General features: G+C 58.8%; 214 protein-coding genes, 2 tRNA genes and 7 pseudogenes (2 of these 223 only partly in view). 106 read left to right on the forward strand and 117 right to left on the reverse strand.

Annotation, left to right across the window (positions count from 1 at the left end; genetic code table 11):
- A pseudogene (locus tag ACA048_RS00980) lies at positions 1-851 on the forward strand (type II toxin-antitoxin system HipA family toxin); it begins 381 nt to the left of the window's first position.
- On the opposite strand, the gene ACA048_RS00985 reads toward ACA048_RS00980, so the two are convergent.
- Positions 852-1,856, reverse strand: coding sequence for an AraC family transcriptional regulator (locus ACA048_RS00985; protein ID WP_497627572.1), 1,005 nt, complete (start codon positions 1,854-1,856; stop codon positions 852-854). It abuts the pseudogene before it with no gap.
- A 100-nt stretch (positions 1,857-1,956) separates the two neighbouring features.
- On the opposite strand from ACA048_RS00985, the gene ACA048_RS00990 reads away from it, so the two are divergent.
- The 9 genes from ACA048_RS00990 (at position 1,957) to ACA048_RS01030 (ending at position 9,998) form a co-directional block, all read left to right on the forward strand.
- Positions 1,957-3,030, forward strand: coding sequence for a fatty acid desaturase (locus ACA048_RS00990; protein WP_497627573.1), 1,074 nt, complete (start codon positions 1,957-1,959; stop codon positions 3,028-3,030).
- Positions 3,031-3,440: 410 nt separating this feature from the next.
- Complete coding sequence (locus ACA048_RS00995; RefSeq protein WP_497627574.1) at positions 3,441-3,791, forward strand: hypothetical protein; 351 nt, start codon at positions 3,441-3,443, stop codon at positions 3,789-3,791.
- A 176-nt stretch (positions 3,792-3,967) separates the two neighbouring features.
- Positions 3,968-4,549, forward strand: coding sequence for an alpha/beta hydrolase (locus tag ACA048_RS01000; RefSeq protein ID WP_497627575.1), 582 nt, complete (start codon positions 3,968-3,970; stop codon positions 4,547-4,549).
- 57 nt (positions 4,550-4,606) lie between these two features.
- Positions 4,607-5,536 carry a sigma 54-interacting transcriptional regulator gene (locus tag ACA048_RS01005; protein WP_497627576.1) on the forward strand — a complete coding sequence of 310 codons (930 nt, stop codon included), beginning with the start codon at positions 4,607-4,609 and terminating at the stop codon, positions 5,534-5,536.
- 251 nt (positions 5,537-5,787) lie between these two features.
- Entirely contained in the window at positions 5,788-6,570 is a 783-nt protein-coding gene (locus ACA048_RS01010) for a MetQ/NlpA family ABC transporter substrate-binding protein (RefSeq protein ID WP_497627577.1), read from the forward strand.
- Positions 6,571-7,050: 480 nt separating this feature from the next.
- The gene (locus tag ACA048_RS01015) at positions 7,051-7,716 is read left to right on the forward strand and encodes an amino acid ABC transporter permease (RefSeq protein WP_497627578.1); all 666 of its coding nucleotides are present in this window, start codon (positions 7,051-7,053) and stop codon (positions 7,714-7,716) included.
- A complete protein-coding gene (locus ACA048_RS01020) occupies positions 7,697-8,356 on the forward strand; it encodes an amino acid ABC transporter permease (RefSeq protein ID WP_497627579.1) in 660 nt (219 codons plus the stop codon). Before ACA048_RS01015 ends, ACA048_RS01020 begins: the two co-directional genes overlap by 20 nt.
- Positions 8,353-9,135, forward strand: coding sequence for an amino acid ABC transporter ATP-binding protein (locus ACA048_RS01025; RefSeq protein ID WP_497627580.1), 783 nt, complete (start codon positions 8,353-8,355; stop codon positions 9,133-9,135). The genes ACA048_RS01020 and ACA048_RS01025 overlap by 4 nt, the downstream gene beginning before the upstream one ends.
- On the forward strand, positions 9,132-9,998 hold the full coding sequence (locus ACA048_RS01030) for a transporter substrate-binding domain-containing protein (RefSeq protein WP_497627581.1): 867 nt from the start codon (positions 9,132-9,134) through the stop codon (positions 9,996-9,998). The genes ACA048_RS01025 and ACA048_RS01030 overlap by 4 nt, the downstream gene beginning before the upstream one ends.
- A 57-nt stretch (positions 9,999-10,055) precedes the next feature.
- On the opposite strand, the gene ACA048_RS01035 is transcribed toward ACA048_RS01030, so the two are convergent.
- The gene (locus ACA048_RS01035; RefSeq protein ID WP_497627582.1) at positions 10,056-10,244 is read right to left on the reverse strand and encodes a hypothetical protein; all 189 of its coding nucleotides are present in this window, start codon (positions 10,242-10,244) and stop codon (positions 10,056-10,058) included.
- Positions 10,245-10,265: 21 nt separating this feature from the next.
- On the opposite strand from ACA048_RS01035, the gene ACA048_RS01040 reads away from it, so the two are divergent.
- Genes ACA048_RS01040 through ACA048_RS01050 form a run of 3 tightly spaced genes read left to right on the forward strand, consistent with a single transcriptional unit; the run spans position 10,266 to position 15,477 of the window.
- Positions 10,266-11,369, forward strand: a complete 1,104-nt coding sequence (locus ACA048_RS01040) for an efflux RND transporter periplasmic adaptor subunit (RefSeq protein WP_497627583.1) — start codon at positions 10,266-10,268, stop codon at positions 11,367-11,369.
- The gene (locus ACA048_RS01045; protein ID WP_497627584.1) at positions 11,366-12,430 is read left to right on the forward strand and encodes an efflux RND transporter periplasmic adaptor subunit; all 1,065 of its coding nucleotides are present in this window, start codon (positions 11,366-11,368) and stop codon (positions 12,428-12,430) included. The genes ACA048_RS01040 and ACA048_RS01045 overlap by 4 nt, the downstream gene beginning before the upstream one ends.
- Entirely contained in the window at positions 12,427-15,477 is a 3,051-nt protein-coding gene (locus ACA048_RS01050; protein WP_497627585.1) for an efflux RND transporter permease subunit, read from the forward strand. Before ACA048_RS01045 ends, ACA048_RS01050 begins: the two co-directional genes overlap by 4 nt.
- A gap of 131 nt (positions 15,478-15,608) precedes the next feature.
- On the opposite strand, the gene ACA048_RS01055 is transcribed toward ACA048_RS01050, so the two are convergent.
- Both ACA048_RS01055 and ACA048_RS01060 read right to left on the reverse strand, forming a co-directional pair.
- Positions 15,609-16,235, reverse strand: a complete 627-nt coding sequence (locus ACA048_RS01055) for a class I SAM-dependent methyltransferase (protein WP_497627586.1) — start codon at positions 16,233-16,235, stop codon at positions 15,609-15,611.
- A gap of 156 nt (positions 16,236-16,391) precedes the next feature.
- Entirely contained in the window at positions 16,392-16,745 is a 354-nt protein-coding gene (locus ACA048_RS01060) for a DUF6124 family protein (protein ID WP_497627587.1), read from the reverse strand.
- A gap of 625 nt (positions 16,746-17,370) precedes the next feature.
- Here ACA048_RS01060 and tssI point away from each other — a divergent pair.
- The 6 genes from tssI (at position 17,371) to ACA048_RS01090 (ending at position 23,623) form a co-directional block, all read left to right on the forward strand.
- Positions 17,371-18,825 carry a type VI secretion system tip protein TssI/VgrG gene (gene tssI / locus ACA048_RS01065; protein ID WP_497627588.1) on the forward strand — a complete coding sequence of 485 codons (1,455 nt, stop codon included), beginning with the start codon at positions 17,371-17,373 and terminating at the stop codon, positions 18,823-18,825.
- Complete coding sequence (locus tag ACA048_RS01070; RefSeq protein ID WP_497627589.1) at positions 18,818-19,894, forward strand: DUF4123 domain-containing protein; 1,077 nt, start codon at positions 18,818-18,820, stop codon at positions 19,892-19,894. Before tssI ends, ACA048_RS01070 begins: the two co-directional genes overlap by 8 nt.
- A complete protein-coding gene (locus ACA048_RS01075) occupies positions 19,887-21,065 on the forward strand; it encodes a DUF6708 domain-containing protein (RefSeq protein WP_497627590.1) in 1,179 nt (392 codons plus the stop codon). Before ACA048_RS01070 ends, ACA048_RS01075 begins: the two co-directional genes overlap by 8 nt.
- A gap of 93 nt (positions 21,066-21,158) precedes the next feature.
- Positions 21,159-22,346 (forward strand): DUF6708 domain-containing protein, encoded by a 1,188-nt coding sequence (locus ACA048_RS01080; RefSeq protein WP_497627591.1) that lies wholly within the window; start codon positions 21,159-21,161, stop codon positions 22,344-22,346.
- Positions 22,347-22,439: 93 nt separating this feature from the next.
- Positions 22,440-22,658 carry a hypothetical protein gene (locus tag ACA048_RS01085; protein WP_497627592.1) on the forward strand — a complete coding sequence of 73 codons (219 nt, stop codon included), beginning with the start codon at positions 22,440-22,442 and terminating at the stop codon, positions 22,656-22,658.
- A gap of 251 nt (positions 22,659-22,909) precedes the next feature.
- A complete protein-coding gene (locus tag ACA048_RS01090) occupies positions 22,910-23,623 on the forward strand; it encodes a transposase (protein WP_497627593.1) in 714 nt (237 codons plus the stop codon).
- Between the two features lie 176 nt (positions 23,624-23,799).
- Here the strand turns inward: ACA048_RS01090 and ACA048_RS01095 are convergent, their stop codons facing one another.
- The 11 genes from ACA048_RS01095 to ACA048_RS01145 all read right to left on the reverse strand — a co-directional run bounded on the left by ACA048_RS01095 (position 23,800) and on the right by ACA048_RS01145 (position 35,239).
- Positions 23,800-24,444: a methionine ABC transporter permease gene (locus tag ACA048_RS01095; RefSeq protein ID WP_027922257.1), complete on the reverse strand. Its 645-nt coding sequence runs from the start codon at positions 24,442-24,444 to the stop codon at positions 23,800-23,802.
- Positions 24,434-25,555: a methionine ABC transporter ATP-binding protein gene (locus ACA048_RS01100; protein ID WP_497627594.1), complete on the reverse strand. Its 1,122-nt coding sequence runs from the start codon at positions 25,553-25,555 to the stop codon at positions 24,434-24,436. Before ACA048_RS01100 ends, ACA048_RS01095 begins: the two co-directional genes overlap by 11 nt.
- 2 nt (positions 25,556-25,557) lie before the next feature.
- The gene (locus ACA048_RS01105) at positions 25,558-26,367 is read right to left on the reverse strand and encodes a MetQ/NlpA family ABC transporter substrate-binding protein (RefSeq protein WP_497627595.1); all 810 of its coding nucleotides are present in this window, start codon (positions 26,365-26,367) and stop codon (positions 25,558-25,560) included.
- Positions 26,368-26,495: 128 nt separating this feature from the next.
- Positions 26,496-27,854, reverse strand: coding sequence for an LLM class flavin-dependent oxidoreductase (locus ACA048_RS01110; RefSeq protein ID WP_497627596.1), 1,359 nt, complete (start codon positions 27,852-27,854; stop codon positions 26,496-26,498).
- Positions 27,854-29,047 carry an SfnB family sulfur acquisition oxidoreductase gene (locus ACA048_RS01115; RefSeq protein WP_497627597.1) on the reverse strand — a complete coding sequence of 398 codons (1,194 nt, stop codon included), beginning with the start codon at positions 29,045-29,047 and terminating at the stop codon, positions 27,854-27,856. Before ACA048_RS01115 ends, ACA048_RS01110 begins: the two co-directional genes overlap by 1 nt.
- Positions 29,048-29,085: 38 nt before the next feature.
- Positions 29,086-30,327 (reverse strand): SfnB family sulfur acquisition oxidoreductase, encoded by a 1,242-nt coding sequence (locus ACA048_RS01120; protein ID WP_497627598.1) that lies wholly within the window; start codon positions 30,325-30,327, stop codon positions 29,086-29,088.
- 240 nt (positions 30,328-30,567) lie between these two features.
- Positions 30,568-31,335: a hypothetical protein gene (locus tag ACA048_RS01125; protein WP_497627599.1), complete on the reverse strand. Its 768-nt coding sequence runs from the start codon at positions 31,333-31,335 to the stop codon at positions 30,568-30,570.
- A gap of 492 nt (positions 31,336-31,827) precedes the next feature.
- Entirely contained in the window at positions 31,828-32,583 is a 756-nt protein-coding gene (gene tcyN, locus ACA048_RS01130; RefSeq protein ID WP_497627600.1) for an L-cystine ABC transporter ATP-binding protein TcyN, read from the reverse strand.
- A gap of 4 nt (positions 32,584-32,587) precedes the next feature.
- A complete protein-coding gene (gene tcyL, locus ACA048_RS01135; protein WP_497627601.1) occupies positions 32,588-33,253 on the reverse strand; it encodes a cystine ABC transporter permease in 666 nt (221 codons plus the stop codon).
- The gene (tcyJ, locus tag ACA048_RS01140; RefSeq protein WP_497627602.1) at positions 33,253-34,047 is read right to left on the reverse strand and encodes a cystine ABC transporter substrate-binding protein; all 795 of its coding nucleotides are present in this window, start codon (positions 34,045-34,047) and stop codon (positions 33,253-33,255) included. Before tcyJ ends, tcyL begins: the two co-directional genes overlap by 1 nt.
- Before the next feature lie 199 nt (positions 34,048-34,246).
- On the reverse strand, positions 34,247-35,239 hold the full coding sequence (locus tag ACA048_RS01145; protein WP_497627603.1) for a D-cysteine desulfhydrase: 993 nt from the start codon (positions 35,237-35,239) through the stop codon (positions 34,247-34,249).
- A gap of 191 nt (positions 35,240-35,430) precedes the next feature.
- Here ACA048_RS01145 and epsC point away from each other — a divergent pair, with 191 nt between their 5' ends.
- Entirely contained in the window at positions 35,431-36,357 is a 927-nt protein-coding gene (gene epsC / locus ACA048_RS01150; RefSeq protein WP_497627604.1) for a serine O-acetyltransferase EpsC, read from the forward strand.
- A gap of 355 nt (positions 36,358-36,712) precedes the next feature.
- A complete protein-coding gene (betT, locus tag ACA048_RS01155; RefSeq protein WP_497629784.1) occupies positions 36,713-38,668 on the forward strand; it encodes a choline transporter BetT in 1,956 nt (651 codons plus the stop codon).
- 16 nt (positions 38,669-38,684) lie between these two features.
- Here the strand turns inward: betT and ACA048_RS01160 are convergent, their stop codons facing one another.
- Positions 38,685-38,945 (reverse strand): hypothetical protein, encoded by a 261-nt coding sequence (locus tag ACA048_RS01160; protein ID WP_497627605.1) that lies wholly within the window; start codon positions 38,943-38,945, stop codon positions 38,685-38,687.
- Positions 38,946-39,041: 96 nt separating this feature from the next.
- Entirely contained in the window at positions 39,042-39,776 is a 735-nt protein-coding gene (locus ACA048_RS01165; protein ID WP_497627606.1) for an SDR family oxidoreductase, read from the reverse strand.
- Between the two features lie 122 nt (positions 39,777-39,898).
- Between ACA048_RS01165 and ACA048_RS01170 the strand changes: the two genes are divergently transcribed.
- Both ACA048_RS01170 and mgrA read left to right on the forward strand, forming a co-directional pair.
- Complete coding sequence (locus tag ACA048_RS01170; protein WP_497627607.1) at positions 39,899-40,789, forward strand: LysR family transcriptional regulator; 891 nt, start codon at positions 39,899-39,901, stop codon at positions 40,787-40,789.
- A 222-nt stretch (positions 40,790-41,011) separates the two neighbouring features.
- Complete coding sequence (gene mgrA / locus ACA048_RS01175; protein ID WP_497627608.1) at positions 41,012-42,049, forward strand: L-glyceraldehyde 3-phosphate reductase; 1,038 nt, start codon at positions 41,012-41,014, stop codon at positions 42,047-42,049.
- Between the two features lie 138 nt (positions 42,050-42,187).
- Here the strand turns inward: mgrA and tauD are convergent, their stop codons facing one another.
- The 7 genes from tauD to ACA048_RS01210 all read right to left on the reverse strand — a co-directional run bounded on the left by tauD (position 42,188) and on the right by ACA048_RS01210 (position 50,438).
- Positions 42,188-43,030 carry a taurine dioxygenase gene (tauD, locus tag ACA048_RS01180; RefSeq protein WP_497627609.1) on the reverse strand — a complete coding sequence of 281 codons (843 nt, stop codon included), beginning with the start codon at positions 43,028-43,030 and terminating at the stop codon, positions 42,188-42,190.
- A 60-nt stretch (positions 43,031-43,090) separates the two neighbouring features.
- Positions 43,091-43,924 (reverse strand): taurine ABC transporter permease TauC, encoded by an 834-nt coding sequence (gene tauC, locus ACA048_RS01185; RefSeq protein WP_497627610.1) that lies wholly within the window; start codon positions 43,922-43,924, stop codon positions 43,091-43,093.
- On the reverse strand, positions 43,921-44,715 hold the full coding sequence (gene tauB / locus ACA048_RS01190; protein WP_497627611.1) for a taurine ABC transporter ATP-binding subunit: 795 nt from the start codon (positions 44,713-44,715) through the stop codon (positions 43,921-43,923). The genes tauC and tauB overlap by 4 nt, the downstream gene beginning before the upstream one ends.
- A gap of 16 nt (positions 44,716-44,731) precedes the next feature.
- Complete coding sequence (gene tauA / locus ACA048_RS01195; protein ID WP_497627612.1) at positions 44,732-45,709, reverse strand: taurine ABC transporter substrate-binding protein; 978 nt, start codon at positions 45,707-45,709, stop codon at positions 44,732-44,734.
- Positions 45,710-45,888: 179 nt separating this feature from the next.
- The gene (gene gshA / locus ACA048_RS01200) at positions 45,889-47,472 is read right to left on the reverse strand and encodes a glutamate--cysteine ligase (protein WP_497627613.1); all 1,584 of its coding nucleotides are present in this window, start codon (positions 47,470-47,472) and stop codon (positions 45,889-45,891) included.
- Between the two features lie 258 nt (positions 47,473-47,730).
- Positions 47,731-48,114: a PaaI family thioesterase gene (locus tag ACA048_RS01205; protein ID WP_008019061.1), complete on the reverse strand. Its 384-nt coding sequence runs from the start codon at positions 48,112-48,114 to the stop codon at positions 47,731-47,733.
- Positions 48,114-50,438 (reverse strand): Tex family protein, encoded by a 2,325-nt coding sequence (locus tag ACA048_RS01210; protein ID WP_497627614.1) that lies wholly within the window; start codon positions 50,436-50,438, stop codon positions 48,114-48,116. Before ACA048_RS01210 ends, ACA048_RS01205 begins: the two co-directional genes overlap by 1 nt.
- Positions 50,439-50,695: 257 nt before the next feature.
- On the opposite strand from ACA048_RS01210, the gene ACA048_RS01215 reads away from it, so the two are divergent.
- The 3 genes from ACA048_RS01215 (at position 50,696) to ACA048_RS01225 (ending at position 52,956) form a co-directional block, all read left to right on the forward strand.
- Positions 50,696-50,824 (forward strand): hypothetical protein, encoded by a 129-nt coding sequence (locus ACA048_RS01215; RefSeq protein ID WP_007949204.1) that lies wholly within the window; start codon positions 50,696-50,698, stop codon positions 50,822-50,824.
- Entirely contained in the window at positions 50,799-51,539 is a 741-nt protein-coding gene (gene ompR, locus ACA048_RS01220) for an osmolarity response regulator transcription factor OmpR (protein ID WP_007949203.1), read from the forward strand. The genes ACA048_RS01215 and ompR overlap by 26 nt, the downstream gene beginning before the upstream one ends.
- 103 nt (positions 51,540-51,642) lie before the next feature.
- Positions 51,643-52,956, forward strand: a complete 1,314-nt coding sequence (locus ACA048_RS01225; protein ID WP_497627615.1) for an ATP-binding protein — start codon at positions 51,643-51,645, stop codon at positions 52,954-52,956.
- Positions 52,957-53,089: 133 nt separating this feature from the next.
- Here ACA048_RS01225 and rimK read toward each other — a convergent pair whose 3' ends face one another.
- Positions 53,090-53,995: a 30S ribosomal protein S6--L-glutamate ligase gene (rimK, locus tag ACA048_RS01230; protein WP_007949201.1), complete on the reverse strand. Its 906-nt coding sequence runs from the start codon at positions 53,993-53,995 to the stop codon at positions 53,090-53,092.
- Entirely contained in the window at positions 53,992-54,471 is a 480-nt protein-coding gene (rimB, locus tag ACA048_RS01235) for a retropepsin-like aspartic endopeptidase RimB (protein ID WP_007949200.1), read from the reverse strand. The genes rimK and rimB overlap by 4 nt, the downstream gene beginning before the upstream one ends.
- A gap of 216 nt (positions 54,472-54,687) precedes the next feature.
- On the opposite strand from rimB, the gene ACA048_RS01240 reads away from it, so the two are divergent.
- Entirely contained in the window at positions 54,688-55,095 is a 408-nt protein-coding gene (locus tag ACA048_RS01240; protein WP_497627616.1) for an RNA-binding S4 domain-containing protein, read from the forward strand.
- Between the two features lie 123 nt (positions 55,096-55,218).
- Here ACA048_RS01240 and ACA048_RS01245 read toward each other — a convergent pair whose 3' ends face one another.
- Positions 55,219-55,377, reverse strand: a complete 159-nt coding sequence (locus tag ACA048_RS01245) for a hypothetical protein (RefSeq protein WP_497627617.1) — start codon at positions 55,375-55,377, stop codon at positions 55,219-55,221.
- A 148-nt stretch (positions 55,378-55,525) separates the two neighbouring features.
- Here ACA048_RS01245 and hslO point away from each other — a divergent pair, with 148 nt between their 5' ends.
- Positions 55,526-56,428 (forward strand): Hsp33 family molecular chaperone HslO, encoded by a 903-nt coding sequence (gene hslO, locus ACA048_RS01250; RefSeq protein WP_497627618.1) that lies wholly within the window; start codon positions 55,526-55,528, stop codon positions 56,426-56,428.
- Positions 56,429-56,608: 180 nt separating this feature from the next.
- Positions 56,609-58,150, forward strand: a complete 1,542-nt coding sequence (locus ACA048_RS01255; protein WP_497627619.1) for a phosphoenolpyruvate carboxykinase — start codon at positions 56,609-56,611, stop codon at positions 58,148-58,150.
- Between the two features lie 62 nt (positions 58,151-58,212).
- On the opposite strand, the gene ACA048_RS01260 is transcribed toward ACA048_RS01255, so the two are convergent.
- The 7 genes and pseudogenes from ACA048_RS01260 to ACA048_RS01290 all read right to left on the reverse strand — a co-directional run bounded on the left by ACA048_RS01260 (position 58,213) and on the right by ACA048_RS01290 (position 60,979).
- Positions 58,213-59,067, reverse strand: coding sequence for an EamA family transporter (locus ACA048_RS01260; RefSeq protein ID WP_497629785.1), 855 nt, complete (start codon positions 59,065-59,067; stop codon positions 58,213-58,215).
- Between the two features lie 43 nt (positions 59,068-59,110).
- Positions 59,111-59,271: pseudogene (locus tag ACA048_RS01265) on the reverse strand (DUF1493 family protein); the annotation flags it as partial.
- An 89-nt stretch (positions 59,272-59,360) separates the two neighbouring features.
- Complete coding sequence (locus ACA048_RS01270; protein WP_497627620.1) at positions 59,361-59,711, reverse strand: DUF1493 family protein; 351 nt, start codon at positions 59,709-59,711, stop codon at positions 59,361-59,363.
- 104 nt (positions 59,712-59,815) lie between these two features.
- Positions 59,816-59,932, reverse strand: a pseudogene (locus ACA048_RS01275) (transcriptional regulator); the annotation flags it as partial.
- Between the two features lie 62 nt (positions 59,933-59,994).
- Complete coding sequence (locus ACA048_RS01280; protein WP_497627621.1) at positions 59,995-60,291, reverse strand: hypothetical protein; 297 nt, start codon at positions 60,289-60,291, stop codon at positions 59,995-59,997.
- A 179-nt stretch (positions 60,292-60,470) separates the two neighbouring features.
- Positions 60,471-60,638, reverse strand: a pseudogene (locus ACA048_RS01285) (antitoxin PaaA2 family protein).
- 65 nt (positions 60,639-60,703) lie between these two features.
- Positions 60,704-60,979 (reverse strand): hypothetical protein, encoded by a 276-nt coding sequence (locus ACA048_RS01290; protein WP_497627622.1) that lies wholly within the window; start codon positions 60,977-60,979, stop codon positions 60,704-60,706.
- Between the two features lie 263 nt (positions 60,980-61,242).
- On the opposite strand from ACA048_RS01290, the pseudogene ACA048_RS01295 reads away from it, so the two are divergent.
- A pseudogene (locus tag ACA048_RS01295) lies at positions 61,243-61,338 on the forward strand (polysaccharide deacetylase); the annotation flags it as partial.
- Between the two features lie 17 nt (positions 61,339-61,355).
- Here ACA048_RS01295 and ACA048_RS01300 read toward each other — a convergent pair.
- The gene (locus ACA048_RS01300) at positions 61,356-61,502 is read right to left on the reverse strand and encodes a hypothetical protein (protein WP_497627623.1); all 147 of its coding nucleotides are present in this window, start codon (positions 61,500-61,502) and stop codon (positions 61,356-61,358) included.
- Between the two features lie 264 nt (positions 61,503-61,766).
- On the opposite strand from ACA048_RS01300, the gene ACA048_RS01305 reads away from it, so the two are divergent.
- Complete coding sequence (locus ACA048_RS01305) at positions 61,767-63,695, forward strand: RecQ family ATP-dependent DNA helicase (protein ID WP_497627624.1); 1,929 nt, start codon at positions 61,767-61,769, stop codon at positions 63,693-63,695.
- 41 nt (positions 63,696-63,736) lie between these two features.
- Here the strand turns inward: ACA048_RS01305 and ACA048_RS01310 are convergent, their stop codons facing one another.
- A complete protein-coding gene (locus tag ACA048_RS01310) occupies positions 63,737-65,239 on the reverse strand; it encodes a Fic family protein (RefSeq protein WP_497627625.1) in 1,503 nt (500 codons plus the stop codon).
- Positions 65,240-65,540: 301 nt separating this feature from the next.
- Between ACA048_RS01310 and ACA048_RS01315 the strand changes: the two genes are divergently transcribed.
- Entirely contained in the window at positions 65,541-66,767 is a 1,227-nt protein-coding gene (locus tag ACA048_RS01315) for a 3-hydroxyacyl-CoA dehydrogenase (RefSeq protein ID WP_497627626.1), read from the forward strand.
- Between the two features lie 30 nt (positions 66,768-66,797).
- The gene (locus ACA048_RS01320) at positions 66,798-67,217 is read left to right on the forward strand and encodes an acyl-CoA thioesterase (RefSeq protein ID WP_497627627.1); all 420 of its coding nucleotides are present in this window, start codon (positions 66,798-66,800) and stop codon (positions 67,215-67,217) included.
- A 71-nt stretch (positions 67,218-67,288) separates the two neighbouring features.
- Here ACA048_RS01320 and ACA048_RS01325 read toward each other — a convergent pair whose 3' ends face one another.
- The 4 genes from ACA048_RS01325 to ACA048_RS01340 all read right to left on the reverse strand — a co-directional run bounded on the left by ACA048_RS01325 (position 67,289) and on the right by ACA048_RS01340 (position 72,226).
- The gene (locus ACA048_RS01325; RefSeq protein ID WP_497627628.1) at positions 67,289-67,780 is read right to left on the reverse strand and encodes a glycine zipper domain-containing protein; all 492 of its coding nucleotides are present in this window, start codon (positions 67,778-67,780) and stop codon (positions 67,289-67,291) included.
- A 279-nt stretch (positions 67,781-68,059) separates the two neighbouring features.
- Positions 68,060-70,408 carry an FdhF/YdeP family oxidoreductase gene (locus ACA048_RS01330; RefSeq protein ID WP_497627629.1) on the reverse strand — a complete coding sequence of 783 codons (2,349 nt, stop codon included), beginning with the start codon at positions 70,406-70,408 and terminating at the stop codon, positions 68,060-68,062.
- On the reverse strand, positions 70,405-71,244 hold the full coding sequence (gene fdhD, locus ACA048_RS01335) for a formate dehydrogenase accessory sulfurtransferase FdhD (RefSeq protein WP_452624511.1): 840 nt from the start codon (positions 71,242-71,244) through the stop codon (positions 70,405-70,407). Before fdhD ends, ACA048_RS01330 begins: the two co-directional genes overlap by 4 nt.
- Positions 71,245-71,338: 94 nt before the next feature.
- A complete protein-coding gene (locus ACA048_RS01340) occupies positions 71,339-72,226 on the reverse strand; it encodes a LysR family transcriptional regulator (protein ID WP_497627630.1) in 888 nt (295 codons plus the stop codon).
- A gap of 136 nt (positions 72,227-72,362) precedes the next feature.
- Between ACA048_RS01340 and lysM the strand changes: the two genes are divergently transcribed.
- Positions 72,363-72,803: a peptidoglycan-binding protein LysM gene (gene lysM / locus ACA048_RS01345; protein ID WP_497627631.1), complete on the forward strand. Its 441-nt coding sequence runs from the start codon at positions 72,363-72,365 to the stop codon at positions 72,801-72,803.
- A gap of 130 nt (positions 72,804-72,933) precedes the next feature.
- On the opposite strand, the gene yrfG is transcribed toward lysM, so the two are convergent.
- Positions 72,934-73,596: a GMP/IMP nucleotidase gene (gene yrfG, locus ACA048_RS01350; protein WP_219093250.1), complete on the reverse strand. Its 663-nt coding sequence runs from the start codon at positions 73,594-73,596 to the stop codon at positions 72,934-72,936.
- A 90-nt stretch (positions 73,597-73,686) separates the two neighbouring features.
- Here yrfG and nudE point away from each other — a divergent pair, with 90 nt between their 5' ends.
- Together nudE and cysQ are read left to right on the forward strand one after the other, a co-directional pair.
- The gene (gene nudE / locus ACA048_RS01355; protein ID WP_223514711.1) at positions 73,687-74,253 is read left to right on the forward strand and encodes an ADP compounds hydrolase NudE; all 567 of its coding nucleotides are present in this window, start codon (positions 73,687-73,689) and stop codon (positions 74,251-74,253) included.
- Complete coding sequence (gene cysQ, locus ACA048_RS01360; protein WP_497627632.1) at positions 74,250-75,077, forward strand: 3'(2'),5'-bisphosphate nucleotidase CysQ; 828 nt, start codon at positions 74,250-74,252, stop codon at positions 75,075-75,077. The genes nudE and cysQ overlap by 4 nt, the downstream gene beginning before the upstream one ends.
- 43 nt (positions 75,078-75,120) lie before the next feature.
- On the opposite strand, the gene ACA048_RS01365 is transcribed toward cysQ, so the two are convergent.
- The 7 genes from ACA048_RS01365 to rfbB are packed head-to-tail and all read right to left on the reverse strand — an operon-like array spanning position 75,121 to position 82,212.
- The gene (locus ACA048_RS01365; protein ID WP_497627633.1) at positions 75,121-75,576 is read right to left on the reverse strand and encodes a thioesterase domain-containing protein; all 456 of its coding nucleotides are present in this window, start codon (positions 75,574-75,576) and stop codon (positions 75,121-75,123) included.
- 40 nt (positions 75,577-75,616) lie between these two features.
- On the reverse strand, positions 75,617-77,008 hold the full coding sequence (locus ACA048_RS01370) for a sigma-54-dependent transcriptional regulator (protein WP_497627634.1): 1,392 nt from the start codon (positions 77,006-77,008) through the stop codon (positions 75,617-75,619).
- Complete coding sequence (locus tag ACA048_RS01375; RefSeq protein ID WP_497627635.1) at positions 77,005-78,813, reverse strand: sensor histidine kinase; 1,809 nt, start codon at positions 78,811-78,813, stop codon at positions 77,005-77,007. The genes ACA048_RS01370 and ACA048_RS01375 overlap by 4 nt, the downstream gene beginning before the upstream one ends.
- Before the next feature lie 36 nt (positions 78,814-78,849).
- Positions 78,850-79,719 (reverse strand): dTDP-4-dehydrorhamnose reductase, encoded by an 870-nt coding sequence (rfbD, locus tag ACA048_RS01380; RefSeq protein ID WP_497627636.1) that lies wholly within the window; start codon positions 79,717-79,719, stop codon positions 78,850-78,852.
- Entirely contained in the window at positions 79,716-80,261 is a 546-nt protein-coding gene (rfbC, locus tag ACA048_RS01385; RefSeq protein WP_497627637.1) for a dTDP-4-dehydrorhamnose 3,5-epimerase, read from the reverse strand. Before rfbC ends, rfbD begins: the two co-directional genes overlap by 4 nt.
- Positions 80,258-81,133, reverse strand: coding sequence for a glucose-1-phosphate thymidylyltransferase RfbA (gene rfbA, locus ACA048_RS01390; RefSeq protein WP_497627638.1), 876 nt, complete (start codon positions 81,131-81,133; stop codon positions 80,258-80,260). Before rfbA ends, rfbC begins: the two co-directional genes overlap by 4 nt.
- Positions 81,130-82,212: a dTDP-glucose 4,6-dehydratase gene (rfbB, locus tag ACA048_RS01395; RefSeq protein WP_497627639.1), complete on the reverse strand. Its 1,083-nt coding sequence runs from the start codon at positions 82,210-82,212 to the stop codon at positions 81,130-81,132. The genes rfbA and rfbB overlap by 4 nt, the downstream gene beginning before the upstream one ends.
- Positions 82,213-82,389: 177 nt before the next feature.
- Here rfbB and ACA048_RS01400 point away from each other — a divergent pair, with 177 nt between their 5' ends.
- From ACA048_RS01400 to ACA048_RS01435, 8 genes are all read left to right on the forward strand, one after another.
- Entirely contained in the window at positions 82,390-85,302 is a 2,913-nt protein-coding gene (locus ACA048_RS01400) for an aminotransferase (RefSeq protein ID WP_497627640.1), read from the forward strand.
- A gap of 236 nt (positions 85,303-85,538) precedes the next feature.
- Positions 85,539-86,417 carry an N-carbamoylputrescine amidase gene (gene aguB / locus ACA048_RS01405; protein ID WP_497627641.1) on the forward strand — a complete coding sequence of 293 codons (879 nt, stop codon included), beginning with the start codon at positions 85,539-85,541 and terminating at the stop codon, positions 86,415-86,417.
- 5 nt (positions 86,418-86,422) lie between these two features.
- Positions 86,423-87,529 (forward strand): agmatine deiminase, encoded by a 1,107-nt coding sequence (gene aguA, locus ACA048_RS01410; protein ID WP_497627642.1) that lies wholly within the window; start codon positions 86,423-86,425, stop codon positions 87,527-87,529.
- A 245-nt stretch (positions 87,530-87,774) separates the two neighbouring features.
- The gene (locus ACA048_RS01415; RefSeq protein ID WP_223514759.1) at positions 87,775-87,987 is read left to right on the forward strand and encodes a hypothetical protein; all 213 of its coding nucleotides are present in this window, start codon (positions 87,775-87,777) and stop codon (positions 87,985-87,987) included.
- A gap of 290 nt (positions 87,988-88,277) precedes the next feature.
- Entirely contained in the window at positions 88,278-89,027 is a 750-nt protein-coding gene (locus tag ACA048_RS01420) for a 2OG-Fe dioxygenase family protein (protein WP_497627643.1), read from the forward strand.
- 46 nt (positions 89,028-89,073) lie between these two features.
- A complete protein-coding gene (locus ACA048_RS01425) occupies positions 89,074-89,487 on the forward strand; it encodes a GNAT family N-acetyltransferase (protein ID WP_497629786.1) in 414 nt (137 codons plus the stop codon).
- Complete coding sequence (locus tag ACA048_RS01430) at positions 89,484-90,200, forward strand: AzlC family ABC transporter permease (RefSeq protein ID WP_497627644.1); 717 nt, start codon at positions 89,484-89,486, stop codon at positions 90,198-90,200. The genes ACA048_RS01425 and ACA048_RS01430 overlap by 4 nt, the downstream gene beginning before the upstream one ends.
- The gene (locus ACA048_RS01435; protein ID WP_497627645.1) at positions 90,179-90,496 is read left to right on the forward strand and encodes an AzlD domain-containing protein; all 318 of its coding nucleotides are present in this window, start codon (positions 90,179-90,181) and stop codon (positions 90,494-90,496) included. Before ACA048_RS01430 ends, ACA048_RS01435 begins: the two co-directional genes overlap by 22 nt.
- Here the strand turns inward: ACA048_RS01435 and ACA048_RS01440 are convergent.
- A complete protein-coding gene (locus tag ACA048_RS01440) occupies positions 90,413-91,339 on the reverse strand; it encodes a LysR family transcriptional regulator (RefSeq protein WP_497627646.1) in 927 nt (308 codons plus the stop codon). The genes ACA048_RS01435 and ACA048_RS01440 overlap by 84 nt on opposite strands.
- A gap of 533 nt (positions 91,340-91,872) precedes the next feature.
- On the opposite strand from ACA048_RS01440, the gene ACA048_RS01445 reads away from it, so the two are divergent.
- Complete coding sequence (locus ACA048_RS01445) at positions 91,873-93,486, forward strand: Fic family protein (RefSeq protein ID WP_497627647.1); 1,614 nt, start codon at positions 91,873-91,875, stop codon at positions 93,484-93,486.
- A 50-nt stretch (positions 93,487-93,536) separates the two neighbouring features.
- Here the strand turns inward: ACA048_RS01445 and ACA048_RS01450 are convergent, their stop codons facing one another.
- Positions 93,537-93,830 (reverse strand): DUF3077 domain-containing protein, encoded by a 294-nt coding sequence (locus tag ACA048_RS01450; RefSeq protein ID WP_497627648.1) that lies wholly within the window; start codon positions 93,828-93,830, stop codon positions 93,537-93,539.
- Positions 93,831-94,230: 400 nt separating this feature from the next.
- Entirely contained in the window at positions 94,231-94,419 is a 189-nt protein-coding gene (locus tag ACA048_RS01455) for a hypothetical protein (RefSeq protein ID WP_497627649.1), read from the reverse strand.
- Positions 94,420-94,647: 228 nt separating this feature from the next.
- Here ACA048_RS01455 and ACA048_RS01460 point away from each other — a divergent pair, with 228 nt between their 5' ends.
- The 3 genes from ACA048_RS01460 to ACA048_RS01470 are packed head-to-tail and all read left to right on the forward strand — an operon-like array spanning position 94,648 to position 96,276.
- Positions 94,648-94,869, forward strand: coding sequence for a tautomerase family protein (locus ACA048_RS01460; protein WP_046031263.1), 222 nt, complete (start codon positions 94,648-94,650; stop codon positions 94,867-94,869).
- Positions 94,866-95,522, forward strand: coding sequence for a DsbA family oxidoreductase (locus ACA048_RS01465; protein WP_497627650.1), 657 nt, complete (start codon positions 94,866-94,868; stop codon positions 95,520-95,522). Before ACA048_RS01460 ends, ACA048_RS01465 begins: the two co-directional genes overlap by 4 nt.
- Positions 95,523-95,565: 43 nt before the next feature.
- The gene (locus tag ACA048_RS01470; protein ID WP_223518781.1) at positions 95,566-96,276 is read left to right on the forward strand and encodes an SDR family NAD(P)-dependent oxidoreductase; all 711 of its coding nucleotides are present in this window, start codon (positions 95,566-95,568) and stop codon (positions 96,274-96,276) included.
- Positions 96,277-96,414: 138 nt separating this feature from the next.
- On the opposite strand, the gene ACA048_RS01475 is transcribed toward ACA048_RS01470, so the two are convergent.
- From ACA048_RS01475 to ACA048_RS01510, 8 genes are all read right to left on the reverse strand, one after another.
- Positions 96,415-96,639, reverse strand: a complete 225-nt coding sequence (locus ACA048_RS01475; protein WP_497627651.1) for a hypothetical protein — start codon at positions 96,637-96,639, stop codon at positions 96,415-96,417.
- Positions 96,640-96,940: 301 nt separating this feature from the next.
- A tRNA-Thr gene (locus ACA048_RS01480) sits at positions 96,941-97,016 on the reverse strand.
- 77 nt (positions 97,017-97,093) lie between these two features.
- The gene (locus tag ACA048_RS01485) at positions 97,094-97,918 is read right to left on the reverse strand and encodes an FkbM family methyltransferase (protein ID WP_497627652.1); all 825 of its coding nucleotides are present in this window, start codon (positions 97,916-97,918) and stop codon (positions 97,094-97,096) included.
- 343 nt (positions 97,919-98,261) lie between these two features.
- Positions 98,262-99,491, reverse strand: a complete 1,230-nt coding sequence (locus ACA048_RS01490) for a methyltransferase (RefSeq protein ID WP_497627653.1) — start codon at positions 99,489-99,491, stop codon at positions 98,262-98,264.
- A complete protein-coding gene (locus ACA048_RS01495) occupies positions 99,472-100,161 on the reverse strand; it encodes an ABC transporter permease (protein ID WP_497627654.1) in 690 nt (229 codons plus the stop codon). Before ACA048_RS01495 ends, ACA048_RS01490 begins: the two co-directional genes overlap by 20 nt.
- Entirely contained in the window at positions 100,158-100,853 is a 696-nt protein-coding gene (locus ACA048_RS01500) for an ABC transporter permease (RefSeq protein ID WP_027922191.1), read from the reverse strand. The genes ACA048_RS01495 and ACA048_RS01500 overlap by 4 nt, the downstream gene beginning before the upstream one ends.
- Before the next feature lie 78 nt (positions 100,854-100,931).
- Positions 100,932-101,678 carry an ABC transporter substrate-binding protein gene (locus tag ACA048_RS01505; RefSeq protein WP_497627655.1) on the reverse strand — a complete coding sequence of 249 codons (747 nt, stop codon included), beginning with the start codon at positions 101,676-101,678 and terminating at the stop codon, positions 100,932-100,934.
- Positions 101,679-101,691: 13 nt separating this feature from the next.
- Positions 101,692-102,465 (reverse strand): ABC transporter ATP-binding protein, encoded by a 774-nt coding sequence (locus ACA048_RS01510; RefSeq protein WP_497627656.1) that lies wholly within the window; start codon positions 102,463-102,465, stop codon positions 101,692-101,694.
- Positions 102,466-103,028: 563 nt separating this feature from the next.
- On the opposite strand from ACA048_RS01510, the gene gabP reads away from it, so the two are divergent.
- A complete protein-coding gene (gene gabP, locus ACA048_RS01515; RefSeq protein ID WP_497627657.1) occupies positions 103,029-104,420 on the forward strand; it encodes a GABA permease in 1,392 nt (463 codons plus the stop codon).
- A gap of 92 nt (positions 104,421-104,512) precedes the next feature.
- On the opposite strand, the gene ACA048_RS01520 is transcribed toward gabP, so the two are convergent.
- The 4 genes from ACA048_RS01520 to ACA048_RS01535 all read right to left on the reverse strand — a co-directional run bounded on the left by ACA048_RS01520 (position 104,513) and on the right by ACA048_RS01535 (position 107,520).
- Positions 104,513-104,965: a hypothetical protein gene (locus ACA048_RS01520; protein ID WP_497627658.1), complete on the reverse strand. Its 453-nt coding sequence runs from the start codon at positions 104,963-104,965 to the stop codon at positions 104,513-104,515.
- Positions 104,966-104,971: 6 nt separating this feature from the next.
- Positions 104,972-105,388, reverse strand: a complete 417-nt coding sequence (locus tag ACA048_RS01525) for a hypothetical protein (RefSeq protein WP_497296997.1) — start codon at positions 105,386-105,388, stop codon at positions 104,972-104,974.
- A 29-nt stretch (positions 105,389-105,417) separates the two neighbouring features.
- A complete protein-coding gene (locus tag ACA048_RS01530) occupies positions 105,418-106,392 on the reverse strand; it encodes an alpha/beta hydrolase family protein (RefSeq protein ID WP_497627659.1) in 975 nt (324 codons plus the stop codon).
- A 72-nt stretch (positions 106,393-106,464) separates the two neighbouring features.
- Positions 106,465-107,520, reverse strand: a complete 1,056-nt coding sequence (locus ACA048_RS01535) for a PDDEXK nuclease domain-containing protein (protein ID WP_497627660.1) — start codon at positions 107,518-107,520, stop codon at positions 106,465-106,467.
- A gap of 261 nt (positions 107,521-107,781) precedes the next feature.
- Here ACA048_RS01535 and ACA048_RS01540 point away from each other — a divergent pair, with 261 nt between their 5' ends.
- Positions 107,782-108,240 (forward strand): carboxypeptidase regulatory-like domain-containing protein, encoded by a 459-nt coding sequence (locus ACA048_RS01540; protein WP_497627661.1) that lies wholly within the window; start codon positions 107,782-107,784, stop codon positions 108,238-108,240.
- Between the two features lie 66 nt (positions 108,241-108,306).
- Here the strand turns inward: ACA048_RS01540 and ACA048_RS01545 are convergent, their stop codons facing one another.
- The 10 genes from ACA048_RS01545 to ACA048_RS01590 all read right to left on the reverse strand — a co-directional run bounded on the left by ACA048_RS01545 (position 108,307) and on the right by ACA048_RS01590 (position 116,712).
- On the reverse strand, positions 108,307-108,777 hold the full coding sequence (locus tag ACA048_RS01545) for a hypothetical protein (protein WP_497627662.1): 471 nt from the start codon (positions 108,775-108,777) through the stop codon (positions 108,307-108,309).
- Between the two features lie 349 nt (positions 108,778-109,126).
- Positions 109,127-109,303 (reverse strand): hypothetical protein, encoded by a 177-nt coding sequence (locus tag ACA048_RS01550; RefSeq protein ID WP_497627663.1) that lies wholly within the window; start codon positions 109,301-109,303, stop codon positions 109,127-109,129.
- Positions 109,293-110,078, reverse strand: coding sequence for a type I restriction endonuclease (locus ACA048_RS01555; protein ID WP_497627664.1), 786 nt, complete (start codon positions 110,076-110,078; stop codon positions 109,293-109,295). Before ACA048_RS01555 ends, ACA048_RS01550 begins: the two co-directional genes overlap by 11 nt.
- Before the next feature lie 70 nt (positions 110,079-110,148).
- On the reverse strand, positions 110,149-111,048 hold the full coding sequence (locus ACA048_RS01560; RefSeq protein ID WP_497627665.1) for an ATP-binding protein: 900 nt from the start codon (positions 111,046-111,048) through the stop codon (positions 110,149-110,151).
- Positions 111,049-111,265: 217 nt separating this feature from the next.
- Positions 111,266-112,369 carry a hypothetical protein gene (locus tag ACA048_RS01565; protein ID WP_497627666.1) on the reverse strand — a complete coding sequence of 368 codons (1,104 nt, stop codon included), beginning with the start codon at positions 112,367-112,369 and terminating at the stop codon, positions 111,266-111,268.
- A 120-nt stretch (positions 112,370-112,489) separates the two neighbouring features.
- Positions 112,490-112,565, reverse strand: a tRNA-Phe gene (locus ACA048_RS01570).
- Between the two features lie 103 nt (positions 112,566-112,668).
- On the reverse strand, positions 112,669-112,941 hold the full coding sequence (locus ACA048_RS01575; RefSeq protein ID WP_497627667.1) for an oxidative damage protection protein: 273 nt from the start codon (positions 112,939-112,941) through the stop codon (positions 112,669-112,671).
- Entirely contained in the window at positions 112,938-114,005 is a 1,068-nt protein-coding gene (gene mutY, locus ACA048_RS01580; protein WP_497627668.1) for an A/G-specific adenine glycosylase, read from the reverse strand. Before mutY ends, ACA048_RS01575 begins: the two co-directional genes overlap by 4 nt.
- Positions 114,002-116,227 carry an AsmA family protein gene (locus ACA048_RS01585; RefSeq protein WP_497627669.1) on the reverse strand — a complete coding sequence of 742 codons (2,226 nt, stop codon included), beginning with the start codon at positions 116,225-116,227 and terminating at the stop codon, positions 114,002-114,004. Before ACA048_RS01585 ends, mutY begins: the two co-directional genes overlap by 4 nt.
- Before the next feature lie 71 nt (positions 116,228-116,298).
- Positions 116,299-116,712 carry an acetyl-CoA sensor PanZ family protein gene (locus tag ACA048_RS01590; RefSeq protein WP_497627670.1) on the reverse strand — a complete coding sequence of 138 codons (414 nt, stop codon included), beginning with the start codon at positions 116,710-116,712 and terminating at the stop codon, positions 116,299-116,301.
- 220 nt (positions 116,713-116,932) lie between these two features.
- Here ACA048_RS01590 and ACA048_RS01595 point away from each other — a divergent pair, with 220 nt between their 5' ends.
- From ACA048_RS01595 to ACA048_RS01625, 7 genes are all read left to right on the forward strand, one after another.
- Positions 116,933-118,597 (forward strand): OFA family MFS transporter, encoded by a 1,665-nt coding sequence (locus tag ACA048_RS01595; RefSeq protein ID WP_497627671.1) that lies wholly within the window; start codon positions 116,933-116,935, stop codon positions 118,595-118,597.
- 254 nt (positions 118,598-118,851) lie between these two features.
- The gene (gene hisB, locus ACA048_RS01600; RefSeq protein ID WP_003218037.1) at positions 118,852-119,445 is read left to right on the forward strand and encodes an imidazoleglycerol-phosphate dehydratase HisB; all 594 of its coding nucleotides are present in this window, start codon (positions 118,852-118,854) and stop codon (positions 119,443-119,445) included.
- Positions 119,445-120,083 (forward strand): imidazole glycerol phosphate synthase subunit HisH, encoded by a 639-nt coding sequence (hisH, locus tag ACA048_RS01605; protein WP_497627672.1) that lies wholly within the window; start codon positions 119,445-119,447, stop codon positions 120,081-120,083. Before hisB ends, hisH begins: the two co-directional genes overlap by 1 nt.
- Positions 120,084-120,341 (forward strand): DUF2164 domain-containing protein, encoded by a 258-nt coding sequence (locus ACA048_RS01610; protein ID WP_046045558.1) that lies wholly within the window; start codon positions 120,084-120,086, stop codon positions 120,339-120,341.
- A 42-nt stretch (positions 120,342-120,383) separates the two neighbouring features.
- Positions 120,384-121,121, forward strand: a complete 738-nt coding sequence (hisA, locus tag ACA048_RS01615; RefSeq protein WP_017336056.1) for a 1-(5-phosphoribosyl)-5-[(5-phosphoribosylamino)methylideneamino]imidazole-4-carboxamide isomerase — start codon at positions 120,384-120,386, stop codon at positions 121,119-121,121.
- Positions 121,122-121,130: 9 nt separating this feature from the next.
- Positions 121,131-121,901, forward strand: a complete 771-nt coding sequence (gene hisF, locus ACA048_RS01620; protein ID WP_007949037.1) for an imidazole glycerol phosphate synthase subunit HisF — start codon at positions 121,131-121,133, stop codon at positions 121,899-121,901.
- A 77-nt stretch (positions 121,902-121,978) separates the two neighbouring features.
- Positions 121,979-122,734, forward strand: coding sequence for a substrate-binding periplasmic protein (locus tag ACA048_RS01625; protein ID WP_497627673.1), 756 nt, complete (start codon positions 121,979-121,981; stop codon positions 122,732-122,734).
- Positions 122,735-122,854: 120 nt separating this feature from the next.
- On the opposite strand, the gene ACA048_RS01630 is transcribed toward ACA048_RS01625, so the two are convergent.
- The 4 genes from ACA048_RS01630 to gpmI form a co-directional block, all read right to left on the reverse strand.
- Positions 122,855-123,631, reverse strand: a complete 777-nt coding sequence (locus tag ACA048_RS01630) for a divergent polysaccharide deacetylase family protein (protein ID WP_497627674.1) — start codon at positions 123,629-123,631, stop codon at positions 122,855-122,857.
- Between the two features lies 1 nt (position 123,632).
- The gene (locus tag ACA048_RS01635) at positions 123,633-124,952 is read right to left on the reverse strand and encodes a S41 family peptidase (RefSeq protein WP_497627675.1); all 1,320 of its coding nucleotides are present in this window, start codon (positions 124,950-124,952) and stop codon (positions 123,633-123,635) included.
- Positions 124,953-124,983: 31 nt separating this feature from the next.
- Positions 124,984-126,282 (reverse strand): murein hydrolase activator EnvC family protein, encoded by a 1,299-nt coding sequence (locus ACA048_RS01640; RefSeq protein WP_497627676.1) that lies wholly within the window; start codon positions 126,280-126,282, stop codon positions 124,984-124,986.
- 252 nt (positions 126,283-126,534) lie between these two features.
- Complete coding sequence (gene gpmI / locus ACA048_RS01645) at positions 126,535-128,064, reverse strand: 2,3-bisphosphoglycerate-independent phosphoglycerate mutase (RefSeq protein WP_497627677.1); 1,530 nt, start codon at positions 128,062-128,064, stop codon at positions 126,535-126,537.
- Between the two features lie 153 nt (positions 128,065-128,217).
- On the opposite strand from gpmI, the gene ACA048_RS01650 reads away from it, so the two are divergent.
- Genes ACA048_RS01650 through secB form a run of 3 tightly spaced genes read left to right on the forward strand, consistent with a single transcriptional unit; the run spans position 128,218 to position 129,420 of the window.
- Positions 128,218-128,637 carry a rhodanese-like domain-containing protein gene (locus tag ACA048_RS01650; RefSeq protein WP_497627678.1) on the forward strand — a complete coding sequence of 140 codons (420 nt, stop codon included), beginning with the start codon at positions 128,218-128,220 and terminating at the stop codon, positions 128,635-128,637.
- A gap of 1 nt (position 128,638) precedes the next feature.
- On the forward strand, positions 128,639-128,908 hold the full coding sequence (gene grxC, locus ACA048_RS01655; protein WP_223518840.1) for a glutaredoxin 3: 270 nt from the start codon (positions 128,639-128,641) through the stop codon (positions 128,906-128,908).
- A gap of 26 nt (positions 128,909-128,934) precedes the next feature.
- A complete protein-coding gene (secB, locus tag ACA048_RS01660) occupies positions 128,935-129,420 on the forward strand; it encodes a protein-export chaperone SecB (RefSeq protein WP_007949026.1) in 486 nt (161 codons plus the stop codon).
- Positions 129,421-129,552: 132 nt separating this feature from the next.
- On the opposite strand, the gene ACA048_RS01665 is transcribed toward secB, so the two are convergent.
- A complete protein-coding gene (locus ACA048_RS01665) occupies positions 129,553-130,008 on the reverse strand; it encodes a tRNA (cytidine(34)-2'-O)-methyltransferase (RefSeq protein ID WP_123435449.1) in 456 nt (151 codons plus the stop codon).
- Between ACA048_RS01665 and ACA048_RS01670 the strand changes: the two genes are divergently transcribed.
- Positions 130,007-130,447: a hypothetical protein gene (locus tag ACA048_RS01670; protein ID WP_497627679.1), complete on the forward strand. Its 441-nt coding sequence runs from the start codon at positions 130,007-130,009 to the stop codon at positions 130,445-130,447. The two genes, ACA048_RS01665 and ACA048_RS01670, sit on opposite strands and share 2 nt — an antisense overlap.
- Before the next feature lie 609 nt (positions 130,448-131,056).
- On the opposite strand, the gene ntrC is transcribed toward ACA048_RS01670, so the two are convergent.
- From ntrC to glnA, 5 genes are all read right to left on the reverse strand, one after another.
- Positions 131,057-132,493 carry a nitrogen regulation protein NR(I) gene (ntrC, locus tag ACA048_RS01675; RefSeq protein WP_223518847.1) on the reverse strand — a complete coding sequence of 479 codons (1,437 nt, stop codon included), beginning with the start codon at positions 132,491-132,493 and terminating at the stop codon, positions 131,057-131,059.
- A complete protein-coding gene (gene glnL / locus ACA048_RS01680; RefSeq protein WP_497627680.1) occupies positions 132,490-133,575 on the reverse strand; it encodes a nitrogen regulation protein NR(II) in 1,086 nt (361 codons plus the stop codon). The genes ntrC and glnL overlap by 4 nt, the downstream gene beginning before the upstream one ends.
- Before the next feature lie 230 nt (positions 133,576-133,805).
- On the reverse strand, positions 133,806-134,426 hold the full coding sequence (locus ACA048_RS01685; protein WP_497627681.1) for a DUF4124 domain-containing protein: 621 nt from the start codon (positions 134,424-134,426) through the stop codon (positions 133,806-133,808).
- A complete protein-coding gene (locus ACA048_RS01690; protein ID WP_497627682.1) occupies positions 134,423-134,932 on the reverse strand; it encodes a DUF4124 domain-containing protein in 510 nt (169 codons plus the stop codon). Before ACA048_RS01690 ends, ACA048_RS01685 begins: the two co-directional genes overlap by 4 nt.
- Before the next feature lie 224 nt (positions 134,933-135,156).
- Complete coding sequence (glnA, locus tag ACA048_RS01695) at positions 135,157-136,563, reverse strand: type I glutamate--ammonia ligase (protein WP_462032900.1); 1,407 nt, start codon at positions 136,561-136,563, stop codon at positions 135,157-135,159.
- A 330-nt stretch (positions 136,564-136,893) separates the two neighbouring features.
- Between glnA and thiI the strand changes: the two genes are divergently transcribed.
- Positions 136,894-138,348, forward strand: a complete 1,455-nt coding sequence (gene thiI, locus ACA048_RS01700; RefSeq protein WP_497627683.1) for a tRNA uracil 4-sulfurtransferase ThiI — start codon at positions 136,894-136,896, stop codon at positions 138,346-138,348.
- Between the two features lie 160 nt (positions 138,349-138,508).
- Positions 138,509-140,329: a translational GTPase TypA gene (gene typA / locus ACA048_RS01705; RefSeq protein ID WP_090176728.1), complete on the forward strand. Its 1,821-nt coding sequence runs from the start codon at positions 138,509-138,511 to the stop codon at positions 140,327-140,329.
- A 192-nt stretch (positions 140,330-140,521) separates the two neighbouring features.
- On the opposite strand, the gene ACA048_RS01710 is transcribed toward typA, so the two are convergent.
- Positions 140,522-140,962 carry a YkgJ family cysteine cluster protein gene (locus tag ACA048_RS01710; RefSeq protein ID WP_477802128.1) on the reverse strand — a complete coding sequence of 147 codons (441 nt, stop codon included), beginning with the start codon at positions 140,960-140,962 and terminating at the stop codon, positions 140,522-140,524.
- A 260-nt stretch (positions 140,963-141,222) separates the two neighbouring features.
- Here ACA048_RS01710 and ACA048_RS01715 point away from each other — a divergent pair, with 260 nt between their 5' ends.
- From ACA048_RS01715 to ACA048_RS01735, 5 genes are all read left to right on the forward strand, one after another.
- The gene (locus tag ACA048_RS01715; RefSeq protein ID WP_497627684.1) at positions 141,223-143,673 is read left to right on the forward strand and encodes a glycogen/starch/alpha-glucan phosphorylase; all 2,451 of its coding nucleotides are present in this window, start codon (positions 141,223-141,225) and stop codon (positions 143,671-143,673) included.
- Positions 143,674-143,894: 221 nt separating this feature from the next.
- Positions 143,895-147,467, forward strand: coding sequence for a DUF2339 domain-containing protein (locus ACA048_RS01720; RefSeq protein WP_497627685.1), 3,573 nt, complete (start codon positions 143,895-143,897; stop codon positions 147,465-147,467).
- Entirely contained in the window at positions 147,464-148,837 is a 1,374-nt protein-coding gene (locus ACA048_RS01725; RefSeq protein WP_497627686.1) for a DUF3999 domain-containing protein, read from the forward strand. The genes ACA048_RS01720 and ACA048_RS01725 overlap by 4 nt, the downstream gene beginning before the upstream one ends.
- A gap of 188 nt (positions 148,838-149,025) precedes the next feature.
- Entirely contained in the window at positions 149,026-150,036 is a 1,011-nt protein-coding gene (locus ACA048_RS01730; RefSeq protein WP_129439239.1) for a class 1 fructose-bisphosphatase, read from the forward strand.
- 3 nt (positions 150,037-150,039) lie between these two features.
- Positions 150,040-150,642, forward strand: coding sequence for a DUF924 family protein (locus tag ACA048_RS01735; protein ID WP_497627687.1), 603 nt, complete (start codon positions 150,040-150,042; stop codon positions 150,640-150,642).
- A gap of 18 nt (positions 150,643-150,660) precedes the next feature.
- Here the strand turns inward: ACA048_RS01735 and ACA048_RS01740 are convergent, their stop codons facing one another.
- The 4 genes and pseudogenes from ACA048_RS01740 to ACA048_RS01755 all read right to left on the reverse strand — a co-directional run.
- On the reverse strand, positions 150,661-150,993 hold the full coding sequence (locus tag ACA048_RS01740; protein ID WP_497627688.1) for a type II toxin-antitoxin system RelE/ParE family toxin: 333 nt from the start codon (positions 150,991-150,993) through the stop codon (positions 150,661-150,663).
- Positions 150,990-151,262 carry a type II toxin-antitoxin system Phd/YefM family antitoxin gene (locus ACA048_RS01745; RefSeq protein ID WP_497627689.1) on the reverse strand — a complete coding sequence of 91 codons (273 nt, stop codon included), beginning with the start codon at positions 151,260-151,262 and terminating at the stop codon, positions 150,990-150,992. The genes ACA048_RS01740 and ACA048_RS01745 overlap by 4 nt, the downstream gene beginning before the upstream one ends.
- A gap of 223 nt (positions 151,263-151,485) precedes the next feature.
- On the reverse strand, positions 151,486-152,250 hold the full coding sequence (locus ACA048_RS01750; RefSeq protein ID WP_497629787.1) for a methyl-accepting chemotaxis protein: 765 nt from the start codon (positions 152,248-152,250) through the stop codon (positions 151,486-151,488).
- Positions 152,251-152,343: 93 nt separating this feature from the next.
- Positions 152,344-153,378, reverse strand: a pseudogene (locus ACA048_RS01755) (HAMP domain-containing protein); the annotation flags it as partial.
- A 282-nt stretch (positions 153,379-153,660) separates the two neighbouring features.
- Between ACA048_RS01755 and ACA048_RS01760 the strand changes: the two are divergent.
- The gene (locus ACA048_RS01760; RefSeq protein ID WP_497627690.1) at positions 153,661-153,915 is read left to right on the forward strand and encodes a hypothetical protein; all 255 of its coding nucleotides are present in this window, start codon (positions 153,661-153,663) and stop codon (positions 153,913-153,915) included.
- Positions 153,916-153,946: 31 nt separating this feature from the next.
- Positions 153,947-154,516 (forward strand): lipocalin family protein, encoded by a 570-nt coding sequence (locus tag ACA048_RS01765; protein ID WP_497627691.1) that lies wholly within the window; start codon positions 153,947-153,949, stop codon positions 154,514-154,516.
- A gap of 126 nt (positions 154,517-154,642) precedes the next feature.
- Here the strand turns inward: ACA048_RS01765 and ACA048_RS01770 are convergent, their stop codons facing one another.
- Positions 154,643-156,007: a formimidoylglutamate deiminase gene (locus tag ACA048_RS01770; RefSeq protein WP_497627692.1), complete on the reverse strand. Its 1,365-nt coding sequence runs from the start codon at positions 156,005-156,007 to the stop codon at positions 154,643-154,645.
- Between the two features lie 146 nt (positions 156,008-156,153).
- On the opposite strand from ACA048_RS01770, the gene hutC reads away from it, so the two are divergent.
- The 17 genes from hutC (at position 156,154) to ACA048_RS01855 (ending at position 177,211) form a co-directional block, all read left to right on the forward strand.
- Complete coding sequence (gene hutC / locus ACA048_RS01775; RefSeq protein WP_154505298.1) at positions 156,154-156,864, forward strand: histidine utilization transcriptional repressor HutC; 711 nt, start codon at positions 156,154-156,156, stop codon at positions 156,862-156,864.
- Positions 156,861-157,433: a HutD/Ves family protein gene (locus ACA048_RS01780; RefSeq protein ID WP_497627693.1), complete on the forward strand. Its 573-nt coding sequence runs from the start codon at positions 156,861-156,863 to the stop codon at positions 157,431-157,433. Before hutC ends, ACA048_RS01780 begins: the two co-directional genes overlap by 4 nt.
- Positions 157,434-157,854: 421 nt before the next feature.
- Positions 157,855-159,543, forward strand: a complete 1,689-nt coding sequence (hutU, locus tag ACA048_RS01785; protein ID WP_497627694.1) for a urocanate hydratase — start codon at positions 157,855-157,857, stop codon at positions 159,541-159,543.
- A 229-nt stretch (positions 159,544-159,772) separates the two neighbouring features.
- Positions 159,773-160,741 (forward strand): ABC transporter substrate-binding protein, encoded by a 969-nt coding sequence (locus tag ACA048_RS01790; RefSeq protein ID WP_497627695.1) that lies wholly within the window; start codon positions 159,773-159,775, stop codon positions 160,739-160,741.
- Between the two features lie 70 nt (positions 160,742-160,811).
- The gene (locus ACA048_RS01795; protein WP_129439221.1) at positions 160,812-161,663 is read left to right on the forward strand and encodes an ABC transporter permease; all 852 of its coding nucleotides are present in this window, start codon (positions 160,812-160,814) and stop codon (positions 161,661-161,663) included.
- Positions 161,660-162,490, forward strand: a complete 831-nt coding sequence (locus ACA048_RS01800; RefSeq protein WP_497627696.1) for a quaternary amine ABC transporter ATP-binding protein — start codon at positions 161,660-161,662, stop codon at positions 162,488-162,490. The genes ACA048_RS01795 and ACA048_RS01800 overlap by 4 nt, the downstream gene beginning before the upstream one ends.
- Before the next feature lie 140 nt (positions 162,491-162,630).
- Complete coding sequence (hutH, locus tag ACA048_RS01805) at positions 162,631-164,154, forward strand: histidine ammonia-lyase (protein ID WP_497627697.1); 1,524 nt, start codon at positions 162,631-162,633, stop codon at positions 164,152-164,154.
- 130 nt (positions 164,155-164,284) lie between these two features.
- Positions 164,285-165,817, forward strand: a complete 1,533-nt coding sequence (gene hutH / locus ACA048_RS01810) for a histidine ammonia-lyase (protein WP_497627698.1) — start codon at positions 164,285-164,287, stop codon at positions 165,815-165,817.
- A gap of 137 nt (positions 165,818-165,954) precedes the next feature.
- The gene (gene hutI / locus ACA048_RS01815; protein WP_497627699.1) at positions 165,955-167,160 is read left to right on the forward strand and encodes an imidazolonepropionase; all 1,206 of its coding nucleotides are present in this window, start codon (positions 165,955-165,957) and stop codon (positions 167,158-167,160) included.
- Positions 167,161-167,170: 10 nt separating this feature from the next.
- The gene (hutG, locus tag ACA048_RS01820) at positions 167,171-167,974 is read left to right on the forward strand and encodes an N-formylglutamate deformylase (protein WP_497627700.1); all 804 of its coding nucleotides are present in this window, start codon (positions 167,171-167,173) and stop codon (positions 167,972-167,974) included.
- Positions 167,975-168,255: 281 nt separating this feature from the next.
- Positions 168,256-169,227 carry a prolyl aminopeptidase gene (pip, locus tag ACA048_RS01825; protein WP_497627701.1) on the forward strand — a complete coding sequence of 324 codons (972 nt, stop codon included), beginning with the start codon at positions 168,256-168,258 and terminating at the stop codon, positions 169,225-169,227.
- Positions 169,224-169,661 carry a D-aminoacyl-tRNA deacylase gene (gene dtd / locus ACA048_RS01830; RefSeq protein ID WP_497627702.1) on the forward strand — a complete coding sequence of 146 codons (438 nt, stop codon included), beginning with the start codon at positions 169,224-169,226 and terminating at the stop codon, positions 169,659-169,661. The genes pip and dtd overlap by 4 nt, the downstream gene beginning before the upstream one ends.
- Before the next feature lie 321 nt (positions 169,662-169,982).
- A complete protein-coding gene (locus tag ACA048_RS01835; RefSeq protein ID WP_497629788.1) occupies positions 169,983-171,803 on the forward strand; it encodes a glucan biosynthesis protein G in 1,821 nt (606 codons plus the stop codon).
- On the forward strand, positions 171,796-174,366 hold the full coding sequence (mdoH, locus tag ACA048_RS01840; RefSeq protein WP_497627703.1) for a glucans biosynthesis glucosyltransferase MdoH: 2,571 nt from the start codon (positions 171,796-171,798) through the stop codon (positions 174,364-174,366). The genes ACA048_RS01835 and mdoH overlap by 8 nt, the downstream gene beginning before the upstream one ends.
- 192 nt (positions 174,367-174,558) lie before the next feature.
- Positions 174,559-175,356, forward strand: a complete 798-nt coding sequence (locus ACA048_RS01845) for a transporter substrate-binding domain-containing protein (protein ID WP_497629789.1) — start codon at positions 174,559-174,561, stop codon at positions 175,354-175,356.
- A gap of 168 nt (positions 175,357-175,524) precedes the next feature.
- The gene (locus ACA048_RS01850; RefSeq protein ID WP_497627704.1) at positions 175,525-176,484 is read left to right on the forward strand and encodes an amino acid ABC transporter permease; all 960 of its coding nucleotides are present in this window, start codon (positions 175,525-175,527) and stop codon (positions 176,482-176,484) included.
- On the forward strand, positions 176,477-177,211 hold the full coding sequence (locus ACA048_RS01855) for an amino acid ABC transporter ATP-binding protein (protein ID WP_497627705.1): 735 nt from the start codon (positions 176,477-176,479) through the stop codon (positions 177,209-177,211). Before ACA048_RS01850 ends, ACA048_RS01855 begins: the two co-directional genes overlap by 8 nt.
- 42 nt (positions 177,212-177,253) lie before the next feature.
- Here the strand turns inward: ACA048_RS01855 and ACA048_RS01860 are convergent, their stop codons facing one another.
- The 11 genes and pseudogenes from ACA048_RS01860 to ubiE form a co-directional block, all read right to left on the reverse strand.
- Positions 177,254-178,126 (reverse strand): methyl-accepting chemotaxis protein, encoded by an 873-nt coding sequence (locus ACA048_RS01860; RefSeq protein ID WP_430539938.1) that lies wholly within the window; start codon positions 178,124-178,126, stop codon positions 177,254-177,256.
- Positions 178,112-179,170, reverse strand: a pseudogene (locus tag ACA048_RS01865) (methyl-accepting chemotaxis protein); the annotation flags it as partial. The gene ACA048_RS01860 and the pseudogene ACA048_RS01865, both read right to left, overlap by 15 nt.
- A 72-nt stretch (positions 179,171-179,242) precedes the next feature.
- Complete coding sequence (locus ACA048_RS01870; protein WP_497627706.1) at positions 179,243-179,950, reverse strand: 16S rRNA (uracil(1498)-N(3))-methyltransferase; 708 nt, start codon at positions 179,948-179,950, stop codon at positions 179,243-179,245.
- Complete coding sequence (gene tatC, locus ACA048_RS01875) at positions 179,947-180,747, reverse strand: twin-arginine translocase subunit TatC (protein ID WP_310335882.1); 801 nt, start codon at positions 180,745-180,747, stop codon at positions 179,947-179,949. Before tatC ends, ACA048_RS01870 begins: the two co-directional genes overlap by 4 nt.
- A gap of 256 nt (positions 180,748-181,003) precedes the next feature.
- The gene (gene tatB / locus ACA048_RS01880) at positions 181,004-181,462 is read right to left on the reverse strand and encodes a Sec-independent protein translocase protein TatB (protein ID WP_497627707.1); all 459 of its coding nucleotides are present in this window, start codon (positions 181,460-181,462) and stop codon (positions 181,004-181,006) included.
- A 10-nt stretch (positions 181,463-181,472) separates the two neighbouring features.
- Positions 181,473-181,751, reverse strand: a complete 279-nt coding sequence (locus ACA048_RS01885) for a twin-arginine translocase TatA/TatE family subunit (RefSeq protein ID WP_497627708.1) — start codon at positions 181,749-181,751, stop codon at positions 181,473-181,475.
- 25 nt (positions 181,752-181,776) lie between these two features.
- Complete coding sequence (locus ACA048_RS01890; RefSeq protein ID WP_007899279.1) at positions 181,777-182,109, reverse strand: phosphoribosyl-ATP diphosphatase; 333 nt, start codon at positions 182,107-182,109, stop codon at positions 181,777-181,779.
- Entirely contained in the window at positions 182,102-182,503 is a 402-nt protein-coding gene (gene hisI / locus ACA048_RS01895; protein ID WP_223519916.1) for a phosphoribosyl-AMP cyclohydrolase, read from the reverse strand. The genes ACA048_RS01890 and hisI overlap by 8 nt, the downstream gene beginning before the upstream one ends.
- 81 nt (positions 182,504-182,584) lie before the next feature.
- Entirely contained in the window at positions 182,585-184,189 is a 1,605-nt protein-coding gene (ubiB, locus tag ACA048_RS01900) for a ubiquinone biosynthesis regulatory protein kinase UbiB (RefSeq protein ID WP_497627709.1), read from the reverse strand.
- On the reverse strand, positions 184,186-184,809 hold the full coding sequence (locus tag ACA048_RS01905; protein WP_497627710.1) for a ubiquinone biosynthesis accessory factor UbiJ: 624 nt from the start codon (positions 184,807-184,809) through the stop codon (positions 184,186-184,188). Before ACA048_RS01905 ends, ubiB begins: the two co-directional genes overlap by 4 nt.
- Positions 184,809-185,579: a bifunctional demethylmenaquinone methyltransferase/2-methoxy-6-polyprenyl-1,4-benzoquinol methylase UbiE gene (gene ubiE / locus ACA048_RS01910; RefSeq protein WP_007948968.1), complete on the reverse strand. Its 771-nt coding sequence runs from the start codon at positions 185,577-185,579 to the stop codon at positions 184,809-184,811. The genes ACA048_RS01905 and ubiE overlap by 1 nt, the downstream gene beginning before the upstream one ends.
- 155 nt (positions 185,580-185,734) lie before the next feature.
- Between ubiE and ACA048_RS01915 the strand changes: the two genes are divergently transcribed.
- From ACA048_RS01915 to ACA048_RS01925, 3 genes are all read left to right on the forward strand, one after another.
- Positions 185,735-186,010, forward strand: a complete 276-nt coding sequence (locus ACA048_RS01915) for a polyhydroxyalkanoic acid system family protein (protein WP_452624611.1) — start codon at positions 185,735-185,737, stop codon at positions 186,008-186,010.
- Positions 186,011-186,236: 226 nt separating this feature from the next.
- Positions 186,237-186,659: a phasin family protein gene (locus tag ACA048_RS01920; RefSeq protein WP_497627711.1), complete on the forward strand. Its 423-nt coding sequence runs from the start codon at positions 186,237-186,239 to the stop codon at positions 186,657-186,659.
- Between the two features lie 10 nt (positions 186,660-186,669).
- Complete coding sequence (locus tag ACA048_RS01925; protein WP_497627712.1) at positions 186,670-187,449, forward strand: phasin family protein; 780 nt, start codon at positions 186,670-186,672, stop codon at positions 187,447-187,449.
- A 177-nt stretch (positions 187,450-187,626) separates the two neighbouring features.
- Here the strand turns inward: ACA048_RS01925 and ACA048_RS01930 are convergent, their stop codons facing one another.
- From ACA048_RS01930 to argS, 9 genes are all read right to left on the reverse strand, one after another.
- Entirely contained in the window at positions 187,627-188,247 is a 621-nt protein-coding gene (locus ACA048_RS01930) for a TetR/AcrR family transcriptional regulator (protein ID WP_452624613.1), read from the reverse strand.
- 58 nt (positions 188,248-188,305) lie between these two features.
- Positions 188,306-189,988, reverse strand: a complete 1,683-nt coding sequence (gene phaC, locus ACA048_RS01935) for a class II poly(R)-hydroxyalkanoic acid synthase (protein ID WP_497627713.1) — start codon at positions 189,986-189,988, stop codon at positions 188,306-188,308.
- Positions 189,989-190,110: 122 nt separating this feature from the next.
- Positions 190,111-190,971, reverse strand: coding sequence for a poly(3-hydroxyalkanoate) depolymerase (phaZ, locus tag ACA048_RS01940; RefSeq protein WP_497627714.1), 861 nt, complete (start codon positions 190,969-190,971; stop codon positions 190,111-190,113).
- A 129-nt stretch (positions 190,972-191,100) separates the two neighbouring features.
- Entirely contained in the window at positions 191,101-192,780 is a 1,680-nt protein-coding gene (phaC, locus tag ACA048_RS01945) for a class II poly(R)-hydroxyalkanoic acid synthase (RefSeq protein WP_497627715.1), read from the reverse strand.
- A gap of 257 nt (positions 192,781-193,037) precedes the next feature.
- A complete protein-coding gene (locus ACA048_RS01950; protein WP_497627716.1) occupies positions 193,038-193,415 on the reverse strand; it encodes a gamma-butyrobetaine hydroxylase family protein in 378 nt (125 codons plus the stop codon).
- A gap of 119 nt (positions 193,416-193,534) precedes the next feature.
- On the reverse strand, positions 193,535-194,875 hold the full coding sequence (gene hslU, locus ACA048_RS01955; protein WP_497627717.1) for an ATP-dependent protease ATPase subunit HslU: 1,341 nt from the start codon (positions 194,873-194,875) through the stop codon (positions 193,535-193,537).
- A gap of 55 nt (positions 194,876-194,930) precedes the next feature.
- Positions 194,931-195,461 carry an ATP-dependent protease subunit HslV gene (hslV, locus tag ACA048_RS01960; protein ID WP_046031180.1) on the reverse strand — a complete coding sequence of 177 codons (531 nt, stop codon included), beginning with the start codon at positions 195,459-195,461 and terminating at the stop codon, positions 194,931-194,933.
- A gap of 231 nt (positions 195,462-195,692) precedes the next feature.
- Positions 195,693-196,403: an SPOR domain-containing protein gene (locus tag ACA048_RS01965; RefSeq protein ID WP_489335236.1), complete on the reverse strand. Its 711-nt coding sequence runs from the start codon at positions 196,401-196,403 to the stop codon at positions 195,693-195,695.
- Between the two features lies 1 nt (position 196,404).
- Positions 196,405-198,141 (reverse strand): arginine--tRNA ligase, encoded by a 1,737-nt coding sequence (gene argS, locus ACA048_RS01970; RefSeq protein ID WP_497627718.1) that lies wholly within the window; start codon positions 198,139-198,141, stop codon positions 196,405-196,407.
- On the opposite strand from argS, the gene ACA048_RS01975 reads away from it, so the two are divergent.
- Positions 198,140-198,262 carry a hypothetical protein gene (locus ACA048_RS01975; protein WP_263288380.1) on the forward strand — a complete coding sequence of 41 codons (123 nt, stop codon included), beginning with the start codon at positions 198,140-198,142 and terminating at the stop codon, positions 198,260-198,262. The genes argS and ACA048_RS01975 overlap by 2 nt on opposite strands.
- 106 nt (positions 198,263-198,368) lie before the next feature.
- Here ACA048_RS01975 and ACA048_RS01980 read toward each other — a convergent pair whose 3' ends face one another.
- Positions 198,369-200,588, reverse strand: coding sequence for a primosomal protein N' (locus ACA048_RS01980; protein ID WP_497627719.1), 2,220 nt, complete (start codon positions 200,586-200,588; stop codon positions 198,369-198,371).
- A gap of 287 nt (positions 200,589-200,875) precedes the next feature.
- On the opposite strand from ACA048_RS01980, the gene rpmE reads away from it, so the two are divergent.
- The 3 genes from rpmE (at position 200,876) to ACA048_RS01995 (ending at position 203,370) form a co-directional block, all read left to right on the forward strand.
- The gene (rpmE, locus tag ACA048_RS01985; protein WP_008080648.1) at positions 200,876-201,106 is read left to right on the forward strand and encodes a 50S ribosomal protein L31; all 231 of its coding nucleotides are present in this window, start codon (positions 200,876-200,878) and stop codon (positions 201,104-201,106) included.
- A gap of 14 nt (positions 201,107-201,120) precedes the next feature.
- A complete protein-coding gene (locus ACA048_RS01990; RefSeq protein WP_497627720.1) occupies positions 201,121-201,921 on the forward strand; it encodes a thermonuclease family protein in 801 nt (266 codons plus the stop codon).
- 180 nt (positions 201,922-202,101) lie between these two features.
- Entirely contained in the window at positions 202,102-203,370 is a 1,269-nt protein-coding gene (locus ACA048_RS01995) for a malic enzyme-like NAD(P)-binding protein (protein WP_497627721.1), read from the forward strand.
- A 250-nt stretch (positions 203,371-203,620) separates the two neighbouring features.
- Here ACA048_RS01995 and ACA048_RS02000 read toward each other — a convergent pair whose 3' ends face one another.
- Positions 203,621-206,062, reverse strand: a complete 2,442-nt coding sequence (locus tag ACA048_RS02000; RefSeq protein WP_497629790.1) for a penicillin-binding protein 1A — start codon at positions 206,060-206,062, stop codon at positions 203,621-203,623.
- Between the two features lie 219 nt (positions 206,063-206,281).
- Here ACA048_RS02000 and ACA048_RS02005 point away from each other — a divergent pair, with 219 nt between their 5' ends.
- From ACA048_RS02005 to hemE, 11 genes are all read left to right on the forward strand, one after another.
- The gene (locus ACA048_RS02005; RefSeq protein WP_497627722.1) at positions 206,282-207,346 is read left to right on the forward strand and encodes a pilus assembly protein PilM; all 1,065 of its coding nucleotides are present in this window, start codon (positions 206,282-206,284) and stop codon (positions 207,344-207,346) included.
- Positions 207,346-207,912 (forward strand): PilN domain-containing protein, encoded by a 567-nt coding sequence (locus ACA048_RS02010; RefSeq protein ID WP_497627723.1) that lies wholly within the window; start codon positions 207,346-207,348, stop codon positions 207,910-207,912. Before ACA048_RS02005 ends, ACA048_RS02010 begins: the two co-directional genes overlap by 1 nt.
- Entirely contained in the window at positions 207,909-208,532 is a 624-nt protein-coding gene (gene pilO / locus ACA048_RS02015; protein ID WP_497627724.1) for a type 4a pilus biogenesis protein PilO, read from the forward strand. Before ACA048_RS02010 ends, pilO begins: the two co-directional genes overlap by 4 nt.
- Entirely contained in the window at positions 208,529-209,056 is a 528-nt protein-coding gene (locus ACA048_RS02020; protein WP_497627725.1) for a pilus assembly protein PilP, read from the forward strand. Before pilO ends, ACA048_RS02020 begins: the two co-directional genes overlap by 4 nt.
- 13 nt (positions 209,057-209,069) lie before the next feature.
- Positions 209,070-211,148 (forward strand): type IV pilus secretin PilQ, encoded by a 2,079-nt coding sequence (locus tag ACA048_RS02025; RefSeq protein ID WP_497627726.1) that lies wholly within the window; start codon positions 209,070-209,072, stop codon positions 211,146-211,148.
- A 4-nt stretch (positions 211,149-211,152) separates the two neighbouring features.
- Positions 211,153-211,671 carry a shikimate kinase AroK gene (gene aroK / locus ACA048_RS02030; protein ID WP_223519958.1) on the forward strand — a complete coding sequence of 173 codons (519 nt, stop codon included), beginning with the start codon at positions 211,153-211,155 and terminating at the stop codon, positions 211,669-211,671.
- Between the two features lie 149 nt (positions 211,672-211,820).
- On the forward strand, positions 211,821-212,921 hold the full coding sequence (aroB, locus tag ACA048_RS02035) for a 3-dehydroquinate synthase (RefSeq protein WP_497627727.1): 1,101 nt from the start codon (positions 211,821-211,823) through the stop codon (positions 212,919-212,921).
- A 10-nt stretch (positions 212,922-212,931) separates the two neighbouring features.
- Entirely contained in the window at positions 212,932-214,524 is a 1,593-nt protein-coding gene (locus ACA048_RS02040; protein WP_497627728.1) for an SPOR domain-containing protein, read from the forward strand.
- A gap of 351 nt (positions 214,525-214,875) precedes the next feature.
- Complete coding sequence (gene gltB, locus ACA048_RS02045; RefSeq protein ID WP_497627729.1) at positions 214,876-219,321, forward strand: glutamate synthase large subunit; 4,446 nt, start codon at positions 214,876-214,878, stop codon at positions 219,319-219,321.
- A 33-nt stretch (positions 219,322-219,354) separates the two neighbouring features.
- The gene (locus ACA048_RS02050) at positions 219,355-220,773 is read left to right on the forward strand and encodes an FAD-dependent oxidoreductase (protein WP_140668194.1); all 1,419 of its coding nucleotides are present in this window, start codon (positions 219,355-219,357) and stop codon (positions 220,771-220,773) included.
- A 243-nt stretch (positions 220,774-221,016) separates the two neighbouring features.
- Positions 221,017-222,084, forward strand: coding sequence for a uroporphyrinogen decarboxylase (hemE, locus tag ACA048_RS02055; protein ID WP_095078029.1), 1,068 nt, complete (start codon positions 221,017-221,019; stop codon positions 222,082-222,084).
- A 59-nt stretch (positions 222,085-222,143) separates the two neighbouring features.
- Here hemE and ACA048_RS02060 read toward each other — a convergent pair whose 3' ends face one another.
- From ACA048_RS02060 to ACA048_RS02075, 4 genes are all read right to left on the reverse strand, one after another.
- Entirely contained in the window at positions 222,144-222,785 is a 642-nt protein-coding gene (locus ACA048_RS02060; RefSeq protein ID WP_497627730.1) for a retron system putative HNH endonuclease, read from the reverse strand.
- Positions 222,782-222,967, reverse strand: a complete 186-nt coding sequence (locus ACA048_RS02065; protein ID WP_497627731.1) for a hypothetical protein — start codon at positions 222,965-222,967, stop codon at positions 222,782-222,784. The genes ACA048_RS02060 and ACA048_RS02065 overlap by 4 nt, the downstream gene beginning before the upstream one ends.
- A gap of 57 nt (positions 222,968-223,024) precedes the next feature.
- Entirely contained in the window at positions 223,025-224,053 is a 1,029-nt protein-coding gene (locus tag ACA048_RS02070; RefSeq protein ID WP_497627732.1) for an AAA family ATPase, read from the reverse strand.
- 78 nt (positions 224,054-224,131) lie between these two features.
- Complete coding sequence (locus ACA048_RS02075; protein WP_497627733.1) at positions 224,132-225,409, reverse strand: MFS transporter; 1,278 nt, start codon at positions 225,407-225,409, stop codon at positions 224,132-224,134.
- A 118-nt stretch (positions 225,410-225,527) separates the two neighbouring features.
- Here ACA048_RS02075 and ACA048_RS02080 point away from each other — a divergent pair, with 118 nt between their 5' ends.
- A complete protein-coding gene (locus ACA048_RS02080) occupies positions 225,528-226,424 on the forward strand; it encodes a LysR family transcriptional regulator (RefSeq protein ID WP_497627734.1) in 897 nt (298 codons plus the stop codon).
- A gap of 408 nt (positions 226,425-226,832) precedes the next feature.
- On the opposite strand, the gene ACA048_RS02085 is transcribed toward ACA048_RS02080, so the two are convergent.
- Both ACA048_RS02085 and ACA048_RS02090 read right to left on the reverse strand, forming a co-directional pair.
- Complete coding sequence (locus ACA048_RS02085) at positions 226,833-227,123, reverse strand: hypothetical protein (protein ID WP_497627735.1); 291 nt, start codon at positions 227,121-227,123, stop codon at positions 226,833-226,835.
- A 37-nt stretch (positions 227,124-227,160) separates the two neighbouring features.
- Positions 227,161-227,382 carry the 3' portion of a DUF6124 family protein gene (locus ACA048_RS02090; RefSeq protein ID WP_497627736.1) on the reverse strand. 162 nt of this gene lie beyond the right edge of the window, so only the last 222 of its 384 coding nucleotides appear in the window; its start codon lies beyond the right edge, outside the window — the gene reads right to left on this strand; it ends in the stop codon at positions 227,161-227,163.

Raw genomic sequence — 227,382 nt, forward strand, 5'->3', positions numbered from 1 at the left:
CTGGTACATGACGGTGCGCAAGGTTTATTCGAGGACTTGTTGAGTACCTATGGCCAATATTCCGGCGTCTCCGGCGTGCAGCCGAAGGTGCTTGTCCGTGACAGTGCAACAACTGTCGACCGGCTGACTCATCGAGGCGCGACGCACCTGGTCAAATCCTTTCGTGCAGAGGAATACCCTGAACTCGCAGCCAACGAGTATTTCTGCATGCGCGCAGCGCTGCATTCGGGGCTTGAGGTGCCGAAGTTCGAGCTCAGCGAGCATGGCAAATTCCTGGTTGTTGAACGCTTCGATCTGAATGAGCAAGGTTGTTTGGGGTTCGAGGATTTTTGCGTACTGAATGCCTGGCCGTCGAAAGCCAAATACGATGGTTCATACGAAGGTGCCGCGAGGCAGATTAAAGAATTCGTCTCTGCGCCATTGCTCAATCAGGCGCTTGAGTCTTTTTTCAAGATCGTTGCGCTCTCGTCAGCCTTGAAGAATGGCGACGCTCACCTCAAAAACTTTGGCGTGCTGTACGAACATTGCGGCATGGATGCGCAAATCCGCCTCGCTCCGGCCTACGACATCGTCACCACTTCGGTTTATATAAAGTCCGACAGCATGGCGTTGCTGTTAGGCGGATCGAAAGCATGGCCCAAGTACAAAATGCTGATGCGATTTGGCCGTTCGGCCTGCAACCTGACGGAGGGCCGTTGTAATGAGCTGTTGCAGCAGGTCGCCCACGGGATGGAGGTGGCAATGACCGAGATGGCTGCCACATAAAAGACAGCAGCGTCTTTGCGACCGTTGGCGAAGCGATGATGGAACAGTGGGCATCAGGCGTCGCGCGCAGTCTCGTGAAAAGTTGATCAGCGCAACCCATCCCGAAACTGCCCCGGCGTCATCCCGGTCCAGCGCTTGAACGCGCGGCTGAAGCTACTGGTATCCGCAAATCCCAACAGGTAACTGACTTCACTCAACGAACATTGCGGATCACGCAGGTGTAGCAGCGCCAGGTTTTCGCGGCTTTCATTGAGCAGCGTATCGAACCGACAACCTTCGTCCGCCAAGTGCCGTTGCAGGCTGCGCAAGCTCAGGTGCAGGGCTTTGGCGATGAGTTCGGCGCTGGGTTCGCCTTCGGGCAATTGCTCTTCGATGGCGTCACGGACTTTGCGCTCCCAAGTCAACGGTTTCAGTTGTGCCATGGTGCGTTTGAGCACGGTTTCATTGTGTTCGGCCAGTTCCGGATTGGCGTCATCCAAGTGGCTGTCGAAATCCACCAGAGAAAACTCCACGCGGTCTTCGTCGGCCGAAAAGTACACCGGTGAGCGGAAAACTTTGTGCCATTGATGTGCGTCGACCGGTTCCGGTCGGCGCAGGTACACCGCCAGCGGTGCATAGTCGCGACCGAGGCGATTGCGGCAGGTGCGCACATAGATCGCCGTGAAGGCGTCGATGGCTTCAAACGCCGGCGCCGGGTTGCCGGCAGGAATTTTCAGGCGAAAGCGGTAGCGATCCTCGGCGCGGGTCAGCTCCAGTTCCAGAGCATCGCTGACCACCTGGTGATACCGCACGATGCGCTCGAACACCTCGCGCAAACTGCCGCTGGCCACCAGCGCATAACCGAGCGCATGAAACGTGGTGGGGCTGACGAAACGCGACACGCGCAGGCCAATCGCCGGATCGCCACTGACCTGCACTGCGATTTCCCACAGGCGCGTGGTGCCGGACAACGGGTAACGGGCGTTCGGGTCGTCCATCAATTGCGGATCAAGCCCCGCCTGATGGCACAGGGCGGTGCTGTCGAGGCCCAGCGCATCGAGTTGCTTGCGCAGGGCGCGGGTCCAGCTGGCGAGGGAGGTCGGTTCAGTCATGCTGATTGGCGCTTCCGGTCAACAGGTTGGCGTTCACGGCTACCACCTTGTAAGGGGTCGCAAGGCAGGATGCGGACATCAATAACCAGAGGATGGAAGCATGCACGGTACTTCTGCAAGTCCCCAACGACTGAATGCAGCACAGCGATCAGCACATATTCGTGAAGTGGTGCTGGCCAGGGGCGTTGAATTGCGTCAACGCTACCCGATTCTCAACCATCAGGACGCGCTCGGCGCAGGTATTTTGGCCTTCGCCCTGGCCGGGATGATCGGTTCGGCGGCGCTTTACATGACCGGACAAATGGCCTGGTGGACGTGTTTGTTGCTCAACGCGTTTTTCGCCTCGTTGACCCACGAGCTGGAACACGACTTGATACATAGCATGTACTTTCGCAAACAGCGCGTGCCGCACAACCTGATGATGGGACTGGTATGGCTGGCGCGGCCGAGCACAATCAATCCATGGATCCGCCGCCATCTGCACCTCAATCACCACAAGGTTTCCGGCACTGAAACCGACATGGAAGAGCGCGCCATCACCAACGGCGAGCCTTGGGGTTTTGCGCGGTTGCTGATGGTCGGCGACAACATGATGTCGTCATTCATCCGCATGCTGCGGGCCAAGACCTGGGCTCACAAGTTCAGCATCATCCAGCGCACAGTGAAGGTCTACGCGCCGCTTGCGCTGGTGCATTGGGGTGCGTGGTACCTGTTCCTCGGCTTCCATGCGGCCAACGGCATCGCGTCGCTGATGGGCGCGCCGATTGAGTGGTCGGCGACCACCTTGTCGGTGATGCAGGTGATCGACATCGCGGCGGTGGTGATCATCGGCCCGAACGTGTTGCGTACGTTCTGCCTGCACTTCATCAGCTCGAACATGCACTACTACGGCGACGTGGAACCGGGGAACGTGATCCAGCAGACCCAGGTGCTGAACTCTCCGTGGATGTGGCCGTTGCAGGCGTTCTGCTTCAACTTCGGCAGCAGCCACGGCATCCATCACTTTGTGGTGAAGGAGCCGTTTTACATCCGCCAGATGACCGTGCCGGTGGCGCATAAAGTGATGCGTGAGATGGGCGTGCGGTTCAATGATTTCGGCACGTTTGGCCGGGCCAACCGGTTTGTTCGCGAGGACGCTGCGCAATCTCGGGAAGTTCGTGCCGCTCAGGTGTGATGGATGAAATCGGAAACTCAATCTCGAAATAAGCGATGACAAAAGCGCTCGTCATCAAATTGACCCAAAGAGGCGATACGTTAAAGCACAAGCAGGGAGGCTGGGCGGTCAACGATTCGTTAATCGCTATATGTGTTTTGGATCTAATAAAGTAATTAAATATTCCTTTATAAGATAAACGTTTCAATCAATCATCGCTTCACAGATTTTGAGTTTCCGGGGCCGTCTCCTTGGCAGGGTGCGGTCCTTTTTTATTCCCATAACGTTCCTGGCTTATCTGACTAATCGCTGATTTGTCTACGGAGCTGTTATTTCTGACAGTAGACGAGGAGAGGGGCAGCTCTACACTGACAATGTGGTCCTTGTGGGCAACCAAAGCAGGTCAGGAATCGTTTTCAGGGAGAAATCGCATGAACTATTTCGCAGGCCATTACACGATGGGCGGGCCAGTGACTCATTTGGTGATAGAGGACGATGAGACGATATCGGGGCACCTGGATTTTGAAGATGCCCAGGGAGGGCTTCATTCTGATGAGGCCCATCGCGATATCAGCGATGGGAGGGTCCGTTATCGGTGCGGCCGTAGCCTTGAATTTATGACTGTGGATGATATTCACGAGGTCAAGGAGCGGTGGTCGCTCATGTTCGGTACCAAACGCATGTGGCTTGTCGGGACATGCGAGCAGACCTTCGAGAACGGCAAAACCAACACCCGGACCGTGTTGTTTAAAAGAGACGAGCCCACTGCAAAAGCGTGTTGAGTCCAGGATCCTTCCTTAGCGCATCAACCCGATAGTGATCGGGTTGAATATCTGCTGCTTGAAATATCTTCTATATTCCTTACGGATCTTAATAAATATCTTCTTATTCCTTAACGGATATAACTCTCCTCCCTATACTCAACCAGGAACAGACACGCAGCAGGAGAGTTCCCCCCATGCGCAACGAATCAATTCGCTACCTGATTGTGCCGGGCTGGCAAGGATCGCCGAACGATCATTGGCAAAGCCACTGGCAGAACAGCCTGCCGAACAGCGCGCGGGTGGAGCAGGCGGACTGGTTGACACCGCGTCGTGAAGATTGGGTCGCGGCGCTGGCCGAGGCGATTGCCGCCGATAGCACACCGGTGATCCTGATCGCGCATAGCCTGGGTTGCATCACCGTTGCCCATTGGGCCGCCGCTGCACCCGTGCAGTTTCTGCGTCAGGTGCGCGGAGCCTTGCTGGTCGCGCCAGCGGATGTCGAGCGCCCGGCGTGTGCGCCGGCGTTGCGTAACTTTGCCCCGATTCCCACCGACCTGTTGCCGTTCCCGAGCCAGATCGTCAGCTCCGACAACGACAGCGCCGTGAGTGCACCGCGAGCACTTGAGCTGGCGCGCAACTGGGGGGCCGAGGCGGGGATTTTATCGGGGGCCGGGCACATCAACGTCAAATCCGGCCACCAGCGTTGGGAGCAGGGTTTTGCCTACCTCTATCGCTTGCAGAACCGTATGGAACATCACGCCCTGCGACGCGCTTGAACCTTTTGTTTTTTAAACGCCTACCCGTCTCCCGGCGGTCTTTGGCGGGAGTCTGCCATGAGCCTTGAACACTTCGGTCAGCCGCTGCTGACCTTCCCCGATGCAGAAAAAAGCCCCCTGAGCATCCGCGCCAAGGCGCTGGTGTTTGTCGATCCGCGCTCGCGCCAGTTGCGCCAGGACCTGGAGGAGCTGGCACCGCGCTCGATCTCGGTATTGATTCGCGGCGAAACGGGCAGTGGCAAAGAGCTGCTTGCGCGCCATATCCATCGCGCCAGCGATCGCGCCGGGTTGTTCGTCTCGGTCAATTGCGGGGCGATCAGTCCAACCTACGCCGACGCCGAATTGTTCGGCTATGCCGCCGGCAGTTACAGCGGTTCGGCCAGCAGCCGCGCCGGGTGGTTCGGTTCGGCCAATGGCGGCACGCTCTATCTGGATGAGATCGGTGATTTGCCCCTGCCCATTCAGATCAAACTGCTCGCCGCGCTGGAAAACCATGAAGTGACCCGAGTTGGCTCGCACCAACCGAGCCCGGTGGACGTGCGTCTGGTCGCCGCCACCAGCATTGATCTGGCTCAGGCCGTGGCCGCCGGTAAATTCCATGAGCGGCTTTATCACTACCTCAGTGAAGGCCATCTGGAGCTGCCGGCATTGCGTGACCGCGTGGGCGATATTCTATCGCTGGCCGAGTACTTCCTCGGCATCTACAGCCATCGCCTCGACCTGCCGGTGCCGTTGATCAGTGAGGCCGCGCAGCTTGTGCTGGAGCGGCACAGTTGGCCGGGAAATACCCGCGAGCTGGAAAACGTCATTCACTTTGCGTTGTTGGTGAGTACCGGCCACGAAATTTTGCCGGAGCATCTGAATTTGCCTGACACGTCCGTGTCGCTGGCGCAGATCGAACAGCAGCTCACGCGGATTCTCGGCAGCGGCACTGTCGCCGAAAAAGCAGCCTTGAAGCACCTTCTGCAAGACGCCGGCCTCCTGTAGGAGCAAAGCTTGCTCGCGATCCAGGCGACTCGGTCTGTCGGGAGGATGCCATCGCGAGCAAGCTTTGCTCCTACGGGTAATGCGCGAGCCACAGCTTTATGAGCAAAATGGAATATGAAAGTGAATAAAAGATATTATTCGGGAATATAAAATCCCGGTATTGTCCGCGTCACGTCAGCGATAGCACTTCGCTGGCACTTAAATATTATGCCGTCGCCACAAGCGACCGAGATTTTCGATAAGGACACTGCATGAAAAAGGTTCTGTTGTTCACCGCACTGGCGGCTGCCCTGACCGCGGGCCTGGCCCAGGCTGGCGAGAAACTGGTGGTTGCGGCGACCCCGATTCCACACGCCGAAATTCTGGAACTGATCAAACCAGCCCTCGCCAAAGAAGGCGTGGACTTGGAAATCAAAGTGTTCACCGACTACGTTCAGCCAAACGTACAGGTTGACCAAAAACGTCTGGACGCCAACTACTTCCAGACCCTGCCGTACCTGAAAAGCTTCAACGAAGGTAAAGGCACGAACCTGGTGACCGTGATCGGCGTGCACGTCGAACCGTTCGGCGGTTACTCGAAGAAAGTCAAAACCCTGGCTGAGCTCAAAGACGGCGCAACCATTGCCATCCCTAACGAAGGCAGCAACAGCGGCCGTGCCCTGATCCTGCTGCAGAAGGCTGGCCTGATCGAGCTGAAAGACCCGAAAAACGCTTTGGCTACTCCAAAAGACATCGCCAAGAACCCGCACAACTTCAAGTTCAAGGAACTGGAATCGGCCATGCTGCCGCGTGTGCTGGATCAAGTCGACCTGGACATGATCAACACCAACTACGCGCTGGAAGCCGGTCTGAATCCGGCTAAAGACGCGCTGATCATCGAAGGTGCAGATTCGCCTTACGTGAACTTCCTGGTGGCACGTGCGGACAACAAGGACAGCGTTGCCATCCAGAAACTGGCCAAGGCATTGACCAGTCCTGAAGTGAAAGCCTTCATCGAGAAGAAGTACAGCGGCGCAGTTCTGCCGGCGTTCTGATTCGACGCAGCTTCAAAACCTTTCAAGGTTTCCAACGCCGACGGCTGATAAAGCGTCGGCGTTTTTGTGTGCGCTCATTTTATGTGTGGAAGCGATCAACACTCTCAGGCCACCCCGGCCTTCAACGCCCTGCGCAACGCCACCAATAACTTCACGACGTCCTGCGGATCCAGTCGCTGCGGCACTTTTACGTCAGCCATTTTCTCGTCCTTGTGATGGTTCGGCCCAGGGAGTCTGGCCAGAAGCTGTCCCTCCTTGGAGGGGCATTTCGAAAAAAAGATCCCTCCTACAGCGCAAAGAAAAGTAGTCGTCTTACGTTGCGACAGCAAATCCCCGGATAGTTTTTTGCGTGATATCAATATGCTTTAACGGTATTTAAATTCCTTTTTTTATACCTTTAAAGTCGGTATCCGCCGGGCCGTTATCCACGACCCATGGACTGCGCCACCGTCGCTTACCGAGCGGCGTCCAGGATCTTCAATGAACTTCGATTACGCATTTATCCTCAGCACGCTGCCGGCATTTCTCAAGGCCGTGGGCGTGACGCTGCAGGTCGGCTTTATCGCCATCGGTACATCGCTGCTGGTGGCGCTGCTCAACGCGACGATTCTGGTGTTTCGCACGCCTTACTTGCAGCGTTGCGTCGGCCTGTATGTGGAACTGGCGCGCAACACGCCCCTGCTGATTCAACTGTTTTTCGTCTATTTCGCTTTGCCGGCACTGGGCATCAACGTTTCAGGTTTTGCGGCGGCGATCATCACCATGACCTTTCTCGGTGGCGCGTACCTCACGGAGGTACTGCGCGCTGGCGTTGACGCCGTGCCTCAGGCGCAACTTGAATCGGGGCGCTCCATCGGCTTGTCTCATGGGCAATTGCTGCGCTACGTGATCCTTCCGCAAGCCGGCATCCTCAGCCTGCCTTCGCTGTTCGCCAATTTCATTTTCCTGCTCAAGGAAACCACCGTGGTCTCGGCGGTAGCGGTGCCGGAAATTCTCTACACCACCAAAAGCTACATCGCGCTGTACTACAAAACCTACGAAATGCTCGCCGTGTTGACGCTGATTTGCGTGCTGCTGTTTTTGCCGCTCTCGCTGTTGCTCAGCCGTCTGGAAAGGAGGCTCCAGCATGGCCAATTCGGGTCTTGAGTTGCTGTGGCTATCGTTGCCTCAACTGGGCAAGGGCGCCGCGCAGACCTTGTCGATCTCATTTCTGAGCATCGCCATCAGCACCGTCGGTGGCGTGCTCTACGGTGTGTTGCGCACGCTGAATTCGAAGTGGCTGAACGCGATCCTGCGGGTATACCTGGAGTTGTTCAGGGCGATCCCGGTGCTGGTCTGGTTGTATTTGCTGTTCTTTGGCTTGCCGATTTTCTTTGGCCTGAGCATTCCGAGCTTCTGGTGCGCGGTGCTGGTGTTGTCACTGTGGGGCGCCAGCGAAGTCGGCGAAGTGGTGCGTGGCGCGTTGCATTCATTGCCGCGCGGGCAACGTGAGGCCGGCTTGTCTATTGGCTTGAACGGCCCGCAACTCTACGGCTATGTGCTACTGCCGCAAGCGTTGAAACGCATGACACCGCCAACCCTCAACGTTTACACGCGCATCATCAAAACCAGTTCACTGGCGGTGCTGATCGGTGTGGTGGACGTGATCAAGGTTGGTCAGCAAATCATCGAGCGCACTTACGAGTCGGTGCTGATCTACGGCGCCCTGTTCCTGTTTTTCTTCTTCATTTGCTACCCGCTCTCGGCCGCTTCACGCGTGCTGGAACGGCGCTGGACACACGCATGAGCGCATTGATCGAGTTCAAGGGGTTCAACAAATTTTTCGGCGAGCAGCAAGTGCTGGACGGCATCGACTTGCAATTGAAAACGGGTGAAGTGATCGTCATCCTCGGTCCCAGCGGTTGCGGCAAAAGTACCTTGCTGCGTTGCCTCAATGGCCTGGAAGTCGCCCACAGCGGCAGCTTGAATTTTGCCGGCCGCGAACTGCTGGACAAGGGCACCGACTGGCGCGAAGTCCGCCAGCAGATCGGCATGGTGTTCCAGAGTTATCACCTTTTTCCGCACATGAACGTGCTGGACAACCTGCTGCTCGGCCCGCTGAAAGTGCAGAAGCGTGATCGCCGCGAAGCCCGCGATCAGGCCGAAGCCTTGCTGGCGCGCGTGGGCCTTTCGGACAAGCGCGATGCGTTCCCGCGTCAGCTCTCCGGTGGCCAGCAGCAACGCATCGCTATCGTCCGTTCCCTGTGCATGAACCCCCAGGTCATGCTTTTCGATGAAGTCACTGCCGCCCTCGACCCGGAAATGGTCAAGGAGGTGCTGGAAGTCATACAGGGCCTGGCCCGCGATGGCATGACCCTGTTGATCGTCACCCACGAAATGGCCTTCGCCCGCGCCGTGGCCGACCGCATCGTGTTCATGGATGGCGGGCGGATCCTTGAACAAAACCCTCCCGAGATTTTCTTTACGAACCCGCAAACCGCACGAGCGCAGCAGTTCCTGGAGAAGTTCTCCTACGTCGCCGCACTACCCCAAACGACTCAAACAAAGGAACTGGAACTGCTATGAAAACTGCCAAGGCTTCACTGCTGCTACTCCCGCTGCTCGGCCTCGCGTTGCTGGCCGGCTGCAACAAAACCGAAGAACCGGCCAAGCCTGCCGCGACCAGTGCCAGCTACCTGGAGAAAATCAAAGCCCGGGACAAGTTGATCGTTGGCGTCTTTACCGACAAACCACCGTTCGGTTTCGTCAATGAGGCTGGGCGCTACGTGGGTTTCGATACCGACATTGGCCGTCAATTCGCCAAGGATCTGTTGGGCGATGAAAACAAAGTCGAGTTCGTCGCGGTGGAACCGGCCAGCCGGATCCCGTTCCTGCAAAGCGACAAGGTCGATCTGATCCTGGCCAACATGACCGTCACCCCCGAGCGCAAGGAGGCGGTGGAATTCACCAACCCGAACCTGAAAGTCGCGGTACAGGCTTTGGTGCCACAAGCCAGCACGGTGAAAAACCTCGATGACCTGGCCACCCGCACGACCATCGTTACCACCGGCACGACCGCGGACATCTGGTTGACCAAAAACCACCCGGACTGGAAACTGCTGAAATTCGAGAAAAACTCTGAATCGCTGCAAGCCTTGGCCAATGGTCGCGGTGATGCATATGCGCAGGACAATCTGGTGCTGTTCAGTTGGGCCAAGCAGAACCCGGGCTATCGCGTGTTGACCCAGACCCTCGGCGCTGAGGCACCGATTGCGCCGGCCGTGAAGAAGGGCAACATCGAGCTGCGGGATTGGGTGAATAGCGAGTTGGCGAAGCTGGGTGAGGAAAAATATCTGCTCAAGCTGTACGACCAGTATGTGCGCAAGGAACTGAGCGATGACACCAAGCCTGAGAGCGTGATTGTCGAGGGTGGGAAGTGGCAGGGGTGAGTCGCTGACTCATGCAGTGACTGCTCTGCCCCCATCGCGAGCAGGCTCGCTCCCACATTAGACCGTATCCGCCGGGACAGCTAGGTCAATTGTGGGAGCCTGCTCGCGATAGGATTTTTCAGGCACTGAAAAGTCCCGCCAGTTGTCTACGGCAAGTGTTTCGACGGAAACCGTTACGATTTTTTCTTCATAAGCCGGGTGTGCAAGGCTGGAACGCTGCTCTAAGCTCTCTGTCATATTGCCCATAAAAAAGGCCAAGGAGTTTGCATGGCGGTTCCCGGATTGAAAGTTATCCTGGCCTTGAGCGTCGTCACCCTGCTGACGGCGTGCGGTAAAAAAGAACCCGTTCAGGAATACCTGCCAAGGGTGTTCATACAAGTCGTCCAACCGGCGGATTACGCCGCAGCAGTGACTCTAACCGGTGACATCCAGGCTCGGGTACAGACCGAGCTGTCGTTCCGCGTGGGCGGCAAGATCATCCAGCGTTCGGTCGATGTCGGAGACCGGGTGACGGCTAAACAAGTGCTGGCCCGGCTCGATCCCAAGGACCTGCAGACCAATGTCGACTCGGCCCAGGCGCAAGTGGTCGCCGAACAGGCCCGGGTCAAGCAGAGCGCTGCGGCGTTCGTGCGCCAGGAAAAACTCCTGCCCAAGGGCTACACCAGTCAGAGCGAATACGACGCGGCCCAGGCGGCGTTGCGCAGCAGTCAAAGCGCCTTGAGCGCGGCCCAGGCGCAGTTGGCCAATGCCCGGGATCAACTGAGCTACACCGCACTGATTGCCGATGCCCCCGGCATCATTACTGCGCGTCAGGCCGAAGTCGGCCAGGTGGTGCAGGCAACGATGCCGATTTTCAGCCTGGCCCGGGATGGTGATCGGGACGCGGTATTCAACGTTTATGAAGCGCTGCTGGCCGAGAAGCCAACGGATGACACCATTGTCCTCAGCTTGCTTGATAACCCCGAGATCAAAACCACCGGCACCGTGCGCGAAGTGACCCCGGCGGTGTCCGCACAGTCCGGTACCGTGCAGGTCAAGGTGGGCCTCGACAGCCTGCCGCCGGGCATGCAGCTGGGTTCGGTGGTGAGCGCCACGGCCAAGGGCGCGGGCAAGTCGGCGGTCGAACTGCCGTGGTCGGCCCTGACCAAAAATATAAGTGAGCCGGCCGTCTGGCTGGTCGACGACAAGGGGCAGGCCCAGTTGCACAACGTCACGGTTGGCCGCTACCTGACAGGCAAGGTCATCATCAGCAAAGGGCTTACAGGTGGGGAAAAAGTCGTGATCGCCGGTGGGCAGTTGTTGCACCCGGGCATGGAAGTCGAGATTGCCGAAAATACCTACAAGGATCTGGGTGGGGGAGCCAAGCCATGAAGCTGTTATGGGCGTTGTCCATCGGGCTGGTGCTGAGCGGCTGCTCCAAAAACGAGCCACCGCCGGAACCGGTACGTCCGGTCCTGTCGGTCAAAGTCCAGGCGTTGAACGAAGAGGACCTGGGCCGGTTTGCCGGCAGTATTCAGGCGCGCTACGAAAGCAATACCGGCTTTCGCGTGGCCGGGCGAATCGCCAGTCGTAACGTCGATGTCGGGACCGAGGTCGACAAGGGCACGCTGCTGGCCACCCTTGATCCTTCCGACCAGCAAAACCAATTACGTTCAGCCCAGGGTGACCTGGCGAAGATCCAGGCGCAACTGATCAATGCCCAGGCCAACGCCGAGCGGCAGCAGTCGTTGTTTGATCGCGGGGTTGGCGCGCAGGCGCAGTTGGACGATGCCCTGACTCAGCTGAAAACCACCCAGGCTTCCCTCGATCAGGCCAAGGCAGCGGTCAACCTGAGCAAGGATCAACTCGGCTACACCGAATTGCGCTCCGACCACAAAGCCGTGGTCACCGCGTGGAACGCCGAGGCCGGCCAAGTGGTGACCGCCGGCCAGCAAGTGGTGACCCTGGCGCAACCGGACATCAAGGAAGCGGTGATCGACCTGCCCGACACGCTGGTCGATCAATTGCCTGATGATGTGGTGTTTCAGGTCGCCGCTCAACTCGACCCGAATACCAACACCACCGCGACCATCCGCGAAATCGAGCCCCAGGCACAGAGTGCCACGCGCACCCGACGTGCGCGCCTGACCCTCGCTGAAACGCCTCCGGGCTTTCGTTTGGGGACTGCGATCAGCGTCACCCTGAGCTCGGCGATCAAGCCGCGCATCGAACTGCCCCTCACCTCGTTGCAGGAGGTCGACGGCAAACCCCGCATCTGGGTGATTGATACGCAGAACAAGACCGTGGCACCCAGGGACGTCAAGGTCATCAGCCGCACCGACAGCACCGTGGTGCTGGCCGGCGGCGTCAAGAACGGCGAGCGCGTCATCACGGCCGGCGTAAACAGTCTCAAACCGGGGCAATCAGTGAAATTTGACGAGGACAGTCAATGAAAGGGCCTTTCAACCTCTCCGAATGGGCCCTCAAGCATCAGTCGTTCGTTTGGTACCTGATGTTCGTCGCGTTGCTCATGGGTGTGTTCTCGTATTTCAACCTGGGGCGCGAAGAAGACCCTTCGTTCACCATCAAGACCATGGTGATCCAGAGCAAATGGCCGGGGGCGACGCAGGAGGAAACCCTTAAACAGATCACCGACCGTATCGAGAAAAAACTCGAAGAGCTCGATTCTCTCGACTACGTGAAAAGCTACACGCGGCCCGGTGAGTCTACGGTGTACGTGTACTTGCGTGACACCACCAATGCCAAAGACATCCCGGAAATCTGGTACCAGGTGCGCAAGAAGATCAACGACATTCGTGGCCAGTTCCCCAAAGGCATGCAGGGCCCCGGGTTCAACGACGAGTTCGGTGATGTGTTCGGTTCGATCTACGCCTTCACCGCCGATGGCCTGACGATGCGTCAGTTGCGCGACTACGTGGAGCAGGCCCGCGCCGAAATTCGCGGCGTGCCGGGGCTGGGCAAGATCGAGATGGTCGGCCAGCAGGACGAAGTGCTGTACCTGAACTTCTCCACGCGCAAACTTGCGGCGCTGGGCATCGATCAGCGTCAGGTGGTGCAGAGCCTGCAATCGCAGAACGCCGTGACCCCGGCGGGGGTGATCGAGGCTGGCCCGGAGCGGATTTCGGTGCGGACCTCGGGGCAGTTTGCCTCGGAAAAAGACCTCGCTGAGGTCAACCTCAAGCTCAACGACCGTTTCTATCGTTTGGCCGACATTGCCGAAATCAGTCGCGGCTACGTTGATCCGGCATCACCTGAATTCCGCTTCAACGGCAAACCGGCCATCGGCCTGGCGATTGCCATGCAGAAGGGCGGCAACGTCCAGGCATTCGGCAAGGCGTTGCATGAACGGATCGACCAACTGACCGCCGACCTGCCGGTGGGGGTCGGCGTGTACAACGTGTCCGATCAAGCGGTGGTGGTGGAAGAGGCCGTCGGCGGCTTTACCAGTGCGCTGTTCGAGGCGGTGATCATCGTGCTGGTGGTCAGCTTCATCAGCCTCGGTGTGCGTGCCGGGTTGGTGGTGGCGTGCTCGATCCCGTTGGTGCTGGCAATGGTGTTTGTGTTCATGGAGTACAGCGGCATTACCATGCAGCGGATCTCCCTTGGCGCACTGATCATTGCCCTCGGCCTGTTGGTGGACGACGCGATGATCACCGTGGAGATGATGGTCACGCGCCTGGAAATGGGCGAGACCAAGGAGCAGGCGGCCACGTTCGCCTACACCTCCACCGCGTTCCCGATGCTCACCGGTACGCTGGTGACGGTGGCGGGTTTTGTGCCGATCGGCCTGAACGCCAGTTCCGCCGGTGAGTACACCTACACGCTGTTTGCGGTGATCGCCTGCGCGATGCTGGTGTCGTGGGTGGTGGCGGTGCTGTTTGCGCCGGTGATCGGCGTGCACATCCTCAGCACCAAGGTGAAACCTCACAAAGAAGAACCCGGGCGCATCGGCAAAGCCTTCAACGGCGGCTTGCTGTGGTGCATGCGCAATCGCTGGTGGGCTATCGGCATCACCGTGCTGTGCTTCGTGTTGTCGGTGTACAGCATGCGCTTCGTGCAGAACCAGTTCTTTCCGTCTTCGGATCGCCCGGAAATCCTGGTCGACCTGAACCTGCCACAAAACGCCTCGATCGAAGAAACCCGCAAAGCGGTCGATCGCCTCGAAGCCGAGCTCAAGGATGATCCGGACATCGTGCGCTGGAGCACCTACATCGGCCAGGGCGCGATCCGTTTCTACCTGCCGCTGGACCAGCAACTGCAAAACCCGTACTACGCGCAGCTGGTGATCGTCAGCAAAGGCAAATCCCGTGAAGCCTTGAGCCAGCGAATTCGCGATATCTTGCGCAAGGACTTCGTCGGCATTGGCGGCTACGTCCAGGCCCTGGAGATGGGCCCTCCGGTGGGCCGTCCGATCCAGTACCGGGTCAGCGGCAAAGACATCGACCAGGTCCGCCGACACGCCATCGACCTGGCCACCGAAATGGACAAGAACCCGCACATCGGCGAGATCATTTACGACTGGAACGAACCGGGCAAAGTGCTGCGTATCGACATCGCCCAGGACAAGGCGCGACAACTGGGCTTGTCTTCCGAGGACGTCGCCAGTCTGATGAACGGCATCGTCAGTGGCGCGCCCGTGACCCAGGTCGATGACGATATCTACCTGATCAACGTGGTCGGCCGTGCGGTGGACTCTGAACGCGGCACACCGGAAACCCTGCAGAACTTGCAGATCGTCTCGCCGAGCGGCACGTCGATTCCGCTGCTGGCGTTTGCCACAGTGCGCTATGAACTGGAGCAGCCGTTGGTGTGGCGCCGGGATCGTCTGCCGACCATCACCATCAAGGCGGCGGTACGTGACGAAATTCAGCCGACTGACCTGGTGAAAATCCTCAAGCCGTCCATCGATGCCTTCGCCGCCACGTTGCCGGTGGGTTACAAGGTCGCCACGGGTGGTACGGTGGAGGAGAGCGGCAAGGCCCAGGGGCCGATTGCCAAGGTTGTGCCGTTGATGGTGTTTTTGATGGCGACCTTCCTGATGATCCAGTTGCACAGCGTGCAGAAGCTGTTCCTGGTGGCCAGCGTCGCGCCGTTGGGCCTGATCGGCGTGGTGATCGCGCTGGTGCCGACGGGCACGCCGATGGGCTTTGTGGCGATCCTCGGAATATTGGCGCTGATCGGCATCATCATTCGTAACTCGGTGATTCTGGTGACCCAGATCGATGAATACGAGAAGAAGGGCTATGCGCCGTGGGACGCAGTGGTACAGGCCACCGAGCATCGCCGCCGGCCGATCCTGCTGACGGCAGCGGCTGCGAGTCTGGGGATGATCCCGATTGCCCGGGAAGCGTTCTGGGGGCCGATGGCTTACGCGATGATTGGCGGGATCATCATCGCCACCTTGCTGACGCTGCTGTTCTTGCCAGCGCTTTATGTGGCCTGGTACAAGATTCGCGAGCCGAAGAAAGAGTCGGCTTAAAAAATCGAGCGCTTCGCGCTCTATTCGCGAGCAAGCCCGCTCCCACAGGGGATTTGTGAACACCACAGATCAAATGTAGGAGCGGGCTTGCCCGCGAAGGCGCCAGTACAAACGCCGCAAGTCTGTAGGCTTTATACCTTACGCCAAACACTCGCCAACCAAGGCTGCTGCTCCCGCGGCAGCCCCGCTGGCCGATAGTAATGCTCCAGCTCCACAAACCCCGCCTCGGTCAGCAGTTGCTGCCACGCCTCAAGATCGTGATACGCCCCATACCGCGGCCCATTCCAACCTTCCTGATTCTCCCCACGCGGATTGGAACTGAACAACACCCCACCCGGTTTCAACGTCCCGTGCAGTTGCTTCAACACCCGCGGCAATTCCTGGCGCGGGATGTGAAACAGCACCGCATTGGCAAAAATCCCGTCGAAGCGCTCGGCCGGTAAATCCAGCTTCAAGAAGTCCTGCTGCCAGACCTCGCAACCGCTGTCTTCACGCGCCATCTGCGCAAATTTTTCCGAACCGTCGAGGCCAACGGCGGTATGTCCCATGCGCGTGAAAGTTTGCAGATCGCGGCCGGGACCGCAGCCGAAATCGAGAATGTCGAACGGCGCCTCGCCCTGAATGTGCCGCAACAGGGCATCGATGTTCTGGCTGACATCGTGGTCACGAGTGCCTTCGCGAAAACCTTCGGCCACCGAGTTGTAATGGCCCAGGGTGGTGGAGGTGATCTGCTGGAGGTCGTCGGGGGTCTGTTTCATGAGGGGCTGCGCAGGCAATTGGGGTTTGCCGAATATACGCCATCAAGACTGGGGCTGCTTCGCAGCCATTCGCTGGCAACTTGCTCCTACAGGAGAACGCGTAACCCTGTGGGAGTGAGCCTGCTCGCGATGGCGGTGTGACTGGCAACCAATAACTCAGCCCTGCTTCATCCCCAGACAATCAATGGAGCGATCAACCATGGCCTTGGCGATCTCCAACAAATGCCAGACCGAAAACACCATGGCGCGGTCCGCCCCTTTGAGGTGATCACCACACTGATACGCGGTCACCGAAGCGCAGCGCAGTAAATCGGCGACATAGAGCTGAGTGTCTTCAAAGCTCACGTCTTCGCTGACGTTGTAAAAGCGCAGTTCATCGGGCGGTGAGGGTTGATTGCCAGTGAGATAGAAATCAATGGCACGGTAGAGCGCTGATCGATCCCGGAGCGGGTCTTCAGTGGCGGTTTCGTTGGTGGTTTCGGGAGGTGGATCGGGAACGGATTTTTTCATTGGTAAAACTCCTGGAATTAATTGGAGCCAACCGTTATCGCGACTAAACGAACAGGGGTGGCGGCTGCACGCAGGTTAGTCGACCGGTCTCCAGGCAATACCGGCGCACCCGAGGGTGCCCTGCGCACAGCCACCATGACTTTCAGGCAATGAAAACACCTGAAATGAGGTGGCGCTGTGCGCCTGGAAAGATCCGGGCGACTAAACCCGATCACTGATGAGCAGTGACGGACCGAGACTAGCCACCGAATTTGGCAGGCGCAAGCGAGTGGAATGATCTAGGAAATGTCCTGCAAAGGAAAGGGAACGGACCTTCGGAGCCTCTGATTTTCCTGTACGAAAACGTCCCTTCTAGCGTCGGTTATTGCCTGTGGCGATGCGGTATCCCGCCCCCCCCCATCGCCACATTGAAGCGGGAAAGAGCTGACCCTGGCATCGCTGTGGAGTGCCCATCTCGTTCGCCGATGCAGTTCTCTGAAAATCGGAAAGATCTGGCCGTATCCCAAGACTCTTCCTACATCAATCCTTTGCCCCCCGTTGGTACCGTACGCGCCCATTTCGCGTGCACAGACCATGGACGGTTTGGACATCGCGCTTCATTTCCTCTTTGCTTAAGGATAAGCGTATGTTCGGTTCGGCCAACACGGCGCATTTCGCGCTGCACATCCCCGCTGTTCGCAATGATTTCAAAGTCCTCGCTTTTGACGGTGTCGAGGCCATCAGCGCCTTGTACGCAATCCAGGTTGAGCTGGTCAGCGAAAACCCGGATTTCGATATCGAGAGCCTGCTCAGTCAGCCCGCTTTTCTCCAGTTCGGTCATCACGGCGAAGGACTTCATGGCCACATCGAAGAGGCGTTCGTCGGCGAATCCGGCAAACGCCTGACCCGCTATCAACTGACCCTGGTACCAGCGCTGCACTATTTGCAGTTCAGCCACGATCAGCGGATTTTCCAGCACCTGACGGTGCCGCAAATCATTGCTCAGGTGCTCAAAGGCCACGGCATTCAGGCCGATGCGTTTACCTTCCATGTCAGCACCAGTCCCGAGCGCGAGTACTGCACGCAATATGGTGAATCCGACTTCGAACTGGTCCAGCGCCTGTGCGCCGAGGACGGCATCGCCTGGCATTACCAGCATTCACCGCAAGGCCATGTGCTGGTGTTCACCGACGATCAGACCTGGTTCCCCAAACTGGGTGAAACCGCTTATCAACAAGACTCCGGCATGGTGGCTGACGAACCGGTCGTCAGCCAGTTCTCGATGCGCTTCAGCACCCGCACCAGCACCACCACGCGCCGGCACTACGACTTCCAACGCCCGAGTCTGCTGCTGGAAAATCGCTTCACCGCCGAGTTCACTCCAGAGCTGGAAGACTACCGTTACCGGGTTCTGATCGATAACGAACAGCGCGGCAAACAACGCGTTCGCCAGGCCCTGGAGCGGCACCGTGCCGATTACCAGTTGATCGAGGGCCAGAGCGATCAGGAGAAAATCTACCTGCGTGCCCAACGCGACGTAGAACAACTGATCCTCAACGACAGCGACACCAAGATCGGTAACGACCGCCGCGAACAGATCACCCGCGACAGCCACAGCCTGATCAGCAACGACCGTTTTGAGCAGGTGGACAACAACAGCGCCAGCCTGATCAAGGGCGACGAGTTGCACACCACCCAAGGTGTGCGCAACACGGTGATCGGCGGCAACGAGTTGGTCTCGATCACCGGCAACAGCAGCACGACGGCCGGCGGCACGCTGGTGATTCAGGCTGGTTCACAGGCCTACGTCACAGCCGCCAACGTGGTAATTGATGCGGGGATGAGCTTGACGCTTGAGTGTGGCGGTCAGCACATCGTGATTAATTCAAGCGGGATTTTCAGCAGCGTGGCCATTGTCGAGGGCGGGGCGCCCATGGCGGGTCTCCCGCCACTCCTGGCGTTGTCGGCTGAACAGGCGGCGTCAGTCGCTCTGCAAGTGCCTTTGTTACCTCAGGCGCAACGTTCGGCCTTGATGGCCAAAAAGCCGATCTGTGCGGTTTGCGAAGCCGATCAACTGCAGCGGGGTCAAGCCAATGTTTGAGTTACCGCCACTGCCGGATGATTTGCCTTGGGCGATGCCTGCTTACTTGTTCCTTGATGGTGTCAGCGCGTCAAAACTGGCGCACCGTCTGCTCCGCTGGGATAACCCGGCAGTTTGTCTGTACCAAGGCTCCCGATTGCAGGAACTGTCGGACATTTCGCCCTATTTGATCTCGCTCAAAGGTGCGCACGATCCATTGCTGGCGTACTACCAGGAAAACGCCGCACTTGAATGGGGCTATCTGCTGTTCAGCGCCGTTGACGCGCTAATGCTCAGTACCTGGGGCGCTAAACACACAATGTCGATCATTAGCGGCATCCTGAAACAACCCACCGAGTTACGTGCCCTGGCGTGGGCCGAGGCCAGCCCACGGCTGGTGAGTATCGGGGTCAAAGCCAACCTGGTGGGATTGATCGGCACCGCCCTGCAACTGACGGGCGAAGGTTTCTACAACTACTTCAATCTGGACGAACTGCAAAAATGGCTGCAAGCCAGCGCCTGGGGGGCGCAAAACCTGCGGCGCAGCCTGCCAGAGGACTGGAGCGCGCTGGCGAGGGTGGTACAACAACCGACCTGCGAACTGATCCGTGACGACCAACGCACCTACCTGAGACTGGTACTGCCCGGTGTTCGTACACGGGAAATGGACAGCCGCCGATTGCAGTTGCAGGCGTATCAGCAAACCCGTGGCCTGCTGTTGGAGCGCCCCTATAACCCCCAATTACCACCCCTGTACTGGCAGGAATGCAGTGCGGCGTGGGCCGCCGCGTCCTTGGTGGTCAGTCAGGAAGAGGAAGCGCTGACGCTTCATTTGCCCATCAGCAACTCTATGCAAACATCGAGTTTTGCCCTGGCCCTCAACATCGGTTACCAACTGGAAGCCGAACGTGATTTGATTCATCGCACCTGTTTTGTGCTGCGTGACCTGCGTATCGCGACGGATCGAGGGGTACGCCTGCCGGCCAAGGGCCGGTTTACACTCGACCCGGTGGAGAGCTTGCCGAACGGCACAGGGAAGGCTCCTTTCTGGTTGTTCACCCGAGAAGAAATGGCGACGGTCGATGTTTAAGAAACTGTTTAAACGTAAAAACAAATCTGCAACCACAGAGCCCGTACTGGATATTCGCAGCCAGCGACCCAGTGCCGGGCAACTGCGGGTCAAGGGCTTGAATGAAACGTTGTTCCTGGCCCCGTTGCCGGTATACACGGGGCAGGCGCAAGTCTCTCGCCGTAACTTTTCGGCGATGAACGAAACCTATCTGGAGTTGGGGGGAAATAACCGGGGGATGGTTGAGCAGGGGAAGATCCTGGCATTTGGAATCTGGTTGCCTTTGTTCACCGCATTCGTAGCCCCCAGTTTCGTAATCATGCAGGGGGTGCTTTTCTATCCAGAAAATTTCCCTACACCGTTCCAGGATCTCATCGATGCGGTCAAGGTGTTTTCTAGTTACGCGCTTCTATTTATCCTCCCAATTGGAGCCATGGTTTACGGGATGCTATCCGGCGTCTTCGCCTCGGCCAAAAGCTATCCAGTCCGATTCAACCGCCAACGCCGCGAAGTCTGCTACATCGACGACACCACTCATCGCGTGCTGATCGTCCCATGGGAAAGTGTGGTGGCCTGGGTCGCGAGCAGTCAGGGCGTTACCAGCTATGGCGCCATGCGCGACCACACCTTTGGCATGGGACTGGAAGACGAAGAGCACGACACGGTGCAGTTTGTGCTGTCGGCCCAACCCAGCGATGCCCATGCGCTGTGCATGTGGACGTCCATCCGCAACTACATGGAAGAGGGGGCGTTGGTGGAGACGCCGAATCCCCTGCAAGCGCTTTTAAACGTCACCCTGAGCGAGGAAGAGCACAAGCCTTATGAAGGACTGCACACGTTTGAAATCGAACGGCTCGACGCCAGGTTTATGGGCGACCTTGACGATGGCATGGACGACGCATACCGCAAGCGCTACGGGTATCCCCAACCCACAAGATGGCCTTTACGCTGGTGGTACGTCCGCCGCGTACTGACCTTCTGGAAAATGCCCTACCTGATCGCCGAATGGGCCCACCGCAAGGGCCGCCCAACCTTGCCCGAGCGCGTACAAACCTGGTCCCAGCCGCTGCCCCCCGAACAATGGGCCAAAGCCAGCCCCGCGCTGCAAAAAGCCACCGCACTGGTCAAAACCGCCATGGACAAAAAAGGCGTGAACTTTGTCGATGCCTGCAAAGCGGCGGGGTTGCATTGATCGACCTTGAGCAGGCCCCGGTGGAGAGCTTGCCGAACGGCACAGGGAAGGCTCCTTTCTGGTTGTTCACCCGAGAAGAAATGGCGACGGTCGATGTTTAAAAATCTGTTCAAACGCAAAAACAAGGTCGTCGCTGAACCTGCACCGGATATTCGCAGTCAGCGACCCAGTGCCGGGCAACTACGAGTTAGGGGTTTGAATGAAACGTTGTTCCTGGCCCCGTTGCCGGTGTACACCGGGCAAGCGCAAGTCTCTCGCCGTAATTTTTCGCAGATGAACGAGATTTATCTAGAACTGGGAGGTAGTAACCGGGGGATAGTCGAGCAGGGGAAAATCCTGGCAGCAGGAATTTGGTTTGTTTTGTTTACAGCTTTTGTTATGCCCGTGCTTATTTGTCTATGGCTCGTTGCATTTAGCCCTCCGGAGATTGATCGAAAGTTTTTCGATATTGTTGGGGATGCTTTGCAGGTGTTTGCCACCGGCTCGCTTCTATCCATTTTCCCAGTTGGAGCCATGGTTTACGGCATGCTCTCCGGCGTCTTCGCCTCGGCCAAAAGCTATCCAGTCCGATTCAACCGCCAACGCCGCGAAGTCTGCTACATCGACAACACCACCCATCGCGTGCTGATCGTCCCATGGGAAAGTGTGGTGGCCTGGGTCGCGAGCAGTCAGGGCGTCACCAGCTATGGCGCCATGCGCGACCACACCTTTGGCATGGGACTGGAAGACGAAGAGCACGACACGGTGCAGTTTGTGCTGTCGGCCCAACCCAGCGATGCCCATGCGCTGGGCATGTGGACCTCCATCCGCAACTACATGGAAGAGGGGGCGTTGGTGGAGACGCCCAACCCCATGCTCGCTGCGTTAGGCATCACTCTGACCGAAGACGAACTCAAGCCCTATGAAGGACTGCATACGTTTGAGATTGAACGGCTTGACGCGAGAGCGCTAGGGCGTCTTGACGATGGCGGAGGCGATTTGACACCCGAACAGCGACAGCGCTGGGGATACTCCAAACGATCCCGATGGCCCTTACGCTTCTGGTACATCCGCCGAGTGTTTGTCTTCTGGAAAATGCCCTACCTGATCGCCGAATGGGCCCACCGCAAGGGTCGCCCGACCCTGCCCGAACGCGTGCAAGTCTGGTCCCAACCGCTCCCCCCCGAACAATGGGCCAAACCCAGCCCCGCGCTGCAAAAAGCCAACGCACTGGTCAAAACCGCCATGGACAAAAAAGGCGTGAACTTTGTCGATGCCTGCAAAGCGGCGGGGTTGCATTGATCGACCTTGAGCAGGCCCCGGTGGAGAGCTTGCCGAACGGCACAGGGAAGGCCCCGTTCTGGTTATTCACCCGAGACGAAATGGCGACGGTCGATGTTTAGGAAACTGTTTAAACGTAAAAACAAATCTGCAACCACAGAGCCCGCACTGGATATCCGCAGCTTGCCTTATCCCGAGATCATCGAATGGTCAAAACCACTCTCCCCGAAACAGTGGGCCAAACGGTCCCCGGAACTGGAACAAGCCATCGCCAAACGCGAGGAAGAACTGGCCACGATGGTCGAGCAACCGTTACTGTTGGAAAGGTCTTAGAGACTGTCATGCCTTCACCTTCCTCCACACCAACCCCCGGACACGCTGATCTACCGGATTACGACGTGTGCTTCCCGGTAAGCCTTCGCCCCGACGCCAATCGCTTGATCCGCTATCTGCACGAATTACCGTATCAGCGAGTGAAATATTGCCCTTGGTGTGGCAATACCAACTTGACCCGCCAGACTCATCTGGCCCGACAACGACTCCCGCGTTACCGCTGCTGTTCCTGCCGCAAGAGCTGCAACAGTTTGAGCGATTCGCCCTTCGCACACCTGCGCCGGATGGACCTGTGGTCAACGTTTGCGGTGTACCTGCTGGCGGGTTGGTCCAGCGTCCAGATAGCGCCTCGTTTGGGGGTGAACCATAAGGTCTACTTCAGTTGGGGGCAGGCAGTCAGGGAGGTCATGGCTGAGGAGTGTCCGGATTTGCACCAGTGGTGGACGACACGCCATTACCGGGAAAATCTGCAACCGCCCGAGCACATTGCGGCGCAACAGCAAGCGGTCATCACTTGGATCGAAACGATGCTGAACGCACAGCACGCGACGTGTCCAAGATGTGGGGGGACGAGGACCTACCGAATTAAAGGTATTCGCCCAAAGTTCAAATGTGATCCCTGCGTGACCTGCTTTTCCATTCTGTCCGGGACTCCGCTGGCCGGGATGATTCGAGCTGAGCTGTGGGTCGATTTCATGAAAGGAGTGATGGATGGCGAAAGTATCCAGGATCTGAAACGGCGCTCAGGGTTGGGCATGGGCGCAAGCACACGCTGGCGTGAGCAGTTTTTGTTGTTGATCGAAGTGCTGGGGCACCCTGAGCTGTTGGGATGGATCACCTGGATGCGCAGTCGCCGTAACAATGAAACAGTCAATTTTGTGCGCCAGGGCGGTCATCTGGACAAGGCAACGCGCTCCGTCTATCCACAAGGGACGCGAAAGGGCAGGTTTGTTTCCCAAAAATAGGAGCTGCGGTTTTTGATTTTTTTCTCGCATTATTTGCAGAACTGCCCTCAAACCATTCAATGATGTGTGTCACATAAATCAAGTTGGCAGGTTTGTGATTGCTGCTCACTGGTGCGCCAGCCCGGTCGAGCGGGAGCAAGCTCCCTCGCCACAAAAGCTCGACAGTCGCAGCAGGTTCAGCGCTTGTTAAGCCCCCGCGCCAACCGATCCCCGCCCAGTTGAATGATTGCCACCAACACCACCAGCAACACAATCACTGTCAACATGATCTGGCTGTCAAAACGCTGATACCCATACCGATAGGCAATGTCGCCCAACCCACCAGCCCCAATCGCCCCGGCCATGGCCGAGGAGTTGATCATCGTCACCAGCGTAATCGTGAACCCTCCGACAATCCCCGGCAGCGCTTCCGGCAGCAGCACATGCCAGACAATGTGCCAACGCCGGCAGCCCATTGCCTGCGCGGCTTCGATCAAGCCGAAATCCACCTCACGCAAACTGACTTCGGCAATCCGCGCAAAGAACGGCGTTGCGGCGATGGTCAGCGGCACGACAGCCGCCCAGACGCCATACGTGGTGCCGACGATAAGTCGGGTAAACGGAATCAGCGCCACCATCAAAATCAAGAACGGAATCGAGCGAAACAGGTTCACGAACGCACCCAAGGCACGGTTCAGTGTCGGTGCTTCGTAGATACCACCCTTGGAACTGGTGACCAGAAACACCGCCAGCGGAATGCCCACCAGCAGCGCGATCAAAGACGACACGCCGACCATCAGGAAGGTGTCGATAAAGCCTTGCAGCAAGCGATCAAACCACATAACCCAACACCTCCACCTGTTGCGCCCACTGGCTGGCGCGTTGGCACAGATCCTCGGCATCGAAAGGCGAACCGGTGACCGCCAACAACAACTGCCCTAATGCATGGCCCTGAATCCGTTCCACGCCACCTTGCAGCAAGCGCACGCGACCACCGAGGGCGCTGAACAACGCGGCCAGGTCCGGCTCGTCGGTGGCACTGCCGGTGAACTGCAAGCGCAGCACAACAGCGGCGTCCGAGGATGGCGGTAGTGGGCGCAAACGGCTTTGCAGTTCTGCCGGCAGGGCGTGTTGCAGGGGGGCGAGCAAGGTTTTGCTCACCTCATGCTGCGGGTTGCCGAAGACTTCCCACACCGGCCCTTGCTCGACGATTTTGCCGTGTTCGAGCACCACGACGCGGTCGCAAATATCACGGATCACTGCCATCTCGTGGGTGATCAGGACGATGGTCAGGCCCAGGCGCTGGTTGATCTCGCGCAGCAGGCCGAGGATCGATTGGGTGGTCTCCGGGTCCAGCGCTGAAGTGGCTTCGTCACACAGCAGAATCGCCGGGTCATGCACCAACGCGCGAGCGATGCCGACGCGCTGTTTCTGCCCTCCTGACAGCTGCGCCGGATAGGCCGTGTGCTTGCCTTGCAGGCCCACCAATTCCAGCAGTTCGCGAACCTTCTGCTCGCGTTGGTCCTTGGGTACACCGGCGACTTTCAGCGGCAGCTCGACGTTTTGCCACACCGTTTTGGCCGACATCAGGTTGAAGTGCTGGAAGATCATGCCGATCCGTCGACGCAGCGCCACCAGGCGGTCTTCATCGAACTCGCCGATGTCCACCTGATCGATCAGCACGCGCCCGGTGCTCGGTTGCTCCAGGCGGTTGATGGTGCGGATCAGCGACGATTTGCCGGCACCGCTGCGGCCGATAATGCCGAACACTTCACCGTGCTGGATCGCCAGGTCGATGCCGTGCAACGCCGCCACCGGCCCTTGCTGGCCGTTGTAGGTTTTGCCCAGACCGATGAAGCGCACATGCGCCCGATTGAGCTCCGGGTGCAGTTCGGTGTGTCGGGCGTTTTTGAGCTCTGGAATCTCCAGTCGCAATTGGGTGGCAGCTGTCATTCTCAGCTTTCCCAACCGGCTTGATACAGCTTGCCATGGGCCTTGTCCAAGGCTGCGCGAACGGCGGGCGAGTGCTGGTAAATGTCGACGAACTTGATCAGGCGCGGGTCGGTTTTGCTCTTGGGCTGGATCACGAACTGGATCACGTATTCCTTGTGGTCAAGGCCGTCGAATAGCAGGGCAGAGCCGGCATCGAAGGTCTTCGCCAGGCGGATATAGGCCGGGTAGCCCTGGACCAGATCAGCATCGTCGTAGGCGCGCACCAGTTGCACGGCTTCGACCTGAAGGATTTTGATGTTCTTCGGGTTGGCGATGATGTCGTCTTCGGTGGCCTTGTAGCCGACGCCCGGTTTCAGCGTGATCAGACCCGCCTTGGCCAGCAGTTGCAGACCGCGTCCGCTGTTGATTGGGTCGTTGGCGATGGCCACGCTGGCGCCTTGCGGGAGTTCGTCAAAGCTTTTGTATTTTTTCGAGTAGAGGCCGACGTTGTTGATGATCCCCGGCGCGAACGGCACCAGGTCAAAACCGGCAGCGGCCTTGGCGTTTTCCAGGAATGGCACGTGCTGGAAATAGTTTACGTCGATGTCGCCGGCCGCGAGGCTGACGTTGGGGGCGATCCAGTCGCTGAACTCCACCAGGTCGACTTGCAGGCCTTGTTTTTTGGCTTCTTCGACGGCGGCTTCCAGGGGGATGGCGAAGGCGGCGGTGGTGCCGATTTTCAACGGCGCGTCGGCGGCAAATACCGCCGAGCTGAACAGGCCGAGGGCCAGGGCCAGTGCTTTGACTGGGTGAGTGAGGTAGTTCTTGGTCATGATGGTTATTCCAGTCAGGGCATTAGATGTGGGTTGTTTATTGGGGCCTCATCGCTGGCAAGCCAGCTCCTACAGGGTTCTGTGAACGCCACAGATCGACCGTAGGAGCTGGCTTGCCAGCGAAGCTTTTAGTGTCGAAAAGCCGAACCAGTGTGTTGCTCAGGCAAATGCGCTGCGCCGTGAAACAGCTTCTCCCGCAAGCTCCCGTCGTCATAAGCAGTCTTGTACGACCCGCGACGCTGCAACTCCGGAATCACCAGTTCAATGAAATCCACGTAGCTTTCCGGGGTGACAATCCGTGTCAGGTTGAAGCCGTCCAGGCCGGTTTCGGCGATCCACGATTCCAGTTCGTCCGCCACTTGCTCCGGCGAACCCACCACGGTGATGTAGCGGCCACCGAGGGCGTGTTGCTCAAGCAGTTTGCGGCGGGTCCAGTCATTGTTTTGGAGGTTTTTGGTCGCCGACTGGATCGCGTTGCTCTTCACGTACTGGATCGGTTCGTCGATGGCGTATTCGGAAAAATCGATCCCGGTCGACGCCGAAAAATGCGCCACACCGGCCTCGGCACTGGCATAGCTCAGATATTCCGCGTGCTTCTTCCAGCCAAGCTCTTCAGTGGCGCCGACAATCACGTTCAGCCCCATGAACACCTTGATGTCCTCGGGGTTGCGTCCGGCTTCGACGGCGCTGGCGCGAACCTTGTCCACCTGGGTTTTGGTCGACGGTTTGTTCTGGCCGCTGATGAATACGCACTCGGCATGGCGCCCGGCGAACAGCAAGCCGCGATCCGAACTGCCGGCCTGGAACAACACCGGTGTGCGCTGCGGTGACGGCTCGCACAGGTGATAACCCTCAACCTGATAGAACTCGCCCTTGTGCTCAACCTTGTGCACTTTCTCCGGCTGCGCGTAGATCCGTTGCTCGCGGTCGTTGAGCACCGCGCCGTTTTCCCAACTGCCTTCCCAGAGTTTGTAGAGCACCTCCAGGTATTCATCGGCCTGGTCGTAACGACGGTCGTGCTCGACCTGCTCGCTCAGGCCCATGGCCTTGGCGGCGCTGTCGAGGTAGCCGGTGACGATGTTCCAGCCGACCCGGCCACGGCTCAGGTGATCGAGCGTCGACATGCGTCGGGCGAACAGGTACGGCGGTTCGTAAGTGAGGTTGGCGGTCAGGCCGAAGCCGAGGTTTTTGGTCACGGCGGCCATGGCCGACACCAGCAGCAACGGGTCGTTGACCGGCAGTTGGATTGACTCTTTCAGCGGCACATCCACCGAGTTCTGGTAGACGTCGTACACGCCTACGATGTCGGCGATGAACAAACCGTCGAACAGCCCGCGCTCCAGCAGTTGTGCCAGTTCTGTCCAGTATTCAATCGTTTTGTACTGCGTGGAATTGTCCCGCGGATGCGTCCACAGGCCATGGTTGATGTGCCCGATGCAGTTCATGTTGAACGCGTTGAGCAGGATCTTCTTTTTGCCGTTGGCCATCAGATGGTCCCTCGTAACGGAGGGTTTTCATCGTTCAGGTAGTAGTTGCCCACCGCGTGATACTTCCAGCGCACAGGGTCGTGCAAGGTGTGCACGCGGGCGTTGCGCCAGTGGCGATCCAGTCCGTGCTCGATCAGCGTCGCCTGGCTGCCCGCCAATTCGAACAGCGTGCTGCCGGCGGCGAGGGAGATTTCGGTGCTGATGGCGCGAGCTTCGGCGACGGCAATCGAGGCGGCGGCGACCGTTTCGGCGTTGGTCTCTGCTTGAGCCTTGTCGAGGAATTCGCCGGAGCGTTCCAGCAGGGCTTCAGTTGCATGCAAGCGAATGCTCAAGTGACCAAAACTCTTAATGGTCAGCGGGTCTTCGGTGGCTTTTTCATGCGTGGCGTCAATCCATGGCCGGGTTTTGGTGCGCACAAAGTGCAGCGCATCTTCATAGGCCGCGCGGGCGATGCCGGTGTCGATGGCGGCGTGGAGGATTTGCGCCAACGGGCCGACGGTGGTCGGGCGTTCGAAAGCGCTTTGGAACGGGAGCACGTCCTCGGCCGCCACATACACGTCTTCGAACACTACCGAACCGCTGCCGGTGGTGCGCTGGCCAAAGCCGCTCCAATCGTCGATGACCGTCAGACCTTGGCTGTCGCGCGGCACGAACACCAGTTGCTGCACACCGTTTTCATCCACCACCGAGGTCGGGATGCGTTGTGCGTAAATCGCGCCGGTCGAGTAAAACTTGCGACCGTTGATGCGATAGCCGTCGCCGTAGCGCTTGAGGCTGGTGACGCGGTCGTGAGCGGTTTTCGTACCCAGTTCGGCGAGCGCATTGCCGAAGCGTTGGCCGGCCAGGACTTCGGCGTACAGACGTTGTTTCTGCGCATGGCTGCCGTTCACGCGCAGCACTTCGAGGGCATAAAAATGGTTCTGCGGGATTTGCCCGAGGGAACCGTCAGCCTGGGCAATCAAGGCGATCACCTTGGCCAGCGTCACGTTGGACACGCCGGCGCCGCCATACTCCTTCGGTACGCTGATACCCCAGAGGCCCGAGCGGGAAAACACCTCCAGTTCCGGGTGTGGCAAACGGCGTTCGCGGTCGCGCAGTGCGCTGTCGCGTTTGAAGTCGTCGGCCAGATCACTGGCGACGACCAGGGCTTGCTCATCGCTGGTTATGACCGCGACGTGGTGGGAATAAGTCATGTGTTTCTCCAGAGATCTGGTCAAAAGGGTTCTGGTCATCAGATCCAGGAATGCCGCGCCGGTAGCGTGCCATTGAGGTGATAGGTGCCGACCGCGTGATATTTCCAGCGCACCGGGTCGTGCAGCGTGTGCACGCGGGCATTGCGCCAGTGGCGGTCGAGGTTGAACTCGGCGAGGGTGGCGCGGCTGCCGGCCAGCTCGAAGAGCTTTTCACTGGCCAGCAGCGAGATCTCGGTGGTCAGCACTTTGGCTTCGGCCACGGCAATCGAGGCGCGAGCCGCAGACTCTGCCGTGAGTGGCGCGGCGTTGACCTGATCGAGCACCTGCCCGGCCTTGCGCAGCAGCGCTTCGGCGGCGTGCAGCTCGATTTTCAACTTGCCGATATCAGCAATCACGTACAGGTCATCGCTGGCCCGTTCGACCTTGGCATCGATCCACGGACGAGCGCTGGTTTTCACGAACTCGATGGCATCATCGATGGCGCCCCGGGCGATCCCGGCGTCGATCGCAGCTTGAATCAGTTGCGACACGGCGCCCTGGAGGTTCGGCTTCTGGTTGATCTTCCAGTTATCCACCACCAGTTCGGCATCGACCCGCACGTTATTGAGCAAAATAGTGCCGCTGGCGGTGGTGCGCTGACCGAAGCCCGACCAGTCATCAACGATGCGCAGGCCCGGCGTACCGCGACGGACGAAGGCCAGCACCTGCTTGCCGTCATCGTTCAACGCTTTGACCGCAACCCAGTGGGCGAACAGCGCGCCCGTGGAGTAAAACTTCTGGCCATTGAGGACAAAGCTGTCGCCGTCAGCGGTGATTCGCGCCTTGAGTTCCAGGGTGTTTTTAGTGCCGCGCTCGGGGCCCGCATTGCCGATGCGCCAGCCATCGAGCACGCTTTTGAACAGCTGTGTTTTCTGCGCTTCAGTGGCGCTGCCCAGCACCAGGTTGAGAATGCCGAACTGGTTCTGCGGGATCTGTCCCAACGCCGGGTCTGCCGCGGAAATGATCGCGAAAACCTCGGCGAGTGTGACGAACGAAACCTGTGGGCCGCCGTATTCACGCGGGATGGCAATGCTGCCTAAGCCGCTGCGGGTGAACTGTTCGATTTCCGCCCATGGCAACTTGCGCTGGCGGTCACGTTTGGCCGCGTGAAGACGGGCGACGTGTGCCAGTTCATGGGCGGCTTCGATGGCTTGCGCGTCGTTGCGCAAGACCTGTGCGGGCAACAACAACGGGGCGACGTCCAGATCACTCTGAACGATTGCATCTGCCAGACTGGACATCAGTGCCGCTCCTTGGCTGCACGCAATGCCCTGGCGATCTGCACTGGGGTGATTGTGTTCCGGACCATACCTACCTCACATCTCATGGGATCGCCGCGTGGTGGGCGACGAATAAAATCAAGAATGTCCGGTGGTCCGGTACATATACCCTAAGCGCGTACAAAAAATAAATAAACTAACTTTTAGGAATATACATAGAAGGGGCATCGGTAGGTTGAACGCTCCCACAGGATGAGTTCTTCACTTTTTCCGGGACTCTTCTGCTGCCTTGAGCTCCTCTCTCAATGGCACTTTCAGATAAGGATTGGCACAGCCAATCTTCAGCCAGCGTGGCGGTGCCCAGCGCGAGTTGTTACCCACGCGGTCGAGGATGCAATACGTCACTTCCAGCCGCAGGTCTTCGCCGGCTTCGAGGATTATCTCCGGCGGCACCCAGACCTGAATCGGCTGCCCCACTTCTCCTGCCTTGAGTCGGGGGAGGTCCATGCGCACATCGCCCCAGCGCAAGGTGATTTCGTCGTCGGTGGCCATGTTCAGGTAAGGCTCGATGGTCAACGGTACGCCGCGTTTGATTTGATTCGGATTGACCCCTTGGCGGCGGATGGTCTCGGGGAGGCTCACGGGCGCCAGGCTCTGGTTTTCGTCGCCGCACTGCGCCGATGGCGGGCCGCCAGGGCAATCCAGTTTGATCTGGACGCGCGTCGCCGGTGACAACGCGGGTCCTAGCCCAACTTGCATAATCTTGTAGTGGATGCGTGCGTAACCGTTGGCAATGAAGCTTTCCGGCACTCGCAGACTGAGCACGTTGCCGCGGTCGTCGGCAGTCAACACCCTGGAGGCGACGTAGCAGTTGTTCCAGTACAGTTCGATGAGATCGCCTGCGTCCATCCCGGGGTAGGGCACCACGTCGATCATGAGATGAGCCGCCGATTTCAAGTTGACGCCGGCCTTGTGCGATTGCGCCAGGGTCGGGGCCGCAAGTTCGGGTGTATTCGAAGTGCTTGTCATGGGGGTTTCTCCTTGAAGCCTTGCAGCGAAGTTCCGTTTCTGAAAGATTAAAAGGCGTGCATTACCCAGCAACAAATCTGCTTGTTATTTGAATGTTGAATAATGCTGAAGTGCAAAGGTTTACGCCTGTTGGTGACTAGATAAGAGTGCGCTTGAATAGGTGTCAATAGAGCTGGCTAGTTAAGTGTTGGATCTCCTGTTATTCAGAATAATCCTACAGGCTGAAGTTAATATGCCGCAGCGCGCTGTCGAACATGGCCACGAATTTAGCGGTGTGCGACGCAGATGGTGGCTTGGGCTCGCTCGGTGGCGAGCGTCGGGTTTAGCGAATTCTAGGCGAGAAAGATCTGTTGCAGGACATATATATGTACCGCACAAGGCGTCAGTTGGATTATTTAAAGTGCGAATGTGGCGAGTAGGGCGGAAGATATTTTACCAGGGGGATAGTTGTCACTTCCGTCCATGGAAGTTAACAAGTAGTGATGATGCTTCTCAGGCGTGAGTGTTGTTCAGGAACTTGCTGAGGAACTGTTTTGTCCGCTCTTCTTTCGGGTTGGCAAACAACGCTTTTGATTCGCCTTGCTCGACGATTACTCCCTTGTCGAAAAACACCACGCGATTGGCCACGTCCCGGGCGAAGCCCATTTCGTGGGTGACGATGACCATGGTGCGTTTCTCCTCGGCCAGGCCGCGGATAGTCGCCAACACTTCACCCACCAGTTCCGGATCGAGCGCCGAAGTCGGCTCATCGAACAGGATCACTTCCGGCTCCATCGCCAGCGCGCGGGCAATCGCCACACGCTGTTGCTGACCACCGGAGAGTCGTCGCGGGTAAGCATCTTCCTTGCCCGCCAGACCGACCTTTGCCAGGAGCTTTTTGCCCAGGGCAACGGCTTCGGCGTGCGGGATCTTCTTCACGATGATCGGGCCTTCGATGACGTTTTCCAGCGCGGTGCGGTGTGGGAACAGATTGAAGTTCTGGAACACGAAGCCGACGTGTTGACGCAGGCGTCGAACCAAACCTTGCTGCTGGTTCAGCGGACGGCTGCCATCGATCTCGATGTCACCGACCTTGATCCGGCCGCTGGTAGGTTCTTCGAGAAAATTCAGGCAGCGCAGAAACGTGGTTTTACCCGAGCCGCTAGGCCCGATGATCGCCACGACCTCGCCTTCCTTCACTTGCAGATCGATGCCGTTGAGCACGACTTGACCCTTGAACTGCTTTGTCAGTTTTTCCACGACAATCATGGGGTCAGGACTCCTGGTCGTGCCGATTGACCCGCTCTTCCAACTTGTTCTGCAGGTGCGACAGCACCGTGGCCAGAATCCAGTAGATCAGCGCGGCGGCAAGATACATGGTGAAAATTTCAAAGGTGCGGGCGGTAATCAGCTGCGCCTGACGGAACAGTTCCGGCACCTGAATGGTGGCGGCCAGCGCCGTGTCCTTGACCAGCGAAATGAAGCTGTTACCCAGCGGCGGCAAGGCCGTGCGCATCGCTTGCGGCAGGATGGCCCGACGCAGGGTTTGCGCACGGGTCATGCCGATACTCGCGGCAGCTTCCCACTGGCCGCGCTCGATGGAGCTGATCGCGGCACGGAGGATTTCGCAGGCGTAGGCGGCCATGTTCAGCGAAAAGCCGATCAGGGCCGCCGGCAGCGGATCAAGTTCGATGCCCAGTTGCGGCAAGCCGTAATAGATCACGAACAGTTGCACCAGCAACGGCGTGCCGCGAAAGAACGACACGTAGATGCGGGCGATCCAGCTCACCAGCTTGAAGCGCGACAGGCGCATCAGCGCCAGGCCGAAACCCATCACCAGGCCGAAAAACATCCCGCCCAGGCTGAGGATCACTGTGTAGTACGCGCCCTTGAGCAGAAAGGGCGCGGAATCCAGTGCGAGTTTGAAAGCTTCTTCCATTATTGAGTGACGTCAGCGCTGAAGTATTTTTCCGAAAGCTTTTTCAGCGTACCGTCGGCACGCAGCTTGTCGATGGCCTTGTCGATTGCTGCAAGCAACTCAGGCTCGCCTTTGCGCAGGGCAATACCGGCTTCCTGGCGGGAGAACGCTTCGCCGGCGGCGGAAGTATCCTTGGCCTTTTTGGCGTATTCCAGCGCGGCAAGGCGGTCGATCAGAATAACGTCGATGCGGCCGACGCGCAGGTCCTGGAACTTGGTCGGATCATCGTCATAGGTCTTGATAACGGCTTGTGGAACGTTCTCCTTGACCCATTGCTCGTAGTTGGTGCCCAGGCCTACACCGACTTTTTTGCCAGCCAGGTCGGCGGCGGTCTTGACGGTGTCTTTGTTCTTGGTCAGGGTCAGCGCCTGAATCCCGGAGACGGTATATGGCGTGGAGAAGTCATACTTCTTCTTGCGCTCTTCGGAGATGGTCACCTGGTTGATCACCACGTCCAGACGCTTGGATTCCAGCGCTGCGAGGATGCCGTCCCATTTGGTCGGTTGCAGTTTGGCCTTCACACCCAGCTCTTTGGCCAGGGCTTCGGAGAACTCGACTTCGAAGCCGGACAGTTTGCCGTCGGCGTCGACGAAGCTGAACGGTGGATAAGTGCCTTCCAGACCGACGTTGATCACGCCAGCGTCTTTGATTTTTTGCAGCTGATCACCAGCAACCGCCTGGCCCAGCAAACCGGCGCTCAGCGCCAGGCCCAGTGAACCGACCAGCAGGTTTCGACGTAGTGCGGAAAAATTCATGACAAGCCCCTGTGTTTTCTTATGGAAGACGCTTTAGGAAAGTTGGCAAATTCGGGATTTGGACGACTGCATATCCTGCCCTAAAGCAGCATATGCGTCTCGCTGCAAATTCGCCTGCGGCGCGACTATATGATGACGCCTTTAGATTGGAAAATACTCAATATTGCTCTGTTTATTCCCAAGTAGCATATGTGATCGACTATAAAAAGTCTTTGTAGGCAAACAACGCCGGTGCGCCACCGGTGTGCAGGAAAACAATCGGTCCCTCATTGAAGCGCCCGCGTCCAATCCCGTCCAGCAACCCGGCCATGGCCTTGCCGGTGTAGACCGGGTCCAGGAGCAAACCTTCCTGACTCGCCAGTAGCTTCACCGCCGCCAGTGTTCCGGCATTCGGCTCACCATAGCGCGGGCCGAAATATTCGTCCCACAGTTCAATTTTGAAACTCGCTGGCAGCTGCACGCCCAGCAGCTCGGCCGTACGCTCGGCGAGGCCCTGGACTTTCGGTCGCTGATCTTCATCGCTACGTGAAACCGTGACGCCGATCACTGGCAATTCCGGCAATGCTTCACTCAGCGCCAGCGCCAGACCGCTGTGGGTGCCGGCGCTGCCCGATGCAAGGACCACGGCGGCAAACTTCAGGCCGGTATCCTTGATCTGCTCGGCCAGTTCCAGCCCGGCGCGTACATAACCCAACGCGCCCAAGGCATTCGAACCACCAATCGGCACCAGGTACGGCTTCTTGCCGTTGTTGCGCAGGCGCTCGGCCAGGGCTTGCAATTGCTCGTCGGCGTTATCGAGGTTTTCCACCAGCTCGACCTTGGCATCGAACAGGTCCAGCAACAGGCGATTGCCGTTGCCGACATAGTTGGCGTCGCCGGTGCCCAAAGGGTTTTCCAGCAGCGCGACGCAACCCAGGCCCAGTTTGGCGGCAATGGCAGCTGTCTGGCGTACATGGTTGGACTGGAGCGCGCCCGCGGTGATGAGCGTGTCGGCACCTTGTGCCAGTGCATCGGCGGCGAGATATTCAAGCTTGCGCAGCTTGTTGCCGCCCATTGCCAGCGGCGTCAGGTCATCGCGTTTGACGTACACATCGCGGCCCAGCCAGGTCGACAAGCGTTCAAGTTTTTCCAGGGCGGTAGGGTGGCCGAGTAAATCGAGACGGTTAAAGCGAGCGAGCTGTTGTTTGATCATGGGTCCGTACTGGCGCAGAAAGATTGTCAGGACTATAGGCACGCCCATTTGCCTGGGCAACCGCCAATCGCTTATAGCCAAAGATTCTGAGCTCTGCACAATTGGTTCTTAATTCGGCCTCAAGACCTTGCCGTAAAGTAAACGCCGTCAGCGCGGCCAGACAGTCCGGCCGCCCGTGAGGAGTTTTTACCGTGAGCGAGCGTTCCAGTCATTGGCAATTGCAGACCATCGTCAGCCAACTGCGCGCGGCGCGTGACGAGTGGCGCGCACAAAATGGTCGTGCCAGTACCGAGCAGGGCGGGCGTGAATTACCTTCGCGTGCGGCCATGGCGCAGATTCTTGAAGCGCTCTGCGGGGCGCTGTTCCCGATGCGCCTGGGGCCGGTGGATTTGCGCGAAGAGAGTGAAAACTTCTACGTCGGCCACACCCTTGATGTGGCGTTGAACGCGCTGCTGGCGCAGGCGCGGCTCGAATTGCGCTATGCCGCTCGCCACAGTCAGCAGGCAGACGCTGAGATCGAGGCAAACACCATTCAGATCATTCAGGACTTCGCGCTCGCCTTGCCAGGGCTGCGCAGGTTGCTGGATAGCGATGTTCTGGCGGCCTATCACGGCGACCCGGCGGCGCGCAGTGTTGATGAGGTATTGCTCTGCTACCCGGGCATTCTGGCGGTGATTCACCATCGCCTGGCCCACCATTTGTACCGCGCCGGGTTGCCGTTGCTGGCGCGCATCAGCTCGGAAATCGCTCACTCGGCCACCGGTATCGACATTCACCCTGGTGCGCAGATCGGTCGCAGCTTCTTCATTGATCACGGGACGGGCGTGGTGATCGGGGAGACCGCGATTATCGGTGAGCGGGTGCGGATCTATCAGGCGGTCACACTGGGCGCCAAGCGCTTCCCGTCCGATGAAGACGGTCAGCTGCAGAAGGGTCATCCGCGGCATCCGATTGTCGAGGATGATGTGGTGATCTATGCCGGGGCAACGATTTTGGGGCGGATCACGATTGGCAAGGGCTCTACCATTGGCGGTAACGTCTGGCTGACCCGTAGCGTGCCAGCAGGGTGCAACCTGACGCAGGCGAATTTGCAGCATGATGATGGGACGCAGAAGTAGATCTGGAATCTCGATTGACTGATCCGGCCTCATCGCGAGCTTGCTCGCGATTGGATTTCAAGCCGGGCCGAGATAAAGGCATTTAGCTAAACCTCAACTGAACGAATCCTCAAAAACCCTCCTCTTACCCATCCTTGAGCTAGCGTACGAACAGTACCGCCGAGCCTTGGAATTAGTCCTTAGTCCCCTATCCATGTTTAACTTGAACGTTCATTCAAGTTAAATCGGCAGTTTGCTGCCCGCTCACAACAGGAGGCTTGCCTTTGCTGAGTCTGATTTCTACAGCCATGTTTTATCCCTTCGAGGTGCACGTTTCATGAGTGCATCGTCCCTTCCACCCAGCGGCCTGGTCCGCATGAACCCGCCAGTGTTTTACTTCTCGGCGAGCTTCATTCTGCTCTTCGGCATTGCCGTTATCGCCATGCCTGAACAGGCCGGGGCCTGGTTGCTGGCGGCGCAAAACTGGGCGGCCAATACGGTCGGCTGGTACTACATGCTCGCGATGACCCTGTATCTGGTCTTCGTGGTGGTCACCGCCTTGTCCGGCTACGGCAAGATCAAGCTCGGTGCCGACCACGACGAGCCCGAATTCAGTTACCTGTCCTGGGCCGGCATGCTGTTCGCCGCCGGGATCAGCATCACGCTGTTTTTCTTTTGCGTGTCCGAACCGTTGACCCACTTGGCGCAACCACCGCAAGGCGAGGCCGGTACGGCGGATGCGGCACGTCAGGCGATGCAGATTCTGTTTCTGCACTGGGGCCTGCACGGCTGGGGCGTGTTCGCATTTGTCGGCATGGCTCTGGCTTACTTTGCCTACCGTCACAACCTGCCGCTGGCGCTGCGTTCGGCGCTGTATCCATTGATCGGCAAGCGCATCAACGGCCCCATCGGTTATGCGGTGGACGGCTTCGGCATCATTGCCACGGTGTTCGGCCTCGGTGCAGACATGGGTTTCGGTGTGCTGCACCTCAACTCAGGGCTGGATTACCTGTTCGGCATCGCCCACACCCAATGGATTCAGGTCGGCCTGATCACGCTGATGATGGGCGCGGCGATCATCGTCGCGGTGTCCGGCGTCGATAAAGGCGTGCGGGTAATGTCCGACATCAACATGCTGCTGGCCTGCGCGCTGCTGCTGTTCGTGTTGTTCGCCGGCCCCACACAGCACCTGTTGAACACGCTGATCCAGAACATCGGCGACTACCTCGGCGCCTTGCCGATGAAGAGTTTTGATCTGTACGCCTACGACAAACCCAGCGACTGGCTCGGCGGCTGGACGGTGTTCTATTGGGCCTGGTGGATCGCGTGGTCGCCGTTCGTGGGCCTGTTCATCGCGCGGATTTCCCGTGGCCGCACCATCCGTGAATTCGTCTTCGGCGTGCTGTTGATCCCACTCGGCTTCACCCTGGCGTGGATGTCGATCTTTGGTAACAGCGCCATCGATCAAGTGCTCAACCACGGCATGAGTGCGCTCGGCATGTCGGCCATCGACAACCCGTCGATGACCCTTTACCTGCTGCTGGAAACCTACCCGTGGAGCAAAACCGTGATCGCCGTGACGGTGTTCATCAGCTTCGTGTTCTTCGTCACTTCGGCCGACTCCGGCACGGTGGTGCTGTCGACGTTGTCCGCCAAGGGGGGCAACCCGGATGAAGATGGGCCGAAATGGTTGCGGGTGTTCTGGGGCGCGATGACCGCGCTGGTGACCAGTGCGCTGCTGTTCTCCGGCAGTATCGATGCATTGAAGTCGGCAGTGGTGCTGACCTCGCTGCCGTTCTCGCTGATCTTGCTGTTGATGATGTGGGGGCTGCACAAGGCGTTCTACCTGGAGTCCCAGAAGCAGATCGCGCAACTGCATTCCCTGGCGCCGGTGGCCGGCTCACGACGCGGTGGCTGGCGTCAGCGCTTGAGTCAGGCGGTGCACTTCCCGTCCCGCGATGAGGTGTACCGTTTTCTGGATTCGACGGTGCGCCCGGCGATTGAGGAAGTGTCGGCGGTGTTCGTCGAGAAGGGTTTGAATGTGATCACGCAACCGGACCCGGCCAACGACAGCGTCAGCCTGGAAATCGGTCACGGTGAACAGCATCCGTTTATTTATCAGGTGCAGATGCGCGGCTATTTCACGCCATCCTTTGCCCGAGGCGGCATGGGGTCCAAGCAACTTAACAACCGTCGTTACTACCGGGCAGAAGTGCATTTGAGCGAAGGCAGTCAGGACTACGATCTGGTGGGTTACACCAAGGATCAGATCATCAACGACATCCTTGATCAGTACGAACGGCATCTGCAGTTTTTACACTTGGTACGTTAGCCGTGCGGGGCCTGTTTCAGGCCTCGGCGCTCATCACCATGAACAGCACCAGCGCTGCCACCGGCACACTGAACACCGCCGTGCCGATCGCCAGTTCTGAACTCAAGGGGTGGCCGGCAGTGACCACGCCGATGGCCCCGTTGATCACCGTCAATGCCAGCCACAGGACTACAAAGCTGTAGGTCAGTGTCTGGCGGCTGAAGCCGATTTTCTCGCCGATGACCAGCATCATGGCGAGGAGGGCCAGGCCGAAGGTGATGATGATGGCTGTGTGCATGGTGCGTTTCACCCGTTCGATGTGTGTTGTCTGATAAACCGCTTTCGCGAGCAGGCTCGCTCCTACAGGTTCGCTGCGGTCTTTATGTGAGCTTAGTTAAACCAACCCACCATTGGCGCGCAAAATCTGCCCATTGATCCAGGCCGAATCCGGCCCGACCAGAAACGACACCACGCGAGCAATATCCTCCGGCTGACCCAGGCGCTCCAGTGGAGGCATCTTGGCGAAGTTCTGGATCTGTTCTTCACTCTTGCCGTGCAAAAACAACTCGGTTGCAACCGGCCCCGGCGCCACGGCGTTAACGGTGATGTTGCGCCCGCGCATTTCCTTGGCAAACACCTGAGTCAACGATTCCACCGCCGCTTTGCTGGCGATGTACACCGCGTATCCCGGCAGATTGAGGCCGACGGTGCTGCTGGAGAAATTGACGATCCGCCCGCCACTGTTCAAACGTGTCGCCGCTTCGCGCAAGGTGTTGAACGTGCCACGGGCGTGGATATTGAAGGTCTGCTCGAACAGTTCATCGGTGTGCTGCGCCAGTGGCAGCACCTTGAGGATGCCGGCGTTGTTGACCAGCACATCGACTTTCCCCAGCTGTGTTTCGGTCTCGTCGAACATCCGGCGCACCTCGTCGGCGTTGGCTACGTCAGCCTTGATCGCTATGGCTTGATGGCCGGCCTGGCGCAATTCCACTACCAGGGTCGAGGCTTCGGTGGCGCTGCTGGCGTAATTGATGGCGACAGCGAAACCGTCGCTGGCCAGTTGTCTGGCGATCACGGCGCCGATGCCACGGGAGGCGCCTGTAACGATGGCAACTTTCTGAGTAGTCATGGTGCTGATTCCTGATGAGGTGGTTGGCTTGGTGTGAAGCCAGATTCACATGTGTACTCAGGCCGATAAATGCACGAGAGTTGCCTTGACTGTTCAATAATCGCCAACAATCGGAGCCCCACGTGGATCAAGTCAAAGCGATGAAAGTCTTCGTGCGGATCTACGAGCGCAGCAGCTTCACCCTGGCGGCCGAAGACTTGAACCTGCCGCGCGCAACGTTGACGCACACCCTGAATCAGTTTGAAGCCTGGCTCGGCACGCGGTTGCTGGAGCGTAGTACGCGCAAGGTGCGTCCGACGCTGGACGGCGAGGCCTACTATTTGCGCTGCGTGCAACTGCTGGCGGAACTGGAAGAGGCCGAGCTGGCGTTTCGCGGCTGCTCACCGAAAGGCCGGTTACGCGTCGACCTGCACGGCACGCTGGCGAAAAGTTTTGTGATCCCGACATTGCCGCAATTCATGGAGCGCTATCCACAGATCGAACTGTCCATCAGCGAGTCCGACCGCTTTGTCGACTTGATCGCCGAAGGCGTCGACTGCGTGCTGCGCGCGGGCACGTTGAGTGATTCGGCTCTGATCGGAAAACGCATTGCCAACCTGCGCCAGATCACCTGCGCCAGCCCCGCCTACTTGCGCAAATACGGCGAACCGAAAACCCTCGACGACCTCAAGCATCACCGTGCGGTGAACTACGTCTCACGCACTACCGCCAAACTGTTTCCGTTCGAATTCATGGTGAATGGCGAACTGAAGGAAGTCGCCATCGACGGCGCGCTTTCAGTGTTCGGCGCGGAAATCTACGCCGCCTCTGCCATCGCCGGGCTGGGGCTGATCCAGTGCCCGCATTACCGGATGGAAACCCAGATTGCCCAGGGGCTGGTGCGGGAAGTCCTCACCGATATGCCGCCACCGCCGATGCCGGTTTCGGTGTTGTACCCGCACAACCGCCACATGTCGCCACGGGTCCGGGTGTTTGTGGATTGGTTGGGGGAGGTGTTTGCGGGGGCAATTTGAGAGCAGATCGTTCCCATGCTCCGCGTGGGAATGCATCCGGTGATGCTCTGCGTCACTTCAAAAATCGGAACGCGGAGCGTCCCTGGCGGCATTCCCATTAAAAATCTGTGAAACGTTTCAGCATTTTCTCGCGTCCGAGGTTTATCGGCGTTTGTCTGGGCGTATGCTGGGCAACTTGCGACGCAGTCGATACCGCATTCAAGACCGACAAGAGAGGATTCGATGACCTACACCGCTGCCGAAAACCGCTACGACTCCATCCCTTACCGCCGCGTGGGCCGCAGCGGTCTGGTGCTACCGGCGCTGTCCCTGGGGCTGTGGCACAACTTCGGTGACAGCACGCCGATCGACAACCAGCGCGCGTTGTTGCGCACGGCGTTCGACCTGGGGATCAACCACTTCGACCTGGCCAACAACTATGGCCCGCCGTACGGCAGCGCCGAGATCAACTTCGGTCGTTTGCTGAGGGAGGACTTCAAGCAGTATCGCGACGAACTGATCATCTCCAGCAAGGCTGGCTGGGACATGTGGCCGGGTCCTTACGGGCAGGGCGGTGGCTCGCGCAAATACGTGCTCGCCAGCCTGGATCAGAGCCTGCAGCGTCTGGGCCTGGATTACGTGGACATTTTCTACTCTCACCGTTTCGACCCGGACACCCCACTGGAAGAAACTGCCAGCGCACTGGCCACTGCTGTGCAGCAAGGCAAGGCGTTGTACATCGGTATCTCGTCGTATTCCGGGGTGAAAACCCGTGAAATGGCGGCGCTATTGAAAGAGTGGAAAGTGCCGCTGCTGATTCATCAGCCGGCGTACAACCTGCTCAATCGTTGGGTGGAAAAGGATCTGCTGGACGTCACCGACGAACTCGGCACTGGCGTGATTGCTTTCACGCCGTTGGCGCAGGGGCTGCTGACCGATAAATACCTTAATGGCATTCCGAAGGATGCGCGGGTCAATCGCCCGGGCGGTGGTTCGTTGCAGGAGTCTCATTTGTCAGAAGCCAACATCGCCCATGTGCGCGGGCTCAATGAGATTGCCAAGCGGCGTGGACAGAGCCTGGCGCAACTGGCGTTGGCGTGGACGTTGCGCGATCCGCGGGTGACGTCGGCGCTGATCGGTGCGAGTCGGCCGGAGCAGATTATCGAGAACGTCGGGGCGTTGAAGAATTTGAGCTTTAGTGCTGAAGAACTGGCGGAGATTGACCGGTTTGCCCAGGAAGGCGGGATCAATCTTTGGGAGAAGCCTTCGACGGCTGAGTAACCGAGTACTGATCGTTCCCACGTCGAGGCGTCGAACCGTCCGCGTGGGAATGCCTCAGCGGACGCTCCGCGTTCGGCTTTGGATGGGACGCGGAGCGTCCCGGGCTGCATTCCCACGCAGTGCGTGGGAATGATCGGGTTACCGGAAGAACGGCACATCCCCCAACACCGTCGCCCGCTGCATCACCCGACGCGCCGGCCGGTAGTCATCCACGGCGTAATGCTGGGTCACGCGGTTATCCCAAAACGCCACGTCATCCTTCTGCCAACGCCAGCGAATGGTAAACTCCGGCCGCGTTGAATGAGCGAACAAAAATTTCAGAATCACTTCGCTCTCGGTTTCCGACAACTCATTGATCTTCGACGTGAAGCCTTCGTTGACGAACAACGAGCGGCGTCCGCTCACCGGGTGTGTGCGAATAACCGGGTGCGATAAAGGCGGATTTTTGCGTCGCGCTTCTTCCCATTGAGCCAACGCTTCAGGCGTATTGCCGTAGCGCTCAAGTGGGAACGAACGAGTGAAATCGTGAGTCGCAGTAAGCCCTTCGAGCAAGGTTTTCATCGGCGCGGACAAGGCTTCATACGCCGCTATCCCGCTGGCCCACAATGTGTCGCCACCAAACTCCGGCAGCAGCTTGGCGCTGAGCACCGCGCCCATCGCCGGGGTCGGCAGGAAGGTCACGTCGGTGTGCCAGATCGCGTTGTCGCGCACGTCGGTGACGGCGGTGTCGAGGATCAGCACTTCGGGCTGTTCCGGCACATTCGGGTAGATCGGGTGAATGTGCAGGTCACCGAAACTCGCGGCGAATCGTGCCTGCTGCTGTGGGGTGATCGGCTGGTCGCGGAAGAACAGCACTTGATGTTTGAGCAGCGCCTGCTCGATGGCGTCGCGTTGTTCCGGGGTCAGCGGTTGGCTGATGTCGACGCCGCTGATCTGTGCGCCGAGAGCCGAGCTTATGGGGACGATCTTCAGGCTGCTCATGGTATTTCTCTTCGAATTCGGGGTGTAGAGCTTTTGTAGGGTTTTTCGCATGATGATTTTTCAGTGAGCCTGGCCATGCCACGGCACCAGTTTGCGTTGCAGGGCGCGCAGGCCCATTTCCATGGCGAAGGCAATCAGCGCAATCACCAGAATCCCCAGCACCACCACATCGGTGACCAGGAACTGCGCGGCCGACTGCACCATGAAGCCCAGCCCGCTGGTGGCGGCGATCAATTCAGCGGCGACCAGGGTCGACCATCCCACACCCAAGCCAATGCGCACACCGGTCAAGATGTCTGGCAAGGCACTTGGCAGAATCACATGACGAATCAACTGTGCCCGAGTCGCACCCAGCGACTGCGCGGCACGTAATTTGGCCGGGTCGACGGTGCGCACGCCGGTGGCGGTGGCGATGGCAATCGGGGCGAAAATCGCCAGATAAATCAGCAAGACTTTCGACAACTCACCGATGCCACACCAGATCACGATCAGCGGCAGATAGGCCAGCGGCGGAATCGGCCGGTAGAACTCGATCAGCGGATCAAGAATGCCGCGAGCGATGCGGTTGTGACCGATGGCGATGCCGACCGGCACCGCCGTCAACACGGCAAAGCCCAAGCCCAGGCCGATGCGGCTGAGGCTCGCGCCCAAGTGCTGCCACAAGGTTGAATCCATGTACCCCGTGGTCACCAGCAGCCAGCCTTTTTGCAACACGGCGGATGGAGGCGGCAGGAACAGCGGTTCGATCATTCCCGTGGCGGTGACGGCCCACCAGAGGGCAACGAGCGCGACCAGTGTCAGTACGCTGATCCAGCGCGTGCTGAGACTGCGACGAACCGCAATCAACTTCGAGCCCGGTTTCAGCGCTACGGCTGGAATTTCATAGCTGCTCATGCGCGCTCCTGCCGCGTGGCGGCGCTGCGTTGGGAGAACACTTTGGCGAGCACGTGTTCGCGGGTTTCGATAAAGCGTGGGTCGGACTTGATGGCCCGGGCCGACTCACCGGCAGCATAACGCTGACCGAAATCCAGGCTCAGGCGCTCGACGATTTGCCCAGGATTGGGCGCCAGCAGAATCAGGTCTGTGGCGAGGAACACCGCTTCTTCAATGTCGTGGGTGATCAAGAACACCGGTTTGGCGGTGCGCTGCCAGACTTGCAGCAGCAACGCTTGCATCTGCTCGCGGGTGAAGGCATCGAGGGCGCCGAAGGGCTCGTCCATGAGCAAGACACGAGGATCGGCGGCCAATGCGCGGGCGAGGCCGACACGTTGCTTCTGGCCGCCCGAGAGCTGCCAGATACGACGGTTTTCGAAGCCGGAGAGGTCGACCAGTGCGAGCATTTCCCGGGCACGGATTTCACGTTTTTCCCGGGAAACACCGGCCAGTTCCAGACCGAATCCGACGTTGGCCAGCACATCCTGCCAAGGCAGTAACGCGTCGTCCTGAAACACCACGCCACGTTCGGCGCTCGGGCCGTTGACCGGCACACCGTCGAGGGTGATGCGCCCGGCGCTTGGCTCGACAAAACCGGCAATCAGGTTCAACAGCGAAGTCTTGCCACTGCCGGACGGGCCGAGGGCGACCAACAATTGCTGGGGCCCCAGACTCAGGGAAATATCCGCCAGTACCGGTTCCGGACTGCCGGGGTACTGTGCGCTGATGCGCTCCAGCTGTAGCAAGGCCATCGCAGTAAACTCCCGATCAGTTGGTGATGAACTTGGCGCTGACGTACGGGGCGTAGTCCGGCAGCACGGCTTCGACCTTGCCTTGTTCCTTGAGGAACGTGGCGGTGTCGGTGATGGCTTTGGTGGTCGGCGCGCCGAGGGTGATTACCTGATCAGCCGCCAGCGGGTAGACGTTGCCTTGCAGCAGCAGCGGAATATCGCTGGCCTTGGCACCGGAGAGTTTCACCAGTTTGTCGACATTGGATTGATTGGCGAGCCAGGCTTTCGGGTCTTTGCGGTAATCGGCGTAGGCGTCGAGGGTGACCTTGGCGAACGCGGTGACGATTTCCGGGTGCTTCTCGGCGAAGTCTTTGCGCACGATCCAGGCATCGAAGGTCGGCGCGCCGAACTTGGCCAGTTCACCCGAGGTGATCAGCACTTTGCCGTTTTCCTTGGCCACGCCGAGGGCTGGGTCCCAGACGTAGGTGGCGTCGATGTCACCGCGTTTCCACGCGGCAATGATTGCGGGTGGCGCAAGGTTGATCACGGTGACTTTCGACGGGTCGATGTTCCAGTGCTTCAGTGCGGCCAGCAGGCTGTAGTGACCGGTGGAAACGAACGGCACGGCGATTTTCTTGCCAATCAGGTCCTGCGGGGTCTTGATCCCGGAACCGTCGCGAGCGACCAGCGCTTCAGCGGCGCCGATCTGGGTGGCGATGAGGAAGGTTTCGACCGGGACTTTGCGGGTGATCGCGGCGGTCAGGGGGCTGGAACCGAGGTAGCCAATTTGCACGTCGCCGGAGGCGATGGCGGCGATGATGTCGGCACCGTTGTTGAATTTGCGCCAGTCGATTTTGGCGTTGGTGGCTTTTTCGTAAGCGCCGTCGGCCTGGGCAACTTTCGCCGGGTCCACGGTGGTCTGGTAAGCGACGGTGACGTCAGCCGCCTGGGCAAAGAAGCTCGCTGCAGCCAGAGAGGCGGCCGCCAGGAGGCGAAGAGGGAAATGCAGTTTCATTGGGAAGCTCCTTGTCAGGCGACCGAGAGTCGGCGTGAAAGGAGACTAAATGATCTAAAAATACGAAAATAAATAACTTTTTCGAATGAGCTTATGTGTGGAAACTAGTAGACCTCCCACTGATCGTTCCCACGCAGAGCGTGGGAACGATCAAGGAACAGGGGATCTGCATTGGCTGGTTAGTTACTGATCGCCAGAATACTCGCCTGATACGACCCGACAAACACGTCGAAATCGCCGACTTCGTTCTGCTCCAGCTCAACCTGTGCCGCCAGCGACGAACGCGCCAGTGTTTCAAATTTCGCCTGATCTTCACCACTCAAAGGCTCGCTGCGGAAAAACTCCGCATGCGCCCGGCTCTGACGCAGAGAGAATTGAGCAAAGCTTTCGTTGTGCTCGGCCATGGCCGCCAGCACCTGGGCCGAAGGCGTCAGCGACGGATCCTTGACCTTGGCCAGCTGAGCATCCAGCGCCTTGCTATGAGCATCGCCGCCATGGCTTTGATCCAGCATCGCGGCCAGTGGCGCAATCTGCTCCAGCAACTCGCTGGCCCATTCTTTCAGGTCCACTGGTTGACCGTTGCGGTGCAATTGCAGGCCCGGACGGCGACCTTCCTTGACCACGCTGAGGAAGTTGGAGGTGGCGTTGCTGCAAGAGGTATTGGTCAACAACGGGCTGTCGTTCAGCGCGCAATACAGCAGGAACGCGTCGAGGAAGCGCGACTCGGTGAGGTCGATGCCCATCGGCAGAAACGGGTTGATGTCCAGGCAACGCACTTCAACGTACTGAATGCCACGAGCAACCAGCGCCTGAATCGGCCGTTCACCGGTGTAGGTCACGCGTTTCGGACGGATGTTGGAGTAGTACTCGTTTTCGATCTGCAGGATGTTGGTGTTGAGCTGAACCCACTCACCGTCTTGATGCGTGCCGATCTCGACATACGGCGCATACGGTGTGGCGACCGCTTGGCGCAGGCTGTCGGTGTAACTCGACAGGTCGTTGTAGCACGGCGTCAAACCGGCCTGGGCGTTGCTCTGGTAACCCAGATCGCTCATGCGCAAACTGGTGGCGAACGGCAGGTACAAGGTGTCCGGGTCCAGTTGTTCCAACTGGTGCGAACGACCGCGCAGGAAGCCGGCGTCCAGTGCTGGCGAGGCGCCGAACAGGTACATCAGCAGCCAGCTGTAGCGACGGAAGTTACGGATCAGCGCGATGTAGGCCGAGGACTGGTAGTCGCGGTCGGTGCCTACAAAGCCTTCCGATTCCTTGAGCAGCGGCCAGAGCTTTTCCGGCAGGGAGAAGTTGTAGTGGATCCCGGCGATGCACTGCATGGTCTTGCCGTACCGCAGGGCCAGGCCCTTGCGGTAAACGTACTTGAGCTGACCGATGTTGGACGTACCGTAATAGGCGATCGGAATGTCTTCCTCGGCCGGCAACGGGCACGGCATCGAGGGGCTCCACAGAAACTCGTTGCCGAGTTTGCTGTAGGCAAAGCGATGAATCTTGTCCAGGCTCGCCAAGGTATCTGCCGGGTCGGGCAGGGCGGGCGTGATGAACTCCAGCAGCGACTCGGAATAGTCGGTGGTGATTTGTTCGTTGGTCAGCGCGGAACCCAATTCTTCCGGGTGCGGCGTTTGCGCCAGGCGACCTTCGCCGGTCACGCGCAGGCATTCACGTTCGATGCCGTGAAGGCACTGTTCGAGCAGAGAGAGGTTAGCGCGCTCGCCAAGCAGGGCCAGGCGGCGGTTGAGAAGTTCGCTCAAGTTGGATTCCTTCACGCGTCAGTCGCCCCAATATGGGGGTGGGCAAGACGGTCTACAAGGGTGAAGTTAAAACTGGCGTTTTCGCCTGGTTTTGGAACTTGCCGCAATCAATGTGGGAGCGGGCTTGCTCGCGAAGGGGGAGTGTCAGTCAACAAATAAATTGCCTGATACACCGCCTTCGCGAGCAAGCCCGCTCCCACAGGGTATTTCTGCGCAGCGGTTACAGCGCTGAAATTAACTCAAATTGATGACGAGTAGCTACAGGACAGCGAACGTGCCTTGTGCTTTTGCGACCAGTTTGTCGCCTTGCATCACATCGGCCTCGACCACCAGCGTGCGGCGGCCCGGGTGAATCACCCGCGCCGTGCACATCACTTCACCGTCTGAAACGGCGCGAATGTAGTTGATCTTGCATTCGATGGTCGCGCTCTGCTGGTCAAAGCCATGGGTGCTGGAACAAGCCAGCCCCATGGCAATGTCCACCAAACTGAACAAAGCCCCGCCGTGCAGCTTGCCGCCGCGATTGCGCAGCTCTGGCTCAAGCGCCAGGGCGACTTGCGCCACCCCGGTTTCCAGGCTGTGCAAGCGACACCCCAGCAGCTTGAAAAACGCGCTCTCGGTCAGCCCGGCGGGGATCTCCATCAGCGTTTCTTCAACTGCTTGGCATTAGCGAACAGCGACGCCATCGCGTTGTTGCTCGGGGCCGCCGCGGTGGTTTCCTTGCGCGGTGCGGTGTTCTGGGATTGGCGTGGCGCCGACCCCGGACGTGCACCGCGAGCGCCGTCGATTTTCTCGCCGGGGGTGTCGCTCACGCGCATCGACAGGCCCACGCGTTTGCGCGGGATGTCGACTTCCATGACCTTCACTTTCACCACATCACCGGCCTTGACCGCTTCGCGCGGATCCTTGATGAACTTCTCCGAAAGCGCAGAGATATGCACCAAACCGTCCTGATGCACGCCGATGTCGACGAACGCACCGAAGTTGGTCACGTTGGTGACGACGCCTTCGAGGATCATCCCCAGTTCGAGGTCCTTGAGGTCTTCGACGCCTTCCTGGAACTCGGCGGTCTTGAACTCTGGACGCGGGTCACGGCCCGGTTTTTCCAGCTCTTGCAGGATGTCAGTGACCGTTGGCAGACCGAAGGTTTCGTCGGTGTACTTCTTCGGATCAAGGCGCTTGAGGAAGCTCGCGTCGCCGATCAGCGAGCGGATGTCGCGGTCGGTTTCAGCGGCGATGCGTTGCACCAGCGGGTAGGCTTCCGGGTGAACGGCCGACGAATCCAGCGGGTTGTCGCCGTTCATCACGCGCAGGAAGCCTGCGGCCTGTTCGAAGGTTTTTTCGCCCAGACGTGCGACTTTCTTCAACGCGGCGCGGGTTTTGAATGCGCCGTGCTCATCGCGATGGCTGACGATATTCTGTGCCAGGGTCGCGTTGAGACCGGAGATGCGCGCCAGCAGCGCCACGGAGGCGGTATTGACGTCGACACCCACGGCGTTCACGCAGTCCTCGACCACCGCGTCCAGACCGCGCGCCAGTTTCAGCTGCGAAACGTCGTGCTGGTACTGGCCGACCCCGATGGATTTCGGATCGATCTTCACCAGCTCAGCCAGTGGATCCTGTAAGCGACGGGCAATCGACACGGCGCCACGGATCGACACGTCCAGATTCGGGAATTCCTTCGACGCCAGTTCCGATGCCGAGTAGACCGATGCGCCGGCCTCGGAAACCATCACTTTGGTCATCTTCATCGCTGGGTATTTCTTGATCAGCTCAGCGGCCAGCTTGTCGGTTTCGCGGCTGGCAGTGCCGTTGCCGATAGCGATCAGGTCGACCGAATGCTTGGCGCACAGGGCAGCGAGAATCGCGAGGGTCTGATCCCATTTGTTGTGTGGCACGTGCGGGTAAACGGTGGCGTGATCCAGCAGCTTGCCGGTGGCGTCGACCACGGCGACCTTGCAACCGGTGCGCAGGCCCGGGTCGAGACCCAGCGTGGCGCGCGGGCCGGCCGGTGCCGATAGCAGCAAGTCGTGCAGGTTGTGCGCGAACACGTTGATCGCTTCGGTTTCCGCGCCATCGCGCAGCTCACCCAGCAAATCGGTTTCGAGGTGGGTGTAGAGCTTGACCTTCCAGGTCCAGCGCACCACTTCGCCCAACCATTTGTCGGCGGCCCGGTTCTGGTTCTGGATGCCGAATTGCTGGCCGATCATGCCTTCGCACGGGTGCATGGTGCCCGGCAGCTCGTCGCCGACTTTCAGCGCGGAGCTCAGAATGCCTTCGTTGCGGCCACGGAAAATCGCCAGCGCGCGGTGCGACGGCATGCTTTTCAGCGGTTCATCGTGTTCGAAGTAGTCGCGGAACTTGGCGCCTTCCTCTTCCTTGCCGGCGATGACGCGGGCACTGAGGGTGGCTTCCTGCTTCAAGTAGCTGCGCAGTTTGTCCAGCAAACCGGCGTCTTCGGCGAAGCGTTCCATGAGGATGTACTTGGCGCCTTCGAGGGCTGCCTTTACATCGGCCACGCCTTTTTCAGCGTTGATGAAGCGTGCGGCTTCGGTGTCCGGGGTCAGGGTCGGGTCGTTGAACAGGCCGTCGGCCAGCTCGCCGAGGCCGGCTTCCAGGGCAATCTGGCCCTTGGTGCGGCGCTTCTGCTTGTAGGGCAGGTACAAGTCTTCGAGGCGGGTCTTGGTGTCGGCGAGTTTGATGTCGCGCTCAAGTGCAGGGGTCAGCTTGCCTTGCTCTTCGATGCTGGCGAGGATGCTGATGCGCCGTTCGTCGAGTTCTCGCAGGTAGCGCAGACGCTCTTCCAGATGACGCAACTGGATGTCATCGAGGCTGCCGGTCACTTCTTTCCGGTAACGGGCGATGAAGGGAACGGTAGAGCCTTCATCGAGTAGCGCGACGGCCGCTTCGACCTGTTGTGGGCGTACACCGAGTTCCTCGGCGATGCGGCTGTTGATGCTGTCCATAAAACCACCTGACAAATTGTGAAAGCAGGCTCGCAGGCGCAGAATCAAAGGCTCTGCGAGTCTGGTTGAGCGGCCTGGCCTGCGCCGCTGCCTGGATCAAAGGGCACCCCATTGACCCGTGAAATCGAACAATTACTGCGCGGCCACGGAAATTAAAGGCGCCGGTCTGTAGTACCTGTCTGATGTTGCCTGACACAAAAGGCCGGGCATTATAACCAGCGTTCGGCCGTTCGGGGGCATCGCAGGATGGTGCGGTAATGGCCGGTTTGCTGGCGGTGGAGGAAAAATCTGCTAACAATGCACTCGGTGCGTATAACGACAGCTACGCCATAATGCGCGCCGAGATCAAAGGAGCATCTAATGAGCAGCACTGCAAACACTGCTGAAGGCGAAAAAATTCTTATTGTTGACGACGATCCGGGGCTCAGCAGCCTGCTGGAACGCTTTTTCGTCAGCAAGGGCTACCGCGCCCGCGCCGTTCCGAACACCGAGCAAATGGATCGCCTGCTGGCGCGCGAAGTGTTCAACCTGGTCGTCCTCGACCTGATGCTGCCCGGCGAAGACGGCTTGACCGCCTGCCGCCGCCTGCGCACGGCGAACAATCAGATCCCCATCATCATGCTGACCGCCAAGGGCGACGAGCTGAGCCGTATCAAGGGCCTGGAACTGGGTGCCGACGATTACCTGGCCAAGCCGTTCAACCCGGACGAGCTGATGGCCCGCGTCAAAGCGGTCCTGCGTCGTCAGTCGACGCCGGTACCGGGTGCACCGGGCAGCGAAGACGAAAGCGTGACCTTCGGTGATTACGTACTGTCGCTGGCGACCCGCGAACTCAAGCGCGGTGACGAAGTGCACATGCTCACCACCGGTGAGTTTGCGGTCCTCAAGGCATTGGTCATGAACGCGCGTCAGCCACTGACCCGTGACAAACTGATGAACCTGGCCCGTGGCCGCGAGTGGGATGCCCTGGAGCGTTCCATCGACGTACAAATATCCCGTCTGCGCCGGATGATCGAACCCGATCCGTCCAAGCCGCGTTACATCCAGACAGTCTGGGGCGTGGGCTACGTGTTCGTTCCGGATGGCGCCGCCACCAAGTGATCGGCGATTTGTAGGAGCGGGTCTTGCGGACGAGGTTGTCCGCAGACTCGCGATCCGCAATATGCGAGCATCGCTCGCTCCTGCAAGTGTGTAGCGGCTATCCATGAAAACCCCCGTTTGGTTCCCCCAGAGCTTCTTCTCCCGCACCCTTTGGCTGGTGCTGATCGTCGTCCTGTTTTCCAAGGCACTGACCCTGGTTTATCTGTTGATGAACGAAGACGTGCTGGTGGATCGTCAATACAGCCACGGCGTTGCCCTGACGCTGCGCGCCTATTGGGCCGCCGATGAAGAAAACCGCGCGAAGATCGCCGATGCCGCCACGCTGATCCGGGTGGTGGGGGCCGGTGTGCCGGAAGGTGAGCACCATTGGCCGTACAGCGAGATCTATCAGCGGCAGATGCAGGCCGAACTGGGTGCCGACACCGAAGTCCGGTTACGCATGCACTCGCCGCCAGCACTGTGGGTCCGGGCGCCAAGCCTGGGCGATGGCTGGTTGAAAGTGCCGCTGTACCCGCATCCTTTGCGTGGCCAGAAAATCTGGAACGTGCTCGGCTGGTTCCTCGCCATTGGCTTGCTGTCCACCGCGTCGGCCTGGATCTTCGTCAGCCAACTCAATCAACCGTTGAAGCGTCTGGTGTATGCCGCAAGGCAACTCGGCCAAGGGCGCAGTGTGCGATTGCCCATCAGCGACACCCCAAGTGAAATGACCGAGGTGTATCGCGCCTTCAACCAGATGGCAGAAGACGTCGAACAGGCTGGCCGCGAACGCGAGCTGATGCTGGCCGGTGTGTCCCACGACTTGCGGACCCCCTTGACCCGTTTGCGCCTGTCCCTGGAGTTGATGGGAGATCGCACCGATCTCACCGACGACATGGTGCGCGACATCGAAGACATGGACGCGATCCTCGACCAGTTCCTGGCGTTCATTCGCGATGGTCGTGACGAATCGGTGGAAGAGGTGGACCTCAGCGACCTGGTTCGCGAAGTCGCGGCGCCCTACAACCAGAACGAAGAAAAGGTGCGTCTGCGCCTGGAACCGATCCAGCCGTTTCCGTTGCGTCGGGTGTCGATGAAGCGCCTGTTGAACAACCTGATCGGCAATGCCTTGCATCACGCGGGCAGCGGCGTAGAGGTGGCGGCCTATGTCTCTGGTGATACCAGCGCGCCGTATGTGGTGCTGAGTGTCATGGACCGTGGGGCGGGGATTGATCCTGCTGAACTTGAAGCAATCTTCAACCCGTTCACTCGGGGTGATCGTGCCCGGGGCGGGAAGGGGACTGGTTTGGGGCTGGCGATTGTGAAGCGGATTGCTTCGATGCATGGCGGGAATGTTGAGTTGCGCAATCGTTCCGGAGGCGGGCTGGAAGCGCGGGTGCGGTTGCCGTTGGGGTTGATGTTGCCTCGGGATGCGGTTTAACAGCTGACATCCTGGCTGTCTGAAGGCCCTTTCGCGCTCCCACAGTTGACCGCGTACTATCCAGCGATTCGGTCTAATGTGGGAGCGGGCTTGCTCGCGAAGGCGGCCTCCCGGCCGCCACAAAAGGTGAGGGTTAACCCTTACCCTTGGTCCGAGTCATATTCGGCCCGCCATTCTTCTCCAGATGCTCAATGATGATCCCGGCCACGTTCTTCCCGGTGGTGGTTTCAATCCCTTCCAGACCCGGTGACGAGTTCACTTCCATCACCAGCGGTCCGTGATTGGAGCGCAGGATGTCGACCCCCGCCACCGCCAGGCCCATCACCTTCGCCGCACGCAACGCGGTCATGCGTTCTTCCGGTGTGATCTTGATCAGGCTGGCGCTGCCGCCCCGATGCAGGTTGGAGCGGAACTCTCCAGGTTTGGCCTGGCGCTTCATCGCTGCGATCACCTTGTCGCCGACCACGAAGCAGCGAATGTCGGCACCGCCAGCTTCCTTGATGTACTCCTGAACCATGATGTTCTGCTTCAGGCCCATAAACGCTTCGATCACCGACTCTGCCGCCGTCGCCGTTTCACACAGCACCACGCCAATGCCTTGGGTGCCTTCCAATACCTTGATCACCAGCGGAGCGCCGTTGACCATGTCGATCAGGTCGGGTATGTCATCCGGTGAGTGAGCAAACCCGGTCACCGGCAAACCGATCCCGCGACGTGACAGCAATTGCAACGAACGCAGTTTGTCCCGCGAACGGGCAATGGCCACCGATTCATTGAGCGGAAATACGCCCATCATTTCGAACTGACGCAACACCGCGCAGCCATAAAACGTTACCGACGCACCGATCCGGGGGATCACCGCGTCGAAACCTTCCAGCGGCTTGCCGCGGTAGTGGATCTGCGGCTTGTGGCTGGCAATGTTCATGTAGGCGCGCAGGGTGTCGATCACCACCATTTCATGGCCACGCTCGGTACCGGCTTCAACCAGACGACGAGTGGAATACAGACGCGGGTTCCGCGACAGCACAGCGATCTTCATGCAACACCTGTGGAGGAGGTAGATACCGGGAACACCGGCTTGTCTTGTACGTACTTAATGCCTGGATTGACCACCAACTGGCCGTGAATCAAGGCTTTGGAGCCGAGTAACAGGCGATAACGCATGGATTTTCGGCAGGCGAGGGTGAACTCGACCCGCCAGACCCGATCACCGAGGGCCAGGGTGGTGCTGACCACGTATCGCTTCTGCGCGTGACCGTTGGAGCTTTTAATGGTTTTCATCGTCACCAGCGGCGCTTCGCAGCGTCGATGACGCAATTGCACCACCGTGCCCAAGTGCGCGGTAAAGCGTACCCACTGCTCGCCATCGCGCTCGAACGGCTCGATGTCGGTGGCATGCAGGCTGGAGGTGCTGGCACCGGTGTCGATTTTTGCCCGCAGGCCCGCGACTCCCAAATCCGGGAGCGCCACCCACTCGCGCAGACCGACAACGGTCAAATGGTCAAATGTCTTCAAAGTTGCTCAACCGGTAGAAACCGCTCGGCCCGCAAGCGGCCGAATTCGCGGTATTCACGCAGAATAATGGTTAAAAGGCGACAGATATCTACGGCCCGGATTTCCAGCCCCTCGGGGAGGTTCTGGAATGCGTGCATTGTAATCCGAGCCGGTGCAATTCTTGGTACGACTGAAACGGTAGTACAGTTCAGCAATATTTCAGAGTGAGGAAATTCCATGGCACAAAAAAACGAAGAGGACGACAAAGTCCGTCTCGATAAATGGTTATGGGCCGCGCGTTTTTACAAAACCCGTGCCTTGGCCAAGGCGGCGATTGAAAGCGGCAAGGTGCATTGCCGGGGCGAACGTTGTAAGCCAGGCAAGGAGCCAAGAGTAGGTGACGAGTTCGTGATCCGCGCCGGTTTTGAAGAGCGTACGGTGGTGGTTCAAGCGTTATCTATTGTTCGCCGTGGCGCGCCAGAGGCTCAGACGCTGTATGTCGAAACCGAGGCCAGCATCGCCAAACGCGAAAATGCCGCCGCCCAACGCAAGGCTGGTGCTCTGGGGATGACCACCGATGGCAAACCGAGCAAGAAACAGCGGCGGGATTTGTTCAAGTTCCGTGGCAGCAGCAATGACGAATAGGGCAGAAAATTCTTGGGCGATTTTCAGTCCGTCATCGCGGGCAAGCCCGCTCCTACAAGGGTTATGCGATATTTTGTGGGCGCGTGGCTTGCCCGCGATCGAGTGCGCAGCACTCGCCATACTTCACCAAGTCTGCGCAATGACTTGCAATTGCTGCATTAAGCAACCATATCGGGTGATTCGCCAGCGGCGCATCGAGCGGATAAACAGCCACTCGTCGAAAATCACCACAGCCTCTGCGCCATGGGCCATAACCAGAAGGCCAGCGGCGTCAGTGGCCAAGGATTGCGAACCTTGCACCTTGCTTGGAACAAGCCCGGATTGTTCATAAAATGCCGGCACTGGCCGAGCGTTACGCATCCAAGGGTGCTTGCACACACGCGATCTTGACCGTTGAAACCCATTGTCACCACTTCAGATACCCAGACCTATGACCGACCTACCGGATAACGACTTCACCCAACGCTTCATCTTCGATGACAGCGACACCCGTGGCGAGCTGGTCTCGTTGGAGCTCAGCTACGCCGAAGTCCTGGCTAAACACGCCTACCCGGAGCCGGTCGCGCAATTGCTTGGCGAACTGATGGCGGCTGCATCGCTGCTGGTCGGCGCGCTGAAGTTCGATGGCTTGCTGATCCTTCAGGCCCGTTCCGACGGCCCGATCCCGTTGCTGATGATCGAGTGCTCCAGCGAGCGCGATATCCGCGGCCTGGCCCGTTACGAGGCCGATCAGATCGCCCCCGATGCAACGCTCGCCGACCTGATGCCCAACGGCGTATTGGCGCTGACGGTCGACCCGACCCACGGTCAGCGTTACCAGGGCATCGTCGACCTCGACGGCGAAACCCTGTCCGAGTGCTTCACCAACTATTTCGTCATGTCCCAACAGGTAGGCACCCGCTTCTGGCTGTACGCCGATGGCCGTCGCGCCCGTGGCCTGCTGCTGCAGCAACTGCCCGCAGACCGCTTGAAAGACGAAGAAGAACGCGCCGCCAGCTGGCAGCACATCACCGCGCTGGGCAGCACCCTGACCGCTGATGAACTGCTGAGCCTGGACAACGAAACCGTGCTCCATCGCCTTTACCATGAAGAACAGGTGCGTCTGTTCGACGTGCAGAAGCTGCGCTTCCGTTGCAGCTGCTCGCGCGAACGTTCGGCCAATGCTCTGGTCAGTTTAGGCGTTGAAGATGCGCAAAATCTGGTGGTCGAGCACGGTGGCAACATCGAGATCGATTGCCAGTTCTGCAATCAGCGTTACCTGTTCGATGCCGCCGATATCGCCCAATTATTCGCCGGTGCGGGCGTCGACACGCCGTCAGATACCCGTCACTAAAACGGTTCAGCGCAGGTAAATTCACTGGTTAGTGCCGGTATTACGCCGTAACGACGGGAGGGCCCTACTTTTTTTGGGCTTTTCTGGCATAATCCGGCCCACTTTTTCTCGCGGTAGTAGTGCACGACTTTCTACTACAAAACGTTTGGAGCACTCGGCCACTGGCCGATGGGGAACCTCATGACGCAAGCCAATAACGCCGTGTACACCGACCTGAGTGTTGATGCTCTGGTTAAAGAAGCCCTGAATCGCGGTGAAGGCGAGCTTGCCGATACCGGCGCGCTGGTTGTTCGTACCGGTCACCGTACCGGCCGTTCGCCGGTTGACCGTTTCATCGTTGAAGAGCCGACCACTCAGGCCGCTATCGCCTGGGGCCCGATCAACCGCAAGTTCCCGGCCGACAAGTTCGATGCCCTGTGGGACCGCGTTGAGGCGTTCAACAACGCGCAAGAGCATTTCGTTTCCCACGTTCATGTAGGTGCGGCTGCCGATCACTACCTGGCCGTGAAAATGACCACGCAGACTGCCTGGCAGAACCTGTTCGGTCGTTGCCTGTTCATCAACCCGGCCCAGTACAACCCGGCTGGTCGTGATGAGTGGCAGGTGCTCAACGTCGCCAACTTCGAATGCGTTCCAGAGCGTGACGGCACCAACTCCGATGGTTGCGTGATCATCAACTTCGCCCAGAAGAAAGTGCTGATCGCCGGCATGCGCTACGCCGGTGAAATGAAGAAAGCCATGTTCTCGGTTCAGAACTTCCTGCTGCCGGCCGCCGACGTGCTGCCAATGCACTGCGCTGCCAACATCGGTGAAGAGGGCGACGTGACCCTGTTCTTCGGTCTGTCCGGCACCGGTAAAACCACGCTGTCCGCCGACGAAAGCCGTTACCTGATCGGTGACGACGAGCACGGTTGGGGCGAGGGCGTGGTGTTCAACATCGAAGGCGGTTGCTATGCCAAGTGCATCGACCTGTCCGAGAAGAACGAGCCAGTCATCTGGAAAGCCATCAAGCATGGCGCAGTCCTGGAAAACGTCGTTATCGATGACGCCAAGCACGCCGACTACGACGACGTCAGCCTGACCCAGAACAGCCGCGCAGCCTATCCGCTGGAGCACGTTGCCAAGCGTTCCGAGAAGAACCTCGGTGGCGAGCCAAACGCTGTGATCTTCCTGACCTGCGACCTGACCGGCGTGCTGCCGCCCGTGTCGATCCTCAGCGAAGAACAAGCGGCCTACCACTTCCTGTCCGGCTACACCGCACTGGTGGGCTCGACCGAAATGGGTTCCGGCAGCGGCATCAAGTCGACCTTCTCCACCTGCTTCGGCGCACCATTCTTCCCGCGTCCGGCTGGCGAATACGCAGAACTGCTGATCAAACGCATCCGCGGTTTCGGCTCCAAGGTTTACCTGGTTAACACCGGCTGGACCGGTGGTGGCTACGGCGTTGGCAAGCGCTTCAACATCCCGACCACTCGCGCCGTTATCGCGGCGATCCAAAGCGGTGCTTTGATCGGTGCTGAAACCGAACACCTCGACACCATCAACCTCGACGTGCCGTTGGCTGTGCCGGGCGTTGAGACTGGCCTGTTGAACCCACGTAATACCTGGGCTGACAAGGCTGCTTATGATGAGTCCGCCAAGGCGTTGGCCGGGTTGTTTGTTGAGAACTTCAAGAAGTTCGAAGTGAGCGACGCGATCAAGGCTGCTGGGCCGAAGTTGTAAGTGTTGGTTTGAAGTAATGAAAAAGCCGCCCTTCGGGGCGGCTTTTTTGTGGGCGTTTGAATTCAGGTTTTTAGATGCAGCACGAACGCGCCGACCAAGACCAAAACGACACCCAGCACTTGCACCTTCGCCAGTCTCTCCTTGAAGAACACATATCCCAGAATCGCGGCGATTCCGCCGGATAATGTACTGATCACCGTCACCACCGAAACCGATCCCGCCACTGCGCCCCAAGCGAATGAGGAGAACCCGCCGAGGTTCATCAGGCTGGCACCGGTTAATGCCATGCAGTTTTTCAACGGCGGAATTTTCAAGCCGTCCTTGATCTTCAACACCATCAAAACCAGCACGACCAGTCCCACCAGATAGGCGAGCCAAAGCATCGTCACCGGCCCAAGCACAGGAAGAACGAAGTGGCCTTGCAGCCAAAAACTGGTGCCATATAAAACAGCCGCCAGAAGCGCATAGGCAATCGAGCTGCTGGCCTGAGTGGTGTGTGGAAGCTTCGAATCGGCGTGGATGCTGGAAAGGATGACCCCGATCACGCAGAGTGCGATGCACGATAATTGGATCAGATTGATCTGTTCACCAGCCGCCCAGGACAGCAACGTAGTGACTACACCGTAGGAGGTCACGAGCGGCGCCACAATAGACGCTTTGCCGAGAGCGAATGCCTTGGACAACGCCAAGGCACCGGACACGGTGAGCACGGCGGCGAGAATGCCGAACAGCCAGACATCGAGCGATGCCGACATCGATTTGACAATGAAGGCTGGAAAGGCAATCAGCAGCAAGCTCATGATGCTGAAGCCCAGCGCTTGACCGAAATACACTGCGCGTTTGACGCCGACTGCACGGGCGTTCAATCCCACCAGAAAATCCGTACCGCCCCAAAGCAAGGCAGCGAGTAAACCCATCAATACGTCCACGCTATGTCCTTATAGGTATGCGCTGCGGACGTTAGAGGCCTTCCAGCGTCTGAGTGTCCCAGCGTTGGGCCTTAATGGCCTGATAGAGCAGTGCGATGGTCAGTGGCAGTTTGTCGCCACGTCCTTGGCTTTACGTTTGAGGACCACATCGTAGCCTTCGGGTTGGAAGTAGCGATAGGTGTCGTAAGCGATGGAGAGGTTTCAAAGTGTTAGACACATGCACGCACCACAACCTACTAACTCGCTATGTGTTGGGTTCAGAGTTCCTTTTTTCTTATCAATCAAGCGGACAGTGCCTGTGTATCCCAGCGTTGGGCTTTGATGGCTTGATAGAGCATGCCGATTGTCAGCGGGATTTTGTCGCCGCGACCCTTTGCCTTTCGCTTGAGATGCATATCAAACCCTTCCGGCTGAAAGTAGCGATAGGCGTCGTAGTCCACGAAGTCGATCCCGAACTGCTCTTCCAGAGCTTCTATCAAATGCCGCGCATCGGCGCCGTCGCAGCCTAAGTCGAAATTGATCGAGGTGGTGAGGCTGATGGTTTTGCGTTCAGGCAGACCGACTTCTTCGTGTAGCAACTGCATGAGCAGGTGCATGGTGTGGTCGTCGGGGAAGTTGGGGGCGAGGTTCATGGTGCGGGTGTCCGGTTGGGCTTGCGCGGATCTTATTGTGCGTCTGGTTTTGGGGGAAGCATGGATCTGTTGATCGTTCTGGCGCAGAGGGGGGATCGATTGGGGATTTTTTTGAAGTGGAACGCATCAACATGAAATTTGCGGGAAGGCTGACGCTCACCTCGTATGATTTCGTTCATCTGTTGCACGCTTTCAATTAGCTCATCAAAAAATTGGCTCAATGTTATCTCCAGTTTTCGATGATCGTTCTCACTTAGAGCGTGAGAACGATCTTCACCCAGCGTCAGGTAGGTGCTTTCCAGCCCATCATGCGTTGTTGGGCGACTTGCATCAGGTCGAAGCCGTCCTGAGTCAGCAGGTAAAGTGCATGGGTGATGTGGGGGATGTCTTCGACGTCGCCGTGTTTGAAACAAACGCAGTGCAGGGTTTTGAGGAGGTCGCTGGAGGCTCGAATGCGCTGCATGGCAGCTTCGAGGATGTCCTGGGGATTGGCCTCTGTATCGATGATCAAGGGCGGGGAATCGGTGAGGTTGGTTTGCAGGGGGCGGTAGCGATCAAAAAGAGGATTTAACGTTGTCACAGATGAACACCTATATTTAATTGGTAATGTGAGCTCTCTTTGTCGGGTGACCAAGCCCGAGCCGCTGATTTGCCAGCGACGATCACGACTATAGGTGCGAGCCGCCGGGCAGCGATAGACGACAAGGGAACTGAAGCTGTAGGACCGGGATGAAGCTTTGACAGGGCGTGCCTACGGACTTATCTCTTTCGCAATTTGTCTCGTTTGATTGCCATCAGGCGTTTGACTTCTTCATTTGGAATACTGGGGCGAGGGTCGTCGAGGCTGGCTTGTACTTATGCTTTGAACCATACGTCGTAGGCTGCCTTGTCGAGCGGTAGTTGAGTGTCGAGTGTTTTGTATTTCATCAGATGCACCGCGTTATCGTTCATCGCGGGCAAGCCGGGCTCCCACAGGGATTTTCATCCGGGCATTAACCAGCGGTAATTTTCGGCAGTCGTTGCCGGGCAATTTCGAGCAGTTCGTTGCCGTCCTGGGTCAGCAGGTACAACGCGTTGACGATGTTTGGGATGTCGTCTGTATCAGCCTGTTTAAAGCACAGGCAATAAAGGGTTTCGAGCAGGTCGCTGGCGGCGCGGATGCGTTGTCGCGCGGCGTCGAGTATTTCGTGAGGATCTGCGTCAGTGTCGATGACCAGCACGGGTGTTTCGCTGTAACTGGTTTTGAGTGGGCGATAGCGGTCTTGCATGGGGTCCGTCCTGTTATCAGCGGCGCGGCAAACTATAGGCGCGCGCATCCAGGCGTCGCAATACCGCGCAAATGGACAGGGTTTGTAGGGGATTTACTGCTGGTGTCGCCTTTTGCCTACGTGCGGCCCAAGGTTTTTTTCAGCAATACCCTTAGGAGGTAAATTTCCTACGGGGTTGTCAGGCGTAGCGCTTCAAGCCTCGGTAGGGTGCGCGTCAGAAACTGTAGGACGTTTCGAAAACGACTGTGCAACGCTCAAGGGGAATCAGCCCGGCTCATGCTGCATGGGCGAGCAAGAGCCGGGTGTTTCAGGAGCAGAGGTTGAACGAGCAAACGCGGGTGGCCGTGTGGATGCCGTAGCCACTTGACTGCGTTTGTCAGGAAGTTCGCCAGGCCTGTTGGGCCGAACACTCCAGTGTGTCGCACGTGGCGAGCAACGGTGGCTCCGCAGGTGGTTCACCGCAGGCACTCAGCAGCAGGGAAGTCAGGATCAGCGCAACGGAAAAAATCGATTTTTGGAGCATGGTCATTCCTTGTTTAAGTGCCGCGCCCATCAGGCGTCCTGCCGTGATGTGAAGTGCGCGGACGGTTGTTTTGCGAGAAAGACCTTACCGTCAGAGTGAACGGCACTGCGAGGAACAAAGTGTCTCGTTTGTTTCATTCTGTGGCGAAGCCTTATAGGGCGACGCTGTATCATCCCGTATCGTTTTGGTCCCCGACCTTTTCTCGACTCGCTGCGTTTGCCGGCTAGGCTTTGGGCTTCGCAGCGGTCAACGGAGTGACAGCTTATGCACAACACCCTGGAACAGGTTTTCGGTTATCCACAGTTTCGACCGGGTCAGGAGGCGGCGGTCAGCGCGGTGCTGGCCGGGCGCTCGGCGGCGGCGATTTTCCCCACCGGTTCCGGCAAGTCCCTTTGCTATCAACTCCCCGCCTTGTTGCTGCCGCACCTGACGCTGGTGGTCTCGCCGTTGCTCGCGCTGATGCAGGATCAATTGGCGTTCCTGCAACGCCACGGCATTGCGGCGGGCAGCATCGATTCGGCGCAGAGCCGTGACGACGCCAGTGATGTGATGGCCCGGGCCAAGTCCGGCGAGTTGAAGATTTTGATGATCTCGGTGGAGCGACTGAAGAACGAGCGCTTCCGTAATTTTTTGCAGCAAGTCCCCATCTCGCTGCTGGTGGTAGATGAGGCGCACTGCATTTCCGAGTGGGGCCACAACTTCCGCCCCGATTACCTCAAGCTGCCCGACTACCAGCGCCAGTTCAATATTCCGCAAGCGCTGCTGCTGACCGCTACCGCGACACCCAAGGTGATCGCGGATATGGAGGCCAAGTTCGCTATCGCCCCGGAAGACGTGGTGACCACCGGTTTCTACCGGCCTAACCTCAACTTGTTGGTCGAGCCCGTACGCGGTCAGGACAAACGCCGACGTCTGGTCGAATGGATGAGCGAGCGCCCCCATCAGCCGAGCATTGTCTACGTCACGCTGCAAAAAACCGCTGAACATATCGCCGAACACCTGGGGCGCAACGGCATTCAAGCCGAGGCTTACCATGCCGGTTTGCCCAACGATCAGCGCGAAGCCATCCAGAAACGGTTCATGGGCGGACAGTCCAATTGCATCGTCGCCACCATTGCATTTGGCATGGGGATCGACAAGAGCGACATCCGCAATGTGGTGCATTTCGACCTGCCCAAATCCATCGAAAACTACAGCCAGGAAATCGGTCGCGCGGGGCGCGACGGGCAGCCCTCTGATTGCCTGGTGTTGGCCAACCGCGACAGCCTCAACGTGCTGGAAAATTTCGTCTACGGCGACACGCCTGAGCTGGACGGAATCCGCTGTGTGCTCGATGAAATGCTCGCCGCCGCACCGGAGGGGCAGTGGGAGTTTCTGTTGGGGCCATTGGCGGATCAGAGCAACATCCGCCAATTGCCGCTCAAGACTTTGCTGGTTCAATTGGAGCTGCGTGGTTTGATCGCCCCGCGCTACGCGTATTACGCCGAATACCGGTTCAAGTATTTGCAGGAGCCGGATGCCTTGCTCGCGCGCTTCGAGGGTGAACGCAAGGATTTCGTCGCCGCCATCATCCAGACCTCCAGCCGCGCGCGAACCTGGGCCACGGTGAATTTTGATGCGTTGTATGAGCAGCATCAGGCGGAGCGAAATCGGGTGGTCAAGGCGCTGGATTATTTCCAGGAAAAGGGGTGGGTCGAGCTTGAAAGCAAGCAGATGACCGAGGTCTACAGCCTGCTGCAAACGAGCTTTGACAGTCAGGCGCTGAGTGCCGAACTGCACGCCTACTTCACACAACATGAGCGTACCGAGATCGCGCGGATTCACGCCATGCTGGACCTGTTTGCTACAGACCGTTGCCTGGGTTATCGCCTGGCCGAATACTTTGGCGACGAAAATGCTCCGCGTCAGTGCGGACATTGCTCGGTGTGTCACGGTGATGTAGCGCGGCTGCCTGCACCACCTGAATTACCGGCGCTTGTGGACAAAAATTTCGAAGCGCTGTGTGGTGATTTTATCCACAGGCATGAACAGCACACCGGTAACGCTCCCTCGGCTGAGCGCGTGACGCGTTTTCTGTGTGGAATCAGCGTCCCGCTATTTACCAAGCTGAAAGTGCGGACTATTTCCGGACATGCGGCGTTGGAAGATTATCCGTATGCCGAAGTACGTGATTGGGTGTTAGCGCATCTGTGAAACCTGTGAAGTTGAAGCACGGCCGTTTCCACAGCGGCCGTTTAACCGTCTTCGTTAGGTTCACCGTAAGCGTCGGCCAATAGCGACTGCGCTTGTTGCTCGAGAAAATCGAAGACCTCCTCCTGAATCGATCCTTGGTATTGCTTGCGGTGGCCCTTGGACACGATGCCGTTTTGATCCAGGCACTGCATGACTAACCTGGACAAAAGATTACCTCGAACGTCGTAGTTGTCGTTTACAACCTTCACGAGCGTATCGAACCGCTGAAGGAAATCGGTTTCTTCTTTCAGTTCTACCTCGAGAGCTCGTTTGGCCATTTCCATTGTAAATGCTACGCAATCGGTGGCATCCCAGTAGCGGTAGATGCTGGAGTCACCAATGAAGTCGAAGCTCATTGTTTGCGCATCAATCCAGCGAACATCCCAAAATTCACGAACGGGTTTAGAGAAAGATTGCAGTGCTTCCAGATAATGTTGTTCTTCACGCTTCATCGCGACTGAAACAGGTAGCAGGAGACCGTTTTCCAGAGCGCCGCTTCGGCACAGAGCCAAGTGGATGAGGAAGCGCGAAAGACGACCATTGCCATCCATGAAAGGGTGCAAAAAGACGAAACCAAAAGAGGCGATACCGGCAGCCACCAGGGGATCGAGTTGCTCTGGCGCTTTATTGGCGAACGTCATCAACTCATCCATCAACTCACGGCATAGCTCTGGAGTGGGTGGCACGTAGGTCACGCCAGCTGCACCGCGAAATGAATTACTCAGATGATTTTGTTCGTGACGAAATGCTGCTGCACGATCAAAGGGGTTGGAGATCGCGCTATTTTGTAGCGCAACAAGATAGTCTTCCGTAAGCGGCTTGCGCTCATGTGCCTGACGGAGCAGTTGTACGAATCGTTGGGCTTTCTGCTCGCTGGGGGCTTCCTTCTCGATTGCAAACGAGTTTTCGGTTTCGCTCAGGTACGCCCAATTGATCGCCCGATCCATCATTTCTTTTGGAAGTGCGCCAATAAAGGTTTTTGATCGCCCAAGAATGTCATAGTCGAGCAGGGTCTGAATCTCTGTCGTGCGTTCGACTGTCGCGCAATATTGAAGTGTGCCAAGGCCATTGAAGTCGACACGCCAACGCGCGTTTCGTACCGATGGCCCGGTGATATAGTGGTCCGGGTCAAATAGAAAAGTAGCAGTACCGCGCGGGTTATCCGAATAGCCCAGCATTTGGCCGGTGAAAAATTCCCAGAGGAAACAGATTTTACGCAGGTAAGCGCTACTGGGAGTCTTGGTAATGGCTTCGACCAGTATTTGGCCGTCAATATGGGGGAGTGCCTGAGCCAGAATGGCGAGATTGACGCCCTCATGTTTCAGAGCAAACATGATATGCGCGAGATAATATTCTTCCGCTGGCGCAACGCTTTGCGGAACTGACAAGGCACCACCGATTTTTTCCAGGCGGGTAACGGGCTGGATGATCGCTGGCCGCTTCACCTCGATAGCTTTCAGATTCAGCGCATTAATCAGATGGGCGTAGCCCACTCTGTTTCCCATCGGCAGCTCCCCCGTCCGGATAGATTTTTTTTACCACGCAAAGTTTTTTTTTAAAATTGCCGACTCTGCTAAGAAAATTTTAACCTGATTCAAGATGTTGGCTAGCGCTCATTTCACTCCAATTGAGTACTTCTAGAGTTCTTTATCCAAAAGGTCGCGGATTGCTACTGTGAGAATTGGGTCCGCAATGGATATCCCATCCATCCGCTGAATGTTGCTCATCACAGGAATAAATTTCAAAAACGCGCCATGGCTGACTAAGGTGGGGGCTGTCTTTGGATCGCCAACAAGAGAGCAAATCATGAGCCAGACGCCATTCAATATTCAGCGCGCCGCCGTCATCGGTGCAGGCACCATGGGCCGTGGCATTGTCATGTGTCTGGCGAACGCCGGGGTGCCGGTGCAGTGGGTGGATAACAATCCGCAGATGCTTGAACAGGCGTTGGCCACGGTAGCCGAAACCAACGCTCACAATGTGCGCCAAGGGCGCATCGATCAGGCCGAGGCTGACGCGCGCATAGCGCGAGTGATCGCAGCGGCGGACTACGCATCGATCCGTGACGTCGATCTGGTCATCGAAGCGGTCTACGAAAACCTTGAGCTGAAACAGAAAGTATTTCGCGAACTGGACGGCCTGTTGAAGCCCGAAGCGATTCTGGCCAGCAACACTTCGGCGCTGGACATCGACGCCATCGCTGCGGCAACTCGCCGTCCGCAGCAAGTCTTGGGTCTGCACTTTTTCAGCCCTGCACACATCATGAAACTGCTGGAAATCGTCCGTGGCGCCCAGACTGCACCGGCAGTGCTAGACGCAGCGCTGGCACTGGGCAAGCGCATGGGCAAGGTCAGTGTGGTGGCGGGCAACTGTGACGGTTTCATCGGCAACCGCATGCTTAATACCTACGTGCTCGAAGCGCGCAAGATGCTGCTGGAGGGGGCTTATCCCTATCAAGTGGATGCGGCGTTGCAAAATTTCGGTTTTGCCATGGGCCCGTTCCGCATGTACGACGTGGTAGGCGTTGACCTTGGCTGGCGGGCTCGGGAACTGGCGGGCACAGGACAGGATGAGCCGGAAGTTCAGGTGGATAACCGGCTATGTGAACTCGGGCGTTTCGGTCAGAAGAGTGGCAACGGTTATTACCACTACGAGGCGGGCAGTCGTCAGGCCGAGCACGATGTGGAAGTTGATGCGCTGGTGTTGCAGGTCAGCGAAGGGTTGGGCTTCCAGCGTCGCGAGATAAGCGCTGAGGAGATTCTTGAGCGTTGCCTGCTGGCACTGGTTAACGAAGGGGCGAAGATCCTTCAGGAAGGCATTGCCGCGTCGGCGCACGACATCGATCTGGTGTACCTCAACGGTTATGGTTTTCCGGCGGCGAAGGGCGGGCCAATGGCGTGGGCGGATCAGCAAGGATTGGCGGACATTCATCAACGCTTGATGGCGCTGGAAACCCGGCAGGGTGACCACTGGCGTCCGGCATGCTTGATCGGCGAATTGGCAGAGGTGGGTAAAGGGTTTGCGGATCGGTAAACTTCAGCCACTTCAAGACGAGAGCTGCGCATGAATCAACGCACCGACTACCCACACTTTCAGCCCATCACCACCCGCTGGCACGACAACGACGCCTACGGTCACGTCAACAACGTTACCTACTACAGCTTCTTCGACACGGCGGTGAACACTTACCTGATCGAAGTCGGTGGCCTGGATATCCATGATGGCGAGGTGGTGGGTTTTGTCGTGAGTTCGGCTTGCGACTACTTTGCTTCCATCGCCTTTCCGGACCGGATCGAGATCGGCCTGCGGGTTGGCAAGCTGGGTAACAGCTCGGTGCAATACGAATTGGCCGTGTTCAAACAAGGGGAAAACGAAGCCTGTGCGGCCGGGCGCTTCGTGCATGTCTTTGTAGATCGTGCTTCGAATCAGCCGGTATCGATTCCGACTGGATTGCGTGGAGCGCTGGAACGCCTGGTGGTGTAGACAGGGCAAAAAAAATCGCAGCCCATGGGCTGCGATTTTCTGATGTACCGTCTTACGAGGCGATGGAAGCCTCAGTCGCGATAGTACTTGTGATGCTTGCGATGCCCATAGGCATGGCCGCGGGGATGGTGGTGGCCACGGTAGTAACGACGATCACCTTGGCCACGATAAGAGCGATGATCGTTGTCGTCATCTTCATTATCGTATTTGTTGCCCATGTAGTTACCCAGCGCGCCACCGGCGCCGCCGCCTGCTGCGGCGCCGATCAGGCTGCCTGAGGTGCCGCCCATGTTGCGACCAACCACGTTACCGCCTGCCGCGCCCAACGCACCACCGATGGCGGCTTCGCCACGGCTGTGTTTGTTGGCGCCGACTGCGCTACCACCCGCGCCGCCCAGGGCCGCGCCGATGGTGGAACCTGTATTGCCGCCTAACGACTGACCGACGACCGAGCCAAGAACCCCGCCCAATGCGCCGCCCACACCTGCTTCGGTGGTGCCGCCAGCAGAAGCAATGCCACTGAACAAGCCAAGGGACAACAAGAGAATCGAGGAGAACTTCATGGAGGAACCTCAAGGGGATGACGACGCGATCCTGAGGCTGTGTCAGAGGTGTGACAATCGAAATCCGACGAGTAACACGACTTGAGCACATTTCTATAAGTTACTGTTTTTTAAACGGAACTTAACTGTTTTTCGCCGGTCTTTAGTTACTTCGGACAGGCCGTTTTTATACAGAAACGGCCTTTTTTGTGGGCGATTGGAAAGTGGCTCGCCGTGAAAAAACTTAAAGTGGACATGGTCCTGTGGCGAGGGAGCTCCCTCGCCACAGTAGTGTTTGAGCTAAGCGGACTTGGCCAAAATCAACCCGCTCTCACTCGCCATTTCCAACCGGATCGCCACGAACTTAGACGTCGGCGTATGGCTGCCATCCCCGATGCTTTCCAGCGGTATCAGCGGATTCACTTCCGGGTAGTAAGCCGCCGCTTGCCCCGCAGGAATATCAAACGCCAGCAGCGTGAAGCCCTTCACCCGACGCTCACGCCCGTCATCCCAGATCGAAACGATGTCGGCCTTCTGCCCCGGTTTGAAACCCAGGCGAATGATGTCGGCTTCGTTCACAAACAACACATCGCGCTGACCTTTCACCCCACGGTAACGGTCGTTGAGACCATAAATCGTGGTGTTGTACTGATCATGAGAACGCATCGATTGCATGATCAAATCCGGCAGCACGCCGGTCGCGCGCGTGCGCTCGTGCACCAGGTCTTTAGGCAGGGCATTCGGGCGGAAATTGGCCCGGCCTGACGGCGTGTTCCACTTACGCGCACCGGCACTGCTGCCGAGATAGAAACCGCCCGGATTCTTGACCTTCTCATTGAAATCGCGAAAGCCCGGAATGGTGTCGGCGATCAGATCGCGGATGCGGTCGTAATCGGCCACCAGCCAGTTCCAGTCCACCGGTTTGCTGCCCAGCGTGGCGGCGGCGATGCCGGCGATGATCGACGGCTCCGAGCGCATCTGGTTCGACAGCGCCTGCAACTGACCGTTGGAGGCATGGACCATGCTGAACGAATCTTCCACGGTCACCGCTTGCGGGCCTTCGGTCTGCATATCGATGTCGGTACGGCCCAGGCACGGCAGGATCAACGCGTCTTTACCGTGGGCCAAATGGCTGCGGTTGAGCTTGGTGCTGATCTGCACGGTCAGGTCGCAATTGTTCAACGCCTGGAAGGTACGAGAGCTGTCCGGCGTGGCTTGGGCGAAGTTGCCGCCCAAGCCGATGAAGACTTTCGCACGACCTTCGGCCATGGCGTGAATAGCTTCGACAACATTGTGGCCATTTTGACGTGGCACTTTGAACTGGAAGCGACGCTCCAGCGAATCGAGGAACGCTACCGGCGGACGCTCGTTGATGCCCATGGTCCGGTCGCCCTGCACGTTACTGTGGCCACGCACCGGGCACAGACCGGCGCCCGGCCGGCCGATGTTGCCGCGCAATAGCATCAGGTTAGCGATTTCCTGGATGGTCGATACCGAATGGCGATGCTGGGTGATGCCCATGGCCCAGCACATGATGACGTTCTTGCTCTTGGCGTACATGCGCGCCGCTTGCTCGATCTCTACCAGGGTCAGGCCGGATTGTTCGACGATCTGCTCCCACGGCGTAACGTCAACGGCGGCCAGATAGTCCAGCACGTTGGCGCTGTGTTCGTTGAGGAAGTCGTGGTCGAACACGGCGGGCTCACCGGCCTTCTGCGCGTCGCGCTCCCATTGCAGCAGGAATTTCGCCATGCCACGCAGGATCGCCATGTCGCCACCGAGGGCTGGACGGAAGAACGCCGTGTTGGTCGGCTTGTCGCCATTGGTGAGCATTTCGAGCGGGTGCTGCGGATGCTGGAAGCGTTCCAGACCGCGCTCCTTCAGCGGGTTGACGCACACCACCTGAGCGCCGCGTTTCACCGCTTCGCGCAACGGTTCGAGCATCCGTGGGTGGTTGGTACCAGGGTTCTGACCCCAGACAAAAATCGCATCGGCGTGTTCGAAGTCGTCGAAGGTGACCGTGCCTTTACCAACGCCGACACTTTGCGCCATGGCCACACCGCTGGCCTCGTGGCACATGTTCGAGCAATCAGGGAAGTTATTGGTGCCGTAGGCGCGCACAAACAATTGATACAGGTACGCCGCTTCGTTGCTGGCGCGGCCCGAGGTGTAGAACTCGGCCTGATTCGGGCTCGACAGCCCTTGCAGGTGTTTGCCGATCAGGGCGAAGGCCGCTTCCCAGCTGATCGGTTTGTAGCGATCGGTCTCGGCGTCGTAGCTCATCGGCTCGGTCAGGCGGCCCTGGTATTCAAGCCAGTAGTCGCTCTGCCCCAGCAGCGAGGTGACGCTATGTTTGGCGAAGAATGCAGCGTCGACACGGCGTTTGGTCGCTTCCCAGTTCACCGCTTTGGCGCCGTTCTCGCAGAACATCACCATGCCCTTTTCCGGAGAATCGCCCCAAGCGCAACCGGGGCAGTCGAAGCCGCCGTTCTGGTTGGTCTTGAGCATTATGCGGAGGTTTTTCAGCGCGTTATCGCTGGTCAACCAGGCTTGGGCGACGCTGATTAGCGCGCCCCAGCCACCGGCTGGGCCTTTGTAGGGCTTGTAGCGGGGGACGGGTTTCTGGTCGGCTTGACGATGTTGACTCACGCTTGATTCTCCAACGCTGGGCTGTAGACCCGCGGTGCACTTTTCTGCGGCAGGTGGATGAGATTGAGGTTGTGACGACGGGCCCATTGCACGGCAAGGCCCGTGGGCGACGACAGGCTGACCAGCGTCTGGATGCCAGCGCGCAACACTTTCTGGATCAATTCGAGGCTGCACCGGCTGGTGACAATCGCCAGGCCGCCAGTCGTCGGGATCTTCTGGCGGATCAACCCGCCAATCAATTTGTCGAGGGCGTTGTGCCGGCCGATGTCTTCGCGGCCCAGCAGCAACTCGCCCTGACCGTTCATGAACACCGCCGCGTGCACCGCGCCGCAATGTTGGCCCAGCGGCTGGAACGCGCCGATGCGTTGGCGCAGGCCATCAAGCCATTCGGCGGGCGGCAGCGGCGCGCCCGGCAACACCTTGAGGTCGGGCAATGCCTGTTCAACCGCTTCCACGCCACACAGCCCGCAACCGCTGGTGCCGGCCAGTTGCCGACGCTGTTGCTTGAGGTTCCAGAAGGCGCGGTTGGCGATGGTCACTTGCGCGTACTGCGCCGACCCTTCGCCGGTCAATTGCAGGTCATAGATGTCGGTCGCGTCTTCAATGATGCCGCTGCCCAGGCTGAAGCCGACGATGAAGTCTTCAAGGTCAGTCGGCGTCACCAACATCACAGCCTGGCTGATGCCGTTGTAGGCAATCGCCAACGCAACTTCCTCGGCCAGCGCGGTGCTGGCTGATTCGGTGAATTGTAGATCGCAGAAACTGTAAGTCTGGCTTGCGTCTGGCGCGGGCGTTTCGAGTGCGGGCGCCGCGCAGCCGGGGCGCTTGGTGTTCATGAGGTATCACCGACGGTCTGGTCAGCTCTAAGCCTAGGCGCGTCAAAAGGTCGCGTCTAATCGCTATTACTGATCTACCGATAGATGACGTCGATCAAGAGGCTGTCAGTGATTTCTGATAGATCGCAAAACAGGCTTCCGCCAAGGCCGAGCGTGGGGCGCTGCGACGCATGATCAACCCCAGCCGGGCGAGGGTTTGCGCGTTTTCGATAGGTTGCAGGCGCAAGTGATCAGTGAGGTTTTCCAGGCCGCCTTCCAGCGGCATCACCGCGCAGCACATGCCACCGTGCACCGCTTGTAACAATTGATGAACGGCATCGGTTTGCAGCAAGGGTTGGGGCGTCAAGCCGCGGCTGTGGAAGTTGTGGTCGATGGACTGACGAAAGTGCATGCCGCTGGTGAGCATGCCCATCGGCAGTTCGATCAGCGACTCCCAGCTCAAAGGCGCTTCGCCGAAACTGAAAAAGCGCTGATCGTAGAGCAGGCCCATGTGGGTTTCACTGAACGCCAGTGAGTCGAAGCGCTCGTTGTCCAGGCGCTCCAGATAAGACACGCCGAGGTCCAGGCGGTTGTTCGACAGCTGCTCGAGGATTTGCTCGGAACTCAGCGCCGAGAGTTCGAAGCGCAGGTTCGGGTGTTCGGCGTGCAAGCGTTGCATGAGCGGCAGCGGATCGAAACTCGACAGCGGCACCACACCCAACCGCAACGTACCGACCAGGTTGCCGCGACACGCAGCGGCTTCGGCCTGCAAACCGTCGTAAGCGGCCAGCACCGTGCGCGCCCACGCCAGCACCCGCTCACCCGGCGCGGTGAACCCTTCAAAGCGCTGACCGCGATTGACCAGCGGCAGGTCGAGCTCTTCTTCGAGGCTGCGCAGGCGCATGGACAAGGTCGGCTGGGTGATGTGGCAGCGCGCGGCCGCCTGGCCGAAGTGCCGGGTTTCGTCGAGGGCGATGAGGAATTTCAGCTGCTTGATGTCCATCTTCGCTCCAGGGCGCGGGAAGGGCTGGATTCTAGCGCTTGGGTGCAACCGGCGTCATTGGTCGGGTGGGAACCGTGTGTTGCAGCCTTGGTCTAGTCTTTTGCGTCTGGAACCCTAAACCCAAGGAGAGTGCATCATGAGTATTTTTAGTTTTGTGAAAGAAGCAGGCGAAAAACTTATCGATCTACTGACGCCGGGCAACGCCAATGCCAGTGAGCAATTGAAGGCACACATCAGTAAGGTCGGCCTGGGTAGCCCGAATGTGCAGGCTACGGTGGACGGCGACAAAGTCACCGTCACCGGTGAAGTTGGCAGTCAGGAAGAGAAGGAAAAGATACTGCTGGCTGTTGGCAATATCGCCGGTGTTGGCAGCGTGGACGATCAGATTACCGTGACCGGGCCGGTGGTAGTGGCCGCAAAGTTTGTCACCGTCGTGAAGGGCGACACCCTCAGCGCTATTTCCTTGCGCGTGTATGGCGATGCCAACAAGTATCAAAAAATCTTCGAAGCCAACAAGCCGATGCTCAAGGATGTAAACAAGATCTACCCGGGGCAGTCGTTGCGGATTCCTGAGTAAGCCTTAAATCCGTGTGATGGCCTTCGCGAGCAAGCCCGCTCCCACATTTGATCCTCAGTGGACACAATTTTTGTATTCGACCGAGATCCAGTGTGGGAGCGGGCTTGCTTGCGAAGCAGGCGACTCGGTCTCAAAGCCCTGCAATAAGCTCCCGATAATCCCCAACCGCCGCAAACTCCGCCGTGTCCTTGGGCCCCTTGCGACTGTCCGGTTCACTCACCGCCAACAGATGCGCCACGCCAAAACGGCGCGCACTGCGCAGGATCGGCAACGTGTCATCGATAAACAGACTGCGCGCAGGGTCGAAACCGATATCGGCCTGCAACGCCTCCCAGAATTGCGGATTTTCCTTGGGAAAGCCGTAATCATGCGAGCTGATCAAGCGTTCGAAATACGGCGCCAGTTCAATCCTTTCCAGCTTCAATGACAGCGAATCGCGGTGCGCATTGGTGATCATCACCACACGCTTGCCTGCCTGTTTGATCGCCGCCAGAAACGTATCCGCATCCGGGCGCAAGGCGATCAGGTGCGCGGTTTCCAGTTTCAGTTCGCGCACCGGCAGTTTCAATTCGGCGCTCCAGAAATCCAGGCAGTACCACTGCAACTGGCCGGCATTGCGTTCGAACAGCGGCTGCAATTCCATCTCGGCCATGGCTCGGCTCACCCCGTGCAACTCGGCGTAACGCTGTGGCAAGTGCTCCATCCAGAAATGGTTGTCGTAATGCAGGTCCAGCAGCGTGCCGTCCATGTCCAGCAGAACGGTGTCGATGTCGCGCCAGGGCAGCAGGGACATAAAAAACTTCTCCAGCGGTAAAAGAGATATCCGAGGTCAACAATCAGGATAGGCCGGGTATAGTAACGCGTTCACGCCAAGGAGCTTTGCATGCGCCAGAAACCCACCATACTTGCCCGCGAGATCGTCGCCACCAGCCGTTTGTTCTGTGTCGAAGAGCTGAAACTGCGCTTTTCCAATGGCGTGGAGCGCACGTACGAGCGTTTGGTCGGCAAGGGCGCGGGGTATGGCGCGGTGATGGTCGTGGCCATGCTCGATTCGGATCATGCGGTGTTGGTCGAAGAATACTGCGGCGGCACTGATGAGTATGAGCTGTCTTTGCCTAAAGGCCTGATCGAGCCGGGTGAAGACGTGCTGGCGGCGGCTGTGCGTGAGCTCAAGGAAGAAGCCGGATATGGCGCACGGCAGCTGGAGCATCTGACCGAGTTGTCGTTATCGCCCGGTTACATGAGCCAAAAGATCCAGGTGGTGCTGGCCACCGATCTGTATGAAGAAAGCCTTGAGGGTGACGAACCCGAGCCGATGGGTGTGGACAAGATCAATCTGCGTGAGTTGTCCGCCCTGGCGCAGAACCCGCGCTTCACGGAGGGCCGTGCCTTGGCGGCACTGTATCTGGCCCGTGACCTGCTGACCCAGCGCGGGGTGTTTCTGCCATGAATTTCCCGCATCCATTGATGGCGCCGGTGGTTGAACTGGCATTGCAGGCTGGCGAGGCGATTCTGCCGTTCTGGCGTACCGGCACCGCCGTGACTGCCAAGGCTGACGATTCGCCGGTGACGGCTGCCGACCTGGCGGCTCACCATTTGATTCTGGCCGGGTTGATCGCGCTTGACCCAAACATCCCGGTGCTGTCCGAAGAGGACGCCAACATCCCGCAAAGCGTGCGTGCCGGGTGGCAGCGGTGGTGGCTGGTGGACCCGTTGGACGGAACCAAGGAATTCATTTCCGGCAGTGAAGAATTCACCGTCAACATTGCGCTGATCGAGCAGGGGCGGGTGGTGTTTGGCGTAGTGTCGATGCCGACCAACGGGCGTTTCTACGTCGGTGGTGCAGGTTTGGGCGCCTGGCGCGGCGACAAGGACCGTCAGCCATTGCCGATCCAGGTTCGCGAAGTGCCTGCTGCGGGAGAGGCGTTTACCGTGGTTGCCAGTCGTCGGCATTCGAGCCCGGAGCAGGAGCGCTTGTTGGTGGGGTTGAGCGACAGTCTGGGCGAGTTGCAACTGGCCAATATCGGCAGTTCGCTGAAGTTCTGCCTATTGGCGGAAGGGGCGGCGGATTGTTATCCGCGGCTGGCGCCGACTTCGCAGTGGGACACGGCGGCGGCGCAAGGCGTGCTGGAAGGTGCGGGCGGTGAGGTACTGGATTTGAGCGGTGCACCGTTTTGCTATCCGGCACGGGAATCGTTGTTGAATGAGTTCTTTTTGGCGCTGCCGGCCAAGGCTGCGTGGCGCGAAAAACTGCTGGAACTCGCCCGTAGCTAAGATCGTTCCCACGCGGAGCATGGGAACGATCAGTAACCCGACTTTAGCGATGGAGGACGTACTGCCCCGTAAACCTCACCGCATCCTCATCACTGCCGACATTCACAATCCGTGAATGCAGCGTCAATCGCGCCCGCCCATAGCGCTGATACATCGCCAGAAACTTCTTCCACACCGCGGCACTCGGCGCCTGACAAATCGCTGTCGCGTCCAGGGTCACCGGTAGCGGATAGCTGATCTGCCCTTCGTGAATCACGATGTGCCCGTCTTCAATCCCTTCCTCACGCAAGCGCAAATGCAGCCAGCCCCAACCCGCCAGCACCGCGCCGCAATACAGACTGCCGCCGAACATGGTGCTTTTGTGATTGACGTTGGCTTCCAGCGGCAAGTACAGGCGCAGTTGCTGGTCGTGCCAATCGAGTACTTTGATGCCCATGGCCTGCGTCAGGGGGATGTCGTGATGGAGAATGGATTCCAGGTGACGACTGTCGCGGTTCATGCGCGGGCCTCTTGTTTGAAGGTGATGATTTAACGCTCGCTCAATCGAGGTCGTCAGCAGAGCTGCTGGCGCCGCCGGCGAAGTTCAGCCCATGTTTGCGCAGCTTGTCGTGCAAGGTTTTGCGCGGGATGCCCAGCGCTTCGGCGAGGCTGCGCACGGAGCTGTGAGAGCGCGCCAGTTCGGCGGTAATCAGGTTCTTTTCGAAGTTTTCCACTTGCTCGCTCAAGCCGCCGCTGAACCTTTCAATCGTCGTGCTGGTTCCGCCCTCCGGCGTATTGTTGTCCAGCGCCAGTTCCAGGCCCAGGGCGAAGCGTTCGGCGGCGTTTTGCAGTTCGCGTACGTTGCCGGGCCAGGTGTGGCGCAGCAGCAGGGCGCGTTGCCCCGGTTGCAGCATATGGGGCGGCAAACCGTGGCGGGCGCTGGCTTCATCGGCGAAATGCTGGAACAACACCAACGCGTCTTCACCGCGCTCGCGCAGCGGCGGAATACGCAGCGGCGCGACGTTCAGGCGGTAATACAAGTCGGCGCGGAAACGCCCTTGATCGGCGGACTGGCGCAGGTCTTCCTTGGTCGCGGCGATGATGCGGATGTCCAGCGGGATCAACTGATTGCCGCCCAAACGCTCGACGACGCGCTCCTGCAGCAAGCGCAGCAATTTCACCTGCACGTCCAGGCTCATGCTTTCGATTTCATCGAGAAACAGCGTGCCGCCATTGGCGAATTCGAACTTGCCGATGCGACGTTTTTGCGCGCCTGTGAACGCCCCGGGCTCGTGACCGAACAGCTCGCTTTCCACCACGGACTCGGCCAGCGCGCCGGCATTGATCGCCACGAACGGACCATTACGACGGTTCGATAAATCGTGCAGCGCCCGGGCCACGACTTCTTTGCCTGCGCCGGTTTCACCCAAAATCAACACATCGGCCCTGGTCGCGGCCAGTGCGCCAATCTGCTCGCGCAGACGCAGCATCGGCGCCGATTGCCCAACCAACCGAGTGCTCAATTCATTGCGATCACTCAGGGCCAGACGCAGGCTGCGGTTATCGAGTACCAAGCGACGCAAGGCCAACGCGCGGCGCACGCTCTCGAGCAGGGCATCGCTGGCGAAGGGTTTTTCCAGGAAGTCATAGGCCCCGGCGCGCATGGCTTGCACTGCCAGCGGCACGTCGCCGTGGCCGGTGATCAGCAGCACCGGCAGCTCCGGGTCCTGGGCATGCAGTTCGGTCAGCAGTTCGAGGCCGTCCATGCCCGGCATGCGAATGTCGCTGACCACCACGCCGGGCCAGTCACGCTCCAGTTGTGCGGCCAGGCCTTTGGCTTCAGCCAGCGGCAGGATTTTCAGGCCGGCGAGGTCCAGGGTCTGGCTCAGGGCCTGACGCAGATGGGGATCATCGTCGATTAACACGACCTGAATGCGGCTGTCGATGGTCATGCACTTCGGTCCTCGGACGGTTGCAGGCTCACGCCCGGCGCGCCTGCGCGCAGTTTCAGGGTAATCACGGCGCCGCCTTCCTTGTGGTTGGCGAACGACAGTTCACCTCCGAAGGCACGCATCAGGGTTTCGCAAATCGCCAACCCCAGTCCAAGTCCCTGTGTGCGGGTCTTGGTGGTGTAGAACGGTTCGCTGGCGCGCCCCAGGGCTTCCATGCAAAAGCCGGGGCCGTTGTCACGAATGTACAGATTGACGCCGTCAGCGGTGGATTGGGCACTCAACCAGAGTTTACGCGGTGGGCCTTTCTCGGTCAGCGCATCGAGGGCGTTGGCCAACAGATTGCCGAGTACCTGACGCAGACGGGTTTCCCCGGCCTCGACCCACAACGTGGCGGCCGGCAAGTCGCGGATCAGCTCGACTTCCATGCTGCGTCGGCGCTTGGCCAGCAACGCCAGCGCGTCATCCAGCGCCGGTTGCAGGGCAACGCTTTCCGGCGCGTGCCGATCACGTCGGGCGAAGGCGCGCAGGTGAGCGATGATCGAGGCCATGCGCCCGGTCAATTCGCTGATCAATTTGAGGTTGCCACGCGCATCGTCGGTGCGTTGATGATCGAGCAACACTTCGGCGTTTTCCGCGTAGCTGCGAATCGCCGCCAGTGGCTGATTGAGCTCATGGCTGATACTCGCCGACATGGTTCCCAACGCTGACAATTTACCGGCCTGGACCAGATCATCCTGCGCGCGCACCAGCTCCTGCTGAGCGTGTTCTCGCTCCAGCACTTCCTGTTTCAGGCGCCGGTTGAGGCCTTCGAGGTCGCTGGTCCGCTCGGCGACCCGGCCTTCCAGTTCGCGCCGGGCCTTGGCTTCGAAGGCGATTCGTTCAAGGTAATGGCGGCGGCGCTGCATCATCAGACCGAGGAGCAACATCAACACCAACAGCGTGGCGCCACCGATGGCGACCACCGTGCGGACCGGGCGGTCGATCAAGGTGCGCGGGGCGAGGATGCTGACGTTCCAGCCGGTCTCGGCGATCTGTTGGGTTTGGGTCAGCCAGGCATTGGGGTTGAGCTTCAACGGCTTTGGATCGCGGGTCGGGTACGGTTGAATCGCGGTTATGGCCTTGTTTTCTTCATCGCTCAACGGGCGGGTCGAGCGAAAGCGCCACTCCGGCCGCGACGTGAGAATGACCACACCGTTTTGGTCGGTCAGCAGCAGCTGTTCCGGGGTTTTGCCCCAGAGGCTTTCGGTGTGGTCCAGGTCGACCTTGACCACCAGCACGCCGATGACCTTTTCGCCATCGCGTACCGCGGCGGCAAAGAAATAGCCGCGTTTGGCCGAGGTCGTGCCCAAGCCGAAAAACCGTCCAAGCCGTCCGTCCATGGCTTCGCTGAAATAGGGCCGGAAAGAAAAATTACGCCCGACGAAGCTGTCGTGCTTGTCCCAATTGGACGCCGCCAGCGTCTTGCCGCTCGTGTCCATCAAGTACATGACTTCGGCGCCCGTTTGGGTGCTGATGTTTTTCAGCAAGCGGTTGGCATTGCCTTGGGTGACGCCATCATCGGGCGCGCCGAGTACCGCGCGCAGGGCCGGCAGGTCGCCGATGATTTGTGGCAAGACCTCATAACGGTGCAGCGTGCCCAGCAGGTTGGCGACGTACAGGTCGAGAGTCTGACGGTTCTGCCCGGCCAGTTCGCTGCGGTAGTAACGCTCGGCCAAGTGCTCCAGCGGCCACAGTAACGGCGCCAGGCACAGCGCCAGCAGGGCGAGGCTGCGCCAGCGGGGTCTGCGAGGGAGGGTCGGAGTCATGAGCATCGGGCGCCTGTGGGTACAGGCGCATTATGCCTAGGCTTGCTCGGCAAGACACTCGCGCAGCGCGCTTTGCCAGTCTGGCTGACTAACGCCCCATTCGCGTTGCAGGCGACTGCAATCAAGGCGTGAGTTCAGCGGCCGGGCAGCCGGTGTCGGGTAGTCGGCGGACGGAATCGGCAGCAGGTTGGCGCACGGCTTGCCCTGTTCCCGAAGCGCATCGCCAATGGCCTGTGCGAAGCCGAACCATGACGTTTCACCCTGAGCCGTCAGGTGATACGTGCCCCAGGCACCGGCCTGTCCCGCTTGCCAGCGTTCAATCAGCGCGAGGGTGCTGCCGGCAATCGTGCCAGCCCAGGTGGGCGCGCCGATCTGGTCAGCGACAATGCGCAATTCCGGTTTTTCTTGCAGCAGGCGTTGCATGGTCAGCAGGAAATTACGGCCGTGGGTCGAGTAAACCCAGCTGGTGCGCAAGATCAGGTGCTGGCCTTGTACTGCCGTGATCGCCTGTTCGCCGGTACGTTTGCTCTTGCCATACACGCCGAGCGGATTGGGCACATCGTCTTCGTTGTAAGGCGTGGTCTTGCTGCCGTCGAACACGTAATCGGTCGAGTAATGAATCAGCGGGATACCCAGCGCCAGCGCTTCTTCGGCCAATACGCCCGGGCCGGTCGCATTGATGGCAAATGCCAGCGCAGGTTCGCTCTCCGCCTGATCGACAGCCGTGTGAGCCGCCGCATTGATGATCAGGTCGGGACGAACGCGCTGGACCTGCCGACGAATCTGTTCCGGTTGAGCCAGATCAAGCTGATCGCGCCCCAGCACAATCAATTCACCGACATCACCCAGGCGACGCTGCAACTCACGGGAGACCTGACCGTTCTGACCACTGATGAGTATTCTCATGGAAACAGATCAGCCTCTAGGAAGCGCTGACCGTTCTGATCCTTGGCCGACAACTGCGGGGCTTCTTCCAGTTGCCAATCGATGGCGAGGGTCGGATCGTCCCAACGAATGCTGCGCTCGGCGGACGGTGTGTAGTAATCCGTGGTCTTGTAGAGGAACTCGGCGAAGTCGCTGAGTACTACAAACCCATGGGCAAAGCCTTCGGGCACCCAGAGTTGCCGATGATTTTCGGCGGACAACCGCACCGCCACCCACTGGCCAAAATGCGCCGAGCTGCGACGGATATCCACTGCGACGTCGAGCACCTCACCGGCGGTCACCCGCACCAGTTTCCCCTGGGTGTTTTGCAGTTGGTAGTGCAGGCCACGCAGCACGCCCTTCTGGGATCGGGAGTGGTTGTCCTGAACGAACTGGGTGTTCAGGCCCGTCGCGTCTTGAAACGCCTTGGCGTTGAAACTTTCATAGAAAAAACCGCGTTCGTCACCGAAGACTTTGGGCTCGATGATCAATACACCGGGCAGCCCGGTTTCAATCACCTTCATTGTGCTTCCCCGGCCAACATGAAGAGGTATTTGCCGTAACCGGTCTTGCCGAAATAACTGGCGCGCTCGAGCAGAAGCTCGCGGCTGATCCAGCCATTTTCGTAGGCGATTTCTTCCAGGCAGGCGACTTTCAGGCCTTGGCGATGCTCGATGGTCTGCACGTACTGAGAGGCTTCGAGCAGGCTGTCGTGGGTGCCGGTGTCCAGCCAGGCGAAACCGCGACCGAAGCGCTCGACCTGCAAATCCCCGCGTTGGAGGTAGGCGTTATTGACGTCGGTGATTTCCAGTTCGCCGCGAGGCGAGGGTTTCACGGCCTTGGCGATGTCGATCACGTCGTTGTCGTAGAAATACAGCCCGGTGACGGCGTAGCTGGATTTCGGTTTTTTCGGCTTCTCTTCGATCGACAAGGCACGGCCTTCGCTGTCGAAATCAATCACGCCAAAGCGTTCCGGGTCTTTGACCCAATAGCCGAACACGGTCGCGCCAGAAGGGCGTTTTGCCGCGTTTTTCAACTGTTCACCGAAGTGCTGACCGTGGAAGACGTTGTCGCCGAGGATCAGGCAGACCGGGTCGTCGCCAATAAACTCCTCACCAATCAAAAAGGCCTGGGCCAGACCGTCTGGCGACGGTTGTTCGGCGTAGCTGAAATTGACCCCGAACTGACTGCCGTCACCCAACAGGTTGCGGTACTGCGGCAGGTCCTGAGGTGTGGAAATCAGCAAGATGTCCTTGATGCCGGCCAGCATCAGTACCGAGATCGGGTAGTAGATCATCGGCTTGTCGTAGACCGGTAACAGCTGTTTGGACACGCCAAGCGTGATCGGGTGCAAACGCGTACCCGAGCCGCCTGCCAACACTATGCCTTTCATCATGCGAGAAGTTCCTTGGTATTGATGGCGCCCAGTCGTTCACCCTGATAGCTGCCGTCCTGAACACGGTGGCACCACTCCAGGTTATCCAGATACCACTGAACGGTCTTGCGCAGGCCGGTTTCGAAGGTTTCTTCGGGTACCCAGCCGAGTTCGCGTTCGATCTTGCTGGCGTCGATGGCGTAACGCTGGTCGTGGCCGGGACGGTCCTGGACGAAGGTGATCAAATCGGCGAAGTGCGCCACGCCTTGAGGCTTTTGCGGGGCCAGTTCTTCGAGCAGGGTGCAGATGCCACGCACCACGTCGATGTTCTTCTGTTCGTTGTGACCGCCGATGTTGTACGTCTCGCCGACCACTCCTTCGGTGACCACTTTGAGCAGTGCGCGGGCGTGATCCTCGACGAACAACCAGTCACGCACTTGCAGGCCGTTGCCGTACACGGGGAGTGGCTTGCCTGCGAGGGCGTTGAGAATCACCAGCGGGATCAGCTTCTCGGGGAAGTGGAATGGCCCGTAGTTGTTCGAGCAATTGGTCAGCAATACCGGCAAGCCGTAGGTGCGTTGCCAGGCGCGGACCAGGTGATCGGACGCCGCTTTGCTGGCGGAATACGGCGAGCTTGGGGCGTAGGGCGTGGTTTCGGTGAACAGATCGTCGACGCCATGCAGGTCGCCGTAGACCTCATCGGTGGAGATGTGATGAAAGCGAAAGGCGCTTTTCTCAGGCTCGGCCAGGGTCTGCCAGTAGGCGCGGGTCGCTTCCAGCAGGCTGTAGGTGCCGACGATATTGGTTTGAATGAAATCCGACGGACCGTCGATGGAACGGTCGACATGGGATTCGGCCGCCAGGTGCATGATCGCGTGTGGTTGAAAGCGCGCCAGGATTGCGCTCACGGTCGCCTGGTCGACGATATCGGCCTGCACGAATTCATAGCGGGTGTCGGTGGCAATGCTGGTCAACGATTCAAGATTGCCGGCGTAAGTCAATTTGTCCAGGTTGAGCACTTCGTGCCCAGTGTGCCGGATCAGGTGACGAATCAGGGCAGAGCCAATGAAACCGGCACCGCCGGTAATGAGAATACGCATGTTGGCCAGCCTTTTTTCCGTAAGACAATTAAGCGAATGAGCATAGCTTGTCGGCAGGAGCAGGGTGGTGCAAGAGGGTTGTTGGTCGTATTTGGGATTTACAGCGTCAACGGGGGGTTGATTATCGACCGATGCAGTGGCGATATAAGCGCCTAATAACATTTCAGAGGTCGCTGTATGCCGCTCGCCACGTTGATTCACCGCGCCAGTTTGCCCAGCCCGCAAGTGTCTGCGCAGCAAGCGCTTGAGCTGCTGGAAGGGCATTACGGGCTGAGCGGGAAGTTGCAGGCTCTTGGCAGCCAGCAGGATCTCAACTTTCGCGTCGATAGCGACCAGGGGCGTTTCGTCCTGAAAATCTGCCGTGGTGATTATGCGGCGCTGGAACTGCAAGCCCAGCACGCGGGGCTCAAGCATTTGGGCGAGCACTCTGGTGTGAAGGTGCCGCGAGTGATCCCCGCCAAAAGCGGTGCTGATCTGCTCACGCTCGAAGTCGCGGGCCAATCAGTGCATGTGCGCCTGCTCGACTACATCGAAGGCCAGTCGCTCACCCACCTCGATCACCTGCCGGGAGCCGTGGTCGCCGGTTTCGGCCAGCTGTGCGGCGAAATGGACCTGGCGCTGGCCGTTTTTGATCATCCGGGCCTTGAGCGCACGCTGCAGTGGGACGCCCGTCACGCCAACGCATTGATCGGCCATTTGCTGCCGGTCATCAAAGATGACGCGCAACGCCGGTTGATCGCCGAGGCCGCCGAACGCGCCGAGCGTCATCTGCAACCTCTGGTGGACAAGTTGCCGGTGCAGGCCATTCACATGGACATCACTGACGACAATGTGGTCTGGCAGCGCGATTTGCAACGTCAATGGCAATTGCAGGGCGTGATCGATTTCGGCGACCTGGTCCGCACCTGGCGCATCACCGATCTTTCGGTGACCTGCGCGGCGTTACTGCACCACGCCAACAACGATCCGTTCTACATTTTGCCGGCGATTGAGGCCTATCACGCGGTCAATCCTTTGCAGCCTGCAGAACTGCTGGCGCTCTGGCCGCTGATCGTCGCGCGTGCGGCGGTGTTGGTGCTCAGCGGCGAGCAGCAGGTCAGTATTGATCCGGGCAACCAGTACAGTCGCGACAACCTGACCCATGAGTGGGAAATTTTCCGAGTGGCCACGTCGGTGCCGCTGGAATTGATGGAAATGGCGATCCTGGCGTGCGTTGGCCATAGCCTGCCGAGCATTGGCAGTGAAGGTTTCGCTCCGCTGTTGCCGAGCCTGGTGGGGCGCGAGTTTGCGCTGATCGATCTGGGTGTACTCAGCCCGCATTTCGAGGCGGGCAACTGGGAGCAAGAAGGAATCGATCAGCGACTTCTGACCGAAGCCGCCGCCACCCACGGCCTGGCGGCCAGTCGCTATGGGCAATATCGGTTGTCGCGGACTCGTCCAGACAGTGCGGCTGAACCGGACACGTGCCCGTTGCACGTCGAGTTGAGAGTGCCCCATGGCACGGCGGTCGAATCGCCGTTTGCCGGTGTGGTTCATCAGCCGGCGGCCGGCGTGCTGCAACTCGACGGCCCACAACTGAGTGTACGGTTGTGGGGCGTGACGCCGTCACTGCACACCGGCGCGGCGCTGGTCAAAGGGCAGGTGCTGGGCTCGGTCAGCGGGCCTCTGATTGTGCAGTTGAGCCGAGGCACGGCTTTCAATGCGCCGTTGTTTTGTACACCTTCGCGCGCCTTGGCCTGGCAAGCATTGTGCCCGTCACCAGCTGCATTGCTGGGACTGGCCTGTGATGCTGAAGAGGAACTGGATTCGCAGACGTTGCTGGCGCGCCGCAGCGCCAGTTTCGCGCGAACCCAGAAGCACTATTACGTCGACCCGCCGCGCATCGAACGCGGCTGGCGCAACCACCTGATCGACATGCAGGGCCGCTCCTATCTCGACATGCTCAATAACGTCGCGGTACTCGGCCACGGACATCCGCGCATGGCGGCGGTCGCCAGTCGTCAGTGGTCGCTGCTCAACACCAACTCGCGCTTCAACTATGCGGCGGTTGCCGAGTTTTCCGAACGCTTGCTGAAGTTAGCGCCGGACTCCATGGACCGCGTGTTTCTGGTCAACAGCGGCAGCGAGGCCAACGATCTGGCGATTCGTCTGGCATGGGCTTACAGCGGCGGGCGCGACATGCTTAGCGTGCTGGAGGCCTATCACGGCTGGACCGTCGGCGCCGATGCCGTGTCGACGTCGATTGCCGACAATCCCAAGGCCTTGAGCAGCCGTCCCGATTGGGTGCATGCGGTCATGGCGCCGAACACGTATCGCGGCAAATTCCGTGGCCCGGACAGTGCACCGGACTACGTGCGCAGCGTCGAACACAACCTGGCGAAAATCGCCGGGCAAAAGCGTCAGTTAGCTGGTTTTATTTGCGAGCCGGTGTACGGCAATGCTGGCGGGATCTCGCTGCCGCCGGGCTATTTGCAGCAGGTCTACGCGATGGTTCGCGCGCAGGGTGGCGTGTGCATCGCTGACGAAGTGCAGGTCGGTTACGGGCGCATGGGCCATTTCTTCTGGGGCTTTGAAGAGCAGGGCGTGGTGCCGGACATCATCACCATGGCCAAAGGCATGGGCAACGGCCAGCCGTTGGGCGCGGTGATCACGCGCCGGGAAATCGCCGAAGCGCTGGAGGCCGAAGGTTATTTCTTCTCGTCGGCGGGCGGAAGTCCGGTCAGTTGTCAGATCGGCATGGCAGTGCTGGACGTGATGGAAGAGGAAAAGCTCTGGGAAAACGCTCAGGTGGTGGGCGGGTATTTCAAGGAGCGGCTGGAAGCGCTGATCGATATTCATCCGCTGGTGGGCGCGGTGCACGGCTCCGGTTTCTATCTGGGTGTCGAATTGATCCGCAACCGCGACACCCTGGAACCGGCGACCGAAGAAACCACGGCGCTGTGTGATCGCCTGCGAGAGCTGGGGATTTTTATGCAACCGACCGGCGACTTCCTCAACGTCCTCAAAATCAAACCGCCGATGGTGACCTCACGGCAGAGCGTGGACTTCTTCGTGGACATGCTCTCCAAGGTGCTCGCAGAAGGCCTGTAAATACCTTTTCCCTGTGTATGCAGAACACATGTGGAAGCGGGTGGTGTTAATTCGATAGATATCGGCTTTTTACTGAAAAAACATGACGAGTGGTTTATTGGTGGCTTCTAAAGCCGATATTTATCGGCTATAAAGTCACCGCTGCCGCGGTGTGGACGAACCACGCCCAGTGCTTCTCATTTCTGTCATGGGTCGATGCCACACTCGACCCCAAGCCTTTGCTCAGGAGCCGATTCATGAGCCGTATCGTTACCGTCGCCGCTACCCAGATGGCCTGTTCCTGGGACCTTGAAGCCAATATCGACACCGCTGAGAAGCTGGTCCGTGAGGCCGCGGCCAAAGGCGCGCAGATTATCCTGATCCAGGAACTGTTCGAAGCCCCGTACTTCTGCCAGAAGCCGAACCCGGATTACTTGCAACTGGCCACGACCGTTGAAGACAACGTCGCCATCAAGCACTTCCAGAAAGTCGCCAAAGAGCTGCAAGTGGTGCTGCCGATCAGCTTCTATGAATTGGCCGGACGCGCGCGTTTCAACAGCATGGCGATCATCGATGCTGACGGCTCCAACCTCGGGATTTATCGTAAAAGCCACATCCCGGACGGCCCTGGCTACCACGAGAAGTACTACTTCAACCCGGGCGATACCGGCTTCAAAGTGTGGAACACCCGCTACGCGAAAATCGGCGTGGGCATCTGCTGGGACCAGTGGTTCCCGGAGTGCGCGCGCAGCATGGCGTTGCAAGGCGCGGAAATCCTGTTCTACCCGACCGCCATCGGCAGCGAGCCGCACGACAAGACCATTTCGTCCCGTGATCACTGGCAGCGCGTACAACAGGGTCATGCCGGCGCCAACCTGATGCCGCTGATCGCCAGCAACCGCATCGGCAACGAAGAGCAGGACGGCTACGACATTACCTTCTATGGCTCGTCGTTCATCGCCAACCAGTTCGGCGAAAAAGTTCAGGAGCTCAACAAAACCGAAGAAGGTATTCTTGTGCACACTTTCGACCTCGACGAGCTGGAACACATTCGCAGCGCGTGGGGTTCGTTCCGTGATCGTCGCCCGAACCTGTACGGCGCACTGAAAACTCTCGACGGTTCCCTGGAGTCCTGATTCTCATGACCACTTTGCACACCGCGCCTCGCGCCGACGGCTTCTACATGCCGGCCGAATGGGCGCCACACACCCAGACCTGGATGATTTGGCCCGAGCGCCCGGACAACTGGCGCCTGGGTGGCAAACCGGCGCAAGCCGCGCACGTGGCGGTGGCGAAAGCCATCGCGCGTTTCGAGCCGGTGACCGTGGCGGTTTCCGCAGGCCAGTACGAAAACGCTCGCGCACGTCTCGACGTGCCGAACATTCGTGTGGTGGAAATGTCCAGCGATGACGCGTGGGTTCGCGACACCGGCCCGACCTTTATCATCAATAACCGTAGTGAAGTCCGGGGTGTGAACTGGGACTTCAACTCCTGGGGCGGTTTCGACGGCGGCCTGTATTCGCCGTGGAACCGAGATTCGCAGGTCGGCGGCAAAATCCTCGAGATCGAGCGCAGCCAGCGCTATCGCACCGAGGGCTTCGTGCTCGAAGGCGGTTCGATTCATGTCGATGGCGAAGGCACCCTGATCACGACTGAAGAATGCCTGCTCAACCGCAATCGCAATCCGCACCTTAATCGTGCAGAGATTGAAGCGGTGCTCAGCGCTAATCTGGCTGTGGATAAAATCATCTGGCTGCCAGACGGTTTGTTCAACGACGAAACCGACGGCCATGTGGATAACTTCTGCTGCTACGTGCGCCCGGGTGAAGTATTGCTGGCCTGGACCGATGACCCGCAAAACCCGAACTACCCGCGCTGCCAGGCGGCAATGAACGTGCTGCAAAACAGCACTGACGCCAAGGGTCGCCCGTTCACGGTGCACAAGATGCCGATTCCGGGGCCGCTGTATGCGACCGAAGAAGAGTGCGCCGGTGTCGACCCGGTGGATGGCACTCAGGAGCGCAATCCGACTGTTCGTCTTGCCGGTTCTTACGTGAACTTCCTGATCGTCAACGGCGGGATTATTGCGCCGAGCTTCGATGACCCGCTGGACGGCCCGGCAAAGGAAATTTTGCAGACCCTGTTCCCGCAACATGAAGTGGTGATGGTGCCAGGCCGGGAACTGTTACTGGGAGGCGGTAACATCCACTGCCTTACCCAACAGCAACCGGCGCCGCACAAGGAGTGAGTGAGGTTGTAACATCTTGAGTCAATTGCAAAAACTGTTGAGCAGATGTTAATCCTCCCTTCTCTATGAAAAGCCCGCAGCCCTGAAGGACTGCGGGCTTTTTTGTATCCGCTTGTCGACAGTACAGAAACATTGGCACAGCTCTTGTATCTGTCACCGCGCGAAACAGGGAGGGGGAGAGCTGCGATGTTCTGTCATAAACCTTGGATAAGTTAGCCGCTCATGAACCAGGAGAGAGCGCTGAAATGAACGCCGAAGTAAACGTAGTGAGCGAGCGGGCGTTGCATCCCCTGGCAATTAATGGCGAATCGCTCCAGGACCTTGCGCACTGGTTGAAGTCCAATGGAATGCGTCAGATCAGTGAACCTGATCCGCGTCGGACGATGATCGAGCGCTACCCCGCTGGTTTATTCAGTGAGGCGGAACTGGAAGCGTTGTGGGATGTGATGGAAGGATAAGAAGAAAAAACAAAGGATTGATAAAGCGCTGCCGGGATGGCGGCGCTTTTTTATGGGCGATGGTTTTATGAGCGACAAAAAATCGAAAAACCTCCGGACTGGTTCGGTGGGTTTTTTGCCTCATTACAGTAAAAAAGCACTAAAAACGGCTGTTCTCAGTCGTAAAAAGTCGAATTCAAGCCACTTCAAACGCCGTTTCAAGCCGTGCTTGAGATGCCTGAAATTCTTTCTCATGGACGCAAATCCTGTGCTCTCTAGATTAGGTTGCTAAATGCACGGAGATTTTAAAAATGCTCGTTTTGAATAAAGAGGTGGGCGAATCGCTACGGCGCGATAAATACGTCAACGTCAAAAGTAGCGACTTCAATTTATTCGGTCACTTCTCCGACTTCGTCAGATTGACCAGAAGTTGGGAAAACATGGAGCCCGACAGTTACTACGGTCAGGCCGAGGCGGGCAATCGATACCGTCGCTACAGCGATTTCGAGTACAACCCGGTAACGCGTGAACTGACACAGCTGGAACACCGCGCGTACGTTCAGTCCAAGGCCAACAACAGCTATGTGGGCGGAATGGTGCGGCACTTCCAGGACTTCTCCGATGAAATCATCCAATCGCCGGTCATGCGCAGCCTGATCGACACGGATTTCGACGTGTACAAAAATGTTCTGCCCCCGGAACTGCACAACGAAATCTGGCAGTGCCAGATTCACCAGATCCGTATCGAGATCAAGCCAGGCAAACAACTGGAGATTACCCCGGAAGGTATTCACTGCGACGGCTACCCGTTCAGCGGTGTGCATTTTTGGGGGCGTAATAACGTGGAGGGGGCGGAGAGCCGCTTGTACAGCGCCCATGAACAAGAGCATTTGGCATCGACAACGTACACGGAGATTCTCGATACCACTTACTTCCTTGATCGGGACATGCGCCACTACGTCACACCGGCGCGTAATACTCATTCCCACAACATGGCTTATCGACAAATTCTGGCGATCTCCTTCTCGCGGCCCGGGACCGCTTTTGACATTGTTCGCTGAACAGCTCGACCCCATGATGAGCCTCGCCGAGTGCCCTGCACCGGTGATGTTGCGGCGCACGACGGCCAAAGATGCGCAGCGCCTGGAACGCTTCTTTCGGCAATTCGAAGAGGTGTCTTTCTGCGAATGGCAGGACGCCAGATGCCTGCGCGGGGTGTTGGTGCAAAAAACCACCACCTCGTTCATCGCGCTGGACCTCAGTGGCGAAATCGTTGGCGCGGTGCTGGGTGGCATGCTCGGCAGTCGCGGCACCATCAACCACTTGGCGGTGAGCTCGATGTACCGCAGCCAGGGCGTTGGTCAACGGCTGGTTGAAGCGGCATCGGCGGACATGAAACGCGTGGGCGTGCTGCGGATGTTCCTGTTTGTCGACGATGCAAACCTCGCCGGCAAACGTTTTTGGAGTGCCCAGGGTTTTTGCGAACCGCGCGGCGAAAGAACATTTGAGAGGGATCTATGAATGAGACGTCCAGCAGCCAGCCGCTGATGGTCGGGACCCAGCGTTCGCGCACCTTTGCCGAAGCCAGCCCGGTAGTGGCGGGTTATTTCACGGTGTCGTTTGTGTTCGGCCTGATGGCGGTCAATGCCGGGATGCCTGTGTGGTTGCCGGTCGCCATGTGCCTGTTTGTGTACGCTGGCGCTTCGCAGTTTGCCGCACTGGCGCTGATTTCCAGCGGTGCGTCGCTGACCACCATTGTCCTCACCACGTTTCTGATCAACGCGCGGCACATGTTGATGTCGGTCTACATGGCCAAGGCGTTGCAGGCGATGGGGCTCAGTCGACTTGAGCGTTGGTGTTATGCGGGCGGGTTGACCGATGAGTCGTTCGCTTTCCACAGCGTCAAACTGGGCAAAGGTGCGCCGGTCAACGTGCGTTACCTGATCGGCTTCAATCTGTATTGCCACACCTCATGGGTGATCGGCGGTCTGCTGGGGGCGATTTGCGCGCAGTACGCAGCGCACTTGATCAAGTATCAGCTCGACTACGCGTTAACAGCGATGATGCTCTACGTGCTGGTGTCGCTGTGCAATACGCGTAACAAACTCATCGCCGCACTGGCCGCCGTCGCTTGCATGGGCGCGCTGAGCCTGGTTGGCAGCTCGCCGTTTAACGTATTCATCGCCACCTTTGTGGGCTGCGGGGTGGGTGTATGCCTGATCAAACGTTCCTGATTCTGGTCGTCGTATTGATGATGGCCGTGACGTTCCTGCCGCGTGCGCTGCCGCTGCAAGTGAACACCGACCATTGGCCACCCTTCGTCGCCCGGGCGCTGGAATACTTGCCAGTGGCGATCGTCGCTGCCATAAGCCTCACGCCGTTGTTGATCAAGGATCAACACGTGCAGCTCGATCGCCCGGAATTTTATGCCGCGATTCCGACGTTGTTATGTGCGTACTTCAGCAAAAACCTCTTTCTCACCGTTGCGGTGGGAACGGCTGCGTACATTGCGCTCGGCTCGTTCATGTAGCGGCAGGTCGACCACGTCTTGCAAGGCCTGGCCCGACAACTCAGGGTTATTGACCGCCAACCGCACTTCGAGGGCATCCTCGAAGCCAGGAAAAATGGTCAAGCCGTTACGTTGGGCTGCGTCACGGGACACCATGCCGAGACCATCCATTTGCGTGATCAGCGACAGCGTCAGTGTCTCGCTGCAGGAATAGACCATCCGTTTGCTCGACTCGTAATTGCCAAGGCCGGCGTCGAGAAAACGCAAAAAACTGTGGGAATACGGACAATCGCCGGCCGGACGCACCTGAAACTTGTTGCCGAGCATCACCAGCGGATCATGTTCCTGCCCACAATGGGCACCGACCACCTGCACCTGAACCTCGGGCAGGATAATGCTCGGCAACCCCGGTTGCTGCGGCCCGATCAACACGGCCAGGTCGAAATCTTCATTTTTCAGCTTGCTGAGGTTTTCCATCGACTCGGCGTAGCTGAATTCCAGCTGATAGTCGGGAAATACCTCAATCAGGCGTCCGATCATTCGCCGATTGAAGTCAGACGAAAGCGTGGTGTTCAGCGCGACTTTGAGCGTGCGCTGCCCAGGCACCTTCAGCGCAGCCACTTTTTCTTCGAGTTGCCGCGTGGCCAGCAATACCTTGTCCATGTAAGGCGTGAGTTCCGAGCCCTGTGCGGTCAGGGTCAATCCCTTGTTGGAGCGACGAAACAACCGAAAACCAAACTGCTCTTCGACCTTGTTCAACTGCGCAGCCAATGCCTGCACCGTTAAACAGGAATGCTCTGCCGCCGCCGACAAAGAGCCGGTCTGCACTATGCGCATAAGGTTGCGTAGGGTTCTGCTATCCATGGGGTAATGCCCTCTAAAGTGGGCTGGCTATTGTTAAGTACCTGGCCGTCGGTTGGGCGATACGTGCTGGCTATAATCCTGCACCTGAACCCGCTTGTCCCGAGTTTAGTAGCGAAATGATGTTGGCGTCCGATGGTTGGAGGGTTGCGGCGCGTCGGGGCTTTGGGGAAGGGTAGGTGATCGGGGTCAAAAAAATGCTCGGGCCGGGAGGTTTGGGGCCTTTTTTTTTGGTGGGAAGGGGGTGGTGTGGTCCTGCGGGGACTTAGTAAGGCTGGCCGGTCTCGAAACGTTTTTATGCAAAAAGCCGGATTTATGATCGTTTTTGAGCACGGAAACTCGTTTTTATGCGTTTAGGGTAGTTCGAAGGCGTGAAATCTCAGGACGGAGCTCAATCTGAGGTGCCGTAAATGTTCGTTTTTATGCAAACTAATCAAAAAATAATCGTTTTTAGGCAACAAAACCTGATTTTGATCGTTACTCTCCATTTGTAGGCATTTTTGATTAACAGCCGAGCTGTTCAAAGGAGTGTGACCGTGAGCGAGTTTCCCGTAGACCCCATCGGTGCTGCCTGGCTAGCGACGACATTCGGCGTGCTGCCGATGGCACGGCTACCCGTGTTAAGTCAGGTGGGTAGCCGGCGGTCAACTCAAGTCGAAGATCGGTTTCGTCTTGAGACGTATACGGAGAATATGCGCCCCGATCCGGACCTCTCATCCCATCTGCAATTTCACCTGCGGCATGAAGTCCCGAACCTTGAATTCTTGAGCCGGCTGTTTACCAAGGTGGGTCCTGCACCGGTACAAGACTGGTTAAATGTTGAGCCCACCGGCCAATACGCACGCAGGGCAGCGTTCCTGTTTGAGTGGCTCACCGGCGAGCAATTGCAAGCGCCAGAGCCTATAGGCGGTAAGTATGTCGACGCCATCAACGCCGATCTGATGGTGGCGGCGTCACCCGAAGCAGCGGTGAAGGTGCCGCGTTGGCGAGTGAATGACAACCTGCCAGGCACGAGTTACTTCTGCCCAATCGTCGTCAAAACCGCAGCAGTCCAGTCAGCTGCGGACCTTGATGTGCCTCACCTCTTCGGTCAACTGACCGCAGAATTTGGCGAAGCCCTTCTGCTGCGCGCCGCCGCATGGATGACACTGCGGGAAAGCAAAGCCAGCTTCGCGATTGAAGGGGAGGCGGATCGCTCTACGCGTATCCAGCGTTTCGCAGATGTGTTGGCTCGACGAACCGGTCAGGGCGAACTGCCGCTCACCGATGCTGCACTGGCTGAGATGCAGGAAGAAATCCTTGGCGCAGTGACCACCCTGACACGGCTGGGGATTAGGCAATCTCCGGTGTTTGTTGGCGAGACGGTTCGCTATCAGGAGATCGTCCATTATGTCGCGCCACCGGAAAGTGATTTGGAGCGGATGTTAGAAGGCATTCGCGTTTTTCTGAATCGCACCCAAGGGCAATCCCCGGTGATGCGCAGCGCTGTAGCCGCGTTCGCTTTCGTCTATATCCATCCGCTGGCTGACGGCAATGGCCGGGTCCATCGCTTCCTGATCAACGACATTTTGCGTCGTGATGGGGCCATTCCAGACCCGGTGATCCTTCCGATTTCAGCGGTTATCACCGACGACTCGGCTGAGCGACGCCTGTATGACAGCGTGCTGGATCAGGTTTCAAAACCGCTCATGCAGGGCATACGAGACCAGGTAACGTTCGCCAGTACTCGTACGCAATACCCTGACGGCGTGGTCTCGAACATCGAATTCACGGGCCAGGATCAGGCGCGTCCGATGTGGCGGTATCCAAACCTGGGGCCACACGTAGTATTCATCTCGAACGTCATCCGCCGCACGATCACCGAGCAGATGCGTGAAGAGTCGCGGTATTTACGCAGCCACATACGGGCCAGGCAGGCGATCAAGGAAATCGTTGAAATGCCGGATCCTCAGGCTGACCGACTCTTGCGATCCATCGAGCAGAACGAAGGGAAGCTGAGCAACGTACTGGCAAAGGAAATGCCGGTGCTGACAAGGCCGGACATTTGGGATGCCATTACTGAAGCGGTGGCTCAGTCGATGCGGGGGGAAGAGCCGATCGACAGTGGCGTGAGTGATCGATATCACCCGAATCAGCCTGTAGGCAGATGATGGATCTACGCACAAAGCCCCGATTGATTCGGGGCTTTGTGCGGCCTGGATTATGAGGCGACGTTACTGGCGCGGTTGTTACACGGCGCGGCTAGCACCTTCACCACGTCATCGATGATTGCCTTACTCATGTCCTGCAAATAGTGCGACGCCCATGCATGCCGGTCGGTATCGCGAACCATTGCGGCATCTGATGCGAGGAGTTTGGCGATGTGCAGCAGGTCGGAAGCGTGAGAGAGGGCCTGGATCACCGGTACGCCGGCGTTGATGCGGAACAGTGCATTGTTGTCGTGGTAGGAGAAAGGGGTGAGGCCGATGGTTTTTAGGTCTTGAGGGTTGGTCATTGGGCACCTCCGGTGTTTGGGCGGTGGTGGGTGATGACCGATGGAGCAGTAGCGCAAATTTTGGACGGACTGGTAGCGGGCATTAGCAAAAACTCCTGAATCAAAGTTTGAGCTACCACGTTCGTTATCAGGCGAATGGGTGGCAGCTATGCGCGGGCTGATAAACCGGAGATACAGGAACCCGGCAGACCCGAAGGTCTCCCACGCACAGCCGCCATTACACGGAAATGCAGGCACAAAAAAACGCCAACAATCGTGATTATGGGCGCTTGTGCGCCTGTATCTTACCCGGGTTATCAGGCCCGGTCGCTGAATTGGCAGCGACGACCTGAAGGTAGCTTGAGAGGGGAGGATGCGCAATCGTGGCTAGGTGGTGGCGTGGGGCGAGAATTTCAGTGATTCACTGGTCCTGAGGCTTGGGAATCCGTAAGTGACCCACGTCCAAATTGACGCCGACCTCATTCTCTTCGACTCCAGGCTTTTGGGGGCTATCAGTGACTATCGACAGCTCCACTTCTTCCACCATTTTGTTGGCGATTTCCTCATCATGCGTGACATGGAACGGGCTGTCGAAAAATCGAATGGTCATGAGCATTTCTCCATTTTGGGGCGATATCTAAACGTTGCGGTAAATGGAAGTCGGCCGATCAATCATTTTTGATGCAAACAGTTTTAGTGCCTCCCACCAAGGAAATCATTACACCAAGTAACTAATGATGTTCCCGTCCCCACCTTTATCCCCTCGTGCTAACTCCCTACATTGAGCTCCAACGCCTACCCATTCATTCCGAAGGGCAGGTCACTTGGAGATTCCCTCATGCCTTTTGTCAGCGTTCGCATTACCCGCGATGGCGTTACCTCAGAGCAGAAAGCTCAGGTGATCGCCGAAATCACTGAAACCCTGGAACGCGTCCTCAAAAAGGATCCGCACCTGACCCACATCGTGATCGAAGAAGTCGACACCGATAACTGGGGCTACGCCGGCATCACCACCACCCAGTACCGCAAAAAACTGGCTGAGGCGGAGGGCAAGTCATGACCGCGTCTGTTGCCATCGACTTCATCTCCGACGTGGTGTGCCCGTGGTGCGCGTTGGGCGCGACGGCGCTGGAGCAGGCGATCGAGAACGTGGCCGGTGAAATCTCGGTGGAGCTCACCTACAAGCCCTTCGAGTTGAACCCGGACATGCCGGTGGTCGGTGAAAAAGCTGTCGAGCATTTGATGCGCAAGTATGGACGCACCGCCGAGGACGTCGCCGCCGGCAAAGCCATGCAAATCGCTCGTGGCGAGGCCATCGGTTTCACCTTCGATCTGGAGAAGCGCACGCACTTCTACAACACGTTTGATGCGCATCGGTTGCTGTTGTGGGCGTTACAGGAAGGGCGGCAGATCGAGCTGAAGAAGATCCTGTTGCACGCTTACTTCACCGACGGCCAGAACCCGAGTAACCGCGAAACGCTGGCTCGTCTGGCCGGGGAAGCAGGACTGGATGTGGCAGCTGCGCAAGAGGTGTTGGCATCCGGAGCGTTCGCGAAAGAAGTGCGCGAGCTTGAGGCGTTCTACCGCCAGCACGGCATCAACTCGGTCCCGGCCATGATCCTCAACGGTCGTCACCTGGTGTCCGGATCGCAGTCGGTCGAGTACTACGAACAAATGTTGAGACAAATGGCGAAGGCCCCAGCCGAAGCCTGATTACTTACTTATTTAAATCATCTTTTATTAGCAGAGGTTCATCATGAGCAATTCGAAAAAAGTCATCGTTATTACCGGCGCATCCCAGGGCCTCGGCGCGGGCATGGTCAAAGCTTTCCGTGATCTGGACTACAAAGTGGTCGCCACATCGCGTTCGATCAAACCGTCCACCGATCCGGACATCCTCACCGTGGCGGGCGACATTGGCGACCCGGCGGTCGCCCAGCAAGTGATCCGTGAAGCCATCGCGCGTTTTGGCCGCATCGACACCCTGGTCAACAACGCCGGCATCTTCATCGCCAAACCGTTCACCGCGTACACCGCTGAAGACTACGCCAATGTGTTGTCGGTGAACCTGAATGGCTTCTTCTACATCACTCAACTCGCGATCACCGAGATGGAAAAACAAGGCAAAGGCCACGTCGTCAACATCACCACCAGCCTGGTGGACCACGCGATTGATGGTGTGCCGTCGGTACTGGCTTCGCTGACTAAAGGTGGTTTGAACGCTGCGACCAAGTCTCTCGCCATTGAGTACGCCAAGCGTGGGATTCGGGTGAATGCGGTTTCCCCAGGCATCATCAAGACGCCGATGCATGGTGAAGAAACGCATGAAGCGCTGGGGAATCTGCACCCGGTTGGGCACATGGGTGAGATCAGCGACATTGCTCAGGCGGTTGTTTACCTGGATAGCGCGAACTTTGTTACTGGTGAGATTCTGCATGTGGATGGTGGGCAGAGCGCTGGTCACTAAGGCCTGGTTTACAAACGCCAGAAACAACAAAGCCCTCGTATTTCTACGAGGGCTTTGTTTTGTAGGGTGCCGGCACCAGATGGAAAAATAGATTTGAGAGTCATCTGGCCGGCCTCCTCACCTCACGGAGGTGGCGAGTCATTCCATTCGCGACAGACAAGAAAGCTCCCCATCTTCTTCGTCGGGGACTTCGTCCGTAACAATCACTCGTGCGTGCGCGCTGTGCTCGTCCTCCATGCGCAACCCGAAGTAGCGGGTATCGTTGGCGTCCCAAAATGCCTCTATCTGCGCCATGGGTGCATGTTCAAGCAGCACCTCGGCGCTGTGCTCCAAGATGATCGAGTAACGTCGTTCGGTGTTCATTACAAAGGGGCTCGCAACGGCGGAGTGAAGTGGCAGATTGTGCATAAGCACTGCTGCCATTATGCCGCCTCACTGATTTTCGACCGTAACCGCTCATCGTTTCGGTGAGGTATGTAGATGCGCGGTACCAGAATTGGATGCGTCGATTCCGCACCTATGATGAATATAACCACCCCCTCAGCGAGAAGGGCGAAAGAGACCGGAAGAGGGGGGCGAACACGAAACGGGGAAAATTCAGGAGCGAAAGACCCCATAAACGAAAAAGGCCCACCGCAAGGTGAGCCTTTTTCGTTGATCTTTATGGTGCCGGCACCAGGAGTCGAACCCGGGACCTACTGATTACAAGTCAGTTGCTCTACCAACTGAGCTATACCGGCGTGTTGGGCGACGATTATAGCGATTGGATTGGTTCTGTAAACCCCTGAATTCAGACTATTTTTGCGCAGGCTTCAGGTCAGGCGCGAAGCAGGGTTTTCTTGAGTTTCTGAATAGCCTGCCAGGTCCGGCTGTTTTGCATTGCGCGCAGCTGTGCTTCGGCCTGTTCGGCGCGTTGCAGGGCGGCGGTCAGCTGGTGGTCGGCGTCGCCGACGGGGTGGCTGAAGTTGTGGCCTTTGCAGAACTGGAATTCGTCCAGGTTGCACGGCGGGATGTCGAAGGCGGGTTTTAGGTTCATGTGTTCTTCGGCGAGGTAGTAGGTGTTGATGCCGTCGAACAGGATGGATTGGTAGCCGGCGCCGGTGACGAGGGTTTCCCAGGTCTGGTCGCGGTTCCACGGGGTTTCGATGAGGATGACCCACGGCCTCCACTGGGTGAAGTCCATGCCGCGCAGGACGGTTTCTTCGTGGCCTTCGACGTCGATTTTGAGGAAGTGAATCGGGCGGCCCTGGGCGTGTTCTTCGCAGATGGAGGTCAGGGTGCGGGATTGGACGGTTTGGCTGCGCACGTCCATGCCGGCGTCTTTGTGCATTTGCGCCATGGCCGGGTCGACGGTCGAGAGACCGGTGCCGGCGATGCCGTAGAAGGTCAGGTTGTCGGCGCTTTCACCGGCCACGCATTGCAAGTTGGTGTCTTTGGGGCGTTGCTGGCACAGGGCTTCGTAGTAGTTGGGCATCGGTTCGACGTTGATGCCGGTCCAGCCGCGGTCGTAGAACGCTTTGGTGACCGAGTCATGGGTGGGATCGTTGGCACCGACGTCGATATAGAAGCCGTTCTCGACGGTTTTGAGGGCGCGCCACAGGCGTATGTCTTCGAAATTCTGTGCGTAAGAAATGAACGTCACTGTCGCATCCTGTCGGTCGAATTTTCTTGTTCGTGGGCGCGCTGTCGACGCCCTTGGGTGTTTGTATAACAAGAGTCGGGAAGCGGTGCAATTTTCCCCGCGTGACGTCCGGGTTTAGGCGCTTATGTCGTTTGCATTGAATGCTTATGCACAACGGCGGCGGTGGCACTCTGCGCTCACTGGCGTTTTTGTGGATCTGTTCTCATCTGTGCGCAAATCACTGTTTTTCAGGATTTTTTCGTGGGTGTACGAAAAATGAACAGATCCGTTTCAGCCCTGAAACAGCCGTGGATATTGGATCCACGATAATTTCATCAACAGAGTTATCCACAGGCTGCGGCTTTTACGGGCGTTCCGCCAAGAGCAGGAAATTACGCGGCGTCAGCGGGGTTTCGCAGAAGGTCCCGAGGCGAACGGTGTAACCCTGATCGGCAAGGAAAAGGGCGCGGTCGAGGACCAGCCAAAGCTCCAACGGGCGTCGGAAAAGTCCGCGCAGCAGCTCCAGATTGCGTACTTGCGCCAAGCGTTGCCATCCAGCAGCTTCGAGAGCGGGCCAATCTTGCGAGCCGACTGTGGATAACTCTTTCAATGCGGCCAGATGATGGCAGTACTCGGCGAAGGATGTGTCCAGCCAGGCACTCGGCAGGGAAGGTGTGGGCAGGTATTCATCGATGCCGCGAAGTTGCCGTTGCAGCAAGTCGAAACCCAGGCGCCGGGCCATGGAGGTGTCGCGTTGACGTCGCACACGAGCGCCAGCGGTGACGGTTTCGCTCATGGGCAGGGCGAGATCGTCGAGGGACAGTTGTAAGTCGGATCGTAATGCGACCGAGGAAAGCGGCTGATAGGCCGAAAGATTGATCCGGTTATAACAGCACGGCGCGATGGCCAATTGTTTGCAGCCCGCCGCACTGGCGAGCTGGATTAACCGCACATGCAAATCACCGCAGGCATGCAGCGCCACCGGTGTGTGATCAACGTTCAATAAATGCGCGGCGCCAGGCGCGAGCACATCCTGTTCGACGTGCAGCGCCCGCAACTGATGATGCTGGCTGAGTGCCTGTCCGCTGGCCACCAGGGCCGGGTCATATTCCAGGCAAGTCAGTTGTTGCCCGGTTTGCAGCAAACGCCGACCCAAGTGGCCCTTGCCCGAACACCAATCCAACCAATGCTTCGGCGCCGCCGCAAACGACAGGCGACTGGCGAACGCCTCAATCTGTTGCCACTTGCGCCCCGGTACATCGACATTCAGCCGATGCCCGGCAGCTTGCAGCGAATGCGCTGGCAATTCACCCACAGAACTCAATTCAAGGGACAACGCCGCCAATGAAGCGAACGGCTCCGGCGCATCCAGCAAACAAGGTTGGTTATGAGCAAGTTCTGCGTCGTCCAGAGACCGACTTCGCAGCCAAAACGCCAAATCAGGGTAGGACGTTTCCCAAGGCAGGTGCAGATGAGTAAACGGACGAGGCTTCCACAGCGCTTGATGCTCAATCAGAAAAGCATCCAGCTCGGTGAAGCGGGCGAGCAGGGCCTCGCCCGTCAACACGCAGGTATCAACGCCCTTGGCAGGCATCGACGCGCAGCCAGCGCTCCAGCAGCTTGAAGCCGCGAACCAGCACGTAAGCCATCAACAGATAGAACATGCCCGCGGCGAAGAAGATTTCCACCGGCAGGTAGGTCCGGGCAATGATGGTGCGAGCCATGCCGGTGAGTTCCAACAAGGTCACGGTGCTGGCCAGGGCGCTGGCCTTGAGCATCAGGATCACTTCGTTGCTGTAGGCCGGCAGGCCAATGCGCGCGGCACGCGGCAGAATGATGTAGAAAAGTGCTTTGGCGCGAGACATGCCCAATGCACGCGCTGCTTCGATCTCACCCGGCGGAATCGCCTGTATCGCGCCGCGCAGGATCTCGGCGATATAGGCAGCCGTGTGCAGGGTCATGGTGGCGGTGGCACACCAGAACGGATCGCGCAGGTACGGCCACATCCAGCTGTTACGAACTGCATCGAACTGCGCCAGCCCGTAATAGACGAGAAACAGCTGAACCAGCAACGGCGTGCCACGGAAAAAGAAGATATAGCCGTAGGGAAATGCCCGCACGTACCAGAGTCGCGACGAACGCGCGATACCCAACGGAATCGCCAACAACAGCCCGGCGATTACAGCGATGGCCACCAACTCCAGGGTCAGCGTTGCGCCTTGGGCCAGCTTCGGCAGCCACTTGATGATGACTTCCCAGTTCATTGGGTGCTCCTCGCGAAGCCGCGAGCGGCACGACGTTCCATTAAGTGCATGCCGCTCATGGCGAGAACAGTCAGGCCCAGGTACATGAACGCGGCCACCATATAGAAGGTGAACGGTTGCTTGGACACGGTCACGCCGATTTGCGCATGACGCATGATTTCTTCCAGGCCGATAACCGATACCAGCGCAGTGTCTTTCATCAGGATCATGAACAGGTTGCCAAGGCCCGGCAGGGCGATGCGCCACATCTGCGGCATGATCAGTTTGGTGAAGATGCGGAATTTCGACAGACCCAAGGCCACGCCGGCTTCACGATGACCTTTGGGAATCGCCAGAATCGCGCCCCGAAACACTTCGGTGGCATAAGCGCCGAAGCACAGGCCCAGCGCAATTACGCCGGCGGCAAAGGCGTTGAGTTCGAGGTCGGGATTGCCGAAAAACTCGCCCAGGGCACGCATCAGGTTGACCGTGCCGAAATAGATCAACAGTACCCAGAGCAATTCCGGGATGCCGCGAACCAGTGTCGAATAAGTGCCGCCAAGCCATTGCAACGGCTTGTACGGGGACGTCTTGGCCAAGGCGCCGAGCAAACCGAGCACCAGCCCAAGACACAAGGCTGAGAGTGCCAGTTTCACAGTCATCAGCGCGCCAGCGGCGAGCGCCGGGCCGAATCCGTAGAGATCGATAGTCATGGGTTTCTTTTCAAATCGCGGCAGGCAATGCCATGGACTGGCGCCGTTAGCATACGGCGCCGGTCCGGCAGGTCAGAATCAATAGATGCTGAACGGGAAGTACTTGTCGTTGATTTTTTTGTAAGTGCCATCAGCGACGATTTCTTTCAATGCGATGTTCAGCTTCTCGCGGATCGGGTCGCCTTTACGTACGGCAATACCGATCTTGTCGCTTTCTTCTACCGGGTCGCCTTTGAATTCATACGGCTTGCCAGCATCGCTTTTCAGCCACTCGTAGTTGACATATTTGTCGGCGAGGATCCCGTCCAGACGACCGGAAGTCAGGTCCAGGTAAGCGTTTTCCTGGGTGTCGTACAGTTTGACTTGGACGCCGTCCATGTTGTCTTCCATCCAGGTGCCGGCGAGGGTCGCACGTTGTGCGCCGATCACTTTGCCTTGCAGGGATGCCTTGTCGGTTTTGAACTCTTTATCTTTTGAGGCGATGAACTGCAGCTTGTTCGAGTAGTACGGGTCGGTGAAGTCCACCGCGCCCTTGCGCTCATCGGTGATCGACATCGAGGAGATCAGGAAGTCGAACTTCTTGGCGTTCAGGGCCGGGATGATGCCGTCCCAGTCGGAGGTGACCACGGTGCACTCGACTTTCATTTTCGCGCACAGGGCGTCGCCGATTTCTTTGTCAAAGCCGACGACATTGCCACTGGCATCTTTATTGTTGAACGGCGGGTAGGCCGCTTCGATGCCCATCTTCAGGGTTTCGGCCATGGCACCGGCGCTGAACGCCAGGGTGACGGCGGCAGCCAGGAAGACCTTTTTGTAGTTTTGCATGCGGGAAGCTCCGTTAGCGGTTGCTGGACATGAATTGTTTGCAGCGTGCCGAAAGCGGGTTTTCAAATACCTGCTGTGGCGATCCTTGCTCTTCTACCAGGCCCTGGTGGAGGAACACCACTTCGCTGGACACCTGACGGGCAAAGCCCATTTCGTGGGTGACCAACAGCATGGTGCGGCCTTCTTCGGCCAGTGCACGGATGACATTAAGTACTTCCTGGACCATTTCCGGGTCAAGGGCGGAAGTAGGCTCGTCGAACAGGATCACCTTGGGCTGCATCGCCAAGGTACGAGCGATGGCTGCGCGCTGTTGCTGGCCGCCAGACAGTTGCGCCGGGTACGCGTGACGCTTGTCGGCGATGCCGACCTTGGCCAGCAAGGCTTCGGCGACTTCGATGGCTTCGGCTTTGCTTTGACCGAGGACGCGGCGCGGCGCTTCGATGATGTTGTCGAGCACGCTCATGTGCGGCCAGAGATTAAAGTTTTGAAACACAAAACCAATCTCGCTGCGCAGGCGATTGATCTGCTTGCCGTCGGCAGCGACCAGTTCGCCGTTCTTCGCGGTTTTGAGTTTGAGTTCTTCGCCGGCCACCAGGATCTGGCCCTGGTGCGGGTTTTCCAACAGGTTGATGCAACGCAGAAACGTGGATTTGCCGGAGCCGGAAGAACCCAGGATCGAGATCACGTCGCCGTCGCGGGCGGTCAGCGAGATGCCTTTGAGCACCTCAAGCTGTCCGTAGCGTTTGTGCAAATTGCGGATTTCAAGCGCGGGCGCGGCCTCAGCCATGTGCGTTCCTCATAGTGTTTTGCTCCTGCTGTTGGCGGCCTTCCTGGCGAGGCGGCCAAGCTAGCATAGCGTTTGAATGGCAGCCAACAGCGCTACGGGCGGTAAACGGAAGTGATGTAGCAGGTTGTCGCATCGCTACAGCAGACTGTCGCGCTGCTATCAACCGAACAGCCGTTTGAACCTGCTTTTAAATAAAAGCAGCCGCGGGAGTCGCGTGAAAAAGGGCGCGATGTTGCCAGCTTTGGCGGGGTGTTGGAAGCGCTACCCGGCCGAACGTTCCTGATCTGCACTTTTATTGTGCGTCGAGCATTTTTCGGGTGTGTTTCCGGTGCGCAAATTCGTTCTTAAAGTGAGTCGCAGGGTAACGCTTTGGCAAAGTGCCATTATTTTCAATGGGTTGCGATGACTGTCTGGTCTGGATGAGATCGCCGTGGTAGACGGCTTTGAAACATTTTGGCGCAATTATTGCGTACAGAATCCAGAACGCCCCGTTGGTTTCTTTTTACGAGAAAGAATTCCAGGCGGGATGCACGCATTAGCTTTTCCTTACAAAGGTAGTTTCAATGAGCAGTACCCCAAGCTCCAATGGCCTCGAACAGGGGCTCAAACCGCGTCATGTGACCATGCTGTCGATTGCCGGAGTTATCGGCGCCGGCTTGTTCGTTGGCTCGGGTCACGCCATCGCAGCCGCAGGCCCGGCCGTGCTGTTGGCATACGCTGCCGCCGGTATGCTGGTCGTGCTGGTGATGCGCATGCTCGGCGAGATGGCCGTTGCTTCGCCGGACACTGGCTCCTTCTCGACGTACGCTGATCGCGCGATCGGTCACTGGGCCGGTTTCACCATCGGCTGGTTGTACTGGTGGTTCTGGGTATTGGTCATCCCGCTGGAAGCCAACGCCGCCGCGACCATCCTGCATGCCTGGTTCCCGAATGTGGCGATCTGGGCTTTCACGCTGATCATCACCTTGCTGTTGACGGTGACTAACCTGTTCAGCGTAAAAAACTACGGTGAGTTCGAATTCTGGTTCGCCCTGATCAAGGTCGTGGCGATCATCGGTTTCATTGTCCTTGGCGTTATGGCGATCTTCGGCTTCATGCCGGCCAGTCAGGTCAGTGGCGTTTCGCACCTCTTCGACACCCAGGGCTTCCTGCCAAACGGCATGGGCGCGGTGCTGGGCGCGATCCTGACCACCATGTTTTCGTTCATGGGCACCGAAATCGTGACCATTGCGGCCGCTGAATCGAAGAACCCTGGCCAGCAAATCTCCAAGGCCACCAACTCGGTGATCTGGCGGATCGGCTTGTTCTACCTCGTGTCGATTTTCATCGTCGTGGCCCTGGTGCCATGGAACGACCCGATCCTGGCCAGCGTTGGTTCTTACCAGACTGTGCTTGAGCGCATGGGCATCCCGAATGCCAAGCTGATCGTCGATATCGTGGTACTGGTTGCTGTGACCAGCTGCCTGAACTCGGCGCTGTACACCGCATCGCGCATGATGTTCTCCCTGGGCAAGCGCGGTGATGCTCCGGCCGTTTCCCAACGCACCAACAAGAGCGGCACGCCGTACTGGGCTGTGATGTTGTCCACCGGCGCTGCGTTCCTCGCGGTATTCGCCAACTACGTGGCCCCGGCCGCCGTGTTCGAATTCCTGCTGGCCAGCTCCGGCGCCATCGCGCTGCTGGTGTACCTGGTGATCGCCATTTCGCAACTGCGTATGCGTAAACAGCGCATGGCTCGCGGTGAAAAAATCGCTTTCAGCATGTGGCTGTTCCCAGGCCTGACCTACGCTGTGATCATTTTTATCGTGGCAGCCCTGACCATCATGTTGTTCCAGGAAGCGCATCGCGTGGAGATTCTCGCGACCGGCCTGCTGGCCCTGCTGGTGGTGGCGGCTGGCGTGCTGGTAGCTCGCCGTCGTCGTAATGAGAAGCTGAGCGCAGTGTTGGCGCGCTGAGGGTTCTGACCCAAGGCAATTGTTGTTGATGCCTACGAAAACGGCCGCTGTCAGTGATGACAAGCGGCCGTTTTTGTTACTGCCAACAGCGTTTACTCGCTCTTTACTTCCTGCGCATCCAGCGCCTGACGATAGCTATCCAGCGCATCGCCGAAGTCGGTGATGAACTGCGGATCGGTCAGCCAGGCTTGGGCCGTTTCCCGGTCCATGCCATCGGCCCACATGCGGTAGTCGATCAGCATGTCGGCGGCCAGGTGGGTGGCGGCCATGGCTTCGTTGTCGGCGTTTTCCATGTCCAGCAATTCTGGATGGTCGCTGATGATTCCGGCGAGGTCCGAAAGCAGGACTTGAAGCATATCGCTGCGGCTGGTGGCTTCCGCGTCGCGCATCTTGCTGAACATCGCCAAGGTGTATTCCGGAATCGGCTCGCCGATTTCCCCCAGTTCATCATCCAGCGCAGCGGGTTTTCTGCCGTGGATGTTGATTTGCTTGGCTTTGGCCTTTGCGCGTTTGGCGCGTTTCTGTTGCTTGTTCGGGGATGCCATGGGAACTCAGTTTGCTTTCTGTTGGGTTTGGGCGGCGATGATATCGGACGCTGCCACATAGTCAGCCTGGAAGGCCGGTGATTCGATCCACGCCAGGGCGCCGGCTTCGTCCACTTCGGTCGACCATTGGCGATACTCGATCAGCGCGGCGAGGATGAAGTCCATCGCGCCTTCTTCGCCTTCCTGTTCGTACACCAGTTCCAGCAGCGGGTCTTCGAGGAAGGCCACGCACATCGCTTGCTGGCTGGTTTTTTCGGCGTCGATCATTTTCTTGAACAGTTCGGTCAGGTCCACCGATTCGAAGTCGATGCGATCATCGTTCGGGTCCAGCTCGACCGGCGCGGCGGCCCGTTGGGTACGGTTCTGCTTGGCCTTTGCCTTGGCGCGGGAGGCGCGTTTGTTTTGCTTGTTGGCGGAGGCCATGAATGTCGTTCCGTATTCGTTGAGAGGGCTCAGCTGCGTGGCACTTGCCGCCCGGGTGTGCCGGGGGCCAGTTCGCCGTTTTGCAGCCAGGACAATGCAATGGGCCATAGTGTGGCTTGGTATGCGCTGCGAAAAAAGGCGAAATGTCCGACTTCTTCTTCGCCGATGTCTTCGGGGGCGATTCGCAGGTGGGTGTTGGTGCTGTGGGTGAAGTAGCCGAGCAGGCGTTCGATGGCCGAAATCGTGCCGTAAGGATCGTCGCTGATGCTGATCGCCAGAATTTTTGCGCTGACACGCTCAAAGGGCAGTCGACCGGTTCCGCCATGGAGGCGTCGACCGCTGGGGCGCGTTTCATAACGGGCTGTCGGTGTAGTCCAGTCGCGAACTACGCCGGCCGGTGTGTCCTCCAGCCAGCCGAGGCGCTTGCCGGGGAAGTAACCGTGGAACATCGTCATCAACGGCATCACCACATGCCACTTGCCGAACATCCGCCAGCGATGGGCGGGCGCATAGTCGCGCCAGTAAGCGAATTGCGCGCCGACTGTCACCAAGTGCCGAATCAAATGCCCGGAGGCTCCCAGGCCCGCTGCACAGCCTCCAAAGCTGTGGCCGACAACGTCGATCGGTTGGCCGGGGAATTCGCGCTGTGCGCGATTTAGCATCGCCTCGAAATCCTGGGCGCCCCAATCGGACCATGAAGCCTCTAACCCTTTCAGCGACGTTGGACGGGACTCGCCGATGCCGCGGTAGTCATAGGTGATGACATCGAAATCGTTGGCGAACAGGTAGTCGGCGAAGCGCAAATAATGCCGGCAACGTACCGAGGTGGCTGCGTTGATGATAACGACCGGGCGCGCGATGTCCTGAGAGGCGTGCCGCCAAGTGAAGCCGCCGAGGATGAAGCTGTCTGCGGCGGGCTCCTTGAACGGTTCGCCAGCAGTGTCGGTGGTCAGTGACAATTCGATCTGAGTCGGTGTCAGTGAAGACATGTCCTGCAAATTCATCGGCTTTGGACCTTTGCGCGTAGTTGCCAACGATAGTCCTCACGTCGCCAGTGAACAATCCGCCCGTCGTTTTCACAACTTCCGATTGAGCACTCGTTCCTCAAGCACGGCGCGTTCCCGATCCAGCTCCGCCCTAAGTTCTTCCTCGCTCGGCAGCACCAGTTTGTACTTGCTGGCGAACAGTTGCTCGTTGCCCTCCAACACTGAATAGCGCACTACAGACACATCTTTCTGCGCGCAGAGAATGATGCCGACGGTAGGGCCGTCCTCCGTTCCGCGTTTGAGGTCGTCGTACATGCGCACGTACATGTCTATCTGGCCGACATCCTGGTGGGTCAGTTCGCCGCGCTTGAGATCGACGATGACGAAGCACTTGAGCAGGTAGTTGTAGAACACCAGATCGATGTAGAAGTCTTTGCTGTCGGTGCTGATGCGTTGTTGGCGGGCGATAAAGGCAAAGCCTTTGCCCAGTTCAAGCAGGAAGGCTTGAAGCTGATGGATCAGCGCTTGTTCCAGATCGGTTTCCTGGGTCAGGCCCGCGTTGGGCAAGCCGAGAAATTCCAGCATCACCGGATCCCTGATGAAGTCCCGAGGGTGTACGTTCATTTTCTGGATGTTGGTGGCGGCTTCCTGTTTGACGGCAGGGCGGTCGCGGCTAGCTAACAGGCGTTCGTAGTAGAGGGTGTTGATCTGGTGTTCCAAGGCGCGGGATGACCAGTTTTGAATGGCCGATTCGTTCATGTACCAATGGCGGGCGTGTTCGTTATCGACACGCAGTAGCCTGCGGTAGTGGGTCCAGCTCAATTCGTGACGCAGTGCGTCACACTTTGGGAAGGCTTGATAGAAAAGGCGCATGTAGCGAAGGTTGGAGGCGTCAAAGCCTTTCCCAAACTCCGTAGTCAAAACCTTCGCTAACGTCGGCAGCAGCTGCTTGCCGTACTCCGCCCGCCGAGCCCCCTCCTGCTCGAACTCGACAATATGCCGTCCGATCTGCCAGCAGGTTTGCACCTGAACGGTATCGACCGCTCGCAGCACCTTCTGGCGTGCCTGACGTATCAATTCCCCAAGGTTGCCCGCCAGAGAGGCGAGTTGTGGGTCTTGAGTGTTTTCGGTTTTGACGATGCTCATGAAGACTTCCGCGACTGGAGGAACAGGCGAAAGAGAATGCCAAGAGAGAGCTGGGTGGCGATGCAGGGCGCGGCTGGGAAATCCGCAGGAAATGCCGGACTCGTTTCGCAGGATCCTGCCGACGGCATCACGTACTTGAGGAATACATGGCGTAGTCCGTTTCGCAGTGACCTCAAGACCGAATCAATCTAAAACTTGACTGTCGCCCGGGAAATCAAAGCTAAGTGCCAGAGGGCACAGTGGAGCCCGGGAGTCACCATCATGAAGTACGTCCATACACTCATGTTGCCCATCGTCGCTGTTGGCATATTGATGTTCCCAGTCATGTTGTCTGCCGCCAGTCTTGAACCGATCGACAACTCGGGTGTGCAAGTTCAACGACAGGAACAAAATGGTATTACTTACGTGTCCGGCGGTATCGGCGAGGATGAGTCAAAAGCGATACAGCAAACGACGGGCTATAACTTGCACATGACGTTTTCGATCGGAGCGGAAAACAAATACGTGCCCGATGTGGATGTGGTTATCCAGAAATCCGAGGGGCAGATCGTGTTGACACTTCAGCAGGCTGGTCCGCTGGTTTACGTTCAGCTACCACCCGGCAAGTACACGGTAGTTGCGACACGTAATGGTGAGGAGCGACGGGATACTGCAGAAGTAGGGAGTGGTCCTGCTCGTAATCTGGTCTTTCACTGGGCCGGTGAAAACTGGCAGGAATGAGCGGGTCAAATTTACTGGTTTAGCGGATGGGCGGCCGCGAATCGGCAGTCCGCCCATCGCATGGCTTCAGGCTTGGGAGGTTTGGGCGGTCTGGCTTCTCAATATCAGCTGCTTGCGCTGTTCTTCAGGCAGATCGTTGATGCAATAGTTGATGTAGTACACGTTGAACAGGAACGTGTAAAAAGCGTTCATTCTCAAATCGATCTTGTGTTCGTTCAGGGCATATTCGGTCAATGCCGTTTTAGCCTTGTACGCCCAAACGATGTAAAGCACGCCACCGGCAATAGCAAGAACTGCGGAGGTAAAATCCAGCGCCACGTTACCCAGGTTGGAGAATGTGCCGCTCAACCCAGCGCATACCGCTATCCAGATGATGTAAACATCATCAACCAATCGCACTTTGGTCGTGTTGCTGATGATTTTGTTGTTTTTGTATAGCCACAAAATAAGATAGATCCCTGCGGTGGCACATGACAGCAACACCAGGTTCCAGGTCTTCGTATTGATCTTGTCTTTTAGTTCATTGATTGTTGACATAACTTTTCCATGTCCAGTGACTTAAGGGGAGTAACGCTGGTGGGTACTGCGGGGGGAAGCATTCCTTGCGTTGTTGCCTGTCCTTTTGGTTGCGTCATCCGAGTGCGTTGTGGGGCACCGGATTGCAGTTGCATCAACGGGCGAGGTTCCGTGGCGCCGGTCGAGTTTGTGGCACAACGCCACTACAGAGCCATGCTGGAGGCGAGTATTGTTTTCGGATCATCGATCCGTTGTTTCCGGCATGGCGTGCCCGGCCCTATCAAATCCCAGGCATAAAAAAACCCTGAATCTTGCGATTCAGGGTTTTCGGTATTTGGTGCCCTAGAGACGGAATTGAACTGAGGATCCCTTACCTGGCCTGTTCGATCAAATCTGCCCCCGCGTCCTTTTTCAGCAGCTCATAGAGTACCGTTATGAAAACGTCTCTGGTCGCCTCGTCGCTTAGCAGTTGCGTGGCCATGCTGTGGTGGCTATTCATGGCGCCGGCAATGGCTTGAATGGCTTTTCTTGGAAGATCAGCTTTCATGGCCTGTTCGCGAGTGTTGTTCTGGACTTGATCCATCACGACGGTAGCTGACCGGATAGCTACCGTCCTTGTTGGCCGGGTTACCCGCCGCGCCGTCATCGCCACGGTTGAATGGCAGGAAAAACGTCGAGTCGCCGGCCAATCGGGTGGTCATGCGAATGTCGCTGTCGCTCATTGCGAAATGCACCACTGCTCCCCGACGGAACGCCAGCAACGGCTCAGCTAGACCGGTCTTCACGCTTTTGGGCGGACGGTCCTCGCAGTACTGCTGCATGGCTGCTTCCACTGACTGAGTGAAGTCGGTTTTAAGCTCGACAGTCGCGACGGGCAAACCGTTGATGAAAAACACCAGGTCAATCTCATCGGTTTTGTCCTGGGAGTAGCGCAGTTGTGGCACCACGCGCAGACGGTTGGCGGCATAGAGAGCAATAACGGTGTCGTTGCGAGCGTCCTCAGGCAAGGCTTGGCTCATGGCCAAAACGCCGGCACCCGAAACGGTAAAACCATGGCGCAACACATTGATCGTGCCACCCAGTTTGTTCTGGAGCTGTGCGCCCAATCGGTCGAACAGCACGGTGCGCGTACTTTCACCGTGCATCTTTCGTAGTGCAGCCATTTGCTGTGGGTGGGTCTCATTCAGCCAATCGAGCACATCTTCCGGATACAACGCCCGTGCGACGTCATAACCACTGGATTTACCAATCAGCCAGCCGCTGTCAGCCAGTTGTTCGATGATGTGGCGTTCCAGTTCACATTCGTGGTGGATGTGGGACATGTGCGATCCTTCACAGCTAAATTGACCCGGCTCGGCGGGGGAGTCTGTCTAGAGTTTGACTAAAGTTTGTCTAGATAAAGATGCTGTCTGAGGGCCTCAGAACCCATCGACCTTTGTGTAAACCGCCTGATTTTTCAATGGTTTTGTCGCGAGTCGACATAGCGTTCAGCAGGTTGCGGAATTTGTTCTGCTTCTGTTTTTCGTCTAAAGCGTCTGACAGTTTGTCTAGGATCAGCGTGACCAGCTCGTCACGGGATGCTGAGCCATAGTGCTTCAGGTAATCGAGGATCAGGCGTTTGTAATAGGCGTCGTCGAAGGCTCGATTACGAATGTAGTCGCTCTTGTTGCCAGTGGTTTGCGCTACCTGTGCGGCAGTGTAGTAGTTCGGTTTTCGGCCTTCGATGAGCCCTTGCTTACGAAGCATTCCTGCGGCCGCGTCCGTGATGGGCTGCTTTTTCTGAACCCGGTCCAGCAACATCACCGTGTTCAGGGGCAGATCGTCACGTTCAAGCAGCAGTGTGTAATTCTCGTCGATCACATGCCCGTATATTTCCAGCACGACCTTTTTCGGTTCGGATTTACTGTAATCCGGCAGCGGAAAATAGCGACTGCGCTGTGACAGGGTCATGGTGCGGATACCGAAGCCCATGGTGTCGATCATGCTTAGACTGACCATGGCCTGGGTCAACCATGGATTGCGGTATCGAGTCGGGGTCTGCTCACCGCTGAAATAATCCTCAGGCTGCCCTTCGAAGAATCCTCCCGCGTTTTCAAATACCAGTCGATCAACCCGCTCAGTAACGATGATGCGTGAGCGCAGTTGATAGTCCTGGTGGGCGATGCAGTTGTGCAACGCCTCGAGGATAACGCGAGTGTCGTACTTGCTGACTTCAGTGGCGAGCAACTGATTTTGCGGGAACAGCTTGTAGCTGATGTTACGGATGCGGTGCAGCACCTGGGTGGTAGCCAAAAGGAATGGCGGACCGAAATGCTCGTAAGCCTGCTCTTCGCCCGTCAACTTCCAAGTGATTTGCGCCAGCGTAGGCAGGAAATGGCTGGACTGTGGATTACCGAGTAACAACAGAGCGGTATGAGTGATCCGGCCCTGAATGGTGATCTTCGTGTTGGATCTGATTAATGTTTTATTCAGAAAAAAGCCCGGTCATCGCTGATAGGGCTTTGGTTGGTTAAATTTTGGTCGTTTTTTTTGTTTCTGGAAGCTTTGTAGAAATGATGGCGCCGCTTGGGAGTTTTACTTTTATCGTTTTGCCCTCTGACGACCATCTGATTGAGTAGAGGCCGCCCATCGACCAAACGACGTGAACATTGTTAAGGGCGCAGTCACTAGTGACTCCATACGTGGGAATTACTTTGTATTTTTCGCAGGTATCACTGTTAAGCAGTATTTGTTCTGCTTCGTAGTTACCGATACCCAACTGGTTAACGATATTGCTTGGCAGCACATTCCACGTGTTGGTTGCTAGCATCAAAAAAAATGCCAGTAGCGGCGTAATCAGAAGCAGGAATCGCTGATCTCTTCTAACGAATGTGGTCAATAGAGTCAAAAGTAGTAGCGTAACGAAGAAAGAGAGGATCATGAAAGGATATTGTCCAATCATCAACGTTAGTTCAGGAAATGTCTGATCAATTTTTAGCGTCGACAGGAGGGCAACAAGGTTGCAGATGGAAAATGTCAGAAAAGCCGTGAATGCAAACTTTAACCAGCTCCAGGAGGGCAGTTCGTAATTTTTCTGTACAAAAAATCCGAATACGAGGCCCACTACTATAGGCGCTAGAATTAGACCGAATGTATAAGCGGTATCTGAATCAAAAAGATACATAGCAACAATAAGTGTCAGGTTGCAGAGTAAGGCGGGGAAGAAGAAGTAACGGTTGGTCAACCTGTGATCAAGTTTGTCCTTCGGTGTATTTTTATTGATTCGATATCCCAGTTCTTCATTGATCTGTTTATCGCTGAAAAACATTTCGGACCAAATCCACCCGGGAGCAGCAAATCCAAAGCCAACGACGGCAAGTACTCCTCCACCCAACACGGCAGCGGCAGCTAACAAGGATATGAAACTGAACAGGTCGAAGTCCGGGTAAAAACTATTCTGGCAAAAATAAACTAAAAAAATCAGAAAGCCGAACGCCAGAGAGACGATCTGGAAAAATTTCCAATTGTGTTTTGCGACAAAACTGAGCGCTACGTCGAGCTCTTGAAATTGCGAGTTGCCAGATTCAAGTGCTGGTTTACTCGGTGAGCTAGCCACGGGGGCGTCCTTACTCATGATGCTTCCTTGTTCATTGCTGAGTCAGATCCAAGGTTGGCCGCAAAAGCCTTCCAAGGCGTTTGGTGTATCGCAGGCATAAAAAAACCCTGAATCTTGCGATTCAGGGTTTTCGGTATTTGGTGCCCAGAGACGGAATCGAACCGCCGACACGGGGATTTTCAATCCCCTGCTCTACCGACTGAGCTATCTGGGCAACGGGGCGCATTAAACTGGTTTTTCAGGGGGTCGTCAAGAAAGTTTTCAAAAAAATTTTAATTATTACCGTCGCTTACGATCCGACCCCCGAGAAATCGGGATTATTCAGTCGGAGGAACGTAGCCGTCAGCCTTGGCGTAATCCTCGCCGGAGAAGTACTTGTCCATCTCGCCCTGAAGATATTTGCGGTCTTCGGCGTTCATCATGTTCAGGCGTTTTTCGTTGATCAGCAGGGTCTGGTGTTTTTGCCAGTCGGCCCAGGCCTTGGCCGAGACGTGGTCAAAAATGTCCTGACCTTTTGCGCCCGGGAAGGGGGGGCGTTCCAGGGCGGGCAATTCTTCTTTGTACTTGCGGCACATGATGGTGCGGGTCATGACGACTCTCCTGCGTTCAATACGGCGGCCGCGCGTTCGAGCAAGGTCTTGACCGGGGCGGCAAGGCCCAGGCGCGGCGGGGTGGCGAGGTTATACCAGAGCCAGTCGGCCTCGGCCACGTGATGGTCGGCCTCCTGGACATGGACCAGCCAGGGTTCGATGGACAACTGAAAATGGCTGAAGGTGTGCACCAGGCTCGGCAGCGCTTGTTGGCTGCCCAGTTCCAGCGAGTGTTGCGCGGCCAGGTGTTGCAGGTCGTCGAGGTCATCGAGCTCCGGCAAACTCCAGAGACCGCCCCACAGGCCCGTGGAAGGCCGCCGGTAAAGCAGAATCGCGCCTTCACCATTGGCGAGCATAGGCATCAGCGTGCGCTTCTGTGGCACGGTTTTACGCGGTTTGGGGACGGGGTAGCGGGTTTCCAGGCCGAGCATGTGCGCTTCGCAACCCTTTTCCAGCGGGCAGAGAAGGCAGCTCGGCTTGCTGCGGGTACACAGCGTGGCGCCCAGATCCATCATCGCCTGGGTGTAGGCGTTGACCCGATCATGCGGCGTAAAGCGCTCAGCGTTGGCCCAGAGCTGTTTGGCGACCTTCGGCTCCCCCGGGTAACCCTCTTGCGCGGTAAAGCGCGCCAGCACGCGTTTGACGTTGCCGTCGAGGATCGGCGCCCGCAGGCCCATGCTCAAGCTGGCGATGGCACCGGCCGTCGACAGGCCGATGCCCGGCAGATCAACCAGCTTTTCCACATCCCGGGGAAACTCGCCGCCGTACTCCGAGACGACAATTTTCGCGGTCTTCTGCAGATTGCGCGCGCGGGTGTAATAACCCAGGCCCGTCCACAGGTGCAGCACTTCGTCTTCCGGGGCGGCGGCCAGAGCTTCGACCGTAGGCAGCGAGGCCATGAAGCGGTCGAAGTAATTGAGTACGGTGCTGACCTGGGTTTGCTGCAACATGATTTCCGAGACCCACACCCGATACGGGGTGATGCCCTGTTGCCAAGGCAAATCGTGGCGGCCGTGGCTGTCGTACCAGTCCAGTACCGCCGATGAAAACTGATCGGCTCTCATTGCTTGAACAGCCCCTTCAATGCGTTTTTCAGTTCAGGACTGACTTTATCGCCTAGCTTCTCGTCGATTTTTTCGCTGATTTTGTCGCCCGCCAGTTTGCTTGCCACCTGACTCATGCGTTCGTTATCCAGGCGGCAGGCCTTGGCGCCGAGTTCCAGCGGACCCCGGCAACGCAGCGGCCACTCGATACCGACGAACTTGTCGCCGACCTGGCAGGCCGGGTCCGGCATGGCACTCGTATCGCCTTCGACGATGATGCCCACGCGATAGTCCATGCCCAGCACGCGCAGATCGACGTCGCCGTCGCCATTCACGGTCATGCCCGGAATGCGCACTTTCAGGTCCGGGTTGCTGGCCACGCCGTTATGGAAGGTCAGTGTGCCCTTGAGTTCCTGGAACGGCGTGTCCTTGCCCCGTGGCTCGCCGCTGAGGGTTTTGCGGTTCAGGGTGGCGATGCCTTTGCACAGCTGTTGTTCAAGGTTGGCATTGAGCAGCACGCCATTATTGATGACGAAACTGGCGTTGCCGTTGAGGCTGTCGATCAACGCTTTCTGGCTGTTGCCGCTGGCGGTCAGCGCACTGTTGAGCGTCACCAGGCCTTTGACTGGCGGATTTTTGCCTTGGTTTTCGAGGATTTTTTCCACCGGGACTTTGCTGATCTGCGTCTGCATGCTCAGCGCAGGTACTTGTTGGCGCACGTCGAGGGTGCCCTTGGTTTCGAAGTTGCCGTCGTACAGATCGCCGCGCAGGTTCTCCAGGGTCAGCAGGCCGCCCAGGCCTGTGGCCTTGAACGCAGCGTTGTGGATCGGCAGCTTGTCGAGGGTCAACTGGCCAAAGGTCAGGTCGGCGTCCACGTCGAGTTTGCTCAAGCGTTCAACCGGCAGCAGGCGTTCGGTACTCCAGGCGTCCTTGGTCGGTGACTCCGGCAGCGGTGTGCTGCCCGCACCGGCCATGGCATTGGCCTCGGTGCTGGCGACTTCAGCCTGACGCACCTGTGTCGCGCTGTTGGCTTCGGCGGATTTGGGTGGCAGATAGCGGTCGACATTGAACGTGTCAGCCTTCAGGACTGCGCGCAGCGATTGTTTGGCGAAATCCTCGACGGCGATGCGGCCACTGAAGCTGCTGTCATCGACTTTCAGGTTGAGGTTATCGAACGAAACGCTGGTCGGCGTGCCAGCAACGCGGCTGACCAGTTCGACTTTGCTCAAGCTGCCTTCGGCCATGGCCGGAAGCTTCTGGCCAATACTGTCGACGAATTTCGCCAGGTCGAACTGGGCAATCGAAATGCCGCCGCTGATCTGCGGCGTCTTGTCGAGGTCGTTGACCTTGAGTTCACCCAGTGCGCGCAATTGGTTGGCAGAGATCTTGATACCGGTCCATTCGGCGACGTTCGCAGCTTTATCCAGCAGCAAATGCCCTTGGGCGGCGAAGGTCATGGTTTTGCCCTGCAGCGGATCACCCGCGACTTCGCCGGACATTTTCATGTCTTCAAATTTGTATCGCTGCAATGCGCGTTCAAAACGCAACTCACCATTGAGCTCGGTGCGCACCCGCAGAACCGGCTGGTTGGTGCCGAGGAATGCGGTGAGTTTGACCGGGATGTTGGTCGAGTCATGCACCGGGCCTGTACTCAGCTGGATGCTTTCGGCGCTGAACTGCCTGCCAGTCTTCTCGTCGCTGTATTCGACGCGGGCGTTGTTCACCGTCAGGCTGTCGATGTCCAGGCGAATCGGCTGGGCTGGTTTTTCCACTTGGGCGGTGGCCTCTGGAGCCGGTTCGCCCGTGGTGGCTGGTGTCGTGGCCTGATTGGCTGGCGCCGGGACCTTGCCGACATCTTCCCAATTGCCATGGCCGTCCTTGTCGCGGTTCAGGCGCAGGTTCAGGCCTTCGACACGGACATCGCTCATCTGCACTTCTCGGCGCAGCAACGGTAGCACGCGCACTGACAGGCCAAGCATCTGCAAGTCGGCGAACGGCTCCGTCGGCTTGGCCAGGGTCGCGACACTGGCCTCGTGCAACTCCAGGCCCAGCCAGGGGAACAGGCTCCAGCCGATGTCGCCATTGAGCGTCAGCTCGATGTGGGCCTTGTCGCGGGCAATCTGGCGAATCTCGTCTTTATAGTCGTTGGGATCAAAGAGGTGGGTCAGGGCAAAGCCCAGCGCCACAATGATCAGCAACAGCCCGAGAAGTACCAGACCCAGGATTTTGCCGAACGCTTTCATGGGCGAGTCCTTGTAGATAGTCGAATTCGGAATTTAGCCGGGGAGTATAGCGCCCCAAAGCGGACGACCGGTCAGGCGATAACTGCAGGCAGTACATCCAGTGGCAGTTTCAGCTTGGCGGCAAGCGCCTGGGCTTCAAGATGCCCGGCGGGGGCCAGCAAGCGCAGGGTGGCGCCCGACTCAGAGGCCATTTTTTGCGCTTCGTTCACCAGGCGCTCGGCGACACCACGGCGACGGGTAATTTTTCGTACGCAAAGTTGGGACAAGTGCCAAACGTTCTGATGCCGTTGCAAGCGGGCTGCGCCGAGCAGTCGATCATTGAAGCGTCCGGCGATCAGCGAACCGTCCCGCAGGCAGCCTTCGATCAGCTGTACATCCCCTGAAAACGGGGCATGCAGCCAGTCCGGGGCGTCGCGGTAAATTTTCTGCAGGTCTTGCTGATCCTGGTAAGTGGCCTCGTTCAGCGGTTCGACAATGATCGGCATGGCGACTCCTTAAGAGGTACAAGAACGGATGACATACAAAGGGTGATATCAGTTTGGCTTTTCTGCCACGCTCAAATGGTAACCTTGGCCCGTTCGTCCGTCCTGCTGTGACGAGTTGTCGCACCTGAAGCAGCTTCACCCAACAAAACGGTCATGCGTGCGCATAGAGGCTGGGGGAAGTAGTGGCTGGCGAACCCTACTAATAATTGGGGGATACACAATGACCACGAGCATCACGGCGGACGGCCTCAAAGCCGGCCAGCCTGCGTTCCTGTCCAAGGAGCGCATCATCGCCAAGCCCGGTTTTAACCGTTGGCTGGTGCCACCGGCCGCTTTGGCCATCCACCTTTGCATCGGCATGGCCTACGGTTTTTCGGTGTTCTGGTTGCCACTGTCCAAGGCGCTGGGCGTGACCGCTCCAGTGGCCTGCGCGCCGGACATGAGCTTCATTTCGCAAATTTTCTCGTCGCAATGCGACTGGCCGATCTCGATGCTCGGCTGGATCTACACCTTGTTCTTCATCTTCCTCGGCTGCTCGGCAGCGATCTGGGGTGGCTGGCTGGAACACGCCGGGCCGCGTAAGGCTGGCGTTGTATCGGCGCTGTGCTGGTGTGGTGGTCTGCTGATTTCAGCACTGGGGATTTATACCCACCAGATCTGGCTGATGTGGGTCGGCTCCGGGGTCATTGGCGGTATCGGCCTGGGGCTGGGTTACATCTCGCCGGTTTCGACGTTGATCAAGTGGTTCCCGGACAAGCGCGGCATGGCGACCGGTATGGCGATCATGGGTTTTGGCGGTGGCGCGATGGTCGGTGCTCCGCTGGCCGCAGCCCTGATGAGCCATTTCGCTTCGCCAACCAGCGTCGGCGTCTGGCAGAGCTTCCTGGTGATGGCCGCGATCTACTTCGTGTTCATGATCGGTGGCGCACTGTCCTACCGCGTTCCGCCAACCGGCTGGAAGCCTGAGGGCTGGACCGCTCCGGCGAAAAAAGCCGCGAACGCGATGATCACCCACCGCCACGTTCATGTGAACGTCGCCTGGAAAACTCCACAGTTCCGTCTGGTGTGGCTGGTGTTGTGCCTGAACGTATCGGCCGGTATCGGCATCCTCGGCATGGCGTCGCCGCTGTTGCAGGAGGTGTTCGGTGGAAAATTGATCGGTGTTGACCTGCCATTCGGTCAACTGGATGCCGGGCAACTGGCTTCGATTGCGGCGATTGCTGCCGGTTTCACTGGTTTGCTGAGTTTGTTCAACATCGGTGGCCGGTTCTTCTGGGCCTCGTTCTCGGATTACCTGGGCCGTAAAAACACCTATTTCGTGTTCTTCGCGTTGGGTTTTGCGCTGTATGCGTTGATCCCGAACCTCGGTCACCTGGGCAACGTTGCGCTGTTCGTGGCGGCGTTCTGCATCATCCTGTCGATGTACGGCGGTGGTTTTGCGACGGTTCCGGCTTATCTGGCGGACTTGTTCGGTACGCAAATGGTGGGTGCGATCCACGGTCGTCTGTTGACGGCGTGGGCGGCAGCGGGCGTGTTGGGTCCGGTGCTGGTGAACTACTTGCGTGAGTATCAGCTGAGCATCGGCGTTGAACGTGCCGCCGCTTACGACATCACCCTGTACATCCTGGCCGGTCTGCTGGTGTTGGGTTTCCTGTGCAACCTGTTGGTGCGTCCGGTGGCTGACAAGTACTTCATGACCGATGCTGAGCTGGCTGCCGAACAGGCGCTGGGCCACGACAAGGGTGCCGACAGCAGCACCGAGCTGGAGTGGAAAGCGGGCGCGGGTACCAAGCCGTTGGCAGTGGCAGCGTGGCTGGTGGTGGGCGTTCCGTTGGCGTGGGGTGTTTGGGTAACCCTGCAGAAAACCGCGATCTTGTTCCACTAACGCCAAACCTTGTAGGAGCCGGCTTGCCGGCGAAGGCGTCCTCATTGCCGCTGCACTTCGCCCGGCCGCCTTCGCTGGCAAGCCAGCTCCTGCAAAAGCCGTGCATTCGCAATGAATGCAGGCTTGTACTGACATGTACATCGCTGACGGCTCTGAGTTCACTCCGTCAGCGATATCACCTCTCGTGTTTCTGTTTCGCGCCCGCGCCCCTATAATGGCTGCCTTTTTCGCCCAATGATTTTGCGGAGCTGGTGATGGCCGAACGTAAGGCGTCAGTCGAGCGCGACACTCTGGAAACCCAGATCAAAGCCTCGATCAACCTGGATGGCACCGGAAAGGCCCGATTTGATATCGGTGTTCCTTTTCTTGAGCACATGCTGGACCAGATCGCCCGTCACGGGCTGATCGACCTGGATATTGTCAGCAAGGGCGACCTGCATATCGACGACCACCACACCGTGGAAGACGTCGGTATCACCCTGGGTCAGGCCTTCGCCAAAGCCATCGGCGACAAAAAAGGCATCCGTCGCTACGGCCACGCCTACGTGCCGCTCGATGAAGCGCTGTCGCGCGTGGTGATCGACTTCTCCGGTCGCCCTGGCCTGCAGATGCATGTGCCTTATACCCGCGCTACCGTTGGCGGTTTCGACGTTGACCTGTTCCAGGAATTCTTCCAGGGCTTCGTCAACCATGCGCTCGTCAGCCTGCACATCGACAACCTGCGTGGCACCAACACCCACCACCAGATCGAAACCGTGTTCAAGGCATTCGGCCGCGCCCTGCGCATGGCCGTAGAGCTCGATGACCGCATGGCCGGGCAAATGCCCTCGACCAAAGGCGTTCTGTAATGCAGACGGTCGCGGTTATCGATTACGGCATGGGCAACCTGCACTCGGTGGCCAAGGCCCTCGAGCACGTTGGTGCTGGCAAGGTCTTGATCACCAGCGATGCCGACGTGATTCGAGAAGCCGACCGGGTGGTTTTCCCCGGCGTCGGCGCGATTCGCGACTGCATGGCGGAGATCCGTCGTTTGGGCTTCGATTCTCTGGTGCGTGAAGTCAGTCAGGACCGTCCGTTCCTCGGCATCTGTGTCGGCATGCAAGCCTTGCTCGACAACAGTGAAGAGAACGATGGCGTCGACTGCATCGGCCTGTTTCCGGGCGCGGTGAAGTTCTTTGGCAAAGACCTGCACGAAGACGGCGAACACCTGAAAGTCCCGCACATGGGCTGGAACGAAGTGAAGCAGACGGTCACGCACCCGCTGTGGCACAACATTCCGGACCTGGCGCGTTTCTACTTCGTGCACAGCTACTACATCGCCGCCGGCAACGCGCGGCAGGTGGTAGGTGGCGGTCACTACGGTGTCGATTTCGCTGCGGCGCTGGCCGAAGGCTCGCGTTTCGCCGTGCAGTTCCACCCGGAGAAGAGCCATACCCATGGCCTGCAATTGCTGCAGAACTTCGCCGCGTGGGACGGTCGCTGGTAAATGGCTGCCAAGAAAAAGCCGCCGATCCTGACCCTCACTCCCGAGCAGGAGAACGAGGCGAATCACAAGATCAAGCGCTTCATGGAGGATCGCTTCGAACTGGACCTGGGTTCGTTCGAAGCGGCCGAAATCCTTGAGCTGTTTACCCGTGAAATTGCTCCGCACTATTACAACAGGGCGATTTTCGATGTGCAGACGCACCTCAAAGAGAGGTTCGAAAGCATCGAAAGCGACTTGTGGGCGCTCGAGAAAAACTGATTTCCGAGCGAAGCTGAATACTCGAATTTGAAGGTTTGCCAGATGCTGATTATTCCCGCTATCGATCTCAAAGACGGTGCCTGTGTTCGTCTGCGCCAGGGCCGCATGGAAGATTCCACGGTGTTCTCCGATGACCCGGTGAGCATGGCTGCCAAGTGGGTAGAGGGCGGTTGCCGTCGTCTGCATCTGGTCGACCTGAACGGCGCTTTCGAAGGCCAGCCAGTCAATGGCGAAGTGGTCACCGCGATCGCCAAGCGCTACCCGAACCTGCCGATCCAGATCGGCGGCGGTATCCGCTCGCTGGAAACCATCGAGCACTACGTCAAAGCCGGCGTGAGCTACGTGATCATCGGCACCAAAGCCGTGAAAGACCCGGCTTTCGTCGCCGAAGCCTGCCGCGCGTTTCCGGGCAAAGTGATTGTCGGTCTGGACGCCAAGGATGGTTTCGTTGCCACCGACGGCTGGGCTGAAATCAGCACCGTTCAGGTCATCGACCTGGCCAAGCAGTTTGAAGCTGATGGCGTGTCTGCGATCGTTTATACCGACATCGCCAAAGACGGCATGATGCAGGGCTGCAACGTACCGTTCACCGCCGCGCTGGCCGCTGCCACGCGTATTCCGGTGATCGCTTCCGGCGGTATTCACAACCTCGGTGACATCAAATCGCTGCTCGACGCCAAGGCGCCAGGCATCATCGGCGCGATCACCGGCCGGGCGATCTACGAAGGCACCCTCGACGTCGCTGAAGCGCAAGCTTTCTGCGATTCGTACAAAGGCTGAGGACTGACCATGGCGCTGGCCAAACGCATCATCCCTTGCCTGGACGTGGATAACGGCCGGGTCGTTAAAGGTGTGAAGTTCGAGAACATTCGCGACGCCGGTGACCCGGTGGAAATCGCCCGTCGCTACGACGAGCAGGGTGCTGACGAGATTACGTTCCTCGACATCACCGCCAGCGTCGACGGTCGCGACACCACGCTACACACCGTGGAACGTATGGCCAGCCAGGTGTTCATCCCGCTGACCGTGGGCGGTGGCGTGCGCACGGTGCAGGACATTCGCAATTTGCTGAATGCCGGTGCGGACAAGGTGTCGATCAATACCGCAGCGGTGTTCAATCCAGAGTTTGTTGGTGAAGCGGCGCAGCATTTCGGTTCGCAATGCATTGTCGTCGCCATCGACGCCAAGAAGGTTTCACTGCCGGGCGAAACTCCTCGCTGGGAGATCTTCACCCATGGCGGTCGCAAACCTACCGGTCTCGACGCTGTTGAATGGGCGAAGAAAATGGAAGGCCTCGGTGCCGGTGAAATCCTGCTGACCAGCATGGACCAGGACGGCATGAAAAACGGCTTCGACCTCGGTGTGACCCGCGCCATCAGCGATGCCTTGGGGATTCCGGTGATCGCCTCCGGTGGTGTCGGCAACTTGCAGCACTTGGCTGACGGCATCCTCGAAGGTCACGCCAGCGCAGTATTGGCGGCGAGTATTTTCCACTTCGGCGAATACACCGTGCAGGAAGCCAAGGCCTACATGGCTCATCGCGGCATTGTGATGCGCTAAACAAACGATAGAGGCCAGTGGACATCATGGCGGGCTCAAGGCACTCTTGGGTACGCCATGGATTTCGGTAGCCAGACATGCTCAAACGCCTTCTTCTAGTCCTCGCCAGTGCCTCTCTGTTGTTTATCAGCGGAGCGCATGCCGCAGAAAGTCCCGACACCGACCTGGTGTTGCTGACGGAAAATTTCCCGCCGTACAACATGGCGAAGAACGGCAAAAACTTCGCTCAAGACGAGAACATCAATGGCATCGCCGTGGACATTGTCCGCGAGATGTTCAAGCGTTCCGACATCACTTATAGCCTGACGCTGCGTTTCCCTTGGGAGCGAATCTACAAACTCGCCCTCGAAAAGCCCGGTTACGGCGTGTTCGTGATGGCGCGTTTGCCTGACCGCGAGAAGCTCTTCAAGTGGGTCGGCCCGATTGGTCCGGATGACTGGATCATGTTGGCCAAGGCTGACAGCAAGATCACCCTCGAAACGCTGGATGACGCGCGCCAATACAAGATCGGTGCCTACAAAGGCGATGCAATTGCCGAGACGCTCGCCAAGCAGGGGTTGAATCCAATCGTTGTGCTTCGCGATCAGGACAATGCGAAGAAACTGGTCAACGGCCAAATTGATTTGTGGGCCACCGGTGATCCGGCCGGGCGCTATCTGGCGCGGCAGGAAGGCGTGAATGGTCTCAAAACGGTGCTGCGCTTTAATAGCGCCGAGCTGTACCTGGCGTTGAACAAAGATGTACCGGACGAGATGGTGGCCAAACTTCAGGCCGTGCTGGATCAACTGCGCAAAGAAGGCAAGGTGGACGAGATCATGGCGCGGTATTTGTAGCAGCGGCCAATACATCCCTGTAGGAGCTGGCTTGCCAGCGATGGCGACCGGAAGGTCGATGTAAGGCCCGAGACAGCTTCGCCGGCAAGCCGGCTCCTACAGTGATTCGGTGGCAGCCAATCAACGGTACACCCCGTCCTTGCCATGTGCGGCCGTCGCGCGGTTACCCCGCACACTGATCATCTGCTTGATATCAATCCACTCAATTCCCTGAGCCTTCAGCTTCGGCAACTCCCGCTCCAGAACCGCCAGCGTCTGCGGATACGGATGCCCGATCATCACCGCTGAACCCTGCTTGCGCGCCAGGCTGATCGCCGTCTGTAACTGGATGAAGATTGCCGCTTCGGTGCGTTCGTCATCCAGAAACACATCCCGCGAAACGCTGGCCAAGCCAATTTTCTGCGCCTGGGCGGCGGCAACGGTTTGTGCGCTGGTACGGCTGTCGATGAAAAATTTGTGCCGCTGCTGCAAGTCCGCCATCAACCAGGCCATGGCGGCCGTTTGAGCGGTCATTCGGCTGCCCATATGGTTGTTGATGCCAGCGGTATAGGGCACGACCTTGAACGCCGCATTCAGACGTTTTTCCAGCTCGCCCATGGGCAACTCGGGGTGCCAGGCGAACGGGCCTGTGGCTGGGTCCATGGGCATGTGCAGGATGACGATCTTGCCGGCGCGATGGGCTTCGCGGGCGAATTCGGTGGCATGGGGTGTGTCGGGCATGATCGCCACGGTCACCGGGCCGGCCAGGGTCAGCACGCGGCGATCCCGGGGCAGGTTCTGCCCCAGGTCATCGATGATCAGGCTGAGATAGGCTTTTCGAGGGGGCGTCTCGACGGGTGCTGCGTGAGCAGCACCCGCCAGGCAGAGCAATAAACTCAGGATAAACCGCTGGAGCATCTCAGCGGCCGGATGTGATGCTCAACCCTTTGAGCAGGCTCAAGGCCTGGGCCAACTGGTAATCATCATCCTGCGGCATGGCCTTGGCTTTGCCGCTGGAGCCGGTCGGCTTGTCGGCGCCGCCGTTGCCATTGCCCAGGTGGCCCTGCAGATCGGCTTCCTTGAAGTACTCGCTGTCTTGCTCGTTGGTGATCTTGGCCTTGCGCACTTCGATGTCCGGGACGATGCCCTGGGCCTGAATCGAGCGACCGTTCGGGGTGAAGTACAACGCCGTAGTGATCTTCAGGGCGCGGTCGTTGTTCAATGGCAGCACGGTTTGTACCGAGCCTTTGCCGAAACTGGTGGTGCCCATCACCACGGCGCGTTTTTGATCCTGCAAGGCACCGGCGACAATTTCCGAAGCCGAGGCGCTGCCGCCGTTGATCAGCACGACCATTGGCACGGCTTCACTTTCATCCTTGCCGGTCGCGGAGAAGCGCAGCTCGGAGTTGGCGATTCGGCCCTTGGTGTAGACGATCAGACCCTTTTTGATGAAGTGATCGACCACTTCCACCGCGGCCTGCAGTACGCCGCCCGGGTTGTTACGCAGGTCGAGGATGATGCCTTTGAGCTTCTTGCCGTTTTCCTTGCGCAGCTTGGCCAAGGCCTGGGAGACCTCTTCGCCGGTCTTGACCTGGAACTGAGTGATGCGGATATAGCCGTAGCCGTTTTCCAGCAGCTGCGCCTTCACGCTCTTCACTTGGATGATGGCGCGGGACAGGGTTACGTCGAAGGGTGTACCGCCATCGCGAACCAGGGTCAGGGTGATTTTCTGGCCAATCTTGCCGCGCATCTTGTCCACGGCTTCGGTCATGGTCTGGCCGCGAGTCGGCGCGCCGTTGATTTTGACGATGAAGTCGCCGGACTGGATGCCAGCTTTGGAAGCCGGGGTGTCATCGATGGGCGAAACCACTTTGATGAAACCGTCTTCGGCGCCGACTTCGATGCCCAAGCCACCGAATTCACCGCTGGTGCTTTCCTGCAACTCGGCAAAGTCTTCCGGTCCCAGGTAGGCGGAGTGCGGATCGAGGTTGCTGAGCATGCCTTTGATGGCGTTTTCCAGCAGGGTCTTGTCATCTACGGGTTCGACATAGGCGGCCTTGATCCGGTCCATGACCTCGGCAAAGGTGCGCAACTCTTCCAGAGGCAACGGGGCCTTGGTCGTCGCGGCAGTGCCCGCAGGCGCGACAGCCGGCGCCGGTTGAGCGGCGAACGCCAGAGGCGCGCCGATCACCAGGGCGATCGTCAGGGCCAGCGAGGTAAGGCGGGACAAATGCAGCATGTCAAACGAACTCCTGAATTAGGTAGCGTGCTTATCCTTGCACACGACACCATTGCGCCGGATCACTCGGGTGACCCTGCTGACGAATAGCGAAATACAGCGCTGGTGTGTCCTGCCCGCCACTGTTGCCGACGGTGGAGATGGACTCACCGGCTTTTACTACGTCACCCGCAGACTTGAGCAACGTCTGGTTGTGACCATAAAGACTCAGAAAACCGTTGCCGTGGTCGAGAATCACCAGTAGCCCGGCACCACGCAACCAGTCGGCAAACACCACGCGCCCGCCATGCACGGCATGCACCTGACTGCCGGCGGAGGCGCTGATCATCACGCCGTCCCACTTGGTGCGGGCATCGTCGCCACGAGACTCGCCAAAGCGTGCCAACAGTCGACCATCAACCGGCCAGGGAAGTTTTCCCCGGGTCGACGCAAAAGGGCCGCCAAAGGTTTCGCCTGAACTTGAAACCAGCGCGCCAGGTGTCGATCCAACGGGTTTGCGTGGGGCATCGGTGGTTTCTGCATCTGCTGCAGCCTGAGCCTCACGTAAACGCTTTTTTTCAGCTTCCTGCTGGGCGATCAGCGCTTTTTGCCGCGCTTCTTCTGCCTCACGGGCCTGGCGAGCCAAGGTTTCTTCAATGGTTTTAAGGACTTTAGACAGGTCTGCCTGATCCTGCTCGCGGGAGGCCAGTTTCTGATCGCGAGCCTTTACGTCTTCGTTGAGCTTGGCCAGGACTTGCTGGCGCTCCTTGCGGACTTTTTCGAGTTCGTCGCGCTGGCTGTCGAGGCTGCTCTTCTGCACCAGCAACTGCGCCTGCTGTGCGTCTATGTCTTTTTCGACATTGGCCAGTTGGCGCAGGGTTTCATTGAAATTCTTCAGCTGCTCCAAGCGGGCCTGGCTCAGGTAGTCGTAGTAGGTGAGGGTGCGGGCGAATTGTTCCGGGTTCTGCTGGTTCAGCAGCAGCTTCAAGTACTCCTGGCGACCGTTTTGATAGGCCGCGCGGGCCTGAATGGCGATCAGTCGTTGCTGTTCAATGCGCGCGCTCTGGAGTTTTTTTTTCTCGGCATCGAGTCGCTGCAACTCGGTTTCGCTTTTTTTCAGCTCTTTTTGCAGGGCGTCGACCTGTTTTTCGAGCTTGCCCATTTCAGTCTCGGTGCCTTTGAGCTCTTTTTGCACACCGGATTTTTCTTCCTGCAACTTGCCCAGCAGTTTTTTCAACTCGGCAATATCCTGACGCGTGGCGTCCAACTGTTGTTGGGTTTGCTCGCGCTCGTCAGCGAAGGCCGGTTGGAGCAGGCAAGTCAGTGCTAGGGCTATCAGGACGCGGAGCATAGAGGCGGGCGGCACCAGGGAAAGGGACGGCCTAGTATGCCCGCCATGCGTGGCAAAAAAAATGCCCAATTGGGGCTGTGTGATAACTGGACCGGGTCGCGGAGAAAATTGTTCTATGAAACCACCGAAAACCACTGTGGGAGCGAGCCTGCTCGCGATTGCGTCCTGACATTCAACAGTGATGTTAGCTGTCAGATTGCTATCGCGAGCAGGCTCACTCCCACAGGGATTGGAGGTGTCTGAACGATAGGGTTACACCAAAATCGATGTGCCGGTCATTTCCGCCGGTTTTTCCAGGCCCATCAGCATCAGCATGGTTGGCGCCACATCCGCCAGTACGCCGCCTTTACGGACCTTGAGGTCACGCTTTCCGACATAAATGAACGGTACCGGCTCGGTGGTGTGAGCGGTGTGCGCCTGGCCGGTGGCTTCATCGGACATTTGCTCGACGTTGCCGTGGTCGGCAGTGATCAGCGCTTCGCCGCCGACTTTTTCCAGGGCTTCGACGATGCGGCCGACGCACTGGTCCAGGCATTCAACGGCTTTCACCGCTGCATCGAACACACCGCTGTGGCCGACCATGTCGCCGTTGGCGTAGTTGACCACGATCACGTCGTAACGCTGGTTATCGATGGCGTCGACGATGCGGTCGGTGACTTCCGGGGCGCTCATTTCAGGCTGCAAGTCATAAGTGGCGACTTTTGGCGACGGGATCAGGATGCGTTCTTCGCCCGGGAACGGTTCTTCGCGGCCGCCGGAGAAGAAGAAGGTCACGTGGGCGTATTTCTCGGTTTCGGCGATGCGCAGTTGAGTCTTGCCGTTTTTCGCCAGGTAATCGCCCAGCACGTTTTCCAGGCTGCCGGCGGCGAACGCCGACGGTGCAGGAATGCTGGCGGCGTATTGGGTCAGCATGACGAAACCGGCCAGTTTCGGCTGGCGGCTGCGTTCGAATTCCTTGAAACCGTCTTCGACGAATACGCGAGTCAGTTCACGGGCGCGGTCGGCGCGGAAGTTCATGAACACCACGGCATCGCCGTCTTCGACCTTGACCGGCTCACCGATGGAGGTGGCTTTGACAAATTCGTCACTCTCGCCACGCTCGTAAGCAGCTTGCAGACCTTCCTGGGCGGTGGCGGCGTTGAATTCGCCGTTGCCGTCGACAATCAGGTTGTAGGCCTGGGATACGCGGTCCCAACGGTTGTCGCGGTCCATGGCGAAGTAACGGCCGATGATGCTGGCGATACGACCTTTGCCCAGCGCCTGGAAGGTCGCGTCGAGCAGTTCGATGGACGACTGAGCGCTTTTCGGCGGGGTGTCGCGGCCATCGAGGAAAGCGTGCAGGTAGATTTTTTCGGCGCCGCGCTTGAACGCCAGTTCAGCCATGGCGATCAGGTGGTCCTGGTGGCTGTGAACGCCGCCATCGGACAGCAGGCCCATGAAATGCACGGCTTTGCCGGCGGCAACGGCTTTATCCACGGCGGCACAGATGGTCGGGTTCTCGAAGAACTCGCTGTCGCGGATCGACTTGGTCACGCGAGTGAAGTCTTGATACACCACACGGCCGGCGCCGAGGTTCATGTGGCCGACTTCGGAGTTGCCCATCTGGCCATCGGGCAGGCCGACATCCATGCCGCTGCCGGAGATCAGGCCGTTCGGCACGGTGGCCCACAGGCGGTCCAGCACGGGCTTCTTGGCCGCATAGATGGCGTTGGATTCAGGGCTCTCACTGTGACCGAAGCCATCGAGAATAATCAGGACCAAAGGTTTAGGCGTGGTAGTCATGGATTCCACTCGTGGCTGAGTTAAAAGAGGGCGATGGAAAAGGGAGTGGCAGTTTAAAGCGAAGTTCCGGCCACGTCACCGCCGGACGGGGTTTGGCCCACCATAGTGGCTGTGTATACTGGCCGACATTTTAACGCCCTGGAACCTCCTTCGATGGTTGCTCACCTGATTGAATTTGCCACTAACCACTACATTCTTGTCGGTATCTTCGTCGTACTGCTGGCGGCGCTGATTGCCTATCAGATGCAAGGCGGCGGCCGCAGCCTGAGTACCGGTGAACTGACCGGGCTGGTCAACAAGGACGCAGGCGTTGTGATCGACATCCGTTCGACCAAGGACTTCGCCGCCGGTCACATCGTTGGCGCGTTGAACATTCCTCACGACAAACTGACCGCTCGCATCGGCGAACTGGACAAGCACAAGGCCAAGACCATCATCCTGGTCGACGCTCTGGGCCAGACCGCCGGTACGCATGCACGCGAACTGATGAAATCCGGCTTCACTGCCGCCAAGCTCTCCGGTGGTATTTCCAGCTGGAAGGGCGACAACCTGCCGCTGGTTAAGGTGAAGTGATATGAGCAACGTCGTCGTCTATTCCAGCGATTACTGCCCTTACTGTTCGCGAGCCAAGTACCTGCTCGAAAACAAAGGCGTGGCCTTCGAAGAGATCAAGGTCGATGGCAAGCCGCAGGTGCGCGCCGCCATGGCTCAGAAAGCCGGACGTACGTCCGTGCCGCAGATCTGGATCGGCAGCACCCACGTGGGTGGTTGTGATGATTTGTTTGCCCTTGAGCGCGCCGGTAAGCTCGACGCCATGCTCAAGGCCTGTATGCCTTCCCTATAAGACCCCAAGATCAGAAAGGATCTGAGATGACTGACCAACAGAACACTGCAGCTAGCGAAGAAGAAACCGCACCGCAATTCTCCTTGCAGCGCATCTACGTACGTGACTTGTCTTTCGAAGCCCCGAAAAGCCCGGCGATTTTCCGCCAGCAGTGGGAGCCGAGCGTCGGTCTGGATCTGAACACCCGTCAAAAGGCCCTGGAAGGCGACTTCCACGAAGTCGTGCTGACCTTGTCTGTGACCGTGAAAAACGGTGACGAAGTGGCATTCATCGCTGAAGTGCAACAGGCCGGGATCTTCCTGATCAAGAACCTGGACGACGCTTCGATGAGCCACACCCTCGGCGCGTTCTGCCCGAACATCCTGTTCCCGTATGCTCGCGAAACTCTGGACAGCCTGGTCACCCGTGGCTCGTTCCCGGCCCTGATGCTGGCACCGGTGAACTTCGACGCGCTGTACGCACAAGAGCTGCAACGCATGCAGGCGGCTGGCGAGACTCCGACCGTTCAGTAAGCAGTCCTGAGCGTCGAAGCAAGTCCAATGTGGGAGCGGGCTTGCTCGCGAAAGCGGTGTAACAGTCAACGAAGATGTTGAATGTTATGGCCCCTTCGCGAGCAAGCCCGCTCCCACATTTGTTATGCGGTGTTATTTAAAACCGAGCTGGCGCCAGCCTTCGTACACGGCGACAGCCACGGTGTTTGACAGGTTCAGGCTGCGGCAACCCTCACGCATCGGCAAGCGCAGGCGTTGTTCGCCGGGCAGGGCGTCGAGCACTTCAGGCGGCAGGCCTCGGCTTTCCGGGCCGAACAGGAAGGCGTCGCCCTCGGCGAAACTGGCATCGTGGAACGGTCGCGAGCCCTTGGTGGTGAAGGCGAATAACCGGGGATGGCCAAGGCTCTCCAGACAACTGGCGAGATCGGCGTGGCGTTGCAGGGTGGCATACTCGTGGTAGTCGAGGCCGGCCCGGCGCAGGCGTTTGTCGTCCATCTCGAAGCCCAGCGGCTCGATCAAATGCAGGTGGCAGCCACTGTTGGCGCACAGCCTGATAACGTTGCCGGTATTCGGTGGAATTTCTGGTTGAAAAAGGATGACGTGAAACATGCACGGCTCCGAAGGTAAAGATGACGGGCATTCTACGCCGCCAAAGGATCCCCGTTCGAAACTATTCCCGCGAGTGCTCGGTTCATTGGCGATTGTCGGGATGATGGTGGGGCTGATGATCGGTCGCCTGACCGCGCCCGACCCGACTGTTTTACAGCAGGTCGAGGTCACAAGCGACGGGCTGGTGGTGTGGTTCAACAACGAACCCAAGAACCACGGCGAGTTTGTGGACGGTAGCCTCGCGTTGCTGTTTGAGGCTGAAGGCAAGGCGCAAAAAGGTCAGCTCAAGCTCAACGACAAGAGCGTCAACTGGCGGGTGCGTTTGAGTGATGGGGGGTTGTTGCTGTCGGTGGTGGCGGCCCGGCCACTGCAAGGCGAGTGGAGGGGTAGTGAGGTCGATGATCGCTGGCGGCTGGAGATCCATCTCCGGGAGCAATAAAAGAGGGAATCCCCGGCCTGCCTGTACCAAGGCTCCCAAAACGGCGGGGCTCGCGCATTGCGTCGTGAGCCCGGTGTAAAGAAGGAACCCCTGACCTGCCTGTATCAAGGGCCCCAAAAAGGGGTGGGCTCGTCGCGTCGGCGGTGTGAGCCCGATGTAAAGAGGGGAATCCCCGGCCTGCCTGTACCAAGGTCCCCGAAACCGGGTAGTGAACTGAATCACTGAATGGACTGTTGCAGGGGGCGTGCCAGGTTTTAACAAGTTGAAACAGAAAGCCGCGCTGAAACGTCGAAAGCCCCGTATGACGGGGCTTTCGAGTTTTTTCGATAGGGGTTCGATTGCGAAAAATGGCGAGGTTTTGATGCTGGTTTTGTGCGCGATTGCAGGTCGCAGTGCATTGGTACGGTGCATGATGTTCTAAATGTGGGAGCGGGCTTGCTCGCGAAGGCGGTGTAACAGTCAACGAAGATGTTGAATGTTATGGCCCCTTCGCGAGCAAGCCCGCTCCCACATTGGTTCTATGTCAGCCGCAAAATTCAGGCTTGGCGCAAAGCCCGTGAGGGCGGGCCTGCGATTGAATGTAACTAATGCAGAAGAACCAAAGTCTACTTAACCCTCATCCCCTTCATCATCATCCCCGCCATCTACCTTCATCCCCAATTCCTTGATCTTGCGCGTCAGGGTGTTACGCCCCCAACCCAGCAAGACCGCAGCGTCGCGGCGGCGGCCGGCGGTGTGTTTGAGGGCGGTCTCGATCATGATCCGCTCGAAGGCCGGCACAGCGGTGTCCAGCAGGCTCGACTGGCCACGCGCCAACGCTTGATCGGCCCACTGGCGCAGCGCTTGCTCCCAGTTGGTTACGGGCGCCGAATCCTGCGGCAGGCTCAGCAACTCTGGCGGCAGGTCGCTGATGTGCACTTCACGACCCGATGCCATCACCGTGATCCAGCGGCAGGTGTTCTCCAGCTGGCGCACGTTGCCGCCCCACGGCAGGTTCTTCAGGTATTCCTCGGTTTCGCTTTTCAGCAGCTTCGGCTCGACCGCCAGTTCCTGCGCAGCACGGCTGAGGAAGTGCTTGGCGAGGGTCGGAATGTCTTCGCGACGGTCCGAGAGGCGCGGGATGTGGATGCGGATCACGTTGAGGCGGTGGAACAAGTCCTCACGGAATTTCCCGGCGTGTACCAGGGTTTCCAGGTTCTGGTGCGTTGCGGCGATGATTCGCACATCGACCTTCACCGGCACATGACCGCCAACGCGATAGAACTCGCCGTCGGCCAGTACTCGCAGCAAACGGGTTTGCGTATCGGCCGGCATGTCGCCGATTTCATCGAGGAACAGCGTGCCGCCGTCCGCCTGTTCGAAACGTCCGCGACGCAGGTTGGCCGCGCCGGTGAACGCGCCTTTCTCGTGGCCGAACAGTTCGGATTCCATCAGGTCTTTTGGAATCGCCGCCATGTTCAGTGCGATGAACGGCGAGGCCGCCCGTGGGCTGTGACGGTGCAGGGCGTGGGCCACCAGCTCTTTACCGGTCCCGGATTCGCCATTGATCAGCACGGTAATGTTGGAGTGGCTCAAGCGCCCGATGGCACGAAACACTTCCTGCATCGCCGGTGCTTCGCCGATGATTTCCGGTGTACGGGTCAGGGCGACCGGGACTTCCAGGCCTTGTTGTTCCTGAGCGTGCTGGTTGGCGCGCTTGACCAAGGAAACGGCTTCATCGACGTCGAACGGTTTGGGCAGGTATTCAAACGCGCCACCCTGATAGGACGCGACAGCGCTGTCCAGGTCGGAGTGAGCCGTCATGATGATGACCGGCAGCCTCGGGTGCTGTTCGCGAATCCGTGCCAGAAGTTCCAGGCCGCTGGCGCCGGGCATGCGGATGTCAGAGATGATCACGTCCGGCTGCTGGCGCGCCAGGCGGCTCATCACGCCATCGGCACTGTCGAAGCTTTGCGTGGTCATGCCTTCCTGCTGCAAGGCTTTTTCCAGGACCCAACGGATAGAACGGTCGTCATCGACGATCCACACGGTTTCACTACGGCTCATGTCGATGTGGCTCCTTGTTCCAGTGGCAGAAAGATCGAGAAAGTGGTGTGGCCTGGGTGGCTGTCACATTCGATCAAGCCCTGGTGCTGGCTGATGATGTTCTGGGTAATGGCCAGGCCCAGCCCGGTACCGTCCGGACGACCGCTGACCATGGGAAAGAAAATGGTTTCCTGAAGTTCTGCAGGAATGCCCGGACCGTTGTCGATGATTTCGATCTTGGTCACCAGGCGATGGCGCACATGGCCGATGGTGAATTGGCGCATGGCGCGGGTACGCAGACTGATGCGACCCAAGCGCAGTTCATTCTGGCTGCTGATGGCCTGCATCGCATTGCGCACGATGTTCAGCACCGCCTGAATCATTTGTTCGCGGTCGATCAGCACGTCGGGAATACTGGGGTCGTAGTCGCGCACCAAGGTGATGCAGCCCTGGCTTTCCGCTGACACCAGTTGGCAGACACGCTCCAGCACCTCATGGATATTGCACATGGCCAGCGACGGCAACTTGTTCGAGCCGAGCATGCGGTCGACGAGGTTTCGCAGGCGGTCGGCTTCTTCAATGATCACATTGGTGTAATCGCGCAAGCTTTCTTCCGGCAGTTCGCGGGCGAGCAATTGTGCGGCGCCGCGAATTCCGCCGAGCGGATTCTTGATTTCGTGGGCGAGACCGCGCACCAGCATCTTGCTGGTTTCCTGCTTGGACAACTGCGCCTCTTCCTTGGTGATCCGCAGCAAGCGGTCACGGGGATGGACTTCCAGCAACAGCATCGTGCCGCCATTGGCCAGGATCGGCGTTACTGCGTAGTCGACGGTCAATGTTTGGCCGGTGAGGGCGGTGAGCATTGCTTCGCGCTTGGTGAACGGGTGCGCCTGCTCGACTGCCTGGCGCAGGGAGTTCAGCGCTTCGGTGGATTCGGTGAACAGCTCGCTGATGAACTGCCCATGGCTACGCTGACCGCTGATGGCCAGCAGCATTTCCGCCGCCGGGTTCATGTACTCAAGGCGCAATTCGGCGTCGAGCAGGATGGTGGCCGTGGTCAGGTTGTCGAGTAGTAGTCGATGCAGTGCGTCGCTAATGGTCATCAGGACCTCTTTTGGAGCAGGGCGCGCGCAAGAACCAAGCGCTGATGCTGGGAAAATGCAAAAACCAAACCAAGGCTCCGAAAAGAAGCGTTTAAGGCCTGAAACGGACGTTTGACGCTCGTTTGCGTGGCGTTCTGCCAGCTTTCGCGGGTACTTTCGAACCAAAATGGGTTGCGATATGGGTACGGTGCAACCTATCGCACCAATGTAGTGCGTAAAGCTGAGCGGCGTCAGAACAAACGCAAGAAAGGATTTATTTCCTCTTTCGGTTTGTCTGTGATTGGGCATTCCGGCCGTTTGCCGTAGTCGACGAGGGCGCAGGGTTTGACCTGGCGTTTTTGCGCGAGGGATGTGCGCAGCATGTGGAGCGGCTGATTGGCGGTGCGTTCGACGGTGCGGCCTTGCTCGTCGAGGATTTCAACGGACAGGTTGTGACTGCCACGGTCGATATCGCTCAGCGCAAACACCGGACTGAGGCCGGGCTCGGCGGTGGGTTGGCCATCGAGCAGCAGTCGGTAGCGATGCCCCGGTTGCAGGCGGGGTTCGTTGGTGACGCTGACGATGATTTCGCCGGCATTGCTACGGATCGTTGCGTCCGGCTCCGGCACCAGTATGCGAAGCAAGTCGTAGTGGAACAGCGGTTGTTCTTCGGGCGACTTCTCGGCGATCAACGGCTTCGCACTCATGGGGTGGGCAGTCATGCGATTGCTGGTCGCCAGCGGCACACGTTTGGCGTTGCCATGCTGCGGCTGGTCGGTGAATGTGCGATTGCCCTGGGCGTCGACGTAGGTGAACACCTCCGCCGACACGGGCAGGGCGACCAGGCTTGCGACCAGCAGCCACAGCCTCATGGCTTATGCACCCTTTGCACGGTGAACGTCACGGGCGGACTTTGTTGAAGGATGTTCTCTCCATTGATCACCTGCACCGCCAGGCTGTGTTCGCCACGGTCGATGTTCACCAGTTGCAGGATCGGCATATTGCTCGATTGCCCATACGGTTGGCCATCCAGCAGCAATCTCAACAAGTGCGATGCTTGTAAGCGAGGCTTGATCAGGACGCTGACGGTGAAGGTGCCGTTATTCGCACGCAGGGCCTCGCCGGTGGGCAGGCCGGTCAGTTGCAGCACCTCATAGGCACTGTGCGGCGGCTCCTTACTGGTGCTTTCGGTGGAGGGGGCGGGAGGAGGTTGGGGTTCCACGCTATTCAGCGGTGGCAACTCAACCGGCTGGGCCGTGACGCCGTCGGGCGGTTGATTGCTGTAGGCGGTATTGCCGTCGGCGTCAGTGTATTTATAGATCTGCGCTGCGGCGGGCAGGGCAATCAGCAGCCACATCAAAAGCAAACCACGACCCATAAAATCAACCGGAAACGAAAGCGTTGGGGTGCAGCATAGGTCAGGGGCGGTGATTGACCCTAGCGGTTAACATTTCGGCATGATTTACCGCTATCCCTCAAACACCACAAACCCCCTGTAGGAGCGGGCTTCATCGGTCGTGGAATCGCGGAATCGCGGGCACAAAAAAGGCCTTCCGAAGAAGGCCTCTTTTTTGTCACGCCGCGTGCCGCAGCGCTACCGGATCAGCAGCTGTAGTACAGCTCATATTCCAGTGGGTGTACGAAGGTACGAACCTTGATTTCTTCTTCGCTTTTCAGGGCGATGTAAGCGTCGATGAAGTCGTCGCTGAAAACGCCGCCTTTGGTCAGGAACGCACGACCTTTGTCCAGCTCTTCCAGGGCTTCTTTCAGGCTGCCGCAAACTTGTGGGATTTCTTTCGCCTCTTCAGGCGGCAGGTCGTACAGGTTTTTGTCAGCAGCATCGCCTGGGTGGGTCTTGTTCTGGATACCGTCCAGGCCGGCCATTACCAAGGCTGCGAAGGCCAGGTACGGGTTGGCTGCTGGATCCGGGAAGCGGGCTTCGATACGGCGAGCGCGAGGGCTGGACACGTAAGGAATACGGATCGAAGCGGAACGGTTGCGAGCCGAGTAGGCAAGCATTACTGGAGCTTCGAAACCTGGGACCAGACGCTTGTAGGAGTTGGTCGACGGGTTGGTGAAGCCGTTCAGGGCCTTACCGTGCTTGATGATGCCGCCGATGAAGTACAGAGCGGTGTCGGACAGGCCGGCATAGCCTTCGCCAGCAAAGGTGTTCTTGCCATCTTTGGCGATGGACAGGTGAACGTGCATACCCGAACCGTTGTCGCCGTACAGAGGCTTAGGCATGAAGGTCGCGGTGCGGCCGTAAGCGACAGCCACGTTGTGTACGCAGTACTTCAGGGTCTGAACTTCGTCAGCCTTGGCGACCAGGGTGTTGAACTTCACACCGATTTCGTTCTGGCCGGCAGTCGCCACTTCGTGGTGGTGAACTTCGATGACCAGGCCCATTTCTTCCATGGCGTTGCACATGGAGGTACGGATTTCGTGGTCGTGGTCAAACGGTGGAACCGGGAAGTAACCGCCTTTGATACCTGGACGGTGGCCATGGTTGCCGCCTTCGATGTCCTGGTCGGACATCCACGAGCCTTGTTCGGAGAAGATTTTGAACATCGAGCCGGAGATGTCGGACTTGAACTTCACCTGATCGAAGATGAAGAACTCAGGCTCTGGACCTACGAATACGGTGTCGCCGATACCGGTCGACTTCAGGTATTCCTCGGCACGCTTGGCGATCGCACGTGGGTCGCGGTCGTAGCCTTGCATGGTCGACGGCTCGATGACGTCGCACACGATGATCAACGTTGGGTCTTCGGTGAACGGGTCGAGAACGGCGGTGCTGTCGTCTGGCAGCAGGATCATGTCGGAGGCTTCGATGCCTTTCCAGCCAGCGATGGAGGAGCCGTCGAACATTTTGCCTTCTTCGAAGAAAGCGTCATCCAGCGCGTCGCGAGCCGGCATGGTCACGTGGTGCTGAGTGCCTTTGGTGTCCGTGAAGCGCAGATCAATCCATTTGACGTCATGATCTTTGATGAGTTGAACCGACTTCGACATAGTGTCCTCCGGGTGGCTTCGGGCTTAGTAGTGGATGCCCTTAGAATGTGGGTGATGCCGGCGCGAATACTCTGCCAAGGCAACCTGCCTCACAAGGGAGCAAATTGCATGCCAGTGCCCCACCATGGGTTTTTTGCTCCAATTTCATGCTTATAAAGGTACAAACGGTCATTAGGCGGAAATTCTCGCCCTACAATGTGGCGTTAAAATCCGGAAATGACCTGTTTTGGTGCGCGCAAAACCTTCTGAACATTAACTGGTTAAACCTTGAGCAATTTCCGCTATAATCCGCGCCCCCCTTTTTCGGCTGGCCCAGCGCGCGCTGTTTTCATGAAACTAATCGTAAAAGTCTTCCCCGAGATCACCATCAAGAGCCGCCCGGTACGGATGCGTTTCATCCGTCAATTGGCTAAAAACATCCGCACCGTGCTCCGCGACCTGGACCCGGCCGTGGTGGTGAACGGTGTGTGGGACAATCTCGAACTGGAAACCCGCGTCAGCGAGCCGAAAGCCCTGAAAGAGATGACCGAGCGCCTGAGCTGCATGCCGGGCATTGCGCATTTCCTGCAGGTCGATGAATACCCGTTGGGCGATTTCGACGACATCGTCGCCAAGTGCAAGCAGCACTTCGGTGATTCACTGGCCGGGAAGATCTTCTCGGTGCGCTGCAAGCGCGCAGGCAAGCACGAATTCAGCTCGATGGATGTCGAAAAATATGTCGGCAGCCAACTGCGTCGTCAGTGTGGTGCCGCCGGAATCTCGCTCAAAGAGCCGGAAATCGAAGTTCGCATCGAAATTCGCGACAAACGGTTGTTCGTAATCCACAGCCAGCACAACAGCATCGGTGGATATCCGCTGGGTGCCTTGGAACAGACGCTTGTGCTGATGTCCGGCGGCTTCGATTCCACCGTGGCGGCGTACCAGATCATGCGCCGTGGCCTGATGAGCCATTTCTGCTTCTTCAATTTGGGCGGAAGGGCCCATGAACTGGGCGTCATGGAAGTCGCGCACTTCATCTGGAAGAAGTACGGAAGCTCCCAACGCGTGTTATTTGTCAGTGTGCCGTTCGAGGAAGTACTGGGAGAAATTCTCGGGAAAGTCGATAACAGTCATATGGGTGTAGTTTTGAAGCGTATGATGTTGCGCGCTGCTTCCCGTATTGCTGATCGGTTGGACATTGAAGCGCTGGTCACCGGTGAAGCGATTTCCCAGGTGTCGAGCCAGACGTTGCCGAACCTGTCCGTGATCGACTGCGTGACCGACAAGCTGGTCTTGCGTCCGCTGATCGCCAGTCACAAGCAGGACATCATCGACCTGGCCAACGAAATCGGGACTGCCGACTTCGCCAAGCACATGCCGGAATACTGCGGGGTCATCTCGGTGAACCCAAAGACCCACGCCAAGCGTCCGCGCGTGGAGCATGAAGAGAAAGAATTCGACATGGCGGTCCTTGAGCGTGCGCTCGAGAACGCCAAACTGGTACCGATCGATCGCGTCATCGACGAATTGGGCCAGGACTTGCAGATTGAAGAAGTCAGCGAAGCGCTGGCGGGGCAAATCGTCATCGACATCCGTCACCCGGATGCCGCTGAAGATGACCCGCTGGCCCTGGCTGGTATCGAGGTACAAGCGATGCCTTTCTATGCATTGAACGCTCGTTTCAAGGAACTGGACCCTACTCGCCAGTACCTGCTGTATTGCGACAAAGGCGTGATGAGTCGCCTGCATGCCCACCATTTGCTCAGTGAGGGGCATGCCAATGTGCGCGTTTATCGACCGAGCTAAGAGCCCGGGGCTGTTTGCCTGTGGCCTGCGTCACCGGCCCCCCGACTCTGCCGTCCGGCCCCCCGACTCTGCCGTAAAGCTGTAACGGCAAGGCCTGACTCTACTGTTAATCGCTGCCAAGACTTGTCAGCACACCGAATCCTCTGATCGAGATACACAAGTGATCGAAAATCTACGCAACATCGCCATCATTGCTCACGTTGACCATGGTAAAACCACCCTGGTAGACAAACTCTTGCGTCAATCCGGCACCCTGGAGCGCAACGAGCTCAACGACGAGCGCGTGATGGACTCCAACGACCAGGAGAAAGAGCGCGGTATTACCATTCTGGCGAAAAACACCGCCATCAACTGGAACGGCTACCACATCAACATCGTGGACACCCCGGGCCACGCCGACTTCGGCGGCGAAGTTGAACGCGTAATGTCGATGGTTGACTCCGTTCTGCTGCTGGTTGACGCTCAAGACGGCCCTATGCCGCAAACCCGTTTCGTGACCAAGAAGGCTTTCGAAGCCGGCCTGCGTCCAATCGTGGTCATCAACAAGGTTGACCGTCCAGGCGCGCGTCCGGACTGGGTTCTGGACCAGATCTTCGACCTGTTCGACAACCTGGGTGCCACCGAAGAACAGCTGGACTTCAAAGTCGTCTACGCCTCGGCCCTGAACGGCATTGCCGGTCTGGAACACACCGACATGGCTGAAGACATGACCCCGCTGTACCAGTCGATCGTCGACAACGTACCTGCGCCGAAAGTCGACCGTGACGGCCCGTTCCAGATGCAAATCTCCGCTCTGGACTACAACAGCTTCCTGGGTGTTATCGGCGTTGGCCGTATCGCTCGTGGTCGCATCAAGCCGAACACTCCGGTTGTCGCTATCGACGCCGACGGCAAGAAGCGCAACGGCCGTATCCTGAAGCTGATGGGTCACCACGGTCTGCACCGTATCGACGTTGAAGAAGCAGCTGCCGGCGACATCGTCTGCATCAGCGGCTTCGACCAGCTGTTCATCTCCGACACTCTGTGCGACCCACTGAACGTCGAAGCGATGAAGCCGCTGACCGTTGACGAGCCAACCGTTTCCATGACCTTCCAGGTAAACGACTCGCCTTTCTGCGGTAAAGAAGGCAAGTTCGTGACCAGCCGTAACATCAAGGAACGTCTGGACAAAGAACTGCTCTACAACGTTGCCCTGCGCGTTGAAGAAGGCGACACCGCCGACAAGTTCAAAGTCTCCGGCCGTGGTGAGCTGCACCTCTCGGTACTGATCGAAACCATGCGTCGCGAAGGCTTCGAAATGGGTGTTGGTCGTCCGGAAGTGATCATCCGCATGGTTGACGGCGTCAAGCACGAACCGTACGAAAACGTGACCATCGACCTGCCAGAAGAATCGCAAGGTTCGATCATGGAGCAGATCGGTATCCGTAAGGGCGACCTGACCAACATGGTTCCGGATGGCAAGGGCCGTGTGCGCCTTGAGTACAACATCCCGGCTCGTGGCCTGATCGGTTTCCGTAACGAGTTCCTGACCCTGACCTCCGGTGCAGGCATCCTGACCTCGATCTTCGACCGTTACGACGTGATGAAGTCCGGCGACATGTCCGGCCGTCAGAACGGCGTGCTGGTTTCGGTTGCTACCGGTAAGGCTCTGACTTACTCGCTGGAAACCCTGCAAGCTCGCGGCAAACTGTTCCTGGGTCACGGTGAAGACGTGTACGAAGGTCAAATCGTCGGCATCAACAGCCGCGACAACGATCTGGGCGTCAACCCAACCAAAGGCAAGAAGCTCGACAACATGCGTGCTTCGGGTAAAGACGAAACCATCGCTCTGGTTCCGCCTATCCGCTTCACTCTGGAACAGGCTCTGGAATTCGTTCAAGAAGACGAACTGTGTGAAGTCACTCCTAAGTCCATCCGTCTTCGCAAGAAGATCCTGGGCGAAAGCGAGCGTACCCGCGCTGCGAAGAAGTCCGGTAACTAAGTTATTTAGTTAGCTGACAAAAAAACGCCCCCGACCGCAAGGTCGGGGGCGTTTTTGTTTGTCTGGGGTTTTTGCGGTGTTTGTACCGGCCCCTTCGCGAGCAAGCCCGCTCCCACAGGAGAACGCATTTCAATGGGGGAGCGGGCTTGCTCGCGAAGGCGGACTGTCAGACGCCGAAGAACTCAGCGCAGATTAAAACTTATCGAGCGGCCGACGGCTGGCGCTGGTCTCACGCGCCACTTCCTTGGGCTTGTAAGCGCAATACCCCGGCCGTGGTCCGATTTTCGGGTGGTTGCGGCAAGTATCCGGGCGTTTTTCATAAATAGTGCACAGACGGCTCTTACGATCCAGGTACAGGCAATCGTTGTTGCTCATGCGCTGGAGGGTGAAGATCTCGGTCTTCTGGCTGTAACGCTCGACGATCCCTTCCTTCTGCAGGCGCTTGGCGATGTTTTTCGCCGGCTCGCCGCGCTCGAACTCGTCGACGATGCCGATGCGGATCAGATCCTTGATCTTGACCTCGACCGGCAGTGTGCAGCAGCTGGACACGCAGGAACCGCACATCGGCGCAGAGTACTTGGCCCAGGTATCGAGGCGATCGATCTCTGCGGCGGCGATCAGGTTGGGCTTCATCATCGGTTGTTACCAGCTACATGCATCAGGGCGCGCGATCATACCGGGACTGGTGGATTTTTGAACAACCTTTCGCCAGTTTTTTTCTGTATCGCCCAAAGGGCACCGCTAATCCGGCACGGCCCCTGCATTGATTCAGGCACATGACAAGGTAATGTCGACCTATCTCGCACTAACAGGAAAAACTGCCGAACCAGAGCCCCCACCGTCTGTCAGACCGTCTAGGCTCAACAATTCCACGCTCGCTCGAGGTCCTATCGATGACTCAAGAACCACTTGTTCGCGAAGCAGAGGTGGCCGCATTCCGCGACGCCGTCTTGACCAAACTCACCTACGCGGTGGGTAAAGACCCGGATCATGCCTTCGACCACGACTGGTTTGAAGCCATCGCCCTGGCGGCACGGGACCACATGGTCGAGCACTGGATGGACCACACCCGGCAGATCTACCGCAAAGGGCAGAAACGGGTTTATTACCTCTCCCTCGAATTTCTCATCGGGCGGTTGCTCTATGACAGCCTGAGCAACCTTGGCTTGCTCGACGTCGCCCGCGAAGCGCTGACCGAACTCGGTGTCGACCTCGAGCGCATCCGCCTGTTGGAGCCCGACGCGGCGCTGGGCAACGGCGGCCTCGGTCGTCTGGCGGCGTGCTTCATGGAAAGCATGTCGACCCTCGGCATCGCCGGCCACGGTTACGGCATTCGTTATGAACACGGTTTGTTCCGTCAGGCCATCGTCGATGGCTGGCAGCAGGAGCAGACCGAACACTGGCTGGACTTCGGTAACCCGTGGGAATTCGAGCGACCAGAAGTCGTTTACCCGATCGGCTTCGGCGGCGGCGTCGAAACCGTCATCGATGAAAACGGCAAAACCAAACAAGTCTGGTCCCCGGCGGAAACGGTGCGAGCGATTGCTTATGACACCCCGGTAGTCGGCTGGCGCGGGGCGAGCGTCAACACGTTGCGTTTGTGGCGCGCCCGGGCGATGGAAGATTTGCACCTGGAGCGCTTCAACGCCGGTGACCACTTGGGCGCGGTAGCGGAAGTGGCTCGCGCCGAAAGTATCTCCCGCGTTCTTTATCCAGCGGACAGCACCGAAGCCGGTCAGGAACTGCGCCTGCGTCAGGAATACTTTTTCGTCGCCGCGTCCTTGCAGGACTTGCTGCGCCGCCATCGCAACATGCACACCTCCGTGCTGACCCTGGGCGACCACGCGGCGATCCAGCTCAACGACACTCACCCCTCGATTGCCGTGGCCGAATTGATGCGCCAGCTGGTCGATGTCTACGACGTGGCGTGGGATGCAGCGTGGCAAGTCACCGTCGACACGTTGTCGTACACCAACCACACGCTGTTGCCCGAAGCGCTGGAAACCTGGCCGGTCGGTTTGATGGAGCGGATGTTGCCACGGCACATGCAGATCATTTACCTGATCAACGCCCAACACATCGACTCCCTGCGGGCCAAGGGCATTCATGACTTCGACGTGTTGCGCGCGGTGTCGCTGATCGAAGAAGACAACGGTCGCCGTGTGCGCATGGGCAACCTCGCGTTCCTCGGCTCGCACAGCGTAAACGGCGTGTCAGGGCTGCACACGCAGCTGATGCGCAAAACCGTGTTCTCCGAACTGCACAAGCTCTACCCGGACCGGATCAACAACAAGACCAACGGCATCACCTTCCGCCGCTGGCTCTACCAGGCCAATCCGGAACTGACGTCAATGATGGTCGATGCCCTCGGGCCTGATTTGCTGGATAACCCCGAAGGGCGCTTGCTCGACCTGGAACCGTTCGCCGAGAAAGCAGCATTCCGCAAGGCGTTTGCCGAACAGCGGCTGCACAGTAAAAAAGCCCTGGCCTACCTGATTCACGAGCGATTGGGGGTGGCGGTGAACCCGGCGGCGATGTTCGACGTGCAGGTAAAACGGATCCACGAATACAAACGCCAGTTGCTTAATCTGATGCACACCGTGGCGCTGTATCAGGCGATTCGGGCCGAGCCGGAAATCGACTGGGTGCCGCGCGTGAAGATCTTCGCCGGCAAGGCCGCCGCCAGTTATCACCAGGCCAAGCTGATCATCAAGTTGACCAACGACATCGCCCGGGTGGTGAACAACGATCCGACCGTGCGCGGTTTGCTCAAAGTGGTGTTCCTGCCCAACTACAACGTCAGCCTGGCAGAGAGCATTATTCCGGCGGCGGATTTATCGGAACAGATTTCCACCGCAGGCTTCGAGGCTTCCGGCACCAGCAACATGAAGTTCGGCCTCAACGGGGCACTGACCATTGGCACCCTGGACGGCGCCAACGTAGAAATGTCCGAGCGCATCGGCGTCGAACACATGTTCATCTTCGGTCTCAGTGCGCAGCAGGTTGAGGCGCGCAAGCAGAACCACGAGTTCAATGCGACGCCGGACATCGCGGCGTCTCATCGACTCAATGACGTGCTGCAAGCGATTCGCGGCGGGGTGTTCTCGCCGGATGATCCGTCCCGTTACACCGGGCTGATTGATTCGCTGGTGGATTACGACCGCTTCCTGGTGTGCGCCGATTTCGACTCTTACTGGAATGCGCAGATGCGCGTCGAAGCCCATTGGCACGACTCCAAGGAATGGTGGCGTTCGGCAGTGTTGAGCACGTCGCGGATGGGTTGGTTCTCTTCAGACAGGACCATTCGCGAGTACGCCACGGAAATCTGGAAGGCGCTGGAGTAACGTTTCGCAATAATTTGCGTGCACGGCCCGACGGTGTCGGGCCTGGTCGATATACTAAGCACCAGTTTCAGTGAGCGCTGCGCGCTCAATCGCGGGCAAGCCACGCTCCCACAGGATTGCATGAGCCGTCAGAACGACGCATGACCTGTGGGAGCGTGGCTTGCCCGCGATGACGTCCGTGCAGGCGCCACAAGGCAATGGGCCGCTTAGGGATATCGACCATGCAATGGATTTTAATGCTGATCGGGCTGGTGCTCGGCTGGATACTCGACGAGTCGTTCAGTGATGCACTGTTGGGCGCGTTGCTCGGCTTGGGTATCGGCCAGGCCATTAGTATTACTCGCTTAGGTTCACAAGCTGCCGGGCAGCACCTTCTACTGGAGCAGACGCAGGTAGCGCTGAATGCGGTGCAGCAACGCCTGGCCTTGCTGGAAGTGTCCGGCGTCAAAGTGCCTGAAACCAGCGAGTCAGTTGCCAGCGAGCCCGTACCTCCTCCCGAATTTACCCTCGACGAAATCCCTGCCGAAACCCCGGAACTGGTCTGGGACCTCCCTCCCGAGCTCGAACCGATCACCGCTGTGGCGACTGAAACCAGTCATCCACTGCCTGCCGACGCCTGGAAACCCGAGCCGCAAACCCCCGCCACCCCGCGCGGCCCCAACCTCATTGATCGCGCCATCAGCGGCGCGCGCGCCTGGCTGTTCGGCGGTAACACTGTGCTGCGGGTCGGCGTGGTGCTGTTGTTCCTCGGTCTGGCCTTTTTACTGCGGTATGCGACCGAAGGCATGGTCGTGCCGATTGAGCTGCGTTACGCCGGCGTCGCGGCGGCTGCATTGGGGCTGCTCGGTCTGGGTTGGTGGCTGCGTCATCGCAACAATAATTACGCGTTGATGCTGCAAGGCACGGGCATTGCCGTGCTGTACCTGACGGTGTTCGCCGCCATGCGTTTGCATCCGCTGCTGGATCCGACGGCAGCGCTTGGCTTGCTGGTGGCGGTGACGGCGTTCTCAGCGATTCTGGCGATCACCCAGGATTCATTGGCGCTGGCCTGCGCCGCCGCGCTGGGCGGTTTTGCCGCGCCGATTCTGACCTCTACCGGTGCCGGTAGCCACGTCGCGCTGTTCAGCTACTTCGCCTTGCTCAACGCCGGCATCCTCGCCATCGCCTGGTTCAAGGCCTGGCGGTTGCTCAACCTGATTGGCTTCGTCGGCACCTTCGGCATCGGTTTCGCTTGGGGCCTGCGTTCCTACACGCCAGAGTTGCTGTGGAGCACCGAGCCGTTCCTGATTGTGTTTTTCCTGATGTACCTGGCCATCGGCCTGCTGTTCGCCCGGCGCAAGTTGCTGGAAATGAGCGATGCGCCCGAGGACGATAGCCGCGAGGCGCTGCTGCGCTGGTCGGCACGCAAAGGTGATTACGTCGACGGAACGATGCTGTTTGGGCCGCCGCTGGTGGGCTTCGGTTTGCAGTTCGCGCTGGTCCAGCACCTTGAATTTGCCGCCGCGTTCAGCGCATTGGCACTGGGCATGATCTACATGGGCCTGGCCCGTTTGCTGATGGGCGGTCGCGCGTTGTTGCTGGCAGAAACTTGCCTGGCACTGGGTGTGATTTTCGCCAGCCTGGCGATTCCTTTGGGCCTCGATGCGCGCTGGACCGCCGCGGCCTGGGCCGTCGAAGGCGCCGGGATTTTCTGGCTCGGCTTGCGTCAGCAACGTCCGTTGGCCAGGGCCTTTGCCTTGCTGCTGCAACTGGGCTCGGCGCTGGCGTTTCTCAGTGAGCTGCGGATCGGCGAAAGCAGCCTGCTCGATGGCGCACCGTTGGGCGCGTTGATGCTCGGCGTGGCGTTGCTGTTCAGCTTCTATCAATTGCGTAAAGCCTTGCCGGAACAGACTGCTCAATGGGAGCGCAAGGGGCTGCCGGTTCTGGCTTGCCTTGGCCTGACGTTCCTTTATCTGCTGGCGCCGTTGTTTTTCTTCACCCACGGTACGGCGATCAGTTGGGCGCTGGCCGGTCTGGCGACGTTGTTTGTCGGTCTGCGTCTGCAGTCGCGCACGTTCCTGTTCACCGCGTTTGCCGTGCAGTTGCTCGGCGGTGCGTTGTTCCTGCTGCGGCTGCAAGGTGGCGGTGATGAGTCTGCGGCGGTGTTCAGCGCTGGCTGGAGCGGTTTGCTCAGTGCCTCGCTGATCGGTCTGGCGTTGATCGCCGGTATGTTGCTGGCGGCGCGCGATGAGATGGTGCGCAGCGACGTACGACTGTTACGCGGGTTGTCGGTGGTGTTGCTGGCCGGTCTGGTGCTGATCAATCTGGCCGTGCTGTTCGTCCTGCCGTGGCAGACCGCGAGCGCGGTGTGGGCGGCCAGTGGTTTGTTCATCATCTGGTTGAGCCTGTACCTGAAGCAGCGCGTGAGTTTTGTCTTCGGTTTGCTGTTGCAGGTGATCGGCGGCGCGGCGTTCCTGTTTGCCGGGCCGGACCTGCTCTTACCTTTGGCCAGCGAAGGACTGAAGCCACTGGCGCACAGCGGTTTCTGGACGCCGTTGGTATTAGGTTTGGCAGCGCTGGTCGGGGCTTGGCGATTGCAGCTTGGCAACCACGCTTCGGCGTTCGATGTGCTGAGCTTGCAGCGTTTGTCCGAAGTGCTGCTGGTATGGGGGGCGGGTTGGTGGGCGCTGGCCTGGATCAGTGAAGTGCTGCGTTTTGCGCCGGTAAACCTGCAAGCGACGTTGTTGCTGGCGGTCGCGGCAGTCAGCGTGGCGCTATGGACGGCGTTGGCGCTGCGCTTGAAATGGTCGTCGCTGGGTTTGCTCTGCACCTTGCTGATGCCGGCGGCCGGCGTGGTGCTGCTTGCGGCGTGGCACTCGCGTTATCACCCGGCGGCCAGTTTTGGTTGGCTGGCCTGGGCGGCGGTGTTCGTCGTGCATTTCATTTCGCTGAAGCGACTGGCGCCCATGTTGCTGGCGCGCGCGGTCAGCACTGCGCATGTGCTCGGTTGCTGGCTGTTGATCGGTGTGCTGGCGCTGGAACTGCGTTACGGCTTGCTGCTGTTGTCCGAGCAGTACAACGCCTGGCGTTGGTTGGGCTGGGCGATTCTGCCGAGTCTGTACCTGGTGCTGATGGCGGCGCCGCGTAATTGGCCGTGGCCGGTGTCGGCGTATCCCCGCGAATACCGACTGTATGCGGCGGCACCGCTGGCGCTGCTGATGCTCGGTTGGTTCTGGCTGGCGAACGTGGTCAGCGACGGCACCGCCGAACCGCTGCCGTATATACCGTTGATCAACCCGCTAGAGTTGGGCCTGCTGTTTGCGCTGTTCGGTGTCTACGCCTGGTCGCGCAGCGCCGTGACGCAACTGGCCATCCGCAAGGATTACGCCGAACACGCCACGCAATTGATCGCCGGGGTTTCGCTGTTCGTGTTCTTCACCGCGTTGGTGATGCGCACCGCGCACCATTGGGGCGGTGTGCCGTTCGAATTCGATGCGTTGCTGGAATCGATGCTGGTGCAGGCCGGCCTGTCCATCGTCTGGACCCTCATGGCGCTGAGCCTGATGATCGGCGGCCATTTGCGCCATCGTCGCGAGGTCTGGCTGATCGGTGCGGCGCTGATTGGCGTGGTGGTGGCCAAGCTGTTCTTTGTTGAATTGAGTAACCGCGGCGGGCTGGCGCGGATCGTCTCGTTTATCGGCGTTGGCGTGTTGCTGCTGGTGGTGGGCTATTTCGCGCCACTGCCGCCCAAGCGTCCCGAGGCTGTGCCGGAGTCTGAAAAACCGGCCCCGGAAACCGAAGGAGTGTCGTCTTGAGTCAGAAGCTGAACCTGGGCTGGTTGGGCGCGGTGGCGCTGGGTGTGACGCTGTCGGTCGGCGCGCAGGAGCAATCGGCGGACTTCACCACTCAAGTGCCGTTGTCCGTAAGCGGCGAAGGCCCGTGGTATCGCCTTGATTTACCGTTGAGCGTGCAGTTGAATGCGCGGCAAACCGATCTGAGCGACGTGCGCGTGTTCAACGCGGCGGGTCAGGTGCAGGCGTATGCCTTGGCGCGAGAACCGGCCCAGACCCGTGAAAATCGCACGCTGACCGACGTGAAGTGGTTCCCGCTGTACAACTCGGCGGAGTCCACAGATCGCGCGCCCAGTGTGCGGGTGCAATCGAGCGCCAACGGCACGTTGGTCGAAGTGCAGCCGTCCAGCCAGTTGGAGGCGGGCGAAGAAGTCCTGCGCGGCTGGTTGCTCGATGCCAGCGGCATCAAGGCGCCGTTGCAGCAATTGGTCCTCGACTGGACCAGCGAGCGCGACGGCTTCCAGCAGTTCAGCATCGAAGCCAGCGACGATCTGCAGCACTGGCAGTCGTGGGGCCAAGGGCAGGTCGCACGGCTGGCGTTTGCCGATGAACGGGTCGAGCAGCATGAAGTCAGCCTGCCAGGGCAATCAGCGCGCTATCTGCGCTTGTTATGGAGTTCACCACAACCGGCGCCAGCGCTGACGTCGGCGCGGCTGGAAAGCGCGAGCATCCGCAGCTTGCCGCTGCCGTTGGTCTGGTCGCAACCGTTGGCCGGCAGCAGCGCGAAGGCCGGTGAATACACTTGGCAATTGCCGATGGGGCTGAATGTCGAGCGGGTGCAGGTCGAACTGAGTCAGCCCAACAGTCTGGCGCCGGTCACCTTGTCCGGTCGCCGCGAGAGCAGCTTGCCGTGGCAGCCGCTGGGCAGCGGTTTGCTGTATCGCCTGACCCAGAATGGCCAGGACGTGGTGCAGAACGAATTGCAGCTGCCGGGGCAAACCGTGCAGCAATTGAAGCTGGTCGTGGACGAGCGCGGTGGTGGCCTGGGTGCTGAAGCACCGACGCTGAAGTTCGCCGTGCGTTCGACGCAGCTGGTGTTCCTGGCGCGTGGCCCCGGGCCTTATACGCTGGCGCTGGGGAATGCGACGGTGAAAGCGGCGAGCTTGCCGTTGTCGACGCTGATTCCGGATTACAGCGCGCAGAAGCTGGTGACATTGGGTAAGGCTGTGGTGGCGAGCGATGGCGTGGTTTCGCCAGTGTCTACATCGATAGCGCCTGCGATGGCTGGCACGAACTGGAAGAAATTCGGGTTGTGGGCGGTGTTGTTGCTGAGTGTGCTGGTTCTGGCGGCGATGGCGTTCAGCTTGCTGCGCAAACCCTCCGTGAAACCCTGATAGCAATCTTGAAAACACCAAGTACTCGAATCTGCCACCTGCCGCCGGTCCACATCCGCCCCGTTTCGAACTACGCTAAACCCCGCGCATGAACTCTCTTGGGTGTATCACGTCTGATAGGAGGAAATGCGCCTCGACTCGCGTTAAACTGCGCGGGTTTTTAGCCCCCCATTCCACCGGAGCCTTCCATGTCCCGCGTTACCCTGAGTCGCTATTTGATTGAGCAGACCCGTAGCAACAACACTCCTGCCGATCTGCGTTTCCTGATCGAAGTGGTGGCGCGTGCTTGCAAAGAAATCAACCACGCCGTGTCCAAAGGCGCCTTGGGTGGTGTTCTGGGCAGCATGGGCACTGAAAACGTCCAAGGTGAAGTGCAGAAGAAACTCGACGTGATCTCCAACGAGATCCTGCTCGAAGCCAACGAATGGGGCGGTCACTTGGCCGGCATGGCGTCCGAAGAAATGGACAATGCCTACCAGATCCCGGGCAAATACCCGAAAGGCGCGTACCTGCTGGTTTTCGACCCGCTGGACGGTTCGTCGAACATCGATATCAACGCGCCGGTCGGTACGATCTTCTCGGTGCTGCGTTGCCCGAACGAATACCTGAGCCAGAACGAGCCCTTGAACGAAAAGGCTTTCCTGCAGCCAGGCACCGAGCAAGTGGCTGCCGGTTACGCGATCTACGGTCCACAGACCATGTTGATCCTGACCTTGGGTGATGGCGTCAAAGGCTTTACCCTGGACCGTGAAATGGGCAGCTTCGTGCTGACCCATGAAGACATCAAGATCCCGACCTCCACTCAGGAATTCGCGATCAACGCCTCCAATCAGCGTCACTGGGAAGCGCCGGTACAACGCTACGTCGGCGAATTGCTGGCGGGCGAAGAGGGCCCGCTGAAAAAGAACTACAACATGCGCTGGGTCGCCGCGATGGTTGCGGACGTGCACCGCATCCTGACCCGTGGCGGTCTGTTCATGTACCCGCGCGATAGCCGCGAGCCATCCAAGCCGGGCAAGCTGCGTCTGATGTACGAAGCCAATCCGATGTCGTTCCTGGTTGAACAGGCTGGTGGCGCCTCCACCGATGGCCATCAGCGCATCCTCGACATCAAGCCTGACGGCCTGCACCAGCGTGTCGCCGTGTTCCTGGGTTCGAAAGAAGAAGTCGAACGCGTCACGGCTTACCACAAGGAATAAACCATGACCGCACCCTGGCAGCCGTTGCTCGATTGGTGGTTCGGTAAGGCCGAATCGCCTGACGAAGTGGCGACTGACAAGGGCAAGTTATGGTTCGGCAAGCGCGACAGCCAGGACCTCGAAGCGCAGGCGCGTTTCGGGGACCGGGTCGAGCAGGCACTGGCCGGTGGACTGACTGACTGGGCGCAACGCCCCGAAGGTTGGTTGGCTCTGGTGCTGCTGCTCGATCAACTCCCGCGAATGATCTATCGCGATACTCCCAAATCCTTTTCTGGCGATCTCAGGGCTCAGGCACTGGTGGCGCAAGGCATTGCTGCGGATTTTGATCGGCAGTTGCAGCCGATTCAGCGGGTGTTTATCTACCTGGTGCTGGAGCATTGCGAGCACCTGGCAGTGCAGAACGAAGCCGTTTCGCGGTTCATCGAATTGGTGGCGCAGCAACCGGAGCCTGATCGGGCGGTGTTTGCCGATAATCTGGATTATGCCGAGCGGCATCGGGACGTGATTGCGCGGTTTGGGCGGTTTCCGCATCGCAATGCGATGTTGGGGCGGGAGTCTACGACTGAGGAGTTGGAGTTTCTCAGCAGGCCAGGCTCGCATTTTTAGACGCGATGGGCCTCGAACTTACGGATTCCCTTGAAACAGGCGCCTCATCAGTAGTGTTGGCAGGTTTTTCCGAGTATCTGCAATGATGTGGACATAGACCGTTTGGTCTCGTACTTCATAAATGATCCTGTTCATTCCTGAAAGTATTTGTCGGTACTGTCTGAGGTGGAGCTTCTCGATTTCTTCAGGGATTGATCCTGAATAGGGCTGCGCCCCCAAGTGGCGGATGGCTGATTTCAAAGAGGTATAGGTGCTTTGCCAGGTTTGGGTGGAAAACTGTTTGATGAGATAGGTACGAAGTTCTTTTAAGTCTGTTTCGGCGGACTGAAGAATGACGACCTTTAAACTCATTGATGGTCGGCCTTGTCCAGTTCAGCGAAGACGTCTTCGGCATCGCGAAATTTGCCTTCTTCAATCTCACGATTACCCATTGCCAAGAGTTTTAAAAGGGCCATCGTGTCTTCTTGCTCTTCGAAGCTTTTCACGTCCATTACCACGAGCTTTGCTTCACCATTTTGGGTGATGACCAAGGGCTCACGGCTTTCTGTAATCGATTTGACGATTTCTGCTGTATGGCTTTTCAGGTAGCTGATTGGCTTGATTTGAGATGAAAGCTTCATGGAGTGAGCCTCGCCAGGTTGAGTAGGACCGAGTTTAGTCTTAATTCAGTCCTGCGTCAGGTGCTGCCGACCGGCGTTTTCTCAACGGGCATTGATCCAGGTATTAGAGATTCAATGCGGCTGATGCCGCCTTCGCTGGCAAGCCAGCTCCTACATCGGATCTCCAGTGCGATAAAGATCCCGTAGGAGCTGGCTTGCCAGCGAAGGGGCCCGCAAGAGCGCCTTAGATCCGGAAACTACCGACCAACTGCTTCAACCGCGCGGCCTGCTGCTCAAGATCCGCACACGCGCGCAAGGTCGCCTGCAAATTCTCCACGCCTTCCTGGTTCAGCGTATTGATCTCGGTAATGTCGATGTTGATCGACTCCACCACAGCGGTCTGCTCTTCAGTCGCGGTCGCCACCGACTGGTTCATCCCGTCGATTTCACCGATGCGCTGCGTCACACTTCCCAGTCGCTCACCCGCCTGGTTGGCGATGCCGACGCTGCTTTCGCTCTGACGCTGGCTGTCGGTCATGATGCTCACCGCTTCGCGGGCGCCGACTTGCAGCTCTTCGATCATCTTCTGCACTTGCTGCGCCGAATCCTGAGTGCGGTGGGCGAGGTTGCGCACTTCATCCGCCACCACGGCAAAACCGCGTCCTGCTTCACCGGCACGGGCCGCTTCGATGGCCGCGTTCAGCGCCAGCAAGTTGGTTTGCTGGGAAATGCTGGTGATCACTTCCAGAATCTGCCCAATGTTCACGGTGTTGCTGTTGAGCGTTTCGATGTTGCCGCACGAATCGCTGATCTTCGCCGACAGCTGCTGCATTGCGGCGATGGTTTTATCCACCACTTGCTGGCCGTCTTCGGCCAGGGAGCGGGCATCGCTGGAGTGCTGCGAGGCGAGGGCGGCGTTCTGGGCGATTTCCTGGGCGGCGGCGCCCAGTTCGTTGATCGCTGCGGCAACGCTGCTGGTGCGCGAGGCTTGCTGGTCGGAGTTGAACATCGATGAGTTCGACGCGGCCACGACGCGTAGCGCCACTTCGTTGACTTGGCCGGTGGCCGAAGACACTTCGCGAATCGAGGTGTGAATACGCTCTACAAAGCGGTTGAACGAGGTGCCCAGCGCGCCGAATTCGTCCTGACCGTGGATGGTCAGGCGTTTGGTCAGGTCACCCTCACCCTCGGCGATGTCATGCATCGCACGGCCCATGGTCAGCAGCGGCTGCATCAGGACGCTGATCAACATGCCCAGCAAGGCAATGATGATTACCACAGCGATGACCATGGCGATGATCGCCGAGGTGCGAAATTCGCTGAGCATCGAGAACGCGGTGTCCTGATCCAGCACCAGTGCCACGTACCAGTCTGCCGACGGCACGCCGTTGACGTGGGTGAAGGAGATGAACTGGGTCTTGCCGTCGAGCTCGACTTCTTTCATGCCCGGGCTGACTTTCGGCGCGCCATTTGGGTAGGCGTCTGCCAGGCCTTTGAGCACCAGTTTGCTGTCCGGGTGGATCAGGATCTTGCCGTCGGCGCTGACGATGAACGCATGGCCGTGGCCGCCGAAGTTCAGCGAGTTGATGATCGCGCTGACGCTGGACAGGTCGATGTCCGCGCCGGCAACGCCGATCATCTGGCCCTGATACTTCACGGGTGTGGCGACAGTAATCACCAGTTTGCCGGAAGACGCGGCGATGTACGGTTCGGTGACGATGGTCTTTTGCGCACTGTTGGCCGCCTTGTACCAGCCACGGGCGCGTGGGTCGTAGTCGGCGGCACGATTGCCCGCCGGGACCGAAAACATTACGCCGTCAGTGCCGCCGAAATAGCTCAGCTGGAAGTTGCTGGTGTAAGCCGGCAGGTCGATGGCGCGTTTCAGGCTGGCCTGTGCGCTGCCGTCGACGGTGATCTGCTGGGACAACGATTGCAGCAACTGGATGCGGCTTTCCAGCCAGGTCTGGATGTTGCTGGTGGTCAGGCTGCCGAGTTCCTGCATCGAGGATTCGGTACTGCTGCGCAGGGTCTGGCGCTGGCGGTAGTCGTTGAACAGGATAAAGCAGGCGAACGCAACGGCGACCACGAGGGCGGCTGCCAGCAGGATCTTGTGGCTGAATTTCATGTTTCTGGTCATTAAGTGCACTACCGCGGAAGGACTTGTCAGCGAGGGGGCGTCAATTGCCACAGTCGAGGGCTTTACGCTGCTTCTATGTCGACTGGCCAGCGCCAAAGATTAGGCGTCTTTTTGCAAAAACTGACGAAATACTCATTGGCTCAGGAAGGTGGCTGATTTTTCGAAAAAAGGCAGACGAGCGGCCCGATAAATAGCGCGACGGTAAGGGAACCAGATGGGGGTTTTCTCTTCTAAGGTTCTGCTTGGCAGCCATGCCATTCCCCTTCGTCCCAGGAGTTTCACATGTCGCTGCGATCTATCGCCTTGCTGTCGTTCTGCGTGTTGTTGGCCGCATGCAGCAAGGTCAATCAGGAAAACTACTCGAAGCTTTCGACCGGCATGCCTAAGGCCGAGGTTGAAACGTTGCTGGGTAAGCCTGCTGATTGCTCGGGCGCACTGGGTATGTCCAGTTGCACATGGGGCGACAAAAACAGCTTTATCAGCGTGCAGTTTGCCGGTGACAAAGTATTGATGTTTTCCGGCCAAGGCCTGAAGTAAACCGGGGCGATGCGCCCACGGGAGAAAAACAATGAAGCGGTTATTACTCGTACTTTTTGCCGGCCTGGTATTGGCTGGTTGTGCCACTTCTGGCCCAGATCCGTTGGCGCCAAAAACCGTCAACAGCGTCAACCTCAAGCGTTACCAGGGGACTTGGTACGAGTTGGCTCGCCTGCCGATGTATTTCCAGCGTGACTGCGCCCAATCCGAAGCCCATTACACCCTCAAGCCTGACGGTAACATGGCGATATTGAACCGCTGCCTGACGGCGCAGTGGCAGTGGGAAGAGGTCAAGGGCACGGCTTATCCACAGGTGCCAGGCAAAGCCGACAAGTTGTGGGTCAAGTTCGATACCTGGTTTTCTCGTCTGATTCCGGGTGTGGCGAAAGGCGAATACTGGGTGTTGTACGTCAGCGACGACTACAAGACCGCCATTGTTGGCGACCCGAGTCGCAAGTACCTGTGGCTGTTGGCGCGGACCCCGACCGTCAATGGTGTGGTGCGAGAGGAACTGCTGAGCAAGGCGCGTCAGCAGGGTTACGACACTTCGCGGCTGATCTGGCGTGCGTCGGAGACGCAGATGGCCAAGACCTCGAACTGATCGCGCAAACCCTGTAGGAGCTGGCTTGCCAGCGATGAGGTCGTCAAATTCAACAGCAATGTTGCCTGACAGTTCGCCATCGCTGCGGTGCGGCGATCCGACAAGCCAGCTCCTACGGGTTTTGGGTCAGCCTAAAAGTTCGCGCAGGACTTGGGTGAATGCGCGATTGCTTTCTTCTTCCCCGGCATGGCGCCCGTCACGCACAACCCACTGGCCATTGACCAGCACATCACGAACCTGGCGATCGCCGCCAGCAAACAACCAGCGATTCAGAATCCCGTCACCACTGGCCGTTGCCAGGTACGGGTCGTTTCCGTCCAGCACCAGCCAGTCCGCACGCTTGCCCACTTCCAACGCGCCAATCGGCTGACCCAGTGCCTGAGCACCTCCATCAAGTGCCGCGTCGTAAAGCGTGCGGCCGATCATCGGTTGATCCGGGCCATACAACCGATTACGCCGCTGATCGCGCAGACGCTGGCCGTATTCCAGCCAACGCAATTCTTCCACCACACTCAAGGACACGTGGCTGTCGGAACCGATACCCATGCGCCCTCCCTGAGCGAGGAAATCCACCGCCGGGAAAATCCCGTCGCCGAGGTTGGCTTCGGTGGTCAGGCACAGACCCGCAATGGCGCGACTCTTGGCCATCAGCGTGACTTCTTCCGCGTTGGCGTGAGTGGCGTGAACCAGGCACCAGCGCTGATCGACCTCAGTGTTTTCGTACAGCCATTGCAGCGGGCGACGACCGCTCCAGGTCAGGCAGTCATCAACTTCCTTTTGCTGTTCGGCAATGTGGATGTGCACCGGGCATTGCTTGTCGCTGGCGGCCAGCACTTCGCTGATTTGCTGTGGTGTCACGGCGCGTAACGAGTGGAAGCACAAACCCAGCGACTGCGCCGGTTGCCGGGCCAGAATCGGCTGCAAACGCGACTGAAGTTTCAGGTAGTTTTCGGTGCTATTGATAAAGCGGCGCTGCCCGTCGTTCGGCGTCTGGCCGCCGAAACCGGAATGGCTGTAGAGCACCGGCAGCAGGGTCAAACCGATACCGGCGGAACTGGCGGCTTGGCTGATGCGCAGCGCCAACTCGGCAGGGTCTGCGTAGGGTTGGCCATTGGTGTCGTGGTGGACGTAATGAAATTCCGCGACCGAGGTGTACCCGGCCTTGAGCATTTCGATGTACAGCTGACGGGCGATAACGCCGAGTTGGTCCGGGCTGATTTTTCCGACGAGGCGATACATCAAATCGCGCCAGGTCCAGAAACTGTCGTTCGGATTGCCCGCTACTTCCGCCAACCCGGCCATCGCCCGCTGGAACGCATGGGAGTGCAGATTCGGCATGCCCGGCAGCAGCGGACCGCTCAGCCGTTCAGCGCCATCTGGTTGGGAATCGGCCTGAAGATGGGTCAATACGCCCTCGGCGCTGACCTCAAGACGTACATTGTTGGCCCATCCACTAGGCAGCAGCGCGCGTTCGGCAAAGAAGGCGGACATGGTTCAGCACCCCATCGTGTGTTATTTGTATATACATATACAGACGTTTGCCTGCTCGGTAAACTCCGGCAAGCTAGCAACTCTTATCAAATGAACAAGGATTAACCGTGCCGACTCCGCCCCCAGTGTCACCGTTGGCCGCGAACATGGGCGACAGTCCGGCGCCCTTGTACGCCCGCGTCAAACAGATGATCACCCAGCAAATCGACAGTGGAAACTGGCCGCCGCACTATCGCGTGCCGTCGGAAAGCGAACTGGTCAGCCAGCTCGGTTTCAGTCGTATGACCATCAACCGCGCCCTGCGCGAAATGACCGCCGACGGTCTGTTGGTGCGCATGCAAGGCGTGGGTACGTTCGTTGCCGAGCCGAAAAGCCAGTCCGCGCTGTTTGAAGTGCACAACATCGCCGACGAGATTGCTTCTCGTGGTCATCGCCACACCTGCAAGGTGATCACCCTCGAAGAAGAGGCCGCCGGTTCCGAGCGCGCCCTGGCACTGGATATGCGCGAAGGGCAGAGGGTTTTCCACTCGCTGATCGTGCACTTCGAGAACGATATCCCGGTGCAAATCGAAGACCGTTTCGTTAATGCGCTGGTGGCCCCGGACTACCTCAAGCAAGACTTCACCTTGCAAACGCCCTACGCCTACCTGAACCAGGTGGCGCCGCTGACCGAAGGCGAGCATGTGGTCGAGGCGATTCTTGCCGAGGCGTCCGAGTGCAAGCTGTTGCAGATTGAAAAGGGCGAGCCGTGCCTGCTGATTCGCCGCCGCACCTGGTCCGGCCGTCAGCCAGTGACCGCCGCCCGCCTGATCCACCCAGGTTCCCGTCATCGTCTGGAAGGTCGGTTTCACAAATGAGTCAATTAAAGGTTCTACGGGCAAAAGATTACCCGCGCATGCCGTGGAAAAACGGCGGTGGCAGCACTGAAGAAATCACCCGCGATGCGGGCACTGGCCTCGATGGTTTCGGCTGGCGTCTGTCGATTGCCGACATCGGCGAGTCGGGCGGTTTCTCGACGTTCACCGGTTATGAGCGCGTCATCACCGTGCTGCAAGGTGACGGCATGACCTTGAAGGTGGATGGTCAGGACACGCCTCCACTGTTACCGCTGACCCCGTTTGCTTTCAGCGGTGAGAGTGAGGTGTCGTGCACCCTGCTCGGCGGGCCGATCCGCGATTTCAACCTGATTTTTGCGCCGCAGCGTTATAGCGCGCGGTTGCAGTGGTTGGCGGGTGAGCAACGGTTTTTCAGTTCGGCGGGCACGGTGTTGGTGTTCAGCATCGCTGAGGCATTGGAAGTGAAAGTCGGTAACAGCCCATCACAACTCAGTCGCCACGATTGCCTGCAGTTCGAGGGTAACACCGGGCTGATTGAAGTCTCCAGCAATGGCCCATGCTGCGTGATTGAGCTGACCGCACACATCTAACTGTGGCGAGGAGCTTGTCGGAACGCCGCACCGTTCCGACAAGCTCCCTCGCCACAAAAGCCATTCACACATCCTGTTCCCTAAAGCGCACCAACTTGTTACCGAACGCCCCAGCGTGGCGCAAAACCACGCTCAAGTAACAGCCGTTCCCCCTTACGCAACATCCCCCCGAAAAATTTCATCACCCTCCAAGCCCTTGATTTACAAGCTTTCAAGTCTTCAAAGAACTTTTCTTGAACAGCCATCCAACAAGTTGGCCGCTTGATTGCATATGCTTGTATGTACAAGTAAAGACGTATGCGTATGAGTCGATCGAGACTCTCCGCAGCGTCCACTGATTCGCTTGTGGCGCGACGATGCGCACAGGCTGGCTTGCCCACTGCCCGGGTTGGTTTGAATTGATCGCTGAGGAGTCTTTTTCGTGACTGACAATACCCAGAAACCTACCAAGTTTCGTGACGTAGAAATTCGTGCCGCTCGCGGTAACAAGCTGACCGCCAAAAGCTGGCTGACCGAAGCGCCGCTGCGCATGTTGATGAACAACCTCGACCCGGAAGTCGCCGAGAACCCTAAAGAACTGGTGGTTTACGGTGGCATTGGTCGTGCGGCACGTAACTGGGAATGCTACGACAAGATCGTCGAAAGCCTGACCAACCTGAACGACGACGAGACCCTGCTGGTGCAATCCGGCAAGCCGGTCGGCGTGTTCAAGACCCACACCAACGCACCACGCGTGCTGATCGCCAACTCCAACCTGGTGCCGCACTGGGCGAGCTGGGAACACTTCAACGAACTCGACGCCAAAGGCTTGGCCATGTACGGCCAGATGACCGCCGGCAGCTGGATCTACATCGGCAGCCAGGGCATCGTCCAGGGTACCTACGAAACCTTCGTCGAAGCCGGTCGCCAACACTACAACGATGACCTGAAAGGTCGTTGGGTCCTGACCGCCGGCCTCGGCGGCATGGGCGGCGCGCAACCTCTGGCCGCAACCCTGGCTGGCGCTTGCTCGCTGAACATTGAATGCCAGCAGGTCAGCATCGATTTCCGCTTGAACAGCCGTTATGTCGATGAGCAAGCCACCGACCTCGACGACGCTTTGGCCCGCATCGCCAAATACACCAAGGAAGGCAAGGCCATTTCCATCGCCCTGCTGGGTAACGCGGCAGAAATTCTGCCGGAACTGGTTCGTCGTGGCGTGCGCCCGGACATGGTCACCGACCAGACCAGCGCCCACGACCCGCTCAACGGTTACCTGCCAGCCGGCTGGACCTGGGAAGAGTACCGCGCTCGCGCCAAGACCGAGCCGGCTGCCGTGGTCAAAGCCGCCAAGCAATCGATGGCTGTGCACGTTAAAGCGATGCTGGATTTCCAGAAAATGGGCATCCCGACCTTCGACTACGGCAACAACATCCGTCAGATGGCCCAAGAAGAAGGCGTCGAGAACGCATTCGACTTCCCGGGTTTCGTACCGGCTTACATCCGTCCGCTGTTCTGCCGCGGTATCGGTCCGTTCCGTTGGGCTGCACTGTCGGGTAACGCCGAAGACATCTACAAAACCGACGCCAAAGTAAAAGAACTGATCCCGGACGACGCCCACCTGCACAACTGGCTGGACATGGCCCGCGAGCGCATCAGCTTCCAGGGTCTGCCGGCGCGTATCTGCTGGGTTGGCCTGGGCCTGCGCGCCAAGCTCGGTCTGGCGTTCAATGAAATGGTGCGTAGCGGCGAGCTGTCTGCGCCGATCGTGATCGGTCGCGACCACCTGGACTCCGGTTCGGTCGCCAGCCCGAACCGCGAAACCGAATCCATGCAGGATGGCTCCGACGCCGTGTCCGACTGGCCACTGCTCAACGCCCTGCTCAACACCGCGAGCGGCGCGACCTGGGTGTCCCTGCACCACGGCGGCGGTGTTGGCATGGGCTTCTCCCAGCATTCGGGCATGGTGATTGTCTGCGACGGTACTGATGAAGCGGCCGAGCGTATTGCTCGCGTTCTGCACAACGACCCGGCGACCGGCGTTATGCGTCACGCCGATGCCGGTTACCAGATCGCCATCGACTGCGCCAAGGAACAAGGGCTGAACCTGCCGATGATCACCGGCAAATAACGCAGAAGTACCTGTAGGAGCCGAGCTTGCTCGCGATGGGGTCAGCACATTCAACATCTCTGTTGACTGAAAAACCGCTATCGCGAGCAGGCTAACTCCAACGTCAAACGTTGTAGCACTCAGAACAAGCGGGGCCGGTCGCGCTGCTGCGCAGGCCTGATTGGACGTGGACAGGGCTGGATGCCTCTTGACTGCCGTAAGCCCATTCATGATTAGGAGCGTCACTACAATGAAATCGAACAAGACCCTGCTGACCACATTGCTTTCCATGGGCCTGCTCGCCAGTGCCGGCGCCACTCAGGCTGCCGGCTGGTGCGAATCGGGCAAACCGGTGAAATTTGCCGGTCTGAACTGGGAAAGCGCGATGCTGCTGACCGACGTGCTGCAAGTCGTGTTGGAGAAAGGCTACGACTGCAAGACCGACAGCCTGCCGGGCAACTCCATCACCATGGAAAACGCCCTGAGCAGCAACGACATTCAAGTGTTTGCTGAAGAGTGGGTCGGCCGCAGCGAAGTTTGGAACAAGGCCGAGAAGGCCGGCAAAGTGGTCGGTGTCGGCGCTCCAGTCGTGGGTGCGACCGAAGGTTGGTACGTGCCGCGCTACGTGATCGAAGGCGACGCCAAACGCAAGCTGGAACCCAAAGCACCAGACCTGAAAGCAATCGCCGATCTGGGTAAATACGCCGCCGTGTTCAAGGATCAGGAAGAACCGTCGAAGGGCCGTTTCTACAACTGCCCGGCCGGCTGGACCTGCGAGCTGGACAACAGCGAAATGCTGAAGAGCTACGGCTTGGAAAGCACCTACACCAACTTCCGCCCAGGCACCGGCCCGGCGCTGGATGCGGCGGTGCTGTCGAGCTACAAGCGTGGCGAGCCGATCCTGTTCTACTACTGGTCGCCAACCCCGCTGATGGGCCAGGTTGACCTGGTCAAGCTCGAAGAAAAGCCAGGCGTGGATAAAAGCGTGACCATCAAGGTCGGCCTGTCCAAGACCTTCTACGAACAAGCACCGGAACTGGTGGCCGTGCTGGAAAAGGTCAACCTGCCAATCGACATCCTCAACCAGAACCTGGGGCGCATGACCAAAGAGCGGATCGAGTCGCCAAAACTGGCCAAGATCTTCTTGAAGGAACATCCTGAAGTCTGGCACGCGTGGGTGAGCGAAGACGCAGCCAAGAAAATCGACGCGGCCTTGTAGGTTGGGCCTCTCCGACTGTCGGCAATGGCAGTCGGACGCTTGATCGCAACCCCTTGATTGAGAGTCTCTTATGTTTCCCGAAAGCTTTACCTTTTCCATCGCCGACTGGGTCAACAGTTGGGTCGATTCGCTGGTCACCAACTACGGCGACGTGTTCCGGCAGATCTCTGACACGCTGCTGTGGGCCATCGTCAATCTTGAAGGGCTGCTGCGTGCGGCGCCCTGGTGGCTGATGCTGGCCATCGTCGCGGGCGTTGCCTGGCACGCGACCCGCAAAGTCGTGACCACGGCAGTGATTGTCGGCTTGTTGTTCCTGGTGGGTGCAGTCGGCCTCTGGGACAAGCTGATGCAGACCCTGGCACTGATGATGGTGGCGACGATCATTTCGGTGATGATCGGCATTCCGCTGGGCATTCTTTCGGCGCGCAGCAATCGCCTGCGTTCGATATTGATGCCGCTGCTGGACATCATGCAGACCATGCCGAGTTTCGTGTACCTCATTCCGGTGCTGATGCTGTTCGGCCTGGGCAAGGTCCCGGCGATTTTCGCCACCGTGATCTACGCCGCACCTCCGCTGATCCGCCTGACTGATCTGGGCATTCGCCAGGTTGACGGCGAAGTGATGGAAGCGATCAACGCCTTCGGTGCCAACCGCTGGCAGCAACTGTTTGGCGTGCAACTGCCCCTGGCCCTGCCGAGCATCATGGCTGGGATCAACCAGACCACCATGATGGCGCTGTCGATGGTAGTGATTGCCTCGATGATCGGTGCCCGTGGCTTGGGTGAAGACGTACTGGTGGGGATTCAGACCCTCAACGTCGGACGTGGCCTGGAAGCCGGTCTGGCGATCGTGATTCTGGCTGTGGTGATCGACCGCATTACTCAGGCGTACGGTCGGGCACGGCATGAGGTGAGCAAATGAACAACGAAGCCATCAGCAAGATCGAAGTCAAAAACGTCTTCAAGATTTTCGGCAACCGTTCCAAGGACGCACTGGCGATGATTGGCCAGGGCAAGACCAAAGATCAGGTGCTGGCCGAAACCGGCTGTGTGGTCGGCGTGAACGATCTGTCCCTGAGCATCGGCACCGGCGAGATCTTCGTGATCATGGGCCTGTCGGGTTCGGGTAAATCGACCCTGGTGCGCCACTTCAACCGCCTGATCGACCCGACCAGCGGCGCGATCCTGGTGGACGGCGTGGACATCTTGCAATACGACATGGAAGCCCTGCGCGAATTTCGCCGGCACCGGATCAGCATGGTGTTCCAGAGCTTCGGCCTGCTGCCGCACAAGACCGTGGTGGATAACGTTGCCTACGGCCTGAAAGTGCGCGGCGAGAGCAAGCAAATGTGCTCCGAGCGCGCGCTGCACTGGATCAACACCGTGGGCCTCAAGGGCTACGAAAACAAATACCCGCATCAGCTCTCGGGCGGCATGCGTCAGCGTGTGGGCCTGGCCCGCGCCTTGGCGGCGGACACTGACATCATCTTGATGGATGAAGCGTTCAGCGCCCTCGACCCGTTGATCCGTGCCGAGATGCAGGACCAGTTGCTGGAGCTGCAAAAGACCCTGCACAAGACCATCGTCTTCATCACCCACGACCTTGACGAGGCCGTGCGCATCGGCAATCGCATTGCGATCCTCAAGGACGGCCGCCTGATTCAGGTCGGCACCCCGCGCGAGATCCTGCATTCGCCGGCGGATGAGTATGTCGACCGGTTTGTGCAGCGTCGGGCTGCGGTGGTTTAAAGGTTTACGGCGTATTTGCCGGCCTCTTCGCTGGCAAGCCAGCTCCTACAAGGTGTGCTCGTCCCCTGTAGGCGCTGGCTTGCCAGCGAAGGGGTCGGTAAAGCTGCATCAATATTCAGGTTTTACGCACGAGGTCAAAGATGTCCCAGGCTGAAAAAATCGTTATCGCTGACGCCCCGTTGCGTTGGCAGGATGTGGTCGCCGTCGCCCGTCACGGCGCACAGCTTGAGCTTTCAGCCCAGACCTGGGCACGCATTGAAAACGCGCAAGCCATCGTCCAGCGCATCGTCACCAGCGGCGAGCGCGCCTACGGCATCAACACCGGGCTGGGCGCCTTGTGCAACGTCTCCCTTCAAGATGAACAGCTCAGCCAGTTGTCGCGCAACACCTTGCTCAGTCACGCCTGTGGCGTTGGCGCGCCGCTGACCAACGAGCAGACTCGCGCCATCATGTGCGCCGCCGTCGTCAACTACAGCCACGGCAAATCCGGCCTGCACCGCCAAGTGGTTGAAGCCCTGCTGGCGCTGCTCAACCGTGGCATTACCCCGCAAGTGCCGTCCCAGGGTTCCGTGGGCTACCTGACGCACATGGCGCACATCGGCATTGCCCTGCTGGGTGTCGGCAATGTCAGCTATCGCGGGCAAATTGTTTCCGCTCAGCAAGCCCTGGCCGAAGAAGGGCTGCAACCGGTCAAGCTCGGTGCCAAGGACGGTTTGTGCCTGGTCAACGGCACGCCGTGCATGACCGGCCTCAGCTGCCTGGCGGTTGCCGATGCCGCGCATCTGCTGCAGTGGGCCGACGTGATCGGCGCCATGAGTTTCGAAGCCCAGCGTGGTCAGCTCGATGCGTTCGACGCCGAGATCATCGCGCTCAAGCCGCACCCGGGCATGCAGCAAGTCGGCATCAACCTGCGCGCCGTGCTCGATGGCAGTGAAGTGATCGCCAGCAGCAAAGGCATTCGCACCCAGGACGCCTTGAGCATTCGCTCGATCCCGCAGGTCCACGGCGCTGCCCGTGATCAGCTGGTTCACGCGACCAAACAGATCGAAAACGAACTCAACGGCGCCACCGACAACCCGTTGGTGCTGGGCACGCCGGACAACTACCGCGTCGTTTCCCAGGCCAACCCGCACGGCCAGTCCGTGGCGCTGGCGGCGGACCTGCTGGCCATCGCCATGGCCGAAATCGGCTCCATCGCCGAGCGTCGCCTCGACCGCCTGATCAACCCGCACGTCAGCGGACTGCCGGCGTTTCTGGTGGCCAATCCGGGCGTTAACTCCGGGATGATGATCGTCCAATATGTCGCTGCTTCCCTGTGCGCGGAAAACCGTCAATTGGCGCAACCCGCCGTGCTCGACAACTACGTCACTTCCGGCTTGCAGGAAGATCACCTGAGCATGGGCACCAACGCCGCGCTGAAGCTGCATCGCGCCCTGGAAAACTGCACGCAGATCCTCGCCATCGAGTACTTGCTGGCGGCTCAGGCGTTCGAATTCGTCAAAGAGCAACGCTTCGGCGCTGGCACCGATGCCGCGTGGCGTCTGCTGCGCGAGCGTGTTCCGGCTTATGATCAGGACCGCTGGCTGGCGCCGGACATCGCGGCCGCTGCTGCTGTACTGAAAGAACAGAATTTGCTGCACAAGGCGGTACCGAATCTGAACTGACTTCCATAACACCAGCGTGCCAAGGCGCGGCTCCTCAAAAAGGCAGACGCGACGGACAACGGATATCTCCGGAGCGTCTGGTGAGTACTCTTCACCTAAGAAGAAGACAAACTCTCAAAAGGAGCAAAAAATGACTGCGCTAAACCTGATTCCCGGTCAACTGAGCCTGGCCCAGCTGCGTGATATCTATCAGCAGCCGGTGAAACTGACCCTCGACAGCAGCGCCTCGGCCCAGATCGAAGCCAGCGTTGCCTGTGTGGAACAGATCCTCGCCGAAAACCGCACCGCCTACGGCATCAACACCGGTTTCGGCCTGCTGGCCTCGACCCGCATCGCCAGCGAAGACCTGGAAAACCTCCAGCGCTCGCTGGTGCTGTCCCACGCCGCCGGTGTCGGCGAGCCGATCAGCGACGCGCTGGTGCGCCTGGTTATGGTGCTCAAGGTCAACAGCCTGAGCCGTGGTTTCTCCGGTATTCGTCGCGTGGTCATTGATGCACTGATCGCGCTGATCAACGCCGAGGTTTACCCGCACATTCCCTTGAAAGGATCGGTCGGTGCTTCCGGCGACCTGGCTCCGTTGGCGCACATGTCGCTGGTGCTGCTGGGCGAAGGCAAGGCGCGCTACAAGGGTGAGTGGATGGAGGCAACCGAAGCGCTGAAAATCGCCGGTCTGACCCCGCTGACCCTGGCCGCGAAAGAAGGTCTGGCACTGCTCAACGGCACTCAGGTGTCGACCGCTTATGCCTTGCGCGGTTTGTTCGAAGGCGAAGACCTGTTCGCTGGCGCGGTTGCGCTGGGCGCGCTGACGGTTGAAGCGGTATTGGGCTCGCGCTCGCCATTCGACGCACGCATCCACGCCGCTCGCGGTCAGAAAGGCCAGATCGACGCCGCCGCTGCTTACCGTGATTTGCTGGGCGAACGCAGTGAAGTGTCCGACTCGCATGAGAATTGCGAAAAGGTCCAGGACCCGTACTCCCTGCGCTGCCAGCCACAAGTCATGGGCGCGTGCCTGACCCAGTTCCGTCAGGCCGCCGAAGTGTTGGCCGTCGAAGCCAACGCCGTCTCCGACAACCCGCTGGTGTTCGCCGCTGAAGGTGACGTGATTTCCGGCGGTAACTTCCACGCCGAACCGGTGGCCATGGCGGCTGACAACATGGCACTGGCCATCGCTGAAATCGGCTCACTGAGCGAACGCCGTATCTCGCTGATGATGGACAAGCACATGTCGCAACTGCCGCCGTTCCTGGTGGCTAATGGCGGCGTGAACTCCGGCTTCATGATTGCCCAGGTGACTGCCGCGGCACTGGCCAGCGAGAACAAGGCCCTGGCGCATCCGCATTCGGTGGACAGCCTGCCGACCTCGGCGAACCAGGAAGACCACGTATCCATGGCCCCGGCGGCAGGCAAGCGCCTATGGGAAATGGCCGAAAACACCCGTGGTGTGCTGGCGGTGGAATGGCTGGCGGCGGTTCAGGGCCTGGACTTGCGCAATGGTCTGAAGACCTCGGCAAAACTGGAAAAGGCCCGGGCGATTCTGCGTAAAGAAGTGCCGTTCTATGAGAAGGACCGCTTCTTCGCGCCGGACATCAATGCGGCGACCGAGTTGTTGGCGACCCGCTGCCTGAATGAGCTGTTGTCGGTGAAGTTGCTGCCTAGCCTGTAACCCCCCAATCGATCGTTCCCACGCTCTGCGTGGGAATGCAGCCCGTGACGCTCCGCGTCACTGGACGCGGAGCGTCCCTAGAGGCATTCCCACGCAGAGCATGGGAACGATCATTTGAACAAGACGAGGAATTCGGGATGAAAACTCTCTGGCAACACTGCCACGTCGCAACCATGGCGCAAGGCGTCTACTCGACCATCGAGGATGCGGCCATCGTGACGTCCGGTGCGCACATTGAGTGGATTGGCCCACGCGCTGAACTGCCGGCGGGTGAATACCCGGCCGTCAACGATTTGAAAGGGGCCTGGGTCACCCCGGGCCTGATCGACTGCCACACCCACACGGTGTTTGGCGGTAACCGCAGCGGCGAATTCGAACAGCGTCTGCAAGGCGTCAGCTACGCGGAAATCGCCGCAGCCGGTGGCGGCATCGCCAGCACCGTGCGCGCCACCCGCGCGGCGACCGAAGACGAACTGTTCGCCAGCGCCGCCAAACGTCTGAAAAGCCTGATGCGCGACGGCGTGACCACGGTCGAAATGAAATCAGGCTACGGCCTCGACCTGGCCAGCGAACGCAAAATCCTGCGGGTTATCCGTCGCCTCGGCGCTGAGCTGCCGGTGAGCGTGCGCAGCACCTGCCTGGCCGCCCACGCCTTGCCGCCGGAATACGCCGATCGCACCGACGATTACATCGATCACATCTGCGCCGAGATGCTCCCGGCCTTGGCCGCCGAAGGGTTGGTGGATGCGGTGGATGCATTCTGCGAATACCTGGCGTTCTCGCCCGCGCAGGTCGAACGCGTATTTATCGCCGCACAGGAACTCGGTTTGCCGGTGAAGCTGCACGCCGAGCAACTGTCGTCGCTGCACGGTTCGAGCCTGGCGGCGCGTTATCACGCACTGTCGGCGGATCACCTGGAGTTCATGACCGAGGACGACGCCATCGCCATGGCCAAGTCCGGCACCGTCGCGGTGTTGCTGCCAGGTGCGTTCTACTTCCTGCGCGAGACCCAATTGCCGCCGATGGAGGCCCTGCGCAAACACGGGGTGAAAATCGCCATTGCCAGCGACCTCAACCCCGGCACCTCGCCAGCGCTGTCGCTACGCTTGATGCTGAACATGGCCTGCACCTGTTTCCGCATGACCCCGGAAGAAGCCTTGGCCGGCGCGACCATTCATGCCGCCACGGCGTTGGGCATGGCCGACACCCACGGTTCGCTGGAAGCCGGCAAGGTCGCGGACTTTGTTGCCTGGCAAATTGATCGTCCGGCCGACCTTTCGTACTGGCTGGGCGGTGACCTGGAAAAACGCGTCGTGCGTCACGGCGTCGAGACAAGCGTTTAGGAGAGCAGTTGTGGATAAGGTTCTGAACTTCAAACAAGGCCGCGTGCCACTGTTGATCAGCATGCCCCATGCCGGCCTGCGCCTGACCCCGGCGGTCGAAGCCGGGTTGATCCCCGACGCCCGCAGCCTGCCGGATACCGACTGGCACATTCCGCAGCTTTACGAGTTTGCCGCCGAACTGGGCGCCAGCACCTTGGCTGCGGAGTATTCGCGGTTCGTCATCGACCTGAACCGGCCGTCCGACGACAAGCCTTTATATGTCGGCGCCACCACCGGTCTGTATCCGGCGACGCTGTTCGACGGCATACCGTTGTTCCGCGAAGGGCTGGAGCCTTCGAAAGAAGAACGCGCGACCTATCTGGAGCAGATCTGGACGCCATATCACACAACATTGCAGAACGAGCTGGCGCGGCTGAAAGCCGAATTCGGCTACGCATTGCTGTTCGACGCGCACTCGATTCGCTCGATCATCCCGCACCTGTTCGACGGCAAACTGCCGGACTTCAACCTCGGTACCTTCAACGGCGCCAGTTGCGATCCACAGCTTGCCAGTCAACTGGAAGCGATTTGCGCCCGCCATACCGAGTACAGCCATGTGCTGAACGGTCGCTTCAAGGGCGGCCACATCACCCGGCATTATGGCAACCCGGTCGAGAACATCCACGCCGTGCAACTGGAGTTGGGGCAGTGCACTTACATGGAAGAGTTCGAGCCGTTCCGCTATCGCCCGGACCTGGCTGCGCCGACGCAAGTGGTGCTCAAGGAGTTGCTGCAAGGTTTGCTGGCGTGGGGTCAGCAGAACCACCGACGTTGATACGGTTCAATGGGCGTTTGTGGCGAGGGAGCTAGGCGGATCGCCGCACCGTCCCGCTCGGCGGCGTAGCCGCCGTAAACCGGCCAGTCGGACCCAACTGAGAAAACTCGGTCAAATGGTTTTGGGGCTGCTTTGCAGCCCATCGGGAGCAAGCTCCCTCGCCACAGGTTTTGATTCGTGTCCTCGGGCATGCTCATTGACGTAATTCGGGTTTATGATGCCGGACGGCAGAATATTAGAAGTCCCCCCAGGGATGACCTCGACCCCTTACGGAGCGCGCAATGCAGACTTTGTACCCGCAGATCAAACCCCACGCCCGGCACGATCTGGCCGTCGATGACACCCACACCCTCTACGTCGACGAAAGCGGTTCTCCGGAAGGTTTGCCGGTGGTGTTCATCCACGGCGGCCCCGGCGCCGGGTGTGATGCTCAAAGCCGTCGGTATTTCGATCCCAACCTGTATCGCATCGTCACCTTTGACCAGCGCGGTTGCGGTCGCTCCACCCCCCACGCCAGCCTCGAAAACAACACCACCTGGGATCTGGTCGCCGACCTTGAGCGGATTCGCCAGCATCTGGGCATCGACAAGTGGGTGCTGTTTGGCGGTTCCTGGGGGTCGACTCTGGCGTTGGCCTACGCGCAAACCCACCCGGAACGTGTGCACGGTCTGATTCTGCGCGGGATATTTCTCTGCCGTCCGCAGGAAATCGAGTGGTTCTACCAGGCCGGCGCCAGCCGCCTGTTCCCTGATTACTGGCAGGACTACGTTGCACCGATCCCGATGGACGAGCGTGAGGATTTGCTCAGCGCTTTCCACAAACGTCTGGTCGGCAACGACCAGATTGCCCAGATGCACGCGGCCAAGGCCTGGTCTCTCTGGGAAGGCCGGACTGCGACCCTGCGCCCGAATCCGCTGGTGGTCGATCGCTTCTCTGAGCCTCAGCGCGCGCTGTCGATTGCACGCATCGAATGTCACTACTTCACCAACAATGCCTTCCTTGAGCCCAACCAGCTGATTCGTGACATGGACAAGATTGCCCATTTGCCGGGAGTGATTGTCCACGGTCGCTACGATGTAATTTGCCCGTTGGACAATGCCTGGGAATTGCACCAGAACTGGCCGAACAGTGAGTTGCAGGTCATCCGTGACGCCGGCCATGCGGCCTCCGAACCGGGTATCACCGATGCACTGGTGCGCGCCGCTGGCCAGATGGCGCGGCGCTTGCTCGACCTGCCACCTGAAGAAGCATGAAGGGGCTGCTGCAACGCGTGCGTGGTGCGCGAGTCGAGGTAGCGGGGGAGGTAGTGGGTGCGGTCGACCAAGGGTTGCTGGTACTGATCGCCGTCGAGCCTGGGGATACTCGGGCCAGCGCCGACAAACTTCTGAATAAGCTGCTTAACTATCGGGTATTCAGCGACGCCGAGGGCAAGATGAATCTGTCCTTGGCAGATGTCGGCGGCGGGTTGCTGCTGGTCTCACAGTTCACCTTGGCCGCCGACACCAAAAGCGGGTTGCGCCCGAGTTTTTCGACTGCGGCCCCTCCGGCCTTGGGTGAGGAACTTTTCGACTATCTATTAGGTAAAGCGAAACAGGTGCATGGCACTGTGGCATCAGGTAGATTCGGCGCGGATATGCAGGTGCACCTGGTCAACGATGGCCCGGTAACCTTCCTGTTGCAGACCTGAAAGCGCTTGAAACAACTTTTTTAAGGCTTTTCGACTGCAAACAGGCGTTTTTCGCGAGAAATAATTTGTTGCGCATGATGCGTTGTAACGCGGCCTGCTAGATAATCGCGCGCTACGGGGATCGGCGTTCGTTGGTCCATTTTGACTTAGGTAGAGACTTGTCCTGGACCGTTTGGGGAATCATTTAGCCCCATCGGAGTCGGAACAATGCTCGCCAACTTGGCAAGAGTGGTTTGCAAGGTCGGTTTTTTCATGCCGTTGACCGCGCAAACCCTTCAACTGGCCGTTGGTTTTTTGATCTGTTTTCGGCGAGGGTTGCTCGTGATTGTTAGTCCCTGTAATGCACCAAAATTGACTGCCAAACGGTTCCGAAGCGTTCTGGTAGCGGGCTCTGCACTGCTCTGCCTTTTGAGCGCCGGCCAGCTGTGGGCATTCAATCTGGAGGATGTGTCGGTCAAGGCAAAAGAGCTGGCCGCGCAAAAATACGAAGCTCCGCGCAGTAACCTGCCGAACGAATTCCGCGATATGAAATTCGCGGACTATCAGAAAATTCGTTTCCTGACCGAAAAGGCCGAATGGGCGGACCAGAAAACCCCGTTCAAGCTGTCGTTCTATCACCAGGGCATGCATTTCGATACGCCGGTGAAAATCAACGAAATCACGGCTAATTCCGTCGAAGAGATCAAGTACGACCCTAGTCGTTTCGATTTCGGCGACGTGAAGTTCGATCCTAAAGCCACCGAACAACTGGGTTATGCCGGTTTCCGGGTGCTGTACCCGATCAACAAGGCTGACAAGCAAGACGAAATCATGACCATGCTCGGCGCCAGCTACTTCCGCGTCGTCGGCAAGGGTCACGTCTATGGTTTGTCTGCTCGAGGCATGGCGATTGATACCGCGTTGCCATCCGGCGAAGAGTTCCCGCGTTTCACCGAGTTCTGGATTCAACAGCCAAAGCCGGGCGACAAACATCTGGTGATTTTTGCGTTGCTGGATTCACCGCGTGCAACTGGTGCCTATCGCCTGACCCTGCGTCCGGGCAGCGATACCATTGTTGACGTCAAGGCGCAGGTGTTCCTGCGTGACAAGGTCGGCAAGCTGGGTATCGCTCCATTGACCAGCATGTATCTGTTCGGCGCCAACCAGCCATCGAAAGTGCTGAACTACCGCCGTGAATTGCACGACTCCAGCGGCCTGGCAATCCATGCCGGCAATGGCGAATGGATCTGGCGCCCGTTGAACAACCCGAAACACCTGTCGGTGAGCAACTTCTCGGTCGAGAATCCGCAAGGCTTCGGCTTGCTGCAACGTGGCCGTGACTTCAGCCACTACGAAGACCTCGATGACCGTTATGACAAGCGTCCAAGCGCCTGGATCGAGCCGAAGGGTGACTGGGGCAAGGGTACCGTGGATCTGGTCGAGATTCCGACCGCCGACGAAACCAACGACAATATCGTTGTTTTCTGGAACCCGGAAAAACTGCCAGAGCCTGGCCAGCCGCTCGATGTTGCCTATCGCCTGCACTGGACCATGGACGAAGCCTCGCTTCACGCCCCCGACAGCGCCTGGGTCAAACAGACCCTGCGTTCTACCGGTGACGTTAAGCAGTCCAACCTGATTCGTCAGCCGGACGGCAGCGTTGCTTATCTGGTGGACTTCGAAGGCCCGTCCCTGGCGGCATTGCCGGCGGATGCGGACGTTCGCAGCCAAGTCAGCGTGGGTGACAACGCCGAACTGGTCGAGAACAGCGTGCGTTACAACCCTGAAACCAAGGGCTGGCGCCTGACGCTGCGCATGAAGATCAAGGATCCGGGCAAAGCCACCGAAATGCGTGCGGCACTGGTACAGAACATCGTGCCGGCCGACTTGGCCAAGACGTCGCTTCCAGCGTCGAATTCGTCTGTCGCCAAAGCCGACAAGGTTGCCGCCAAGCAACAAGAAAAAGTCGACAAGGAAGCCAAGCAAGCAGAGGCCAAACAGTCCGATGCCAAGCCGGTTGCAGATGCCAAGGACAAGGACAAGGCCAACAAAGACGCCACGCCGCCTGTTGCTGCCGACGCGGCCCCAGCCACACCGGAATCGGCGCCGACTGAAGAAGTCCTGACCGAGACCTGGAGCTACCAGTTGCCTGCCGATGAGTAATTCTCAAGTACAGCCAGAGACGCTTGCCGAGTATCTGGCGCATCTACCGATGACCGACCAGCAGCGCGCGGAACTCGCGGGCTGCCAGTCCTTCAGCGAATTGCACCAGCGTCTGTCGTCTTCAACGTTCGACGCGCCTGCCGAGGCCGCCCAGGCCTCGGTAGGCCGTCGCTTGACCCTGAACACGGCGCAAGAGTTGGAAGAAGCGGAAATGCTGGCGGTCGACGCCAGCGGTCGGGTTTGCCTCAAGGCGACCCCGCCGATCCGTCGGACCAAAGTCGTGCCGGAGCCGTGGCGCACCAACATTCTGGTGCGTGGCTGGCGTCGCCTGACCGGTCGCACCAATCTGCCGGCTCCGCCGAAAGATGAACGCGTATTGCCGGCTGCCCGCTGGCGCACCGTGGGTTCGATCCGTCGCTACATCCTGCTGGTGCTGATGCTCGGCCAGACCATCGTGGCCGGCTGGTACATGAAAGGCATCATGCCGTATCAGGGCTGGTCGTTCGTCGACCTCAACGAAGTGCTGCATCAACCGTTGCTGCAAACCGCCACGCAGGTGCTGCCGTATGCGCTGCAAACCAGCATCCTGATCCTGTTCGGGATTCTGTTCTGCTGGGTATCGGCCGGTTTCTGGACTGCGCTGATGGGCTTCCTCGAATTGCTCACCGGTCACGATAAATACCGCATCTCCGGTAAAAGCGCCGGTAATGAACCGATTCCAAAGGACGCACGCACCGCACTGGTGATGCCGATCTGTAACGAAGACGTGCCACGGGTGTTTGCCGGTTTGCGCGCGACGTTCGAGTCGGTTGCGGCCACGGGTGACCTGGATCGCTTCGACTTCTTCGTCCTCAGTGACAGTAACGACGCCGACATTTGCGTTGCCGAGCAGCAGGCCTGGCTGGATGTTTGCCGCGAAGCCAAGGGCTTCGGCAAGATCTTCTACCGCCGCCGTCGCCGTCGCGTGAAACGTAAAAGCGGGAACCTCGACGACTTCTGCCGTCGTTGGGGTGGCGATTACAAGTACATGGTCGTGCTCGACGCGGACTCCGTGATGAGCGGCGAATGCCTGACCAGTCTGGTGCGCTTGATGGAAGCCACGCCGGACGCCGGGATCATTCAGACCGCGCCGCGTGCATCGGGCATGGACACTCTTTATGCGCGCATGCAGCAGTTTGCGACTCGCGTGTACGGTCCGCTGTTTACCGCCGGTCTGCACTTCTGGCAGTTGGGCGAATCCCACTACTGGGGCCACAACGCGATCATCCGCATGAAGCCGTTCATCGAGCACTGCGCCCTGGCGCCGTTGCCGGGTAAAGGTGCTTTCGCCGGTGCGATCCTGTCCCACGACTTCGTTGAAGCAGCGCTGATGCGCCGTGCAGGTTGGGGCGTGTGGATTGCCTATGACTTGCCAGGCAGCTACGAAGAACTGCCGCCGAACCTGCTGGACGAACTCAAGCGTGACCGTCGCTGGTGCCACGGTAACTTGATGAACTTCCGTCTGTTCCTGGTCAAAGGCATGCACCCGGTTCACCGGGCGGTGTTCCTGACCGGCGTGATGTCTTATCTGTCGGCGCCGTTGTGGTTCTTCTTCCTTGTGCTGTCGACGGCGCTGCTGGCGGTCAACACGCTGATGGAGCCGCAATACTTCATGGAACCGCGTCAGCTGTATCCGCTATGGCCGCAATGGCATCCGGACAAGGCCGTCGCGCTGTTCTCCACGACTATCGTGCTGCTGTTCCTGCCGAAGTTGTTGAGCATCCTCCTGATCTGGGCCAAAGGCGCGAAAGAGTTTGGTGGGAAGTTCAAGGTGACAATGTCGATGTTGCTGGAGGTGCTGTTCTCCATGCTGCTGGCGCCGGTGCGGATGATTTTCCACACCCGTTTCGTACTGGCCGCGTTCCTCGGCTGGGCCGCGACCTGGAACTCGCCACAACGTGACGATGACTCCACGCCATGGAGCGAAGCGGTCAAACGCCATGGTCCGCAGACCTTGCTGGGCTTCTTCTGGGCCTTGCTGGTGATCTGGCTGAACCCGAGCTTCCTGTGGTGGCTGGTGCCGATCGTCGGTTCGTTGATGCTGTCGATCCCGGTGTCGGTGATCTCCAGTCGTGTCGGTCTGGGCCTGAAATCCCGTGACGAGAGCCTGTTCCTGATTCCTGAGGAATACAATCCGCCACAGGCGTTGCTGGCCACTGACCAGTACACCCACGAAAATCGTTATCACGCACTGAAGGACGGCTTCATCCGGTCGGTGGTCGACCCGCAGCAGAACGCCTTGGCGTGCTCGCTGGCGACGTCGCGTCACGGTCAGGCCGAGCCAATCGAGTGGCTGCGGATCGAGCGGGTTCGTCACGCCTTGAAAGTCGGGCCTCACGGCTTGAACAACAATGAGCGTGTGCAACTGCTGAGTGATCCGGTGGCATTGGGTCGTCTGCATGAGCAGATCTGGAGCGAAGGTCACCCCGAATGGCTGCAAGCCTGGCGGCAATCGGTGAAAGCCGATCCCCACGCGCCGCTGTTGCCGCTCAAGCCGCTGAGTGCGCAAGCACAACTGGCCTGATAAAGAGCCCCGCTGATTGAGCGGGGCTTTTTTTTGTCTGATCGTTTGCAAACCCTTGTGCAAATGGGCGAGTGCGTTAGGATCCGTCCCCGAATTGGTGCGCCCGGATAATTTTTGTCCGTATGGGTGCGTTTCCTGAGGGAGACCGCCGTTTTGCGCGCCTCACACCGCAATGGTTTTGGGGACATGATGATGAAGAAGTATCTCTCGATGCTGCTGGTCGGCGTCACGGCGTTGGCTGCAGTCAGCGCGGCGCACGCTGGTGCCATCGATGACGCGGTCAAACGCGGCACGCTGAAAGTCGGCATGGACCCGACCTACATGCCGTTCGAGATGACCAACAAGCGCGGCGAGATCATCGGTTTCGAAGTCGACATCCTCAAAGCCATGTCCAAAGCCATGGGCGTCAAGCTGGAGCTGGTGTCCACCGGCTATGACGGCATCATCCCCGCCCTGATGACCGACAAGTTCGACATGATCGGCAGCGGCATGACCCTGACTCAGGAGCGTAACCTGCGCCTGAACTTCAGCGAGCCGTTCATCGTGGTCGGTCAGACGCTGCTGATCCGCAAGGAGCTGGAAGGCACCATCAAGTCCTATAAAGACCTGAACACTGCCGACTACCGCATCACCTCCAAGCTCGGCACCACCGGCGAGATGGTCGCCAAGAAGCTGATCTCCAAAGCCCAGTACCACGGCTATGACAACGAGCAGGAAGCGGTGCTGGACGTGGTCAACGGCAAGGCTGACGCCTTCATCTATGACGCGCCGTACAACGTCGTGGCAGTGAACAAGGTCGGCGCCGGCAAACTGGTGTTTCTCGACAAGCCGTTCACCTACGAGCCGCTGGCCTTCGGTCTGAAGAAGGGTGACTACGACAGCATCAACTTCATTAACAACTTCTTGCACCAGATCCACGAAGACGGCACCTACGATCGCATCCATGACAAGTGGTTCAAAGACACCGCCTGGCAAAAAGACATGGAATAAGGCTCGGTCAGACAGATAGCGTCGCGCCATTCGCGAGCAAGCCCGCTCCCACATTTGATCGCGTAACCAGCTTGCGATTGGGTCAATGTGGGAGCGCCGGTGCGACGATTCGACTTGCTCGCGAAGGCGGCCTCACTGGCGACAAGAATTTTGGAACCCTCAGACTCAATGAAACAAAAAAAATCCCAATGGCCCTGGCACGTATTAACCGTGCTGGTGCTGATCGGCCTGGCCGGCGCGTTGTATTACGCCACCTCGCTGATGTCCTACGAATGGCGCTGGAACCGCGTGCCGCAGTACTTCGCCTACCACGCCGAAGAATCCCAGCGCGCCGCTGACATCTCAACTGTCAGCGAACTGGTGCGCAAAGGCGATAAAGCTGAAGTCACCCTGCGCAACGACGCGGGCGATGAGCAGCGCGTGACTGTCGACGACAACAGCCTGCAAGTCGTCCAAGGCGATGATGTGGCCGAAGGTGATGTGATTGGCGTGACACGGCATTGGGCCGCCGGTCCACTGCTTTGGGGGCTGTGGACGACGTTGTGGTTGTCCGTGGTATCTGGCGTTCTCGGTCTGTTGATCGGCCTCGTCACTGGGCTGTGCCGGCTGTCGAATAACCCGACCCTGCGCGATCTCTCGACGATCTACGTCGAACTGGTGCGTGGCACACCGCTGCTGGTACAGATTTTCATTTTCTACTTCTTCATCGGCACCGTGATGAACCTGTCCCGGGAATTCGCCGGGATTGCTGCGTTGTCGCTGTTCACTGGCGCCTACGTGGCGGAGATCATCCGTTCCGGCGTGCAGTCCATCGCTCGCGGACAGAACGAAGCGGCGCGTTCGTTGGGTTTGAGCGCTGGTCAGTCGATGCGCCACGTGGTGATGCCGCAAGCCTTGAAGCGAGTATTGCCGCCCTTGGCCGGGCAGTTCATCAGCCTGGTCAAGGACACGTCGCTGGTTTCGGTGATCGCGATTACCGAACTGCTGAAAAGCGGCCGCGAAGTCATCACCACCTCGTTCTCGCCGTTCGAAATCCTGTTCTGCGTGGCCGGGTTGTACTTGTTGATCAACCTGCCGCTGTCGAAAATCGCCAGCCGGCTTGAGCGGAGGCTCGCGCAAAGTGATTGAAGTCCGCGATCTGGTAAAAGTCTTCGACACCCGTGGCCAAGTGGTTCGTGCGGTGGATAACGTCACCACGCAAGTGGCCAAGGGTGAAGTGCTGGTAGTGATTGGCCCGTCCGGTTCCGGCAAGTCGACCTTCCTGCGCTGCCTCAATGGCCTGGAGGAATTCGATTCTGGTTCGGTGAGCATCGACGGCCTGCAACTGGCCGACCCCAAGACCGACGTGAACGCCTACCGCCGCGAAGTCGGCATGGTGTTCCAGCATTTCAACCTGTTCCCGCACATGACCGTGCTGGAAAACCTCTGCCTGGCGCAAAAAGTCGTGCGCAAGCGCGGCAAGAAAGAGCGCGAGGCCAAGGCTTTGGCACTGCTGGAAAAGGTCGGCATTGCACAGAAAGCCAACGAGTTTCCGTCGCGCCTGTCCGGCGGCCAGCAACAGCGCGTGGCGATTGCCCGAGCGTTGGCGATGGAGCCGAAGGTCATGCTGTTCGATGAACCGACTTCGGCCCTGGACCCGGAAATGGTTGGCGAGGTGCTGGACGTGATGAAAACCCTGGCCGTGGAAGGCATGACTATGGTCTGCGTCACCCACGAAATGGGCTTTGCGCGGGAAGTGGCGGATCGGGTGCTGTTCTTTGATCACGGCAAATTGCTGGAAGATGCTTCGCCGGCGGAGTTCTTTGATGCGCCGAAAGATCTGCGGGCGCAGGCCTTCTTGCGCCAGGTTCTCTAGTCGATCGTTCCCACGCGAGCGTGGGAACGATCATGCAGCTGATCAAACCTTGAACCGCCCCACCAGCATTTGCAGATGCGTCCCCAGCCGCGCCAGTTCAATGCTGGACGCTGCCGTCTCTTCACTGGCTGCCGAGGTTTGCTCGGACACATCACGCACGTTCAGCACGCTGCGGTTGATCTCTTCGGCCACCGCCGTTTGCTGCTCGGCTGCGGCAGCAATCTGCTGGTTCATCGACTGAATCGCCGACACGGTGCGGGTGATGCTTTCCAGTGAGCCGCCAGCGCGGCGGGTCAATTCGACGCTGCTGTCGGTCAGGATGCGGCTGTTGTCCATGATCGTGGCGACTTGCTGGGTGCCATTTTGCAAACCGACAATCAGCTCTTCGATTTCTTCGGTGGACTTCTGGGTGCGTTGCGCCAGGCTGCGAACTTCATCGGCCACGACCGCAAAACCCCGCCCGGCCTCACCGGCGCGAGCGGCTTCGATGGCGGCGTTGAGGGCCAGCAGGTTGGTTTGCTGGGCCACGGATTTGATCACATCGAGCACGCTGCCGATCTTGTCGCTTTCGCGTTTCAAATCGCCCATTGCGGCGGTGGAGTTGCCGACTTCCAGGGCCAGGCGCTCGATCTGGGCGATGGCTTCGCCGACCACTTTGTCTCCTTCACGGGCTTGCTGATCGGCGGCGACAGCGGCTTCGGAGGCTTCTTCGGCATTGCGCGCGACTTCTTGCACGGTCGCGGTCATTTCGTTCATCGCGGTCGCTACCTGATCGGTCTCGACTTTCTGGCTGTTGACCCCGGCACTGGTTTGCTCGGTGACCGCCGACAACTCTTCAGCGGCGCTGGCGATTTGCGTGACGCCGTCGCTGATACCGCCGATCAGTTCGCGCAGGCCCAAGGTCATGCTCTGCATGGCGCGCTGGAGTTGGCCGAGTTCGTCGCGACGTTTGGAGGTCAGGTTGTGAGTCAGGTCACCGGCTGCCACGCGTTCAGCCACTTTAAGGGTCTGGGTCAGCGGGATGACGATCTGACGAGTGATCGCCCAGGCAGCGATCATGCCGAAGGCCAAGGCCAGGGCGGTGGCCATCAACAACATGTTTTTGGCGTGCGCGGCATCGGTATCGCGCACGACGGTTTGCGAAGTTGTGAGCTTTTTGCTGGCGCCGAGCAAGATTTCGCCTTGCGCGGCCATGCGTTTGAACGCATCGGCGCTAGCGACCTGGGAGTCGCGGAACTGACTGACAGCCGCGCGGTAGGCTTTGAGCGATTCGGTGGCCTGTTGCAGATGGGTGGCGTGTTGTTCCGACAGTTCGGACGGCAGGCTTTCCAGGTTTTTCAGGGCGTTGTCGATGGCGTCCTGCGCGGGTTGCTCGGCTTCTGGCTTGCCGCTGTAGGTGTAACCGCGAACCTGGAAGCGCGCTTGTTGAATCAGTTTGCTCAGTTCGATCACGCTGTTGAATTGCGTAACGCTGTCGCCCTGCAGCATCGATTTTTCGACTTCAGCAACCTTGGCCACGGCATTGTCAGCAGTGGCGCCCAGTTTGCTGCGGGCGTTTTCGCGGTTGGCGCCAGCCTGGGTCAGGGCGATGAAGGCTTGCTTGTACTGACTGACGGCGGCCAGTTGCTGGTCAATCATGGCCACGTCGGCAGGCTGCTCGATCATTTGGCGGGCGGCTTGCAGGCTGGTTTCGAGCTTGCTCAGCATCTCGTTTACGGCGTCAGGGCCTTGCTCGCCACGACGATTTTCGTAGTCCAGACGAGCGATGCGCAGGTCTCTGGCCAGGTCATTGATGCTGGAAATGAAGCCCAACTTATCGCCGCGGCTTGTCACTTCGCTCAGACCGGTCCAGCCGGTGAAGGTGATCAATAAGGTAAACAGCAGCACCAGACCGAAACCGATCCCCAGTTTACGATTGACGCTGACGTTTCCCAGATTCTCGGCTAGCCATTGGTACATGCTGCAACTCCCTGGACCACTGATTTGGTTTTATGGGAACTGTATCGGCAGGCAGTCGGAAATCTGAAGGGATTAGAACAAACGTGCGAGCAGCGCGGTGACGGCGGTTTCGACGCGCAGAATGCGCTCGCCGAGTTGCACCGGTTGCAGGCCGGACTTGCCCAGCAGGTCGATCTCGTAAGGGATCCAGCCACCTTCAGGGCCGATGGCCAGGGTCACCGGTTCGTCCAGGCCTCGGGGGCAGGGCGGGTAATGACCGGGATGGCCGACCAGGCCGAGGGTGCCTTCGGTGATCGCCGGCAGACGGTCCTCAACGAACGGCTTGAAGCGCTTCTCGATAACGATCTCCGGCAGCACACTATCCCGGGCCTGTTCGAGGCCGAGGATCAATTGCTCACGAATCGCCTCGGGCTCCAGAAACGGCGTTTGCCAGAAGCTCTTCTCGACGCGATAGCTGTTCACCAGCACGATACGCGGCACACCCATGGCGGCCACCGTCTGAAACACCCTGCGCAGCATTTTCGGGCGTGGCAGGGCCAGCACCAGGGTCAACGGCAGCTTGGCCGGAGGCGGTTGGTCGAGGGTGACGCGCAGTTCGGCTTCACCGGCGTCCAGGCGCAGTACCTCGGCCGAACCCATCAACCCGCCGATCCTTCCGACGCGCATGCTGTCACCGACTTCGCAGCGGTGGACTTCCTGCATGTGCGTCAACCGGCGATCACGCAGGATCGCTCGGTCGGCTGCAATGAAATCAGCTTCTTCGAGGAGCAGCAGGTTCACGGTTGGGTCGCTGGCGGCTGGTCGTTGTGATCGTCAACCGGTTGATCGTCCGGATGCTCGCCCCGTTTGCTGATCAGGCTGCCAAACAGGATGCCGATCTCGAACAGTAACCACATGGGCACAGCCAGCAGCGTCTGCGAGAAGATGTCCGGCGGCGTCAGGATCATGCCGACCACGAAGCAACCGATGATCACGTAGGGGCGGATTTTCTTCAGGTATTTGACGTCGACCACGCCGATCCACACCAGCAGCACCACGGCCACCGGAATTTCAAACGCCACGCCGAAGGCAAAGAACAGCGTCATGACGAAATCGAGGTAGCTGGTGATGTCGGTCATCATTTCCACACCGGCCGGGGTGGCGGCGGCGAAGAACTTGAAGATGAGCGGAAATACCAGGTAATAGGCGAACGCCATGCCGGCGTAGAACAGCACGATGCTGGACATCAACAACGGTACTGCAATGCGCTTCTCATGCTTGTACAGACCTGGTGCGATGAAGCCCCAGATCTGATGCAGGATCACCGGAATTGCCAGGAACAGCGAAACCATCATGGTCAGCTTCAGTGGCGTCAGGAACGGCGACGACACGTCGGTGGCGATCATCGTCGCGCCAGCTGGCAGGTACTGGCGCAGTGGTGTGGAGACGAAGGTGTAGATCTGCTGGGTAAAGGCAAACAACCCGGCAAAGATGATGAAGACTGCCGCTACACAGCGCAGCAGACGGGTACGCAACTCGGTGAGGTGCGAAACCAGCGGCATGTGCTGGTCGTTTTCGGGGAGAGTAGGGCCTGTCATCGGTCATTTCCTGTGTCGCGCCGAGCCTGTATTTGCGCAGGGCAAGGCGCGAGGAGCGTAGTTTGGCGTTTCAAATAAGTGACGAGTAACGCAGCCCTGCGCAAATACAGGCCGGCCCTCCGGGTTGTGCCTGAAAGCGGGCCAGGCTGCGTTGTAGGCCTTGGAAAGGGAACAACCATTCCCTGTGGCCTACGCCTTGCCTGGTCCGCTTTCAGGCGACAACGCGACACAGGAAATGACCGATGACAGGCCCTTGTCATGGGGCTCGCGGCGGCAGTGTTGGGTCATGAGGGGCCGGCGCTGTCGGCGCGGCGGCAGGCGCAACCGGTTCAACCGGGGTTGCTGAAACAGCGGGCGCAGGTGGCGCTGTCGCTTCAACTGGTGCAGGCGCGGGTGCCGATTCAGTGGCAGCGGCAGGTGCGTGAATCGTCTGCGCCCCCACGTGTTCCACCGGCGTTGGCTCCTGCTGGGTCGGCGAGAAGATTTTCCGCGCCTCCTGCTCCAGCGACAGAATGTGCTCGTTGTGCAGTTGCCGACGAATCTCGTCGGCGCCGATTTCACGTTCAACTTCCTGTTTGATCGCGTTGAAGCTGCGCTTCAAGCGCCCGACCCACAGGCCGGCGGTGCGCGCAGCACCCGGCAGACGCTCGGGGCCCAGCACCAGCAGGGCAACGAGGCCGACGAGCAGCAGTTCAGAGAAGCTGATACCAAACATTAGTCAGTGCTCACACGTCTTTGCGAATCGGCTCTTCGACTTTTTGTGCCTGCACGTCGATGGTGTGCGGCTGGTTCATGGACTGCGTGGTCTGTGGCTGTGCAGGCGGAACCGGTTGGGCCGGGGTCACCGTCGGGTCGGCCGGTTTTTCGTCGTCGTTCATGGCTTTCTTGAAGCCCTTGATCGACTCGCCCACGTCAGTGCCGAGGTTTTTCAGTTTCTTGGTGCCGAATACCAATACGACAACAACCAGGATGACGATCCAGTGTTTCCAGTCAAAAATGCCCATGTTGCTGCTCCTCTCTAATAGTTATTCAGGCGGACGGGCGCGAGGCTTTCTCGGCGTGTCCGGACAGACCGAAACGACGGTCCAGTTCATCAAGTACAGCCTGTGGATGCTGCCCCAGTTGGGCGAGCATGACCATGCTGTGGAACCACAAATCGGCGGTCTCGTAGATCACATCGCTGCAGTCACCGCTGATGGCGGCATCCTTGGCGGCAATGATGGTTTCGACCGACTCTTCGCCGACTTTTTCCAGAATCTTGTTCAAGCCCTTGTGGTACAGGCTGGCGACATACGAGCTGTCGGCGGCGGCGCCTTTGCGCTCTTCCAGCACTTGGGCCAGACGGGTCAGAGTGTCACTCATGGGTGTGTCCTGCGGAGTAGATGGCGTGCGGGTCCTTGAGCACCGGGTCGACGGTTTTCCAGTCGCCGTTCTCGAAGACACGGTAGAAGCAGCTTTGGCGGCCAGTGTGGCAAGCGATGTCGCCCATTTGCTCGACCATCAGGATGATCACGTCGGCGTCACAGTCCAGGCGCATCTCATGCAGGGTTTGCACGTGGCCGGATTCTTCGCCCTTGCGCCACAGCTTGCCACGGGAACGTGACCAGTAAATGGCGCGGTTCTCGGCAGCGGTCAGTTCCAGCGCTTCACGGTTCATCCAGGCCATCATCAGGACGCGCCCGGTCTTGTGATCCTGGGCAATCGCCGGCACCAGGCCGTCAGCGTCCCACTTGATCTCGTCCAGCCAGTTTTTCATCTTCGACTCCGACAGCGGGTTCAACACTTCATTAGTCGAACCCAAGCGTTCGAACAGTGTGCCAGCGACTTGCGTGACTGGCTATCGGCGAACGACCAGATACAAACCGACAGCCATCATGATTCCGGCCGGCCAGTAAGCCAGTTGGTTCAGCGGTCCCCCGGCGGCCAGTATCGCGCCACCGGCCAGATGGGCCGTGCCGAGCAGCCGCAGGAACCAGTCGTCCCGGCGTCGATGCCACGGTGACGGCGTGTCGTAGGCGTGAGGATGGGACATGCGTTCGAGCAGATCACGGGCCATATTGGCCAGATGGGGCAGCTGTTCGAACTGGCTCTGCACGTTACCGAGCAAGGCTTTGGGGCTGACGCGCTCGCGCATCCAGCGTTCAAGGAATGGCTGCGCGGTGTTCCAGAGATCGAGGTCCGGGTACAGCTGACGGCCCAGGCCTTCGATGTTCAACAGGGTTTTTTGCAGCAGCACCAACTGCGGCTGCACTTCCATGTTGAAGCGCCGAGCGGTCTGGAACAGGCGCATCAGTACCTGACCGAAGGAGATATCTTTTAACGGTTTTTCGAAAATCGGCTCGCACACGGTGCGGATCGCCGCTTCGAATTCATTGAGTTTGGTTTCCGCCGGCACCCAGCCCGAATCGATGTGCAATTGCGCCACGCGACGGTAGTCACGCTTGAAGAAGGCGAACAGGTTGCGCGCCAGATAGTCCTGGTCTTCCGGGGTCAGGCTGCCGACGATGCCGCAGTCAATCGCAATGTACTGCGGGCTCCACGGGTTGACGGTGCTGACGAAGATGTTGCCGGGGTGCATGTCGGCGTGGAAAAAACTGTCGCGGAACACCTGGGTGAAGAAGATCTCCACGCCGCGTTCGGCGAGCATTTTCATGTCGGTGCGCTGGTCGGCCAGCGTCGTCAGGTCGGTGACCTGGATGCCGTAGATGCGCTCCATTACCAACACTTTAGGCCGGCACCAGTCCCAATACACTTGCGGCACGTACAGCAGCGGCGAGCCTTCGAAGTTACGCTTCAACTGGCTGGCGTTGGCCGCTTCGCGCAGCAGGTCGAGTTCGTCGTAGATGGTTTTTTCGTAGTCGCTGACCACGTCCACCGGGTGCAGCAGGCGCGCGTCGGCCGAGAGCTTTTCGGCGGCGCGGGCAAGAATGAACAGCCACGCCAGGTCCTGAGCAATGATCGGTTTGAGGCCCGGGCGGATGACCTTGACCACCACTTCTTCGCCGGTTTTCAACTGTGCGGCATGCACCTGTGCCACCGAGGCGGAAGCCAGCGGCTCAACGTCGAAGCGGCTGAACACTTCACTGATCTTTTTGCCGAGCTGGTCTTCGATCAGCTTGACCGACACTTGCGAGTCGAACGGCGGCACGCGGTCCTGCAGCTTCATCAGCTCATCGGCGATGTCTTCCGGCAACAAGTCGCGACGGGTGGACAGAATCTGCCCGAACTTGATGAAAATCGGCCCAAGGTCCTGTAACGCCAGGCGCAATCGTGTACCACGGCTAAGGTCCAGCGTCTTGCGCGGGAACCAGCGCCACGGCAGCGCGTAACGCAATGCCAGCAGAAACCACGGCAGCGGCAGGGCAAACAGCAAGTCATCGAGGCGGTAACGAATCACAACGCGCTGGATGCGCAACAAACGGCGGATGGCAAGCAGCTTCATGCGTTATCGCTTGGGTCGAGGGATCGGGAAAGGCGCTCGAAGCGCGCCTCGAGACGTTCCAGATCGAGTTTGATCTGGCCCAGTTCACTGAAACGGGCTTCGGCTTCGCGCTGACCGACGAGGGTGCGCGACTCTTCTGCCAGGTATTCGCCGAGGTTCTGCCCCAGGCTGGCGAACCCTTGCTGATACCAGCGGGCACGACTGCGCAGGTGACCGCCAACCAGTTGCGTGGCTACGGGCCCCAACCAGCGCGAGAGTTCGTACTCCCAGTCCAGCTCCAGGTCCTGAAGGACCGCCGCGAGTTCCAGCAGCACGCCGCTGTCACCGTCGAGTTCGACTTCAGGGCCATGCAGGACCGAGGTCTTGTCCTTGCTCATCGCCAGTTTCAACAGGCTCGAGGCCGGAGCACGCAACGTGCAGTCGGCGCCGGTTTCCCAATGAGCGGCCAGCATCAGGCCTTCGTCACTGGGCAGGATGAACAGCTGCAACGCCGGGCTGCGACAGTCAATGGCAATCACCCGGCCGCTCAAATGCGCCAGCCGTGGCAGCGCTGTGCTGTCGAGACGCAACACCCGGTTAAGACCGAGTTCAACGCTGGCGAGCAGACCGGCCAGCAACATCAGGGTTTGATGCCACGGTGCAGGGCGACGATGCCTGCCGTCATGTTGTGGTAGGTCACGCGGTCGAAACCGGCCTCGACCATCATCGACTTCAGGGTTTCCTGATTCGGGTGCATGCGGATCGATTCGGCCAGGTAGCGATAGCTTTCCGAGTCGTTGGTGATCAGCTTGCCCATCAGCGGCATGAAGGCGAACGAGTAGGCGTCGTAGGCTTTGGACATCAGCGCGTTGGTCGGCTTGGAGAACTCCAATACCAACAGACGACCGCCAGGCTTGAGTACGCGCAGCATCGAGCGCAGGGCGTCTTCCTTGTGCGTCACGTTGCGCAGGCCGAAGGCGATGGTCACGCAGTCGAAGTGGTTGTCCGGGAACGGCAGTTTTTCAGCATCGGCCTGAACGAATTCGACATTGCCGGCTACACCGAGGTCCAGCAGGCGGTCACGACCGACCTTGAGCATGGATTCGTTGATGTCGGCCAACACCACCTGGCCGGTCGGGCCGACGAGGTGCGAGAACTTTTTGGTCAGGTCGCCCGTACCGCCAGCGATGTCCAAAACGCGATTGCCGGTGCGCACGCCCGAAAGCTCGATCGCGAAACGCTTCCACAAACGGTGCATGCCGCCCGACAGGAGGTCGTTCATCAAGTCGTACTTGGCGGCTACCGAATGGAAAACCTCAGCGACTTTTTCCGCTTTTTGGCTTTCCGGAACGTTTTTGAAACCGAAGTGAGTGGTGGGTTCGGCATCGCTGCCTTTGCGCTGATCAGTCATATCGCTGTCACCAGAAGAGAATGCGGGACATTCTAATCCCCAAGGCATGCTTTGTCTTGGCAAGGCTGAAGGTAAGATGGGCAACCACCGGGACGTTTTGACGCAGTAATGGTCAAGATGCTTCAGGAAAGTATCCATAAAGCAGGAGTCATTTGATGGCCCGTATTAGTGTTGAACGTGCCCACGGCCTGGGCAAGGAAGCGGCTCGCGAGAAGGCCGACAAGCTGGCGCAGAAACTGTCCGATCAATATGGCCTGGAGCCACAGTGGTCCGGCGACACGCTGAACCTCAAGCGTTCCGGTGTGAAAGGCGCGGTGCATGTCAGCGAAGATTCGATCCGCGTCGATGTAGAGTTGGGGCTGATGATGTCGGCCATGAGCGGCATGATCAAATCGGAAATCGAAAAGGCCCTCGATAAAGCGCTCGCCTGACCCTCGCTTTTTTGTAGGAGCAAAGCTTGCTCGCGATGCAGGCACCTCGACATTTCTGTCGCACCGCGTTGATGGCATCGCGAGCAAGCTTTGCTCCTACAGGTTTTTGGCATCAGCGATTTGTGTCAGTTGTTAGGGTGCCGTTTCTAATTTTTCTCCCTACTTTGTGCCTGAGCCCGACACTTGCGCGGGCAGTTCCTCAAACCTTCTGCGCGTGAGGTGCACCATGGCCAAAGTAATTCTGAAGAAAAAAATCGACGCATCGACCACTGCTCTGGGCGACGTTAAATCCTATGCCCGCAAGATCTGGCTGGCAGGCCTGGGTGCCTACACCAAGGTCGGCCAAGAGGGTGGCGAGTACTTTCAAGAGTTGATCAAGGCTGGTCAAACTGTTGAAAAGAAAGGCAAAAAAGTAGTAACCGAAAAACTTGAAGCCGCTAATGCCGAGATCGTTGAAGCCAAGAGCGAAGTGAGTACTTTCAAAGGCAAGGTCGAAGTTCAACTCGACAAGGTCGAGAAGGCTTTTGACTCGCGTGTCGCAAGTGCCTTGAATCGTATCGGCATTCCGTCTAAACATGACGTTGAGACACTCTCTGCTAAGCTCGATGAGCTGACGGCATTGCTCGAACGCGTCGCGCGTAAATCTTAAGGAGAACGGGATGGCTGGTAAAAAGAACACCGAAAAAGAAGGCAGCTCGTGGATTGGGAAAGTCGAAGACTACTCCCGCAAAATCTGGCTGGCTGGTTTAGGTGTGTACTCGAAGATCGACACTGACGGCAGCAAGCTCTTCGATACATTGGTCAAAGACGGCGAGAAAGCCGAGAAGCTCACCAAGAGCGCTGTTGGCAAGAAAGTCGACGCTGCCAAGGATTCTGCTACTTCGGCCAAGTCGCGTATCACTGACGTTAAAGATCGTGCACTGGGCAAATGGGACGAGCTGGAAGGGGCTTTCGACAAGCGTCTGAACAGTGCCATTTCGCGCCTCGGTGTACCGAGCCGCAACGAAGTGAAAGCACTGCACAGCAAGGTCGACACCCTGACCAAGCAAATCGAAAAACTCACCGGTGCCAAGGTTGCGCCTGTTGCGGCGAAAACCGCAGCGGCAAAACCAGCAGCTAAAACTGCTGCCAAGCCACTGGTAAAAGCGGCTGCTAAACCAGCGGCCAAGCCTGCTGCCAAAACTGCCGCAGCCAAGCCAGCGGCCAAACCGGTTGCGGCCAAACCGGCAGCCAAGCCAGCAGCAAAACCTGCTGTCGCGAAGAAGCCAGCGGTGAAAAAACCGGCAGCGCCGAAAGCCGCCGCACCAAAACCAGCAGTGGCTGCTGCCAAACCGGCAACTCCTGCCGCCCCGGTCAGCGCATCGAACTCTGTTACCGCGCCGACCCCTGCTGTAACCCCGACTGTAGCGCCAGCAACGACGCCAACCAGTCAGTCCTGATTTCAGGGCTCAAAAAAACGCCCGGCCTGCAAAGGTCGGGCGTTTTTGTTTGTGCGCGGTTCAATGAACGACGCAGCCCTCTGTAGGAGCCGAGCTTGCTCGCGATGGCGCCATGTCAGCCAATATTAATGTCGACTGACACGATGCCATCGCGAGCAAGCTCGGCTCCCACAGTGGTCATTCATGTGCTTCCAGGTATTGAAGTGCCATCTGCTCAGTCGCGACCTTGATCGGCGGCAACAAGTGCGGCGCCACCAGCATCATGATCTGATACACCACCAGCCTCACCTCACCCTCGCGATCAAGAATCCGCTGGTAGTCCAGCGAGAACAGCAGCGTCATGGTGATCTGTTCCACCAATTGTCCCAACGCCTGGGTGTCGCTGACCAACTGCCCCTGGGCCTTCAACCGCGCGAGCAACGATGCCAGCGTGCGCTTCAACGCATTGAGCAGGTTGCGTATGCCCTTGGCCAGTTTTGGCAGGCGCCCGGCGAGGTTCGACAGGTCCTGGAACAGAAACCGGTAATGCGCCAGACGTTCGACGATCAGGTGCAGGAACAGCCAGTAATCGTCCGGTGTCAGTTCGACATCGGAAGGTGGGTCGAGCAACGGTGCCAGTTCAGACTGAAAGCGTTCGAACAGCCCGAGAATCAGCGGTTCCTTGCCGTGAAAGTGGTAGTAGAGGTTGCCAGGGCTGATGCCCATCTCGTTGGCAACTTCCATGGTGGAGACGTTCGGTTCGCCTTTCTGATTGAACAACTGCAAAGCACATTCGAGAATCCGGTCGCGGGTTTTCATCCAGTCTTCTTAATGGTCGAGTCAGTGCCACGGCCAGTGCCGGCCGTGGGGGTGAACGTCAGCGCACACGCACGTAAGTACCGGGTGCTGCCTCCTGCGGTGGATAGTTCTGATTGCCGAGGGCCATGTGGGTTTCTTTTAGCGCGCCGGAACGTTGCTGAATCCACTCCAGCCATTGCGTCCACCAGCTGCCGTCGACTTGCTTGGCGTCGTAATACCAGGCCCGTGGATCGCTGCTCAATTTCGTACCTTCGACGTAGTTGGCTTTCGGGTTGCTCGGCGGGTTGAGAATGCTCTGCACGTGACCGCTGTTGGACAGCACGAAGCGTCGCTCGCCACCCAGCAGCAGTGTCGAGCGGTACACGGCATCCCACGGTGTGATGTGGTCGTTGATGCCCGCGACGCTGAAACTGTCGACGGTGACTTTCTGCAAGTCGATGGGCGTGCCGCAGACTTCAAGGCCGCCTGGATGGCTCAACGGGTTGTGTTTGAAGAAGTCCAGCAGGTCGCCATGAAAGGCCGCCGGCAGCCGCGTGTTGTCGTTGTTCCAGTAGAGGATGTCGAACGCCGGCGGTTCTTTGCCGAGCAGGTAGTTATTGACGAAATAACTCCAGATCAAGTCGTTGGGGCGCATCCAGGCAAACACCTTGGCCATGTCGCGACCATCCAGCACCCCTTTCTGATAAGACTTGCGTTTGGCCGCCTCAAGGGTTTGTTCGTCGGCGAAAAGCGTTGCCGGGGAGTCCATTTGACTGTCGAGCAAGCTCACCAGATAGGTCGCGCTGGACACTCGACGCAGCTGTCGCTTGGCCTGCAAATGGCCTTGCAGTGCGGCGATGGTCAGCCCGCCGGCGCACGCGCCCATCAGGTTGACCTCGCGCGCACCGGTGATCGCCCGGCAGACATTCATCGCTTCTTCCACGGCTTCAACATACGTGGAAAGCCCCCATTCGCGATGGCGCACATCCGGGTTGCGCCAACTGATCATGAAGGTTTGCAGGCCGTTCTTCAGGGCGAACTGGACGAAGCTGTTATGCGGGCTCAGGTCGAAAATGTAGTACTTGTTGATCTGCGGCGGCACCACCAGCAGTGGTTTGGAATACTGTTTCTCGCTCATCGACTTGTACTGGATCAGTTCCAGCAGCTCGTTGCGAAACACCACGGAACCGCTCGTGGTGGCAACGGTTCTACCTACTTCGAACGCTTGCTTGGTGACTTGCCGGGGCAGGCCGTCGTTGTGCAAGAAGTCGTCGACCAGATGGCTGATACCCCGCACCAGGCTGTTGCCGCCGGAATTGAAGATCTCCTTGATCGCCAGCGGATTGAGCAGGGTGTTGGACGGCGCCACGGCGTCATTGAGCAGGGCAAACGCAAAGTGCGCGCGGGCGCGATCGTCGGGGGACATGGCGCTGCCGTCGATCCAGCTTTTGACCTGCTTCTGCCAGCTCAGGTAAGCCTGCAGGCTGCGGCGATAAAAAGGGTTGAGGCTCCACGCGGGGTCGTTGAAGCGACTGTCCTGCGGATTGGTCGGGTGCAAGGTTTCACCCAACAACACGCGGCCCAACTGACCGCCCAGTTTCAAGGCGTGTCGGGCGCTGTGCACCGGATTACGCAAGCCGTGGGCCGCCACACTGCGCAGGGTCGAAAACAGATCCCGGCCACGCAGGCCGGTAATCGCACTCTGTGCGTTGATGAACGCGGCGGGAGTGGGTAAATGGTCTCTCGCTGGTTTGTCGCGCATGTCTCAACACTCCTTCGTTTCAAGCCAAAAACAAACACACTGAACCCGTTCACCATAGACGCTGTTTTGGGTTGTTGCGCGGCGCGGCGTCCTGCCGGCCCCCAGGCAAAAGCCTGCGTCCTTTAACCGCGTGACGGCGACGGATGTGGATGCGGATGCATCACAGCACGCTGACGTTCTTCTTCGAGGAATTTCATGATGATCGGTGCTACCGCTTCGGCGCGAGTAATCAGGAACAGATGCCCGTCATCGATGATGTGCAACTGGGCATTGGGAATTCGCCAGGCCAGTAAACGCATGTTGATCAGCGGGATCAGCGGATCGTCGTCGCCGGCCAGCACCAGGGTTGGCTGATTGATTTTGTGCAGCCAGTGAATGCTGGTCCAGCCAAAGCCGGCAAACAGTTGCCAGTAATAACCGAGCTTGCCCGCCGAACGGACTTTCGCCGCGTGGCTGGCCGCCAGGGTCGGGTCACGACGGAACGCGCCGCCATAGATCATCGGTGCAATGCGGATCACGTGAGACGGCTGGATGTAGCGCCGTGGGCTGGCCATCATCCATAGCACTTTCGGTTTGCCCGGCACCATCACCGCGCCGGCTGCCGTGGCCGCCAACACGAGTTTCTTGCAACGCTCGGGATAGTCATACGCAAACTGCTGCGCAAGGGCACCGCCCCAGGACACACCAATCACGTTGACTTGTCCGTAGTCGAGGTAGTCGAGCATCCGCGCCGTGAGTTTCGCCAGGCCCGGAAAGCGATAAGGCCGCCTCGGTGTCGACGAGCCGCCGACACCGGGTACGTCGAAAGCAATCACTTCCAGGTCCGGGTCCAGCGCCGCGACGAACGGAAACACCAGCTCCAGGTTGGCGCCGATGCCGTTGAATATCAGCAAGGGCGTCAAGTGAGGCTTGCCGGGGCGTACCGCCGTGCGGAGGGTCTGGCCATCCAGCTCGACGGTACGGAAAATAAACGGTTGCGGCATGCTTCAGGCCTTGTGGGTCACTTTCTCAAATTCATCCTCGATCCCCTGTAGGAGCCGAGCTTGTGTGGTGAGGGGGCTTGCCCCCTCACCACACAAGCTCGGCTCCTACAGGGGATCGAGGTGTGTCAGTTACCGCTCATGGACATAAGTGCCTGGCGCTGCTTCGCCGGCTGTGTAGGTTTTGTTGCCCAGGCTGGCTGGCGCCTTTTTCAACTTGCCCCCACGCTCGGCTTGCCATGCCTGCCAGTGCAGCCACCAGGAATCGGTGTGCTTGGTGGAGTTCTCCTGCCAGTCTTCGGCCTTGACCGGCATTTCGCTGCTGGTCATGTAGCGTGATTTCGGATTGCCCGGCGGGTTCAGAATGCTCTGGATATGCCCGCTGCTCGACAACACGAATTCGACCTTGCCACCAAACAGTTGCGCCGACTTGTAGCAGGACTTCCACGGGGTGATGTGGTCGGTGGTGCCGGCCAGGCAATAGATGTCGGCGGTGACTTGTTTCAGGTCAATCGGCGTACCGCACACTTCCAGTGCATCGGGACGGATCAGTGGATTACTTTTGAACATCTCGATCAGGTCGCCGTGGAACGCTGCCGGCAACCGTGTGGTGTCGTTGTTCCAGAACAGGATGTCGAACACCGGTGGCTCGTTGCCCAGCAGGTAGTTGTTGACCCAGTAGTTCCAGATCAAGTCGTTGGGGCGCATCCAGGCGAAGACTTTCGCCATGTCGCGGCCTTCCAGCACACCGGCCTGATAGGACTGGCGCTTGGCGGATTCCAGGGTTTGCTCGTCGACGAACAAGGCGACGTCGCTTTCCAGGGTGGTATCCAGCACGCTGACCAGCAGCGTCAGGGAGTTGACCTTTTTCTCGCCGAGTGCCGCGTAATGGCCCAGCAGCGCGGTGCAGGTGATGCCACCGGAGCAGGCGCCGAGCATGTTGATGTCTTTGCTGCCCGTAATGGCGCTGACGACATCGACCGCTTCCTTGAGCGCTTCGATGTAGGACGTCAGGCCCCACTCGCGCTGCTCCTTGGTCGGGTTGCGCCAGCTGACGATAAAGGTCTGCAGATTGCTGCGCAGGCAGTGGCGCGCCAGGCTCTTCTCGGGGCTCAGGTCGAATACGTAGAACTTGTTGATCTGTGGCGGCACCACCAGCAGCGGGCGCTCGAACACTTGCTCGGTGCTCGGCTTGTACTGGATCAACTCCAGCACGTCGTTGCGGAACACCACGGCGCCTTCGGTCACTGCCAGGCTCTTGCCGACTTCGAATGCGCCCATGTTGACCTGGCTTGGCATGCCGCCGTTGTGCACCATGTCTTTGGCCAGATGCGAGAGGCCATCTAGCAGGCTTTTGCCGCCGGTTTCGAAGAAGCGTTTGACCGCCGCCGGGTTGGCCGCCGAGTTGGTTGGGGCCATGGCTTCGGTCATGAGGTTGATCACGAAGTGTCCGCGAGCGACATCTTTGGGCGGCAGATTACTGTCGTCGATCCACTCGTGGAGTTCCTTGCGCCACGCCAGGTATGTTTGCAAATAACGCCGATAGAGCGGGTTCTGAGTCCAGGCCGGATCGTTGAAACGACGGTCTTCGGGTGTCGGTTGAAGTGCAGATTTGCCGAACACCACGTTCTTCAGTTCAAGGCCGAAATGAGCGACATGCCTGGCACTGTGAATCGGTTGTTTGATGGCCTGTCTGAGCACCATGCGAGCAGAAGCCAAAAGATCCTTTCCGCGCAGCCCAATGACTGGATTCAGCCCCAAGGTGTTTTCCGAGGCTTGTGATTTCAAGTCATCGTTATTCTTATTACTCATCTACGACGCTCCATTGCCCTGAGACGAGTACCTGGGCTGACTGAGTCGTGAAAAAGTCAATGCCAGGTACTGCTACTCGGGTGACCGATAATTCTGCATCGCTGCTTTTTAGTTCAGAGAGCATTGCAGGGAACTTGCCAGTTCCATTGGTTACCCGAGTTTAATTTTTTTCGCAAGCAGGCCAATCATTGGCCTTTGAGCCGAGCATTCAAACAGATGAAATTAGAAAATGCCTTCTAAAGAGCAAGAGGGCCGATTTAGAGCATCAGCTTGACGATGGATTCGTTCGGGTCGCGGGTTTTTCCGGCGGTTTTTAGCTCGGCAAGATAGTCTTCCCAGAGTGCGTCATAACGTCGCGCCAGTTCGTACAGGTATTCCCAGGTGAACAGGCCGCTGTCGTGGCCGTCGTCGAAGGTCAATTTCAGTGCGTACTGACCGGCCGGTTCTACCTTGGTCAGGCCGACGTTGATCTTGCCAAATTGCAGGATGGGTTTGCCGTGGCCCTGGACCTCGGCGGAGGGAGAGTGCACGCGCAGGAACTCGGCGGGCAGGTGATATTCCTCGCCGGACGCGTATTTCAGCGACAGGGTTTTCGAGGCTTTGTGCAGTTTGATGTCGGTGGGGAGTTGGGTCATGACCTGAAGTCCGTCTGTAGGCGCGTGGTCTGACTCCTACAGGAGCACGGCTTGCCGGCGATGGCGATCTCAATTGCGCCATCGCCAGCAAGCTGTGCTCCTGCAGAGGGTCGCTTGGCTTACAGGATATAACGGGACAGGTCTTCGTTCTGCGCCAATTCGCCCAAGTGGCTGTTGACGTAGTCGGCGTCGATCAGGATCACCTTGCCGTCATGGGTGCTGGCCAGATCACCGGCACTGAACGACACCTCTTCAAGCAAACGTTCAAGCAAGGTGTGCAGGCGACGGGCACCGATGTTCTCGGTCTTCTCGTTGACCTGCCAGGCGATTTCGGCAATGCGCTTGATGCCGCTCGGCTGGAACTCGATGCCCAGGCCTTCGGTTTTCAGCAGCGCGCAATATTGCTCGGTGAGCGAGGCATGCGGCTCGCTGAGAATGCGTTCGAAGTCTTCCGGTGTCAGCGCCTTGAGCTCGACCCGAATCGGCAGACGGCCTTGCAGTTCCGGCACCAGATCGCTTGGCTTGCTCAGGTGGAACGCACCGGAAGCGATGAACAGAATGTGGTCGGTCTTGACCATGCCCAGCTTGGTGTTGACGGTGCAGCCTTCGATCAGCGGCAGCAAATCACGCTGTACGCCTTCACGGGACACGTCGACGCCACCGGAATTACCACGCTTGGCCACCTTGTCGATTTCGTCGATGAACACGATGCCGTGCTGCTCGACCGCTTCCAGCGCCTTGGCCTTCAACTCTTCCTCGTTGACCAGACGACCGGCTTCTTCGTCACGCACCAGTTTCAGCGCTTCCTTGACCTTGAGCTTGCGGCTTTTCTTTTTGCCCTTGCCCATGTTGGCGAACAGGCTCTGCAACTGGTTGGTCATTTCTTCCATGCCCGGTGGCGCGGAGATGTCGACGCCGGCCACTTCGGCGACTTCGATTTCGATCTCCTTGTCATCCAGCTGACCTTCGCGCAGGCGCTTGCGGAACAACTGGCGGGTGTTGGATTCGGCAGACGACGTCGATTCTTCGTTGCTGAAACCCATGCGTGCCGGTGGCAGCAGGGCGTCAAGGATGCGCTCTTCAGCGGCATCTTCGGCGCGGTGGCGCACCTTGGTCATTTCCTGTTCGCGCAGCAGTTTGATCGCAGCGTCAGCCAGGTCACGAATGATCGATTCGACGTCGCGGCCCACATAGCCGACTTCGGTGAACTTGGTCGCTTCGACTTTGATGAACGGCGCGTTGGCGAGTTTGGCCAGGCGACGGGCGATCTCGGTTTTACCGACACCGGTCGGGCCGATCATCAGGATGTTCTTGGGGGTTACTTCAACGCGCAGCTCTTCAGGCAGCTGCATCCGGCGCCAGCGGTTACGTAGCGCGATGGCGACGGCGCGCTTGGCATCGTCCTGGCCGATGATATGGCGATTGAGTTCGTGGACGATTTCACGGGGAGTCATGGACATAGTAATTAGCGGACCTCAAGCAAGAATGAGCCGTGGCGCAATGGCCAACACGGGCTTACTCGGCGCAGTCCTGCTCCTCAATGGTCTGGGTGTGATTGGTGAATACGCAGATGTCAGCGGCGATGCCGAGGGCGGTTTCGACGATTTCCCGGGCCGACAGGTCGGTTTTCTTCAGCAGCGCGCTGGCAGCGGCCTGGGCGTAACCGCCACCGGAACCCATGGCGATCAGGCCTTCTTCGGGTTCGACCACGTCGCCGTTGCCGGTGATGATCAGGGACGCGTCCTTGTTGGCTACCGCGAGCATGGCTTCGAGGCGGCTGAGGGAACGGTCGGTGCGCCATTCTTTGGCGAGTTCGACGGCAGCGCGAACCAGGTGACCTTGGTGTTTCTCAAGCTGGCCTTCGAAACGTTCGAAGAGGGTGAAAGCGTCAGCGGTGGCCCCGGCAAAACCGGCGATAACCTGGCCGTGGTACAGGCGGCGAACTTTCTTCGCGTTGCCTTTCATCACGGTATTGCCCAGAGAAACCTGGCCGTCGCCGCCCATGACGACTTTGCCGTGGCGGCGAACTGAAACGATGGTGGTCAAGGGAGAGTCTCCACGCAGCGGGGCGAAAATGCCTTATGCCAACTCATATGGGGGTGGTGGAGCGTATTTCAACTGTGGGGTGAGGCGAGGGACGAGCGGTTGGCAGCGGGTGATGGATGTGTTGTCGGTAAGGGCGCCTTCGCCGGCAAGCCGGCTCCTACAGGGATTGACGAATATTCTGTAGGAGCTGGCTTGCCAGCGATGAACGATGACGCGGTATCACTGACGGGATCAGCGGCTCTGGCGTTGTTGTAACAACAGGTTGCTAAACCCTGCGCCAGCCAGTTGTTTCTGAGCCGTGGTCAGTTGTTCGCGGTTGCTGAACGGCCCGACCAAAACGCGATACCAGGTCTCATCCTTTACCGTGCCGGACTCAACCGCCACCGCCTGCCCCAGCAGGATGATCTGCGCCCGAACCTTGTCTGCGTCAGTTTGTTTGCGGAACGAACCAGCCTGCAGGAAGAACTTGGTCACTGGCGCCGCTTTCGACACCGGTGGTGCTGGCGGTGGTGTAATCCCGGACAGTGCAGCCTGAGCCCGCGCCGTATCGATTTTCGCCGCTTCGGCGGGCGTCACCGGCGTAGTCGGAATCGCCGGCACTTGTGGCGTCGGCAGGGTTTTCTCCGGCACGGCGTCCGGCGGCACAATCACTTCCGATTCCGGCAGCAGGGTGTAGAAGTCGTACTTCGGCTTCACCGGTTGCGTCGGGCTCGGCGGGGTCTTGTTGGCCTCGGCGATCTTGGTGGCTTTCTGTTGCTGTTCCACCTTCTCGCGCTTGACCGTGTCGCTGCCCTTGCCGGGTTCCAGTTTCATCAGGAAGACGATGAACGCGCCGACCGTCAGGCCGATGGCCATCCACAGCCAGCCCGGAATCGGCTGTTTTGCAGGAGCTTGGTAACGGCTGGCGCCACGCTTGGGTGCAGGTTTTTTCTTGGCAGCCAACTTACATACGCTCCAGAGTTTCCAGACCCAAGAGTTCCAGGCCTTGCTTGAGAGTGCGGCCGGTCAGTGCGGCGAGGCGCAGACGGCTCTGCATTTGCGCCGCAGTGTCGGCGCTGAGGATCGGGCAGTTCTCGTAGAAACTGGAGAACAGGCCGGCCACATCGTACAGGTAGGTGCAGAGGATATGCGGCGTGCCTTTATCGGACACGTTGTTCAGGATTTCACCGAACTGCGCCAGTTTGGCGGCCAACTCGTGTTCGTGTGCCGCTTCCAGCACGATCTGGCCTTCGACTTCCGTGAAGTCCTTGCCCAGTTTGCGGAATACGCCAGCGACGCGGGTGTAGGCGTACAGCAAATACGGCGCGGTGTTGCCTTCGAAGTTCAGCATCAGGTCGAAGTTGAAGCTGTAGTCGCTGGTGCGGTGCTTGGACAGGTCGGCGTATTTCACCGCGCCAATGCCCACCACCTTGGCGATGTTGCGCAACTCGGCTTCCGCCAGCTCCGGGTTCTTGTCCTTCACCAGGGTGTAGGCGCGTTCCTGGGCTTCGGTCAGCAGGTCGATCAGCTTCACGGTGCCGCCATCGCGGGTCTTGAACGGACGGCCATCGGCACCGTTCATGGTGCCGAATCCCATGTGTTCCATGTCCATCGGGTGCGTCACGAAACCGGCCTTGCGCGCCACGGCGAACACTTGCTGGAAGTGCAGGGCCTGACGTTGGTCGACGAAGTACAGCGCGCGATCAGCCTTGAGCTTGCCGCTGCGATAACGCACGGCCGCCAGGTCGGTGGTGGCGTAGAGATAGCCGCCGTCAGCCTTGACGATGATCACCGGCAGCGGGTCGCCGTCTGCGTTCTTGAATTCGTCGAGGAACACGCACTGGGCGCCATTGCTCTCGACCAGCATGCCGGCGGCCTTGAGGTCGTTGACCACATTGATCAGGTCGTCGTTGTAGGCGCTTTCGCCCATCACGTCGGCCATGGTCAGTTTGACGTTCAGCAGTTCGTAGATTTTCTGGCAGTGCGACAGCGAGATGTCTTTGAACTTGGTCCACAGCGCCAGGCAGTCCGGGTCGCCGGCTTGCAGCTTGACCACCAGGCCACGGGCGCGATCAGCAAACTCTTCGGATTCGTCGAAGCGCTGCTTGGCCGCACGGTAGAAGTTTTCCAGGTCCGACAGCTCGTCGCTGGTGATCGGGTTTTCCTGCAGGTACGCCATCAGCATGCCGAACTGGGTGCCCCAGTCGCCCACGTGGTTCTGACGGATCACTTCGTCGCCGAGGAATTCCAGTACTCGCGCGACACCGTCACCGATGATGGTCGAGCGCAAATGGCCGACGTGCATCTCTTTGGCGAGGTTCGGCGCCGACAGGTCGACCACGGTACGCTGCATCGGGCCGGCCTTGCGCACGCCGATGTGTTCGTCGGCGAGTGCGGCGTCAAGGCGAGTGGCCAGGGCCTGGGTGTTCTGGAAGAAGTTCAGGAAGCCCGGACCGGCGATTTCGGTTTTGCTGACGTTTTCATCAACCGGCAGCGCAGCGATGATTTTCTCGGCCAGGTCACGCGGCTTCATGCCGGCCGGTTTGGCCAGCATCATGGCGATGTTGCTGGCGAAGTCACCGTTCTTCTTGTCGCGCGAGTTTTCCACCTGGATCGCCGGCGACAGGCCTTCAGGCAACACACCTTCGTTGACGAGTTGGGTGATGGCTTGTTGGATCAGCTGGCGAATGGTGTCTTTCATGGTGGTCTCTTTCGACCGCAAGCGCGGTACGCGCTTCGATGCGCTGGTGGAAAAACTGGGCATTATCCGTGGCGAAGACGGGCTTGCCAACTATAGCGGGCTGGTTATGGATATGTGGTGACAAATCGGTCGCTATCGCGTGTAGGAGCACGGTTTGCCGGCGATGGCGATCTTAAGGGCGCTATCGCGGGCAAGCCGTGCTCCTACAGGCGATGGCGATCTTGAAATCAATACAAATCCACCGGATCGACATCCAGGGACCAACGCACCGCCCGTCCGCTCGGCATCTGCTCCAACACCAGCAACCAACTACTCAACAACCGATGCAGTGGCGCCCGAGCCGTAGCCTGCAACAACAACTGTGCACGATAACGTCCTGCGCGGCGCTCCATCGGCGCCGGCACCGGCCCCAGCAATTCGATCCCGGTCAGTCCTTGCTCGGCCAGCAAGCGCTCGGCCTCGCTGCACGCTTCATCAAGAAACCCTTCGGCTTGCCCAGGTTTGTGCGCTTCGGCCCGCAGCAGCGCCAAATGGGCAAAAGGCGGCAATCCAGCGGAGCGGCGTTCGCTCAACGCTTGCTCGGCAAAGGCGAAATACCCTTGCTCGGTCAGTTGCACCAGCAGCGGATGGTCCGCCAGGTGCGTCTGGATGATCACTTTGCCCGGCTCTTCCGCTCGCCCGGCGCGCCCGGCGACCTGCACAATCAACTGCGCCATGCGCTCGCTGGCGCGGAAGTCGCCGGAGAACAGCCCGCCGTCGGCGTCGAGAATCGACACCAGCGTCACCCGTGGGAAGTGATGCCCTTTGGCGAGCATTTGCGTGCCCACCAAAATGCACGGTTGGCCCTTTTGAATGGTGGCGAACAACTGATTCATCGCGTCCTTGCGCGACGTGCTGTCACGGTCGACCCGCAGCACCGGAAAGTCCGGGAATAAAATCGCCAGCCGTTCCTCGGCGCGCTCGGTGCCGGCGCCCACGGGACGCAAATCGACTTTGCTGCATTTCGGGCAGCGCCGGGGTACGCGTTCGACGTAGCCACAATGGTGGCAACGCAACTCGCCGGAGCGCTGGTGCACGGTCATCCGCGCATCGCAGCGCTGGCATTCGGACATCCAGCCGCAGTCGTGACACAGCAGCGTCGGCGCAAAACCGCGACGGTTGAGAAACACCAATACTTGCTGGCCGGCGGCCAGCGTCTGGCCAATGGCTTGCTGCATCGGACCGGAAATGCCGCTGTCCAGCGGGCGACTTTTTACATCCAGGCGCAGGAAACGTGGTTGCTTTGCGCCACCGGCCCGCTCGTTCAGCCGCAGGAGGCCATAACGGCCGGTGTAGGCGTTGTGCAGGCTTTCCAATGAGGGCGTGGCGGACCCGAGGACAATCGGGATGTTTTCCTGTCGGGCACGGACCAATGCCAGGTCGCGGGCGTGATAGCGCAAGCCTTCCTGCTGTTTATAGGAGCCGTCGTGTTCTTCATCAATGATGATCAGGCCGGGGTTTTTCATCGGCGTGAACAGCGCCGAGCGGGTGCCGATAATAATGTCGGCGTCACCGTCCCGGGCCGCGAGCCAGGCTTCGAGGCGTTCGCGGTCGTTGACCGCCGAGTGGATCAAGGCGATGCGCGCATTGAAGCGCTGTTCGAAGCGCGCCAGGGTTTGCGGGCCGAGGTTGATCTCCGGGATCAGTACCAGCGCTTGTTTGCCGGCCTCAAGGGTTTCGCGGATCAGCTGTAAATAGACTTCGGTCTTGCCGCTGCCGGTGACGCCGGCCAGCAAAAACGCGTGATAGCTGTCGAACCCGGCGCGAATCGCTTCATAAGCCGCGCGCTGCTCCGGGTTGAGCGGCAATTCCGGTTGCGCCAGCCAGTGCTCGTGACGCGCTCCGGGGGCGTGTTTGCGGATTTCTACCTGCACCAGGTCTTTGGCCAGCAACAAATCCAGGCTGTCTTTGCTCAACATCAGTTTGCTCAGCAATTGATGAGCAACGCCGTGGGGATGTTGGGCCAGCGTCGCCAATGCTTCGCGCTGGCGCGGTGCGCGGGCAATGCGCGGATCATCCAGGCTGGCGCCTGGCGCGGCAGACCAGAAGCGTTCCTGGCGCGCTTCGGCCAGCTCGCCCTGACGCAGCAGCACCGGTAGCGCCCAACTCAAGGTGTCGCCGAGGCTGTGTTGGTAATACTGGGAGGTCCACAGGCACAGCTTGAACAGCGCCGGTGGCAGCGGCGCCGTAGCATCGAGCAGGGCCAGCGCGGGTTTGAGCTTTTCCACCGGCACTTCGCTGGTATCGGTGACCTCCACCAGAATCCCGATCATTTCCCGTCGTCCGAACGGCACCCGCAGGCGCATGCCCGGTTGCAACTGGGCGCGCAGGATCCCGGCCGGGGCACGGTAATCGAACAGGCGGCGCAGGGGCGAAGGCAGGGCGAGGCGCAAAATGGCGTCGGGCACGCGGGGGGATCTCGATCAGCAGGCGGTAAAAAGGATCAGGCACATAACCTTGGAGTGAGCCTGCTCGCGATAGCGGTGTTTCAGACGACATAAACATTGAATGACAGATCGCTATCGCGAGCAGGCTCACTCCTACAGGGGGCGCGTATTGGGTCGGGAGCCTAGCAGACGACTGGTTTGAGGGACAGCTTGCGTGATTGGAGATGTCTGGTAGAATCCGCGGCCTAATTACGTGCGGTATTCAACAATAGTGTTGAGTGGCGGCACGCTAGCCTGAGGAATACACCATGAAAGCCGATATCCATCCAGCATACGAAACCATCGAAGTAACTTGCAGCTGCGGCAACAAGTTCGAAACTCGTTCGAACCTGTGCAAGCCACTGGGTACTGACGTATGCAACGAGTGCCACCCGTTCTACACCGGTAAGCAGAAGACTCTGGATACTGGCGGTCGTGTACAGCGCTTCGCAGACCGTTTCGGCGCTTTCGGCAAGAAAGCTCCTGCTGCTGCAGAGTAAGGTTGAAAGGCCCGATGGGCTTTTCCTTGCTGTTGAAAAAGGCGTCCCTCGCGGGCGCCTTTTTTGTGTCCGCGATTTGGCTGTCCGGCGCCCAGGCGTTCTGCCCGACGCCGAGCGGGCTGATATCGGTCACGGTGCAGCGGGTGGTGGATGGCGACACCTTGCGCCTGAGCGATGGCCGCAGTGTGCGCATGATCGGCTTGAATACGCCGGAATTGGCCAAACAGGGCCGTTCCGACGAGCCGTTTGCCGTGGTCGCGCGCAAACGTCTTGAAGCGCTGGTGGCTGCCAGCGATGGGCGCGTCGGTTTGCTTCCGGGTAAAGAAAACAAGGATCGCTACGGTCGCACGCTGGCCCATGTCTATGGCGCTGACGGTGCCAACCTCGAAGCGCAGATGCTTGCCGAAGGCCTGGGTTTTCAAGTGGCGGTGGCACCCAATGTTGATTGGGTCAGTTGCCAGCAAGCCGCCGAACGCAGTGCCCGGGAGGCCGGCCTTGGCGTGTGGCGCCAATCCCCTGTACTGAAAACGGAGCAGATCAGCGTTTCTGGTTTCGCCGTGCTCAGCGGTCGTGTGAGCAATGTTCAGCGCAATCGCGGTGGGATTTGGATCGAGTTGCAGGACTCGGTTGTATTACGCGTTGCACCCAATGTGCTCGGGCAATTCGATGTCTCTGCGCTGGAAAAGCTCAAGGGCAAGCAGATTGAAGCGCGTGGCTGGGTGCTGGATCGTTCGCGTCACGGCGAATTGAAATCCGGCCAGGCACGTTGGCTTCTTCCACTCACCGATCCGTCGATGTTGCAGACGACACAGTAAGAAAATTGTAGACATTTTTTCTGTCGATTGTGAACAGTAAACCCCTTGTGTTCCGTGGCTCTTGGCCCAAAGTCGTAAGGCAGGGCGCTTGACAGGGGTGACCGGTCAGTCTTGTGGGGATTTTGCGAGGCGCGTATCCTCGCTGACCAGTCTGTCCAACAGTAAAAGCGGAATGCCCCCATGTCTGATTTGAAAACTGCCGCTCTCGAATATCATGCCCATCCTCGTCCAGGTAAGCTGAGCGTCGAGCTCACCAAGGCCACCGCTACCGCCCGCGACCTGTCGCTGGCCTACAGCCCCGGCGTAGCCGAACCAGTACGCGAAATCGCCCGCGATCCTGAACTGGCCTACAAATACACCGGCAAGGGCAACCTGGTTGCAGTCATTTCCGATGGCACCGCGATTCTCGGCCTGGGTAACCTCGGCCCATTGGCTTCCAAGCCTGTGATGGAAGGCAAAGGTGTGCTGTTCAAGCGCTTCGCCGGCATCGACGTTTTCGACATCGAAGTCGACTCCGAAAGCCCGCAAGCCTTTATCGACACCGTCAAGCGCATCTCGATCACCTTCGGTGGTATCAACCTGGAAGACATCAAGGCACCTGAGTGCTTTGAGATCGAACGCGCTCTGATCGAGCAGTGCGACATTCCGGTATTCCACGATGACCAGCACGGCACCGCAATCGTTACCGCGGCCGGCATGATCAACGCCCTGGAAATCGCTGGCAAAACTCTCGCTGACGCCAAGATTGTCTGCCTGGGCGCCGGTGCGGCCGCCATCTCCTGCATGAAATTGCTGGTGAGCATGGGCGCCAACATCGAAAACATCTTCATGGTTGACCGTACCGGCGTGATCCACTCCGGCCGTGACGACCTGAACCAGTACAAGGCTGTCTTCGCTCACGCGACCGACAAGCGAACCCTGGCTGACGCGCTGACCGGTGCTGACGTGTTCGTTGGCCTGTCCGGCCCGAACCTGCTGAGCGCTGAAGGCCTGAAGGCCATGGCGGCTAACCCGATCGTGTTCGCGTGTTCCAACCCGGATCCGGAAATCTCCCCGGAACTGGCTCACGCCACCCGTGATGACGTGATCATGGCCACAGGCCGTTCGGACTACCCGAACCAGGTCAACAACGTTCTGGGCTTCCCGTTCATCTTCCGTGGTGCCCTGGACGTTCGCGCCAAGCGCATCAACGAAGAAATGAAAGTGGCTGCGGCCAACGCCCTGCGTGAACTGGCAAAACTGCCAGTGCCTCAGGAAGTGTGCGACGCCTACGGCGGCATCAAACTGGAATTCGGCCGTGAGTACATCATTCCGAAACCAATGGATGCCCGTCTGATCACCCTGATCTCCGATGCTGTGGCTAAAGCCGCCATCGAGACCGGTGTTGCGACCCTGCCGTATCCGAAGAACTACCCGCTGAAAAGCGTGGATGACGTGTTCAACGGCTAAGCCGTTGTAGCGCTTCCACCAAAAAGCCCCGGCTCGCATGAGTCGGGGTTTTTTTTGCCTGAGCGTTTTGAAGCGGTTGTGATGGCCTCTTCGCGAGCAAGCCCGCTCCCACATTGGAACGCGTACCCCTGTGGGAGCGGGCTTGCTCGCGAAGGCGGCCTGGCAGGCGATACATCTATGTGGGGAATACACAAATCAAAAAAGCCCCGCTCTTCTCTCGAAGGCGGGGCTTTTGCGTTGCGCTACCCGATCAGAACAAATCGATCGGCGCCGCTTCATCCGCTGGCAGCGGGCTGCCCGGCGCACTACCGTTACCCAGTTCATCCGCCGACGGTGGCGTGTCTTCGGCCTTGAACAGTTCGAAGTACGCGCCTGGCGTGCCTGGGCTGGCGGCACGACCGCTGACCGGGTCGACCCGCAGGCTCAGGATGCCTTCGGGCTCTGGTTGCGTATGTGGCGGCTTGTCTTTAAGGGCCGCAGCCATGTAGTTCATCCAGATCGGCAGCGCGACGGTACCGCCGAACTCCTTGCGACCCAGGCTTTCCGGCTGGTCGAAACCGGTCCAGACGGTGGTCACATAATCGGCGTTATAGCCGGAGAACCACGCATCCTTGGATTCGTTGGTCGTACCGGTCTTGCCCGCGATGTCACCACGCCCCAGGGCCAGAGCGCGCCGGCCGGTACCGAGCTTGATCACATCCTCCAGCATGCTGTTGAGGATGTAGGTTGTGCGGCCATCGATGATGCGCTCGGCAACGGCCGGCGTTGGCGGTGCAATGCCCGGTACGGCGGGCGCCTCGGCCGGGATCGAGTTGACCGTAAATGACTGAGCGGCTGGTGCAGCAATGCCGCTGGTCGCTACGTCGCCCTGAGGAACGCTCGGCGGGTTGGCGAGGAACAGCGTGTCGCCGTTACGGCTTTCGATCTTGTCGATGATGTACGGGGTGATCTTGTAGCCGCCGTTGGCGAAGGCGCTCCAGCCGGTGGCAATTTCCATCGGTGTCAGGGTCGCGGTGCCCAGCGCCAGCGACAGGTTGGGCGGCAGGTCCTGCTTGTTGAAGCCAAAGCGGGTGATGTAGTCGATGGTCTTGCCGACGCCCATCGCTTGCAGCAAGCGGATCGACACCAGGTTGCGCGACTTGTACAACGCCTCACGCAGGCGAATCGGGCCGAGGAAGGTGTTGGTGTCGTTCTTCGGGCGCCAGACCTTGTCCAGGTATTCGTCGACAAACACGATCGGTGCGTCATTCACCAGGCTGGAGGCGGTGTAGCCGCTATCCAGTGCGGCGCTGTAGACGAACGGTTTGAAGCTCGAGCCTGGCTGACGCTTGGCCTGCATGGCGCGGTTGTAGTTGCTCTGTTCAAAGGCGAAACCGCCGACCAACGCACGAATGGCGCCATTCTGCGGATCCAGTGAAACCAGCGCGGCTTGCGCCTGCGGGATCTGACTGAATTTCAGCGAGTTGTCCGGCTGACGCTGCACGCGAATCAAGTCACCGACCTGAGCCACATCCGACGGCTGCTTCGGATTGGGCCCCATGCTGTTGGTGTTCAGGAACGGGCGCGCCCACTTCATGCTGTCCCAGCTGACGTGTCCGTCACCAGTGCGGGTCATCACTTGCAGGCCGTTTTTGTCGACCTGAGTGACAATGGCGGGTTCAAGGCCGTTTATGGTGCGTTGCTTGGTCAGCTCGGTTGCCCAGGCCTCACGGGTCTTGCCCGGCAGGCGCGACTCGGGGCCGCGATAGCCATGGCGCTGGTCATACGTGATCAAGCCATCGAGAACGGCGGTGTTGGCCATTTCCTGCAGATTGCTCGGCACGGTCGTGGTTACGCGAAAACCTTCGGTGTAGGCGTCGCTGCCGTAGCGGCCGACCATTTCAGCCCGGGCCATTTCGGCGATGTACGGCGCATTCACTTCCGGTGTCGGGACGTGATAGCTGGCGTTCAGCGGCTCGTTGATCGCCGTGGTGTAGTCCGCTTCGGTGATTTTCCCCAGCTTGTACATGCGCCCCAGAATCCAGTCGCGGCGCTCTTTGCTGCGAGCCGGGTTGGCCAACGGATTGAAGCGCGACGGGGCTTTGGGCAGGCCGGCGATCATCGCCATCTGGGCGAGGCTGACATCACGAATCGATTTGCCGTAATAGACCTGCGCCGCCGCCTCGATGCCGTAGGCGCGGTTGCCCAGGTAGATTTTGTTGACGTACAGCTCAAGGATCTCGTCCTTGGTCAGCTGCCGCTCGATCTGTAAAGCCAGGAGAATTTCGGTGGTTTTGCGCGAGAAACTGCGTTCGCTGGTCAGGAAGAAGTTCTTCGCCACCTGCATGGTGATGGTGCTGCCACCAGACTGGATGTGTCCGCTTTTGACCAATTGGGTGGCGGCACGCATCAGGCTGCTGGGATCGACGCCATAGTGGTTGGCGAAATTGTCGTCTTCAGCACTTAGTAACGCATTAATGAAATTGGGGGGAATGTCGGCGAAACGGATCGGAGTGCGGCGCATTTCGCCAAACTCTGCGATCAACTTGTTATCGCTGCTGTAGACCCGCAAAGGAATCTGCAACTGGATGCTTCTCAGCGCCTCCACGGAGGGTAATCCGGGACTAAGGTAGAGAAAGGCGCCGCTCAGACCAAGGAGCAGTCCACAGAAAACGGCGACGATGGACCAACCGAAAAATTTCAGCAGACGAATCAAGGCTTTTGGACATCCAGGGCAAAGAATGAATGAGGCATCAGGGTTCAGATAAACAGGGAACGGCCCGCGCTTGAAGTAAAAACCGGAAAAAAACGCTGGGCATTATAAGCATTTTTCCGCAGGGAGCGTCATTGGCGCTTCTGTCAAGACGGGAGGTAATGAACGCAACGGATATTACAGAGTCCGTAAGACACGGAAAGTCATAGGGAATGGGTAGTGCTAGGACTCTTCAATAAAAAAGCCAACACGCTGTTGGGGATCGACATCAGTTCCACGTCGGTAAAGCTCCTGGAGCTGAGCCGCCAGGGCGGCCGCTATCGGGTCGAGGCATACGCGGTAGAGCCGTTGCCCGCCAATGCCGTGGTCGACAAAAACATCGCCGAACTTGAGGGCGTCGGGCATGCGCTCTCTCGTGTGCTGCTCAAGGCCAGAACCAGCCTCAAGAACGTTGCAGTGGCAGTGGCCGGTTCGGCGGTGATCACCAAGACTATCGAGATGGACGGCGGTCTTTCCGACGACGAGTTGGAAAACCAGCTAAAGATCGAGGCCGATCAGTACATCCCCTATCCGTTGGATGAAGTCGCCATCGACTTCGAAGTCCAGGGTGTGTCCGCATGTAATCCCGAGCGGGTAACGGTACTGCTGGCCGCCTGTCGCAAGGAAAACGTCGAGGTCCGTGAAGCGGCCCTGACCCTGGCCGGCCTGACCGCGCGCGTAGTAGATGTCGAGGCCTATGCACTGGAACGTTCCTTCGGTTTGCTATCAACGCAACTGGCCACCTATCAGGAGCGACTGACGGTCGCGGTGGTGGACATCGGCGCGACCATGACCACCCTCAGCGTGCTGCACGACGGAAAGATCATCTACACCTGCGAGCAATTGTTCGGTGGTCGGCAACTGACCGAGGACATTCAGCGCCGTTATGGCCTGACGGTCGAGCAGGCAGGGCTGGCGAAGAAGCAGGGCGGTTTGCCGGATGACTACGTCAGCGAAGTCTTGCAACCGTTTCGTGAGGCGCTGGTGCAACAGGTTTCACGCTCGTTGCAGTTCTTCTTTGCCTCTGGCCAGTACAACAAGGTCGATCACATTCTGTTGGCCGGTGGCACGGCGTCGGTGTCGGGGCTTGATCGGTTGATCGAGCAGCGCCTGGGCACGCCGACTCAGGTGGCTAACCCGTTCTCCAACATGGCCTTGAGCAGCAAGGTCAACGCCGATGCCCTGGCCAGCGATGCGCCGGCTCTGATGATTGCGTGCGGGCTCGCCCTCAGGAGTTTCGACTGATGGCGCGGATCAATCTTTTACCCTGGCGCGAGGAGCGGCGAGAAGAACGCCGCAAGCGTTTTCTGGTGACGTTGGTCGGCGTGCTGCTGTGCTCCGTGGGGGCGGTGCTGGTCGCGGATCAGTTCATTAGCGGCGCCATCGATCGGCAGGTTGCCCGTAACGATTACATCGCTAGACAGATTGCAGTGGTCGACGAGCAGATAGCACAGATCAGTGATCTGAAAGCCCGTCGCCAGCAGTTGGTCGAACGCATGCGCCTCATCCAGGACCTGCAAGGCAACCGGCCGATCACTGGTCGGATTTTCGATCAATTGGCGCGCACGTTGCCGGATGGTGTGTATTTCACCGAAGTGAAAATGGTCGGCAAAACCCTGTCCATCACTGGCGCTGCGGAGTCCAACAATCGTGTGTCGGATGTGATGCGCAATCTGGATGCGTCCGACTCGTTCGATGCCCCGAGTCTTACAGAGGTCAAAGCGACGACCGCCGGTCAGCTGGATCAGGTCAATGTCTTTCAACTGACCGTTCGTCTGACGCAGCCCGCTGCCGTGGGGGACGATCAATGAGCGCGTCCCGATGGCTAGCAGGGCTGCGCAATGTCGATATCAACGATCTGGACAGCAGCAACATGGGTTCCTGGCCGCCGGCGATCAAAGCAATGGCAGGTGTTCTGCTGATGGTGCTGGTGTTGGCGCTCGGGTACGCCTTTCACCTCGGTGATCTGGAAGACCAGCTCCATCTCAAGCGCGAGGAAGAGTCGACCCTCAAGGAGCAGTTCGCGACCAAAGCCCGCATGGCGGCGAATCTGGAGCTGTACACCCGGCAAATGCAGGAAATGGAAGTCTCCTTTGGCGTGCTGCTACGGCAGTTGCCCAGCGACACCGAGGTCCCCGGTCTGCTGGAGGACATTACCCGCACGGGCCTTGGCAGCGGGCTGGATTTCGAAGAGATCAAACTGCTGCCGGAAGTCGCCCAGCCGTTCTTCATCGAACTGCCGATCCAGATCACGGTAACCGGCGCCTACCACGACCTGGCGACCTTCGTCAGTGGCGTAGCCGGGCTGACCCGGATCGTGACGCTGCATGATTTCGATCTTGCGCCGGCCAATCCTGAAGGAGGTCCGAAGTTGCGCATGAGCATCCTCGCCAAGACCTACCGCTACAACGACACCGGGGCGCAGAAATGAGCCCGGTCCATTGTTTATCGATGGTGTTGTTGTTCGCCAGCCTGAGCGCGTGTGGCGGTGGCAACGATGTCGGCGACCTGGATGCCTATATGAACGAAATGCGTCTGAGTGTCCCGGGCAAAATTGAACCAACGCCGACGTTTCGGTCTTACCCAACGCTCACCTACAGCGCCGCCAACCTGCGCAGTCCGTTTTCCCGACAGGTCAGAGTGGACCTGGCCGGTCAGAAGCGCGGTTCGCACAACGTCAACCCCGACCTCAATCGGATCAAGCAATACCTCGAAGGGTTCAACATCGAGCAGTTTGAAATGGTCGGCACGATCTCCAATGCCACCGGCTCCTTTGCGCTGTTACGCGGAGCGGGCGGGGTGCATCGGCTGAAAGTCGGCGATTACCTGGGGCGTAACGATGGACGGATCGTCGCCATCAGCGGCTCACAAGTCGATGTAGTCGAAATCGTTCCCGATGGCGAGGGTGCCTGGCTGGAGCGACCACGGACCCTTCCTTTGAAAGAGCACTCATAGTGGAACTCGAATAATGAACAGGACTTTCTCAACCCTCGGTATTTCGCTATGGATAGCGTTGATGTCTCCGAAGGTGCTGGCGACCCACCTCAAAGCGCTGGATGTTGCCGCGCTGCCGGGTGATCGCATCGAGTTGAAGTTGTCTTTCGATGGGCCGCCCCCTGCGCCCCACGGTTACACGACCGAACAGCCGGCGCGGATTGCGTTGGACCTGCCTGGCGTGGTCAGTCAGTTGGTGAGTAAAAATCGCGACCTGGGCGGCGGCAATGCCCGCAGCGCAACTGTGGTGGAAGCCAAGGACCGTACGCGGCTCATTATCAACCTGAAGCAGTTGACTCCGTATAGCGCGAAGGTCGAAGGCAACAATTTGTTGGTGGTGGTCGGGCAGGGGGCCAATGGCAAGGCATTGCAACCGGTGGCGAGCGAGCCTCGTGCCGAGATGACAACCCCGCCACGGGCAAAAACCTACGCTGCTGTAAGCAAGGCCATTCGCGGCATCGACTTCCAGCGCGGCACCCAGGGTGAAGGCAATGTGGTCATCGATTTGTCGGATCCGTCCATTGCCCCGGACATCCAGGAACACGAAGGCAAGATCGTCCTCGGATTCGCCAGGACCCAATTGCCCGAAAAGTTGCGCGTGCGACTGGACGTCAAGGATTTCGCCACCCCGGTGCAATTCGTCAACGCCAGCGCCACGGGCGACCGGGCCACGATCAGTATCGAGCCCGGCGGCATTTTCGACTATTCGACCTACCAGACCGACAACAAGCTGACCGTCAGCATCCGACCGATGACCCCTGACGATCTACAAAAGCGCAATGCAGAGCGTTTCGCCTACACCGGCGAAAAACTCTCGCTGAACTTTCAGGACATCGATGTACGTTCGGTGCTGCAAGTGATTGCCGATTTCACCAACCTCAATCTGGTGGCCAGCGACACGGTGCAGGGCGGCATCACCTTGCGGCTGCAAAACGTGCCGTGGGATCAGGCGCTCGATCTGGTGCTGAAAACCAAAGGGCTGGACAAGCGCAAGATCGGCAACGTTCTGTTGGTGGCGCCGGCCGATGAAATCGCTGCCCGGGAACGTCAGGAACTGGAATCGCAGAAGCAGATCGCCGAGCTCGCGCCGTTGCGACGAGAGCTATTGCAGGTCAACTACGCCAAGGCTGCCGACATCGCCAAGCTGTTTCAGTCGGTGACCAGCGCCGAGGCTAAAGCCGACGAGCGTGGGTCGATCACGGTGGATGAACGGACCAACAACATCATTGCCTACCAGACCCAGGACAATCTCGATGAACTTCGCCGCATTGTCACGCAACTGGACATTCCGGTGCGTCAGGTGATGATCGAAGCACGAATCGTCGAAGCCAACGTCGACTACGACAAAAGCCTCGGCGTGCGCTGGGGTGGTTCAGTGCAGAACAAGGGCAACTGGAACACGTCCGGGGTCAGCAAAGGTTCGACGACCATTGGTACACCGGGCAGTGGCGACACCAACTCGCCGTTTGTCGACCTGGGGGCGGCGGGCAGCACGTCGGGAATCGGCATCGCCTTTATCACCGACAACGTGTTGCTGGACCTTGAGCTGACGGCGATGGAGAAAACCGGCAACGGTGAAATCGTCTCGCAGCCCAAGGTGGTCACCTCCGACAAGGAAACCGCCAAAATCCTCAAGGGCACGGAAATTCCCTACCAGGAAGCCACTTCCAGTGGCGCGACCTCTGTGTCATTCAAAGAGGCCTCGCTGTCGTTGGAAGTGACGCCGCAGATCACCCCCGACAATCGGATCATCATGGAGGTCAAGGTCACCAAGGATGAGCCGGACTACCTGAACAAGGTGCAGGATGTGCCGCCGATCAAGAAAAACGAGGTCAATGCCAAAGTCCTGGTCAATGACGGCGAGACCATCGTCATTGGCGGAGTTTTCTCAAATACTCAGAGCAACGTTGTAGATAAGGTGCCATTTCTCGGCGATGTGCCGTATCTTGGCCGCCTTTTCCGGCGTGACGTGGTTTCGGAGAAAAAATCCGAGCTGCTGGTGTTTCTCACTCCGCGTATCATGAACAATCAGGCGATTGCTGTGAGTCATTGATTCTGTGCGAAATTTGATTCTTGTTGGACCGATGGGCGCTGGTAAAAGCACCATCGGCCGGTTGCTGGCCAAAGAACTGCGCCTGCCGTTCAAAGATTCCGATAAGGAAATTGAATTGCGCACGGGCGCCAATATCCCGTGGATTTTCGATAAAGAAGGCGAACCGGGCTTTCGTGACCGCGAGGAGGCGATGATTGCCGAACTGTGCGGCTGCGATGGCGTGGTGCTGGCGACCGGTGGTGGCGCGGTGATGCGCGAAGCCAATCGTCGGGCGTTGCATGCCGGTGGTCGGGTGGTCTACTTGCATGCTTCCGTCGAGCAGCAAGTGGGTCGTACTGCCCGTGACCGCAATCGACCCCTGTTGCGGACCGCCGATCCGGCCAAGACCCTGCGGGATCTGCTGGCTATCCGCGATCCGCTTTATCGGGAAATCGCCGACCTGGTGGTTGAAACCGATGAGCGGCCGCCGCGAATGGTAGTGCTCGACATTCTCGAACGCTTGCAACAGCTACCTCCCCGTTAATGCGCAGCGCGAAATGCGCTATCCTCGGCGTCCTGCCATGACCGCTCGGTTGTGGCGGATGGCTACCGAACGGCGTTACACCAGCAGGCACTGTGGACATTCGATAACTCAAGGCAGGACGCCTGATTCCATCTTCATTGCGGGGACACATGCAGACACTCAAGGTCGATCTAGGCGAGCGCAGCTACCCGATTCACATTGGCGAAGGTTTGTTGGATCAGCCTGAGCTGCTGGCCCCGCATATTCGCGGACGGCAAGTAGCGATCATCTCCAACGAGACCGTTGCACCGCTCTACCTCGAGCGTCTGACCCGCAGCCTGGCGCAATTCTCGGTGATTTCCGTGGTGCTGCCCGATGGCGAAGCCTTCAAGACCTGGGAAACCCTGCAACTGATTTTCGACGGCCTGCTGACCGCACGGCACGACCGCCGCACCACTGTGATCGCCCTCGGTGGCGGTGTGATTGGTGACATGGCCGGGTTCGCGGCCGCCTGCTACCAGCGCGGCGTTGATTTCATTCAAGTGCCGAGCACGTTGCTGTCGCAAGTCGACTCTTCGGTGGGTGGCAAGACCGGTATCAACCATCCGATGGGCAAGAACATGGTCGGCGCGTTTTATCAGCCGAACGTGGTGCTGATCGATACCGCGACCCTCAATACCCTGCCGGCCCGCGAACTGTCCGCCGGGCTTGCGGAAGTCATCAAGTACGGGCTGATCTGCGACGAGCCATTCCTCACCTGGCTCGAAGAGAACGTTGATCGCCTGCGCGCCCTGGACCAGGTCGCCCTGACCTACGCCATCGAACGCTCCTGCGCCGCCAAGGCTGCGGTGGTCGGTGCCGACGAAAAAGAGACCGGTGTGCGTGCCACTTTGAACCTCGGTCATACGTTCGGCCACGCCATCGAAACCCACATGGGCTATGGTGTCTGGCTTCATGGTGAGGCCGTCGCTGCTGGCACCGTAATGGCTTTGGAAATGTCGGCCCGTCTGGGCTGGATCACTGAACAAGAGCGTGATCGCGGTATTCGTCTGTTCCAGCGTGCCGGACTGCCGGTCATCCCGCCTGAAGAGATGACCGAGGCCGATTTCCTTGAACACATGGCAATTGACAAGAAAGTGATCGACGGTCGTTTACGCCTGGTGCTGCTGCGCCACATGGGCGAAGCGGTGGTGACCGACGATTATCCGAAAGAGGTTTTACAGGCCACGCTGGGAGCGGATTACCGCGCCCTGGCTCAGCTTAAAGGTTAATAAGATCCCGATGACTAGTTTGCATGCCGACGAGGCTTTCCTCGGCCATTACCAGTTAAGTCATGACCCTTTTGCTCCACGGGTGCCTGGCTTCAAATTTTTCCCGGCCCAGCGAAAACCGGTGCTGGGGCAACTGCATCACCTGGCGCGCTATAGCCAGTTGCTGCTGGTGGTCACAGGCCCGCAGGGCAGTGGCAAGACCCTGTTGCGTCAGGCGCTGGTGGCCAGCACCAACAAGCAGTCGGTGCAGAGCGTGGTGGTGTCCGCTCGCGGCGCTGGCGATTCGGCTGGCATCTTGCGCCAGGTGGCTCAATCGCTGAACGTCGAACAGGCCGAAATCGGCGCCATCCTGGCGCAAGTGGTGCAACTGGCGTTGACCGGTCAGGAAGTCTATTTGCTGGTGGATGACGCCGAGCAGCTCGACGAATCCGCGCTCGAAGCCCTGATGGCCCTGGCCGCCGGCGCACCGGAAGGTCGCCCGCATGTATTCCTGTTTGGCGAGTCGTCGCTGATCGCTCAGCTTGAGGCGCTAAGCCTTGAGGAAGAGCGTTTCCACGTGATCGAACTGCAGCCTTACACCGAAGAAGAAACCCGTGAATATCTGGACCAGCGGCTCGAAGGCGCCGGCCGGGGTATCGAACTTTTCACCGCGGATCAGATCTCTGATATTCACGAAAGCTCCGACGGTTGGCCTGGCAACATCAACCAGGTTGCCCGCGATGCAATGATCGAAGCCATGATTGCCAGCCGCTCAGCGGTGAAGCGTCCAAAAATGGGGTTCAACATGCCGAAGAAACACGTATTGGCGATTTCCGCCGTTGTCGTGGTCGCGGTAGCCGCCGCCTGGTTGATTCCGGGTCGCAGCAAAGCACCGACCACCGGCGCACCTGCCAACGAACAGGCACAGCTGCCGCTCGGTCAAGGTTCGCCGCAGCCTAATGGCGGTGCACCTTCCGTCGAATTCGCCGGTAACTCGCAGCCAATGCCATTGCCGCTGGTCGGCAACTCGCAACCGGTCATGCGCGGTCCGTTGGCTGAAGCCGCCGGTGGCATCACCGAAGGCGACGATGGCGTGCCGGTCGAGGGTTCCAGCGCTACACCGCCTACCGTGACCACCGTCGCGCCGCCAGCGGGCATTCAGCCGGGCCCAGCGCCGACACCTGCTACCAAACCTGTTCCCGCGCCGACGCAGGTCGCAACCGCCAAGCCAGCCCCGACTGCGCCTGCTGCGAAGCCGGTTCCAGCGCCAGCCAAGCCTGCCGCCGTGGCCACCGCCAAGCCTGCCGAGAAACCAGCCCCCGCGGCGAAGGCTGCTGGCGGCACCTGGTACGCCGGTCAACCGACCAGCAACTACGTGGTGCAGATCCTCGGCACCAGCTCTGAAACGACTGCGCAAAACTTCGTGAAAGAGCAGGGCGGCGAGTACCGTTATTTCAAGAAAGTGCTCAACGGCAAACCGCTTTACGTCATCACCTACGGTAACTTCGCCAACCGCGATGCAGCCGTTACCGCTATCAAGGCCTTGCCAGCGAAGGTTCAGGCTGGTAAACCTTGGCCTCGCACTGTCGCCAGCGTCCAACAGGAACTGGCAACAACTCGCTGAAGATTCGGCGGCCTTACCCAGGCCGCCTCTCCCGGCACCTCAAAATCTCTGCAAGCGCATGCCGCCTCTACTGGCCGCGTGCCTTGTGGTGTCTGCGTCACAGTAGTCTTTGAGTCGTTGCGGTCAAAATTAAAAAAAGTTTTGACTAGCACAGCAGATCGCTTTAAACCTTTCACAAATGCGACATAGATTTGCGACAGTTCGTCGTCAAATTTGTGAGCGTAAGTGTCGGTGTGTACAATGACCTCCCTTTTGCCCCCGCAAAGCTGGCGTACGTTCGGCGCGGATGGCAAGTGGTTGAATTGAAAAGAAATTTGCCTCGACAAGAGGCAGCCTGGTGAGAAAGTGTCTATGAAAGCAGGTCTGTACCAACCAGATGAATTCAAGGATAACTGCGGTTTCGGCCTGATAGCCCATATGCAGGGCGAGCCCAGTCATACCCTTTTGCAAACGGCCATCGAGGCCCTGACCTGCATGACCCACCGCGGTGGGATCAACGCCGACGGCAAGACCGGTGACGGTTGCGGCTTGCTGATTCAAAAGCCGGACGTGTTCCTGCGAGCCATCGCCCAGGAAACGTTCGGCGTCGAACTGCCCAAGCAATATGCCGTGGGCATGGTCTTCTTCAACCAGGACCCGGTCAAAGCTGAAGCCGCTCGCGAAAACATGAACCGCGAGATCCTGGCTGCCGGCCTGACCCTCGTCGGCTGGCGCAAAGTGCCGATCGACACCAGCGTCCTCGGCCGCCTGGCCCTCGAGCGCCTGCCGCAGATCGAACAAGTGTTCATCGGCGGTGAAGGCCTGAGCGATCAGGACATGGCCGTCAAGCTGTTCACGTCCCGTCGTCGCTCGTCCGTGGCCAACGCCGCCGATACCGACCACTACGTCTGCAGCTTTTCGCACAAGACCATCATTTATAAAGGCCTGATGATGCCGGCGGACTTGACCGCCTTCTATCCAGACCTGAGCGATGAGCGCCTGCAAACCTCGATTTGCGTGTTCCACCAGCGCTTCTCCACCAACACCCTGCCAAAATGGCCGCTGGCTCAACCGTTCCGCTTCCTGGCGCACAACGGCGAGATCAACACCATCACCGGCAACCGCAACTGGGCCGTGGCCCGTCGCACCAAGTTCACCAACGATCTGATGGACCTGGAAGAGCTCGGCCCGCTGGTCAACCGCGTCGGTTCCGACTCCTCCAGCATGGACAACATGCTCGAACTGATGGTCACCGGTGGCATCGACCTGTTCCGTGGCGTGCGGATGATCATTCCGCCTGCGTGGCAGAACGTTGAAACCATGGACCCGGATCTGCGTGCGTTCTACGAGTACAACTCGATGCACATGGAACCGTGGGACGGCCCGGCTGGCGTGGTCATGACCGATGGTCGTTACGCGGTGTGCCTGCTCGACCGTAACGGTCTGCGGCCAGCGCGTTGGGTCACCACCAAAAACGGTTTCATCACCCTGGCCTCGGAAATCGGTGTCTGGAACTACCAGCCTGAAGACGTGATCGCCAAGGGCCGCGTTGGCCCGGGCCAGATCTTCGCCGTGGACACCGAAACCGGTCAGATTCTCGACACCGATGCGATCGACAACCGCCTGAAGTCTCGTCATCCATACAAGCAATGGCTGCGCAAGAATGCCCTGCGCATCCAGGCGACCATGGAAGACAACGACCACGGTTCGGCGTTCTATGACGTCGATCAGCTCAAGCAATACATGAAGATGTACCAGGTCACTTTCGAAGAACGTGATCAGGTGCTGCGTCCGCTCGGCGAACAAGGCTACGAAGCCGTGGGCTCGATGGGCGACGATACGCCGATGGCCGTGCTGTCCCAGCGCGTGCGTACGCCGTACGACTATTTCCGTCAGCAGTTCGCGCAGGTCACCAACCCGCCGATCGACCCGCTGCGTGAAGCCATCGTCATGTCGCTGGAGATCTGCCTCGGTGCCGAGCGCAACATCTTCCAGGAGTCGCCGGAACACGCCTCGCGCGTGATCCTCAGCTCGCCGGTGATTTCCCCGGCCAAGTGGCGCTCGCTGATGAACCTCGATCGTCCGGGCTTTGAACGCCAGATCATCGACCTCAACTACGACGAAAGCGTCGGCCTCGAAGCGGCCATCCGCAACGTTGCCGATCAGGCTGAAGAAGCCGTGCGTGCCGGTCGTACCCAGGTCGTGCTGAGTGACCGTCATATCGGGCCGGGCAAATTGCCGATCCACGCTTCGCTCGCCACCGGCGCGGTACACCACCGCCTGACCGAAAAAGGTCTGCGTTGCGACTCCAACATCCTCGTGGAAACCGCGACAGCTCGCGATCCGCACCACTTCGCCGTGTTGATCGGTTTCGGCGCCTCGGCGGTGTACCCGTTCCTGGCCTACGAAGTGCTGGGCGACCTGATCCGTACTGGTGAAGTGCTGGGCGACCTCTATGAGGTGTTCAAGAACTACCGTAAAGGCATCACCAAAGGCCTGCTGAAGATCCTGTCGAAGATGGGTATTTCGACCATCACGTCGTATCGCGGCGCGCAGTTGTTCGAAGCCATCGGCCTGTCCGAAGAAGTCTGCGAGTTGAGCTTCCGTGGTGTGCCAAGCCGCATCAAGGGCGCGCGTTTCGTCGACATCGAAGCCGAGCAGAAAGCGCTGGCTGCCGAAGCCTGGAGCCCGCGCAAGCCGATCCAGCAAGGCGGCCTGCTGAAGTTCGTCCACGGTGGCGAATATCACGCCTACAACCCGGACGTGGTCAACACCCTGCAAGCCGCTGTGCAGCAGGGCGACTACAGCAAGTTCAAGGAATACACGTCGCTGGTGGACAACCGCCCGGTGTCGATGATTCGCGACATGTTCAAGGTCAAAACCCTGGACACGCCGCTGGACATCAGCGAGATCGAACCGCTGGAATCGGTGCTCAAGCGCTTCGACTCCGCCGGTATCTCGCTGGGCGCCCTGTCGCCGGAAGCTCACGAAGCCCTGGCCGAAGCCATGAACCGCCTCGGTGCGCGTTCCAACTCTGGCGAAGGCGGCGAAGACCCGGCGCGTTACGGCACCATCAAGAGCTCGAAAATCAAGCAGGTTGCCACTGGCCGTTTCGGTGTGACCCCGGAATACCTGGTCAACGCTGAAGTGCTGCAGATCAAAGTCGCTCAGGGCGCCAAGCCCGGCGAAGGTGGTCAGTTGCCAGGCGGCAAGGTCAACGGTTTGATCGCCAAGCTGCGTTACGCAGTGCCGGGCGTGACCCTGATTTCGCCACCGCCGCACCACGACATCTACTCGATTGAAGACTTGTCGCAGCTGATTTTCGACCTGAAACAAGTCAACCCGAAGGCGCTGGTCTCGGTGAAGCTGGTAGCAGAAGCGGGCGTCGGTACCATCGCTGCCGGTGTGGCCAAGGCCTATGCAGACTTGATCACCATCTCCGGCTACGACGGCGGCACCGGCGCATCGCCGCTGACCTCGATCAAATACGCGGGCGCGCCGTGGGAACTCGGCCTGGCCGAAACCCACCAGACCCTTCGCGGCAACGACCTGCGCGGCAAAGTGCGGGTACAGACCGATGGCGGCCTGAAAACCGGCCTCGACGTGATCAAGGCTGCGATCCTCGGCGCTGAAAGCTTTGGCTTCGGCACCGCGCCAATGATCGCGCTGGGCTGCAAATACCTGCGTATCTGCCACCTGAACAACTGCGCCACCGGCGTTGCGACTCAGAACGAGAAGCTGCGCAAAGATCACTACATCGGCACCGTCGACATGGTGGTGAATTTCTTCACCTACGTCGCCGAAGAAACCCGTGAGTGGCTGGCCAAGCTGGGCGTGCGCTCCCTTGAAGAGCTGATCGGTCGCACCGATCTGCTGGAAGTCCTCGAAGGCCAGACCACCAAGCAGCAACATCTGGACCTGACACCGTTGCTGGGCAGCGATCACATTCCGGCAGACAAGCCTCAATTCTGCCAGGTGGACCGCAACCCGCCGTTCGACAAGGGCCTGCTTGCCGAGAAGATGGTCGACTTGGCCACCTCGGCCATCAACGACATGAGCGGCGCTGACTTCGCCCTGGACATCTGCAACTGCGACCGTTCGATCGGCGCACGGATCTCCGGTGAAATCGCACGCAAGCACGGCAACCAAGGCATGGCGAACGCACCGATCACCTTCCGCTTCAAAGGGACGGCCGGTCAGAGCTTCGGTGTGTGGAACGCCGGCGGCCTGAACATGTACCTGGAAGGCGACGCCAACGACTACGTCGGCAAAGGCATGACCGGCGGCAAACTGGTCATCGTTCCGCCGAAGGGCAGCGTCTACAAGACTCAGGACAGTGCCATCATCGGCAACACCTGCCTGTACGGCGCCACGGGCGGCAAGCTGTTCGCCGCCGGTACCGCGGGCGAGCGTTTTGCCGTGCGTAACTCCGGTGCTCACACGGTTGTGGAAGGCACTGGCGATCACTGCTGCGAGTACATGACCGGTGGTTTCGTCTGCGTATTGGGCAAGACCGGTTACAACTTCGGCTCAGGCATGACCGGCGGTTTCGCCTACGTGCTCGACCAGGACAACTCCTTCGTTGACCGGGTCAACCACGAACTGGTGGAAATTCAGCGAATCAGCGGTGAAGCGATGGAAGCCTATCGCAGTCACTTGCAACGCGTGCTGAACGAATACGTCGAGGAAACCGACAGCGAATGGGGTCGTAACCTCGCTGAAAACCTCGATGACTATCTGCGTCGTTTCTGGCTGGTCAAGCCCAAGGCTGCCAACCTGAAATCGTTGCTTTCCAGCACCCGTGCCAACCCGCAGTGATATGCGCCTGAAGAGTTTGATGAGGTTTTAACAATGGCTGAACGTCTGAATAACGACTTCCAGTTCATCGATGTCGGGCGCAAAGATCCGAAGAAGAAACTGTTGCGTCAACGCAAGAAAGAGTTCGTGGAAATCTACGAACCCTTCAAACCCCAGCATTCGGCCGATCAGGCCCACCGCTGCCTGGGTTGCGGTAACCCGTATTGCGAATGGAAGTGCCCGGTGCACAACTTCATTCCCAACTGGCTGAAACTGGTGGCCGAGGGCAACATCCTCCAGGCCGCCGAGTTGTCGCACCAGACCAACACCCTGCCGGAAGTCTGCGGCCGGGTGTGCCCGCAGGATCGTCTGTGCGAGGGTGCGTGCACCCTCAACGACGGTTTCGGTGCGGTGACCATCGGTTCGGTCGAGAAGTACATCACCGACACCGCGTTCGCCATGGGCTGGCGCCCGGACATGTCCAAGGTCAAGCCGACCGGCAAACGTGTCGCGATCATCGGTGCAGGCCCGGCCGGTCTGGGCTGTGCCGACGTGCTGGTACGCGGCGGCGTAACCCCGGTGGTGTTCGACAAGAACCCGGAAATCGGTGGTTTGCTGACCTTCGGCATCCCCGAGTTCAAGCTGGAAAAGACCGTGCTGAGCAATCGCCGCGAAGTCTTTACCGGCATGGGCATCGAGTTCCGCCTGAACACCGAAGTGGGCAAGGACGTGACCGTCGAGCAACTGCTCGAAGAATACGATGCCGTGTTCATGGGCATGGGCACCTACACCTACATGAAGGGCGGCTTTGCCGGCGAGGACCTGCCGGGCGTGCATGACGCGCTCGACTACTTGATCGCCAACGTCAACCGCAACCTGGGCTTTGAAAAGTCGCCGGAAGATTTCGTCGACATGAAAGGCAAGAAGGTCGTGGTGCTGGGCGGTGGCGACACGGCGATGGACTGCAATCGCACTTCGATCCGTCAGGGCGCCAAGTCGGTGACCTGTGCGTACCGTCGTGACGAAGCGAACATGCCGGGCTCGCGTAAAGAAGTGAAAAATGCCAAGGAAGAAGGGGTGAAATTCCTCTACAACCGCCAGCCAATCGCTATCGTCGGTGAAGACCGCGTCGAAGGCGTGAAAGTGGTCGAGACCCGTCTCGGCGCACCGGACGCCCGTGGCCGTCGCAGCCCCGAGCCGATTCCGGGTTCCGAAGAGATCATCCCGGCCGACGCCGTGGTCATCGCGTTCGGTTTCCGCCCAAGCCCGGCGCCATGGTTCGAGCAGTTCGACATCCAGACCGACAGCCAGGGCCGCGTTGTGGCCCCGGAGCAAGGTAAATACAAGCACCAGACCAGCAACCCGAAAATCTTCGCCGGTGGCGACATGGTTCGCGGTTCTGACCTGGTGGTGACGGCGATTTTCGAAGGCCGCAATGCGGCTGAAGGGATCCTGGATTACCTGGGCGTCTGACTCAATCGCGAGCAATCCCACCTCCTGTAGGAGCAAAGCTTGCTCGCGATAGCATCACCGCAGAAATCAGGTTGACCAAGGCGCCTGCATCGCGAGCAAGCTCAGCTCCTACAGGGGTTGAGGTTGTTTCGGGAGGTGGTTTCACCGCGACAAATTGACCCGATAGACAAAAGGCGCGGCTCTTGCCGTGCCTTTTGCGTCGCGCTCTGAGAAAATGCCCGCACTTTTTTTCCGGATGCCGACATGACTGCCCTGAAGAACGACCGTTTCCTTCGCGCCCTGCTCAAGCAACCCGTAGACGTCACCCCTGTGTGGATGATGCGTCAGGCCGGTCGCTACCTGCCTGAATACCGCGCCAGCCGTGCCAAGGCCGGCGACTTCATGAGCCTGTGCATGAACCCGGAGTTCGCTTGCGAAGTCACCATGCAGCCGCTCGACCGTTATCCACAACTGGACGCGGCGATCCTCTTCTCCGACATCCTCACCATCCCCGATGCCATGGGCCAAGGCCTGTACTTCGAAACCGGTGAAGGTCCGCGCTTCAAGAAAGTCGTCAGCACGATGGCCGACATCGAAGCCCTGCCGATCCCTGATCCGCACAAAGATCTCGGCTACGTCATGGACGCGGTCAGCACCATCCGCCGCGAACTGAACGGCCGCGTGCCGCTGATCGGCTTCGCCGGCAGCCCATGGACCCTGGCCACCTACATGGTCGAAGGCGGCTCGTCGAAAGACTACCGCAAGACCAAAACCATGCTCTACGACAACCCGCAAGCCTTGCACCTGCTGCTGGACAAGCTCGCGCAGACGGTCACCAGCTACCTCAACGGCCAGATCATGGCCGGCGCGCAAGCGGTGCAGATCTTCGACAGCTGGGGCGGCAGCCTCTCGGCGGCGGCTTACCAGGAATTCTCCCTGGCCTACATGCGCAAAATCGTCAGCGGCCTGATCCGCGAACACGAAGGCCGCAAAGTGCCGGTCATCCTGTTCACCAAGAATGGCGGGCTGTGGCTGGAAAGCATCGCTGACGCCGGCGCCGATGCACTGGGCCTGGACTGGACCTGCGACATCGGCAGCGCCCGTGATCGCGTCGGCAGCAAAGTCGCCCTGCAAGGCAACATGGACCCGACCGTGCTGTACGCCAAGCCAGAAGCCATTCGCACCGAAGTCGGCCGCATCCTCGCCAGCTACGGCAAAGGCAGCGGCCACGTGTTCAACCTCGGCCATGGCATCACCCCGGAAGTCGACCCGGAACACGCAGGTGCGTTCTTGCGCGCGGTGCATGAGTTGTCGGCGCAGTATCACGAGTGATCGTCGTCCGATAAACAAAACGCCCGGCTTATGCCGGGCGTTTTTGTTTGTGTTGGTTTTCAGTGCCCGAGGAGTTGTTCGGCGTAGCGGGCGATGACATGGTCGAAGGCGTCATGTTGCCCATTTTTCGGGTGACGGTAGCGCTGAATGATTGCTTCGAGCTCGTCTGTGGAAGAGTCAGCCAGGAAGTTGTCATCGAAGATGCCCTCCAGTTTCTCTTTGCGACGGTTATTAAGAAAGCTGATATCGAGGGCGAGTATGTCGATCATGTTCTTGGCGGGTGTATCGACATTTGCGCTTTCTATTTGGCCAATCAGCGTGAATCTGAATTGGCGCTCGCAGTCTTCTTCCAACGGCGATATGTGAGAGTCTTCGGAAAATCTGTTTCCCTTGTTGTGCCCGCAGTGGGCGGGGTTTGGTTCTTCGGTCTCACCTTGGCACGAAGCGTGGAGATTGGTGTACTCCAGGTCCAAATGGTCGAAGGGATTTTGGGGGCGGAAATGCTCTACATGGCTGGATTGCAGAGTGATTTGGTTGCCGCAGTAGCAACACACATAACCTTGTTCGCGGAGCAGGCTCTCGTGCAGGACTCGTTTCTCAGGATTGCGAAGAATTGTGTAGGACGGCTTCCACTCCTCACTTGCTAACGCTTTCCACTGGATAAATGAAGCAGGCTCAGTTCCTTTGATCACTCGCTTCATCGGCCAATAATCTCCTTGCGCCTGAGCAATGCTTCGGCTCTCAGGAACTCAGGCAGGTCTGGAGCTTTTGCCTTGAGCGCCTGAAGCAGCGATTTAGCCTTCTCAAGGTCGTTGTCTTCCAGAGTGGAAAACAGCTCCGAAAGCAAAACTTCAATTTCCGGCACTCGTTGGGCGACGTCCATAACCTCCTCAAGTACACGACTTGAGTCGAGGCCGTAGGTGACCCGAGGATGACATGGCTATCCATCATTCAGGACGATAACTTCTTCGGGTTTCAGGCTGCCGATGATTTGTGGTGAGTGACTGGCAGCGATGAACTGAACCTTGGGGAATGCTTTTTTCAAGGCTGGAACGATGCGGCGCTGCCAAGCGGGGTGAAGGTGGATATCCAGTTCGTCGATGATGACCACGCCTGAAGTGTGTTTCAGGACGTCCTTGCCCATATGTGGGTTGAGGATACACATGCGGCGGGCGATATCGGCGAAGAGAGCGACCATGCCGCGTTGGCCGTCGCTGAGTTGATTAAAGGGGAGGCTTTGGCCATCGCCCATATCTACTAGTAACGATTGCATTCGTAGGTCGTAGCGCAAGTCATTTGCCTGAGGCAACGCGAACTGAATTGCTTGATTAACCCAGGCTAATTCGTCGTCAAACTCTGAAGACGTCAAACCTTCATCCAATAGGGTCTGCATCCGCTCTAGTGTCTTGGCGATCAGCCAGCTCTCGAAGTCCTTTAAATCCGCGACAGCATCGAACCAATTGTTGTAGCTATCGAAACGGGAAATTTTTTGCTGTGCAGCAAACTCAGCAGAAACACCCGCATTTTTCCAGCGTCGATCTGCGCGATAGAACGCAAGGATTGGTAAGTCGGGATAGGTCTTTGCTTGCGAAAGAGTAAGGAATTGATCAACCGACTTTTTCAGGTTCTGATTCGTCCCCGCAGCCCAGTCTTCAACAAGACTGATTGTCGTCCAGTCGATTGCGCCGAGAACATCGCCCTTTGCCGCTAGCATTATCGGAAACTTCTTTTCGTATCGTGTTTTACCTAGAAATTTATCGACTACAAAACGAACATCCTCATTAATTGAGACGGGCAAGTCTGGTTTCATTGAGTTACCAAACTCAACAAACGACGCAGCCACCGCCTGCAACAACGAAGTCTTCCCACTCCCATTAACCCCCACCACCAGATTGAAACCCGGCTGAAAGTCGAAAGTGGCATCTTCGTAGCAACGAAAATTCTGAATGTGGAGACGGTCCAGGCGCATTCTGGCTTCCCTTTACCAAGACTGGCGAATGTCGTCAGTGTACCTTGGCTCGCGATTACCGCTAGGGCACAGTTGTGGCTAAACCTGTGCGGTGCCCGGCAACGGCGGCAGCTTCGCCAGCTTCAACGCCACCAGCAACGCAATCACCAGCAACGCGCCAATAAACAACCCAATCCCGTTCCACCCGCCCAAGTGCCAGAACACCCCGCCCGCCGTCCCGGCAATGCTCGACCCCGCGTAATAGCTGAACAGATACAACGATGACGCCTGTCCTTTCGCCTTGATCGCCCGACGGCCGATCCAGCTGCTCGCCACGGAGTGCGCGGCAAAGAAGCCAAAGGTAAAGATCAGCATGCCAATGATCACCACCGGCAGCGGTGTAAACAGGGTCAGGGACAGGCCGGCGAGCATCAGCACAATCGTCGCCCACAGCACTTTGCGGCGACCCAGCTTGTCAGCCAGCGAACCGATTTTCGCCGAGCTGTAAATCCCCGACAGGTACACCACCGAGAGCAGTCCGACGAAGGCTTGCTCCATGTGATACGGCTCGGCCAGCAAGCGGTAACCGATGTAGTTGAACAGCGTGACGAACGCGCCCATCAGCACAAAGGCTTCAAGAAACAATAACGGCAAACCGGCATCGCGAAAGTGCATGGTGAAGCCGTCGAGCAAGCTGCGCGGGTGCAGCGAGCGAGCGCGGAAGTTACGGGACTCGGGAAGGATTTTCCAGAACACCGCTGCCGCGATCAGCGCCAGGCCGCCGATCACCAGCATCGCCGTGTGCCAGCTGACGAAATCGATCAACACACCAGTAATCAAGCGTCCGCACATCCCGCCAATTGCGTTGCCGCCGATGTACAAACCCATGGCCAGGCCGATGTGCTGTGGGTGAATTTCTTCGCTCAGGTAGGTCATGGCGACCGCAGCCAGGCCACTCAACGACAAGCCGATGAGTGCGCGCATCACCAGCACGCCGTGCCAGCTCGGCATCATCGCGCTGGCCATGGTGCACAACGCGGCGGCGAACAATGCGGCAACCATCACCGGTTTGCGACCGACACGGTCGGAAATCGGCCCGGTGATCAGCAGGCCAATGGCGAGCATGCCGGTCGCGACCGACAGGATCAGGCTGCTCTGCGCCGCATTGATCGAGTACTCGTGGGACAGCAGCGGCATCATCGGTTGCACGCAGTAAAGCAACGCGAACGTCGCGAAGCCGCCGGAGAACAGCGCCAGCACCGTGCGCATGAACATCGGCGTGCCTTTTTCGATGTAAATCTCCTTCAGCTCGGCGACGACATCGTCCGCCGCAGCAGGCGGAACTTCGTGGGCAAGGGGGGCGACAGCAGTTTTCACGTTGGACCTCGGCGGGCGCAGCCGGTCAGGCAATGAAAAAAGCATATAGCTGCCTAATGATTCAATCCAATATATTGTTCGACCTGTTTGAGAGCTTTTACGACCTAATGGGGTTTTCATGGAATTGCGTCACCTGCGCTACTTCATCGCCGTCGCCGAAGAACTGCACTTCGGCCGCGCCGCTCAGGTACTGGGCATCTCTCAGCCGCCGCTGAGCCAACAGATTCAGGCATTGGAGGCCGAGGTGGGCGCACGCTTGTTCGAGAGAACCAATCGTCGGGTCGAGCTCAGCGAAGCCGGTCGGTTGTTTCTGCAAGAGGCGCGATTGGCGCTGGCGCAAGTCGACAAAGCCGCCGATGTGGCGCGGCGCGCACAGCTCGGTGAATTGGGCGAACTGAAGATCGGCTTCACCTCGTCGGCACCATTCAACTCAACCATTCCCCAAGCGATTTTCTCGTTCCGCCAGCGCTTCCCGGCGGTGCACCTGAATTTGCGGGAGATGAGCAGCACCCAGGTCGCCGATGCGTTGGTCGACGAGTCGATCGAGGTCGGCATCATGCGGCCATTGGGGTTGCCGGATTCCCTCAGTGTCGTGGAGCTGATGCGCGAGCCTCTGGTGGCGGTGCTCAGCTCCAAGCACCCCTTGGTCAACGGCAGCGAAGAAGGATTGTTCCTGTCGGCGTTGGCCCTTGAGCCTTTCGTGTTTTTCCCACGCAGCTACGGCAGCGGTCTCTACGCACAATTGCTCAGCCTGGCCCGCGATGCGGGTTTCAGTCCGCACTTTGCGCAAGAGGCGGGCGAGGCGATGACCATTATCGGCCTGGTAGCGGCGGGGCTTGGGGTGTCGGTGCTGCCGGCGTCGTATCAACGGATGCGCATCGATGGCGTGGTGTATCGACCGTTGCTGGATCCCGCGGCGGTGTCGGCGGTGTGGCTGGTGCAGCGTAAGGATCAGAAGTCGCCGATGGCCAAGGCGTTTGTTGAGTTGTTGACGCGTAAGGTTGAGGGGACTTGAACGTAGGGCCACTACGGCGCAGTCAGGCGAATGGCCAGTCGTTGCCCTGAGTTCTGTTTCGCGCAATACTTGCCCCGTTCCCGAAAGGGGCTTGTGAGACTCTGAGGATCCTGGGCAACCAGCCATCGCAGAGCCAGACAGGTACAGGGCGATGACAAGCAGACCTGTTTGTGAAGGGGCGCCGAAAGGCGCCCTTTGTCGTTCTAGCGTGAGCCGGCTCAGTCAATCCCCTATCCCCTCATCAAGACTCGCAGTAGCCTGCAAGTTGTCGACGACCAGACCGCTCGCGCAGGCGTTGCTGAAAGCAAATTGATTCAAGTTCAGTAAGCGTGTGAACGGCCTCTGCGCTAAGCGCAGGGGCCGTCTTCACACTTGTTGGACGCGCTGGTGTCCACACCACTGACGCCGTTACGACGCAGCAGGCGCTTGTCTTGATTTGCTTTGCTGCGCCGAAACCTGCCCCTGCAATCGTCGCCCAACGACATCCAGCAAATCACAACCATCGCGTAGCGACGTCACCAGTACCCGCGCCAACTCACTGTGAACGCCCTCGCCAACCGCAAAACTTTCAAGCAACTGAGTCGCAGTGCGGATGCGGTAAGCCGCCGTATCGTGCAATACGTCCAGCGGTGCTTCGGTGTCGATCACCAGCGAAGCGATGCTGCAATCGATGCCGGTGATAGGCATGTATCTATCCATGACAAAAAACCTCCATTGCGTAAGAGAGCGCGATTACTTATTGGTGACTGTTGGATGGCGCCATAGACAACCCACTGGGAGGGTCAAGAATGTCCAGGGCCCGGTTGACCATCAGCTCGGCCAGCACGATCAGTTGCTGAATGGCCAATGCCTCGTTGCGGCGCGAGCCTTCGAGCTCGCAGGCGAGGTCGGTGGTCATTACATTCAGCGAGGCAAGGGTTTCAGTGGCGTGACAGAGCAAGGACTCCGTATCGACGTT

The sequence above is a fragment of the Pseudomonas sp. LBUM1659 genome (assembly GCF_059716045.1).

What these genes read in the sequence shown, in the direction of transcription:
- ACA048_RS00985 (WP_497627572.1), bottom strand. Translation starts at nt 1,856, where the DNA reads ATGACTGAACCGACCTCCCTCGCCAGCTGGACCCGCGCCCTGCGCAAG.
- ACA048_RS00990 (WP_497627573.1), top strand. Translation starts at nt 1,957, where the DNA reads ATGCACGGTACTTCTGCAAGTCCCCAACGACTGAATGCAGCACAGCGA.
- ACA048_RS00995 (WP_497627574.1), top strand. Translation starts at nt 3,441, where the DNA reads ATGAACTATTTCGCAGGCCATTACACGATGGGCGGGCCAGTGACTCAT.
- ACA048_RS01000 (WP_497627575.1), top strand. Translation starts at nt 3,968, where the DNA reads ATGCGCAACGAATCAATTCGCTACCTGATTGTGCCGGGCTGGCAAGGA.
- ACA048_RS01005 (WP_497627576.1), top strand. Translation starts at nt 4,607, where the DNA reads ATGAGCCTTGAACACTTCGGTCAGCCGCTGCTGACCTTCCCCGATGCA.
- ACA048_RS01010 (WP_497627577.1), top strand. Translation starts at nt 5,788, where the DNA reads ATGAAAAAGGTTCTGTTGTTCACCGCACTGGCGGCTGCCCTGACCGCG.
- ACA048_RS01015 (WP_497627578.1), top strand. Translation starts at nt 7,051, where the DNA reads ATGAACTTCGATTACGCATTTATCCTCAGCACGCTGCCGGCATTTCTC.
- ACA048_RS01020 (WP_497627579.1), top strand. Translation starts at nt 7,697, where the DNA reads ATGGCCAATTCGGGTCTTGAGTTGCTGTGGCTATCGTTGCCTCAACTG.
- ACA048_RS01025 (WP_497627580.1), top strand. Translation starts at nt 8,353, where the DNA reads ATGAGCGCATTGATCGAGTTCAAGGGGTTCAACAAATTTTTCGGCGAG.
- ACA048_RS01030 (WP_497627581.1), top strand. Translation starts at nt 9,132, where the DNA reads ATGAAAACTGCCAAGGCTTCACTGCTGCTACTCCCGCTGCTCGGCCTC.
- ACA048_RS01035 (WP_497627582.1), bottom strand. Translation starts at nt 10,244, where the DNA reads ATGGGCAATATGACAGAGAGCTTAGAGCAGCGTTCCAGCCTTGCACAC.
- ACA048_RS01040 (WP_497627583.1), top strand. Translation starts at nt 10,266, where the DNA reads ATGGCGGTTCCCGGATTGAAAGTTATCCTGGCCTTGAGCGTCGTCACC.
- ACA048_RS01045 (WP_497627584.1), top strand. Translation starts at nt 11,366, where the DNA reads ATGAAGCTGTTATGGGCGTTGTCCATCGGGCTGGTGCTGAGCGGCTGC.
- ACA048_RS01050 (WP_497627585.1), top strand. Translation starts at nt 12,427, where the DNA reads ATGAAAGGGCCTTTCAACCTCTCCGAATGGGCCCTCAAGCATCAGTCG.
- ACA048_RS01055 (WP_497627586.1), bottom strand. Translation starts at nt 16,235, where the DNA reads ATGAAACAGACCCCCGACGACCTCCAGCAGATCACCTCCACCACCCTG.
- ACA048_RS01060 (WP_497627587.1), bottom strand. Translation starts at nt 16,745, where the DNA reads ATGAAAAAATCCGTTCCCGATCCACCTCCCGAAACCACCAACGAAACC.
- tssI (WP_497627588.1), top strand. Translation starts at nt 17,371, where the DNA reads ATGTTCGGTTCGGCCAACACGGCGCATTTCGCGCTGCACATCCCCGCT.
- ACA048_RS01070 (WP_497627589.1), top strand. Translation starts at nt 18,818, where the DNA reads ATGTTTGAGTTACCGCCACTGCCGGATGATTTGCCTTGGGCGATGCCT.
- ACA048_RS01075 (WP_497627590.1), top strand. Translation starts at nt 19,887, where the DNA reads ATGTTTAAGAAACTGTTTAAACGTAAAAACAAATCTGCAACCACAGAG.
- ACA048_RS01080 (WP_497627591.1), top strand. Translation starts at nt 21,159, where the DNA reads ATGTTTAAAAATCTGTTCAAACGCAAAAACAAGGTCGTCGCTGAACCT.
- ACA048_RS01085 (WP_497627592.1), top strand. Translation starts at nt 22,440, where the DNA reads ATGTTTAGGAAACTGTTTAAACGTAAAAACAAATCTGCAACCACAGAG.
- ACA048_RS01095 (WP_027922257.1), bottom strand. Translation starts at nt 24,444, where the DNA reads ATGTGGTTTGATCGCTTGCTGCAAGGCTTTATCGACACCTTCCTGATG.
- ACA048_RS01100 (WP_497627594.1), bottom strand. Translation starts at nt 25,555, where the DNA reads ATGACAGCTGCCACCCAATTGCGACTGGAGATTCCAGAGCTCAAAAAC.
- ACA048_RS01105 (WP_497627595.1), bottom strand. Translation starts at nt 26,367, where the DNA reads ATGACCAAGAACTACCTCACTCACCCAGTCAAAGCACTGGCCCTGGCC.
- ACA048_RS01110 (WP_497627596.1), bottom strand. Translation starts at nt 27,854, where the DNA reads ATGGCCAACGGCAAAAAGAAGATCCTGCTCAACGCGTTCAACATGAAC.
- ACA048_RS01115 (WP_497627597.1), bottom strand. Translation starts at nt 29,047, where the DNA reads ATGACTTATTCCCACCACGTCGCGGTCATAACCAGCGATGAGCAAGCC.
- ACA048_RS01120 (WP_497627598.1), bottom strand. Translation starts at nt 30,327, where the DNA reads ATGTCCAGTCTGGCAGATGCAATCGTTCAGAGTGATCTGGACGTCGCC.
- ACA048_RS01125 (WP_497627599.1), bottom strand. Translation starts at nt 31,335, where the DNA reads ATGACAAGCACTTCGAATACACCCGAACTTGCGGCCCCGACCCTGGCG.
- tcyN (WP_497627600.1), bottom strand. Translation starts at nt 32,583, where the DNA reads ATGATTGTCGTGGAAAAACTGACAAAGCAGTTCAAGGGTCAAGTCGTG.
- tcyL (WP_497627601.1), bottom strand. Translation starts at nt 33,253, where the DNA reads ATGGAAGAAGCTTTCAAACTCGCACTGGATTCCGCGCCCTTTCTGCTC.
- tcyJ (WP_497627602.1), bottom strand. Translation starts at nt 34,047, where the DNA reads ATGAATTTTTCCGCACTACGTCGAAACCTGCTGGTCGGTTCACTGGGC.
- ACA048_RS01145 (WP_497627603.1), bottom strand. Translation starts at nt 35,239, where the DNA reads ATGATCAAACAACAGCTCGCTCGCTTTAACCGTCTCGATTTACTCGGC.
- betT (WP_497629784.1), top strand. Translation starts at nt 36,713, where the DNA reads ATGAACCCGCCAGTGTTTTACTTCTCGGCGAGCTTCATTCTGCTCTTC.
- ACA048_RS01160 (WP_497627605.1), bottom strand. Translation starts at nt 38,945, where the DNA reads ATGCACACAGCCATCATCATCACCTTCGGCCTGGCCCTCCTCGCCATG.
- ACA048_RS01165 (WP_497627606.1), bottom strand. Translation starts at nt 39,776, where the DNA reads ATGACTACTCAGAAAGTTGCCATCGTTACAGGCGCCTCCCGTGGCATC.
- mgrA (WP_497627608.1), top strand. Translation starts at nt 41,012, where the DNA reads ATGACCTACACCGCTGCCGAAAACCGCTACGACTCCATCCCTTACCGC.
- tauD (WP_497627609.1), bottom strand. Translation starts at nt 43,030, where the DNA reads ATGAGCAGCCTGAAGATCGTCCCCATAAGCTCGGCTCTCGGCGCACAG.
- tauC (WP_497627610.1), bottom strand. Translation starts at nt 43,924, where the DNA reads ATGAGCAGCTATGAAATTCCAGCCGTAGCGCTGAAACCGGGCTCGAAG.
- tauB (WP_497627611.1), bottom strand. Translation starts at nt 44,715, where the DNA reads ATGGCCTTGCTACAGCTGGAGCGCATCAGCGCACAGTACCCCGGCAGT.
- tauA (WP_497627612.1), bottom strand. Translation starts at nt 45,709, where the DNA reads ATGAAACTGCATTTCCCTCTTCGCCTCCTGGCGGCCGCCTCTCTGGCT.
- ACA048_RS01205 (WP_008019061.1), bottom strand. Translation starts at nt 48,114, where the DNA reads ATGGAGATCCCCGCCGGGCTGACCGAGAGCGCGTTTTTCAAGCTGCTG.
- ACA048_RS01210 (WP_497627614.1), bottom strand. Translation starts at nt 50,438, where the DNA reads ATGGACAGCATCAACAGCCGCATCGCCGAGGAACTCGGTGTACGCCCA.
- ACA048_RS01215 (WP_007949204.1), top strand. Translation starts at nt 50,696, where the DNA reads ATGGCCGGTTTGCTGGCGGTGGAGGAAAAATCTGCTAACAATGCACTC.
- ompR (WP_007949203.1), top strand. Translation starts at nt 50,799, where the DNA reads ATGAGCAGCACTGCAAACACTGCTGAAGGCGAAAAAATTCTTATTGTT.
- ACA048_RS01225 (WP_497627615.1), top strand. Translation starts at nt 51,643, where the DNA reads ATGAAAACCCCCGTTTGGTTCCCCCAGAGCTTCTTCTCCCGCACCCTT.
- rimK (WP_007949201.1), bottom strand. Translation starts at nt 53,995, where the DNA reads ATGAAGATCGCTGTGCTGTCGCGGAACCCGCGTCTGTATTCCACTCGT.
- ACA048_RS01240 (WP_497627616.1), top strand. Translation starts at nt 54,688, where the DNA reads ATGGCACAAAAAAACGAAGAGGACGACAAAGTCCGTCTCGATAAATGG.
- hslO (WP_497627618.1), top strand. Translation starts at nt 55,526, where the DNA reads ATGACCGACCTACCGGATAACGACTTCACCCAACGCTTCATCTTCGAT.
- ACA048_RS01255 (WP_497627619.1), top strand. Translation starts at nt 56,609, where the DNA reads ATGACGCAAGCCAATAACGCCGTGTACACCGACCTGAGTGTTGATGCT.
- ACA048_RS01260 (WP_497629785.1), bottom strand. Translation starts at nt 59,067, where the DNA reads ATGGGTTTACTCGCTGCCTTGCTTTGGGGCGGTACGGATTTTCTGGTG.
- ACA048_RS01270 (WP_497627620.1), bottom strand. Translation starts at nt 59,711, where the DNA reads ATGAACCTCGCCCCCAACTTCCCCGACGACCACACCATGCACCTGCTC.
- ACA048_RS01290 (WP_497627622.1), bottom strand. Translation starts at nt 60,979, where the DNA reads ATGCAAGACCGCTATCGCCCACTCAAAACCAGTTACAGCGAAACACCC.
- ACA048_RS01300 (WP_497627623.1), bottom strand. Translation starts at nt 61,502, where the DNA reads ATGCTCCAAAAATCGATTTTTTCCGTTGCGCTGATCCTGACTTCCCTG.
- ACA048_RS01305 (WP_497627624.1), top strand. Translation starts at nt 61,767, where the DNA reads ATGCACAACACCCTGGAACAGGTTTTCGGTTATCCACAGTTTCGACCG.
- ACA048_RS01310 (WP_497627625.1), bottom strand. Translation starts at nt 65,239, where the DNA reads ATGGGAAACAGAGTGGGCTACGCCCATCTGATTAATGCGCTGAATCTG.
- ACA048_RS01315 (WP_497627626.1), top strand. Translation starts at nt 65,541, where the DNA reads ATGAGCCAGACGCCATTCAATATTCAGCGCGCCGCCGTCATCGGTGCA.
- ACA048_RS01320 (WP_497627627.1), top strand. Translation starts at nt 66,798, where the DNA reads ATGAATCAACGCACCGACTACCCACACTTTCAGCCCATCACCACCCGC.
- ACA048_RS01325 (WP_497627628.1), bottom strand. Translation starts at nt 67,780, where the DNA reads ATGAAGTTCTCCTCGATTCTCTTGTTGTCCCTTGGCTTGTTCAGTGGC.
- fdhD (WP_452624511.1), bottom strand. Translation starts at nt 71,244, where the DNA reads ATGAACACCAAGCGCCCCGGCTGCGCGGCGCCCGCACTCGAAACGCCC.
- ACA048_RS01340 (WP_497627630.1), bottom strand. Translation starts at nt 72,226, where the DNA reads ATGGACATCAAGCAGCTGAAATTCCTCATCGCCCTCGACGAAACCCGG.
- lysM (WP_497627631.1), top strand. Translation starts at nt 72,363, where the DNA reads ATGAGTATTTTTAGTTTTGTGAAAGAAGCAGGCGAAAAACTTATCGAT.
- yrfG (WP_219093250.1), bottom strand. Translation starts at nt 73,596, where the DNA reads ATGTCCCTGCTGCCCTGGCGCGACATCGACACCGTTCTGCTGGACATG.
- nudE (WP_223514711.1), top strand. Translation starts at nt 73,687, where the DNA reads ATGCGCCAGAAACCCACCATACTTGCCCGCGAGATCGTCGCCACCAGC.
- cysQ (WP_497627632.1), top strand. Translation starts at nt 74,250, where the DNA reads ATGAATTTCCCGCATCCATTGATGGCGCCGGTGGTTGAACTGGCATTG.
- ACA048_RS01365 (WP_497627633.1), bottom strand. Translation starts at nt 75,576, where the DNA reads ATGAACCGCGACAGTCGTCACCTGGAATCCATTCTCCATCACGACATC.
- ACA048_RS01370 (WP_497627634.1), bottom strand. Translation starts at nt 77,008, where the DNA reads ATGACCATCGACAGCCGCATTCAGGTCGTGTTAATCGACGATGATCCC.
- ACA048_RS01375 (WP_497627635.1), bottom strand. Translation starts at nt 78,813, where the DNA reads ATGACTCCGACCCTCCCTCGCAGACCCCGCTGGCGCAGCCTCGCCCTG.
- rfbD (WP_497627636.1), bottom strand. Translation starts at nt 79,719, where the DNA reads ATGAGAATACTCATCAGTGGTCAGAACGGTCAGGTCTCCCGTGAGTTG.
- rfbC (WP_497627637.1), bottom strand. Translation starts at nt 80,261, where the DNA reads ATGAAGGTGATTGAAACCGGGCTGCCCGGTGTATTGATCATCGAGCCC.
- rfbA (WP_497627638.1), bottom strand. Translation starts at nt 81,133, where the DNA reads ATGATGAAAGGCATAGTGTTGGCAGGCGGCTCGGGTACGCGTTTGCAC.
- rfbB (WP_497627639.1), bottom strand. Translation starts at nt 82,212, where the DNA reads ATGCGTATTCTCATTACCGGCGGTGCCGGTTTCATTGGCTCTGCCCTG.
- ACA048_RS01400 (WP_497627640.1), top strand. Translation starts at nt 82,390, where the DNA reads ATGCCGCTCGCCACGTTGATTCACCGCGCCAGTTTGCCCAGCCCGCAA.
- aguB (WP_497627641.1), top strand. Translation starts at nt 85,539, where the DNA reads ATGAGCCGTATCGTTACCGTCGCCGCTACCCAGATGGCCTGTTCCTGG.
- aguA (WP_497627642.1), top strand. Translation starts at nt 86,423, where the DNA reads ATGACCACTTTGCACACCGCGCCTCGCGCCGACGGCTTCTACATGCCG.
- ACA048_RS01415 (WP_223514759.1), top strand. Translation starts at nt 87,775, where the DNA reads ATGAACGCCGAAGTAAACGTAGTGAGCGAGCGGGCGTTGCATCCCCTG.
- ACA048_RS01420 (WP_497627643.1), top strand. Translation starts at nt 88,278, where the DNA reads ATGCTCGTTTTGAATAAAGAGGTGGGCGAATCGCTACGGCGCGATAAA.
- ACA048_RS01425 (WP_497629786.1), top strand. Translation starts at nt 89,074, where the DNA reads ATGTTGCGGCGCACGACGGCCAAAGATGCGCAGCGCCTGGAACGCTTC.
- ACA048_RS01430 (WP_497627644.1), top strand. Translation starts at nt 89,484, where the DNA reads ATGAATGAGACGTCCAGCAGCCAGCCGCTGATGGTCGGGACCCAGCGT.
- ACA048_RS01435 (WP_497627645.1), top strand. Translation starts at nt 90,179, where the DNA reads ATGCCTGATCAAACGTTCCTGATTCTGGTCGTCGTATTGATGATGGCC.
- ACA048_RS01440 (WP_497627646.1), bottom strand. Translation starts at nt 91,339, where the DNA reads ATGGATAGCAGAACCCTACGCAACCTTATGCGCATAGTGCAGACCGGC.
- ACA048_RS01450 (WP_497627648.1), bottom strand. Translation starts at nt 93,830, where the DNA reads ATGACCAACCCTCAAGACCTAAAAACCATCGGCCTCACCCCTTTCTCC.
- ACA048_RS01455 (WP_497627649.1), bottom strand. Translation starts at nt 94,419, where the DNA reads ATGACCATTCGATTTTTCGACAGCCCGTTCCATGTCACGCATGATGAG.
- ACA048_RS01460 (WP_046031263.1), top strand. Translation starts at nt 94,648, where the DNA reads ATGCCTTTTGTCAGCGTTCGCATTACCCGCGATGGCGTTACCTCAGAG.
- ACA048_RS01465 (WP_497627650.1), top strand. Translation starts at nt 94,866, where the DNA reads ATGACCGCGTCTGTTGCCATCGACTTCATCTCCGACGTGGTGTGCCCG.
- ACA048_RS01470 (WP_223518781.1), top strand. Translation starts at nt 95,566, where the DNA reads ATGAGCAATTCGAAAAAAGTCATCGTTATTACCGGCGCATCCCAGGGC.
- ACA048_RS01475 (WP_497627651.1), bottom strand. Translation starts at nt 96,639, where the DNA reads ATGAACACCGAACGACGTTACTCGATCATCTTGGAGCACAGCGCCGAG.
- ACA048_RS01490 (WP_497627653.1), bottom strand. Translation starts at nt 99,491, where the DNA reads ATGCCTGCCAAGGGCGTTGATACCTGCGTGTTGACGGGCGAGGCCCTG.
- ACA048_RS01495 (WP_497627654.1), bottom strand. Translation starts at nt 100,161, where the DNA reads ATGAACTGGGAAGTCATCATCAAGTGGCTGCCGAAGCTGGCCCAAGGC.
- ACA048_RS01500 (WP_027922191.1), bottom strand. Translation starts at nt 100,853, where the DNA reads ATGACTATCGATCTCTACGGATTCGGCCCGGCGCTCGCCGCTGGCGCG.
- ACA048_RS01505 (WP_497627655.1), bottom strand. Translation starts at nt 101,678, where the DNA reads ATGCAAAACTACAAAAAGGTCTTCCTGGCTGCCGCCGTCACCCTGGCG.
- ACA048_RS01510 (WP_497627656.1), bottom strand. Translation starts at nt 102,465, where the DNA reads ATGGCTGAGGCCGCGCCCGCGCTTGAAATCCGCAATTTGCACAAACGC.
- gabP (WP_497627657.1), top strand. Translation starts at nt 103,029, where the DNA reads ATGAGCAGTACCCCAAGCTCCAATGGCCTCGAACAGGGGCTCAAACCG.
- ACA048_RS01520 (WP_497627658.1), bottom strand. Translation starts at nt 104,965, where the DNA reads ATGGCATCCCCGAACAAGCAACAGAAACGCGCCAAACGCGCAAAGGCC.
- ACA048_RS01525 (WP_497296997.1), bottom strand. Translation starts at nt 105,388, where the DNA reads ATGGCCTCCGCCAACAAGCAAAACAAACGCGCCTCCCGCGCCAAGGCA.
- ACA048_RS01530 (WP_497627659.1), bottom strand. Translation starts at nt 106,392, where the DNA reads ATGAATTTGCAGGACATGTCTTCACTGACACCGACTCAGATCGAATTG.
- ACA048_RS01535 (WP_497627660.1), bottom strand. Translation starts at nt 107,520, where the DNA reads ATGAGCATCGTCAAAACCGAAAACACTCAAGACCCACAACTCGCCTCT.
- ACA048_RS01540 (WP_497627661.1), top strand. Translation starts at nt 107,782, where the DNA reads ATGAAGTACGTCCATACACTCATGTTGCCCATCGTCGCTGTTGGCATA.
- ACA048_RS01545 (WP_497627662.1), bottom strand. Translation starts at nt 108,777, where the DNA reads ATGTCAACAATCAATGAACTAAAAGACAAGATCAATACGAAGACCTGG.
- ACA048_RS01550 (WP_497627663.1), bottom strand. Translation starts at nt 109,303, where the DNA reads ATGAAAGCTGATCTTCCAAGAAAAGCCATTCAAGCCATTGCCGGCGCC.
- ACA048_RS01555 (WP_497627664.1), bottom strand. Translation starts at nt 110,078, where the DNA reads ATGTCCCACATCCACCACGAATGTGAACTGGAACGCCACATCATCGAA.
- ACA048_RS01565 (WP_497627666.1), bottom strand. Translation starts at nt 112,369, where the DNA reads ATGAGTAAGGACGCCCCCGTGGCTAGCTCACCGAGTAAACCAGCACTT.
- ACA048_RS01575 (WP_497627667.1), bottom strand. Translation starts at nt 112,941, where the DNA reads ATGACCCGCACCATCATGTGCCGCAAGTACAAAGAAGAATTGCCCGCC.
- mutY (WP_497627668.1), bottom strand. Translation starts at nt 114,005, where the DNA reads ATGAGAGCCGATCAGTTTTCATCGGCGGTACTGGACTGGTACGACAGC.
- ACA048_RS01585 (WP_497627669.1), bottom strand. Translation starts at nt 116,227, where the DNA reads ATGAAAGCGTTCGGCAAAATCCTGGGTCTGGTACTTCTCGGGCTGTTG.
- ACA048_RS01590 (WP_497627670.1), bottom strand. Translation starts at nt 116,712, where the DNA reads ATGCCGATCATTGTCGAACCGCTGAACGAGGCCACTTACCAGGATCAG.
- ACA048_RS01595 (WP_497627671.1), top strand. Translation starts at nt 116,933, where the DNA reads ATGACCACGAGCATCACGGCGGACGGCCTCAAAGCCGGCCAGCCTGCG.
- hisB (WP_003218037.1), top strand. Translation starts at nt 118,852, where the DNA reads ATGGCCGAACGTAAGGCGTCAGTCGAGCGCGACACTCTGGAAACCCAG.
- hisH (WP_497627672.1), top strand. Translation starts at nt 119,445, where the DNA reads ATGCAGACGGTCGCGGTTATCGATTACGGCATGGGCAACCTGCACTCG.
- ACA048_RS01610 (WP_046045558.1), top strand. Translation starts at nt 120,084, where the DNA reads ATGGCTGCCAAGAAAAAGCCGCCGATCCTGACCCTCACTCCCGAGCAG.
- hisA (WP_017336056.1), top strand. Translation starts at nt 120,384, where the DNA reads ATGCTGATTATTCCCGCTATCGATCTCAAAGACGGTGCCTGTGTTCGT.
- hisF (WP_007949037.1), top strand. Translation starts at nt 121,131, where the DNA reads ATGGCGCTGGCCAAACGCATCATCCCTTGCCTGGACGTGGATAACGGC.
- ACA048_RS01625 (WP_497627673.1), top strand. Translation starts at nt 121,979, where the DNA reads ATGCTCAAACGCCTTCTTCTAGTCCTCGCCAGTGCCTCTCTGTTGTTT.
- ACA048_RS01630 (WP_497627674.1), bottom strand. Translation starts at nt 123,631, where the DNA reads ATGCTCCAGCGGTTTATCCTGAGTTTATTGCTCTGCCTGGCGGGTGCT.
- ACA048_RS01635 (WP_497627675.1), bottom strand. Translation starts at nt 124,952, where the DNA reads ATGCTGCATTTGTCCCGCCTTACCTCGCTGGCCCTGACGATCGCCCTG.
- ACA048_RS01640 (WP_497627676.1), bottom strand. Translation starts at nt 126,282, where the DNA reads ATGCTCCGCGTCCTGATAGCCCTAGCACTGACTTGCCTGCTCCAACCG.
- gpmI (WP_497627677.1), bottom strand. Translation starts at nt 128,064, where the DNA reads ATGACTACCACGCCTAAACCTTTGGTCCTGATTATTCTCGATGGCTTC.
- ACA048_RS01650 (WP_497627678.1), top strand. Translation starts at nt 128,218, where the DNA reads ATGGTTGCTCACCTGATTGAATTTGCCACTAACCACTACATTCTTGTC.
- grxC (WP_223518840.1), top strand. Translation starts at nt 128,639, where the DNA reads ATGAGCAACGTCGTCGTCTATTCCAGCGATTACTGCCCTTACTGTTCG.
- secB (WP_007949026.1), top strand. Translation starts at nt 128,935, where the DNA reads ATGACTGACCAACAGAACACTGCAGCTAGCGAAGAAGAAACCGCACCG.
- ACA048_RS01670 (WP_497627679.1), top strand. Translation starts at nt 130,007, where the DNA reads ATGCACGGCTCCGAAGGTAAAGATGACGGGCATTCTACGCCGCCAAAG.
- ACA048_RS01665 (WP_123435449.1), bottom strand. Translation starts at nt 130,008, where the DNA reads ATGTTTCACGTCATCCTTTTTCAACCAGAAATTCCACCGAATACCGGC.
- ntrC (WP_223518847.1), bottom strand. Translation starts at nt 132,493, where the DNA reads ATGAGCCGTAGTGAAACCGTGTGGATCGTCGATGACGACCGTTCTATC.
- glnL (WP_497627680.1), bottom strand. Translation starts at nt 133,575, where the DNA reads ATGACCATTAGCGACGCACTGCATCGACTACTACTCGACAACCTGACC.
- ACA048_RS01685 (WP_497627681.1), bottom strand. Translation starts at nt 134,426, where the DNA reads ATGAGGCTGTGGCTGCTGGTCGCAAGCCTGGTCGCCCTGCCCGTGTCG.
- ACA048_RS01690 (WP_497627682.1), bottom strand. Translation starts at nt 134,932, where the DNA reads ATGGGTCGTGGTTTGCTTTTGATGTGGCTGCTGATTGCCCTGCCCGCC.
- glnA (WP_462032900.1), bottom strand. Translation starts at nt 136,563, where the DNA reads ATGTCGAAGTCGGTTCAACTCATCAAAGATCATGACGTCAAATGGATT.
- thiI (WP_497627683.1), top strand. Translation starts at nt 136,894, where the DNA reads ATGAAACTAATCGTAAAAGTCTTCCCCGAGATCACCATCAAGAGCCGC.
- ACA048_RS01710 (WP_477802128.1), bottom strand. Translation starts at nt 140,962, where the DNA reads ATGAAGCCCAACCTGATCGCCGCCGCAGAGATCGATCGCCTCGATACC.
- ACA048_RS01715 (WP_497627684.1), top strand. Translation starts at nt 141,223, where the DNA reads ATGACTCAAGAACCACTTGTTCGCGAAGCAGAGGTGGCCGCATTCCGC.
- ACA048_RS01720 (WP_497627685.1), top strand. Translation starts at nt 143,895, where the DNA reads ATGCAATGGATTTTAATGCTGATCGGGCTGGTGCTCGGCTGGATACTC.
- ACA048_RS01730 (WP_129439239.1), top strand. Translation starts at nt 149,026, where the DNA reads ATGTCCCGCGTTACCCTGAGTCGCTATTTGATTGAGCAGACCCGTAGC.
- ACA048_RS01735 (WP_497627687.1), top strand. Translation starts at nt 150,040, where the DNA reads ATGACCGCACCCTGGCAGCCGTTGCTCGATTGGTGGTTCGGTAAGGCC.
- ACA048_RS01740 (WP_497627688.1), bottom strand. Translation starts at nt 150,993, where the DNA reads ATGAGTTTAAAGGTCGTCATTCTTCAGTCCGCCGAAACAGACTTAAAA.
- ACA048_RS01745 (WP_497627689.1), bottom strand. Translation starts at nt 151,262, where the DNA reads ATGAAGCTTTCATCTCAAATCAAGCCAATCAGCTACCTGAAAAGCCAT.
- ACA048_RS01750 (WP_497629787.1), bottom strand. Translation starts at nt 152,250, where the DNA reads ATGTTCAACTCCGACCAGCAAGCCTCGCGCACCAGCAGCGTTGCCGCA.
- ACA048_RS01760 (WP_497627690.1), top strand. Translation starts at nt 153,661, where the DNA reads ATGTCGCTGCGATCTATCGCCTTGCTGTCGTTCTGCGTGTTGTTGGCC.
- ACA048_RS01765 (WP_497627691.1), top strand. Translation starts at nt 153,947, where the DNA reads ATGAAGCGGTTATTACTCGTACTTTTTGCCGGCCTGGTATTGGCTGGT.
- ACA048_RS01770 (WP_497627692.1), bottom strand. Translation starts at nt 156,007, where the DNA reads ATGTCCGCCTTCTTTGCCGAACGCGCGCTGCTGCCTAGTGGATGGGCC.
- hutC (WP_154505298.1), top strand. Translation starts at nt 156,154, where the DNA reads ATGGGCGACAGTCCGGCGCCCTTGTACGCCCGCGTCAAACAGATGATC.
- ACA048_RS01780 (WP_497627693.1), top strand. Translation starts at nt 156,861, where the DNA reads ATGAGTCAATTAAAGGTTCTACGGGCAAAAGATTACCCGCGCATGCCG.
- ACA048_RS01790 (WP_497627695.1), top strand. Translation starts at nt 159,773, where the DNA reads ATGAAATCGAACAAGACCCTGCTGACCACATTGCTTTCCATGGGCCTG.
- ACA048_RS01795 (WP_129439221.1), top strand. Translation starts at nt 160,812, where the DNA reads ATGTTTCCCGAAAGCTTTACCTTTTCCATCGCCGACTGGGTCAACAGT.
- ACA048_RS01800 (WP_497627696.1), top strand. Translation starts at nt 161,660, where the DNA reads ATGAACAACGAAGCCATCAGCAAGATCGAAGTCAAAAACGTCTTCAAG.
- hutH (WP_497627697.1), top strand. Translation starts at nt 162,631, where the DNA reads ATGTCCCAGGCTGAAAAAATCGTTATCGCTGACGCCCCGTTGCGTTGG.
- hutH (WP_497627698.1), top strand. Translation starts at nt 164,285, where the DNA reads ATGACTGCGCTAAACCTGATTCCCGGTCAACTGAGCCTGGCCCAGCTG.
- hutI (WP_497627699.1), top strand. Translation starts at nt 165,955, where the DNA reads ATGAAAACTCTCTGGCAACACTGCCACGTCGCAACCATGGCGCAAGGC.
- pip (WP_497627701.1), top strand. Translation starts at nt 168,256, where the DNA reads ATGCAGACTTTGTACCCGCAGATCAAACCCCACGCCCGGCACGATCTG.
- dtd (WP_497627702.1), top strand. Translation starts at nt 169,224, where the DNA reads ATGAAGGGGCTGCTGCAACGCGTGCGTGGTGCGCGAGTCGAGGTAGCG.
- mdoH (WP_497627703.1), top strand. Translation starts at nt 171,796, where the DNA reads ATGAGTAATTCTCAAGTACAGCCAGAGACGCTTGCCGAGTATCTGGCG.
- ACA048_RS01845 (WP_497629789.1), top strand. Translation starts at nt 174,559, where the DNA reads ATGAAGAAGTATCTCTCGATGCTGCTGGTCGGCGTCACGGCGTTGGCT.
- ACA048_RS01850 (WP_497627704.1), top strand. Translation starts at nt 175,525, where the DNA reads ATGAAACAAAAAAAATCCCAATGGCCCTGGCACGTATTAACCGTGCTG.
- ACA048_RS01860 (WP_430539938.1), bottom strand. Translation starts at nt 178,126, where the DNA reads ATGCAGAGCATGACCTTGGGCCTGCGCGAACTGATCGGCGGTATCAGC.
- tatC (WP_310335882.1), bottom strand. Translation starts at nt 180,747, where the DNA reads ATGACAGGCCCTACTCTCCCCGAAAACGACCAGCACATGCCGCTGGTT.
- tatB (WP_497627707.1), bottom strand. Translation starts at nt 181,462, where the DNA reads ATGTTTGGTATCAGCTTCTCTGAACTGCTGCTCGTCGGCCTCGTTGCC.
- ACA048_RS01885 (WP_497627708.1), bottom strand. Translation starts at nt 181,751, where the DNA reads ATGGGCATTTTTGACTGGAAACACTGGATCGTCATCCTGGTTGTTGTC.
- ACA048_RS01890 (WP_007899279.1), bottom strand. Translation starts at nt 182,109, where the DNA reads ATGAGTGACACTCTGACCCGTCTGGCCCAAGTGCTGGAAGAGCGCAAA.
- hisI (WP_223519916.1), bottom strand. Translation starts at nt 182,503, where the DNA reads ATGAAAAACTGGCTGGACGAGATCAAGTGGGACGCTGACGGCCTGGTG.
- ubiB (WP_497627709.1), bottom strand. Translation starts at nt 184,189, where the DNA reads ATGAAGCTGCTTGCCATCCGCCGTTTGTTGCGCATCCAGCGCGTTGTG.
- ACA048_RS01905 (WP_497627710.1), bottom strand. Translation starts at nt 184,809, where the DNA reads ATGTTGCTGGCCGGTCTGCTCGCCAGCGTTGAACTCGGTCTTAACCGG.
- ubiE (WP_007948968.1), bottom strand. Translation starts at nt 185,579, where the DNA reads ATGACTGATCAGCGCAAAGGCAGCGATGCCGAACCCACCACTCACTTC.
- ACA048_RS01915 (WP_452624611.1), top strand. Translation starts at nt 185,735, where the DNA reads ATGGCCCGTATTAGTGTTGAACGTGCCCACGGCCTGGGCAAGGAAGCG.
- ACA048_RS01920 (WP_497627711.1), top strand. Translation starts at nt 186,237, where the DNA reads ATGGCCAAAGTAATTCTGAAGAAAAAAATCGACGCATCGACCACTGCT.
- ACA048_RS01925 (WP_497627712.1), top strand. Translation starts at nt 186,670, where the DNA reads ATGGCTGGTAAAAAGAACACCGAAAAAGAAGGCAGCTCGTGGATTGGG.
- ACA048_RS01930 (WP_452624613.1), bottom strand. Translation starts at nt 188,247, where the DNA reads ATGAAAACCCGCGACCGGATTCTCGAATGTGCTTTGCAGTTGTTCAAT.
- phaC (WP_497627713.1), bottom strand. Translation starts at nt 189,988, where the DNA reads ATGCGCGACAAACCAGCGAGAGACCATTTACCCACTCCCGCCGCGTTC.
- phaZ (WP_497627714.1), bottom strand. Translation starts at nt 190,971, where the DNA reads ATGCCGCAACCGTTTATTTTCCGTACCGTCGAGCTGGATGGCCAGACC.
- phaC (WP_497627715.1), bottom strand. Translation starts at nt 192,780, where the DNA reads ATGAGTAATAAGAATAACGATGACTTGAAATCACAAGCCTCGGAAAAC.
- ACA048_RS01950 (WP_497627716.1), bottom strand. Translation starts at nt 193,415, where the DNA reads ATGACCCAACTCCCCACCGACATCAAACTGCACAAAGCCTCGAAAACC.
- hslU (WP_497627717.1), bottom strand. Translation starts at nt 194,875, where the DNA reads ATGTCCATGACTCCCCGTGAAATCGTCCACGAACTCAATCGCCATATC.
- ACA048_RS01975 (WP_263288380.1), top strand. Translation starts at nt 198,140, where the DNA reads ATGGTGGTCTCTTTCGACCGCAAGCGCGGTACGCGCTTCGATGCGCTG.
- argS (WP_497627718.1), bottom strand. Translation starts at nt 198,141, where the DNA reads ATGAAAGACACCATTCGCCAGCTGATCCAACAAGCCATCACCCAACTC.
- rpmE (WP_008080648.1), top strand. Translation starts at nt 200,876, where the DNA reads ATGAAAGCCGATATCCATCCAGCATACGAAACCATCGAAGTAACTTGC.
- ACA048_RS01990 (WP_497627720.1), top strand. Translation starts at nt 201,121, where the DNA reads ATGGGCTTTTCCTTGCTGTTGAAAAAGGCGTCCCTCGCGGGCGCCTTT.
- ACA048_RS01995 (WP_497627721.1), top strand. Translation starts at nt 202,102, where the DNA reads ATGTCTGATTTGAAAACTGCCGCTCTCGAATATCATGCCCATCCTCGT.
- ACA048_RS02010 (WP_497627723.1), top strand. Translation starts at nt 207,346, where the DNA reads ATGGCGCGGATCAATCTTTTACCCTGGCGCGAGGAGCGGCGAGAAGAA.
- pilO (WP_497627724.1), top strand. Translation starts at nt 207,909, where the DNA reads ATGAGCGCGTCCCGATGGCTAGCAGGGCTGCGCAATGTCGATATCAAC.
- ACA048_RS02020 (WP_497627725.1), top strand. Translation starts at nt 208,529, where the DNA reads ATGAGCCCGGTCCATTGTTTATCGATGGTGTTGTTGTTCGCCAGCCTG.
- ACA048_RS02025 (WP_497627726.1), top strand. Translation starts at nt 209,070, where the DNA reads ATGAACAGGACTTTCTCAACCCTCGGTATTTCGCTATGGATAGCGTTG.
- aroB (WP_497627727.1), top strand. Translation starts at nt 211,821, where the DNA reads ATGCAGACACTCAAGGTCGATCTAGGCGAGCGCAGCTACCCGATTCAC.
- ACA048_RS02040 (WP_497627728.1), top strand. Translation starts at nt 212,932, where the DNA reads ATGACTAGTTTGCATGCCGACGAGGCTTTCCTCGGCCATTACCAGTTA.
- gltB (WP_497627729.1), top strand. Translation starts at nt 214,876, where the DNA reads ATGAAAGCAGGTCTGTACCAACCAGATGAATTCAAGGATAACTGCGGT.
- ACA048_RS02050 (WP_140668194.1), top strand. Translation starts at nt 219,355, where the DNA reads ATGGCTGAACGTCTGAATAACGACTTCCAGTTCATCGATGTCGGGCGC.
- hemE (WP_095078029.1), top strand. Translation starts at nt 221,017, where the DNA reads ATGACTGCCCTGAAGAACGACCGTTTCCTTCGCGCCCTGCTCAAGCAA.
- ACA048_RS02060 (WP_497627730.1), bottom strand. Translation starts at nt 222,785, where the DNA reads ATGAAGCGAGTGATCAAAGGAACTGAGCCTGCTTCATTTATCCAGTGG.
- ACA048_RS02065 (WP_497627731.1), bottom strand. Translation starts at nt 222,967, where the DNA reads ATGGACGTCGCCCAACGAGTGCCGGAAATTGAAGTTTTGCTTTCGGAG.
- ACA048_RS02070 (WP_497627732.1), bottom strand. Translation starts at nt 224,053, where the DNA reads ATGCGCCTGGACCGTCTCCACATTCAGAATTTTCGTTGCTACGAAGAT.
- ACA048_RS02080 (WP_497627734.1), top strand. Translation starts at nt 225,528, where the DNA reads ATGGAATTGCGTCACCTGCGCTACTTCATCGCCGTCGCCGAAGAACTG.
- ACA048_RS02085 (WP_497627735.1), bottom strand. Translation starts at nt 227,123, where the DNA reads ATGGATAGATACATGCCTATCACCGGCATCGATTGCAGCATCGCTTCG.